At 58.1% G+C, this 220,336-nt stretch carries 228 protein-coding genes and 1 tRNA gene (2 of these 229 running past the window's edge); 121 read left to right on the top strand and 108 right to left on the bottom strand.

The window, feature by feature from the left end; genetic code table 11:
- Nucleotides 1-505, bottom strand: the 5' end (the start) of a protein-coding gene (locus AC2FF7_RS00305; protein WP_496905012.1) for a metal-dependent hydrolase family protein. Its footprint begins 857 nt before the window's first position; only the first 505 of its 1,362 coding nucleotides appear in the window; it begins with the start codon at nucleotides 503-505; its stop codon lies off the left edge, out of view.
- A 326-nt stretch (nucleotides 506-831) separates the two neighbouring features.
- Between AC2FF7_RS00305 and AC2FF7_RS00310 the strand changes: the two genes are divergently transcribed.
- Nucleotides 832-1,713 (top strand): helix-turn-helix domain-containing protein, encoded by an 882-nt coding sequence (locus AC2FF7_RS00310; RefSeq protein WP_496905013.1) that lies wholly within the window; start codon nucleotides 832-834, stop codon nucleotides 1,711-1,713.
- A 492-nt stretch (nucleotides 1,714-2,205) separates the two neighbouring features.
- Here AC2FF7_RS00310 and AC2FF7_RS00315 read toward each other — a convergent pair whose 3' ends face one another.
- Both AC2FF7_RS00315 and AC2FF7_RS00320 read right to left on the bottom strand, forming a co-directional pair.
- The gene (locus AC2FF7_RS00315) at nucleotides 2,206-3,537 is read right to left on the bottom strand and encodes a tetratricopeptide repeat protein (RefSeq protein WP_496905014.1); all 1,332 of its coding nucleotides are present in this window, start codon (nucleotides 3,535-3,537) and stop codon (nucleotides 2,206-2,208) included.
- 64 nt (nucleotides 3,538-3,601) lie between these two features.
- Complete coding sequence (locus AC2FF7_RS00320; RefSeq protein WP_170755972.1) at nucleotides 3,602-3,841, bottom strand: hypothetical protein; 240 nt, start codon at nucleotides 3,839-3,841, stop codon at nucleotides 3,602-3,604.
- Nucleotides 3,842-3,951: 110 nt separating this feature from the next.
- On the opposite strand from AC2FF7_RS00320, the gene AC2FF7_RS00325 reads away from it, so the two are divergent.
- Both AC2FF7_RS00325 and AC2FF7_RS00330 read left to right on the top strand, forming a co-directional pair.
- Nucleotides 3,952-5,595 (top strand): sulfatase-like hydrolase/transferase, encoded by a 1,644-nt coding sequence (locus tag AC2FF7_RS00325; RefSeq protein ID WP_496905015.1) that lies wholly within the window; start codon nucleotides 3,952-3,954, stop codon nucleotides 5,593-5,595.
- Between the two features lie 304 nt (nucleotides 5,596-5,899).
- Nucleotides 5,900-6,718 (top strand): outer membrane protein, encoded by an 819-nt coding sequence (locus AC2FF7_RS00330; RefSeq protein ID WP_496905016.1) that lies wholly within the window; start codon nucleotides 5,900-5,902, stop codon nucleotides 6,716-6,718.
- A gap of 135 nt (nucleotides 6,719-6,853) precedes the next feature.
- On the opposite strand, the gene pnp is transcribed toward AC2FF7_RS00330, so the two are convergent.
- A complete protein-coding gene (gene pnp / locus AC2FF7_RS00335; RefSeq protein WP_480868604.1) occupies nucleotides 6,854-9,001 on the bottom strand; it encodes a polyribonucleotide nucleotidyltransferase in 2,148 nt (715 codons plus the stop codon).
- Nucleotides 9,002-9,187: 186 nt separating this feature from the next.
- A complete protein-coding gene (locus AC2FF7_RS00340; protein ID WP_496850321.1) occupies nucleotides 9,188-9,574 on the bottom strand; it encodes an excalibur calcium-binding domain-containing protein in 387 nt (128 codons plus the stop codon).
- 493 nt (nucleotides 9,575-10,067) lie between these two features.
- On the opposite strand from AC2FF7_RS00340, the gene AC2FF7_RS00345 reads away from it, so the two are divergent.
- On the top strand, nucleotides 10,068-11,669 hold the full coding sequence (locus tag AC2FF7_RS00345; RefSeq protein ID WP_170353689.1) for a BCCT family transporter: 1,602 nt from the start codon (nucleotides 10,068-10,070) through the stop codon (nucleotides 11,667-11,669).
- 63 nt (nucleotides 11,670-11,732) lie between these two features.
- On the opposite strand, the gene AC2FF7_RS00350 is transcribed toward AC2FF7_RS00345, so the two are convergent.
- The 7 genes from AC2FF7_RS00350 to rbfA form a co-directional block, all read right to left on the bottom strand.
- On the bottom strand, nucleotides 11,733-13,229 hold the full coding sequence (locus tag AC2FF7_RS00350; RefSeq protein ID WP_496905017.1) for an EF-hand domain-containing protein: 1,497 nt from the start codon (nucleotides 13,227-13,229) through the stop codon (nucleotides 11,733-11,735).
- A gap of 274 nt (nucleotides 13,230-13,503) precedes the next feature.
- Nucleotides 13,504-13,773, bottom strand: a complete 270-nt coding sequence (rpsO, locus tag AC2FF7_RS00355) for a 30S ribosomal protein S15 (RefSeq protein WP_039528663.1) — start codon at nucleotides 13,771-13,773, stop codon at nucleotides 13,504-13,506.
- Between the two features lie 161 nt (nucleotides 13,774-13,934).
- Nucleotides 13,935-14,948 carry a calcium-binding protein gene (locus AC2FF7_RS00360; protein WP_496905018.1) on the bottom strand — a complete coding sequence of 338 codons (1,014 nt, stop codon included), beginning with the start codon at nucleotides 14,946-14,948 and terminating at the stop codon, nucleotides 13,935-13,937.
- A gap of 95 nt (nucleotides 14,949-15,043) precedes the next feature.
- Entirely contained in the window at nucleotides 15,044-15,547 is a 504-nt protein-coding gene (locus tag AC2FF7_RS00365) for a DUF1643 domain-containing protein (protein ID WP_480868596.1), read from the bottom strand.
- Nucleotides 15,548-15,568: 21 nt separating this feature from the next.
- Nucleotides 15,569-16,474 (bottom strand): tRNA pseudouridine(55) synthase TruB, encoded by a 906-nt coding sequence (gene truB / locus AC2FF7_RS00370; protein WP_496905019.1) that lies wholly within the window; start codon nucleotides 16,472-16,474, stop codon nucleotides 15,569-15,571.
- A gap of 54 nt (nucleotides 16,475-16,528) precedes the next feature.
- Complete coding sequence (locus AC2FF7_RS00375) at nucleotides 16,529-17,272, bottom strand: phosphodiester glycosidase family protein (protein ID WP_480868592.1); 744 nt, start codon at nucleotides 17,270-17,272, stop codon at nucleotides 16,529-16,531.
- Complete coding sequence (gene rbfA, locus AC2FF7_RS00380) at nucleotides 17,269-17,664, bottom strand: 30S ribosome-binding factor RbfA (RefSeq protein WP_170353683.1); 396 nt, start codon at nucleotides 17,662-17,664, stop codon at nucleotides 17,269-17,271. Before rbfA ends, AC2FF7_RS00375 begins: the two co-directional genes overlap by 4 nt.
- A gap of 91 nt (nucleotides 17,665-17,755) precedes the next feature.
- Between rbfA and dapB the strand changes: the two genes are divergently transcribed.
- On the top strand, nucleotides 17,756-18,565 hold the full coding sequence (gene dapB, locus AC2FF7_RS00385) for a 4-hydroxy-tetrahydrodipicolinate reductase (RefSeq protein WP_170755981.1): 810 nt from the start codon (nucleotides 17,756-17,758) through the stop codon (nucleotides 18,563-18,565).
- A 38-nt stretch (nucleotides 18,566-18,603) separates the two neighbouring features.
- Nucleotides 18,604-19,287 (top strand): DUF2306 domain-containing protein, encoded by a 684-nt coding sequence (locus AC2FF7_RS00390; RefSeq protein WP_480868589.1) that lies wholly within the window; start codon nucleotides 18,604-18,606, stop codon nucleotides 19,285-19,287.
- Here AC2FF7_RS00390 and AC2FF7_RS00395 read toward each other — a convergent pair.
- Genes AC2FF7_RS00395 through tmpA form a run of 3 tightly spaced genes read right to left on the bottom strand, consistent with a single transcriptional unit; the run spans nucleotide 19,274 to nucleotide 21,662 of the window.
- A complete protein-coding gene (locus AC2FF7_RS00395) occupies nucleotides 19,274-19,942 on the bottom strand; it encodes an ureidoglycolate lyase (protein WP_480868588.1) in 669 nt (222 codons plus the stop codon). The two genes, AC2FF7_RS00390 and AC2FF7_RS00395, sit on opposite strands and share 14 nt — an antisense overlap.
- Nucleotides 19,939-20,529, bottom strand: a complete 591-nt coding sequence (tmpB, locus tag AC2FF7_RS00400; RefSeq protein ID WP_170755984.1) for a (R)-1-hydroxy-2-trimethylaminoethylphosphonate oxygenase — start codon at nucleotides 20,527-20,529, stop codon at nucleotides 19,939-19,941. The genes AC2FF7_RS00395 and tmpB overlap by 4 nt, the downstream gene beginning before the upstream one ends.
- On the bottom strand, nucleotides 20,526-21,662 hold the full coding sequence (gene tmpA, locus AC2FF7_RS00405) for a 2-trimethylaminoethylphosphonate dioxygenase (RefSeq protein WP_496905020.1): 1,137 nt from the start codon (nucleotides 21,660-21,662) through the stop codon (nucleotides 20,526-20,528). The genes tmpB and tmpA overlap by 4 nt, the downstream gene beginning before the upstream one ends.
- Before the next feature lie 99 nt (nucleotides 21,663-21,761).
- On the opposite strand from tmpA, the gene AC2FF7_RS00410 reads away from it, so the two are divergent.
- Nucleotides 21,762-22,616, top strand: coding sequence for a LysR family transcriptional regulator (locus AC2FF7_RS00410; protein WP_480868584.1), 855 nt, complete (start codon nucleotides 21,762-21,764; stop codon nucleotides 22,614-22,616).
- Between the two features lie 4 nt (nucleotides 22,617-22,620).
- On the opposite strand, the gene AC2FF7_RS00415 is transcribed toward AC2FF7_RS00410, so the two are convergent.
- On the bottom strand, nucleotides 22,621-22,803 hold the full coding sequence (locus AC2FF7_RS00415) for a DUF1674 domain-containing protein (protein ID WP_170353677.1): 183 nt from the start codon (nucleotides 22,801-22,803) through the stop codon (nucleotides 22,621-22,623).
- A gap of 89 nt (nucleotides 22,804-22,892) precedes the next feature.
- Here AC2FF7_RS00415 and AC2FF7_RS00420 point away from each other — a divergent pair, with 89 nt between their 5' ends.
- From AC2FF7_RS00420 to AC2FF7_RS00450, 7 genes are all read left to right on the top strand, one after another.
- Entirely contained in the window at nucleotides 22,893-24,149 is a 1,257-nt protein-coding gene (locus tag AC2FF7_RS00420) for an RsmB/NOP family class I SAM-dependent RNA methyltransferase (protein WP_480868582.1), read from the top strand.
- Between the two features lie 89 nt (nucleotides 24,150-24,238).
- A complete protein-coding gene (locus AC2FF7_RS00425; RefSeq protein ID WP_496905021.1) occupies nucleotides 24,239-25,975 on the top strand; it encodes a heparinase II/III family protein in 1,737 nt (578 codons plus the stop codon).
- Between the two features lie 22 nt (nucleotides 25,976-25,997).
- The gene (gene purH / locus AC2FF7_RS00430; RefSeq protein ID WP_480868579.1) at nucleotides 25,998-27,587 is read left to right on the top strand and encodes a bifunctional phosphoribosylaminoimidazolecarboxamide formyltransferase/IMP cyclohydrolase; all 1,590 of its coding nucleotides are present in this window, start codon (nucleotides 25,998-26,000) and stop codon (nucleotides 27,585-27,587) included.
- Complete coding sequence (lspA, locus tag AC2FF7_RS00435; protein WP_496850297.1) at nucleotides 27,587-28,057, top strand: signal peptidase II; 471 nt, start codon at nucleotides 27,587-27,589, stop codon at nucleotides 28,055-28,057. Before purH ends, lspA begins: the two co-directional genes overlap by 1 nt.
- 49 nt (nucleotides 28,058-28,106) lie before the next feature.
- Nucleotides 28,107-28,625: a DUF3035 domain-containing protein gene (locus tag AC2FF7_RS00440; protein ID WP_496905022.1), complete on the top strand. Its 519-nt coding sequence runs from the start codon at nucleotides 28,107-28,109 to the stop codon at nucleotides 28,623-28,625.
- An 82-nt stretch (nucleotides 28,626-28,707) separates the two neighbouring features.
- The gene (locus AC2FF7_RS00445; RefSeq protein WP_480868574.1) at nucleotides 28,708-30,048 is read left to right on the top strand and encodes a M16 family metallopeptidase; all 1,341 of its coding nucleotides are present in this window, start codon (nucleotides 28,708-28,710) and stop codon (nucleotides 30,046-30,048) included.
- Nucleotides 30,045-31,349, top strand: coding sequence for a M16 family metallopeptidase (locus AC2FF7_RS00450; protein WP_170755993.1), 1,305 nt, complete (start codon nucleotides 30,045-30,047; stop codon nucleotides 31,347-31,349). Before AC2FF7_RS00445 ends, AC2FF7_RS00450 begins: the two co-directional genes overlap by 4 nt.
- 5 nt (nucleotides 31,350-31,354) lie before the next feature.
- Here AC2FF7_RS00450 and AC2FF7_RS00455 read toward each other — a convergent pair whose 3' ends face one another.
- From AC2FF7_RS00455 to deoC, 3 genes are all read right to left on the bottom strand, one after another.
- Entirely contained in the window at nucleotides 31,355-32,086 is a 732-nt protein-coding gene (locus tag AC2FF7_RS00455; protein ID WP_170755994.1) for a Crp/Fnr family transcriptional regulator, read from the bottom strand.
- A 122-nt stretch (nucleotides 32,087-32,208) separates the two neighbouring features.
- Nucleotides 32,209-34,542 (bottom strand): aldehyde dehydrogenase family protein, encoded by a 2,334-nt coding sequence (locus tag AC2FF7_RS00460; protein ID WP_496905023.1) that lies wholly within the window; start codon nucleotides 34,540-34,542, stop codon nucleotides 32,209-32,211.
- 11 nt (nucleotides 34,543-34,553) lie between these two features.
- Nucleotides 34,554-35,552 (bottom strand): deoxyribose-phosphate aldolase, encoded by a 999-nt coding sequence (deoC, locus tag AC2FF7_RS00465; RefSeq protein ID WP_480868569.1) that lies wholly within the window; start codon nucleotides 35,550-35,552, stop codon nucleotides 34,554-34,556.
- 198 nt (nucleotides 35,553-35,750) lie between these two features.
- Between deoC and AC2FF7_RS00470 the strand changes: the two genes are divergently transcribed.
- The 6 genes from AC2FF7_RS00470 (at nucleotide 35,751) to AC2FF7_RS00495 (ending at nucleotide 43,027) form a co-directional block, all read left to right on the top strand.
- Nucleotides 35,751-36,704 (top strand): metal ABC transporter solute-binding protein, Zn/Mn family, encoded by a 954-nt coding sequence (locus AC2FF7_RS00470; protein ID WP_480868567.1) that lies wholly within the window; start codon nucleotides 35,751-35,753, stop codon nucleotides 36,702-36,704.
- A 1-nt stretch (nucleotide 36,705) separates the two neighbouring features.
- Nucleotides 36,706-37,512, top strand: a complete 807-nt coding sequence (locus AC2FF7_RS00475) for a metal ABC transporter ATP-binding protein (RefSeq protein ID WP_480868565.1) — start codon at nucleotides 36,706-36,708, stop codon at nucleotides 37,510-37,512.
- Between the two features lie 3 nt (nucleotides 37,513-37,515).
- Entirely contained in the window at nucleotides 37,516-38,721 is a 1,206-nt protein-coding gene (locus AC2FF7_RS00480) for a metal ABC transporter permease (RefSeq protein ID WP_480868563.1), read from the top strand.
- Complete coding sequence (locus tag AC2FF7_RS00485; RefSeq protein WP_496905024.1) at nucleotides 38,718-39,659, top strand: metal ABC transporter permease; 942 nt, start codon at nucleotides 38,718-38,720, stop codon at nucleotides 39,657-39,659. The genes AC2FF7_RS00480 and AC2FF7_RS00485 overlap by 4 nt, the downstream gene beginning before the upstream one ends.
- Before the next feature lie 235 nt (nucleotides 39,660-39,894).
- Nucleotides 39,895-41,745 carry a DNA mismatch repair endonuclease MutL gene (mutL, locus tag AC2FF7_RS00490; protein WP_480868559.1) on the top strand — a complete coding sequence of 617 codons (1,851 nt, stop codon included), beginning with the start codon at nucleotides 39,895-39,897 and terminating at the stop codon, nucleotides 41,743-41,745.
- Between the two features lie 52 nt (nucleotides 41,746-41,797).
- The gene (locus tag AC2FF7_RS00495; protein ID WP_480868557.1) at nucleotides 41,798-43,027 is read left to right on the top strand and encodes a DNA recombination protein RmuC; all 1,230 of its coding nucleotides are present in this window, start codon (nucleotides 41,798-41,800) and stop codon (nucleotides 43,025-43,027) included.
- A gap of 3 nt (nucleotides 43,028-43,030) precedes the next feature.
- Here the strand turns inward: AC2FF7_RS00495 and AC2FF7_RS00500 are convergent, their stop codons facing one another.
- Genes AC2FF7_RS00500 through AC2FF7_RS00510 form a run of 3 tightly spaced genes read right to left on the bottom strand, consistent with a single transcriptional unit; the run spans nucleotide 43,031 to nucleotide 44,803 of the window.
- Complete coding sequence (locus AC2FF7_RS00500; protein ID WP_480868555.1) at nucleotides 43,031-43,435, bottom strand: hypothetical protein; 405 nt, start codon at nucleotides 43,433-43,435, stop codon at nucleotides 43,031-43,033.
- Between the two features lie 50 nt (nucleotides 43,436-43,485).
- Nucleotides 43,486-44,136, bottom strand: a complete 651-nt coding sequence (locus AC2FF7_RS00505) for a ChrR family anti-sigma-E factor (RefSeq protein WP_170756004.1) — start codon at nucleotides 44,134-44,136, stop codon at nucleotides 43,486-43,488.
- Between the two features lie 10 nt (nucleotides 44,137-44,146).
- Nucleotides 44,147-44,803 carry a sigma-70 family RNA polymerase sigma factor gene (locus AC2FF7_RS00510; protein ID WP_170353969.1) on the bottom strand — a complete coding sequence of 219 codons (657 nt, stop codon included), beginning with the start codon at nucleotides 44,801-44,803 and terminating at the stop codon, nucleotides 44,147-44,149.
- Nucleotides 44,804-44,950: 147 nt separating this feature from the next.
- On the opposite strand from AC2FF7_RS00510, the gene AC2FF7_RS00515 reads away from it, so the two are divergent.
- Entirely contained in the window at nucleotides 44,951-45,724 is a 774-nt protein-coding gene (locus AC2FF7_RS00515) for a DUF1365 domain-containing protein (protein ID WP_480868553.1), read from the top strand.
- An 87-nt stretch (nucleotides 45,725-45,811) separates the two neighbouring features.
- Entirely contained in the window at nucleotides 45,812-46,129 is a 318-nt protein-coding gene (locus AC2FF7_RS00520) for a DUF3775 domain-containing protein (RefSeq protein WP_480868551.1), read from the top strand.
- A gap of 136 nt (nucleotides 46,130-46,265) precedes the next feature.
- Here the strand turns inward: AC2FF7_RS00520 and AC2FF7_RS00525 are convergent, their stop codons facing one another.
- Nucleotides 46,266-48,494, bottom strand: a complete 2,229-nt coding sequence (locus tag AC2FF7_RS00525; RefSeq protein ID WP_496905025.1) for a CHASE2 domain-containing protein — start codon at nucleotides 48,492-48,494, stop codon at nucleotides 46,266-46,268.
- A gap of 108 nt (nucleotides 48,495-48,602) precedes the next feature.
- Complete coding sequence (locus AC2FF7_RS00530; RefSeq protein WP_496905026.1) at nucleotides 48,603-49,514, bottom strand: FecR family protein; 912 nt, start codon at nucleotides 49,512-49,514, stop codon at nucleotides 48,603-48,605.
- A gap of 468 nt (nucleotides 49,515-49,982) precedes the next feature.
- On the opposite strand from AC2FF7_RS00530, the gene AC2FF7_RS00535 reads away from it, so the two are divergent.
- The 3 genes from AC2FF7_RS00535 (at nucleotide 49,983) to AC2FF7_RS00545 (ending at nucleotide 52,035) form a co-directional block, all read left to right on the top strand.
- Nucleotides 49,983-50,072 (top strand) — tRNA-Ser (locus AC2FF7_RS00535).
- 670 nt (nucleotides 50,073-50,742) lie between these two features.
- Complete coding sequence (locus AC2FF7_RS00540) at nucleotides 50,743-50,949, top strand: cold-shock protein (protein WP_170328727.1); 207 nt, start codon at nucleotides 50,743-50,745, stop codon at nucleotides 50,947-50,949.
- Nucleotides 50,950-51,021: 72 nt separating this feature from the next.
- Nucleotides 51,022-52,035: a fatty acid desaturase gene (locus tag AC2FF7_RS00545; RefSeq protein WP_480771128.1), complete on the top strand. Its 1,014-nt coding sequence runs from the start codon at nucleotides 51,022-51,024 to the stop codon at nucleotides 52,033-52,035.
- Here AC2FF7_RS00545 and AC2FF7_RS00550 read toward each other — a convergent pair.
- The 3 genes from AC2FF7_RS00550 to AC2FF7_RS00560 all read right to left on the bottom strand — a co-directional run bounded on the left by AC2FF7_RS00550 (nucleotide 52,027) and on the right by AC2FF7_RS00560 (nucleotide 55,941).
- Nucleotides 52,027-52,275 carry a ParB N-terminal domain-containing protein gene (locus tag AC2FF7_RS00550; protein WP_039524390.1) on the bottom strand — a complete coding sequence of 83 codons (249 nt, stop codon included), beginning with the start codon at nucleotides 52,273-52,275 and terminating at the stop codon, nucleotides 52,027-52,029. The two genes, AC2FF7_RS00545 and AC2FF7_RS00550, sit on opposite strands and share 9 nt — an antisense overlap.
- Nucleotides 52,276-52,349: 74 nt before the next feature.
- Nucleotides 52,350-53,039, bottom strand: coding sequence for a hypothetical protein (locus AC2FF7_RS00555; protein ID WP_170469384.1), 690 nt, complete (start codon nucleotides 53,037-53,039; stop codon nucleotides 52,350-52,352).
- Between the two features lie 1,837 nt (nucleotides 53,040-54,876).
- Nucleotides 54,877-55,941, bottom strand: a complete 1,065-nt coding sequence (locus AC2FF7_RS00560) for an AraC family transcriptional regulator (protein ID WP_271950342.1) — start codon at nucleotides 55,939-55,941, stop codon at nucleotides 54,877-54,879.
- A gap of 170 nt (nucleotides 55,942-56,111) precedes the next feature.
- Here AC2FF7_RS00560 and AC2FF7_RS00565 point away from each other — a divergent pair, with 170 nt between their 5' ends.
- The gene (locus AC2FF7_RS00565) at nucleotides 56,112-57,518 is read left to right on the top strand and encodes a metal-dependent hydrolase family protein (RefSeq protein WP_271950340.1); all 1,407 of its coding nucleotides are present in this window, start codon (nucleotides 56,112-56,114) and stop codon (nucleotides 57,516-57,518) included.
- 221 nt (nucleotides 57,519-57,739) lie between these two features.
- Here AC2FF7_RS00565 and AC2FF7_RS00570 read toward each other — a convergent pair whose 3' ends face one another.
- The 7 genes from AC2FF7_RS00570 to AC2FF7_RS00600 form a co-directional block, all read right to left on the bottom strand.
- Nucleotides 57,740-58,009, bottom strand: a complete 270-nt coding sequence (locus tag AC2FF7_RS00570) for a hypothetical protein (protein ID WP_496905027.1) — start codon at nucleotides 58,007-58,009, stop codon at nucleotides 57,740-57,742.
- On the bottom strand, nucleotides 57,999-58,535 hold the full coding sequence (locus AC2FF7_RS00575; RefSeq protein WP_496905028.1) for a hypothetical protein: 537 nt from the start codon (nucleotides 58,533-58,535) through the stop codon (nucleotides 57,999-58,001). Before AC2FF7_RS00575 ends, AC2FF7_RS00570 begins: the two co-directional genes overlap by 11 nt.
- Before the next feature lie 129 nt (nucleotides 58,536-58,664).
- Entirely contained in the window at nucleotides 58,665-59,066 is a 402-nt protein-coding gene (locus tag AC2FF7_RS00580) for a hypothetical protein (protein WP_496905029.1), read from the bottom strand.
- The gene (locus AC2FF7_RS00585; protein ID WP_496905030.1) at nucleotides 59,051-61,024 is read right to left on the bottom strand and encodes a phage/plasmid primase, P4 family; all 1,974 of its coding nucleotides are present in this window, start codon (nucleotides 61,022-61,024) and stop codon (nucleotides 59,051-59,053) included. Before AC2FF7_RS00585 ends, AC2FF7_RS00580 begins: the two co-directional genes overlap by 16 nt.
- A gap of 367 nt (nucleotides 61,025-61,391) precedes the next feature.
- Nucleotides 61,392-61,616 carry a helix-turn-helix transcriptional regulator gene (locus AC2FF7_RS00590; protein ID WP_496905031.1) on the bottom strand — a complete coding sequence of 75 codons (225 nt, stop codon included), beginning with the start codon at nucleotides 61,614-61,616 and terminating at the stop codon, nucleotides 61,392-61,394.
- Between the two features lie 99 nt (nucleotides 61,617-61,715).
- Complete coding sequence (locus tag AC2FF7_RS00595) at nucleotides 61,716-62,387, bottom strand: hypothetical protein (RefSeq protein WP_496905032.1); 672 nt, start codon at nucleotides 62,385-62,387, stop codon at nucleotides 61,716-61,718.
- Complete coding sequence (locus AC2FF7_RS00600; RefSeq protein ID WP_496905033.1) at nucleotides 62,387-63,613, bottom strand: tyrosine-type recombinase/integrase; 1,227 nt, start codon at nucleotides 63,611-63,613, stop codon at nucleotides 62,387-62,389. The genes AC2FF7_RS00595 and AC2FF7_RS00600 overlap by 1 nt, the downstream gene beginning before the upstream one ends.
- 281 nt (nucleotides 63,614-63,894) lie before the next feature.
- Here AC2FF7_RS00600 and AC2FF7_RS00605 point away from each other — a divergent pair, with 281 nt between their 5' ends.
- The 5 genes from AC2FF7_RS00605 (at nucleotide 63,895) to AC2FF7_RS00625 (ending at nucleotide 66,798) form a co-directional block, all read left to right on the top strand.
- Entirely contained in the window at nucleotides 63,895-64,269 is a 375-nt protein-coding gene (locus tag AC2FF7_RS00605; RefSeq protein ID WP_496905034.1) for an Arm DNA-binding domain-containing protein, read from the top strand.
- Between the two features lie 9 nt (nucleotides 64,270-64,278).
- Nucleotides 64,279-64,602, top strand: a complete 324-nt coding sequence (locus tag AC2FF7_RS00610) for a phage integrase central domain-containing protein (protein WP_496905035.1) — start codon at nucleotides 64,279-64,281, stop codon at nucleotides 64,600-64,602.
- Nucleotides 64,603-64,684: 82 nt separating this feature from the next.
- Nucleotides 64,685-65,212, top strand: coding sequence for a helix-turn-helix domain-containing protein (locus AC2FF7_RS00615; RefSeq protein ID WP_480868545.1), 528 nt, complete (start codon nucleotides 64,685-64,687; stop codon nucleotides 65,210-65,212).
- Nucleotides 65,213-65,388: 176 nt separating this feature from the next.
- Nucleotides 65,389-65,769 (top strand): hypothetical protein, encoded by a 381-nt coding sequence (locus AC2FF7_RS00620; protein ID WP_480868544.1) that lies wholly within the window; start codon nucleotides 65,389-65,391, stop codon nucleotides 65,767-65,769.
- Between the two features lie 816 nt (nucleotides 65,770-66,585).
- A complete protein-coding gene (locus AC2FF7_RS00625; RefSeq protein ID WP_480868542.1) occupies nucleotides 66,586-66,798 on the top strand; it encodes a hypothetical protein in 213 nt (70 codons plus the stop codon).
- Nucleotides 66,799-66,988: 190 nt separating this feature from the next.
- On the opposite strand, the gene AC2FF7_RS00630 is transcribed toward AC2FF7_RS00625, so the two are convergent.
- Nucleotides 66,989-67,396 (bottom strand): (R)-mandelonitrile lyase, encoded by a 408-nt coding sequence (locus tag AC2FF7_RS00630; RefSeq protein ID WP_170353652.1) that lies wholly within the window; start codon nucleotides 67,394-67,396, stop codon nucleotides 66,989-66,991.
- A gap of 283 nt (nucleotides 67,397-67,679) precedes the next feature.
- On the opposite strand from AC2FF7_RS00630, the gene AC2FF7_RS00635 reads away from it, so the two are divergent.
- Nucleotides 67,680-68,210, top strand: coding sequence for a GNAT family N-acetyltransferase (locus AC2FF7_RS00635; protein ID WP_481668627.1), 531 nt, complete (start codon nucleotides 67,680-67,682; stop codon nucleotides 68,208-68,210).
- Between the two features lie 302 nt (nucleotides 68,211-68,512).
- Here the strand turns inward: AC2FF7_RS00635 and AC2FF7_RS00640 are convergent, their stop codons facing one another.
- Complete coding sequence (locus AC2FF7_RS00640) at nucleotides 68,513-69,112, bottom strand: VOC family protein (RefSeq protein ID WP_481668628.1); 600 nt, start codon at nucleotides 69,110-69,112, stop codon at nucleotides 68,513-68,515.
- Between the two features lie 566 nt (nucleotides 69,113-69,678).
- Between AC2FF7_RS00640 and AC2FF7_RS00645 the strand changes: the two genes are divergently transcribed.
- Together AC2FF7_RS00645 and AC2FF7_RS00650 are read left to right on the top strand one after the other, a co-directional pair.
- Nucleotides 69,679-70,521 (top strand): cytochrome C, encoded by an 843-nt coding sequence (locus AC2FF7_RS00645; RefSeq protein WP_496905036.1) that lies wholly within the window; start codon nucleotides 69,679-69,681, stop codon nucleotides 70,519-70,521.
- Nucleotides 70,522-70,630: 109 nt separating this feature from the next.
- Complete coding sequence (locus tag AC2FF7_RS00650) at nucleotides 70,631-70,924, top strand: DUF1330 domain-containing protein (protein ID WP_496905037.1); 294 nt, start codon at nucleotides 70,631-70,633, stop codon at nucleotides 70,922-70,924.
- 166 nt (nucleotides 70,925-71,090) lie between these two features.
- On the opposite strand, the gene AC2FF7_RS00655 is transcribed toward AC2FF7_RS00650, so the two are convergent.
- A complete protein-coding gene (locus AC2FF7_RS00655) occupies nucleotides 71,091-71,891 on the bottom strand; it encodes a glutathione S-transferase family protein (RefSeq protein WP_496905038.1) in 801 nt (266 codons plus the stop codon).
- 4 nt (nucleotides 71,892-71,895) lie between these two features.
- The gene (locus AC2FF7_RS00660; protein ID WP_496905039.1) at nucleotides 71,896-72,339 is read right to left on the bottom strand and encodes a cupin domain-containing protein; all 444 of its coding nucleotides are present in this window, start codon (nucleotides 72,337-72,339) and stop codon (nucleotides 71,896-71,898) included.
- Between the two features lie 112 nt (nucleotides 72,340-72,451).
- Between AC2FF7_RS00660 and AC2FF7_RS00665 the strand changes: the two genes are divergently transcribed.
- Nucleotides 72,452-73,387, top strand: a complete 936-nt coding sequence (locus tag AC2FF7_RS00665) for a LysR family transcriptional regulator (protein ID WP_496905040.1) — start codon at nucleotides 72,452-72,454, stop codon at nucleotides 73,385-73,387.
- Nucleotides 73,388-73,406: 19 nt separating this feature from the next.
- Here the strand turns inward: AC2FF7_RS00665 and tnpA are convergent, their stop codons facing one another.
- Nucleotides 73,407-73,823 carry an IS200/IS605 family transposase gene (gene tnpA / locus AC2FF7_RS00670; protein ID WP_496905041.1) on the bottom strand — a complete coding sequence of 139 codons (417 nt, stop codon included), beginning with the start codon at nucleotides 73,821-73,823 and terminating at the stop codon, nucleotides 73,407-73,409.
- A 770-nt stretch (nucleotides 73,824-74,593) separates the two neighbouring features.
- On the opposite strand from tnpA, the gene AC2FF7_RS00675 reads away from it, so the two are divergent.
- On the top strand, nucleotides 74,594-75,421 hold the full coding sequence (locus AC2FF7_RS00675; protein ID WP_171125007.1) for a heparin lyase I family protein: 828 nt from the start codon (nucleotides 74,594-74,596) through the stop codon (nucleotides 75,419-75,421).
- Between the two features lie 220 nt (nucleotides 75,422-75,641).
- Here the strand turns inward: AC2FF7_RS00675 and AC2FF7_RS00680 are convergent, their stop codons facing one another.
- The gene (locus tag AC2FF7_RS00680; protein WP_170383373.1) at nucleotides 75,642-75,956 is read right to left on the bottom strand and encodes a hypothetical protein; all 315 of its coding nucleotides are present in this window, start codon (nucleotides 75,954-75,956) and stop codon (nucleotides 75,642-75,644) included.
- 407 nt (nucleotides 75,957-76,363) lie between these two features.
- Between AC2FF7_RS00680 and AC2FF7_RS00685 the strand changes: the two genes are divergently transcribed.
- A complete protein-coding gene (locus AC2FF7_RS00685) occupies nucleotides 76,364-77,335 on the top strand; it encodes an adenylate/guanylate cyclase domain-containing protein (RefSeq protein WP_496905042.1) in 972 nt (323 codons plus the stop codon).
- Nucleotides 77,336-77,756: 421 nt separating this feature from the next.
- Here the strand turns inward: AC2FF7_RS00685 and AC2FF7_RS00690 are convergent, their stop codons facing one another.
- The 3 genes from AC2FF7_RS00690 to AC2FF7_RS00700 all read right to left on the bottom strand — a co-directional run bounded on the left by AC2FF7_RS00690 (nucleotide 77,757) and on the right by AC2FF7_RS00700 (nucleotide 79,865).
- On the bottom strand, nucleotides 77,757-78,074 hold the full coding sequence (locus AC2FF7_RS00690; RefSeq protein ID WP_480867147.1) for an ester cyclase: 318 nt from the start codon (nucleotides 78,072-78,074) through the stop codon (nucleotides 77,757-77,759).
- Between the two features lie 151 nt (nucleotides 78,075-78,225).
- Nucleotides 78,226-78,714 (bottom strand): CHAP domain-containing protein, encoded by a 489-nt coding sequence (locus AC2FF7_RS00695; protein ID WP_496905158.1) that lies wholly within the window; start codon nucleotides 78,712-78,714, stop codon nucleotides 78,226-78,228.
- Between the two features lie 521 nt (nucleotides 78,715-79,235).
- Nucleotides 79,236-79,865 (bottom strand): TetR/AcrR family transcriptional regulator, encoded by a 630-nt coding sequence (locus AC2FF7_RS00700; protein ID WP_480866703.1) that lies wholly within the window; start codon nucleotides 79,863-79,865, stop codon nucleotides 79,236-79,238.
- Nucleotides 79,866-80,138: 273 nt separating this feature from the next.
- Between AC2FF7_RS00700 and AC2FF7_RS00705 the strand changes: the two genes are divergently transcribed.
- Both AC2FF7_RS00705 and AC2FF7_RS00710 read left to right on the top strand, forming a co-directional pair.
- Entirely contained in the window at nucleotides 80,139-81,113 is a 975-nt protein-coding gene (locus AC2FF7_RS00705) for an efflux RND transporter periplasmic adaptor subunit (RefSeq protein WP_480866705.1), read from the top strand.
- 12 nt (nucleotides 81,114-81,125) lie between these two features.
- Nucleotides 81,126-84,269, top strand: coding sequence for an efflux RND transporter permease subunit (locus AC2FF7_RS00710; RefSeq protein ID WP_496905043.1), 3,144 nt, complete (start codon nucleotides 81,126-81,128; stop codon nucleotides 84,267-84,269).
- 390 nt (nucleotides 84,270-84,659) lie between these two features.
- Here AC2FF7_RS00710 and AC2FF7_RS00715 read toward each other — a convergent pair whose 3' ends face one another.
- From AC2FF7_RS00715 to AC2FF7_RS00725, 3 genes are read right to left on the bottom strand one after another with little or no spacing between them, the layout of a single operon-like run.
- A complete protein-coding gene (locus AC2FF7_RS00715; RefSeq protein ID WP_496850265.1) occupies nucleotides 84,660-86,009 on the bottom strand; it encodes a sensor histidine kinase in 1,350 nt (449 codons plus the stop codon).
- Nucleotides 86,009-86,668 carry a response regulator transcription factor gene (locus AC2FF7_RS00720; RefSeq protein ID WP_170353643.1) on the bottom strand — a complete coding sequence of 220 codons (660 nt, stop codon included), beginning with the start codon at nucleotides 86,666-86,668 and terminating at the stop codon, nucleotides 86,009-86,011. The genes AC2FF7_RS00715 and AC2FF7_RS00720 overlap by 1 nt, the downstream gene beginning before the upstream one ends.
- Nucleotides 86,669-86,706: 38 nt before the next feature.
- Nucleotides 86,707-87,435, bottom strand: a complete 729-nt coding sequence (locus AC2FF7_RS00725) for a PepSY domain-containing protein (protein ID WP_496905044.1) — start codon at nucleotides 87,433-87,435, stop codon at nucleotides 86,707-86,709.
- Between the two features lie 193 nt (nucleotides 87,436-87,628).
- Between AC2FF7_RS00725 and AC2FF7_RS00730 the strand changes: the two genes are divergently transcribed.
- Both AC2FF7_RS00730 and AC2FF7_RS00735 read left to right on the top strand, forming a co-directional pair.
- Nucleotides 87,629-88,654: a hypothetical protein gene (locus tag AC2FF7_RS00730; RefSeq protein WP_496905045.1), complete on the top strand. Its 1,026-nt coding sequence runs from the start codon at nucleotides 87,629-87,631 to the stop codon at nucleotides 88,652-88,654.
- 1,004 nt (nucleotides 88,655-89,658) lie between these two features.
- Nucleotides 89,659-91,329, top strand: coding sequence for a pilus assembly protein TadG-related protein (locus AC2FF7_RS00735; protein WP_496905046.1), 1,671 nt, complete (start codon nucleotides 89,659-89,661; stop codon nucleotides 91,327-91,329).
- A gap of 232 nt (nucleotides 91,330-91,561) precedes the next feature.
- On the opposite strand, the gene AC2FF7_RS00740 is transcribed toward AC2FF7_RS00735, so the two are convergent.
- The 3 genes from AC2FF7_RS00740 to AC2FF7_RS00750 all read right to left on the bottom strand — a co-directional run bounded on the left by AC2FF7_RS00740 (nucleotide 91,562) and on the right by AC2FF7_RS00750 (nucleotide 93,999).
- Complete coding sequence (locus AC2FF7_RS00740) at nucleotides 91,562-91,945, bottom strand: carboxymuconolactone decarboxylase family protein (protein WP_170353640.1); 384 nt, start codon at nucleotides 91,943-91,945, stop codon at nucleotides 91,562-91,564.
- A 78-nt stretch (nucleotides 91,946-92,023) separates the two neighbouring features.
- A complete protein-coding gene (locus AC2FF7_RS00745; RefSeq protein ID WP_496905047.1) occupies nucleotides 92,024-93,115 on the bottom strand; it encodes an aromatic ring-hydroxylating oxygenase subunit alpha in 1,092 nt (363 codons plus the stop codon).
- Entirely contained in the window at nucleotides 93,112-93,999 is an 888-nt protein-coding gene (locus AC2FF7_RS00750) for a MurR/RpiR family transcriptional regulator (protein ID WP_496905048.1), read from the bottom strand. The genes AC2FF7_RS00745 and AC2FF7_RS00750 overlap by 4 nt, the downstream gene beginning before the upstream one ends.
- A 68-nt stretch (nucleotides 94,000-94,067) precedes the next feature.
- On the opposite strand from AC2FF7_RS00750, the gene AC2FF7_RS00755 reads away from it, so the two are divergent.
- The 7 genes from AC2FF7_RS00755 (at nucleotide 94,068) to AC2FF7_RS00785 (ending at nucleotide 102,882) form a co-directional block, all read left to right on the top strand.
- A complete protein-coding gene (locus tag AC2FF7_RS00755; protein WP_496905049.1) occupies nucleotides 94,068-96,524 on the top strand; it encodes an FAD-dependent oxidoreductase in 2,457 nt (818 codons plus the stop codon).
- On the top strand, nucleotides 96,521-97,603 hold the full coding sequence (locus tag AC2FF7_RS00760; protein ID WP_480866719.1) for an alcohol dehydrogenase family protein: 1,083 nt from the start codon (nucleotides 96,521-96,523) through the stop codon (nucleotides 97,601-97,603). The genes AC2FF7_RS00755 and AC2FF7_RS00760 overlap by 4 nt, the downstream gene beginning before the upstream one ends.
- Nucleotides 97,600-98,175 carry a dimethylsulfonioproprionate lyase family protein gene (locus AC2FF7_RS00765; RefSeq protein WP_480866721.1) on the top strand — a complete coding sequence of 192 codons (576 nt, stop codon included), beginning with the start codon at nucleotides 97,600-97,602 and terminating at the stop codon, nucleotides 98,173-98,175. Before AC2FF7_RS00760 ends, AC2FF7_RS00765 begins: the two co-directional genes overlap by 4 nt.
- A complete protein-coding gene (locus AC2FF7_RS00770) occupies nucleotides 98,172-99,278 on the top strand; it encodes a mandelate racemase/muconate lactonizing enzyme family protein (RefSeq protein WP_496905050.1) in 1,107 nt (368 codons plus the stop codon). Before AC2FF7_RS00765 ends, AC2FF7_RS00770 begins: the two co-directional genes overlap by 4 nt.
- Nucleotides 99,275-100,390: a mandelate racemase/muconate lactonizing enzyme family protein gene (locus tag AC2FF7_RS00775; RefSeq protein WP_496905051.1), complete on the top strand. Its 1,116-nt coding sequence runs from the start codon at nucleotides 99,275-99,277 to the stop codon at nucleotides 100,388-100,390. Before AC2FF7_RS00770 ends, AC2FF7_RS00775 begins: the two co-directional genes overlap by 4 nt.
- Nucleotides 100,391-100,499: 109 nt before the next feature.
- Nucleotides 100,500-101,603: a mandelate racemase/muconate lactonizing enzyme family protein gene (locus AC2FF7_RS00780; protein ID WP_496905052.1), complete on the top strand. Its 1,104-nt coding sequence runs from the start codon at nucleotides 100,500-100,502 to the stop codon at nucleotides 101,601-101,603.
- 1 nt (nucleotide 101,604) lies between these two features.
- Nucleotides 101,605-102,882 carry an aspartate aminotransferase family protein gene (locus AC2FF7_RS00785; RefSeq protein ID WP_480866727.1) on the top strand — a complete coding sequence of 426 codons (1,278 nt, stop codon included), beginning with the start codon at nucleotides 101,605-101,607 and terminating at the stop codon, nucleotides 102,880-102,882.
- Between the two features lie 229 nt (nucleotides 102,883-103,111).
- On the opposite strand, the gene hemC is transcribed toward AC2FF7_RS00785, so the two are convergent.
- Nucleotides 103,112-104,071 carry a hydroxymethylbilane synthase gene (hemC, locus tag AC2FF7_RS00790; protein WP_496905053.1) on the bottom strand — a complete coding sequence of 320 codons (960 nt, stop codon included), beginning with the start codon at nucleotides 104,069-104,071 and terminating at the stop codon, nucleotides 103,112-103,114.
- 106 nt (nucleotides 104,072-104,177) lie between these two features.
- Here hemC and hemE point away from each other — a divergent pair, with 106 nt between their 5' ends.
- Entirely contained in the window at nucleotides 104,178-105,212 is a 1,035-nt protein-coding gene (gene hemE / locus AC2FF7_RS00795) for a uroporphyrinogen decarboxylase (protein WP_496905054.1), read from the top strand.
- An 81-nt stretch (nucleotides 105,213-105,293) separates the two neighbouring features.
- Here the strand turns inward: hemE and AC2FF7_RS00800 are convergent, their stop codons facing one another.
- Both AC2FF7_RS00800 and AC2FF7_RS00805 read right to left on the bottom strand, forming a co-directional pair.
- Complete coding sequence (locus AC2FF7_RS00800; protein WP_496905055.1) at nucleotides 105,294-106,382, bottom strand: CaiB/BaiF CoA transferase family protein; 1,089 nt, start codon at nucleotides 106,380-106,382, stop codon at nucleotides 105,294-105,296.
- A 10-nt stretch (nucleotides 106,383-106,392) separates the two neighbouring features.
- Complete coding sequence (locus AC2FF7_RS00805) at nucleotides 106,393-106,542, bottom strand: hypothetical protein (protein WP_480866735.1); 150 nt, start codon at nucleotides 106,540-106,542, stop codon at nucleotides 106,393-106,395.
- Here AC2FF7_RS00805 and AC2FF7_RS00810 point away from each other — a divergent pair.
- The 6 genes from AC2FF7_RS00810 (at nucleotide 106,541) to uvrC (ending at nucleotide 113,233) form a co-directional block, all read left to right on the top strand.
- Nucleotides 106,541-107,470 carry an ABC transporter ATP-binding protein gene (locus tag AC2FF7_RS00810; protein ID WP_170353628.1) on the top strand — a complete coding sequence of 310 codons (930 nt, stop codon included), beginning with the start codon at nucleotides 106,541-106,543 and terminating at the stop codon, nucleotides 107,468-107,470. The genes AC2FF7_RS00805 and AC2FF7_RS00810 overlap by 2 nt on opposite strands.
- Nucleotides 107,467-108,228 (top strand): ABC transporter permease, encoded by a 762-nt coding sequence (locus tag AC2FF7_RS00815; protein WP_480866737.1) that lies wholly within the window; start codon nucleotides 107,467-107,469, stop codon nucleotides 108,226-108,228. The genes AC2FF7_RS00810 and AC2FF7_RS00815 overlap by 4 nt, the downstream gene beginning before the upstream one ends.
- Nucleotides 108,229-108,341: 113 nt before the next feature.
- Nucleotides 108,342-109,139: a S49 family peptidase gene (locus tag AC2FF7_RS00820; protein ID WP_496905056.1), complete on the top strand. Its 798-nt coding sequence runs from the start codon at nucleotides 108,342-108,344 to the stop codon at nucleotides 109,137-109,139.
- A 168-nt stretch (nucleotides 109,140-109,307) separates the two neighbouring features.
- Nucleotides 109,308-110,270: a calcium/sodium antiporter gene (locus AC2FF7_RS00825; protein ID WP_480866738.1), complete on the top strand. Its 963-nt coding sequence runs from the start codon at nucleotides 109,308-109,310 to the stop codon at nucleotides 110,268-110,270.
- A gap of 18 nt (nucleotides 110,271-110,288) precedes the next feature.
- Nucleotides 110,289-111,068, top strand: coding sequence for an SDR family oxidoreductase (locus AC2FF7_RS00830; protein ID WP_496850235.1), 780 nt, complete (start codon nucleotides 110,289-110,291; stop codon nucleotides 111,066-111,068).
- A gap of 290 nt (nucleotides 111,069-111,358) precedes the next feature.
- Entirely contained in the window at nucleotides 111,359-113,233 is a 1,875-nt protein-coding gene (gene uvrC, locus AC2FF7_RS00835; protein WP_480866742.1) for an excinuclease ABC subunit UvrC, read from the top strand.
- Here uvrC and AC2FF7_RS00840 read toward each other — a convergent pair.
- On the bottom strand, nucleotides 113,230-114,114 hold the full coding sequence (locus tag AC2FF7_RS00840; RefSeq protein ID WP_170751948.1) for a DMT family transporter: 885 nt from the start codon (nucleotides 114,112-114,114) through the stop codon (nucleotides 113,230-113,232). The genes uvrC and AC2FF7_RS00840 overlap by 4 nt on opposite strands.
- A gap of 171 nt (nucleotides 114,115-114,285) precedes the next feature.
- On the opposite strand from AC2FF7_RS00840, the gene pgsA reads away from it, so the two are divergent.
- From pgsA to AC2FF7_RS00855, 3 genes are read left to right on the top strand one after another with little or no spacing between them, the layout of a single operon-like run.
- The gene (gene pgsA, locus AC2FF7_RS00845) at nucleotides 114,286-114,954 is read left to right on the top strand and encodes a CDP-diacylglycerol--glycerol-3-phosphate 3-phosphatidyltransferase (protein WP_496905057.1); all 669 of its coding nucleotides are present in this window, start codon (nucleotides 114,286-114,288) and stop codon (nucleotides 114,952-114,954) included.
- Between the two features lie 3 nt (nucleotides 114,955-114,957).
- A complete protein-coding gene (gene moaD, locus AC2FF7_RS00850; RefSeq protein WP_170353620.1) occupies nucleotides 114,958-115,203 on the top strand; it encodes a molybdopterin converting factor subunit 1 in 246 nt (81 codons plus the stop codon).
- Nucleotide 115,204: 1 nt separating this feature from the next.
- Entirely contained in the window at nucleotides 115,205-115,651 is a 447-nt protein-coding gene (locus AC2FF7_RS00855; RefSeq protein WP_480866745.1) for a molybdenum cofactor biosynthesis protein MoaE, read from the top strand.
- 1 nt (nucleotide 115,652) lies between these two features.
- Here AC2FF7_RS00855 and AC2FF7_RS00860 read toward each other — a convergent pair whose 3' ends face one another.
- From AC2FF7_RS00860 to ubiA, 3 genes are all read right to left on the bottom strand, one after another.
- Nucleotides 115,653-115,973, bottom strand: a complete 321-nt coding sequence (locus AC2FF7_RS00860; RefSeq protein WP_170353618.1) for a hypothetical protein — start codon at nucleotides 115,971-115,973, stop codon at nucleotides 115,653-115,655.
- A gap of 1 nt (nucleotide 115,974) precedes the next feature.
- On the bottom strand, nucleotides 115,975-117,885 hold the full coding sequence (locus AC2FF7_RS00865) for an OmpA family protein (protein WP_496905058.1): 1,911 nt from the start codon (nucleotides 117,883-117,885) through the stop codon (nucleotides 115,975-115,977).
- 65 nt (nucleotides 117,886-117,950) lie between these two features.
- Complete coding sequence (gene ubiA / locus AC2FF7_RS00870; RefSeq protein WP_480866749.1) at nucleotides 117,951-118,913, bottom strand: 4-hydroxybenzoate octaprenyltransferase; 963 nt, start codon at nucleotides 118,911-118,913, stop codon at nucleotides 117,951-117,953.
- A gap of 11 nt (nucleotides 118,914-118,924) precedes the next feature.
- On the opposite strand from ubiA, the gene AC2FF7_RS00875 reads away from it, so the two are divergent.
- The 9 genes from AC2FF7_RS00875 to AC2FF7_RS00915 all read left to right on the top strand — a co-directional run bounded on the left by AC2FF7_RS00875 (nucleotide 118,925) and on the right by AC2FF7_RS00915 (nucleotide 128,164).
- Nucleotides 118,925-119,650 carry a 16S rRNA (uracil(1498)-N(3))-methyltransferase gene (locus tag AC2FF7_RS00875; protein WP_480866751.1) on the top strand — a complete coding sequence of 242 codons (726 nt, stop codon included), beginning with the start codon at nucleotides 118,925-118,927 and terminating at the stop codon, nucleotides 119,648-119,650.
- The gene (locus AC2FF7_RS00880) at nucleotides 119,647-120,495 is read left to right on the top strand and encodes a GNAT family N-acetyltransferase (protein ID WP_480866753.1); all 849 of its coding nucleotides are present in this window, start codon (nucleotides 119,647-119,649) and stop codon (nucleotides 120,493-120,495) included. The genes AC2FF7_RS00875 and AC2FF7_RS00880 overlap by 4 nt, the downstream gene beginning before the upstream one ends.
- A complete protein-coding gene (locus AC2FF7_RS00885) occupies nucleotides 120,492-121,019 on the top strand; it encodes a hypothetical protein (protein ID WP_480866754.1) in 528 nt (175 codons plus the stop codon). Before AC2FF7_RS00880 ends, AC2FF7_RS00885 begins: the two co-directional genes overlap by 4 nt.
- A gap of 64 nt (nucleotides 121,020-121,083) precedes the next feature.
- Complete coding sequence (locus AC2FF7_RS00890) at nucleotides 121,084-122,454, top strand: glutamate--cysteine ligase (RefSeq protein WP_480866756.1); 1,371 nt, start codon at nucleotides 121,084-121,086, stop codon at nucleotides 122,452-122,454.
- Nucleotides 122,455-122,524: 70 nt separating this feature from the next.
- Nucleotides 122,525-123,598 carry a phenylalanine--tRNA ligase subunit alpha gene (pheS, locus tag AC2FF7_RS00895; RefSeq protein WP_480866758.1) on the top strand — a complete coding sequence of 358 codons (1,074 nt, stop codon included), beginning with the start codon at nucleotides 122,525-122,527 and terminating at the stop codon, nucleotides 123,596-123,598.
- Between the two features lie 47 nt (nucleotides 123,599-123,645).
- Entirely contained in the window at nucleotides 123,646-124,197 is a 552-nt protein-coding gene (locus tag AC2FF7_RS00900; protein WP_496905059.1) for a hypothetical protein, read from the top strand.
- 173 nt (nucleotides 124,198-124,370) lie between these two features.
- The gene (locus AC2FF7_RS00905; RefSeq protein WP_496905060.1) at nucleotides 124,371-125,174 is read left to right on the top strand and encodes a CE1 family esterase; all 804 of its coding nucleotides are present in this window, start codon (nucleotides 124,371-124,373) and stop codon (nucleotides 125,172-125,174) included.
- A gap of 78 nt (nucleotides 125,175-125,252) precedes the next feature.
- Nucleotides 125,253-127,649, top strand: coding sequence for a phenylalanine--tRNA ligase subunit beta (gene pheT / locus AC2FF7_RS00910; protein ID WP_480866764.1), 2,397 nt, complete (start codon nucleotides 125,253-125,255; stop codon nucleotides 127,647-127,649).
- A 68-nt stretch (nucleotides 127,650-127,717) separates the two neighbouring features.
- Entirely contained in the window at nucleotides 127,718-128,164 is a 447-nt protein-coding gene (locus AC2FF7_RS00915; protein WP_170353606.1) for a YtoQ family protein, read from the top strand.
- A 44-nt stretch (nucleotides 128,165-128,208) separates the two neighbouring features.
- On the opposite strand, the gene AC2FF7_RS00920 is transcribed toward AC2FF7_RS00915, so the two are convergent.
- A complete protein-coding gene (locus tag AC2FF7_RS00920) occupies nucleotides 128,209-128,904 on the bottom strand; it encodes a glutathione S-transferase family protein (RefSeq protein WP_496905061.1) in 696 nt (231 codons plus the stop codon).
- A gap of 262 nt (nucleotides 128,905-129,166) precedes the next feature.
- Between AC2FF7_RS00920 and AC2FF7_RS00925 the strand changes: the two genes are divergently transcribed.
- A complete protein-coding gene (locus tag AC2FF7_RS00925) occupies nucleotides 129,167-129,928 on the top strand; it encodes a mechanosensitive ion channel family protein (RefSeq protein ID WP_174821823.1) in 762 nt (253 codons plus the stop codon).
- A gap of 190 nt (nucleotides 129,929-130,118) precedes the next feature.
- Here AC2FF7_RS00925 and ald read toward each other — a convergent pair whose 3' ends face one another.
- On the bottom strand, nucleotides 130,119-131,237 hold the full coding sequence (gene ald / locus AC2FF7_RS00930; protein ID WP_209195400.1) for an alanine dehydrogenase: 1,119 nt from the start codon (nucleotides 131,235-131,237) through the stop codon (nucleotides 130,119-130,121).
- 136 nt (nucleotides 131,238-131,373) lie between these two features.
- Here ald and AC2FF7_RS00935 point away from each other — a divergent pair, with 136 nt between their 5' ends.
- Nucleotides 131,374-131,832, top strand: a complete 459-nt coding sequence (locus tag AC2FF7_RS00935) for an Lrp/AsnC family transcriptional regulator (protein ID WP_170353602.1) — start codon at nucleotides 131,374-131,376, stop codon at nucleotides 131,830-131,832.
- On the opposite strand, the gene AC2FF7_RS00940 is transcribed toward AC2FF7_RS00935, so the two are convergent.
- Complete coding sequence (locus tag AC2FF7_RS00940) at nucleotides 131,833-132,672, bottom strand: CPBP family intramembrane glutamic endopeptidase (RefSeq protein ID WP_496905062.1); 840 nt, start codon at nucleotides 132,670-132,672, stop codon at nucleotides 131,833-131,835. It abuts the gene before it with no gap.
- A gap of 219 nt (nucleotides 132,673-132,891) precedes the next feature.
- On the opposite strand from AC2FF7_RS00940, the gene ppk2 reads away from it, so the two are divergent.
- Entirely contained in the window at nucleotides 132,892-133,809 is a 918-nt protein-coding gene (ppk2, locus tag AC2FF7_RS00945; protein ID WP_170353600.1) for a polyphosphate kinase 2, read from the top strand.
- Nucleotides 133,810-133,860: 51 nt separating this feature from the next.
- On the opposite strand, the gene AC2FF7_RS00950 is transcribed toward ppk2, so the two are convergent.
- The gene (locus AC2FF7_RS00950) at nucleotides 133,861-134,832 is read right to left on the bottom strand and encodes a CAP domain-containing protein (protein WP_496905063.1); all 972 of its coding nucleotides are present in this window, start codon (nucleotides 134,830-134,832) and stop codon (nucleotides 133,861-133,863) included.
- A gap of 292 nt (nucleotides 134,833-135,124) precedes the next feature.
- Nucleotides 135,125-135,331 carry a 30S ribosomal protein S21 gene (gene rpsU, locus AC2FF7_RS00955; RefSeq protein WP_005614280.1) on the bottom strand — a complete coding sequence of 69 codons (207 nt, stop codon included), beginning with the start codon at nucleotides 135,329-135,331 and terminating at the stop codon, nucleotides 135,125-135,127.
- 111 nt (nucleotides 135,332-135,442) lie between these two features.
- On the opposite strand from rpsU, the gene AC2FF7_RS00960 reads away from it, so the two are divergent.
- Together AC2FF7_RS00960 and AC2FF7_RS00965 are read left to right on the top strand one after the other, a co-directional pair.
- Entirely contained in the window at nucleotides 135,443-136,135 is a 693-nt protein-coding gene (locus tag AC2FF7_RS00960; protein WP_170751920.1) for a COQ9 family protein, read from the top strand.
- A 55-nt stretch (nucleotides 136,136-136,190) separates the two neighbouring features.
- Nucleotides 136,191-137,177: an NAD(P)H-quinone oxidoreductase gene (locus tag AC2FF7_RS00965; protein ID WP_170751918.1), complete on the top strand. Its 987-nt coding sequence runs from the start codon at nucleotides 136,191-136,193 to the stop codon at nucleotides 137,175-137,177.
- Nucleotides 137,178-137,192: 15 nt separating this feature from the next.
- Here the strand turns inward: AC2FF7_RS00965 and AC2FF7_RS00970 are convergent, their stop codons facing one another.
- A complete protein-coding gene (locus AC2FF7_RS00970; RefSeq protein ID WP_480866775.1) occupies nucleotides 137,193-138,050 on the bottom strand; it encodes a DUF2189 domain-containing protein in 858 nt (285 codons plus the stop codon).
- Between the two features lie 193 nt (nucleotides 138,051-138,243).
- On the opposite strand from AC2FF7_RS00970, the gene AC2FF7_RS00975 reads away from it, so the two are divergent.
- A complete protein-coding gene (locus AC2FF7_RS00975) occupies nucleotides 138,244-139,227 on the top strand; it encodes a quinone oxidoreductase family protein (RefSeq protein ID WP_170353595.1) in 984 nt (327 codons plus the stop codon).
- A gap of 48 nt (nucleotides 139,228-139,275) precedes the next feature.
- On the opposite strand, the gene AC2FF7_RS00980 is transcribed toward AC2FF7_RS00975, so the two are convergent.
- From AC2FF7_RS00980 to AC2FF7_RS01025, 10 genes are all read right to left on the bottom strand, one after another.
- A complete protein-coding gene (locus AC2FF7_RS00980) occupies nucleotides 139,276-139,809 on the bottom strand; it encodes an outer membrane protein (RefSeq protein ID WP_480866777.1) in 534 nt (177 codons plus the stop codon).
- A gap of 256 nt (nucleotides 139,810-140,065) precedes the next feature.
- The gene (locus tag AC2FF7_RS00985; RefSeq protein WP_480866778.1) at nucleotides 140,066-140,542 is read right to left on the bottom strand and encodes a YHS domain-containing (seleno)protein; all 477 of its coding nucleotides are present in this window, start codon (nucleotides 140,540-140,542) and stop codon (nucleotides 140,066-140,068) included.
- Nucleotides 140,543-140,737: 195 nt separating this feature from the next.
- Nucleotides 140,738-141,007: a hypothetical protein gene (locus tag AC2FF7_RS00990; RefSeq protein ID WP_496850206.1), complete on the bottom strand. Its 270-nt coding sequence runs from the start codon at nucleotides 141,005-141,007 to the stop codon at nucleotides 140,738-140,740.
- Complete coding sequence (gene plsY / locus AC2FF7_RS00995; protein WP_170353591.1) at nucleotides 141,004-141,609, bottom strand: glycerol-3-phosphate 1-O-acyltransferase PlsY; 606 nt, start codon at nucleotides 141,607-141,609, stop codon at nucleotides 141,004-141,006. Before plsY ends, AC2FF7_RS00990 begins: the two co-directional genes overlap by 4 nt.
- Complete coding sequence (pyrC, locus tag AC2FF7_RS01000) at nucleotides 141,609-142,889, bottom strand: dihydroorotase (protein WP_496850204.1); 1,281 nt, start codon at nucleotides 142,887-142,889, stop codon at nucleotides 141,609-141,611. The genes plsY and pyrC overlap by 1 nt, the downstream gene beginning before the upstream one ends.
- Entirely contained in the window at nucleotides 142,886-143,338 is a 453-nt protein-coding gene (locus AC2FF7_RS01005) for a hypothetical protein (protein WP_480866783.1), read from the bottom strand. The genes pyrC and AC2FF7_RS01005 overlap by 4 nt, the downstream gene beginning before the upstream one ends.
- Entirely contained in the window at nucleotides 143,335-143,721 is a 387-nt protein-coding gene (locus tag AC2FF7_RS01010; protein WP_496905064.1) for a hypothetical protein, read from the bottom strand. The genes AC2FF7_RS01005 and AC2FF7_RS01010 overlap by 4 nt, the downstream gene beginning before the upstream one ends.
- Nucleotides 143,706-144,224 (bottom strand): hypothetical protein, encoded by a 519-nt coding sequence (locus AC2FF7_RS01015; RefSeq protein ID WP_496905065.1) that lies wholly within the window; start codon nucleotides 144,222-144,224, stop codon nucleotides 143,706-143,708. Before AC2FF7_RS01015 ends, AC2FF7_RS01010 begins: the two co-directional genes overlap by 16 nt.
- Entirely contained in the window at nucleotides 144,221-145,156 is a 936-nt protein-coding gene (locus AC2FF7_RS01020; RefSeq protein ID WP_170751903.1) for an aspartate carbamoyltransferase catalytic subunit, read from the bottom strand. Before AC2FF7_RS01020 ends, AC2FF7_RS01015 begins: the two co-directional genes overlap by 4 nt.
- Nucleotides 145,157-145,215: 59 nt before the next feature.
- Nucleotides 145,216-145,896, bottom strand: a complete 681-nt coding sequence (locus AC2FF7_RS01025) for a scavenger receptor class F, member 2 (protein WP_170751901.1) — start codon at nucleotides 145,894-145,896, stop codon at nucleotides 145,216-145,218.
- Nucleotides 145,897-145,969: 73 nt separating this feature from the next.
- Between AC2FF7_RS01025 and AC2FF7_RS01030 the strand changes: the two genes are divergently transcribed.
- The 6 genes from AC2FF7_RS01030 to AC2FF7_RS01055 all read left to right on the top strand — a co-directional run bounded on the left by AC2FF7_RS01030 (nucleotide 145,970) and on the right by AC2FF7_RS01055 (nucleotide 153,461).
- On the top strand, nucleotides 145,970-146,731 hold the full coding sequence (locus AC2FF7_RS01030) for a uracil-DNA glycosylase (RefSeq protein ID WP_496905066.1): 762 nt from the start codon (nucleotides 145,970-145,972) through the stop codon (nucleotides 146,729-146,731).
- Nucleotides 146,731-147,330 carry a metallophosphoesterase family protein gene (locus AC2FF7_RS01035; protein WP_480866790.1) on the top strand — a complete coding sequence of 200 codons (600 nt, stop codon included), beginning with the start codon at nucleotides 146,731-146,733 and terminating at the stop codon, nucleotides 147,328-147,330. The genes AC2FF7_RS01030 and AC2FF7_RS01035 overlap by 1 nt, the downstream gene beginning before the upstream one ends.
- A complete protein-coding gene (locus AC2FF7_RS01040; RefSeq protein WP_496905067.1) occupies nucleotides 147,327-147,947 on the top strand; it encodes a LysE family translocator in 621 nt (206 codons plus the stop codon). The genes AC2FF7_RS01035 and AC2FF7_RS01040 overlap by 4 nt, the downstream gene beginning before the upstream one ends.
- 6 nt (nucleotides 147,948-147,953) lie before the next feature.
- On the top strand, nucleotides 147,954-148,496 hold the full coding sequence (gene moaB / locus AC2FF7_RS01045; RefSeq protein ID WP_496905068.1) for a molybdenum cofactor biosynthesis protein B: 543 nt from the start codon (nucleotides 147,954-147,956) through the stop codon (nucleotides 148,494-148,496).
- Between the two features lie 106 nt (nucleotides 148,497-148,602).
- Complete coding sequence (locus AC2FF7_RS01050) at nucleotides 148,603-150,057, top strand: efflux RND transporter periplasmic adaptor subunit (RefSeq protein WP_170353580.1); 1,455 nt, start codon at nucleotides 148,603-148,605, stop codon at nucleotides 150,055-150,057.
- A gap of 5 nt (nucleotides 150,058-150,062) precedes the next feature.
- Nucleotides 150,063-153,461, top strand: coding sequence for an efflux RND transporter permease subunit (locus AC2FF7_RS01055; RefSeq protein WP_496905069.1), 3,399 nt, complete (start codon nucleotides 150,063-150,065; stop codon nucleotides 153,459-153,461).
- Here AC2FF7_RS01055 and AC2FF7_RS01060 read toward each other — a convergent pair.
- Together AC2FF7_RS01060 and AC2FF7_RS01065 are read right to left on the bottom strand one after the other, a co-directional pair.
- On the bottom strand, nucleotides 153,458-153,877 hold the full coding sequence (locus AC2FF7_RS01060; RefSeq protein WP_480866797.1) for an NUDIX hydrolase: 420 nt from the start codon (nucleotides 153,875-153,877) through the stop codon (nucleotides 153,458-153,460). The two genes, AC2FF7_RS01055 and AC2FF7_RS01060, sit on opposite strands and share 4 nt — an antisense overlap.
- 5 nt (nucleotides 153,878-153,882) lie before the next feature.
- The gene (locus AC2FF7_RS01065) at nucleotides 153,883-154,683 is read right to left on the bottom strand and encodes a protein-disulfide reductase DsbD domain-containing protein (protein WP_480866799.1); all 801 of its coding nucleotides are present in this window, start codon (nucleotides 154,681-154,683) and stop codon (nucleotides 153,883-153,885) included.
- A 157-nt stretch (nucleotides 154,684-154,840) separates the two neighbouring features.
- On the opposite strand from AC2FF7_RS01065, the gene AC2FF7_RS01070 reads away from it, so the two are divergent.
- Nucleotides 154,841-155,395, top strand: a complete 555-nt coding sequence (locus tag AC2FF7_RS01070; protein WP_170353576.1) for a YqgE/AlgH family protein — start codon at nucleotides 154,841-154,843, stop codon at nucleotides 155,393-155,395.
- Here the strand turns inward: AC2FF7_RS01070 and AC2FF7_RS01075 are convergent, their stop codons facing one another.
- Nucleotides 155,396-156,346: an L-threonylcarbamoyladenylate synthase gene (locus AC2FF7_RS01075; protein WP_496905070.1), complete on the bottom strand. Its 951-nt coding sequence runs from the start codon at nucleotides 156,344-156,346 to the stop codon at nucleotides 155,396-155,398. It abuts the gene before it with no gap.
- Nucleotides 156,347-156,482: 136 nt separating this feature from the next.
- Here AC2FF7_RS01075 and AC2FF7_RS01080 point away from each other — a divergent pair, with 136 nt between their 5' ends.
- The 7 genes from AC2FF7_RS01080 (at nucleotide 156,483) to AC2FF7_RS01110 (ending at nucleotide 162,990) form a co-directional block, all read left to right on the top strand.
- Nucleotides 156,483-158,186 carry an acyl-CoA dehydrogenase family protein gene (locus tag AC2FF7_RS01080; protein WP_496905071.1) on the top strand — a complete coding sequence of 568 codons (1,704 nt, stop codon included), beginning with the start codon at nucleotides 156,483-156,485 and terminating at the stop codon, nucleotides 158,184-158,186.
- A complete protein-coding gene (locus AC2FF7_RS01085) occupies nucleotides 158,186-159,232 on the top strand; it encodes an MBL fold metallo-hydrolase (RefSeq protein ID WP_496850190.1) in 1,047 nt (348 codons plus the stop codon). The genes AC2FF7_RS01080 and AC2FF7_RS01085 overlap by 1 nt, the downstream gene beginning before the upstream one ends.
- A 4-nt stretch (nucleotides 159,233-159,236) precedes the next feature.
- A complete protein-coding gene (locus tag AC2FF7_RS01090; RefSeq protein WP_170353572.1) occupies nucleotides 159,237-159,686 on the top strand; it encodes a DUF6173 family protein in 450 nt (149 codons plus the stop codon).
- 64 nt (nucleotides 159,687-159,750) lie between these two features.
- Nucleotides 159,751-161,589, top strand: coding sequence for a glycerophosphodiester phosphodiesterase family protein (locus tag AC2FF7_RS01095; RefSeq protein ID WP_480866807.1), 1,839 nt, complete (start codon nucleotides 159,751-159,753; stop codon nucleotides 161,587-161,589).
- The gene (locus AC2FF7_RS01100) at nucleotides 161,576-162,136 is read left to right on the top strand and encodes a hypothetical protein (protein WP_496905072.1); all 561 of its coding nucleotides are present in this window, start codon (nucleotides 161,576-161,578) and stop codon (nucleotides 162,134-162,136) included. Before AC2FF7_RS01095 ends, AC2FF7_RS01100 begins: the two co-directional genes overlap by 14 nt.
- A gap of 65 nt (nucleotides 162,137-162,201) precedes the next feature.
- Complete coding sequence (locus AC2FF7_RS01105) at nucleotides 162,202-162,336, top strand: aa3-type cytochrome c oxidase subunit IV (RefSeq protein WP_480866809.1); 135 nt, start codon at nucleotides 162,202-162,204, stop codon at nucleotides 162,334-162,336.
- 21 nt (nucleotides 162,337-162,357) lie between these two features.
- Nucleotides 162,358-162,990 (top strand): hypothetical protein, encoded by a 633-nt coding sequence (locus tag AC2FF7_RS01110; protein ID WP_170751874.1) that lies wholly within the window; start codon nucleotides 162,358-162,360, stop codon nucleotides 162,988-162,990.
- On the opposite strand, the gene AC2FF7_RS01115 is transcribed toward AC2FF7_RS01110, so the two are convergent.
- Together AC2FF7_RS01115 and AC2FF7_RS01120 are read right to left on the bottom strand one after the other, a co-directional pair.
- On the bottom strand, nucleotides 162,979-163,311 hold the full coding sequence (locus AC2FF7_RS01115) for an AzlD domain-containing protein (RefSeq protein WP_170353567.1): 333 nt from the start codon (nucleotides 163,309-163,311) through the stop codon (nucleotides 162,979-162,981). The genes AC2FF7_RS01110 and AC2FF7_RS01115 overlap by 12 nt on opposite strands.
- Complete coding sequence (locus tag AC2FF7_RS01120; protein ID WP_353391170.1) at nucleotides 163,308-164,024, bottom strand: AzlC family ABC transporter permease; 717 nt, start codon at nucleotides 164,022-164,024, stop codon at nucleotides 163,308-163,310. The genes AC2FF7_RS01115 and AC2FF7_RS01120 overlap by 4 nt, the downstream gene beginning before the upstream one ends.
- Between AC2FF7_RS01120 and AC2FF7_RS01125 the strand changes: the two genes are divergently transcribed.
- The 5 genes from AC2FF7_RS01125 to AC2FF7_RS01145 are packed head-to-tail and all read left to right on the top strand — an operon-like array spanning nucleotide 164,023 to nucleotide 167,795.
- Nucleotides 164,023-164,961: a formate dehydrogenase accessory sulfurtransferase FdhD gene (locus tag AC2FF7_RS01125; RefSeq protein WP_496905073.1), complete on the top strand. Its 939-nt coding sequence runs from the start codon at nucleotides 164,023-164,025 to the stop codon at nucleotides 164,959-164,961. The two genes, AC2FF7_RS01120 and AC2FF7_RS01125, sit on opposite strands and share 2 nt — an antisense overlap.
- Complete coding sequence (locus tag AC2FF7_RS01130) at nucleotides 164,958-165,404, top strand: hypothetical protein (RefSeq protein WP_480866814.1); 447 nt, start codon at nucleotides 164,958-164,960, stop codon at nucleotides 165,402-165,404. The genes AC2FF7_RS01125 and AC2FF7_RS01130 overlap by 4 nt, the downstream gene beginning before the upstream one ends.
- Nucleotides 165,401-166,045, top strand: a complete 645-nt coding sequence (gene mobA / locus AC2FF7_RS01135; protein WP_480866815.1) for a molybdenum cofactor guanylyltransferase MobA — start codon at nucleotides 165,401-165,403, stop codon at nucleotides 166,043-166,045. The genes AC2FF7_RS01130 and mobA overlap by 4 nt, the downstream gene beginning before the upstream one ends.
- Nucleotides 166,042-166,533 carry a molybdopterin-guanine dinucleotide biosynthesis protein B gene (mobB, locus tag AC2FF7_RS01140; RefSeq protein ID WP_480866817.1) on the top strand — a complete coding sequence of 164 codons (492 nt, stop codon included), beginning with the start codon at nucleotides 166,042-166,044 and terminating at the stop codon, nucleotides 166,531-166,533. The genes mobA and mobB overlap by 4 nt, the downstream gene beginning before the upstream one ends.
- Entirely contained in the window at nucleotides 166,530-167,795 is a 1,266-nt protein-coding gene (locus tag AC2FF7_RS01145; protein ID WP_496905074.1) for a molybdenum cofactor synthesis domain-containing protein, read from the top strand. Before mobB ends, AC2FF7_RS01145 begins: the two co-directional genes overlap by 4 nt.
- Here AC2FF7_RS01145 and AC2FF7_RS01150 read toward each other — a convergent pair.
- The 3 genes from AC2FF7_RS01150 to AC2FF7_RS01160 all read right to left on the bottom strand — a co-directional run bounded on the left by AC2FF7_RS01150 (nucleotide 167,792) and on the right by AC2FF7_RS01160 (nucleotide 169,789).
- The gene (locus AC2FF7_RS01150; RefSeq protein WP_480866820.1) at nucleotides 167,792-168,784 is read right to left on the bottom strand and encodes a hypothetical protein; all 993 of its coding nucleotides are present in this window, start codon (nucleotides 168,782-168,784) and stop codon (nucleotides 167,792-167,794) included. The genes AC2FF7_RS01145 and AC2FF7_RS01150 overlap by 4 nt on opposite strands.
- Nucleotides 168,785-168,798: 14 nt before the next feature.
- Nucleotides 168,799-169,269 carry a transcription elongation factor GreA gene (gene greA / locus AC2FF7_RS01155; RefSeq protein ID WP_170353560.1) on the bottom strand — a complete coding sequence of 157 codons (471 nt, stop codon included), beginning with the start codon at nucleotides 169,267-169,269 and terminating at the stop codon, nucleotides 168,799-168,801.
- Nucleotides 169,270-169,408: 139 nt separating this feature from the next.
- Nucleotides 169,409-169,789 carry a VOC family protein gene (locus AC2FF7_RS01160; protein ID WP_170751858.1) on the bottom strand — a complete coding sequence of 127 codons (381 nt, stop codon included), beginning with the start codon at nucleotides 169,787-169,789 and terminating at the stop codon, nucleotides 169,409-169,411.
- An 89-nt stretch (nucleotides 169,790-169,878) separates the two neighbouring features.
- Between AC2FF7_RS01160 and soxR the strand changes: the two genes are divergently transcribed.
- The 4 genes from soxR (at nucleotide 169,879) to AC2FF7_RS01180 (ending at nucleotide 174,744) form a co-directional block, all read left to right on the top strand.
- The gene (soxR, locus tag AC2FF7_RS01165) at nucleotides 169,879-170,334 is read left to right on the top strand and encodes a redox-sensitive transcriptional activator SoxR (RefSeq protein WP_170353559.1); all 456 of its coding nucleotides are present in this window, start codon (nucleotides 169,879-169,881) and stop codon (nucleotides 170,332-170,334) included.
- Between the two features lie 136 nt (nucleotides 170,335-170,470).
- Nucleotides 170,471-172,117: an electron transfer flavoprotein-ubiquinone oxidoreductase gene (locus tag AC2FF7_RS01170; RefSeq protein WP_170353558.1), complete on the top strand. Its 1,647-nt coding sequence runs from the start codon at nucleotides 170,471-170,473 to the stop codon at nucleotides 172,115-172,117.
- A gap of 100 nt (nucleotides 172,118-172,217) precedes the next feature.
- Nucleotides 172,218-173,933, top strand: coding sequence for a tetratricopeptide repeat protein (locus tag AC2FF7_RS01175; protein ID WP_496905075.1), 1,716 nt, complete (start codon nucleotides 172,218-172,220; stop codon nucleotides 173,931-173,933).
- Nucleotides 173,923-174,744, top strand: coding sequence for a 4-(cytidine 5'-diphospho)-2-C-methyl-D-erythritol kinase (locus AC2FF7_RS01180; RefSeq protein WP_480866825.1), 822 nt, complete (start codon nucleotides 173,923-173,925; stop codon nucleotides 174,742-174,744). Before AC2FF7_RS01175 ends, AC2FF7_RS01180 begins: the two co-directional genes overlap by 11 nt.
- Here AC2FF7_RS01180 and AC2FF7_RS01185 read toward each other — a convergent pair.
- Entirely contained in the window at nucleotides 174,737-175,735 is a 999-nt protein-coding gene (locus tag AC2FF7_RS01185; protein ID WP_496905076.1) for a polyprenyl synthetase family protein, read from the bottom strand. The genes AC2FF7_RS01180 and AC2FF7_RS01185 overlap by 8 nt on opposite strands.
- A 56-nt stretch (nucleotides 175,736-175,791) precedes the next feature.
- On the opposite strand from AC2FF7_RS01185, the gene AC2FF7_RS01190 reads away from it, so the two are divergent.
- The 3 genes from AC2FF7_RS01190 (at nucleotide 175,792) to AC2FF7_RS01200 (ending at nucleotide 177,063) form a co-directional block, all read left to right on the top strand.
- The gene (locus AC2FF7_RS01190; protein WP_170353555.1) at nucleotides 175,792-176,007 is read left to right on the top strand and encodes a putative signal transducing protein; all 216 of its coding nucleotides are present in this window, start codon (nucleotides 175,792-175,794) and stop codon (nucleotides 176,005-176,007) included.
- Nucleotides 176,004-176,768, top strand: a complete 765-nt coding sequence (locus AC2FF7_RS01195) for a tRNA1(Val) (adenine(37)-N6)-methyltransferase (RefSeq protein ID WP_496905077.1) — start codon at nucleotides 176,004-176,006, stop codon at nucleotides 176,766-176,768. The genes AC2FF7_RS01190 and AC2FF7_RS01195 overlap by 4 nt, the downstream gene beginning before the upstream one ends.
- A 130-nt stretch (nucleotides 176,769-176,898) precedes the next feature.
- The gene (locus AC2FF7_RS01200; RefSeq protein ID WP_170772595.1) at nucleotides 176,899-177,063 is read left to right on the top strand and encodes a YdcH family protein; all 165 of its coding nucleotides are present in this window, start codon (nucleotides 176,899-176,901) and stop codon (nucleotides 177,061-177,063) included.
- On the opposite strand, the gene yddG is transcribed toward AC2FF7_RS01200, so the two are convergent.
- The 9 genes from yddG to AC2FF7_RS01245 all read right to left on the bottom strand — a co-directional run bounded on the left by yddG (nucleotide 177,060) and on the right by AC2FF7_RS01245 (nucleotide 184,677).
- Complete coding sequence (gene yddG / locus AC2FF7_RS01205; protein WP_496905078.1) at nucleotides 177,060-177,926, bottom strand: aromatic amino acid exporter YddG; 867 nt, start codon at nucleotides 177,924-177,926, stop codon at nucleotides 177,060-177,062. The two genes, AC2FF7_RS01200 and yddG, sit on opposite strands and share 4 nt — an antisense overlap.
- Entirely contained in the window at nucleotides 177,923-178,870 is a 948-nt protein-coding gene (locus tag AC2FF7_RS01210; protein ID WP_170751846.1) for a transcriptional regulator GcvA, read from the bottom strand. Before AC2FF7_RS01210 ends, yddG begins: the two co-directional genes overlap by 4 nt.
- Nucleotides 178,871-179,160: 290 nt before the next feature.
- Nucleotides 179,161-179,883: an acetoacetyl-CoA reductase gene (gene phbB, locus AC2FF7_RS01215; protein ID WP_170353550.1), complete on the bottom strand. Its 723-nt coding sequence runs from the start codon at nucleotides 179,881-179,883 to the stop codon at nucleotides 179,161-179,163.
- 185 nt (nucleotides 179,884-180,068) lie between these two features.
- Entirely contained in the window at nucleotides 180,069-181,244 is a 1,176-nt protein-coding gene (locus tag AC2FF7_RS01220) for an acetyl-CoA C-acetyltransferase (RefSeq protein WP_170751844.1), read from the bottom strand.
- Nucleotides 181,245-181,426: 182 nt separating this feature from the next.
- Nucleotides 181,427-182,260: an EAL domain-containing protein gene (locus tag AC2FF7_RS01225; RefSeq protein WP_480866829.1), complete on the bottom strand. Its 834-nt coding sequence runs from the start codon at nucleotides 182,258-182,260 to the stop codon at nucleotides 181,427-181,429.
- 84 nt (nucleotides 182,261-182,344) lie between these two features.
- The gene (locus AC2FF7_RS01230; protein ID WP_170751840.1) at nucleotides 182,345-182,533 is read right to left on the bottom strand and encodes a hypothetical protein; all 189 of its coding nucleotides are present in this window, start codon (nucleotides 182,531-182,533) and stop codon (nucleotides 182,345-182,347) included.
- Between the two features lie 90 nt (nucleotides 182,534-182,623).
- Complete coding sequence (locus AC2FF7_RS01235) at nucleotides 182,624-183,595, bottom strand: sterol desaturase family protein (protein WP_480866833.1); 972 nt, start codon at nucleotides 183,593-183,595, stop codon at nucleotides 182,624-182,626.
- Nucleotides 183,592-183,978 (bottom strand): hypothetical protein, encoded by a 387-nt coding sequence (locus AC2FF7_RS01240; RefSeq protein ID WP_480866834.1) that lies wholly within the window; start codon nucleotides 183,976-183,978, stop codon nucleotides 183,592-183,594. The genes AC2FF7_RS01235 and AC2FF7_RS01240 overlap by 4 nt, the downstream gene beginning before the upstream one ends.
- Nucleotides 183,979-184,110: 132 nt before the next feature.
- A complete protein-coding gene (locus AC2FF7_RS01245; RefSeq protein ID WP_496905079.1) occupies nucleotides 184,111-184,677 on the bottom strand; it encodes a TlpA disulfide reductase family protein in 567 nt (188 codons plus the stop codon).
- 21 nt (nucleotides 184,678-184,698) lie between these two features.
- Here AC2FF7_RS01245 and argH point away from each other — a divergent pair, with 21 nt between their 5' ends.
- The 5 genes from argH to AC2FF7_RS01270 all read left to right on the top strand — a co-directional run bounded on the left by argH (nucleotide 184,699) and on the right by AC2FF7_RS01270 (nucleotide 190,378).
- Nucleotides 184,699-186,087: an argininosuccinate lyase gene (argH, locus tag AC2FF7_RS01250; protein ID WP_170751831.1), complete on the top strand. Its 1,389-nt coding sequence runs from the start codon at nucleotides 184,699-184,701 to the stop codon at nucleotides 186,085-186,087.
- A complete protein-coding gene (locus tag AC2FF7_RS01255) occupies nucleotides 186,087-186,269 on the top strand; it encodes an argininosuccinate lyase (protein WP_480866835.1) in 183 nt (60 codons plus the stop codon). Before argH ends, AC2FF7_RS01255 begins: the two co-directional genes overlap by 1 nt.
- A 47-nt stretch (nucleotides 186,270-186,316) precedes the next feature.
- Nucleotides 186,317-186,466 carry a hypothetical protein gene (locus tag AC2FF7_RS01260; protein WP_480866837.1) on the top strand — a complete coding sequence of 50 codons (150 nt, stop codon included), beginning with the start codon at nucleotides 186,317-186,319 and terminating at the stop codon, nucleotides 186,464-186,466.
- Between the two features lie 65 nt (nucleotides 186,467-186,531).
- Entirely contained in the window at nucleotides 186,532-187,797 is a 1,266-nt protein-coding gene (gene lysA / locus AC2FF7_RS01265; protein WP_496905080.1) for a diaminopimelate decarboxylase, read from the top strand.
- 40 nt (nucleotides 187,798-187,837) lie between these two features.
- Nucleotides 187,838-190,378 (top strand): TIGR02302 family protein, encoded by a 2,541-nt coding sequence (locus tag AC2FF7_RS01270; RefSeq protein ID WP_496905081.1) that lies wholly within the window; start codon nucleotides 187,838-187,840, stop codon nucleotides 190,376-190,378.
- 8 nt (nucleotides 190,379-190,386) lie between these two features.
- Here AC2FF7_RS01270 and AC2FF7_RS01275 read toward each other — a convergent pair whose 3' ends face one another.
- Nucleotides 190,387-191,133: a zinc-ribbon domain-containing protein gene (locus tag AC2FF7_RS01275; protein ID WP_353391194.1), complete on the bottom strand. Its 747-nt coding sequence runs from the start codon at nucleotides 191,131-191,133 to the stop codon at nucleotides 190,387-190,389.
- 183 nt (nucleotides 191,134-191,316) lie between these two features.
- Here AC2FF7_RS01275 and AC2FF7_RS01280 point away from each other — a divergent pair, with 183 nt between their 5' ends.
- Genes AC2FF7_RS01280 through AC2FF7_RS01295 form a run of 4 tightly spaced genes read left to right on the top strand, consistent with a single transcriptional unit; the run spans nucleotide 191,317 to nucleotide 194,222 of the window.
- Nucleotides 191,317-191,994 (top strand): cell division ATP-binding protein FtsE, encoded by a 678-nt coding sequence (locus tag AC2FF7_RS01280; RefSeq protein WP_170724088.1) that lies wholly within the window; start codon nucleotides 191,317-191,319, stop codon nucleotides 191,992-191,994.
- Entirely contained in the window at nucleotides 191,991-192,890 is a 900-nt protein-coding gene (locus AC2FF7_RS01285) for a cell division protein FtsX (protein WP_480866841.1), read from the top strand. The genes AC2FF7_RS01280 and AC2FF7_RS01285 overlap by 4 nt, the downstream gene beginning before the upstream one ends.
- Nucleotides 192,890-193,630: a lysophospholipid acyltransferase family protein gene (locus AC2FF7_RS01290; RefSeq protein ID WP_170751819.1), complete on the top strand. Its 741-nt coding sequence runs from the start codon at nucleotides 192,890-192,892 to the stop codon at nucleotides 193,628-193,630. Before AC2FF7_RS01285 ends, AC2FF7_RS01290 begins: the two co-directional genes overlap by 1 nt.
- On the top strand, nucleotides 193,617-194,222 hold the full coding sequence (locus AC2FF7_RS01295; RefSeq protein WP_480866843.1) for a pyridoxamine 5'-phosphate oxidase family protein: 606 nt from the start codon (nucleotides 193,617-193,619) through the stop codon (nucleotides 194,220-194,222). Before AC2FF7_RS01290 ends, AC2FF7_RS01295 begins: the two co-directional genes overlap by 14 nt.
- 8 nt (nucleotides 194,223-194,230) lie before the next feature.
- Here the strand turns inward: AC2FF7_RS01295 and AC2FF7_RS01300 are convergent, their stop codons facing one another.
- Nucleotides 194,231-194,824, bottom strand: coding sequence for an NAD(P)H-dependent oxidoreductase (locus AC2FF7_RS01300; RefSeq protein WP_170353534.1), 594 nt, complete (start codon nucleotides 194,822-194,824; stop codon nucleotides 194,231-194,233).
- Nucleotides 194,825-194,926: 102 nt separating this feature from the next.
- On the opposite strand from AC2FF7_RS01300, the gene AC2FF7_RS01305 reads away from it, so the two are divergent.
- Nucleotides 194,927-195,493 carry a TetR/AcrR family transcriptional regulator gene (locus tag AC2FF7_RS01305; RefSeq protein WP_496850138.1) on the top strand — a complete coding sequence of 189 codons (567 nt, stop codon included), beginning with the start codon at nucleotides 194,927-194,929 and terminating at the stop codon, nucleotides 195,491-195,493.
- A gap of 18 nt (nucleotides 195,494-195,511) precedes the next feature.
- On the opposite strand, the gene lpdA is transcribed toward AC2FF7_RS01305, so the two are convergent.
- The 11 genes from lpdA to mdh all read right to left on the bottom strand — a co-directional run bounded on the left by lpdA (nucleotide 195,512) and on the right by mdh (nucleotide 207,145).
- Nucleotides 195,512-196,900, bottom strand: coding sequence for a dihydrolipoyl dehydrogenase (gene lpdA, locus AC2FF7_RS01310; protein ID WP_496905082.1), 1,389 nt, complete (start codon nucleotides 196,898-196,900; stop codon nucleotides 195,512-195,514).
- Nucleotides 196,901-196,979: 79 nt separating this feature from the next.
- Nucleotides 196,980-197,369, bottom strand: a complete 390-nt coding sequence (locus AC2FF7_RS01315) for an MAPEG family protein (RefSeq protein WP_170353531.1) — start codon at nucleotides 197,367-197,369, stop codon at nucleotides 196,980-196,982.
- Nucleotides 197,370-197,456: 87 nt separating this feature from the next.
- Nucleotides 197,457-197,849 carry an MAPEG family protein gene (locus tag AC2FF7_RS01320; protein ID WP_480866848.1) on the bottom strand — a complete coding sequence of 131 codons (393 nt, stop codon included), beginning with the start codon at nucleotides 197,847-197,849 and terminating at the stop codon, nucleotides 197,457-197,459.
- 129 nt (nucleotides 197,850-197,978) lie between these two features.
- Nucleotides 197,979-198,248 carry a hypothetical protein gene (locus tag AC2FF7_RS01325; protein ID WP_170751809.1) on the bottom strand — a complete coding sequence of 90 codons (270 nt, stop codon included), beginning with the start codon at nucleotides 198,246-198,248 and terminating at the stop codon, nucleotides 197,979-197,981.
- A gap of 2 nt (nucleotides 198,249-198,250) precedes the next feature.
- Nucleotides 198,251-199,756, bottom strand: a complete 1,506-nt coding sequence (gene odhB, locus AC2FF7_RS01330; RefSeq protein ID WP_496905083.1) for a 2-oxoglutarate dehydrogenase complex dihydrolipoyllysine-residue succinyltransferase — start codon at nucleotides 199,754-199,756, stop codon at nucleotides 198,251-198,253.
- A gap of 2 nt (nucleotides 199,757-199,758) precedes the next feature.
- A complete protein-coding gene (locus tag AC2FF7_RS01335; RefSeq protein WP_480866851.1) occupies nucleotides 199,759-202,716 on the bottom strand; it encodes a 2-oxoglutarate dehydrogenase E1 component in 2,958 nt (985 codons plus the stop codon).
- Complete coding sequence (locus AC2FF7_RS01340) at nucleotides 202,713-203,255, bottom strand: DUF805 domain-containing protein (protein ID WP_170751803.1); 543 nt, start codon at nucleotides 203,253-203,255, stop codon at nucleotides 202,713-202,715. Before AC2FF7_RS01340 ends, AC2FF7_RS01335 begins: the two co-directional genes overlap by 4 nt.
- Nucleotides 203,256-203,279: 24 nt before the next feature.
- Nucleotides 203,280-203,705 (bottom strand): hypothetical protein, encoded by a 426-nt coding sequence (locus AC2FF7_RS01345; protein ID WP_480866853.1) that lies wholly within the window; start codon nucleotides 203,703-203,705, stop codon nucleotides 203,280-203,282.
- Between the two features lies 1 nt (nucleotide 203,706).
- Nucleotides 203,707-204,588: a succinate--CoA ligase subunit alpha gene (sucD, locus tag AC2FF7_RS01350; protein WP_170353524.1), complete on the bottom strand. Its 882-nt coding sequence runs from the start codon at nucleotides 204,586-204,588 to the stop codon at nucleotides 203,707-203,709.
- 82 nt (nucleotides 204,589-204,670) lie between these two features.
- Nucleotides 204,671-205,864 (bottom strand): ADP-forming succinate--CoA ligase subunit beta, encoded by a 1,194-nt coding sequence (gene sucC / locus AC2FF7_RS01355; RefSeq protein ID WP_170353523.1) that lies wholly within the window; start codon nucleotides 205,862-205,864, stop codon nucleotides 204,671-204,673.
- A gap of 318 nt (nucleotides 205,865-206,182) precedes the next feature.
- Nucleotides 206,183-207,145 carry a malate dehydrogenase gene (gene mdh, locus AC2FF7_RS01360; RefSeq protein ID WP_170353522.1) on the bottom strand — a complete coding sequence of 321 codons (963 nt, stop codon included), beginning with the start codon at nucleotides 207,143-207,145 and terminating at the stop codon, nucleotides 206,183-206,185.
- 146 nt (nucleotides 207,146-207,291) lie between these two features.
- On the opposite strand from mdh, the gene AC2FF7_RS01365 reads away from it, so the two are divergent.
- Nucleotides 207,292-208,047, top strand: coding sequence for a sulfite exporter TauE/SafE family protein (locus AC2FF7_RS01365; RefSeq protein WP_170751795.1), 756 nt, complete (start codon nucleotides 207,292-207,294; stop codon nucleotides 208,045-208,047).
- Here AC2FF7_RS01365 and AC2FF7_RS01370 read toward each other — a convergent pair.
- Complete coding sequence (locus AC2FF7_RS01370; RefSeq protein WP_496905084.1) at nucleotides 208,044-208,343, bottom strand: hypothetical protein; 300 nt, start codon at nucleotides 208,341-208,343, stop codon at nucleotides 208,044-208,046. The two genes, AC2FF7_RS01365 and AC2FF7_RS01370, sit on opposite strands and share 4 nt — an antisense overlap.
- A 171-nt stretch (nucleotides 208,344-208,514) precedes the next feature.
- On the opposite strand from AC2FF7_RS01370, the gene AC2FF7_RS01375 reads away from it, so the two are divergent.
- From AC2FF7_RS01375 to sdhA, 8 genes are all read left to right on the top strand, one after another.
- Nucleotides 208,515-209,372 carry an HpcH/HpaI aldolase/citrate lyase family protein gene (locus AC2FF7_RS01375; RefSeq protein ID WP_480866859.1) on the top strand — a complete coding sequence of 286 codons (858 nt, stop codon included), beginning with the start codon at nucleotides 208,515-208,517 and terminating at the stop codon, nucleotides 209,370-209,372.
- Nucleotides 209,373-209,378: 6 nt separating this feature from the next.
- The gene (locus AC2FF7_RS01380) at nucleotides 209,379-209,933 is read left to right on the top strand and encodes an NnrU family protein (protein WP_496905085.1); all 555 of its coding nucleotides are present in this window, start codon (nucleotides 209,379-209,381) and stop codon (nucleotides 209,931-209,933) included.
- A gap of 10 nt (nucleotides 209,934-209,943) precedes the next feature.
- Nucleotides 209,944-210,150, top strand: coding sequence for a DUF1737 domain-containing protein (locus tag AC2FF7_RS01385; protein ID WP_170751789.1), 207 nt, complete (start codon nucleotides 209,944-209,946; stop codon nucleotides 210,148-210,150).
- Nucleotides 210,150-211,178 (top strand): MaoC family dehydratase, encoded by a 1,029-nt coding sequence (locus AC2FF7_RS01390; protein ID WP_480866863.1) that lies wholly within the window; start codon nucleotides 210,150-210,152, stop codon nucleotides 211,176-211,178. The genes AC2FF7_RS01385 and AC2FF7_RS01390 overlap by 1 nt, the downstream gene beginning before the upstream one ends.
- A 55-nt stretch (nucleotides 211,179-211,233) precedes the next feature.
- Nucleotides 211,234-211,896 carry a DUF1194 domain-containing protein gene (locus tag AC2FF7_RS01395; RefSeq protein ID WP_170353515.1) on the top strand — a complete coding sequence of 221 codons (663 nt, stop codon included), beginning with the start codon at nucleotides 211,234-211,236 and terminating at the stop codon, nucleotides 211,894-211,896.
- Nucleotides 211,897-212,094: 198 nt separating this feature from the next.
- Nucleotides 212,095-212,481 carry a succinate dehydrogenase, cytochrome b556 subunit gene (gene sdhC, locus AC2FF7_RS01400; RefSeq protein WP_170353514.1) on the top strand — a complete coding sequence of 129 codons (387 nt, stop codon included), beginning with the start codon at nucleotides 212,095-212,097 and terminating at the stop codon, nucleotides 212,479-212,481.
- Nucleotides 212,482-212,493: 12 nt separating this feature from the next.
- The gene (gene sdhD / locus AC2FF7_RS01405) at nucleotides 212,494-212,865 is read left to right on the top strand and encodes a succinate dehydrogenase, hydrophobic membrane anchor protein (protein WP_170353513.1); all 372 of its coding nucleotides are present in this window, start codon (nucleotides 212,494-212,496) and stop codon (nucleotides 212,863-212,865) included.
- 18 nt (nucleotides 212,866-212,883) lie between these two features.
- A complete protein-coding gene (sdhA, locus tag AC2FF7_RS01410) occupies nucleotides 212,884-214,689 on the top strand; it encodes a succinate dehydrogenase flavoprotein subunit (RefSeq protein ID WP_353391215.1) in 1,806 nt (601 codons plus the stop codon).
- 68 nt (nucleotides 214,690-214,757) lie between these two features.
- Here the strand turns inward: sdhA and AC2FF7_RS01415 are convergent, their stop codons facing one another.
- Nucleotides 214,758-215,813 carry a glycosyltransferase family 4 protein gene (locus tag AC2FF7_RS01415; RefSeq protein WP_496850121.1) on the bottom strand — a complete coding sequence of 352 codons (1,056 nt, stop codon included), beginning with the start codon at nucleotides 215,811-215,813 and terminating at the stop codon, nucleotides 214,758-214,760.
- 163 nt (nucleotides 215,814-215,976) lie between these two features.
- Here AC2FF7_RS01415 and AC2FF7_RS01420 point away from each other — a divergent pair, with 163 nt between their 5' ends.
- The 3 genes from AC2FF7_RS01420 to AC2FF7_RS01430 all read left to right on the top strand — a co-directional run bounded on the left by AC2FF7_RS01420 (nucleotide 215,977) and on the right by AC2FF7_RS01430 (nucleotide 217,392).
- Complete coding sequence (locus AC2FF7_RS01420; protein WP_170751781.1) at nucleotides 215,977-216,756, top strand: succinate dehydrogenase iron-sulfur subunit; 780 nt, start codon at nucleotides 215,977-215,979, stop codon at nucleotides 216,754-216,756.
- A gap of 88 nt (nucleotides 216,757-216,844) precedes the next feature.
- Nucleotides 216,845-217,093 carry a hypothetical protein gene (locus AC2FF7_RS01425; protein ID WP_353391217.1) on the top strand — a complete coding sequence of 83 codons (249 nt, stop codon included), beginning with the start codon at nucleotides 216,845-216,847 and terminating at the stop codon, nucleotides 217,091-217,093.
- Nucleotides 217,094-217,245: 152 nt separating this feature from the next.
- Nucleotides 217,246-217,392 (top strand): hypothetical protein, encoded by a 147-nt coding sequence (locus AC2FF7_RS01430; protein WP_170751779.1) that lies wholly within the window; start codon nucleotides 217,246-217,248, stop codon nucleotides 217,390-217,392.
- A 249-nt stretch (nucleotides 217,393-217,641) separates the two neighbouring features.
- Here the strand turns inward: AC2FF7_RS01430 and deoD are convergent, their stop codons facing one another.
- The 3 genes from deoD to AC2FF7_RS01445 all read right to left on the bottom strand — a co-directional run.
- On the bottom strand, nucleotides 217,642-218,352 hold the full coding sequence (gene deoD, locus AC2FF7_RS01435; RefSeq protein ID WP_480866869.1) for a purine-nucleoside phosphorylase: 711 nt from the start codon (nucleotides 218,350-218,352) through the stop codon (nucleotides 217,642-217,644).
- 17 nt (nucleotides 218,353-218,369) lie between these two features.
- Complete coding sequence (locus AC2FF7_RS01440) at nucleotides 218,370-218,687, bottom strand: H-NS histone family protein (RefSeq protein ID WP_170353506.1); 318 nt, start codon at nucleotides 218,685-218,687, stop codon at nucleotides 218,370-218,372.
- A 125-nt stretch (nucleotides 218,688-218,812) separates the two neighbouring features.
- On the bottom strand, nucleotides 218,813-220,336 hold the 3' portion of the coding sequence (locus AC2FF7_RS01445) for a protein meaA (protein ID WP_170751775.1). It continues 441 nt past the right edge of the window; the window shows 1,524 of its 1,965 coding nt (coding positions 442-1,965); its start codon lies off the right edge, out of view — the gene reads right to left on this strand; the stop codon is at nucleotides 218,813-218,815.

Here is a 220,336-nt window from a genome sequence, read left to right on the forward strand (position 1 = left end):
GTCCGGAAGTCTGCGAAATGACTGGCCCTGATGCATAAATCCTTGGCCCCACGGCCTTACCGCGGTCTATAGCTTTTTGCAGACCAATTGCCGGGCCGCCCGCGTCCCGAACGGTTGTGAACCCACGCAGCAGCATTTTCTCGGCTTCAATTGTGGAAACCGCGCCCCAGTACATCCAGTCAAAGTTGTCCCTCAAATCTGCGACGGGCTCGGTGATTGCCATATGCACGTGGGCATCGATCAAGCCTGGCATCAGTGTTCGACCTCCGCCGTCAATGATCTGAGCATTGGCGACGGCCAACGGTTCTGACGACACTTCTGCGATCAGGTTGTCCACGACCAGAACGTTTGCGTTCTCAAGTCGCTGTTCATCGACACCGTTAAACACGTGCACGTTGGTAAATAGGATCGGAAAGCTCTCTTCCTGCGCAAAACCCTGGCCCGCGATTACCAGGCTTGCAGAAAGGGCTGTCGTGGCCACGATGCGTTTGAGTTTCGGCGTCATCGAAGTTCTCCAAATACGAATCATAGATGTATATTTCTGAATGTGATTTTAGAGTGATCGCCGAATATTGCCTGACATTATGGCAGATTTCGCCAAACTGATTTGGCATTCTGCAAGCTTTTGGCGCCTTTTTGTGTGCTTACTGTCTTTCTGTCGTTACCTTCATGATATTTGAGGGCGACATGGACGCATTTGACCAAAACACAAAGAAGGCCTTGCCGTTGGTTCGGGCATCGGTTGCTGCACCCGTAGTAGCTGCTTTGCGCGGCGCCGGTGTTGAACCGTCCTTCGTTCTAGACCCTCTGGGCGTAAGCGAATCCCAAGTGATGGATCGCCAGAATATCTTGCCACACGAGACGATCTATAAAATCCATCAAGCCGTTGCTGATGCAACAGCACCGGACTTCTGCGCGCAAGTTGGTCAATCAATTGACCTTGTTCGGTTTTTACCTCTTGGTGACATGTTGGCCGAGGCATTGACGCTGGGCGACTTTTTTACGCGCTACACTCAAGCCGTCTCGAAAGAATCCAACGCTGTCACGCAATCGCTGCTAGTGGAAGGCGAGCATGCTTATTTCAGTGCCAAGCGGAACTTCAACATTTCGGTTTCCCCCGGACAGACTGACGCATTTCTGGCGAGCATTTGGATATCACTACTGCACCGGGTTATAGATTTCAGGTGGGATCCGAGCCAAATCATTTTACGGGTAAGCGAACCAGACGTGCTACCTAGGCACTTTCATGGTGTTCAAGCCATCAAGTGCAGCCCACAGGGATTTTCGATCAGGTTTCCCTCAATCTGGCTGAGCCATCAGTTGCTATCGGAAACACTGGAAAACCCGTCAGACCAGACAGGCGCTACCCCCGAGCAGCGTGCGCCTCAAGATTTCTTAACCGGGCTTCAGGGCCTGATCCGAATTCATCTTGGCGAACCAGGATTTGGTGTAAACGAACTGGCGCGCCTGTGCGGTTTCCACCGGGAGACATTGAACAATCGGCTGGCCCCTTACGGGCAATCGGCCTCTCAGGTCATATCTGGCGTCAAACTGGAAGAAGCAAAGAAGCTGCTGGGTCCAGCAGGAAAGTCCGTTAGTGAGACCGCACTGCGGCTTGGCTACGCAGACCCCACTGCGTTTTCGAGGGCCTTCCGAAAATGGTCAGGAATGTCACCGTCAGCTTATAGAAATTTGGTGAAGGGGCGGGCCTGACCATCTCGGTGCCAATGTCGATCGAGGTTTTTGTGCTCACCACAAGATTGCACCAATTAGTGGTTTTAAATGCTCGGCAGGAAGATCGCTGAACTAATCCCAAGTAATTGTCAGTGACCTTGCATCCTTCTTGTTGGGCTTGAATTTCGTTCATCGAAGTGCACTTTTGATTGGAAAATAACGATTTTATTTGAGTGGTTTGCACGACGCCGTCGACATCCCAGCGTCCTGTCCTTTGATCATGCCGACGACCTGCGGTTCCGTGAAATAGCTCTTTCGCATTCGTTTGATTCTTCAAAAGGTTGAGCAAACTCTACATTAGAACGAGGGACGATTAGGGTGGCAGATCACCAGGGGCGCAGCTTTGCTGCGGCTGACTTGTCATGCCATCAGCAGCAAACGGCATTGAACGAGTATCCAAGCGAATTGGCTCCCTTTCCCGCCCAATATTTTACCATGGCTACACTCGCTTGAATGTTTAGGGCTCAGCCGTCAGCCTTTTGGCTCCCAACCAGCGTCTTTCATTGCCCGCCCGAGTTCCTCGCCGTGTTTGGGATCAGCGAACAGTCTTTGAAAAAGTAAATCAACGCGACTTTCGGGCCATTCGCGCGAAAGTTTTTTTGACAGGGTCTGCGCTTCGGCGACGTTGCCCAGCATCTGATGTGCCGCCATCAAGTAAGCGACCGAGACGGGCCCAACCGGGCCTCCCTTTTCGGCCACGTGTTCGAAGGTGGATACTGTGCCTTTGTAATCCTTGAGGTGGAACTTTGCAGACCCCATCGCATTTTGAAACACGTATCCCCTCTCTAGATCGATTTTCGAGAGCGCCTCTTTGCTGATGGAAACAACGTGCTCAAATGAGCCCGAATAGAGAAGGATCAGCGAGACGAATTCCAGCACGTGCACATCATTCGGGGCCAAGCGGCGCGCTCTCTCCGCAAAGTTCTTGGCTTCTGGCCAATTGCCTTTAGCGAATTCAACCCACGCCTTGGCAGCTTGGCTCCAACCTGTTTCAGGTGCCTGCTCGAGCGCCATTAGGGACTGACTGTCTGCGTAGGCAAGCATGTCGCGGGTCAGGTCCGGATCCGGTGTAACCACTGCCATTGTCGCGGCGACCTGGGCAGCTCCGGCATATCCGCCGAAATAACCGGGGTCATTCTTGATTGCACCTTCGAACATGATCAGAGCGGCATTCAACCGTGCGGGCTCCAGGGCAGGAAAAATCAGATCCCGACCTGAATTGGCGAGGTTTACAGCTTCAAGCCGCATTGGGGATGCATCGAAAATGGCGCTGCGCTCATCTGGGCTAAGGCCATCCAGCATTGATTGACCCGGCGCGTCCCTTTTGGGCGATGTCAGCATAAGTACCGTAGCGAACCCGACTAGAACGACAATCCCTGCTGCGCCAATGGCCGGACGATGCCATGCGCGGGCCTTGATATGCGGCGCCACTGGACTGTCAGGCATGCCCCCGCTGGGTACCCTTACTGTTATCTGAGGCGCATACCCCCCCTTGGGTAAGTCGAACAGTGTGTCCTCATTCCGGCCAGCGTCGGCATAGTACTCTGACAGCTTGCGCCTCAGGCGACCGGCGTCCACGCGTACAACGTTTTCACGGCGCGCCATCTCGGACATCGTTCCCCCATACACATCCATAGCGATGGTCTTCGCCCGGATATCATCGGCTCTGCCCCTCAGAGACTCTTCGACCACATAGATCAGAAAGTCCTGTAGTCGCTGTGAACCCGCAAAGGTGGAAGATTTGACAAGTCGCTGCAGCGCCGCCCGCACATCTTTGGCGTCCGGCGTCTGGTCCTTATTCACAGTCGGTGATGTATTTCCAGATATCTTCATGATTACAGCAGGTTAGACCTATGATTAAACCGTATTATGCCCCGATAAACCTTTTGTGAGAAGAAAATTCCGCGAACAGTTTGGGAACCATGTCGATCCAACAAACGAGCGTCAGAATTGAAAGGCTGTTCTCTTGATTCAGAATTTCCCGACCACCGATCCGCCATTGCGGATCTTCGGCGCGTGGATGCGGTGTTCGATGAGATTTGCCGTGACTACCAGCTTTTGTGTGCGGAGCATCTGTCAATGAATTCTGAACCCGGAAGTCGGTCATATCAGATTACCTGCGATATCCGCGAAACCCTAAGCGGTCTTCGGGGTGAAATCGCTCAGGCGCTTCGGCGCGCAGGAAAGATGTAATTCAAAAATGGGGAAGGGATACCGATGAAATCACTGTTGCAACATGCTTCGGTCATGGTGCTAATGGCTGGCGCCAGTTCGGCTCAGGACATGCCGCCCATCATTCATGATGGAGAGTTTCAGTTTCTTCGCGCGCAGTTCGGCGAAGAATGGGACGCTCAGGATGCGGAAATTGAAGCAAAACTTGCCGAGATCCGCGAAGCCAAAGGCGGGCAGCCCCCCAATTTTCTATATATTTTGATTGACGATGTAAGCTTTGGTCAGATGGGCAACCGGACGATGAACTACGTTACCGGTTTCGATACTCCCAACATCAACGACTTTGCCACGGAAGGTATGTCGTTGATGAGAATGTATACCGAGCCATCCTGCACTCCGACACGAACGGCGATGTTGACCGGTCGTCATCCCGTGCGTGCGGGCGTGGAAGAGGTCAAAGTCGCGCTGGTCGGCGAGGGGCTTGCGGCTGAAGAAGTTACCATCGCTGAAATTCTGAAAGAAAAAGGATACAACACGTCGCATGTCGGGAAGTGGCATCAGGGCGACATCGAGGAAGCTTATCCGCATAATCAGGGTTTTGACTGGGCGGCATTTCCGTTGCATCAGCAGGTCCAACTTAGCCTGATGACACGGGATGCAATGGTGGCCAACAATATGCTTGGCTTTCATCCGTCGGGGCAGTCCAACCAGTTCCAGTTGGATCAGCGTTTCAAGCCATACGGCCTTGTAACTGGGGTTGAAGGCCAGGCCGGTGGGATTGCTCGGGAAGTCGACATGGCGCCCGGCGAGGAATGGACACAGGCGAAATATGAAGAAATGAACCTGCGCTACCAGCGTCAGGCATTGGAGCAGTTAGAGCAGTTGGCCGCGCAGGATTCCCCGTTCTTTATGCAATACTGGCCGCTTTACCCGCTGAATTTTGCTTATCCTGATCAAGCCGTTTCAAGAAATGGTGGTTTCCATGCTGACAAGTTGCAGGTTTTGGATGGCTGGATCGGCGAAGTTTTGGACAAACTGGATGAAACGGGTGAGGCGGACAACACCGTTGTCATGATTATGGCTGACAATGGCTTGATGTATCATTACGAGGGTACTTCGGGACTGAACCAGTTGATCTATCGCGGGGGCAAGACCCAACACCTTGAAGGTGGTGTGCGCACGGATGCGTTCATCCGGTGGCCCGGTGCAATTAAGCCGGGCAGCGCGGCGGGCGACATCGTGCATGTCTCGGATCTGTTCACAACCTTCGCGCGCATTGCAGGTGCGACTGACCAAATTCCGCGCGACCGTGTGATTGACGGGATCGACCAGACCGCGCTGTTGCTTGAAGGCGAGGGTAATTCCCGCCGCGACTATGTTTATGTTTACGAAGGGCCGGTATTGCGCTCGGTGGTCAAGCAAGAGTTCAAGATGCATCTGGCTGCCCCCGGTCAACCCGGCGCTGCAGCGCCTGTGTTCAACGTTTACCGCGATCCACGGGAAGAGCATCCGCTTGTCGGGTATTCGTTGTGGTCGGGGGCGTCTTTCCAGGACATGGTAAAGCGTCATCAGAAAACCATTGCCGAACATCCGCACCTGCCGCTTGGAAAAGGTATCCCCTATGAAGGGATCGAGAACCTGCGTCCCGAGAGCGAATTGACCCGAGAGATTTTCTCCAGCTGGCAGTGACAAACGCAGGGCGGTGGCAAATTGGCCGCCGCCGTCCCGATCGCCCAAAATCGCGTGGTTTAGATAAGGGCTCGTCGCTTGGTGGCAGGAGCTCGGCCAGAATAGAGCTCAAGGCACTCAGCTTCTGGAAAGAGGGCGCCTGGTCGGTTGGTTGTCGTCCGCAGGGTGGTAAAACTTACGGCCCCGGTGTTGCCGTTTGCGAAGCGGCAATGATCGGGCGCGCTTCTGATTGCCCGACAATCTGGGAACCAGGGTCGAACAGCGGTTTGAAAGTTAAAAGCGGCTAAATTCCAAGGAAACTTCTATGCAACATCTGCAATTACTCGTTGCCGTGGCGCTTGCGACGGCCCTAGTCGCAACACCTGCGCCTGTTCGCGCTCAATCTTTGCCCCCACTGGGACAGGATGAGAGGGGGTGGCGACACGCGGCTTCGGTCTTCCTGTTTGCACCCCTGCGTACCACCGGGACATCCACTGTTGCGGGGCAATCAGTAGAGCTTGATCTGGATATCGGAGACGTACTGGACGTGCTCGAGTTCGCGGCTTCAGGCCGGTATGAGGCATGGAATGGGAACTTTGGGATCATAGTTGACGCCAACTATGTCGGCATAGAGCGGGATACCACATTGCCCAGCCCTTTGGGCGCGCGCCTTGATGTCGATGTACGCCAAAAGTGGTTTAGTGTTCTTGGCGCGTTCCGGGTCATGGACGGCACATATGGTGACAGCAAGAAACGCTATGTAATCGACCTGCAGGGCGGGCTGCGATACAACTCTATTCGCCAGGAAATTGAGCTGACAAACCCAGGTCCGGTAAGCCCACCTGTGTTAGGCGGGGATCAGAATTGGATCGAACCTGTCTTTGGCGCACGCGGCATGTGGCGGCTGAACCAAAAATGGACCGGAATTGCATCGGTTGAGCTTGGCGGCTTCGGTACAGGAGGTAACGACCTCCAAATTGGCGCAAATGTTGGATTCGACTATCAGCCGTGGGAAAACACGGCGCTTACTTTTGGATATCGGTATTTTAGCGTCGACTACAGTGACACGCTGAGTTCCGGAGAATTTGCCTATGACGTCGACCAGCATGGGCCATATTTTGGCATCAAGTATTTCATTCAATAAGCAAGTGCACGACCTTCGCGACTGCGGGGTTTCAGACCTGCGTCCTGGAAACGGTTATGGCGAAAAGCTGTTGCCTATAGCGAAAAAGGCCCCGGCGTTTCCACCGGGGCCTTCATCATGGGAAAGAGCGATGGATTATTCCGCGTCTTCTTTCTTTTCTTTCTTTTCGGGAACGATCTCTTCACCGGTTTCCTGATCGACCACTTTCATCGACAGGCGAACCTTGCCGCGGTCGTCAAAGCCCAGCAACTTGACCTTCACTTCCTGACCTTCTTTCAGAACATCCGAGGGATGGTTCAGGCGGCGGTTTTCGATCTGGGACACGTGGACCAGACCATCGCGCTTGCCAAAGAAGTTCACGAAGGCGCCAAAGTCGACGATCTTGACCACTTTACCGGTGTAGATCTGACCTTCTTCCGGCTCGGCCACGATCGAATAGATCATGTCATAGGCCTTCTGGATCGACTCTCCGTCCGGTGAGGCGATCTTGATCACGCCATCGTCGTTGATGTCGACCTTGGCGCCCGAAACCTCGACGATCTCGCGGATGACCTTGCCGCCCGAACCGATCACTTCGCGGATCTTGTCGGTGGGGATGTTCATGGTTTCGATGCGCGGCGCGTGGACCGAGAATTCGTTGGTCTCGGACAGGGCTTTGCCCATCTCACCCAGGATGTGCATCCGGCCGTCCTTGGCCTGGGCCAGAGCTTTCTCCATGATCTCGGGCGTGATGCCCGCAACCTTGATGTCCATCTGCAGCGAGGTGATGCCGTTTTCGGTACCCGCAACCTTGAAGTCCATGTCGCCCAGGTGGTCTTCGTCACCCAAAATGTCGGACAGGATGGCATAGTTGCCGTCATCTTCCAGGATCAGACCCATGGCCACACCGGCAACCGGTGCTTTCAGCGGAACGCCCGCATCCATCATCGACAGCGAGCCGCCGCAGACCGACGCCATCGAGGACGATCCGTTGGATTCGGTGATCTCGGACACGATACGGATCGTGTAGGGGAAGTCGGTCGCCGCAGGCAGAACCGCCTGCAGGGCGCGCCATGCCAGCTTGCCGTGGCCGATCTCACGACGACCGGGGCCACCCACGCGGCCAACTTCACCAACCGAATAGGGAGGGAAGTTGTAGTGCAGCAGGAAGTTCGATTTGAAGTTGCCGTGCAGCGCGTCGATGAATTGCTCGTCATCACCGGTGCCCAGGGTGGTCACGGCCAGCGCCTGCGTTTCACCACGGGTGAACAGGGCGGAACCGTGCGTACGCGGCAGCATCGAGGTTTCGGCCACGATCGAACGGATATCAGTGGTCGAACGACCGTCGATCCGCTTGCCGCCTTTGACGACGTCACCGCGCAGGATGCCGGCTTCCAGCTTTTTCATCGCCGAGCCAAGGTTGGCGTCTTCCAGCTGTTCTTCGGTCAGCGCTTCTTTGATCGCTTCGCGGGCCGCGGCAACAGCGGCGGTTCGCTCTTGCTTGTCAGTGATCGCGAAGGCGGCGCGCATCTGTTCTTCACCGGCTGCAGCAACAGCGGCATACAGGTCCGCATAGTCGGGAGCTTCGAATTCAAACGGCTCTTTCGCGGCGTCTTCAGCCAGACCGATGATCAGGTCGATCACCGGCTGAATCTGCGCGTGCGCAAAGTTCACGGCACCCAGCATTTCAGCCTCGGACAGCTCATAAGCTTCGGATTCCACCATCATCACGGCGTCTTTGGTGCCGGCCACAACCAGATCCAGACGCTGTTCAGGGTTCAGGCGCAGGTCCTGCATGTCGTCCACGGTCGGGTTCAGGACATATTCGCCATCCACGAAACCAACACGGGCGCCGGCGATCGGGCCCATGAACGGCGCGCCGGAAATGGTCAGAGCAGCCGAGGCCGCGATCATCGCCACGATGTCGGGATCGTTGACCAGATCGTGGGACAGCACGGTGCACATGACCAGAACTTCGTTTTTAAAGCCGTCAACGAACAGCGGGCGGATCGGACGGTCGATCAGACGCGCGGTCAGCGTCTCTTTCTCGGTCGGGCGCGCCTCGCGCTTGAAGAAGCCGCCCGGAACCTTACCGGCGGCGTAGTATTTCTCTTGGTAGTGGACGGTCAGCGGGAAAAAATCCTGACCGGGTTTTTGGCTCTTGGCAAAGGTCACGTTGGCCATGACGCTGGTTTCGCCCAGCGTGGCAATCACGGTGCCGTCGGCCTGACGGGCAACCTTGCCGGTTTCCAGTGTCAGCGTCTCTTCGCCCCACTGCATAGATTTCTTAGTTACATCAAACATATGCGTATCCTAGAACGGAGCACTCCCGCCCCTGCGGGTCTCCGGTTTGCATGGCGGCCCCATTGCCGCCGACCCCATTTATCTTCCATTCGAGTGCCAGGGTCAGGGCACAACGTCTCAGATACCCGCGCGCATACATGAGATTGGTGTCAAAGGGAAGGGATAAGGCAGCCGAGGGCGTTTGGGTTAACAGCCGTCGTAATTCTTGTTGCCGCTTGCCGTTATCGTGTAGGTCCCGCCCCGTGGACCTGTATAGCATTTGGAGTAGGTTCGCCTGACGACGGGCGTGGGTCGGCGGTATGTCGATATCTTTCGGATTTGCGTGCCCCACTCGCAGGCGAGGCCGTCGCCATCTCCATCAAGATTATGAGGGTCGGAAACCGGACCACCAGAAGCCAAAAAGAACTTCTGAGCCGCCGCGCCGGTTGGAAAGTCGCTGCAATCATATGTGTCTACGCTGGGCGCGTCGGACCTTGAATAGATTGTCTTCCCAGCCGTCGACACACTGAATTGACCGTAGTTGCCCAAAGTGCATTGGTTTACCCCGCGCTCGGCCAGTTCTGCTTCGATCATGAGTTTACCGCGGGAGGTGGTTTGCGGCTGAAAGTAGGCACCGCACAATTCTGAAGTCGATGCCTGAGTGACTTTCGAAGACAGAGCCTCGGGTGAGAGCAGGTCAGCGGAGCAGGCAGTGATTAACATTATGGCAAAATAGAATGAAAGGCGCACTAGAGTCCTCAATTCGGCTAAGTATATGCTGGCGTTGATCGGAGGCGAATGGTCAAAATGGTTTAAGTCAAATTCAGGATTGAGAGCCTAGCCTACTGAGTGATTTTTGAAAGAGGCGGGGGTAACCGGCTCGCAATAATTGCAGGCTTGCACATTGATTTATTGCGCTAACATTCGTCCAAAAGAATGCATTTTGGGAAATATTGCTTTGCGTGTAGGCTGTTAGCACTGAACCCGCGGTCGAAAAGACGGAACGACGCCAAGGGGGTACGATATTCTTGTCCGTCAGCCGACCGACTAACTTGGCGTTTGCACCTAGCGGACAGAGGGGCTTCGAATGGCTCAAACCAAGAAAATGCTGGATCCCGATCCAAGGATCTATGACTTTGAAACAGAATACGAATTGGGGCAGGACAACGTTCGCCCGTTCGGTCTGGATATACACAATCCGGTCTTTTTGATCTCAAGCATCCTGATCTTTGCGTTCGTCCTGATCGCTCTGGCCAACCAAGAGGCAGCCGCAACGTTTTTTGGGTGGCTCAGGCCATGGCTAACCAGCACGTTTGACTGGTTTCTTGTCTTGTCGGTGGACGCCATAACCTTGTTCTGTCTGGTGTTGATCGTTCTGCCTGTCGGCAGCGTGCGCATTGGCGGTAAGGACGCCAAACCAGACTATTCCTATGCCGGGTGGATCGCGATGATGTTCGCGGCCGGTATTGGTATCGGCCTGCTGTTTTTTGGCGTGATGGAGCCGGTTTATTACAACTTCGCCGAGGGCGGCAACGCCGTACCGCTGGGCATTGATATCGCTGTGCCGGGCAATGAATACGCGGGCGTTGTGGGTACGATCCACCACTGGGGTCTGGAAGGCTGGGCAGTTTACGCTGCCGTGGGCCTGAGCCTTGCGATCTTTGCCTATAATCTGGACCTGCCGTTGACCCTACGGTCGGCCTTCTACCCGATCCTCGGCGAACGCGTCTGGGGCTGGTGGGGTCACATTATCGACACTCTGGCGGTGTTTGCCACGCTGTTCGGCCTGACCACATCCCTGGGTCTGGGTGCGCAGCAGGTTGCAGCCGGGTTGAATGAGGTGTTCGGCATCGAACCCAGCCCGACCGTCGTTGTCCTGCTGATCATCGGCATCACGCTGATCGCTCTGGGCTCGGTCCTGATGGGCATGGATGCCGGCGTGAAACGGCTGAGCGAGATTAATATGATCATGGCCGTAGGTCTGTTCATCTTTGTGATCGTCGTCACCGGCGTCGGAACTGCCATCGCTCGGTACTTCAACGTGATGGTGGATTACGTGACGCACCTACCGGCCTTGTCCAACCCGTTCGGGCGTGAAGATACCAGTTATTTCCATGGCTGGACGACTTTCTACTGGGCCTGGTGGATTGCGTGGTCTCCGTTCGTGGGCATGTTCATCGCCCGCATCTCCAAGGGTCGCACGGTTCGCGAGTTCATCCTGTGTGCGCTGCTGGCACCTACTGCAGTCTGCGCGCTTTGGATGTCGACCTTTGGCGGAGCGGCCATCGACATGCTGAACGCAGGCGGCGCCGAAGGCGTCCGCGCCACGGTGATCGACAGCTATGCGCCCGAGGGCGCGCTGTTCGGCTTCCTGAAAGAGCTGCCCTTGTATTCGATCGTGGCCCCCATCGCGCTGGTCCTGATCGTGGTGTTCTTTGTCACCTCGTCGGACTCGGGCTCGCTGGTGATCGACACGATCACGGCGGGTGGCAAGATGGATGCGCCAGTGATCCAGCGCGTATTCTGGTGTACGCTTGAAGGTCTGGTGGCGATTGCTCTGTTGCTGGGCGGTGGACTGTCGGCTCTGCAGGGCGCGGCGGTGTCAACCGGTATCCCGTTCACGCTGGTCGTTCTGATGATGTGCTACTGCCTGTGGCTGGCACTGAAGTCGGAAAAGGCGAAGATGTAGGTCTCAGACCTTTTGCAAGTGAAACGCCCGCCAAAAGGCGGGCGTTTTATTGAACCTGAGATGTCACGGGCATCGGTGGCCAGCAACGCAAGTTCCATCTTCCTCCATGATCACGGTGGAGTGCCCAGGAGAACCGCCAGGCATTGGCACGCCAGTCGAAATTATGAATCGAACGCTGTGCCCTCCGTTGAGACCTGCAGGGAATCTTGGGATTGGCTCGACGATCTTGAAATAGCCGTCGGGCGTCTGAGTCATTGCGCCCTGCTTTGCCAATTGCAGCAGTCCGGCTTGTTGCGGCAACACGTCATACGGTATTGCTTCGGTCGAAGCCCAAACCCCATCCGGGTCAAATTCCACAATGCCGCCCGGATAATAACGCAGTAACATCATCTGCAGTTTGCGTTCTAAACTGCCAGCCTGTTTCGTGTCCGGCGGGTACAGCACCTGAACGCCTTCATCCGTCACCAAATAGCGCCTGTTGTTCTTCACAATCGTCAGCCCATTAGAACTGCCTGAGCCCGACTTGACGCCTGAATGCTGGCCGGATGGCAACCGAATTTCGCCAAGTTTTCCGAAGCCGAACACATGGTCAATATTTCGTTTCAGTTTTGATGACACCAACCCTTTGGCAGCGATGGCGTCGCCTGAAGCGCTGTCTCTGAAATACTTGGGCAAACATCTTATGCCGGGCTCAAAATGCAAAACGTCCTTTTTCAGACCGGCGACACCCACGCCGCGTGTATCCCGTGGCGCGACAAACCGTTCTACCCGGTCCGTGTCGCCGGTGACTTTCCAAACGATCGGGTCGAACGCGGTGGCCAGAATGTAAAGCGGTGTTTCGCCGTTCTCGATATGAATTTCTGCAGCCGAAGTTTCCCGGTCCAACCCGGCAACCGCGACGTTTGATATGGCATAACCTTCATACCCACCGACCAGAATGATCTCTGCGTTGGCAGTTGGTTTGGGAAACTCGCACAATTGTGCCGGTTGCGCCTGTTGCCCGCGAAGGTTTGCTGGCGGGACGACGTTTGGGGAAACTTCGGCGTTGGCGATTTGTTCCACGACAATTGCGATTTCATCCGGTGTGACTTTGCCGTCTTTGTTCGCATCGAACTGCAGTACAGCTTCGATCCGATGCTGCGTCTTCGGAGACGGCAGTGACGATGACATCGCATTTTGCCAAAGCTCGGTCAGCGACAGGCTTCCGTCGCGGTCTCGGTCCGATGTTGCAAGGACAGTCTGGAGCAATACCGATTGGTTGGCGTTTAGAAAAGGCGTTTGTCGTTCGATTTCGGCGGCAGAAATCGCCATATCGGCATCCAAATCAAAGGCCAGAACGTTTCGAAAAAGATTTGCGCGGCGTCCAGCCTCATTCATAGCAGCGTGAACTTCTATGGCTTCGCGGGTCAGCTCGCCACTGGGCGCATATTGGAACAGTTGTCGAATTGTCTGTTCGGTAAAACCTCTTGGATCTCGAGTGATCTGATCAATGGTCTTTTGTGTCAGATCTAATTGCGAAACTATTGGCTCTTCTGATTGGGCGGCAACACTCTGAGCCATTGCGCTTACCAAAACGACAGAGCAAAGAAATTTCGAATTTTTCATAAGATATAATCCTGAAAAAACATCGGCTTTAAATTTGCTAATTTTTTTTAATCTCAGTCTATGCACCTGTATCGTCACATGAAAATGGTTAACCAATGGTTAGTAATTTTGAACGGGTGTCACTCGTATCCGATTCAGCACTTGCCCAAGACAAGACGCAAAAAAAACGCCCGCCAAGCTGGCGAGCGTTAAACCGGGCAACCGGTTTCAATTCTGGCACAAAAAGCGCTTAGCGGCGGATGCCCAGCTTTTTGATCAGGTCCTGATAACGGGCCTCTTCCTTGCCTTTCAGGTAGTCCAGCAGCTTACGGCGCTGGGCGACCATTTTCAGCAGACCGCGACGACCGTGGTTGTCTTTTTTGTGGGTCTTGAAGTGCTCGGTCAGGGTGGTGATGCGCGAGGTCAGGATAGCAACCTGGACTTCAGGCGAACCGGTGTCGCCTTCTTTGGTTGCGAATTCCTTCATGACGCGTGCTTTTTCAGCGGCAGTAATCGACATCGGGGTCTCCTTGTAAAAGGTTAAGGTTGATGGCGCAGGCCGGGATGTCGTCCAGCACAGGCCCATGGAGAAAACCGCACCGATTCCGATGCGGATGCGCGCGTATAGGCGGTATTGGGAGAAATGGCAAAGGGATTCTGTGACGCTCAGCCCTGTGTCATTTAACCCAGTGCGTTCAGCTGCGCCAGATCTCCTTCGGCGATCAGCTGGATATCATCGGGGGTCAGCCCCTCGGCCTTTAGCAGCTGAGCAATGGTCTGGCCGTTGATCGTGACATTGGTCAGACTGTCATCCTCGGTATCCGGTTCAATATGAATGTCGGGGTCTCCTGCACCCTCCCACGAGATCAGCAGCTTGTCCTCACCCGGTTGGAAGTCCATGACAGTGACGGCGGCGTCATCTTCTTCGGGCGTGATCACGATGTCATCCTCGCCTTCGCCGCCGGTGGCGATATCCCCGCTTTCGGCCAGAATCGTGTCATCCCCTGCGCCGCCATTGAGGAAATCAACCGCATCCTCATCCGCGCCATCCTGCCCGGTCAGCACGTCATCGCCATCGCCGCCAAACAGAACGTCTTCGCCTTTGCCACCGTCAAGATGATCGTCGCCATATCCCCCATGCAGCGCATCATCGCCCGCATCCCCGGTCAGAGTGTCATCGTCCTGCCCGCCGTAAAGCTCGTCCTCGCCGTCGCCGCCTGTCAGGGTGTCATCACCGAAATGACCAAACAGCGTGTCGTCGCCCTGATCACCGGAGAGCTGGTCGTCGCCGTCCTCACCATGAAGCACGTCGTCATCAAGGCCGCCCGTGATAATGTCATCCCCTTTGCCGCCGTGCAGCACATCTTCGCCCGCGCCGCCGATGATAGTGTCGTCGCCTTCATACCCGTTGATCTGATCGTCGCCGTCCTGCCCGGTCAAAAGGTCGGTATCTTCGGACCCGGCGATGATCAGATTGCCGTTCTGCTCCGTAAGCACCGTTCCGGTCGAGATTTCCGAGGTTTCAGGGGCGTCGATATTCTCATCCACGTCCAGCAGATTGCCCTCGGACAGGTCGACGGGTTCGTCTTCCTGGATGTCGTCCTCTTCGACCTCTTCCTCGGGCTCAAACACATCGCTGATTGCATAGGCCGCACCGCCCATGGCGGCCAGACCGAGTAGTCCGATCAAGAACATGGCAACCCTCCGTGAACGCAGTTCTCCGAGGGTGATTTATCCTATGTTCATAAGGCTTTGGTCAAAGGCAGGTTGGACTCGTGGTTAACTGTTTGTCACCACGATTCGGGCTGCTGGGTATAGGCGATGTATAGAGGGTGCTTTGGATGCCCCGCCTTTGTCAGCCCTAGATGGAACAGCGGTTGGCCGCTGCCGCGCAGCAGCGCCTCGACCGCCGGGCCGCGATCCAGATGCGCGCCATGGGTGCCCCATGCGGCAATGACCTGATCGGCCCATTCGACACCGTCTAGAATGGCGGCGTCATTCGCGGGGCCTACCGGATCGGCGGCGGCGCGCATCTTGCGTGGGTCAGTATCGCGCCAGGCAAAGATATTAGTTACCTGAAACGCACCGAACCCCAGCGCCCGCGCGCGGCGTTCGCAGCGCTCGACCGTAGGGTCATTCTGTACCTCGGTCGCGGTGGAGGGGTTCAGCATCACAAACAGTGCCTTGCGCCCCGCCGGATCCCAAACGCGGGTCAGGCTATAGCGATAGTTCTCGCAATCGGAATAGACGGCAGTCGAGGGCGCATCGCCCTTGGTATGGGTTCGGGTGATCATGCCCTTCGCCTAGCACGGCGATCAGGTGACGAACACCCGGCTGGGGTGCAATTCGCCGGATTTATAGATGCCGACGGCCACGGCTTTGCCTTCGAGCGAGGCCCATGCCTCATCGCCATATTCCACGTCGCTAGCCAGCACCATGCCCGGGTTGCCATTGCGCAGACGGGTCGCGCCTTCGGGAGTGCATTTCAGCTCGGGCAGGTCGGCGAGGCCGGTTTCCAGCGGGTGCAGATACTCATCCAGCGCCTCGGTTTTGGCCATCTCGTCGATCTGGTCGATGGACAAGCCATCTTCGACCTCAAACGGGCCGGACCAGATGCGACGCAGCTCTTTGACATGGCCGTGGCATCCCAAAGCGGCACCCAGATCGCGGGCGATGGAGCGGACATAACCGCCTTTGCCGCAGGTCATCTCAAGCACCACGTGATCGGCGTCGGGGCGGTCGACAAGGATCAGTTCCTCAACCCACAGGGGGCGGGCGGACAGCTCCACATCCTCGCCGTCGCGGGCCAGTTTATAGGCGCGCTGGCCGTCGATTTTCACGGCGGAGAACTTGGGCGGCACCTGCATGATGTCACCCAGAAACGGGGTCAGCGCCTGTTTGATATCGTCATCCGAAGGGCGCGCATCGCTTTGCGCAATCACCTCGCCCTCGGCATCGTCGGTGTTGGTGGCCTGACCCAGACGCACGGTGAAGGTGTAGGCTTTCAACGCGTCGGTGATGTAGGGAACGGTCTTGGTCGCCTCACCCAAAGCCACGGCCAGAACGCCGGTCGCCTCGGGGTCCAGCGTGCCCGCATGGCCTGCCTTTTTCGCGTCCATCGCCCACCGCACCTTGTTGACCACAGCGGTTGAGGTCATGCCCGCAGGCTTGTCCACCACCAGCCAACCGGAAATGTCGCGGCCCTTGCGTTTGCGTCCCATATCACACCTTGATTCATGCTAAGGCGCGCGGGTTAGCGGATCACATGGGCGCTGTCAATTTACGGGTGCGCTTTCGACCACACCCACGATCGGCCCCAGCGAGAACCCGATATCCGAGCGGCCCCTGGCACGGTCATACATGCGCGAGATATTGCCGTCGAAGAACAGCGCGTTGGGCGTTTTCAGCACGTCCCGAAACAGGCTGCCAAACTCGTGGAAGGTGACATAATCGTCCGAGATCGCGAATACCGCGCGGGTGCCATCGGCGCTGGTGCCCACCCCGTTGCGCACGAACAGAGAGGTCGAGTCGGGCAGAAAACGCGGGTGCAGCTCTCCGTCGATCACCAACATGGGGCCGGATTGAGTGGCAAAGCGGCAGTCCGGCGCTTTATCGACGAAATCTAGCGTCTCAAACACGTCAGCGCGGCCGTCGCGGATACAGAACACCCCATTGGGTAGAAGGCCGAAATTACCGGGGCCGGGGTTGGAGATGACGCGCATCTTTTCCTGCCCGTCCTCGACATAATGGCCCACGGGTGAACGGTCGTCGTGATACATGCCCGCGTTCATCGCAAAGGCCAGACGTTCACCACCGGGAGCCAACGCCTCATTCACCGAGGAGAAATGCCCCAGCAGATCGCCATTGTCGTCGTTCAGAAACAGGCGCAGGTCTTCATTGGCCGCGTCCACTTCGCACACAGTATATCGCTTGGCGTCGTGGGTGACTTTCTCACAACTCACCGCACCGGCTTGCGCGGCCCATAGGAGCGCGCCCAATGTGGCCAGCGTGCGGATCACTCGTCCAGATCGCGGCGCACCGCGTCCTGTTCGAACATGCGGCGGGTATCGTCCAGACGGTCGAACGTGTCATCCAGACGGAACCGCAGATCCGGTGAGAACTTCAGGTTCAGCTTCTTGCCGATCATACGTCGCAGTTCGCCCTTATTGCGGGCCAGCAGCTCGATCACGTCCTCCTGGCCTTTGCCGCCCAAGGGCAGCACATAGGCGGTAGCGATCTTCAGATCGGGCGAAGTGCGCACTTCGCCTACAGTAATTGACATACGGTTCAGGTCGGGGTCGTGGACATCTCCGCGCGCCAGAACTTCGGACAGGGTGCGGCGGATCAGTTCGCCGACACGCAGTTGCCGTTGGGACGGGCCGGGGCCATCGTGGAATTTGTTCTTTGCCATGACTTCGATCTAAGCCCAAATCCCACCTTTGCCAAGCAGGCGCGAACCGGGTAGGAGGCTTTGAGCCGACAAACGCGAAAGGACCAGCGCCATGACCCATATTCCGGGGATCGTCATCACAGGGGCTTCGGGCCGTATGGGGCAGATGCTGATCAAGACCGTGTCTGAGAGCGATCAGGCGCGTCTGGTCGGCGTTGTTGAACGTGCGGGCCATGACTGGATCGGGCAGGATGTAGGGACGGCTATGGGCGGTTCAGCGCTGGGCGTCACAGTTACCGATGATCCGCTGGAGGCCTTTGCGCAAGCGCAGGCGGTGATCGACTTCACCGCGCCCGAGGCAACGCTGGAGTTCGCCACGCTGGCTGCGCAGGCGCGCTGTGTGCATGTGATCGGCACCACCGGCATGACTGACGAACAGATCGCGGCGCTGGAACCTGCCGCGCGCCATGCGGTGATCGTGCGGGCCGGAAACATGAGCCTCGGCGTCAACCTGCTGGTGCAGCTGACCAAAAAGGTCGCCGCCGCACTGGACGAAGATTTCGATATCGAGGTCATCGAAGGCCACCACCACCACAAGGTCGACGCGCCCTCGGGCACGGCCCTGATGCTGGGCGAGGCCGCCGCCGAGGGGCGCGGGGTCAACTTGGCCGATGTGTCCGACCGGGGCCGCGACGGTATTACCGGCGCGCGCAAACGCGGCGACATCGGTTTCCACGCGATTCGCGGCGGAGACATCGTGGGCGAACATGACGTCCTGTTCGCCGCGCCGGGTGAACGTATTGTCCTGCGCCATCTGGCCACCGACCGGGCGATATTCGCCCGTGGCGCGCTGAAAGCGGCACTGTGGGGGCAGGGCAAAGCGCCGGGTCAGTATGACATGGTGGATGTGCTGGGCCTATGAGCCATAAACGCGGAGACCAAAGGCGCTAGGGTCAGCTTATGCGAACCGTGAAGTCTCGCGTAGTTTTGGGCTTGTTGCTGGTGGTGTTCTATCTGACGCTGCTGCCTTTTGTTGTGCATGGGTTTGGCATGATCCGTGTCGGGCTGTCTGAAGACGCGGCGCAGCAAAGCTATTTGTTTGCAGACGGGCAGGGCGTCGGAAATTTGGCGATGCTGGTTCATATATTTGCCGGGACCGTATTGGTCGCGCTTGTCCCTTTGCAAGTGCTGCCAGGCTTGCGGCGGAAATACACCCGTTTCCATCGCATTTTGGGCCGAGTGCTAGTCACGCTTGCGTTGATCACGGGTTTGGCCGGAATGACCTACATCCCCCTGCGTGGGACGATCGGTGGGTCGGTCATGTCGGCGGCCTTTTTCCTTTATGGGCTTTGCCTGTTCACGGCAGCGCTGATGGTGGCGCGTATGGCGTTGAACAAAGACCGTGCCGGTCATTGGGCTTGGGGCCTGCGCCTGTTCTGGCTGGCGCTGGGATCGTGGCTTTATCGGGTGCACTACACGATTTGGTTTCTGCTGACCGGTGGGCTGGGGTCCGAGCCCGATTTCTCGGGCCCGTTTGACCTTGTGCAGAACTTTGCGTTCTACGTGCCGTATCTGATGGCCGTTCAGCTATGGGTCGCCCGCAAGCGACGGGCGCATACTGGGGCTTTGCCTACACGTCCTTAATCTTGTCCGCGCGCAGCGGGCAAGACAGGTAGACGCCGAACTCTTTCCCGATATCGGCGCTGACGCGCGCATGAACTGCGCCCTGACGGTCAAGAAACCGCTGGCTGTCTTCGACTGGGAAAATCCCCTCGTGCCAGATACCGGGATGAATATAGAGCCCGCGTGAGCCGTCGCACCAGAAGGCCACCACCTTCTCGGGCGTCAGGTTGTCGCCGGGCAGGGCAGCAGGAACGATGAACGGCTTGTTGACCAGGGGCCAGAACATCTGACCGCCATCCGGGTGATAGTTCATGTGCCACAGCAGGACCTGATCACGAGGCGCGGTTTGGCGTGCGGTTTGCGCCTGCTGCGGATCGGCGGACCAGCCCAGAACATAGTGGCCTTTGACCGCCTCGTTCTCGCCATAGAGCACGTCGCCTTGCCAGTCGCATTTGAACGTGCCTTCAACCCAGCCGCCTTCGTCACCGGTGCTCTCGTCGATGGGCCGCCAGCCTTGCTGCGGCCAGCGGGTGATCTCGATCTCGAACCCTTGTGGGTTATCGACCAGACAACCATAGCCTTTGACGGATGCATCAGTGGCTCGGATCAGAGGCACCTCGTGCCAGGGCAAGGACGGCTTGGTGCTGGCTTCAAAGATGTACTCAGGCGCGGTCATGCGGCCCCCATATGCTTGTCGACCATGCGCTGCACCATCGGGGCGAAATGGGCGAAATCGGGGGTTTCCATGCCCGCGCGTTTGCCGGCCTCGTCCAGATAGCGGACCTGAACGATCTCTTTCAGGTTGGGGTTTGATTCGAATGCGGCAACTTCCTCGGCGCTCATGGGACCGCCTTGTAGCTCCAGGGTATGAACCGAGGCTGCCGACAGCCGGTCGAAATACGCTGGCTTGGTGGCGCACAGATACCGTTTGGCCGCAACGTGATAGCGGCAGCAATCGGTGATGACCGACGGAAAGAACTGTTCCAGCACCTTTGCGCCTGCGTCCTCGTGATGGCGGTCTTCGGTGTCGTCGGGGTGATAGGTGCCGAACTCGGACGTAAAGTGGCCGATATCGTGCAGTAAAGCACCGACGATGATTTCCTCAGGCATCCCGTTCTGTTCGGCAATCGTAGCCCCTTGCAGCATATGTTCGGCCATGGTGACGGGTTCGCCCAGATATTCCTCACCGCCGCGGCGGTCGAAGATATCGCCGATGAAGGCCACAATGTTGGTGCGGTTCAGGGTCGAGAAATCGGGTTTCATTCCGCCGCCTCCGGCTGTGCCATTTCCATCGCCGCCAGTGTGGACAGCAAGCCATCCTTGTCGGCGTAACACCCCTGCAACCAGCGCGATCCAGTACCGGAATAGCCCAGCCGCGCATGCAGGACGCGGGTGTTGTCGACGATGAAGCTCTCACCTGGTTCCAGTTTGAAGGACACACCCATGGCCGAGTCGTCGATGATGTCGCCAAGCTGACGATAGGCGGCGTAATAGGCCTCCATCCGGTCGAACGGGATATCAACAAACGGTGCAGAGGAGCGGTTGTTGAACCGGATGCTGACCAGCTCGCCATCCGGTGACAGCTCGATCATCGGGCGGCGCGACCGCAGGCAGACGTCGTCCTCGCCCTTGTATTCGAACCGCGCTGGGTATCCGGCCAGCAGGGCAAAGCCGTCGGGGTTCTGATCGCGCAGCTTTTCGGCGGCACGGAATCCGTCCACTACGATGGAATCGCCGCCCTCGGCGCTGTTCTCCAGACAGTAAAGGATTTGCAGCGTCGGTACCGGATCGCGATAGGGATTGTCGGTATGCGCCTGCAACCCCAGCCCGGTAAAAGCGAGGTTGGTCGGGTTCACCTCGGTCCGGACCTCGAAATAGGGGCCGTAGTTGGTTTTGCGCACATAACCGAACAGCTCAGCCACCTGCAGCAGCGATTCCGGTTCGGTCGGGCCGCCGGTTAGCTTGGCAAAGCCGAACTCTGCCACGGCGGCCAGCCAGTCGCGCTTGGCCTTGGGATCGACGTGGACCGCGTTCCAATCCGCGCTGGGCGGGGTCAGAGTGCTTTCCCACGTGGTGAGGCCGGGGGCAAGGCGGCCCATCTGTTGCGCCGGATCGCGGTCATAGATGTGATCGGCCAGCCAGCGGGCAGGGAAGGTTACGGTTTTGTCCTCAGGCTGAAAGGTGACGCTCAGATCGCCGTTCAGAACTTCGGCCGCGCTGACCGAGACATTGGCGGGGATGTCCCCGATGGTGATCAGGCGCTGACCATTGCCCGGCGCGCGGGTGTCAGGGTCCAGCGCATTGTCGCGCAGCCAGATGGCGTGAAAACGCGCTTGTGTGCCATCGGCAAATTCAACAGTCACGATCTGGGTGGTGTGAGTGGCGGTGCGCAGCATGAGGTCTCTCCTGTTCGGCGCGGGCTATGGTTGAGGAGATACGCCCCTCGTGGCATTAACACAATTAAACCTTATTGCGACTGAGGGCTGGAAAAACTTATGGCTCGAAAAAAGATCGGATTGCCGCCTTTGGACTGGCTACGGGTGTTCGAGGCCGCCGGCCGGCTGGGCGGGTTTTCTGCGGCGGCCCGGGAATTCGGGTTGACGCAGGCGGCGGTGAGCCAGCGGATCGCAAATCTGGAATCGTGGCTGGGCCGGACCCTGTTTGTGCGTGAAGCGCGTGGCGTGTCGTTGACGGTCGAAGGCGAAAGCTATTTGCCGCTGGTTCAGGACAGTTTGCAGGCGCTGGAACGCAATACCGAGGATCTGTTCGGTAAAGCCCCGCGCGAACTGCGCGTAGCGGGGCTGTCGTCGAACATCCACGCGTTGGTTCTCCCGGCGATCCCCCGGTTTCAGCAGCTGCGCCCCGAGGTGCGGGTTATGACGGATTCAGTCGCTCGGCGCTCATCGCTGGACGAAGAACGCACGTGGCTGCAAATCCGCTATGGGCGCGGCACGTGGCCGGGGCGTGAGGCGGAACGGATCGCGCCCGAGGTTCTGGTGCCCATGGCCGCGCCAGGCGTGGAATGGGGAGCCCCCCTGATCGACCTGCGAGGGGAGCGGCCCGCCTGGCGCGACTGGGCGCGCAAGACTGGCCATGACGATCTGCCGCCTTCGGTGATCAGCTTCGATTCGATGGAACACGCCCTGTCGGCGGCACGGCAAGGGATGGGGGTGGCGTTGGGCTCTGAACCTTTGGCGCAGGCCGATCTGCAGGCCGGGAGTTTGCGGCAGCTGGACCTGCCCGCGCTGAACACGAAAGACGGCTATTGGCTGACATGGCCCGAGGATCGGGCGAAATCCAAAAAACAGCGCGCGTTGATTGCCGATTTCCTGACCGCGCTACGGGGCTGAGCGATCAGAAGTCGATCGCGATGCCCTTCTTCTCCCAATCGCCATAGCGGGCGGGGTCGGGGCCGTCGCGGCCACCCAGTTCCTTGGGCTGCTCTTTCGCCTCGGCTGCGGCCTTGCGGCGGCGGTCCTCGGCCTCGGCCAAAGCGCGTTGGGCGGCGGGCGGCAGGTCTTTGCGGTCGTCGCTCATGAGATCGGGTTCCTTTCCGTGCTAGGGCTTGATATACGCCCCCGTCCGCGTTTGGCAATGCGGGCGAGGGTCACATCAAAGGCGGTTCCATGTCCGACAACGTAACGGCAGCGCGGCGCAGCGCGATCTATCTGCTGGATCAGATATTGGGCGAAGGGCGTCTGTTGTCCGAATGTCTGGCCGCCGGGGCATTGGACCGGCTGGACCGCGAAGACCGCGCCCGCGCACAGCGCCTGACGCTGGAAACCCTGCGCGGGTTGGAACGCGCCGACCGTCTGCTGGACAACCATTTGAACCGGACCCCTGCGTTGACCGTACATAACGCCCTGCGTCTTGGCGCGGTGGAACTGTGCCAGGGCGAGGCCGCGCATGGGGTAGTCAATTCTATGGTCGAGATCGTTGGCCGGTCGCGCAAACATGGCCGCCTCAAGGGTCTGGTGAATGCGGTGCTGCGCAAGGTGGCCGCTGAAGGGCCCGAGGCATGGCCCAAGATGCGCATCCCTCGATTGCCCGAATGGCTGCGCGACCCGCTGACCGTGGCTTGGGGCCCTGATGCCATCACCGGTATCGAGCAAGCGCATTTCGCAGGCGCGCCGCTGGATATTACCGTAAAAGCCGGCGCCAATGGCCCCGGTGAGACGCTGCCCACTGGCTCGCGCCGGGTACAGGATGGGGGGCAGGTCTCGACCTTGCCGGGGTTCGACGATGGCGATTGGTGGGTACAGGATGCTGCTGCAGCTATCCCCGTTCAGGTACTTGCACCGAAGGTCGGAGAGAACATACTGGACCTCTGCGCTGCCCCCGGTGGGAAAACCATGCAGATTGCCGCGGCCGGAGCGAACGTGACAGCGCTTGATGTGTCGGATTCTCGGTTAGAACGTGTGCGCGAGAATCTCCAACGAACGGGGCTGAAAGCCGAGGTCATCGCTGGTGACGCGCTAGAGCATCAGGGCCAATACGACGCGATCCTGTTGGACGCGCCCTGTTCGGCAACCGGTACGATCCGCCGGCACCCGGACCTGCCCTTTGCCAAGGACGGCTCGGAATTTGGCGGATTGATCGAATTGCAAGCACAGATGCTGGCCCATGCGTGGAGCTTGCTGAAACCCGGCGGGCGGCTGGTTTACTGCACCTGTTCCCTGCTGCCGGACGAGGGTGAGGTTCAGATCGAAGAAGCGTTGGATCTTTTCCCGGACATGCAGGTCGACCGCGAGGCGCTGGATATTGCTGGCATCGACAAGGATTGGATCACCGAAGAAGGCGGCCTGCGCCTTCGGCCTGACTATTGGGCGGATCGGGGTGGTATGGATGGCTTCTATATCGCGTGCCTGAACAAATCTGCCTGATGCGACGCTTTTCGATGACATGACGCGCGACGCGGTTTATCGTTGCGCTTAGGCGCCAGCAGAGCGCACAGGGCAGAGTAACGGGCGGCATGTCAAACAAGGATACCATGGCAAACCGGTGGACGCGGTTTCAAAACCGCCTCTACGCGCGGCTCAGTCAGCGACGCAAACCCGTCAGTGGTTTTGTGGGTGAGCCCGAACCCCGGACGATTGGCGCGTTTGCCCGGGGTCGACAGCTGGTCGCCGGAAACCTTCTGTTTGCAGGTTTTCTGGTCGAGGCGCTGGATACCGAGCTATGGGATGTCACGGCCCCAAGTACCGGTTTCGACAATGAACGGCACGGGTTTGCATGGCTCGATGATCTGGCGGCCGTTGGCGACATGCGTGCGCGCGAGAAGGCGCAGCGCTGGGTCTGGGGTTGGATTGCGGCGCATGGGCGCGGTCACGGTCCCGGCTGGGCGCCTGATCTGACCGGGCGTCGTGTGATGCGCTGGGTCAACCACTCTGCCTTTTTGTTACGTGGTACGGATGAAAAACAGCGCCAGCAGTTTTTTCGAGCTTTGTCGCAGCAGACTTGGTTTCTGTCCAAGCGCTGGAAAGCCGCCACGCCGGGATTGCCGCGGTTCGAAGCTTTGGCGGGTTTGGTTCAGGCCGGTCTGGCGCTGGAGGGTCTTGAACATATGGCAGACCCGGCCCTGCGCGCTTTGGCGCGGGAATGTGACAGTCAAATTGACCCTAAGGGTGGTTTGCTGACCCGCAATCCAGAAGAATTGCTTGAGGTTTTCACGTTGCTGGCCTGGACATCCGCAGCACTCAGCGAGCTAGGCAGGGGGACGCCCGGCGCACAGGCGGGTGCGATCAAGCGGATGGCCCCCACACTGCGCTGTCTGCGGCACTCGGACGGGGGGCTGGCGCGGTTTCACGGGGGCGGGCGCGGGCTGGAAGGACGTCTGGATCAGGCACTGGCGCAAAGTGGCGTGCGGCCACATCACGCCACTGGCCTGTCGATGGGCTACGCGCGCCTTTATGCAGCGCGAACCAGTGTAATCGTGGATGCCAGCGCACCGCCCAAGGGGCCAGCGTCGTATAACGCGCATGCCTCAACCTTGGCTTTCGAACTGACCTCGGGCCGACGCCCCCTGATCGTGAATTGCGGATCAGGGGAAACCTTTGGCGCGGAATGGCGCCGGGCAGGACGGGCAACCCCGTCGCATTCAACCTTGTGCCTTGATGGCTATTCCAGCGCCCGCCTGACCAGCCCTGACCACCGAGGAGCCGAAGCCCTGGTCGATGCACCGACTGATGTTCCGAACGAATTCGAAGAATCCTTTGAAGGTGCGAAGTTCATGGCCGGGCATGATGGCTATTCGAAAGTGTTCGGCCTGACCCACGCCCGTACGTTCGAACTGCGCTTTGACGGGCGCGAACTGGTTTGCGAGGATATTCTTCTGACGTCGGATGACCGTGCAAAACGGCAATTCGACAAGGCGATGAACGCCTCGAGCCTGCAGGGCATCGGATTCGATATCAGATTCCACCTGCATCCCGACGTTGATGCGGCGCTGGATTTGGGCGGCGCGGCGGTGTCGATGGCGCTCAAAAGCGGTGAGATCTGGGTGTTTCGTCATGACGGGGTGGCAAAACTGACCGTCGAACCAAGCGTTTATCTTGAAAAAGGGCGTCTAAAGCCGCGCGCGACAAAACAGATCGTTCTATCTGGCCGCGCAATGGAGTATGCGACGCGCATTCGGTGGACGTTGAGCAAGGCACAGGATACAGCCTATGCCGTGCGCGATGTGCACCGGGACGAGCCCGATTTCGACTGACGCCAAAAGGACCTTTGGACCCATGACCGACCTTCACCCCGTGCGCCGCGCGCTGCTTTCCGTATCCGATAAGACCGGATTGATCGATCTGGGCAGGGCGCTGGCCGAGCGCGGGGTCGAGTTGTTGTCAACCGGCGGCACCGCAAAGGCCCTGCGCGAGGCGGGGCTGGACGTGAAAGACGTCAGCGAGATCACCGGTTTTCCCGAAATGATGGACGGTCGGGTCAAGACCCTGCACCCGATGGTGCATGGCGGGCTGCTGGCGCTGCGTGACAACGACACCCATGTGGCCGCGATGACCGAGCACGGGATTGGCGCGATCGACCTGCTGGTGGTGAACCTCTACCCGTTCGAGGCGACCGTGGCGAAGGGGGCTGGATATGACGAATGTGTCGAGAACATCGACATTGGCGGCCCTGCGATGATCCGCGCGGCAGCAAAAAACCATGCCTTTGTGAACGTGGTCGTGGATGTAGAGGATTACACCAAACTGCTGGGCGACATGGATCAGCACAATGGGTCGACCTGCCCGAAATTCCGCCGCAAGCTGGCGCAAAAAGCCTATGCCCGCAACGCCGCTTATGACACGGCTGTGTCCAACTGGCTGGCTGACGCGCTGGAGCTTGAGGCCCCCAAACGCCGCGCCTTTGCGGGTGAGCTGAAACAGACCCTGCGCTATGGCGAGAACAGCCACCAACAGGCGGCTTTCTACACCGACGGCACCAACCGGCCTGGCGTGGCCACGGCGGTGCAGCATCAGGGCAAGGAACTCAGCTACAACAACATCAACGACACCGATGCAGCCTTTGAACTGGTGGCTGAATTCGACCCGGCGCACGGTGCTGCCTGTGCCATCATCAAACACGCCAACCCTTGCGGTGTGGCGACAGGTGCCACGCTGATCGACGCCTATAAGGCGGCGTTCGACTGCGACCGCACCTCGGCCTTTGGTGGGATCGTGGCGCTGAACCAGCCGTTGGATGCGGAAACCGCGCAGGAGATCACTGGCATCTTCACCGAGGTTGTGATTGCTCCGGGCGCGTCGGATGAGGCCAAAGCGATTTTCGCCGCCAAGAAGAACCTGCGCCTGCTGACGACTGAAGAGCTGCCGGATGTGACCGCAGGTGGCAAGACCGTGCGGCAAGTGGCCGGTGGCCTGCTTGTGCAGGACAAGGACAATGGCTTTGTAGGTATGGATGACCTGAAAGTGGTCACCAAGAATGCGCCAACTGATGAACAAATGCGCGATCTTCTGTTTGCTTGGAAAGTGGCGAAACACGTCAAGTCCAACGCCATTGTCTACGTCAAGGATGGCGCGACAGTGGGTGTGGGTGCTGGCCAGATGAGCCGCGTGGACTCGGCGCTGATTGCCGCCAAGAAAGCCGAGCGTATGGCCGATGTGCTGGGGCTGCCGCAGCCGTTGACCATCGGCTCGGCTGTGGCGTCGGATGCGTTCTTCCCCTTCCCCGACGGTCTGATGGAGGCCGCCGAGGCCGGCGCGACCTGTGTGATCCAGCCGGGTGGGTCAATGCGCGATGACGAAGTGATCGCAGCGGCGGACGAGGCCGGTCTGGCCATGGTTTTCACCGGTATGCGGCACTTCCGTCACTGATGCGCTATCGCTTGCTCCTTTTGGCTGCGCTTGCGGCGTTCGCGATCGACCAGATCAGCAAATATCTGGTCGTCCACGTCATGCGCGTGGCCGAGGGCGATATCGACGTTCTGCCGCCCTTGCTTGTGTTCAAATACGGCGAGAATCGGGGCATCAATTTCGGCCTGTTTCAGGGCAATAGCGACGCGGCGCGCTGGGTGCTGATCGGCGTGTCCGCTGCGATCTCGGTTGCTGTGTTGATCTGGCTGATGCGCTCTGCGCCATCAAAGCTGATGCTGTTCTGCGGCGGTTTGCTGATCGGCGGAGCGCTGGGCAATGTTGTTGACCGTGTGCTTTATGGCTTTGTTCTCGATTTCTTGAACATGTCATGTTGCGGCATCAACAACCCATTTGTTTTCAACCTTGCCGACGTGTTCATTTTTGCAGGGGCCATAGGGCTGGTGCTGTTCGACAGCAAAAAGCCCTCGTGACGCGCTTGTCGATATGCGCTAAAACGCCACAAACAGGCTGGAGACTCTGATGCGGTTGCCGCGTTCCATATTTGCCGTGACATTGGCTTTTGCGGTTGCAGGATGTGCCGATATCGGCCTGCGCCACCTTGAAGCGCCGGGGCCGGGGCCGGACGAGTTTTCCGTGCTGCCAGTGAAACCTCTGACGCAGCCCGAGGATTATCAGTTCCTGCCCGCTCCAACTCCGGGTGGTGGCAACCTGACCGACCCAACGCCAACAGCCGATGCGGTTGCGGCGCTTGGTGGCAATCCGGCAGCTCTGAATCCGAATGCGGCGATTCCATCCACGGATGCCGCGTTGGTGACAGCCTCAAGCCGCTACGGCGTCCCGTCCAATACCCGTCAGGTGGTTAATACTGAGGATGCCGAGTTCCGTAGAAAGCAAGGCCGACTGACCCGTTTGCGTTTGTTCAAGATCGACCGCTATGAGCAGGTCTACCGGAAAGAGGCGCTGAACGCGGATCAACAGAACCAGGCGGCCCGTCGTGCAGGTATCGAAACGCCTTCGGCCCCTCCTTTGGATGAATAATCCTTAACTTTTCGTCATCGGCCTTGAACCTGCGCCGCACCATCGTAGTTTGAACCACAGCAAACTATACGGAGGATGCCCCATGGTTCGGGCCTTGGCACTGTCGGCTGCCCTGATCGCCGCCACCCCGGTCTTCGCCGAGGATGGGCAGGAGGCGGTCACTACCTTCACGCTTGATAACGGCATGGATGTCGTGGTGGTCGAAGATCACCGCGCCCCTGTGGTGCAGCATATGGTCTGGTATCGTGCAGGGTCTGCGGATGAGCCGATCGGGTCGTCCGGGGTGGCGCATTTTCTGGAACATTTGCTGTTCAAAGGCACGGATACGCTTGCACCGGGTGAGTTTTCGGCCACGGTCGCAGCCAATGGCGGTAATGACAACGCTTTCACCTCCTACGACTATACAGCGTATTTCCAACGCGTGGCCTCTGACCGACTAGAGCTTATGATGCGGATGGAATCCGACAGGATGCGCAATATTCGCCTGAGTGAGGAAGATATCCTAACCGAACGCGACGTGATCCTTGAAGAGCGTAACCAGCGCACTGAAAACAACCCGCGCGCCCTGTTTGGCGAACAGATGAGCGCGGCGCAGTACCTCAACCATCGCTATGGTGTGCCGATCATCGGCTGGCGGCATGAGATGGAGACACTGGACATGCAGGATGCGCTGTCCTTCTACCAGACCCATTACGCCCCCAATAACGCCATTCTGGTCGTTACCGGCGACGTCGATCCCGATGACGTAAAAACCTTGGCCGAGAAATACTATGGCGTCATTCCGGCCAACCCGGATCTGCCCGAGCGCATAAGGTCGCAAGAGCCGCCTCAGACCGCAGCGCGGAGGCTGACCTATAAAGATCCGCGCGTCTCGCAACCCTATGTTCAGCGCAGTTATCTGGCGCAAGAGCGCGACGCGGGCGCGCAGGAAAAGGCTGCGGCGTTGTTCCTGCTGGCCGAGCTTTTGGGCGGGGGCAATACGTCATACCTGTCTGAAAAGCTGCAGTTCGACCAGCAAAAGGCCGTCTTCAGTGGCGCGTTTTATCGCGGGACGTCGTTGGATAATACGACTTTTGATCTTGTGGTCGTCCCGGCGCAGGGCGTGTCTTTGCAAGAAGCCGAAGATGCGATGGATCAGGCTGTTTCGGATTTTATTGCCGAAGGTGTGAACCAGGAAGACCTGGATCGCATCAAGATGCAGTTGCGGGCATCGCAGACCTATGCGCGCGACAACGTGGACGGAATCGGCAACCGCTATGGCCGTGCTTTGACCACCGGTTTGACAGTCGAAGACGTGCAGGCCTGGCCCGATATTCTTCAGGCCGTTACCGGCGATGAGATCATCGCGGCCGCACGCGAAGTCTTTCGACTCGAAACATCAGTCACCGGGTGGCTGATGCGCGACGATGAGGTGACACAATGAAACGGATCTTTGCCACTCTGATCGCTTTCATTATCGCTTTGCCAGCCTGGGCCGAGATCGAAATTCAGGAAGTCACGTCGCCCGGGGGTATTACCGCCTGGCTGGTCGAGGATCATTCGATCCCCTTCACCGCGATCGAGTTGCGGTTTCGCGGCGGCACCTCGCTAGATGATCCGGACAAACGCGGCGCAGTATACCTAATGGCGGGCCTGATCGAAGAAGGCGCGGGCGATATGGACTCGCGCACCTATGCCCGCGAGTTGGAGTCTCTGGCCGCCTCTTTCCGGTATAACGCAACTGACGACCAGGTATCGGTGTCGGCGCAGTTTCTGACCGAAAATCGCGACGAGGTGGTCGATCTGCTGCGCGTTACTTTGCATGAGCCGCGCTTTGATCAGGACGCTGTGGACCGCGTGCGGGCGCAGGTTCTGTCTGGGCTGCGCTCGGATCAAACCGATCCCAATGACATTGCCGGTCGCAACTTTGCCCGCATGGCCTATGGTGATCATCCCTATGGGTCCGAGGGCAAAGGGACCATCGACAGCGTCACCACCCTGACGCGGGACGATATTGTCACGGCTTACGAAAATGTGTTCGCCAAGGACCGCATGTATGTTGGCGCAGTTGGCGACATCACGGCCGAGGAACTGGGCGTGCTGCTGGATAAGCTGTTGGCCGACCTGCCCGCAAGCGGCAAACCGATACCGGGCCGTGCTCAGGTGACCATTCCCGGTGGTGTAAGCGTGGTCGAATTCGACACTCCGCAATCGGTGGCATTGTTTGGCCATGAGGGGATCGACCGTGATGATCCCGACTTCTTTGCGGCCTTTGTTCTGAACCACATCTTGGGCGGGGGTGGTTTTGAAAGCCGCCTGATGCATGAGGTGCGTGAAAAACGGGGCCTTACCTATGGTGTCAGCACCTATCTGGTGCCCAAGGATTTGGCCTCGGTTTATCTGGGATCCGTGTCTTCGGCCAATGATCGTATTGCCGAGGCCGTCAAAGTCATTCGTGACGAATGGGCCCGCGCGGCAGACGAAGGTGTGACGCAGACGGAATTGGATGAAGCAAAGACCTATCTGACCGGTGCCTACCCGTTGCGCTTTGACGGAAACAGCCAGATCGCGTCGATCATGGTTGGGATGCAGATGGAAGACCTGCCGATCGACTATATCGCGACACGCAACGATCAGGTGAACGCCGTTACGTTGGAGGATGTGAACCGCGTTGCATCCGAGCTGTTGGATCCAGAAGGGTTGCATTTCACCATTGTCGGCAAACCCGAAGATCTGGACGGTTGATCCGGTTAGGCAGCGGCGGGTCTTTTCTGGGCCAGTAACGTATGCTTGTTGCTGCTCAGTAGCTTTTGCCGCGCATGTCTGAAATGCGCGGCCTTTAGCGCATCATCAATATGTCTGTTTCGTTTGAGCAAGCGCGTCAGCTTGATGTTGTCGAAGACCAGGCATCTGGTCGGTTCGGTTGCGATGACGGTGGCAGTTGCGGGCAGGCCAAGGCCGAAGGTCAGCTCTCCGAGTATTTCATCCGATCCGCAGCAGTTGATCACCTGACCGTCTTTCAGGATCGTGGTTCGACCGGTCAATACAAATCCCAGAAAATCGGTGGTCTTGCCTTCTTCGATCAGGATATCCCCGGTTGGGAACTCTTTCACGGTGGCCGTGTTCAGCAACCTGCGGGCCTGATGGGGTTTTAACGATTCCAGATGTAGTGCGATGAATTGGCGCTCGTCCTCCGAGAACCGCACCAAGTGCCGGGACAGGTAGCCTCGCAATAGACCAAGGACCGAGATCAGAATATATGCCATCTGGATGATCGAACCCGCCAGATTGAATTCTTCAGCCATACTGATCAGGACGCAACTGGCGGCGATAATGGTCAGGACGGGGTAAAGGATTCCTGTTCCCCTGATGACACCCATCTGCAGCATGAAGTAGTTCAGAATGTACAGTCCGGCGCCGCAGACGCCAACCAACGTGACAATCTGTAAAGAGGTTGAGAAATCAATCGGTAAACTCAGCATGAAAAAAGGCCCATTCTGGATTAGAATGGACCTTACGTTGGGTCAGGCAAGCGGCTTTGTCTGTGACCCCATTCACAAAATGTCTGCACATGAGCGGGCTTTCGCCTGCGTCCTGTGTTGCTTTACTCGCCGTAAGGCACCCAGATGTTCTTGACCTCGGTCGCGGCCTGCAAAAAACGGCGTGTGTGGTCGATGCTCCAGTCGGTTGTCGCGCCGTTATTGACCCATGTACGTTTCAGGTTCCCTGCAGATACAACCTCAATCTCTTTGGACAGGTCAGTGGACGAGAACGTCCAGACCGCATCCACGTTCATGTGTGAGGCAAGTGGTTTCGCCAGCTCCGCGTGACTGCCGGTCAGGATGTTGACCACCCCTGCGGGTACATCCGAGGTTTCAAGGATCTGATAGAAATCCGTTGCAGCCAGTGGATAGGGTTCGGAGGCCGCCAGCACCACCCGGTTGCCCATCGCAATTGCGGGGGCCATGGCCGAGATCAGGCCCAGCAAAGGTGCCTCATCCGCGCACAGTGCCCCGATCACGCCAACAGGTTCCTTCATCGCAAGGGCAACACCCCGGATCGGTACGCCATGGACCTGACCGTCATATTTGTCGGCCCAGGCCGCGGCGCTGAACAGGCGCTGGATTGATTCCTCAACCTCGGCCGCGCCGGTTTTGCCACCGGCCATGGTGTCGATCCGGGTGGCGAACTCATCCGCGCGGGCCGAGAGGTTTTCGCCGATGTAGTACAAGATCTGCGCCCGCAGATGACCGGTGGTCTTGGACCAGCCTTTCGCGCCCGCCGCGGCTTCTACCGCGTTGCGCACGTCCTTGCGGTTCGCCAGACCCACATGGCCCAGCAGGCCGGATTTACCCCAGACGGGTTTCGAATAGCCTCCGTCCGGTCGCGCTTGCTTTCCACCCACATACATCTTGGCGGTGCGATCAATAGGATCAACCGGCGCGCCTTGGCCCATTGCAGCCTCGACCTTTGCCAGCGGCTTGGTCTTGCCTTTGGGCTTGGTATAGGCGGCCAGCCCTTCCCAGCCGCCTTCACGGCCAAAGCCGCTTTCGCGCACTCCGCCGAACCCGGCAGCGGCGTCAAACAGGTTGGTGGCATTTACCCAGACCACGCCCGCAACCAGCTTGGGCGCGATATCCAGCGCGAGGTTCACATTCTCGGTCCACACGGTCGCGGCCAGCCCGTAACGGGTGTTATTGGCCAGTTCGACCGCCTCAGTGGGCGTGCGGAAGGTCGAGGAGACCAGAACCGGGCCAAAAATCTCCTCTTGCATCAGCGGATCGGATGTCTCCAGACCCGAGATCAGCGTGGGCGGATAATAGCAGCCGTTCTCGGGCAGCGCGCAGGCCGCCTGATAAACCTCACCTGCGGTGTTGCTGTCGACCATGCCTTTGATCGTCTGCAACTGGATCGGGTCCACAACCGCGCCCACGTCGATGCACTTGTCCAGAGGATCACCGATGCGCAAGCCGTCCATCCGCGCGCGCAGCTTGGCGTGGAAACGGTCGGCAATGCCTTCCTGCACTAACAGGCGCGAGCCCGCACAGCAGACCTGACCCTGATTGAACCAGATCGCATCGACTAGCCCTTCGATGGCGCTGTCGATATCGGCATCGTCGAACACGATATAGGCGGATTTACCGCCCAGCTCCAACGTCAGTTCCTTGCGGGATCCAGCAGTCGCCTCGCGGATGCGTCGCCCAACGGTGGTTGAGCCGGTGAAGGCAATCTTGTCCACGTCGGCGTTGACGATCATCTCACCCACCGCGCCGTCGCCGGTGACGATATTGACTACGCCCTTGGGCAAACCGGCTTGCGTGCAGATGTCAGCAAACAGCAGCGCAGTCAGCGAAGTGTACTCGGCAGGTTTCAGAACCACCGTGTTCCCCATCGCCAGCGCGGGCGCGATCTTCCACGCCAGCATCAGCAGCGGGAAGTTCCACGGGATGATCTGCCCGCAAACGCCCAAAGCCTGCGCGTCGGGCAACTCGCTTTCCATCAGCTGCGCCATGCCAGCGTGGTAATAGAAATGCCGCTGGGCCAGAGGGATGTCGATGTCGCGCGATTCACGGATCGGTTTGCCGTTGTCGAGGCTTTCTAGCACCGCGAACAAACGCGAATGCTTCTGCAGCAGGCGCGCAATGGCATAGAGATACCGCGCCCGTCCCGCGCCTCCCAGCTTCTCCCACTTGGGTTGCGCTTTGCGGGCTGCGGCCACTGCGGCGTCCACGTCGGCCTGTTTGGCTTGGGTCAGCTTGGCTAGCACTTCTCCGGTCGCCGGGTTGCGGCTGTCAAACCCTTTACCGGGTTTGGTGAAGGCCCCGTCGATATAGTGGCCGAATTTGTCACCCTGATCGACCAGCCAAGCCAGCGCCTCGGCTGCGCTTTCGGGGGCAGAGCCGTAATCCATGGTTTCGAAAATTTCTTTGACTGTCATTGTTCTTGTCCTCAGCCCATGGAGTGACGGTAGCCAGCCGAGTACGCCCCGGTGACATAATGTTCCAACTGCCGCTCGATATCGCCCAGCAGTGACGAGGCGCCGAACCGAAACAGGTCCGGCTCCAGCCAGCGATCGCCCAACTCGTCCTTGATCAGCGACAGATAGACCAGCGCATCCTTGGCCTTGGAAATCCCGCCCGCAGGCTTGTAGCCGACGCGGTATCCTGTGCGGTCATAGTAATCCCGGATCGCGCGGATCATCACCAGCGAGACGGGCAGGGTGGCGTTGACGCTTTCCTTGCCGGTCGAGGTCTTGATGAAATCCGCCCCCGCCATCATGCACACGACCGAGGCGCGGGCTACATTTCGTAGGCTGCCCAGCTCTCCGGTCGCCAGAATGGCTTTGACATGGGCATCGCCACAGGCGGCGCGGAACGCCTTCATCTCGTCATACAACGCCTGCCAGTCGCCCGACAGCACGTGACGGCGCGAGATCACGATATCGATTTCCTCGGCCCCGGCCTTCACGCTTTCTTCAATCTCGGCTACGCGCAGATGGAAAGGCGACAAGCCCGCCGGGAACCCGGTCGAGACAGCCGCCACGGGAATCCCCGTGCCTTTCAGCGCGGTCACGGCAGGTTCAATCATGTCGTGATACACGCACACGGCCCCGGTGGTGATCGGCGGCATATCCATTGCCTGCAGCAGCGCGGGCGCAACGGGCTGGCGCGCCTTGGCGCACAGGCGGCGCACGCGGCCCGCCGTGTCATCGCCCGACAACGTGGTCAGGTCGATCATCGTGATCGCCTTCAGCAGCCAAGCGGCCTGATAGTCTTTCTTTACCGAACGACGACCGGGCAGGGTGGCGGCACGGCGTTCAATGGCCGAGGTGTTGGCCTGCACGGCGCGCACCCAGTCCAGATCCAGATCCATGCCCGGATTGCGGGGTTCGGTCACTTGCGGCAGATGCGCGGTGCGCACGGCGCTGTCAGGGCTCTGCGTTTCCATTCTCACATCCTTTGGGAGGTTTGCGCCAAAATCGCACGGGTTGCGCCCAAATGAAAGGCAAACCGGCAATTCAAAGACAACTTTTTGTCCATTTGGTCAAAAATAAATACTTTGTTGCGAATAATTCGCAATAGCATTGACTAAGTTGCGAATGGTTCTCATATTAATGGTCGTGGGGATATCAGATCGGGGTCTGACATGATTCGTCGTAACTTTCTTGCTGCGTTGGCTTTGGCTGTCGCTTTGCCAATTTCGGCCCATGCCGAAACGCCACTGAAAGTGGTTGCGACAACCGGTATGATTGCCGACGCCGTGCGCCAGGTCGGTGGCGATCAGGTCGAGGTCAAGGGCCTGATGGGTCCCGGCGTCGATCCGCACGCCTATCGCCAGACCCGCAGCGACATCGTCGCCATGACCCGCGCGGACCTGACCCTGTGGCACGGCTTGTATCTTGAGGCGCAGATGGAGGATTTCTTTCACGATCTGTCCCGCAAGCGCAACGTGGTGGCCGTGACCGAAGGGATCGACACGTCCAAGCTGCGCGCCCATGATGATTACGCCGACAAATTCGACCCGCATGTCTGGATGAGCCCGGCCCTGTGGCGCGACGTGGTGGTTCAGGTGCAAAATGCGCTGACCGACACCCGCCCCGAAGCAGCCGAGATTTTCGCGGCCAATGCGCAGGCCCATCTGGCTGAGATCACCCAGTTGGAAGCCTATGGGAAACAGATGCTGGCCGCCGTCCCAAAGGACAATCGCATTCTGGTGACGGCCCACGACGCATTTGGCTATTTCGGTGCGGAATACGGCTATGAAGTGTTGGGCATTCAGGGCATCTCGACCCAGTCCGAGGCCGGTCTGAACCGGATCGGCGAACTGGTCGATACGCTGGTTGATCAGCAATTGACAGCGGTGTTCGTGGAAAGCTCGGTCTCGGATCGGTCCATGCGCGCGCTGATCGAGGGTGCCGCGGCCAAGGGGCATCAGGTGGATGTGGGCGGAGAGCTGTATTCCGACGCCATGGGCGAGCCGGGCACCTATGAAGGCACCTATGTCGGAATGCTGGATCACAATATCACTGTCATTGCCAGCGCGCTGGGTGCGGATGCACCGGCACTGGGCATGAATGGCAAATTGTCGGCGGGGTTCTGAGATGACACTTGAACTGGCCGCAAATCACGGAGTTTCGATTCAGGAAAATGGGCTGGGCGGTAGCCCTCTGGCCGTTCGCGGGCTGACCGTGTCTTACGGCCAGAAACCCGCGGTGTTCTCGGTGGATATGACCGTGCAGCCTGGCGCTATGACCGCGATTATCGGGCCGAACGGCGCTGGCAAGTCGACTCTGTTGAAGGCTGCGTTGGGAATTGTGCCCGCGCTGTCGGGCCAGGTGACGGTTTACGGCGCCGCGCTTGAGAAACAGCGCGCTCGCATCGCCTATGTCCCGCAGCGCGCCAGCGTGGATTGGGATTTCCCGACCCGCGTGATCGACGTGGTGCTGATGGGCCTCTCGCGCGAGTTGGGTCTGCTGGGCCGCATTCGGGGTCGTCATCGCGCGCGCGCGATGGATTGCCTGAACCGTGTCGGTATGCGTGATTTCGTGGACCGTCAGATCGGTCAGCTTTCGGGCGGTCAGCAACAACGTGTCTTTCTGGCCCGCGCTTTGGCGCAAGGGGCTGATCTGTATCTGCTGGACGAACCTTTTGCCGGGGTCGATGCGGCCACCGAAAAGGCCATTATCGCGGTGCTGAAAGCGCTGAAAGAGGCCGGGAAGACCGTGGTTGTCGTGCATCACGATCTGGCCACCGTCACTGACTATTTTGACCATGTCTTCCTGATCAATACCAGCAAAGTGGCCGAGGGCCCGGTGGATCAGGCCTTCACCGCCGAGACCCTGCAAGCCGCCTATGGGGGCCGTCTGGCGACTGCCCAGATCGACCAGATCTCGCGCGCGCTGGGATAATCCATGTTTTGGGACGCCTTGACCCTTCAGCTGGGCTATAACGCCTCGCTGGTCGCCATCGGGGCTGCGCTGCTGGGCGTGTCGGCGGGGGTGACGGGCACGTTCCTGTTTCTGCGCAAACGGGCGCTGGTCAGCGACGCGATCAGCCATGCGACGCTGCCCGGTGTGTGTCTGGCCTTCATGTTGCTGGTCGCCTTTGGCGGCGACGGCCGTAATCTTCTGGGACTGCTGGCTGGTTCGGCCCTGTCGGCTTGGGTCGGCTTGCTATGCATGAACTGGCTGACCCGCCACACGCGACTGGCCGAGGATGCCGCGATCGGTGCGGTTCTGTCGGTGTTCTTTGGCTTTGGCATAGTGCTGCTGACCGTCATCCAGACCATGGGCGTTGGTCGTCAGGCGGGGCTTGAAGGGTTCCTGCTGGGCTCGACCGCCGGGATGCTCTGGGCCGATGCACTGGTCATCGCGCTGGGTGGGGCGGCCACGCTGGTACTGGTGATGATCCTGCGCCGACCGATGACGATGGTGGCCTTTGACCCCGAATATGCCGCTGCGCGCGGGTTGCCGGTGCATCGCATCGACCTTGCGATGATGGGGCTGGTGATGGCCGTCACTGTGGTGGGGCTGAAAATCGTCGGCCTGATCCTGATCGTGGCGCTGTTGATCATCCCCGCTGTCACGGCGCGCTTCTGGACTGAACGTTCGGACCGGGTGGTGCTGCTGGCCGGGATTGCCGGAGGGGTGTCGGGCTATGTCGGAGCGGCGCTGTCGGCCTCGGCCCCGAATCTGCCGACGGGTCCGATCATTGTGCTGGTAAGCTTTGCCCTTTTTGCCCTGTCGCTGCTGCTGGCCCCGGTTCGCGGCGTTCTGGCCGCCGTGCTGCGCCATCTGCGGTTTCAGCGCCGGGTGCATATCCGTCAGGGCCTGCTGGCGCTGGCGCAGGGGCAGAAGATTTACGAGCCTCTGACCCTGCGTTTGTTGAAGCGCGCCGGTCTGGCCCGCGCCGATGGTGTCGCGACCGAGGCCGGGAAGGCCCGCGCCGCCAAGGCCCTGCGGGATGAGAAACGCTGGGAAATTGTCCGCGCCGATCAGGCGCACGAGGCAACAGCGGCGCTGTACGACGGGTTGCGTGATATCGAGACTGTCCTGACCCGAGACCAGATCGCTGAGATTGACCGCCAGATTGGCGGCCCGCAGGGGGTGATGGCATGAGCGGTGAAGAGTTTGTCCCCCTGTCCCTTACGCCCTTGCTGATTGGCACGTTCGCGGCGATTGCCTGCGCGTTGCCGGGTAATTTTCTGGTGCTGCGTAAACAGGCATTGATCGGCGATGCGATCAGCCATGTGGTGCTACCGGGGATCGTCGTGGCCTTTATCCTGACCGGAGCAATATCCACATGGCCCATGATGCTGGGTGCGGCGGGGGCCGCAGTGGTCGCCGTGGTGATGATCGAAGCGATCCGGCGGCTGGGCCAGATCGAGCCCGGCGCCGCGATGGGGGTGGTCTTTACCACCATGTTTGCCGCCGGGGTGCTGTTGCTGGAACAGACCGATACTTCGACCGTGCATCTGGACGTGGAACATGCGCTCTATGGCAATCTGGAAAGCCTGATCTGGCTGGATGCGGTGGGGTGGTCCTCGTTGCTGGATCTGACGGCTTTGGCGGGGCTGCCGCCCGAACTGCCGCGCATTGCTGCGACCTTGCTGGGCGTGACGCTGTTCATCTGGTTGTTCTGGCGACCGTTGAAGATTTCCACCTTCGACGAAGGGTTCGCCCGCACTATCGGCATCCGCACAGGGGCGCTGGGCCTGGCGCTGGTGGTGGTTGCGGCGATTGCGGCGGTGGCGGCCTTTGACGCGGTGGGGTCGATCATCGTGATCGCCATGTTCATCTGCCCCCCCGCCGCCGCGCGGATGATGACCAACCGGTTAGAGAGTCAGATCACTTGGTCCGTTGCCTTTGCAGTGGTTTCGGCCGTTGCGGGCTATGTTCTGGCAGGCTACGGGCCGCTTTGGTTGGGTATGGCCGATGCAGTCAGTGCGGCCGGTATGATTGCTGCAGTCGCTGGTTTGATCCTGGCCGCAGCTGCGATATGGGGGCCGTGCCGGACCCGCGCCGGAGCGCCGGGGCAACAACCCGGTATCGGCTGAACTCCGCCCAGATTTACGCGGTGGTCACAGTTAGCAAGCCTCAATGTGGGTTTCGTGTTACGGAATGTTCACATAAGGCGAACGACCACCACTCACTTTGGACCGTTCGGGCAATCGTTGCCTCTGTGTTGCCACGACGGCTGACACGACGATTGTCCGAACGCCCCCTCATTCCTTAAACAGTTCAGCGTAAATCAGTGGTAGAATCGCGCACGCATGTGCTAGGTCTAGGGGTATGGCGCAGGCAAACCCCAATATCAGCGATACCCGTCCCGTAATACGACAGTTGGACGATGCTGCGATCAACCGTATCGCGGCAGGCGAAGTGGTCGAACGTCCGGCCTCGGCAGTCAAAGAGCTGGTGGAAAACGCCATTGATGCGGGGGCCAGCCGGATCGCCATCGACATTGCCGATGGGGGTAAGACGCTGATTCGCGTCACCGATGATGGTTGCGGGATCGCGGCCGATGATCTGCCACTGGCGCTGTCGCGCCATGCGACCTCCAAGATCGATGGGTCAGACCTGCTGAACATTCATACCTTCGGCTTCCGGGGCGAGGCGCTGCCCTCGCTGGGCGCGGTGGGTCGACTGACCATAACAAGTCGCGTGGCCGGGGATGAGGCGGCGCAGATCAACGTCTCGGGCGGCAGGATGGGGGCGGTCAAACCCGCTGCCCTGCGCACGGGCACGGTAGTCGAGCTGCGCGATCTGTTCTTCGCCACGCCCGCCCGGCTGAAGTTCATGCGTACCGACCGGGCCGAGGCGCAGGCGATCAGCGACACGGTCAAACGTCTGGCCATGGCCGAGCCCGCGATCACCTTTACCTTGCGCGATGTGTCGGGCGGGGGCGAGGGGCGCGTGACCTTCCGCGCCGACCGCGAGAATGGCGATCTGATCGACGCGTTGCACGCCCGTCTGGCCCGCGTGATCGGTCGCGAGTTTGCCGAGAACGCCCTGCAGATCGACGCCACTCGTGAGGGGATCAGGCTATACGGATACGCCGCCCTGCCGACCTATTCGCGTGGCGCGGCGGTGGCGCAGTACCTGTTCGTCAATGGCCGCCCGGTGCGTGACAAAATGCTGACAGGAGCGCTGCGGGCGGCGTATTTCGATTTCCTCAGCCGGGATCGCCATCCGGCAGCCGCGCTGTTCATCGACTGTGATCCGACGCTGGTCGACGTGAATGTGCATCCGGCAAAATCCGAGGTCCGGTTCCGCGATCCCGGCGTGGCGCGGGGGCTGATCGTGTCTGCCCTGCGGCACGCGCTGGCCGAGGCGGGACATCGGGCCTCTTCGACCGTGGCCAATGCGACTTTGGGCGCGATGCGGCCTGAACCGGCACAGCCTGCGCCCGCGCGGGTCTATCAGATGGACCAGCCGTCGCTGGCAGCCCGGCAGGCATCCTACCAGGCGCAGGCGCCGGGCTTTGCGGAACTGTCGCAGGATTACAGCGGTAGAATTGTGGAGCCCGCACCCGTTGTCGCAGAAGGACCCCCGGCGCAGGATCTGCCGCTGGGCGCGGCGCGCGGGCAGGTGCATGAGAACTACATCGTCGCCCAAACCGCCGATGGCATGGTGATCGTCGATCAGCACGCAGCGCATGAGCGGCTGGTCTATGAGAAACTCAAACGCCAGATGGCGGAAAACGGCGTCGCTGCGCAGGCGCTGCTGATCCCCGAGATCGTGGAACTGTCTGACAGCGATTGTGCCCGCCTGATGGCCGTGGCCGACGACCTGACCCGCGTTGGCCTGACGTTGGAGCCCTTTGGTGGCGGAGCTATTGCCGTGCGCGAAACCCCAGCCATTCTGGGCGAAGTCGATGCCCGCGCGATGATCCTGGATATCCTTGATGAACTGGCCGATCAGGGCGAAAGCCAGACGGTTCAGGCGCGGATTGAGGCGATCCTCAGCCGGGTGGCCTGTCATGGCTCGGTCCGGTCGGGCCGCCGGATGCGGGCCGAGGAAATGAACGCCCTGCTGCGCGAGATGGAGGCGACGCCCCATTCCGGCCAATGCAACCACGGGCGGCCAACTTATGTGGAACTCAAACTGTCCGATATTGAACGGCTGTTCGGGCGCAGTTGATCCCTCCACTTGCGTGCGGTATGAGGAATAAAACAAGAACATCCGAGGCGACATGATCGAGATTTCTGGCACCCAAATCGCCCTAAACGACCCCGTGATTCTGATCGGCGGCGGGTTGGTGGCGCTGATCCTTTTACTGCTGTTTCTGTCGCTGCGTGCGGCGCAGCAGTCCGCCCGCATGGCTGAACCTCTGGCGCGGCAGATGGCGCATCTGGGCCAGCACGTGCAGCAATTGGGACAAGGGCAGGAGCAACTCCGTGGCGGGTTGCAGCATGTTTCAGACACGCAGGCCAATGCGCAGGTACAGGTGATCCAGACGGTCGAATCGCGCCTGTCCTCGGTGCAGCAGCAGATGAATGACCGGCTGGCGGATAATGCGATGAAATCCGCGCGTGCTTTGGCCGAGATGCAGGAGAGGATGAAGGAATCGCTGCATGGCTCGTCGAAACAGACCGCGACCTCGCTGACCCAGCTGCAGGAGCGCCTCGCCGCCATCGACAAGGCTCAGGACAATATCACCAAACTGTCGGGCGATGTGCTGTCGCTGCAGGATATCCTGTCGAACAAGCAGACGCGCGGCGCGTTTGGGGAAATTCAGCTTAATGATATCGTGTCCAAGGCGCTGCCCTCGGACAGTTTCCGACTGCAGGCGACCTTGTCGAACGGGCGGCGCGCCGATTGCCTGATAAACCTGCCGAACCCACCGGGCCCTATCGTGATCGACAGCAAATTCCCGCTGGAGGCCTATGAGGCGCTGATCGGATCGACCAACGATGCCGAGCTGAAGGCAGCGGTGCAGATGTTCCGCAGCACAGTGCGCAAGCATATCAACGACATTGCCGAGAAATACATTCTGGATGGCGAGACCGCCGATGGCGCGCTGATGTTCCTGCCGTCCGAGGCGGTCTATGCCGAACTGCACGCCAAGTTCCCGGAATTGGTGCAGGAGAGTTTCAGCAAGCGCGTCTGGATCGTGTCGCCTACCACCTGCATGGCGACGCTGAACACCATGCGCGCGATCCTGAAAGACGCGCGGATGCGCGAGCAAGCGGGTGCCATTCGCAAGGAATTGGGGATGCTGCACAAGGATGTGGAGCGTCTTGGCGACCGGGTGTCCAATCTGGACCGCCACTTTGGACAGGCGGCCAAGGATATCTCGGAAATCAAGATCAGCGCCGAAAAGGCGGGTCGCCGGGCGCAGCGGCTGGATAACTTCGATTTCGAGGAACTGGCCCCTGACGATCACTCCAACGTGGTGCCGCTGGGCAAGACCGAAGGCTAGCCGCTACTGGATCGACAGGTCCAGATTGTAACCGACCGTTTTGCCGGTGTCGCGATCATTGCCCATCAGGTAAACGCGGATCGTGTAATCTCCGCTTTGGGGCAGGGCGATACGCGCGGTGTTGCCGTCGATCGAACCGATATAGATCGCCTCGCCCTCACTGCCCGGTGGCAGGATGTTGAAATAGATCACGCCGTTGCCATTGGTATCGCTGACCTGCAGATCGGCGAAAATCTCTTGACCGGCCTGAGCGCCCAGCTTGTAGTCGAAATACTCGTCCCCGGTGATGGTGCCGTTGACCATCGTGCCGTAATTGCCGGGTTGGAATTTGACCTCAGCGACGCGTTGGGCCGAGGCCGAAGTGGCCAGACCCATGATTGCTGCGATAAAGATCAGGCGTTTCATCATGCACTATCCTCCGACGAATGACGGCAGCTTAGCACAACGTGTCTCTGCCGTCAGATTCGTAGAAAGGGCTGGAACAGACGCGGCATCAGCTTGTTGAACTTCAACGGTGCGTCGGTCACGGCCAGACAGATGCAATCCTCGGACATATCGGCCGTGGGCGTGTGATGCAGGTCCTCGTCTGCGATTTCCACATCGCCGCGGGCGAAATGGTCGACCTCATCCGAAAACGCCCCTTGCAAGACCATTGTCAGCTCCATCCCGTTGTGGCTGTGGTCCGGTACGGCGGCCCCAGCGGGGATAAACAGCAATCGCGCGGTTGCTTCACTAGTAGTCGGCAGGATAGCCTGTTTCACACCCATGCCGATTGAGCGCCACTTGATCGCCTCAACATTTCCGCCCACGTAATCCTGCAACGGAGCAGGCAGGACCGAACATCCCGGTTGGGCTGGTTTTGCAATCGGTGCACCTTGCGCAATCAACGCCATAGTTGCCGCAAGCGATCCGTCGCTCATCCGAGCGGCGCTTTCCTGATCTTCCAGGACACAGCCCCCGACGGCATCAAAGCTTTCGGCCCGCGCGCGGCAGTGGTCGCACAGAGACAGATGCGTAGCGACCATGAGGTCGAACGCTTCGGGCAGATTGCCTGCGGCGTAAGCCATCAGCAGGTCATCTGTCAGGTGATGTTTTATGTTTTTGCTCATCGTCGTTGTCTCAATTCATCGAATGGCGCAAGCGGTCCAACGCCAATCTAATTCGCGATTTGATCGTGCCCAGTGGTAATCCGGTTTGCGAGGCAATTTCTCGGTGGCTCAGGTCACCGAAATAGGCCTTTTCGATCAATTCTCTTTGCGCCTCTGGCAACGCGGTCATCGCGTCGCGCAGCTGCGCGGTTTCCTGTTGCAGCGCCATAATGTCGTGCTGGTCCGGCTCGGCCTCGGGTCCCCATCCCAGATCTTCGGGCTCGGGGCGGCGTTGCTTGCGCAGCACGTCAATGCGCTTGTTCCGAGCAATCGTGAACACCCAAGTGGCCACCGTTGCGCGGGCCGGATCGAATAGATGCGCCTTGTGCCACAAGGTGGCCATCACCTCTTGCGCACATTCCTCGGCCAGGGTCACGTCCGACCCCGACTTTATCAGGAACGCTTTGACCCGAGGCGCAAAATGCTGGAACAGCTCGGCAAATGCCGCCTGATCCTGCGCGTCGCGGATACGGGCAACATGGTTAACCCATTCCGTTCTGGTCTCGCAATTGCCGTCTGCGTGGTTCACCGGTCGTCCTTTTACTCGTTGTTTCCCGCGCGGGGGCATTACAACGGGCTTTTCAGCCACCGGTTCACCCAAGCTCGCGGTATCGATCTCGGTAAACATACTCTTTTTACGCGGGCTGTCCCAACTTGGATCACTAAGCACGAAAATTTTAATCCAAACGAGCTGTCTTGTCGTAGTATCCCTATGAATTGGCCGCAAAAAATAAGCGCTGTTTGATCAAATCGCGGGCAGAATGGAAAATGTGGAATGAACCGGATAGACCATATTGCAGGGCAAACCTATCATGGGCGTAAAGGGGCCATCGAAAACGCATTTCGCTATTCGGTCGACTACATCCTGTTTGACCCCGAGAAAAAGGCCGCAACGCCGCGTCTGTTTTCCTTGAACGGCGCAAACATTACGAACTGGAGAGATAGGGACCACGGTGGTGTGCCAGGTGAGGGGCGCGGCGCGGCTTGGTTGCGTGAACAGTTCGATGCGCTGGGCGTTGTGCAACCGGCACACATCATGCTGCTGACGCAGCCCCGTGTTCTGGGCCATGTGTTTAATCCGGTCAGCTTCTGGTTCTGTTTTGACGATTGCGACAACCTTTACTCAGTGGTGGCTGAGGTAACGAACACTTATGGCACGCGGCACAGCTACCTGTGCCACAATGCCAATTTCGCGCCCATCCAACCCACTGATCGCATCGTGGCAGACAAGCTGATGCATGTATCGCCATTTCAAAAGATCGAAGGCTCGTACACATTTCGATTCCACTACCGCGCTGACCGGGTTGGTGTTTGGATTGATTATGGGCGCAAGTCAGGGGGGCTAATTGCCACTCTTACCGGCCCAAGGGCACCTTTGACCGATCGCGCGATCCTCTGGTCTTTGGTGCGACGTCCGTTTGGGGCGCGGCGTGCCTTCACTTTGATCGTGTGGCAGGCGCTGAAACTGAAATTAAAAAAGGCCCAATTCCGTCCTTTCCGTACCGCACCCGTTCCGGATCATCCGATTTCTCGGATACGCAAGTCATAACCCGCCGCTGTTTGCGTAAGATCAAAGACTCAATCCTTTGAGAATGGTTCTGGTAGTAAGTAAGTCGCGAACACGAGGAGTTGGGACATGTTGGAAATCTCGGCAAGAAAAATAGCTCAGGTCGCCATGATGGGGCGTGAACTGGACCGGGCCGAGGGCGAATTGCGCGCTTTTATTGGCCGGATGAGTGAAGACGAACAGGCCGAACTGGTTGCCGTCATGTGGATCGGACGTGAAAGCTTTTTCGCGGATGATCTGGCTGAAGCTATCGCGACCGCCAAGTCCGAGGCGTCGACTCCTTGCGCGGACTACTTGATTGGAACACCGCACCTGTCTGACCATTTAGAAAACGGTTTGGACGCCTTGGGCATTTCGGTTGAAGACGTCGAAAACGATCTGATGTAAGGTCGTGCGCTCCGTAGGCGATCCGCAGCGGGGTCGAAAGACCCGACACGCGTCCAGAAATATGGCCTGGCCTATTCTTTTAGTGGTCGACAGTACTTGCCGAGCCAGTACGCCAAGGTCGCCAATCGAAGAACGTTCAGGCCCTGACCTCACGGGCACGATGACTGAACATTGCCTGACCTGATTGAACGTCTGTCCGGAAATCCGCCACTCGACCGGGAAGCGAGCGATAGAACTGACGCAAGCCAGGCTCGATTTCGACCGCGATGGCCAAACAGTGCCCGCACAACTGCTCGATCCTATCGTACGGCTGCCGGTCTCGGATTGCGGAAATAAGTTCGTTATGTGCCTCTGAAAGCCGTTCAAACGACGCACTGTCCAGCACGGTGTTGTCTCCGATAAGAACGAACACCGCTTCGAGATCCGTTTTGCCTTTCAGATCGACAAATCCGGCTTCAAGCATTGCCATATCCTGATGCGCTGCGTTGTAGACTGAGTGCGAAACAACGATGTCGTAATCGACATGGCGACAGCTTTGTTCAATGCGGGCCGCCACATTCACTACATCACCGATGACCGTATAGTTGAACCGGCTGCGTGATCCGATATTGCCGACGCAGGCGTGTCCCGTGGCGCATCCCGTGGCAAGGGCAATCGGTGGTCGGTCCTGCATCACCTTCGACGCGTTGAATGCAATCAGAGCTTTGCGCATCAACAATGCCGCGTGCGCAGCGCGACAGGGGTGGTCTTCTACCGGCAAAGGCGCATTCCAAAACGCCATAACTGCATCGCCTATGAATTTGTCGATTGTACCTCTTTCATGCAAGATCTGGTCGCCCACCTGCGAGAAAAGCTCGTTCAGCAAAGTCACCAGTTCGGTTGCGGACACAGATTCAGAGAGTGGAGTAAATCCCCGTATGTCCGAGAACATGACCGTGATCTCCTGCGTCTCGCCGCCTAGTTTCAAACGGTGGCCGGACTGCTCCATTTCGTCGAGGATTTCCGGTGCTACGTAATGTGAAAAAACCTTGCGGATTTCGTGCTTCTCACGCTCGGTTGAGACAAAGAGATACCCCGCCAACAAGCCGAAATTGGCCATTCCCCCAGCCAGAGGGAACGTCACATCAAACAAGATCAGCTGATTTTGAAAAGCAAGCCAACTTGTGCCGATGACCACAGCAGCGGCTAAACCCCCAGCAACAAATGATGCAACTGCCCCAAAGCTGGACATGACAGCGATCACGATCAGGCCGAGCAACACGAAAGACAGCAGCTCCAGCGCAGCGGTTACATCTGACCGGCTCAGCATTTCGCCGGTCAGGATCTGTTCCAGCAGTTGTGCGTGGATGGAAACGCCGGGGACGGACTCGCCGAGTGGTGTCTGGTGCATGTCGAACAAACCTGCTGCAGATGTGCCAATCAAAATGATCCGGCCTTCGATTTCAGCTTGCAGCGCTGGGTCATCAGGACTTGTCATTACGTCATTGGCCGACAGGTAGAGCTCGGGTTGGTCGCGCCTGTATCTGATCCAGACCTCGCCGTTTTCAGTGGTCGGCAACCGAAAATCACCAAGCTCCACCGCAAGCATGATGCCCTCTTCATCGGATGATCCCTCGGCCAGCACAAAGGGTGCGCCGATTGCCACCCTGAGTGCTTCGATGCCAAGGCTGGGAAGTGGACCGCTGGGGCCGTTCCAAAGAACCGGAACGCGCCTTACAACGCCCGTTCCCCCAAGGGGTGAGACATTCACACCGCCAATGCCAGCAGCGCTGCGCCCCAGAGGCGGCGCAATTGGCGTCCAGAACGGGACAGAGACCAGCCCGGATGCCGGTTGTTCACCGACTTCAATAATGCCTGCCTTGGGTGTAATTTTGGCACCTTCCTGCGAGACCTGGGCAGCAGTTCCCAAGACAACGGGCCAATTCGCTACTTCCAGACCGAACAGAACGTCGTAGTCCATCTTCTGTGCATGGTGTTCGACCGTCAGAACGCCCGCCAAGGCAGGGTCGTTCAGCAACCGTGCAGGCGAGTACCTGTCGGGCTCGACAAACAACATATCAAAAGCGATTGCCGCAGCGCCGCTTTCGCCAAGGTTTTGCACCATCTGGGCCAATAGCGTTCGGGGCCATGGCCATTGGCCCCAGACCGCCAGGGTTTCTTCGTCAATGTCCAGAACGCGGATCGGCAAGTCCGGGTTGTATTCGCGCGGTGAAACACGTTGCAGCAGGTCGAAGTAAATCAAACGGCTCATGCGAATGGGATAAGGGTCAATGACCCTGATAAAGCAACCGATCAGTATCAAACCCAGCCCGACCAGGCGAAAACCGCGCCGCCGTCCCGTTTTTTCTCTGGATTTCCCGGTCAACTGTGCCTCCGATAACATCGGGCGAGGGTTGCCCGGTTTGGGTTATCAGCTCGCTGACGCGTCTGCGTGCGCGGGCACGTCACTGTGCCGTAGAAAGGGCGCATGTACTCAAGCGTCGCCCCTGTCTCGCTTACCTTTCCCGCGACCATGACCTTTCCCGTGCCCTGGCCCCTTGCCCTGTCCGGGGTTGTTAACCCCACCAGATGGCCCGCCCCGACCCGCTGGGTTAGAACCATCAGCCTGACCCGACCTGCTTTTTGGGTCCGAAGGCTCCGGTGCTGGCGGCTCCGGTGCAGGCGGTTCGGGTGCAGGCGGCTCCGGTGCCGGCGGTTCGGGTGCCGGTGGTTCGGGTGCCGGTGGTTCCGGCGCAGGTGGCTCAGGGGCGGCGGGGGGGTCAGCTGCCGGTGGGTCTGCACGGGGGGCAGCAGTGATTTTTGCTTGCTGCCGGATGCGTCGCGGTGTCGGTGCGTCGGACTTAATAGGTGGCAATGGAACGGATTCAGCTGCGCAGCCACCAATCCCGACTTTAAGCGGGCTTAGTAGTTCGTCTTGAGACTGGACGAAGGGAAAGCCGGTCTTCAGCGCCAACTCGTATTGTTCCTGATCTATAGGTCGACCAACATTGCCGCGCTGAGTGGTCGCGAACAGACTGCACTGTCGCCCAGTGGAGCGGCATGTACCGCCGAGGCCACACATTCGAACAGTGCCATCCAAAACCAGCATTGCGCTTTGCGTCCCGGGAACAACCCACATGTCGAACGTTGTGCCCCGAACGGCCATGGTGGCTGTCGGGGTTTGGATGGAATATGCCCTTTTCTTACTTTTCCCCGAGATGAAGCGAAAACTACCGCCCAATGCCTGAACCGCAAAGGACTTTGCTTTTTGCTTGCCGCGCAACATAGTCACATCAAGCACCATGCTGGCGTTCGGTCCGATCGCTATTTTGGTTTCATCGACAAATATCAATTGAACCAATCCATTTTGGTCGGTTGTTATGGCGTCGCCAGACGCGACCTCCATACCGGACCGTAAGGGCTGTGATTCTCCGCTTCTGACGATTTGTGCGCCTTGTTTGACACCGACGACTTTTCCTATGTTGGCCCAGACTTGCACAGGTACAAGCAAAATAGACAACACAACGCAAAATACTTTTAACCAGGCCAAGCTTATATACCCCCAATAGCTTAGAAATGGGCTGAACGCCCACTGCCCGGTTTTGCCCCCATTAAATTTAATCTTATCGGTTTCTTAAATATGTATAAGCAAATATGCCTTAAACCATGTCCTGTTGGCAAGTTTTCTGACTCGCCCTGCTTCCACACCCGACTCGGCGTCATGCGTTGGAACGGTTTCTCGGCGCGCACTTACGCTAACTAGGTGTGTCTTTTACGAATTCTGATGCCACCTTTGGGCCGTAAGTTAGAAAAATAACAACAGCTGGGAAAATCGCCTTGTAACTGGTCGCCGGGCAGGGATATACCGGCCAACGGAGACGTGGCCGAGTGGTCGAAGGCGCTCCCCTGCTAAGGGAGTAGGCGGGAAACCGTCTCGAGGGTTCGAATCCCTTCGTCTCCGCCATTTGACCTGATTTATTTGATTATAATCAAACTCTTAATTTGTTTAATCTTTTTTCTACCCCCCATTTTGTCCTCCATTTTGAATTTGAATGGCGAGGTAGGGGCGGGTCTGACAATAGGCCATGAAGGGACTAGACCGCGTGGATAATCAAATTCTTACATGGTCGAAATTTAGAGTTTGTAAGACTGGACGTCCGCTATCCGCTCCTAAGCGGTCACCTGACCAAAAGACTCAGATGACTGCTTCGAGCCCACTTTGACCGATGCTGCTCGATGCCCCAATGACAGCAATGCGCAGAAAGCAGACTTTGCAAAGTCTCGCTACGGCATCAAAACTGACGCTTATCGCTGTCTCGGATGTAGTAGGATAGATTCTCAAAAGCGGTCATTGATCTTTTGTACTGCCTACCCAAGCCGCCTTCGCGTTTGGATCGCAGAGCAACAGCGTCATCTCAACTTTTCGGGTTCTAAGCCAGACAGACTCAGATCCTCTGTTGTCCTTCGAAGCATCAAGGCTTGTATCAGGCGTACTCGAAGTCCATATACATCAGGCTTACGTTTTTCTTTTTCGACCTGCTGTCTCCCCAATTCGGCGTTCAGTCTCTCGATTCAGACCGACCACGCCGAGTCGCCGCAATGATGCGGGCGGCAAGTATTAGGAGACTTCCACCATGGCAAATGGCACAGTAAAATGGTTCAACTCGACCAAAGGTTTTGGCTTTATCGAGCCTGAAGATGGCAAGCGCGACGTGTTCGTACATATCTCAGCAGTCGAACGTTCCGGCCTTAGCGAATTGAAAGACGGTCAGAAGGTTACTTTTGACGTCGAAGCTGGCCGCGACGGACGCGAAAGCGCCGCCAATCTGGCACTCGCCTGACCTTTTAAGGGCACCCTTTTCGGGTGCCCTTTTGAACAATGGGCTACTATAAGCCGTTGGAGAACAAGTAACTTGCAACCTAAAGATTGGACGCGGGTGCTCGCGCAATACCGTGTTGCCGATGCGAAGCGCAGTGTTTTTGAACTTGCGATCACTGTTGTTCCCTTATTCGCGCTATGGGCCCTAGCGTGGTTTGCGTTATCTTTTAGTGTCTGGATCGCAATACTACTGGCCATCCTGAATTCCGCGTTTCTGGTCCGTATCTTTATCATTATGCATGATTGTGGTCATGGATCCTTCTTTAGAAACCGTACCGTTTGCAATTGGACAGGCCGGGTTTTGGGTGTCCTTGCGCTGACACCCTATGACGTTTGGCGGCAAAGCCATGCGATTCACCATGCCTCAACCGGTAACCTTGATCGGCGTGGTATGGGTGACATCCCTACATTGACCACTGAAGAATACCTGAAGCGGAAGTGGTTCGGGCGTGCCGCTTATCGTCTGACCCGGAATCCCATCTTCCTGTTCGGTGTTGCGCCGGTCTATACGTTCTTCCTTCAAAACCGCTTACCTCTTGGTTTCATGCGGTCGGGCTGGCTGTATTGGGCAAGTGCGATGGGAACAAACGTCGCGATTGCAGGGATATTGGCTCTGGTTTTTTGGGCCGGAGGCTTTGAGGTGTTGGTATATGTTTTCCTGCCAACCATGATTGTCGCATCATCGATTGGTATTTGGCTTTTCTATATTCAACACCAGTTTGAGCACACGACCTGGGAACGGGAAGAGGGGTGGAATCTTCAGAGCGCCGCATTCTATGGAAGTTCTCATTATGCCCTACCAGGCATCCTGCGGTGGTTCTCTGCTAATATCGGCGTACACCATGTTCACCACCTGGCCAGCCGCATACCGTTTTATCGGCTAAACGAGGTTTTGCGTGACCATTCTGAGTTGGAAAATTGCCAGCGTATTACTCTAAATGAGAGCTTTCATTGTGCACGCTTGCATCTTTGGGATGAAAAAAGTCAACGTCTGCTGACATTTTCCGAAGCTTTGTCGAACGCCAATTCCAATAGGCATTTAGTGTAGTCTGGCACGGACCAGATAGGCTTCGACCGTATCACCGCCCAAGGCGCGAATGGCCTCTAATCGGTGAAGGCCTTCAATCAGCACGAACCTCTTGTTGTCCGAGCGTATCTGGATCGGGGTCTTCTGGCCGTTCTTCAGAATATCTTCGGCCAGTGTCAGAACTTTTTGTTGATCAAGCGTTTTCGCCCGTTTCACAGGTACATAGATCAGGTCGAGCGGATATGGTCTTTTCTCCAACATAAGCTACGTCAGCAACCTTTCGTGCATTTGTTCCGGTTCAGAGTTCGCTACAAAAGCGGGGGCTGGAACGCACGTCATAGAACCGAGCGAACAGCATCGCGCAGTTCCTGATGCATGATCCAAGTAGCTGGTTCATCGTCACTTTCGACGTGAGAATATGCGATTACCTGAGCAGCACCGTCATTCTGTGCCGATCCGGCTTCGGGAAGTGCGAGTTCCAGATATTCTGCGATCAATAGTCCGATTTTCTTGAAGACCTTGATGGAGGCCTCGCGGGATTTGTAACCGGCCGCCTGAGACAAGTGACCAATGGTCAGACCTTCCTTGCCTGCGATTGTAAGTGCTTTGAGCATTGTGACCTGCGCAGGGGTGAGCCTGATCTGGCGCAAAGCCTCGGCATATTCTCTTTCGCTGGGAACGAAGGTGCCAGAGTTTCCCTCCAAACGGCGTTGACCGCTACGTTTCCTGTCTCGTTCTTCGAGAATTTCTTTTAAGGTTTCAATGGCCAATGCTGGTGTTTCGCCGACTGCATCGGCAATCATTGCCTGCGTTTTAGCTGGTGGCTTGGGGAATGCGCGCGCGACGCTGTTACCGCTCAGAATGCCAGCCTTGATCAAGTACTTTCCAAACTCTTCTTCAATCACCCCGGATACGTCAGCGTTCCGCGTCTTACGAACACTGCGGTCCTGAAATGCTCTTTGTTCCAAACCACGAGCTGACATCTTTGAGTCCGGAAGGGTCACTTGAGGGGCATTTTTACGCATCAGAAAAACACCACTACAACTATCGCCGCAACAAAAACCGCTAACGCGATAAACATCTTAACCCTGTAGGACCAGCGATGAGCCTTTTCGGCTTTGAGCATTTTGCCCAAGTTTTCGTCTATCGAGTTGTGGTTCACGGCTTGGTCCTTCCGGATATGTCGGGCGAGATTGATTTCCACCAACCTATTGTCGCGGCACATTTTCGGTGCACGTATCGTTCTGTCGTGTGAACGGCCGATTGCATTCCCAACCATCACCTCTTCGATTTAAGTGAGCATTTGAAGGGACAAGGATCGCAACGCACCTGTCCCGGTTTGCGCGAAAACCACGTTCGCAATTCCATCCGGAATAAGTTTCAGGTGCAAGATATGCATGCTGTGGAACAGCTACAGGATCACAACCGCTCTCCGTTGCTCTGTAACCTCTGAGGCACACCCAACCATCCGCGCTGTTTTTGTCAGTCAGGCGGCCATTGCTCGGGACATTAATCGAAACACAATCCTGGCCCTCCTTACGAAATCCCCAGTCACAGTGTATTTCCTGCGCGCCAAACCGGGTTTCGACGTATCCATTTTGAGGTGCAATCACTTCTTCACATTCTGCGCCGACACGCTGGAACAGCCGATTGCACTCCCACTGATCTCCGGTTGATGCAAGATAGGCATTTTCAGGAACTCTTATCTCCTCACAAAGTTCTCCGACATTCTGAAAACCGTGATTGCATTCCCAGCCGCTGCCGTAGGAGCTACCCGTCAAATATGCGTTTTCTGGTACGTCTGTTCTTTGGCAGGATCCGTTCTTGTTTTCGAAACCTTCGTCACAAACCGATCCTTCGGCATTTCCTGCAACTTGGGCAGGAAGCGGCGTTCCTGAGAGCAACACTAAGAGTGTCGGGATCAAACAAAGAATGCAGCGCGTAAACACGATGAGTGACAGATTGAAACGGAGCCTGAGACCTGATCTATCCGGCATCGCGCACGCGATTTATGAGCCATGTTCTGTTCATACGGCGCCTTCTTTGATGGGTCACGCGATGACTGGAGCATGTCAGGTGACCGTTGCGAATGCTTGCGAGGAACGAGCTCATAGCGAAGACCCCAGCGAAACCCGTTCCTACGCTGGGGCACATGCTACAGTTAGTCTGAAGGCCATTGGATCATCGAAGCCGGCAGCATCGCGGCGACGAGTAATTTTTACCAATGCACGTTTGTGGTCCTTAGCCAGAATAGAGTCAAGGAAGTTTCCCTCGTCGCAACGCTAGTTCTGCCAAGGCAGGTGGTTTTGAAACAAGCACGTGACCAAGTAGCCTGGTGAACCGCCGAAAGAAGTTACTTGGCATTAATCGGTTGTTGTAGGGTTTTGGGGCCGGACCAGCAGCGAATGGCAGCTTAAGTCCGCGTCTCTCTTGTCGAGCCTGAGTGCGGCGAAAGAGCGGTACGTGATCAAGGTTTCCTCGTGGCTATGAATGACTGGCCTGACGTCATCAGCAGCAACGCAGCGACATTCGTGCCGCTCCGGTGAACTGATGCTGCGCAAGCACTCGCGGCGCGAGCAAATGGTTGATCTGTTACGCTTCTCGGGAATTGCAAAGTCTAATTGTGAATGTCCGTTTTGGGCTGACTGCGGTCCTTTGGAGTAAAAATGCGGATGGCAGCAATGTCCCGCAAAGCGGAACTTGCGCAAGTATTCCGGAGCGACCGCTTTCGGCATAAGCAGACATTCTAGTCCACGAATCCGGTTCTTCTGTTTTCGATGTCTGCTTTCAACAAGACCGGACGTTGGGCAAAATTGGGCCAATTTCCGCTCTGCGGACGAAGCCGCCGTTGAACCCGCCAGGTTAAGTGTCCGGTTCGGCGAGCAACTCAGTTTTTTCGCCGTTCTCGACTTCCTGCAATTTTCTAAAAGCGGTTGGCGTCATGCCGTTTGCGCGGCGGAAGGCTCGAGCGAAATTGGCGGCATCCGTGAACCCCAGCGCTGTAGCGATATCGGAAACCGACCTACTGGTCGTGACTAGAACCTCTCTTGCGTATTGCTGCCTCACGAAGCTTATCTCGTTGGTAATATTGGTCCCGTTCTCAGCTAGTCGTCGTTTCAGCTTGTGCTGGCTCATCGATGCGAGAGCCGCACATTTTGAAGCGCTAAGGTCAATCTGTTCGATGTGCGCCCGGAGCATTTGCCTAAAAGATTGAACAAACCCGTCGGCAGCCGTGCCGGATTTTTCCTCCGTGGCTAAACTGGATGACGCAGGATCCAGTTTTAGGGACAACCAAGACGACGGAAAGTGAATACTGAACCCCATTCTGTTCCCCTTCATTGGGTGCATCAGGTCGAATTCCGATGGCAGAACCTTGGGGTCGCTTACAGTAACTGTTACTTTCGATGGGTCCAGCCGGTTGCGTAGAGCCCGCCGGAGAACGGCCAAGCCGAGCGCCACCATGAATGCGTCGTTCTGAGCGGGCAGAATTTGGGGTGCAAAAGATCGCGTCTCTCCAAAAACTGCAGTTTGGCCGACTATATTAAGATGTTCTGTGACAGAACTGGCAATCTCGTTGGACCGCGCGATAAAGATCGACAGGAAGTCTCCAACCGTTGTCGCGCGCGCCTCAGCGTCCTCAAGTATCGTCCAACCCTGAACATCGAGTTTGCTTCCAACGCGGGCCCCAAAAAAGGGATCTTCGGCAGACTTGGCGGCGTTCTCGACAAACTGGTGGATGACCATGACGTGAACTGAGAGGTCAGCCTCAAAGATTGCACTCTCAGTTAATCCGACGCTCTCGAACACTGGTTCCGGCTCAATGCCGCATTCGCGGAGTTCCATGGCGAAGGGGCGCAAAACGCTCAGTTTTACGAGTGGTAAAGTGTGCTTCATCGATCCAGGGTTCGCTTTGATGTTCAGTTTCATTCTAGCGACGCAGAACAATTAAAAGGGAAAAAAATTGCTCAAAATTGTCCCTATGGGGCAAAATACTGTCCTTCGCGCACCTCGAAGACAGGCGAGAGTTCCGTCACTCGTTATACTGTCTCTCAGTTCAAACGCCCCGAGCGGGGGGGCTGATCCAATGGGAGATGGAAATGAAAATTACTCTACAATCTGTTGCGGGGGTTTTGCTCGCGACAGCAACGGCTACGTCGTCGCTCGCTCAGGAAGAGGCTTCACCGGCACTGGTTCTATTCACGAACTGTGCGGTGTTTGATGGTCTCACCGAAACCTTGATTGAAGGGCAAAATATTCTGATTGAAGGCAATCTGATTTCGGCTGTCGGCGATACGTCGCTTGAGGCAAAAGGGGCAAACCAGATTGACTGCGATGGACGCACTTTGATGCCTGGGCTGATTGATGCGCACACGCACCTCTACATGAACATGCCCGGTGGTGTTGGCGGCATGGAGGGTGGCGCGTGGGACGAAATCGGTCCTCGGGCTGCGCATATGGCCAACGAGTATCTCTACAGCGGGTTTACCAGCGTCCGCGAAATGGGTGGCGGAGGTTCCGGTCTGAAGAAAACTGTTGACGCGGGGCTGGTTGAAGGGCCGCGCATATACCCGAGTGGCGCCTTTGTGTCGCAAACCTCGGGGCATGGTGATTTTCGCAACGCGTCACAGCGAAACCCGAACCTGCCGCCCTATGCCAATGACAGCAGCGCGCAACGGCTCGGCATCACATATGTCGCTGATGGTGTGGATGGCGTCATGACAGCCGTACGGCAGAACCTGTCCCAGGGGGCAACGCAGATCAAGCTGATGGCCGGGGGCGGCGTCGCCTCGATCCTGGATCCGCTGCACACTCTGCAATACCAGCCCGAAGAACTTGACGCAGCAGTACGCGTTGCCGCCGATTGGGACACATATGTCGGCGTTCATGTTTTTTCGGATGAAGGGATCGTGCGGGCCGTCGAGGCCGGCGTAAAAAGCATCGAGCACGGGTTTTTCGCCAGCCCCGAGACGCTGCAGCTCATGAAAGACAATGACGTTTTCCTTGTTTCGCAGATGACCGGTATCTCGCCCTATCTGGAACAAAATCCCGGCCTGCAAACCAAGGCAAATCAGGACAAGCTGGCACTTGCGACCGATCAATCCAAGGACTTCGTCGAGAACGTCAAGGCGATCCGTCCTAAGATGGCCTTTCAGTCCGACGTCGTGTTTGCCACGGGAGAGTTGCTGCGAACCCAGCTGGACTATGAGAAATGGTTCCATGCCCACCTATTTGGAAACCACGCGATGCTTGTTGCGGCAACCTCTTCGGCAGGGGAGCTTCTGGCATACTCGGGAAAAGCCAACCCTTACCTCGAAGGTCCTCTTGGTGTGATTGTCGAAGGCGCTTACGCCGACGTTCTCATTGTCGATGGAAACCCTCTTGAAGACATCAGTGTCATCGGCGGCAACGAGAAATGGTACGACGCCGAACCGCGTCCTCGTGACATCCCGACGATGCGACTGATCATGAAAGATGGCGTGATCTACAAGAATACTCTGAACTGAGTATAGCGCAGGGTGGTGGCCTACCTCGGCCACCCTGCGCGACCTCGCCCCTGTGAATGTTACGGTGAATTGATTTTCAGAGCCTTCTACATGTGCTAAACATCTTTAGCGGACATTCAACCTGTCCCTCTGTAGCCGTCACTTTGGGCTCGAAGCGGTCATCTAAGTCATTTTGTCAGATGACTGGTTTGGAACGTTAAGCCGCCATTGAGAGGTCGCTATTAATCGGAAATCAGATCCTCGATCTCCTTCTCTATCCGCACCAGATCGTTGATCGCCTTGCGCATTTCTTGCCATTCTCGCGTCCGCATGCCGTGCCTATACGCTGGGTTGGCTTTGCCAGTGCCATGACCGCCGCGTGCACCGTGGAACCGGCATACCGTCCACCCATTTACAGCAGGACCCTTGCACCGCTTGCCCGTTCGTTTGGACTTCGCTGTGCATCTCGGAGCTGCATGCGCCTTGCTCATGGGGTTGTCGTCACTTTTCATGCGCGACGGTCCCCCGGGCCTCGACGTTGCCGACAATGGCCTGCCCGCCATCTTCGACATTGACGTGCTGTACTGTGATTGTTTGTTTGCCGCCGTTTCGGTACTTGCGCAGCGCCTCAATCTGGGCCGTATAGGTTCGGGCAAGCTTATTGTACGCGCGCTCATGCGCCTCGAACTGAGGGAGTTGCTCGGCATTCGCCATGCGGCCACCTTGCCGGATCAACGCAACGTGTGTTGTTGCCATCTGTACCGCTAGCATACGCTCGACACCGTCACGTGGCGCAATTTCACGAACGATGGCTGGCATGAAGCCCCGCATGTCGTGTGTCCCGTCTTCGACCTCTGCGGGCTTCAACGTCGTGTAGCCCTGAAGGAAAAGACCTTCGTTCACTGCGGGGCTTTCGCTGCCGAAGATCTTGTTCAGGGCATCTTCGCCGTGCTGCATAACTTTCAGTTTTCCGTCTTCGTCTCGCTCGAAACTGAACAGGTCATGTTTCGGCGGCTTGTCTTTCTCAATCTCTCTCATGACCAACTCTCCATGTTTGGGAAAAGTGACGAAAGTGACGGAAGTGTCGCTTCCAGCTATATGCGACGTATCTGAGATTTATTCGGAATCTCGCGCGTACGTCGCATAAAGGGAAAAGCGTCACTTCCGTCACCCAAACTTCAATTTCAGGTGCAGAAACCCGCGCCCGGTGTTGCGCCGCGTGCTGACATATTGCCGGCTCTTCATCTCCTTTTGCAGCGTGTGTTGTGTCCAGGGCTGCAGTCGTTGCTGCTCGCACCACTGCACGAAGCGCTGATGCAAGGCACTGCTTGTGACGAAACTGCCCGTGTCTGCGTCGGTTTCGTCTTCGAGAAACTGGCCGAGAATGTCCTCGTCATGAAAGTACGCGCTAGACGCGGCTGTGATGCTGTCCGGCACATCGAGCCCTCGCTGCTGCCATTGCAGCGCTCCATCGATTGCCCACCGCAGAATAGCGGGTGCTTCTGCGCGCAGTTTGTCCGACAGCGCTTTGTCGCGTTTTTCGGGCGGGATCGTCACGGTGAAAGGCACCAGAACAACCCGTGCTCGGATGCTTCGTCGATGCTGGCAAAAGACGGCATGTTGTTTCCGGCAATAAAGAGCGTCAGCTGCGGATCGAAGTCGAGATAGTCCTGCTTCATCAGGCGCGCCGTTAGCTTGTCGCCACCGGTCAAGTCTTTGATTGTCGCTTCATCCCAACTCTTGCCCTTTGGCAGTTCGGAGCCGACGACGAGGCGCGCTCCTTGCAAACCGGCAATACCAGTGGAGTGTTGCTCAAACTTAGAGTTGAGGAATATCGACGCCGGAGCGCGACGCGCGTAGTCGCCGAAAAGATCGAAGAGCGTGTTGAGGAAGACAGACTTTCCGTTCCGACCGGTGCCGTAGAGAAACAACATCTTATGCTCGCTGGTCATGCCAGTCAGCGCGTAACCAGCCGCACGCTGTATGAATGAGATAACCTCTGCGTCGCCTTCAAAGACGTCATGCAGAAACTGCACCCAAAGCGACGGTTCTGTACCCGCGGGAGCTGGTGCCACGGCGGTCTGTTTCGTGATCATGTCCTCTCGACGCGCCGCGCGCATTTCGCCGGTGCTTAAGTCGACGGTTCCGCCCGGCGTGCCAAGTAGCATTCGGTTTCCGTCGAAATCGTCGGGGCTGGCCGCGCTTGCCGGGTTTGAGCGGGCAAAATCTGCGACCGCCGCGACAGTAGTTTTCCCACGGATGACATCAGCCTGTTTTTCTGCCCGTTTGCGCTGACTGTCGCTCTCGGCTCGCTCGATCAGTTCTTCCGCACGCTGTCGCAAGAAATTCCGCGTCAATGTCATGTGCTGCAGGCGATCGTCGATCGCCCAATGCGTGCCAGTCCAAAACAGCCACTTGTTCCAGGCTACAACGTAACGCGCATCTTCATTCCACCCGCTCTTCCCGAGTGCGATGGCAAGGGCATCATGGCTCAAGTCGCCGGATTCAGCTACATCGGGTTGCGACATGCCGCTATAAGACAACGGTGGCCGTTTGCCAAGAACGCTGCGCCAGATCGCTTTGTTTTCCGCGTCACCAACAGCCTGTTTAAGCAAGGCCAGAGCGGGTGCGATGGAGGTGATTTTGTGCGGGTTGCCCGACGAGTTCCAAACTCCGATAGCGTCCTTGGCTGCGCAATCGCCACCAATGTATTTCATTGAAAAGCCGATGAAGTCATCGCGCAGCGTGTCGCCGAAACCAACGCGCAATGAGACCGCAAGCTTAACCCAGTCTTCGCGGCTCAGAGTGTTCGGTGCGGCCGCGAGCAACGCGCGCGCTGCTTCCAGCGTTTCAACATCCGTCGCATGAGTTGGGCCGCCATCGATGATTGCGAATTTTGACGCTGATGAGGTTTGGCCCTGTGTTGCGGCCGCCTTTGCTAAGACAGCCTTATGATAGATATCGAGCGGGAAGCCGGGCAGGTCTTGGGCCTCAAAGGCGGCCGATAGGTTTCGGCCCTCATAGGCGTACGTCGCCCCGTTGGCCATGATCGAACCGGGTGCGATGATGTATCCGCCATCGCCGCGCGTATCGACATGGCTGGCCGCTTTCTTGCTGGAAGTGGGGGCGCCCTCGACATGCTTGAAGATGAACTGCACGCCGCACGATTGCGTGCGCACCTTCACAGCATCCGGGTGCGACAGCGACAGTTGCTTGATCTGGTCTTCGCCGACGGCTTCTCCGGTTTTCTTGTCAATGTCGCCATCAACGACAGACAACCCTGAAACACTCCCGGTCGGCAAACCGACGACTGCGCCCGGATGGCGTTGCCACCATTGGTCAATGGTGGCCATATCCGTCGTCGCATCCTTAAACCCGCGCGACGTGTAAGGCGCCTTAGCTTTTTTTGCGCCGCGATCTTCTTCCAGACAAGGAAACACGGGCAGACCGGCTCCGGCGAGCTTTCTGGCAAGCAGGTGGTTGCAAGAGAGCTTGGGCTGTTGAGCGATTGGCATAATAGCGGTCATATCGCTCTCTCCGCCTCATTTTCCGCCTCATCGTCTGGTTTTTGTTTAGCCTGGGCTTCTTCGGCTAGGGTAGTAGCCCCGGACGAATTAGCGGACATTTTCGCCCTCATTGCGCCTTTTCTGTAGGCTTTGGGAACACACCCCATACGAAGCGGCCAGAGTGGGCACTGGGTCTGGACGCATTTGCGCACCTCGCTAGGTTCGTAAACACAGTCTAAGCACTTGGCGCGAATTGCTGCCAAGCCCGTCCTAAAAGGATGCCCACGCCAGTTTTCGAAAGGAATATTCCGGGGATCACGCCCAATCAGCTGGCCGCCGTCGCTTGCAAATGGAGAGATTTCGAGGAGCGGGTTCTCAGATGGACGTTTCATGCCGCAGTACTCTCACGGCCATTCATCCAGGCAAGAACCTCGCTTTCGCGCCATGCCACCGCTCTTTTTCCTAGCCGAACCGGCTTTGGAAAGTCAGGGTCATGATGTGGGTTGCGCGGATCCATTTTGGCGTAGATCGATGACCGGGAAAGACCTGTCATCTCCTCGACCATCGGACGACGCTGGAAGCGCTCGTGTGTCTGTGTACTGCTCAGTGCCATGTCGCATGTCCTTGTGTTGCAGTGGAACATGCTGGGTAAATTAGCGATGGCGCTTGGCTAAAATAGCCTGCGCGAATTACAAAGCGTTTCGATACGGTGTCAGGTTTCTTTTTCTTCTGAGGGTCTACGCCCGGGTTTGGACAGTTCTGATCTTTCAGCGCGCGCCATGTCCCAAGCTAGGCGAAATTGGCGTCCAGAGATGTCGGGTGCTAGAGCGTCTTTGTAGTCGGCTCGAGTGAGCTTTTCTCCAGCATCGAATAGTCTGATAATGGCCTGAGATATGCCTTTAGGAGATTTATCAAGGTCGACTTTTTTCGCTTCAGAGCCTCCTGTTTTTGCAACCTCTAAGCACTCTTTAGATAACAAAACCGGCAATCCGAAGAATGGTCCGTATCTCATGCAAAGTACGTCGTGGTGCCCAGATTCAATTGGATTACCATCTCTATCAAGAAGTAGCCCGGAGCCGACCGTCCCATCGAATAGATCAACGTACTTGTTTCCTGTAGACTGCCCGTCGAAAAAATCGTCACGCACGAGTTCTTTCGACGCATTTACAACTTTTCCGTTTGTTAGCAGGACGCCGACTTTCTTAGCGCCATCACAAATCTCCCAAATTTCTGCAAGCATATCCGCATATCGTAAGACACTAGTGTCGATTTGTGGAATCGATGGGTCGCTCGTTTTGAGTGTTTCGTTGTGTTCTCGCAAACGCCTCCTAGACACTGTCAAAGAAACTTCGCGAAGTGGCACCCATCCATTTACATAAAACATCAGCCGATCCTCGCGACATCGGCATTCGTCTCCAAAAGAAAAGCCGCCCAAATTTCCATCATCTTTCGACGCTTCTCGAATAAGTCAGAACGGGCGTAGGCCGCTTCGGCTTTATCCCGGATGGTATGCGCAAGCGCAGCTTCGGAAACTTCTCGCGGAAAGTTTGTGCGCTCTTGTGCCCATGTCTTGAACGATGTGCGAAACCCGTGGACATGGGCATCATAACCCATTTCCCGCGTTAGCTTGGATAGCGTGTTGTCGGACAACGGCCGCCCCACCTTCGTTGCCGGAAAGACCAAACCGGACCCGTCGTCAAGCTGCTTCGCCTGTTTCAAAACTTCCAAAGCGCGCGGCGACAAGGGCACGCGATGTTCTTTCTTTGCTTTCATGCGATCAGCGGGGATCGTCCAGACAGCATGTTCCATGTCGATCTCATCCCAGCGCGCGAGCCGCGCCTCGCCGGATCGCGCCGCTGTAAGAATAACAAGCTCCAAAGCCAGCTTGGTCGACATTAATGCTCCCGATGATGTCAATGCTTCGAGGAAACCAGCAACTTCGTTGTAGTGGATCGACTTGCGGTGCGCCTGCGTCTTGTCTTGCCGCGGCAGCGCGGATCCGATGTTCTGTGCGGGGTTGTCCTGACGCCAACCTTGAGCGATCGCCCATTTCAATACCGTGCCGATGCGTTGGCGCACACGTCGCGCGGTCTCCGGTTTTTCCAACCAGATTGGCTGTAAGACTGCCAGAACGTCTGCCGTGCTGACATCTGAAACCCTGATGCGACCCATGCGTGGAAACGCATACGTTTGTAGAGTCGAAAGGAACTGTGCAGCGTGTTTTTTGTTCCGCCATGACGGCTCATGTATTTCGTGCACCTTGCGTGTTGCTTCTTCGAACGTCAGCACAGATTGAGCTTCTCGTTTTGCGCGCAAAGGATCGCCACCCGAACGTGCGATCTTGCGGTTTTCAAGTGCTACCTCGCGGGCTTCGGCAAGCGGCACAAGTGACAACGGCCCTAAACCCAGCTCTGTTCGCTTGCCTTTTATGACGATACGCTGCACCCAACGTTTGGCGCCGGTATTGTCAACGCGAAGAAACAAGCCGTGGCCATCGTTATATTTCCCGGGTTCTGAAACTGTTCGCACAAACGCAGCCGACAGAGCTTTCTCGGGGTGCTTGCCGCTTTTCAGCCGCTGCTCGTTTTTAGCGCTAGTTGCGTCCGCCATATCATCCCCCATTATTTCTTGGAATATGGGAGGTGGCTTTGGAACCTGTAAGAACCAATTACCTATATGACAAAGGTTGTTTAGAACTTATTGGAAATTGTTGGATCACAAGTCGGCAGACTTCGTCTCCGCCATCTACCCATTTTGATGAGTTAGTGTGGCATGTTTAACTTACTGTAAGTTAATAGATAATAAGCATTTACTGTCTCTTAGCGCAGACTTGAATTTTACTGAATTACCTTCAGTGTGATTCATTAAGTGGTATATTTTGTGGTATTTTATTGGCTGCATTAAGCGGGAAGCTGACAAAGAATTTGGTGGAGAATCTCTGTCCGGGTCGTCATGGCGACGGGTCTGGTCTCTACCTTGTTGTCGATCCCTCGGGCGCACGGCGCTGTATTGTGCGTGTAACGGTCAAAGGGCAAAAGAACCGCAAGGGCGCACCGTTGAGAACGGACTTCGGTTTAGGCGGCGCTGATGTGGTCACTCTGAACCAAGCGCGAGAAAGAGCCCTCGAATATCGAAGAATGGCAAAGTCCGGACTGAGCCCGCGCTTCAATGCCCAACGTAAAGTACCTACTTTCGAAGAACTCAGCCGCCAGGTTCACATTGACCGCCTGCCCACGTGGAAGAATGCCAAGCATGGCCAGCAATAACTCAATACCTTGCGTGACTATGCGTTCCCCAAGATCGGTCGCATGCCCGTGGACAGCATTGATCAGCCTGAAGTGCTGATGTGCCTGTCCCCCATCTGGACCGAGAAACACGAAACCGCAAAGCGACTGTCGCAGCGGATCAAGACGGTGCTCGACGTGGCAAAGTCCAAACCGCTGAGAACTACCAGGGTGAACTCTTTCGCTATGGTATCTACTGCGTCTCTGTCTGCCGGGACGGTATCCAATGGTTGTTTCAGCGTCAGAGACCCCAATTTCCGACCGGTGGAGCGGCATGAGACACGCTCGGGTGCTGTGCGTCCAAATCCGGCCTAACCCGGCTCGTCCGGGTACATGTCGGCTGTCACATCCCCGAACTGGATGCCTTGCCCGAGCATTTTCCAGCGGAGGTGTCGCGATGAGTGGGCGGCGGTCTCCCAATGGCAAACGGTCGGATGAGGGCCAGTTCGTCTATCTGCCCTACGCCATGATCAAGTCCCCGGCGTGGCGGGCTCTGTCCGGTCCTGCAGTGAAGCTCTGGCTGGAGCTTCACTCCCGCTACAACGGCGGCAACAACGGCAAGGTTTTTCTGTCGATGAATGAAGCAGCAGAGATACTGGGATTGGGCAAGGCCACGGTTCAGCGTGCTTTCGAGGAGTTGCAGGACAAAGGCTTCCTTGTGCTGGAGCGCGAAGGCAACTGGTATCACCGGCGCGCCCACGAGTGGCGGTTGACGACCAAGGCGACGCAAACCCGATCCGGCAAGAAAGCCGCCACCAACGACTGGCGGTTCTGGCAGCCCAAAAAAACAAAACGCGGTTCTGAGACGGACCCGTCAGCATCCTCTGTGGTTTTGTTCGAGAACCCTAAGACCTCTGATGGTTCCATCTCAGAACCCGTCAGGCCGGTTTCTCTCCGGTCGGTCGGTTCTGATTTGGAACGCTAATACTAACCACTCTGTGAGAAGCAAAGAGACATACGGAGGAAGAATGAAGGTCGACTAAGGAGCAGGCCAGAGCATCCCAACCCAAGGGGGGTAGGTCAATCATCATCGCTTTCGCTCTGCACACCGACCCACCCGCTGTTTACACATATCCGCAATTCAGAAATTCGAGGCACAGAATGCCCAGACCAAAGACACCACTTGGCAAGGCGATCCTGATAGGCGCCGCAAAGAAAGACCCACAGCGGTACAGAGGACGGAACGAACCGGAAGGTCTGGGCGAGCTCGGGGGGCCACCGGATTATCTCAACGAGACGGAACAGGCTGTCTGGCGCGCCTTTGCAGAGGAATTGCCTTGGTTGGTTCATAGCGACCGTGCCTTGTTGGAATCGGCGTGTATCCTGAGGGCTCGAGTACAGGTCCAACAGGACCTCAGCGCGGCGCTGTTGAGAGAACTTCGTTTACACGTCAGCGCATTGGGCGGGAGCCCAACCAACCGCAGCAATATTCAGGTTCCTGAAACAGAGGCGGAATACAATCCATTTGATCGGTTCGCGTAGAGCATAAGCGTAACGGATATTCAGTATTGGAGGCTGCTATCTCGCAGAAAGCAGCCTTTGATCAACAAGCAGCACCAAAAGTTAGGCAGACTGTTCCACGTTTTTCTGTGTGGAAGTTTTATCAGAAAATTATTGAGTAATTCATATCCCGTCAATCTTCGGTCTCGCACCTGGATCGATATCGCAACTGGAGCGCTTCAGCCTTTACGACACGTTGATAATCGCAACTGGGTTACCTTCAGAGGTCCATCACCAACCCAAATTTTGGTGGGGAGCCAGAAAGCCTTCTCTTGCCCATTGCCCGATGTACAAGCTCTACATGGAATCTGTTGTGACCTTCTCACCCCAGAGCAAGTGTGACCGCAGGCTGCTACAGTGGACTCCATTCGGTCAAGCGATGATACTCGTGAGGGGCTTCTATGCGCTCGAAGCTGACACCCGACAGATTTGACTGAACCGCTGCCAGCCTATTTTAGAGAAAAAGGGAATTTCATATGAACAGATGGATTTATTCTGGGTTCGCATTGCTGGTTTCAGCCTGCAACCCACCGTCCCAGGCCCCATTGGTAACTGATGCGAACGGTCAGACTGCCATCCAAATCAACACAAGCGGGCTTACATGTTACGAGTCGACCTGTCTGGAGATAACAAGGGGCAGCGTTCGCGCGATCGGACACAAGAGAGCTCGCATCCCAAAAGGTATCGATGTCAGCAGTGGGACCGTTACCCCAGACGAGTTTAAGCGGATGCGCCAATCAGCTATGTTGGCGGGCGGACCCGGTTCTGGCAATCGGTAAACAAAGGAGGGGTCGCTATATGTTCAACGATGACGTCCAGGCACGATGCCCAGAATGCGGATCGCCGGATACGGTGATTACAGGTGAGAAAGCCGCCTGTAATGCATGTGGGTACGAGGAGGCTTTTCTGCTCGATGAGGAGTTGCGCGACGGAGCGCATGACCTTGTGGCCAACGCGCAGTCAATGGCCCGGGCGAGAGACGTTCTGCAGCGATGGGATTTTGCAGGGTAAATTGCTGGCTGATGAGGCCAGAAAGCCGGAAAAGTTAAAACACGCAGTAAGGGTCTTTCAGGGGCGAAACGACGGCCGCGCTCTGGAGGCGAAAGATTTGCTGCATCCATTTATATGGGCGTAGAATTGGTCAGGACAAAGCCCTAGAGGGGTCACTCCGCGGCGAGCCGCTCGGTAAGGTTCAAGCGCTTCACTCTGCGCGCGCTGCGCTGTAATCCTCGTCCGAAACATGCTCCATCCAATCCGCAGTCTTGCCCTCAACAGACGTCTGCACAGCCAGATGGGTCATCGCACAGTCTGGCGACGCGCCGTGCCAATGCCGCTCTCCTGGCGCGAACCACACCGTATCGCCAGGGCGCAACACCTGCACTGGCTGCCCCTCAGACCCAGCCAGCCCCAAGCCTGACAAAACATGCAGCGTTTGACCGGCAGGGTGCGTGTGCCAAGCTGTCCGTGCGCCGGGCTCAAAAGTCACAGTAAGGACCTTGACCGGCGAGGGATCATTCCCTGTTACAACAGGATCAAAGCGGACGGTGCCGGTGAAATACTCATTACCGGGGAATTGAGAGGGCCGGTCCCCGGCGCGGTGAATCTCCATGATGTGCTCCTTTGTTGCGTTGCTCTTGGGGACTTAGCAGAGTTCCGATTTCAAACCCAGAAGCGGGCCGGCTCGACGCGGTAATCTGAGCCTCATTGTCGAATGCCCATAGCGCGATTGGAACCGGTCATAGGTTTGAGCGGGACCTACGTCCGAGTTGCGGGACTTTGCTGCCGTTAGGTGTTTTGCAAACCAAGGTCTGCTTCCATAATGGGCATTCGATTGACTTCTTTCACTTTCGACGGGATTGTTTGGAGTGTGTTTGAGCAGTGGGGTGGCAATATTGGCTGATATTTTGGTTAGGATAGCCGCTAATGAGGTCGACATCGAAGCCGCACGTGCACTATGCCGTCAGTGGTTGGACTGGCATTGGAAAAACTATCCCGTCGATTGGCGACCGAAAGGGCCCGACCATCCGATGGACCCCGAAAAGTTCCAAGCAGTGATTGACGCCTTGCCCGAACTGCATGCACGTCCGCGAGGTGGCATCCTTATCGCCTCGGTAGATGGGAAACCCGCAGGATGTGTCATGTACGCTGAGGCCGGTCCAGGTGTCGCTGAATTCAACCGCATGTTCGTGAGTGAAAAAGGCCGGGGCCATGGTCTGGGTCGATTGATGTTGGAGAGAATGTTCGAACAGATGATCTCGGATGGTTATGAAAAAGTAGTGTTCTCTTCGGCGAAGTTCTTGACCCATGCAAGAGCGATGTATGAGAGCGCTGGTTTCGTCGATATGCTGCACCCCCCGGGTTTTCCGGATGAGTGGCGACAATATGTCTACTTCATGGAGCGTTCGCTAAAGCCAGCGGACTAAGGATTGTACCGAAGCCGCCAGCTTTCCCAAACACATGAGCCATTCGCAGCCTCGCGACAACCCAGACCTGAAGCTGCTATTCGTTAAGCTCTGGTCGAAGGCCTGCTTTGGTTCGGTCTTGTATGTGCCAACGCCTTGCAACGTGCGATGAATGGCGCCCGGGCTGTCATGCGGCGGGCCTTGTTGTGACAGGTAGCGGTCTGGCTCTTTATTGTGGACCTAAGATTTCGACGATGACCTGCTGCGGCGCATAATTGAATCAGGGCGCACCGTTGAATATAGTGCAATTTTGCACGTTACAGTCAGTATGGATTGCGCGGACCACGGTCAGGTGACAGGGACTGCTGGCCCCGCTCCACAAGGAGCTCGATGGCATCTGCAAGGTGTTCCTTGTCGATGTGGTGAGCGCCCCGCTCCACCCGGATCCGGTGGGCTTCGATCATTACATCTGCATGTCGAGTGCCCTCAGGTGGTTCGAACCGGTAGCTCGCCAGTTCGATGCGAAGCCCCAGAGGATCGCGAAAATAAATCGAGTCCATGAAACCGCGATCGACCGGCCCGGAATGTTCGACACCGCGCGCGTCTAGCCTTTTGGGCACTTGCCAGAAGGTCGCTTGGCTCACGTTGAACGCCAAGTGATGCAGTGATCCTGTGGCCTCGGGTACATGCGTGGGGTCGAGTTTGCGGTCCTCATTGGTGAAGATCGTTATCAGCCGCCCATCACCGGGATCGAAGTAAAGATGGCCTTCTGTCGGACGATCGAGATTTGGTTGATCAAAGATGAATGGCATACCCAAAACGCCTTCCCAAAAATCGATGGAAGTCTGCCTGTCAGCGCCCGTAAGGGTGATATGATGCACACCTTGCGTTTGAATTTTGCGAAGCTCACTGGTCATGATCATTTGGACTTTCTGTTTTTCCGAAGTGAACGGTGCTTTGCATTAAATCACCAAGAGATCCTTCAAGCAAAACATAACAATGGGCAGTACTGCGCCTAATCCGTCGTAAACCTCAGATAGTGTTAAGATCCGGTGTGGGCTGGACACGGAGCAGTCGTTCGCTGCGTGGTGCACGAATGACCGAGTTGCGGACCTTTCCGACGTACGGCTTTCCGGCTTAAACGACTGGTATCTGCAGTTCGCGGCCGTGGCTCGTGTCTCCGAAGACGCGACTGGAGGTTGCTGCGGGTGCAAAAGAGAAAGCGGGACGAAAGAAGAAGCAGTCTTTCAGCATCCAAATTCTTGACTGAACGACTCGGATGACGGTGACGAGCCCGGAACGGTATTTCTCCAACTGTTCAGAGTGATAACTATTCAAGACAAATCGAGGCGCGCACGGTAGAGCCCGCCCAGCCGCCAAAGCCATCTTCATTTTGTAGTTCTGAATTAGATCGCGCGCGAAGCTCGCGTCAAAAACCTTTGGAAAATTCGCTTGCTATGCCATCCTTTGGAAAAAAGGGGGTACAGACATGAAAACCATTGGCTTGGCGGGAATTGCCATTGTCTGTGGCACAATGGCGTTTGCAGCGCCGACTTTGGAGAGAGGCGAATACCTTGTCGAAGGACCTGCCGCCTGCGGCAATTGTCACACGCCGATCGGACCCAATGGACCCGTTATGGGAATGAACCAGGCGGGCCGCCTGGTTGAAAAGACACCAGGCTTTACCGCAATTGCGCCCAATATCACGCCGGGTGGACGTGTGGCGGATTGGACGGATGAGGAATTTGCCCGGGCAATTCGGGAAGGGGTCACTCCGGACGGATCGCGGGTGATCGGGCCCCCAATGCCAATAGCACTCTACAGTCGTTTGTCGGACGACGACGTAATGTCGATCGTTATGTATATGCGAAGCCTGCCCGCGGTTGAGAATGATCCCGGCGAAAGCGTGTATGACATACCGTTACCGCCAGCATACGGACCGCCCGTTACGAGTGTCGCGCATCCGGAAGAAGGTGTGACAGTCGAATATGGAGAGTATCTGGCCGGACCGGTGGCGCATTGCATTGAGTGTCACAGTCCAATGGGCCCCATGGGACCTGATTGGGTCAATCAGCTTGGTGCGGGTGGTTTCGAGTTCCACGGCCCTTGGGGGACTTCGATTTCGTCCAACCTGACGTCGCATCCAGATGACGGCATCGCGGAATGGACAGATGCCGAGCTAAAGCAAATGATCACAAGCGGCGTTAGGCCTGACGGTACACCGATGCTGCCTCCCATGGGTTACGGATACTACAGCCGGATAACGCCCGAGGATATCGACGCGGTAATTCTATACTTGCGCCAACTCCCTCCGCTACCGGGCCCAGGCTGAATGGTATGGCATTCATTCTATGCCTTCGAGCGTTGGCATCCTGACAGTTGCCCGTGCGCAAACAGGATATCCAATCATAGCCGAGGAACATTAGGACAATGAGAATATCATGCCAGCCTACGTAATCGGTCAGCTCGACATACATGACCCGGACGCTTATCAAGCCTACCTCGATGGGTTCATGCCAAGCTTTCTTCGTCATGGAGGGGAACTCTTAGCAACATCGCGCGCTGAGACCGATGTTCTTGAGGGATCATGGGCGAAACCTCGCACTGTGATCATGCGGTTTCCGTCTGTGGAAGAGGCAAAAGCATGGCACAGCGACCCAGAGTATAAAGAGCTGGCGAAAATCCGTCTCGCGACAGCCTCGACCAATCTAGTTGTAGTCGACGGGATCGGGTAAATGCCTCAATCTACGACGAATGTCAGCGCCGTCCCGCGACTCGGTCGTTCGGAACCCGAGGCCACCTCAGTTCCTGACAGAAGCACTCAGATGACTGAGTAGATGCCCATAGCGACGAATGCTGCGATGGGAACAAATGTCCGTACAGGGAAAATTGGTGCGATGTTCAGGCGACAAGGCCCAAGTCCTTATCGTTGGCAGGCGCACCATATTTGTCCCTTGGAGGCATGGGCCTTGATTGCCAAGAAGGTTCGAATGCGAAGCTGGACACTTTGCGGCCTTCCGGCAAGGCTCCATTTCCTGCGCCGAGCGCGTAATCGTAGTAGAGCTTGACGATCTCTTCTTCAGTCACTTGCTGAGTGGCAGGATGTGCCATGCAAGCATCACGCCACGCGCGGACCCGGTCATATCCATGGTCCTCAGGCAGGCTGAAGCCCTCATAATAGTCCAGAAACCAAAACCGTTTGAACATCGGGGTGAAGACCGCCTCGGCCAGTCCGAAATCCTCAAAGAGGAAAGGGCCGGTTGGGCTATGATGACCAAGGAAGTCGTCCATGTCGCGATACAGCGCGAGGAGTTTGTCTAGGTGGGCATCCCGGCTGGCGGGATCTTGGTTCATCACATAGAGATAGCCCGCCATGGTGAAGGGGCCCTCACGGGCAATGAGCATAGACTCGATGGCGTGCTCGACGGGATCGCTTCGCCTGAGCGGCGTCCCCGGCAGGGCTTCGTCCAGGTAGCGAAGGATCACAAGGCTTTCCTTCAGAATGTGCCCGTCGCTGGTTTCCAGCACGGGCAAGGCTGTGGTGCCCCGAGTCTTGGCCAGCAACTCCGGGTCGCGCGGCTTGGTGATGTCCACGACGCGAAACTCCACGGCATCCGTCAACCCGCGAAGAGCCAGCAGGATTTCCAGCCGTTGCGAAAAGGGACAGACGGGGATGTGGTAGACGATGTGCTTGTGGTTCATCTGATCAATCCAACGGAGGGCCGGTAAAGGCCATGTTGTGCCGTTTGGCGCTCTCTTCGATGGCGGGCATGTCCTCGGGGATGCGGCACTGACCGGCGGCCATGTCGGCAAAGAAGCCTTCGAAACCGCCCGGCGTGAGGATCACGAGATGCCGGCACGGGCCATCGTCGGTAACTTTGAATGTGTGCTCCTTGCCGCGCGGGATAAACACGCTATCGCCCGCGCCTGCGGTGAATTCGTCGCCGTCCAGCCAGAACCTGCAAGCCCCGGTGAGGATGACAAAGGTTTCGTCTTCGTTCTGATGAACATGACGCGGAGGGCCACTGGTCGCCGGGGACCAGCTGTCCACGATGGACATCGTGCCGCCCGTCTGTTCGGGGCTCAGGATGGTCTTGTACTGGACGCCGAGCCATTCGATGGCGCCGTCGATTTGAGCCAGGTCTTTCATCGTTTCTCTCCCTCAGTAGTGGATTGAAACGAAAGCGCTTTCGTTGACAGATGAATACAACAGGGCCAACCTATCACGCAAACCGCATTGTCAGATATAGGATATCGGCCAAGTGAATTTCGCCACACTCGATCTTAATCTTTTGCGTGTGCTCGACGCGCTTTTTCGCGAAGGCTCGACCGTCAAGGCAGCCGACAGGCTGGCCATGTCGCAATCTGCTGTCTCCGGCGCGCTGTCGCGACTTCGCCATGCCTTGAATGACCCGCTCTTCGTCCGGCAAGGGAACCGGTTGGTTGCCACGGATTATGCAGCCGCGATTGAAACCGGCTTGCGTGAGGAACTGTCGCGTTTGGAAACCTTGCTCGCGCCGCCTGCAACCTTTGATCCGCAAACCGCAGAAGGAACGTTCCGGATTGCCGCCAGCGACTTTTTCGCGGAGCTCCTTATGCCTCCCTTGGGGGATCTCCTACAAAAGTCAGCGCCCAATATTCGCGCACAGCTCGTTGATCTGGTTCCGAACGATTATGTGGCCAGTCTTGAACGTCGCAACGCCGACATTGCGCTGATCCCGGATTTAGAACTGCCGGAATGGGTCAATCGACAGCCGCTTTTCCATTCGCCGTTCTACGTCATCGCTCGCAAGGGCAATCCGGGCATCGCGGGGCTTGATACCGGGATGCAGATGCCGATGGATACCTTTTGCGCGCTGCACCATGTCTTGTTCTCCCCCGAAGGCAATCTTGCAGCCATGGGTGATGCGGCCCTTGCCCGGGTTGGCAAACGCAGACAGGTTGCGATGACCGTCCCCGTCTTCAGCGGCGTTTGCCGCGCGGTGAGTGAAAGCGACCTTATCGCACTCGTTCCTGCGCAGCTGGCCAAGAAAGTGGCCGACACATTCGGGCTGAGCTTGTTCGCCGCCCCGATGGACATTCAGCCAGCGTTGATCATCGGCATCTGGCATAAGCGCGCAGACACCGCGCCGATGGCTGCATGGATACGAAGCCAAATCTTTGATCTCATGACGGCGCTGGATATGGATACCTCCTGACTCTATCCAAACTGAACCACTACCGGCTGGCGCCGGTAGGATCGGCGATGTGCTGCTCCAGGTACTGAAGTACGACGTCTTCCGTAATGGCGCCGTTGGTCGTTGAAAAATACCCGCGCCCCCAAAAGCGTCTTCCCCAGTAGCGCTTTCTAAGTTGAGGGAACTCCCTCTGGATCTTGTGTGAAGACCGCCCCTTCATCAACCGTACCAAGTCGCTGATCGCCAACCTTGGCGGCACCGACACGAACATGTGGACATGATCCGCCGACAGCACGCCGCGGATGATGTCGACACCTCGCTCGCGGCAGACCTGACGGCAGATGTCTCGCACCCGAAGCCGGATATCGCCGGTCAGCACCTTGTAGCGATACTTCGTCGACCACACGATGTGGTAGCGGTGGTAGAAAACACAGTGGCTGCCGGTGTCGTATTGCATGTCCTTACCCTCTGGAAAATGAGCCTTCCACCGGGCTGCGGCTCATTTTCCAGAGGGTAAGGACATATGCTCTTCGATTCACGCTAAAGCGGAACCGACTGGAAGTCGGTGGGTTTGCTCCAAGGCGTGGATACTAAATGAGCTGCCACGGGGTCAGATACCGACAGCCGGATTTGTTTCCGCCAATGTATCAATGCAGACTTTCGCGCAGCTGCGGCTGCACGAGTCTTCTTGGTCCCGCGACCCAGTCATTCGCCTAGTCCATCGCGCTGCACAGCGCGCCAATGGCCGGTTCGGTGAAGCTGCATTGCAGCCGCGCGGACACCCAGGATAGATCGCTGTCGGCTGCCTCTTTCACTGGCGATGTCCGCAAACCGCGTATCGCGTCGGTCTCTGCATCATTCAGCAAGGTCGGCAGTGGGCTCAGATACGCCGTTCGCTGCGCTCCTTTTGAACGACCGCTATGCGGACTTAGCAGCCGTTCGAATGGATCGGTTCCACCAGCGCTTTCGGCCCAAAGCCGACGTTAGTCACAAGCGCAACAAATGACCGCTACGAGCCCACTTTGACAAATTCTACGGTTTGCCCCAACGTTTGATTTGCAAGGAGGCCAAGGGATGAAAGAATTAACTGAGTTTTCGGGCAGTTGTTAGTGTGGCAATATCAGCTACACGGTTTCCGCAGGAACCGGGAAGGCAAATGTTTGTTTCCATTAGATGTGCAAGCGCGCAACCGCTCCCTAGCGTTAATACACGGAAGGACCTCACGACATGAAAGCACTCAAGCCGTCCGCGTTTGTACTTGCCGCAGCCTTCCTGATTGCCTCCATGCTTGGCCTCAGCCTGCCAAACGAAGTGTCAGCGCAGCGGTTGCCGACCGATCGCAGCTTGCAGAAGAACCAGACGAAGCACGGATACTCCAAGGTTAAGGGTTTGAGTAGAGAGGGGACGCGGTCTCAGCGCTTTGAGGTCCGCGCAGGCGATTGCGGCTGGGATGATGGGTGGTCAGATTGCGACAACGACCGGGAGCGCTCTGAGCTATACGTGAAGAAAGAATGGAAGCACGGAACCGATCAGTGGATCGCATTCTCGGTCTACCTTCCAGGCGACTTTAAGACAAGCTCCAAGGTCCGCACTACCGTTGGCCAGGTCAGAATGAAAGGCGGCCCTACGGGCTTTGCGGGCGGATTTCCCTCAAAGCCCGGCGTCTTCCAGATGGAGATGCTCGGCAACCGCTACTTCCTGCGTGTGCACGTTCTTTCGGGGCCCTTTGACAACGTGCGGAATGACATCAAGGACTACAACCTGGCAACGATAAGCGAGATGCGGGGCAAGTGGACCGACTTCGTCGTTCGGCTGAACACGCAGGGCGCCCCTGGTACGATCGAGGTCTTCAAGAACGGAAAGCAGGTCGCGGTCCATCGGTTCAATCAGAACTACAAGCCAAAGTCCTACTACTTCAAATACGGGATCTATCGGAGTTTCGTGAGCCGCAATGGCGGGCCCATGCCAACGCAGGTGGTCTTCTTTGACGAAGTGCGCATGGGGAAATCCTACGAAAAGGTCGCTGTCGAGTTGCAGAAGAGGCCGGTCGATTGAGCCTCCTCCTTGGGGCTAAGCAAACGAGGAAATTCATCTGTTCCGTCAATTGCTACAGCGTCTGTTTTGGGCTCAACGCGGACATCGTAGTCATTTGGTCAGATATCCGCTTATGGACAGATGGCAGACCTAAACTTGCGAAACGTGAATGTCTGCTATGCGAACTATAGGGGCGCTCAAAGAGGTCGCTGAGCAGCAAGATCGTTGTGAAATCGAAGGGCTAAGTCCAGGCGACAGCTGTTCCAACAAGAACTAGTGCCATCCCGGCAGCTTCTTTGACTGAGTACACCTCTTCGAAGAAAAAATGTGAGACTACACCCAAAATTATGACTTCAGCTCCCATTACAGCCACGTAAATCAGCCCCAGTTTTTCATGCCCCAGAGCAGCAACTTCGAATGCGCCAGCTGTCAGTAAGGCAACAGCGATTATGGTTGCCACGCCCAGGCTGGGTAGTGTCCACCATGACTTCATGGCGACCATAGCAATACAATAAAAAAGAGCAGATAGCAGTGCGAGTGCAGCAACCATGTTCATGATTAAATCTCCCTCGATACTAACAAAATATCAGAATGAAACTCATTGAGATGTGACCTAATTCACAAAGCAATTTTCAAATTTGCAGGAGTCAAAACTACAGATATTGTCAGCAGCCTAATAGGACGTTTCGTGCTCGGTTTGGTCATTCGCCGAAACTTCGCTAGCGACAGCGATGCGGACAAAGCTGAAACTCGAAGCAAGCCCTAAGAGCGCCGGCGAGACGGAGCTTCAACAACTCTGTCTCAGGTCTGCATGGTCCAAGGTGTGCTTGGCGCCTCTACCATCTTCTTCCTTAATTACATGCTTGTGCGTAGGCAGCATAAAGGTGGTAGAGTTCAGTACGGCTAATTCCAGATCGACGAATTTACTTTGCGCTTGTTTCGCCTGTGTTGGGAGTATCAGTTGTGGTCAAGGCTTCTCCTGAGATACTTGCTGTTACAGAACGCTGGTTTGAGGCGATCAGGACCCTAAATACGCACGTTTTGAAGGACTACCTTTCCGACTCGGTCGATCTCCGCTTCATTGGAACTGGCGAGAATGAGTTTTGGAAAGGTCAGGTTGTCCGGGATGGAGTCGGCGAATTCATCGGCGAAATGCCAGAGCCGGATGTGTGGGAAGTTCTCGAAGCCGAAGCCTTCGAGAACGGAGAGACGGGCTGGTCTGCTTTTCTACATCGGGTTGGGTTTCCCGGGCTTCGAGATGATTACATCGTCCGCACGGTGCTGGTGTTCGTCTTAGAGGGTGCGTCATGGAAGATCATTAATCGTCACGCCTCTCTTCCCTACCCAAATATAGATTTTGTAGGTAGCGAACAGTTGGCCATTCAAACTCTTGTGAAAGCTGCGCTCGAAGAAGGTCCGGAATTGCTTCAGGCAGAAGGTTTGGCCTCGGTGCTGTTTACTGATGTCGAAGGCAGTACGATGCTCGCGGCGGCCATGGGAGATCAGGGTTGGTCGGCGTTGATAGATCAGCATTTTCAGACTGTTGAGAGTATTGTCGCAACACATCGGGGGCAATTCGTGAAGTCGTTGGGAGACGGGACATTGTCCAGTTTCCAATCAGCGACTGAAGCGCTTCTGGCGGCGATCAAAATACAGGAAGCCGTGGCTTTGAGCGATGTGGAACCGCGCTTGGGCCTACGAGTTGGCATTCATACCGGCGACGTTGTTTTGGCGCGTGGCGACTTCTTCGGAACCGTGGTCAACAAAGCGGCTCGCATAACTTCATCGGCCAATCCGGGTGAAATTCTTGTGTCGGATGTGACTAGAGCCATAGTTGGGGGAAATCACGAGTTCGAATTTGCGGCCGCACGATCTTTGGTCCTCAAAGGACTTCCAGATGATCACACAGTCTACCGTTTGCAATGGAGGCGATAGCTGCTCGCTGGGTATGACCTCGAAGATCAGCCCCGCCCCCGGGGGATAATTCAATCAAATTGCCCTTTTCGCGGAATGCCCTTGCAAAGTGAGCACACCCACTCCGCAGTTCCATCAATTGGCCTACCCTTGCTCTTTAAATCACGGTGGGAAACAACCTGCTGATCGCGGCAAAATGGACAGGTAGCAAGGGCAAAGAAATCCGGAATATGGGTGACTTTCTTAGGTACGGGGTTGCAAACCATTTGGCACTCAGCATTGAATTATTCCCTGTTGGCTATCACATATCGCCGTTTTTCTCCATGTCTGCTTTGGGCTCAAGGCAGTCGTTCGCTGCGCAGTGCATCAGTGACCGCTGTGCGGACCAAGCCGACGTTCAACGTTAGCTAGCGAGATGGCCAGTATGCCTTGAGATGTTTCGTCATGACACGAGACCCAGCTGCTGAGCGATAGAAGCAGCATCGTAGTAATCCCGACCTTCTACTACTTTGCCATCCTTGACCCGCATAACACTGCAATAGCGCGTCTCTTGCCACCTACCAGTTGGTTCGAACGATCCAAGCGAAGACTCAAGAAGGCCGGTATGGGTTCCGCGATTAATAAACTCAACCACTGCTCTGTCGCCATCTACTACTACGTTTGTGACCTTCACCTCTCCATCGGGGAACGCGCGTCGCCAGCGTTCATAGTCCATTCTGTAGCCCTCAGGTCCGATCTGGCTCTCGCTTCGTGGGATGATCGTAGTCTAGCGGTAGGTGGATACAGCCAACACCAAAAAACAATGCTGGAAGGGTAAACCGTCTTTTCTGTCCTTGACCCGCTTGCGCCCGCCGGCCGCTTGTGACGCATCCGTCGGATTTGCGCGCGATGCGACGTATAATTGATGAAGGCTAACCGCCGAATTTGGGATAAATGAAACCGTTCACCGGGTAAAAACTGCCATATCTCCCCGGATGGCTTTCAACCCGGACCAACGTCCAATCATTGTTTTTGGATACATCCTTGACGCCCATTTTCAATGATACCTTGTTGCGGTGCCAGTTGGCATGGTTCACGATGACTTCCCTGTCGGTGATAACATCGGATACGACAGCCACGTGACCAAGGGGCATCCCTCGGGTTGCTCTAAAGGACATGACCGCTCCGACAACCGGTTCACTGCCTCGCTCAAAATTATTGCGCGCTTTGCCCCACCAGTCCTTGGCGTTTCCGCGAATTTCGATGCCACTGAGGTTGCGTGCGTAGGGTACGCACCACACCCTTTGTCCTCGAGCTTGTTTTTGTGAGACCTCGAGCAACGCCATGGACTGACGTTCTGGGTCGAGATCCGCGTCGTTTGAACTCTGAGCACAGGCAGATACAAGAACAAAAAACCCCATCGCAAACGCAGTACGCGCAGCGCCGGGTAGGCGCTGCCATTTGGCATTCGTTTTGCTGTCGCTGTTTTGCAAGAAACTACATTGCCGGTATGAGCGGTTTTAGAGTTTTAAGGCGATCTTTCGGCCTGTGAAAAGAGCCTAGTTTATTCCCCGGCAGGAATTTGCCAGGTGGTGTTCCCGATCTGCGGGCCGAGCGCGAGGCTTTGCGAAGTCAGCTTTCCGTGCGTAGTCGCCGTCGGTTGACCGCGCTGCACCGGTAACTAGCGGCCCGAAGGAGACGTTCCGTGCGTAGTTCATCAGTGACCGCTGCGCCAACGTTCCTGTCAGTAGCGTTTTTTGTTTGAACAGCGGATCTTAGTACTTAACTTTGGCGCAAAAGTACATTGGCTGTAGAACGGACAATCGCTGCGCATTGTAAATGCCTATTTTTGTGGACCTAGGCAGTCGCGTCGAAGTCTGCGTGATAATGCTCTAGATTGTATCCTATCAGCGGCCAGTCACGTTTTTTGGGTAAAGAACGATTAATTCAGCATTCTTTCCGAAACGTCCTCAAGAATAGCGTGCAGATCAAACTCTTCGCCTTTTTCCGCAAGTCTCCTATCGTGCAGAATGAAAGACAGCCCGTGCACGAAGCTCCACAACAAAAAACCACGACGACGGACTTCTTCTGTGATTCCCGGTTCCCCAAGGCATTTTGCAACCTCAGTTAGCAGAATCGAAAAGTTTTGCTGACCGCCTTCTTCCAGTCGGGGATCCGCGATGCGGTCTGTAAAGCCGCCAAATTTTAATCTGAATATCCCGGGCTCACTTAAGGCGAAAGCAATATACTCCATACCGATTGCAGTAATGCGCTCGGGAGATCCTTCAGAAATGCCGTCAAGCGCTGCTAGCATTTTGCTTCGGTGACGGTCCATCCCTTCCAGAACTGTCGCGACCAGCATTTCTGTCTTATCTTTAAAGTGTTTGTACGGTGCCGCAGTCGATACGCCCGCCCGTCTGCAGGCCTCGGAAACGGAGAACCTGTCTGGTCCTTTCTCTTCAACCAACTGCCGCGTTGCCTCGATCAGCGCAGCGCGGAGATCGCCGTGATGGTAGGCTTTCTTGCTTACTGAATGGCTGGTTGTTGCGTGATATTTATCTGTGCTGCTCATGATCCAACATGTGCCAGATCACGTATTCCTTGTCAAAGTGAGAACTTCTAACATATGTTAGAGATGCTAACTTGATGAGGTCCCCAAATGTCGAGTCCTGCGGATTTACCAACTGAAACGACCAAGCCGAACCTATTTTCGCGTATGCTGCGCGGTATTGTGCGTCTCTTGGTAACTATCTGTTTTATAGCCGTCGCAGCTGCTGCAGTTTACCTTGGCGCTTCAGAGCTTAATCGTAGGGCAGATGCTGTTCCTTCACCGGAAGCGGCCGCAGTGACCCCTGTTTCAGCAACGCTCATCACGTCGGAGAGCGCTTACACGGTCGACCGTGTGTTCATCGGACAAGTCGAACCTCAGCGTTCAGCGGATATCTCTTTCGAATTGAATGGTACGCTGGACCACATCCTGGTGGATGAGGGTGACGAGGTCGCTAAGGGCCAGCTTCTCGCAACACTGGATGTAGCTTTGTTGGAGGTCGAACGCGAAAGACTGTCAGCATCACGCGATGCCATTGCAGCCCAACTTGCATTCGCAAAGAAAACCGTCGAGCGAAACGCTAAACTTATCGAGCAAGGCTTTACCAGTCAGGCCCGCCTCGATGAGGCAGTTTCCCAGCAAGATGAATTGCTTTCCAGAATTGGTGAACTGGATGCGGGATTGCGCGACGTCACCGTTCGGATCGCGAAATCCAGCATCGAGGCACCTTTTGCGGGTCAAATAACCGCTCGGCACGTGGACGGCGGAGAGACTTTGCGTTCGGGGCAGTTGGTTTTGGGAATAGTCGAGGTCGTGTCGCCGCAGGTTCGGATCGGTATCCCGCTCGACGTTGACCCTGCGTTGCTATCCGACGTTGAAATTGAAATAGAAGATCAAAGCTATAGGGCTGACCTTGCAACTTTGCGACCCGATATTGATCCGGTAACCCGAACACGAACTGCGCTTTTCGATCTTAGGAACAGACCGGACGTTGCCTTCGGACAAACTGCCCGGGTGCATGTACTTGATCCCGTCCAGAACGCAGGAACCTGGGTGCCCACGACTTCACTTAAAGAGGGGAAGCGCGGGCAATGGACGTTGCTGGTTGCCGACGCGCAGAAGACTGTGCGACTGGCAACGGTCGAAGTGCTTCATGCCGAAGATGACCGTGTATTTGTGCGAGGCGTTTTTCCTGAAGGCACCGTCCTGATTGATCAAGGGCCGCAGCGCGTTACCGTCGGTCAGCGCGTCGACTTCAGCATTGGCGAGTGACGGAGCGACATGATGGAAACCCTTACCTTTCGCCATCCCCGGCTCGTCGCCCTCATAATTTTGGTGCTTGTATCTGCAGGCCTGTCTTCGTTCCTATCACTGGGGCGGCAGGAAGACCCAACGATTACCAACCTCTTCGCTACTGTTACGACGCAGTTCCCGGGTGCAGACCCTGAACGGGTCGAAGCGTTGGTTACTGCAGAAATCGAAGAAGAGCTTCGGAAAATTGCCGAGGTGGATGAAATCAGTTCTGTATCCCGCTCGGGCGTTTCGGTTGTTTCGGTGGAATTGCTCGAGACGCTGGACGAGGCCACGATTGAGCAGGTTTGGGCCGAGGCTCGGGATGCGGTTGAAGACGCTCGACAAAACTTTCCGAGTGGAGTCGGGCAGCCGGAATTCGATGCCGAGGGTATTTCTGCCTATTCTGCTGTTATCGCGGTCGCGGCCGAAGAGCCTGACTTTCCGATAACTTTGCTTTCGCGTCATGCCGAAGCGTTGGGTGACAGATTGCGCGCGATACCTGCTACGCGGGCAGTGGACTATTTCGGTCAGCCGGAAGAAGAGGTGCTCGTAAGTGTCGATATGGACAAGGCCGCTGCGCTTGGGCTTGGCGCCGCAGAAATTTCGCAGAGAATCGCCGAAGCAGATGGAAAGGTTCAGTCTGGGCGGTTGCAGTCCGATGTCGACCTGACCATAGGCATCAGCGGTGAAATTGAAACTCTGGACCGTATTAGGAGCATCGTCCTGCGTGAAAACGCGGAAGGTGCCGTTGTGCAGCTCGGAGATATTGCCAGCGTGGACCGTGGCGCGCGCGAACCGCAGTCTTCAATCGCGTTTGCCAACGGCAATCCGTCCGTTCTAGTCGGGGTACTGGCGCAGGATGGCGTACAGATCGACCGCTGGACCGGTTTTCTTCGGGATGAGCTTGAGGCCGGGACCGCATCGGTACCTTTGGGCATGAAGGAAATACTGCTGTTTGATCAAAGCCAGTACACGACGGATCGTTTGTCAGAGGTTGCGATCAACATGGCTATTGGCGTGGCTCTGGTCGTGGCTGTTTTGTTCATTACCTTGGGGGTGCGGGCAGCAGCGATTGTCGCTTTGGTGTTGCCGGTTGTCTCATTGGCAACGTTGGCAACAATGAACATGATTGGATTGCCAATTCATCAGATGTCCGTAACGGGTCTGATTGTTGCACTCGGTCTGCTGGTCGACGCAGCGATCGTAATGACCGATGAAATTCGGCGCCGTCTGCAGGATGGGATGGAACGGCTTGCGGCCGTGCGAGATGCTGTTCGCCGGTTGGCTACACCGTTGCTGGCGTCGACTGTGACAACGGCGCTTGCCTTCACGCCGATGATCTTGCTTCCGGGGCCCGCTGGCGACTTTGTCGGTGCTATCGCTATAGCCGTCGTGCTTATGCTTGTTTGGTCCTTGGTTGTGGCGTTGACAGTGACTCCAGCCGTTGCCGGCTGGTTACTATCCGATCGCCCTGACGCAGGAATGCTGAGCCGTGGTATCAGTATCCCCCCGCTTGCCCGCTTGTTTGAGGCGTCAATTCGATTGTCCGTTGCTAATCCGGTGCGATCCATCGCGTTGGCATTGGTCTTGCCCGTGCTTGGCTTTGCGGCCTTTCCAACCCTGACTGCGCAGTTCTTTCCGGGCGTCGACCGAAACCAGTTCTATATCGAGGTCGACATGCCAGGTGGAACTTCAATCGCCACCACCGAAGCAACCGCGCGACAGATTGACGAAATCCTACTGGCCGATGACGGCGTCAAGAGTGTTTACTGGACTGTGGGTGAGTCTGGCCCGGCATTCTACTACAACATCGTTGGTAACCGTTCACGCGAGCCTGGGTTTGCACAAGCCATGATCACGACCGACACGGCCGACGACGCTGCCCGCCTTGTTGGAGCGTTGCAGAACCGTCTAGATGTCGACTTTCCTGACGCTCAGATCATCGTTCGCAATCTTGTACAGGGCCCCCCAGTCGCTGCACCGGTTGAAGTCAAAATTCAGGGGCAGGACATCACGGTTTTGCGCGATCTTGGCGACGAAGTGCGTTCGGTCATGGCAAATCTCGATTTGGTGACCCAGGCGCGTGCGAGTGTGAACGGAGGCAATCCCCAAATTCGGTTCGAGATTGACGAGGTCAAAGCCCGTCTGTTGGGGCTGGACGTAGCGGATATAGCTGGCCAGATGGACTCGGCGCTTGTGGGCATTACCGGCGGATCACTGATCGAAGGGACAGAACAACTGCCAGTACGCGTTCGCTTAGGCGACGAGGTACGATCAGATCTTAGCGCAATTGTCAGTATGCCGATCCTTTTGCCGAACGCTGCTGAAATATCTGCGATCGGAGTTTTTCCCGGCGTACCGTTGTCAGAACTAGCCCGGCCAGTGATCGAACCGGCCGAAAGCGTCATAACCCGAACGGATGGCACGCGCGAGAACACTATACAGGCGTTTATAGTGCCCGGTGTTTTGCCTGAAGAAGCATTGCAGGACGTATTAACGGCGCTTGACGCGTCGGAGTTTGATCTGCCGCAAGGCTACAAGATGACTTTAGGCGGAGACAGTGATGCTCGATCCAATACCGTGGGTAATCTGCTCGCGTCCGTGGGTTTGATCGTAACACTTTCCATCGCGACCATCGTGCTAACCTTTAACTCGTTTCGCCTGACACTTGTGACCTTGGTCGTTTGCGTTCTGTCCGCAGGCCTTTCAATGTTGTCGCTGGCAGTTATGCAATTCCCATTTGGAATAAACGCGATAATTGGGGTCATTGGTTCAATCGGGGTTTCGATCAACGCTGCAATCATTATCTTGACCGGGTTGCAACAAGACCGGCAGGCCAGCCAGGGCGATCAGGCGGCCATGGCTCGCGTCGTTATTGGTTCCAGCCGTCACATTGTCTCGACCACGGTCACAACATTTGGCGGCTTCCTGCCTCTGATATTGGGCGGAGGTGCATTTTGGCCACCATTCGCCGTGGCAATCGCCGGAGGCGTTCTGTTGTCAACCGTTGTATCGTTTTACTTCACTCCACCCGTTTTCGCTTTGGTGTATCGAGGAACATTCAACAAAATAAATTCGGCCAATCACGACCATTCTGAGCCCTGCAATGATATTGTTGCACTTGTGGCAGAGTGAGGATTGAGTCGCCTTCTATAGGCGGGTTGTAATGCTTCGATGTGGTCGTGGTTCAACGCAAGCTTTCTAATCTGCTTCGTCTCGTAAGTGGACTATGCGCAATCTGCTTTTCTAGAATCTACTGCACTTGGCTATCGCGGCGATAGCCGTTTTGAGCTCATCGGCGGCATACGTTGAGCTCTGCATGAGTGGCTTCTATGAGACAGCAAGCGGATCATCTGCTTTGCTTGAGCCTCGGTTTAAGCTCCGCCTGACATTAGGATCGGTGTGGTACATTTGGTGGTGGTTCCAAAAGAGTATTAAATATTGTTTATATTTAATAGTGCTTTAACGAATTAGTTATACTGCCTTCGTCTCCGCCATCAACACAGAATTTGTGTGCTCTTCCGCCTATTTTGATGGTTTCTTGTGGATCGAGTTGATCACAACACGACATTCCAACCCGCCCAGCACCTTTGATCTGCCCAGATCCAGCTTGGCTCCGTATGCGTTGAGCAAATCGACCGCAATCGCCAAACCTAGTCCCGTTCCAGCGACAGAGGTGTCTAGTCGCCCGCCTGATCGAAGAGCTTCGCGCCGGTCATCCTCGGGGATACCCGGTCCGTCGTCCTCGATATGAATTTCAATACTGTTCCTTTTGGCCATCGCCGAAACACGCACAGTTTGACGACACCATTTGACAGCGTTGTCCATCAAATTACCCAGGACTTCCTCGATGTCCTGGGGATCCATCCGTACCCAAAGGTTTTTTTGTCGGATGACTTCGAGCTCTTTGCCGTCACGTTCGGCCATGCGAGAAAACAGGCGCGACAACCGGTCCACCGAATTGGACAGATCTGCGCGCGAATGGCTAAGTTCGGCTGTGTTCATAGCCCTCATTCGTGCCAATGAACGACTGAGTTGAGCGTCTATCCTGTCCAGTGCTTCCTGCGCGGTGTCGATCGTGGCGCCATGTTCAGCAAGGCTGCTCAATTCATTGCGAAGGATCGCTGTCGGCGTCTTGAGCGCATGCGCAAGGTCGGCAGTTTGTCGACGCGACCCTGATACAATATCCCGATTACGCCTTGAAAGTTTGTTGAGGTCGTCGACCAATGGCGACACCTCATCAGGATAGTCGTCAGGCTTGAGCCCCTCATCCGTGTCCCAGCGATGTGCAACATCTGTGCGAAGTTTGCGAAGAGGACCCATGATCGCAGACATCAAAAGCAAAGATCCGGCGACCCCAATCAGGCCCACCAGAGTAAACACCGGCAGCAGGCTGCGCTGCGCGGCCCGGCGCTCGGCAATGAGCTCGTCGCGACTCTCGGCTACACTGACGCCCCATACGGTTCCGTCCTCGTACGAGATTTCCTGATAGATACTGCGCAGGGCCTCACCTTCAGGGCCGGTTGTGTTCCAGAAGGTTGCGGACGCCGTGGCAACGACAGGTTCCGCGATGGTTTCATCGAACAGAGAAGCCGAGGTGAAAACCTCATCCCTTCCGTTGGTCACCTGCCAATACCGCCCTGAATAAGGTGTGCCATAGGCCGGATCGAACATCAGATCCTGCAATGCATCCGGGTTGTCTGTCGTGACACTTAGCCCGACAACGAGCTGCGTGTGGCGGTCACGCAGATTGGAGTCAAATTGATCCGAGACCCTTGAGTTGATGTAGGATAGAACTGCCAAAGTGCCCACCGCAACCGAGATGGCACCCGTGGCAACGCCGCCCAGCAGGGCTCGTTCCCGTAGTGACAGCATCAGGCGCTGTCGATCATATAGCCGCGCCCGCGTACGGTTTTGATCAGTTCGGGACCCAGCTTTTTTCGAAGACGTGTGATGAAGACAGCGATCGTGTTCGAATCCCGATCACCATCATATTCGTAAATATGCTCGGAAAGCTCGGTGCGCGAGATCAGACGGCCCCGGTTATGCGCCAGATAGGTCAGCACAGCAATTTCCTGTGCAGTCAGATCAACCGGAACGTCTTTCGCTGTTACTCGTCCGTTTTTGGTATCCAGTGACACACCCCCCATCTCGATCAGGGGATTAAGCTGTCCGCTTTGTCGACGTAGGATCGCACGCACTCTGGCTGCCAGCTCGGGCATATGGAAGGGTTTGGTCATGTAGTCGTCGGCGCCAGCATCCAGACCGTCGACCCGTTCGCTCCAGCCATCCCGTGCAGTAAGGATCAGCACTGGGGTCTTGACGCCGTTCGCGCGCCATTCCCGCAAAACCGAGATACCGTCCCGTTCCGGCAGACCGACGTCCAAAACGATCACGTCGTACGGTTCAGTTGATCCAAGATGAAGCGCCTCAAGCCCATTGTGCGCGACGTCCACAACCCGGCCTTCGGCGTTCAGAAGTTTTTTGATCTGAGCGCAAAGATGCGGCTCATCCTCTGCAAGCAATACTCTCATAGGTGAAAACTACAATGCTTCGGCGAAATGTTCATCGGTTATCTTCCGCGTCCGCCATTTCCGTTACCGTTGCCGCCGGAGTTACCACCACCGCTGTTGCCACTGCCGGAGTTACCACCACCGCTGTTGCCACCGCCAGAGTTGCCGCCACCGCTGTTGCCACCACCGCTGTTGCCACCACCGGAGTTACCGCCACCGCTGTTGCCACCACCGGAGTTACCGCCGCCGGAATTGCCATTACCGTTACCGCCGGAATTGCCATTACCACCGGAGTTGCCACCACCGGAATTGCCACCGCCGGAGTTGCCGTTGCCGCCGGAATTGCCATTACCATTGCCACCGGAGTTGCCTTTGCCGTTTCCACCGGCATTGTTGTTTCCGCTGTTGGCCCGGTTTCCAGCTTGGCTTTTGGAATTGGCCGATTTGCCGTTATTCGCCTGAGCCGCTTCGCGTATTTGCCGACCAACACTAGATCGATTCGATACGACAACGCCGGTCTGGGCATCAACAATAACACTTATAATGCTGCCGTTGGGTTTTTTGACCAGAATCCGGTAGTAGACCCTGTCCGTCTGAAACGCGCGTGCGTCCACAGGAGTGCCGCCAAACACTTTTTCAACGCCACGAATAACTCTTTTCAACCGAATTGCACTGCCAGTCTTTGTCGCCTGGCGTAACTCGGATTGCTTAAGTTCGCGCGCGTCAGCAAACCCCTCACCAGTCATGAGAAGGGTGGCAAAAAGCGTTACTGCTACAAGCTTTAACATCACGGTTACTGCCTTTGCGTAGATCACCCTAAAGATTAATTAATTCTATGTGAACTAGTGATGAACAAACAGTTTTTCGTGTGTTCAGTGTGCATCATGTCAAATGCAATCAAAGGGGTGATTCTGCCTCTGGCGACTAAGTGGGGGCTGTCGTTCGGAATATTTCGATCCGCGAGGGCCAAAGTAAGTGAACATGAAGATCAAGACGACAAACCTCCTGAAAGCTTCTGCTGTTGCCGTGGCCTTAGTTGGCTCTGCTGCTGTTGTTATGACGGTCGCGGTGCCTGAACCCGCCTTTGCCAAAGGGGGGCAAGGCAATGGCGGGGGCAACGGTGGCGGTAAAGGCAATGGCGGCGGTAACGGTGGAGAAAAAGGTAACAGCGGCAAAGGGAATGGCGGCCAAGGCGCAGGCAAAAATGATGGCGCAAAGGGTAAAGGGGGACTCAACCGTAGCGGTAAGAAAACCGCGGGGTCGGGAAGTAAGTCGCTTGGGGGAAAAGGCTTCTCTTTGAAGGATTTTTTCCAAGGCAATAAGTCGTCCAAGAAATCGTCCAAGTCCAGCCGTTCCGTATCCTCTGGCTCTCAGCAGAAAGATGCCGTGACCGAAGTGACAACATCTGTTCGGCCACAGGGCCGGAGCAAAAAGGTCAAAGCGTCCGAGCTTCTTCAGGCCCATCCTTCTGAACTTGGTGCCTTGAATGCGGCCAATGCCAGCCCGACAGCGTTGTTGAATGCCTCTCCGAATTCCCGTGTCGGCCGGATCGCAATCTATCGTGATACCGTGCTGGCAGGTTTTGCCCTCGAAGAGGATCTGGAAGAAGCGATCGAAACGCTTGCGGGCCTGGAACAGCCCGATCGTACAACCGATGAGATCGAAGATGCGCTTGATGAAGCGCAGCAAAATGTCGACGAGAAACAAGAGGTTGTCGACGGTCTGGAACAAGACCTGGCGGATGCCGGTGGTGAGGATGAAGCAATCGAAGAGGCGTTGGGCATTGCAGAAGCAGAGCTTGCGGAAGCCGTAAAGGAGGAGCAGGAAATTGCGGATGAGCTGCAGGATGCTGTCGACTACAACGATGCGGTTGCAGAAGTTGAAGATCTAACTGAGCAAGTTGAACAGCAGCCAGACCTGGAGCGTGAAGCGCTTGAAGATGCGGCGAACAAACCTGTAACCGACGAAGTGGAGGCGACGGTGCGAGCCATGCTCGGGCTCGAATAAGACATGATCTCATTGCCCTGAATCTCACGGAGGCAACGAGAGCCGGGCCAGCCTTTATCATCCACCTACAAAACATTGGCTGGCCCGGTAATCGACTAATGGATGTGAACTGAAGACGAAAAGGATCGCGCACCCGTACTCACTCTAGGCGCGAATTAAAGCCCGCTCTTATTATGAGCGGGCTTTTCCCTTTTTTGGGGGCGAGTAGCGCCAGAATGTTGGTCCGAAATCACTTGGGCGCGGCGGGTTTATTTTCTTCCTGAAACCGCATTTCTCTGACGATGCCCGCAAGCGTAATGTTGATCGGAGGAAAACGTTCACGACCCCGCATTCCCACCGCAGGGCTGCTGCTGCACCTGACCGACTTAAATGTGTATCGCTCCACCGAAGACCACGGTGTTGCAATCAATATGGCAGACTTTGTCATGTTATTCCCTTTGCAGAATCTCGGGACGATTAAGGTGTTCAGATTCAATTAATACGAATTGTGCCAAATCTTGATTGAATGAAGTGCGAATACATTATTCAACTTCCGTTAAAGTTGTTGCGAAAATGAGAACAACGCCACTTTAATTCGCCGAATCGACGTAGCCGTTCCCAGCGTAGGCAAATAGGCTTTGGTTTTCGGGAGTTTTCCAATTGTTCCAGTCCGCCCCAAAAATCGCAATTTTCGAGCTATTTTTTCAGAGTATTAATTGAAAATGAACCGATCAGGGGGATTCTCAACGCAGTATGAATTTATTTAACTTCTTGTTATTGAATGACTATTTAGAACCTTTTTCTGTAGAAAATCTTCGTTAATTTTCAGTTCATTTCACATTCATTTATTGTAATCTAAACACCCGATTTGTGGCAAATTGGGGACAAAATCTCAGGCAATGGTGAAAAAAATTTACGTTGCCCCGGAGATTCAAATGCCCAGAATTCGGACTCGAAGACAACTGAACTCAATTTTAAGTGGTCCTTCTAAAAAGGGACGTTTCGCCACTGGCGAAGAAGGCGCTTTGACGATTTTTGCGCTTTTCGTCTTTCTCATGTTGTTGGCCGCGACGGGAATCGCAGTTGATGTCGCCAACTATGAGCGCGACCGCGTTAAGCTACAGTGGGTTCTTGACAATGCGGTGCTTGCCGCCGCCAACCTCGAGCAGACACTGCCACCAGAGGAAGTGGTTAATGCGCATCTGGCGGCGCAGGGGCTGTCGGAGTACCAAAGCTCAGTAGCTGTTCAAGAGGCGTTTCAGGACCGGACGGTCGCCGCAGCGATCGGGGCAGAATACGATACAAAATTCATGCGCCTGAGTGGTATCGACTCTATTCCTTTGGGTATCGGAGCCGCGGCCAATGAAGCTGCGCCCCATACCGAGATCTCATTGGTGCTGGATATTTCGGGCAGTATGGGCAGCAACAACCGTGTCGACTTGATGCAAGCTGCCGCCAAGGCGTTCATCACCAAAAGCCTCAGCCGAAATGAAGACTCCACAACGGGGACCAAGGCGGACAAGCAGACTTCGATCAATGTCATCCCCTTTGCTGGTCAAACAAACCCGGGGTCGACGATGTTCGAATACCTGGGTGGTGAACGGTTTGGCACGACCACAGAAGAGGGGTATTTCCCGACCTGGAAGCAGGATATTTCCAACGTTGTCTTCTGGTTTGACACCAGCGGCGACGGTTCACCGGATTACTCTGTAAAGATTGACAGCTTTCCGGACAACGACGTGGATGGTTTCGACAAAGACGACGTCGACACCTACTATTACTACGTCAAGGATTTCGCCATCGAGAACTCTGTCCTGACCGAAGACGCAGAACTGGTTGGTGCTTCGATCAAGGGTGGTAAGCAAGCAACCGAATACTACAGCGTCACGGGTGACATGGAAGCCAGCGAAACTAAATTCAACAATATCGATGCTGAATTGCAGTTCAATGATTTCCACTCATACTACCAGACCATCCCGAACAATGAATCGTCCTGTCTGGAACTTTCATATTCCGATTTCATGACGTCGCAATTGCCATCCGGTTCGACCGAGCAGGTGCCGTACTTCGTGAATTGGGACTATGACGAGACCACGCAGAACTGGGGTTGGTGCCCGGATGACGAGATGAGCATCAAATACGCTCAGAACGACGAGGTCACTCTGCACAGCTTTATTGACAACCTGCGTCTGTTCGACGGCACTGGCACCAATTACAGCCTGAAATATGCGCTGGCTCTGCTGGACCCGTCCTCGCGCGATGCCTTTGCCTATCTCAGCACAATGGGTGAGGTTCCGGCTGAATTCGCGAACCGTCCCCTAAACTGGGATCATGAGGACACGTCGAAATACATCGTCATCATGACCGATGGCCGGACCAGCCCGCAGGTTCGCCCAGCTGATGAAATGGAAGAAGAAAACGGTCTGACCGAGCTGGTCTCGCGCCCGTCAGAAGACACGACCATTACATCGTCACAGGTTACCAACTTGCAGCTGTTCAAACAGCAGTGTGAGCTGGCCAAGGCGAACAACGTGATCATCTATGCGGTTGCGTTTGAAACTTCAGATCAGGCGGCGGCCGAGGTCAAGGCATGCGCCTCGTCGCCTTCGCACTATTACGAGGTTACCGGCGAAGAGATCATCGACTCGTTCGTGTCGATTGCCGGTTCCATCCAGAAGCTGCGGCTGATTCAGTAACCATGCAAAAGGAGCACACGTGGTGTGCTCCTTTTCGTTTTCCCTCTACCGCTCGGTTCCGAAAGGGCCGGGCGATTTTTTTGCTTTAGCCCAGCAGTGTGGCGGTTGAGGATCTGTCGAAGTCCCAAATCACTGCGCGCTCAACGCTGGCGCAAGGCAAACCAAAATTCGGCACATCCAGTACGTGCGAACGGTGCTGAATTTCGAAGTGTCAGGCGTTGGATGGGGTCGTTCAGGAATAGCCCAAAACTTTACGGGCAACGCGGAAGCATTCCAGAGCCTGTGGAACGCCGCAATAGATACCGATGACATGGATGATGGCGCGGATCTCTTCTGGTGAAACACCGTTGTTGATCGCGCCTTTGCAGTGAATTTCCCACTCATGCATTTTGCCCAGGGCGCCGATCATCGACAAGTTCATCATCGACCGTGTTTTGGCGTCGATGACATCATCACCCCACCCAAAGCCCCAGCACCATGCTGTCATTGCTTCTTGGAATGGGCGGGTGAAGTCGTCAGCCGCCGCGAGGTTCTTTTCGACATATTCTGCGCCAAGAGTGTTTTTGCGTTGTTCCAGGCCTTTCAGAAACAGGTCTTCGTTGAACAGGTCTGACATTTTCACCTCTGAAGTTTTGTTTGTACGCTAAGCGTCGGGCCAAGAAAATTCGACCTATTTTCCTAGCCTTTAGGCAGGTCAGCCATCAATGGCGTCGCGCATCCATTGTTGCAACCGTGCGATTGAATGTTCGGACATAACCCCACAGCCGGGATCCAGCACCAGCGGTCCGGGGCGATAGCCGCGGGATTTCAGGCCGCGGTGGACGGATTCGACCAGACGGATATCCTCTTCGACCGTTGTCTCGCGGTCTTGCACGGCCAGTTGGCGGATGACGGCGCTTTCCGATCCGCCCTCGGTATACCATCCGCGCCAGACGTTGCAGTGATCGGCGTCATTCGCGCGCCAGTGATAGGTGTTCAATACGTTACCCGGATAGCACTGGAACGAGAACATTGGCCACAGGAACCACGACTGGTAGTCGCCCGCATGAGGCACGGACATGTCGATGGGGTAGGTCATCTTGTCGAGGCTCTGACACTCGGTCGTATGACGTAGGACATAGCCGCCGCTGGCGTCGGGCTGAATGTCATAGGTCTCGGGCTTGACGACGCCTTCGGCAAAAGTCGGGTGGTTGGTCGGGCAGTGATAGCATTCCGAGTAATTCTCGATACTGACCTTCCAGTTGCAGTTTTCCGGGATTTCCACCCATTCCAGCGGTTCCAGGTCGTCGATATGCGGCACAAACGCACGGATTTCCTCGCGCACGCCGGGATACCAATCGTCCATGGGGGCTGCATCATCGTCGAGGTTGACGAAGATGAAACCGTTGAACACTTCGGTCCGGACCGAGGTCAGGCAGATCGCGCTGCGGTCGAAACCGGGAACGGATTTGATATTCGGGCCGGCCCGCAAATGACCTGTCAGCTCATAGGTCCATGAGTGATACGGGCAGACGACCACGCGGGTATTGCCCGCGCCACTGACCATCTCATGCGCGCGGTGTTGGCACACATTGTAAAATGTGCGGATTTCCCCGTCGCGACCCCGAATGCAGAACAAGTTCTGGCCTGCGATTTCAAACGCGAAGTAATCTCCCGGTTCGCGCACCTGCGCCACGTGACCGGCAAATTGCCATGTTCGGGCCAGAAGCCCCTGCATTTCCTGCGCGAAAATCGCGGGGTCTGTATAGTATCGCGCGTCCAGTGAGTGGGTCAGGGGGGCGTTCATTCGGGCTCCTCCGCGTAGAGGCCAAGTTGGTGTCTGCGTTGATGAAACCGCTCCACCCGCTCGACGATTTCGTCGCTGGAGACGGCCACCACAAAGGACAGCAGCGTTTCCAGCAAGGCGATGGTCGAGACGGAGGAGGGGAAGAATTGCGGTGTATCAGCTGCCACGACAAAGCCGTGCTGCGCGTTCAGAATGACCGGGCTGGCCGGGCTGTCCGATATACCCACGACGGTCAGGCCCTGTTGCCGGGCCAGCTTGATCGCATCGATCACCTCGGTCCGGTAGGGGTGGCAGGTGATGGCGATCAGCACGTCCTGTTCATCGGCCCAGGCCAGATCGTCGACCGGAGTTGATCCGGGACGGGGGATGGCGTGGAATTGCTTCATCCCCGTCGAGGCCAGATAGGTGAAATTGCGCGCGTTCGAGTTGTTGACGCCCACGCCCAGCGTGAAAATCTGGCGGCAATTCCAGATATCTTCAGCCGCCGCTTGCAGGCGCTCGGCGTCGATCCCGGCGAAGGTGTCTTCGATATTTCGGATCGCGGCGCCAATCATGTCAGCATAGAGCCCGCCCAATTCTCCAGACTTGCCAATGTCCTGCAACCAGCGCGCGCGGTCCGGAAACGACGCGGTGCCGCGCCGAATCGCGTCGCGAAACGGGGCGCGGAAATCCTCGTACCCTTCGAACCCCACTTGCCGCGCCATGCGGACAAAAGTGTTGGGCTTCACCTTGGCGGCTTCGGCGATTTCGCGCACGGTCGAAACCCCAACATCCGTGGGGTTTTCCAGCACATAGCGTGCAGCCTTTTGCGCCTCGGGCGTCAGCGCCTCCCATTCCTCCGTAAGGCGGTCGAGAACGATTGATGATACATTTGTGTCATTCATGATTGACGATGGTACAAATGTGGAATTAGCCTGTCGAGCAGAAAAGCGACTCGGGAAGAGGAAATGTCATGTCCGAGAAGAAATTGCCCACCCACGCTCGCGTAGTCATCGTCGGAGGCGGCGTCATGGGGGTCGGTCTGGCCTATCATCTGGCGCATGAAGGTTGGGGCGAAGATACCGTCCTGCTAGAAAAGGCCGAGCTGACCAGCGGCAGCACGTGGCACGCGGCGGGCCAGATCACGCATTCGACCTCAAGCTTTGGTCTGGGCAAATGCGTGGACTACAATATCGGTCTCTATTCCGGCGCGTTGGAGGCTGAAACCGGCCAGCCGGTCACATGGCACGGCTGCGGCTCGTTCCGCTTGGCTTATACCGAGGATGAGATGGACTGGCTGCGCCACACCTTGTCGGTGGGCCGCTCGCTGGGGTTCAACATCGAACTGGTCGGTCCTGAGAAGGTGGCCGAACTGCATCCGTTCTACAATCTCGACGGTGTGTTGGGTGCGCTGCACACGCCGGATGACGGGCATGTGGACCCGACAAATGTGACCATGGCGATGGCGACGGGCGCGCGCCAAAAGGGCGTGCAAATCTTCCGCAACTGCCGCGCGACGAACATCACGCAGGCCGAGAATGGCGAGTGGGTGGTTGAAACTGAGATGGGTACCATCACCTGCGAGCATGTGGTGAACGCAGGCGGCACCTATGCCCGCCAGATGGGCGAATGGTCCGGTCTACAACTGCCGATGACCTCGATGACCCACCATTATTTCGTGACCGAGCCGGTGCCCGAGTTCCAGAATCTGGACACGGAATTGCCGGTGATCCGCGACGACCGCAAGGTCTCGGGTTATATCCGGATGGAGCAACAGCGCGGGCTGATCGGGATTTACGAGAAAGAGAACCCGAACTCGGTCTGGCATGATCACTGCCCGTGGGAATACGAAAACTGGCTGTTCGACGCGGATTACGACCGTGTGATGCCGTGGCTTGAGGAAAGCCTGAACCGTATGCCGATCTTTGCCGAACTGGGCATTCAGCGTGACGTGCACGGCGCGATCTCGCACCCGCCGGACGGCAACCCGTTGATCGGGCCTGCGCCGGGTGTGCAGAACTACTGGTGCTGCTGCGGTACGCAGATCGGCATTGGCTGGGGGCCGGGTCTGACCCGCGAACTGGCACGCTGGATGGTGCATGGGGCGGCCGATATCTCGATGCGCGAATTCGACCCGCGCCGGTTCGGCAGCTATGCCACGAAGGACTGGCAGGTGATCAAGGCCGTGGAAGATTACTGCCTGCGCCACGAAATCCCCTTTCCGCATTTCAACCGTCTCGAAGGGCGTCCGATCAAGCCATCGCCGCTCTATGAGCTGCTGAAATCCAAGGGCGCGGTGCATGAGGAAGTCTATGGGTTCGAGCGCCCCCGCTGGTTCGCCCGCGATGGGGTGGAACAGCGCGACCACTATTCCTTCCGCCGTACCCCAGCCGACGACATGGTGGCCGCCGAGGTCAAGGCGGTGCGCGAACGCGTGGGCATCATGGATGTGACGGCCTTTACCAAGGTCGAGGTTTCGGGGCCGGATGCCTACGCCCTACTGGATCGGCTGACGGCCAACCGGATGCCGCAAAAAGTGGGCTCGATCACGCTGACCCATATGCTGAACCGCCGGGGCCGGATCGAGTTGGAGACCACGATTGTCCGCATGGCTGAAGATCGCTTCTATCTGGTATGCGCCGCGTTCTTCGAACAGCGCTTGCTGGATCACCTGACGCAACAGCGGGCGGATGAGGATGTTCAGATTACCGCCCTCTCGTCCGATTGGTCAGCCTTGTCGCTGAACGGTCCCCGATCGCGGGACGTACTGGCGCGCTGCACCGATGCCGATTTGACCAATGTCGGGTTCCGCTGGTTGTCCGCGCAGGAAATCACAATCGCAGGCCACAAGGTCTGGGCGTTCCGCATGTCCTATGCCGGGGAACTGGGCTGGGAGTTGCACATGTCCAACGCCGCTTGCCTCGACGTTTACAACGCACTTTGGGGTGCGGGTGAGCCGCATGGCATCGCCGACTACGGCAGCTTTGCCATGAACGTGATGCGGATGGAGAAAGGCTTCAAAGGCGCGGGTGAACTAACCAATGAAGTCACATTGGCCGAGGCGGACGTGCTGCGCTTTGCGCGCACCGACAAGGAGTATCTGGGCAAGGACATGACCCTGAACACCGACCTTCCGTGGATTTGCGCCTATCTGGAAATCGAACCGGATGGTGAGATCGACGGCCATGGCGGTGAGGCAGTGATGCTGAATGGTCGCGTGGTCGGCTCGACCGCTTCAGTGGTCTATGGGGATACCGTCGGCAAGATCCTCGCCTTTGCCTACATCAAGCCCGAGGCCGCCACGCCCGGCACCGCATTGCAGGTCGTGATCCACGGTCAATCCCGTGCAGCGCGAGTGCTGGGCGAACCGGCCTATGATCCGCAAAGCCTGCTGCCACGAACCGACGCTGTACTGGAGGCCGCGCAATGATCTTGCCTGATAGAATGAAAGCTATGGTCACGATGGGCCATGGCGGTCTAGAGCAGATGGTGCTTCACCCAGACTGGCCTCGCCCCGAACCTGGGGCTCATGAAGTATTGATCAAGGTCGCCGCCTGCGGTCTGAACAACACGGACGTCAATACGCGGTCGGGCTGGTATTCCAAGACAGTCACCGACGCGACCACCGGCGGCGCGTTTGATGAGGTGGGTGAGGAAGACCCCACCTGGGGCGGCAACCCGATCACCTTCCCGCGCATCCAGGGGGCGGATATCTGTGGCTATATCGTAGCCGTGGGTGCAGGTGTCGACCCCGCCCGTATCGGTCAGCGCGTAATCACCGACGGCTGGTTGCGCAACCCGGATGATCCCGGAAACAAGGACAAAACCGGCTACTACGGCTCGGAACGGGACGGAGGGTTTGCCGAATATGCCACCACTCTGGCCGTGAATGCAGTGCCGATTACCTCTGATTTGTCGGATGCGGAGTTGGCGACGTTTTCTTGCTCCTACTCAACCGCCGAAGGGATGCTGACCCGCGCCAATGTCGCCGAGAAAGACACGGTTCTGGTGCCCGGAGCCTCGGGTGGTGTCGGCGGCGCATTGGTGCAATTGGCCAAACGGCGTGGCGCGCGCGTTATCGCAATGGCGTCCGAGGCGAAACATGCCGACGTCGCCCAGCTTGGTCCTGACATGATCCTGCCGCGCGCACCGGAAAACCTGCGTGCCGCGTTGGGCGGTGAAAAGATCACGGTGGTCGCAGATGTGGTCGGCGGCCCCTACTGGCCGACCCTGGTCGACATCCTCGAACGCGGCGGACGCTATACCTGCTCCGGAGCCATCGCGGGCCCGATGGTTGAGTTCGACTTGCGCACCTTCTATCTGCGCGACCTGACCTTCACCGGCTCTACCGTGATTGATCCGCAAGTCATGCAGAACCTCGTGAAATATATCGAGGCGGGTGAGATCAAACCGGCTCTTGCAGCCACATACCCGCTTGAGGAGTTGCGCGAGGCGCAGGCGGCTTTCATCGCCAAGCAGCACACCGGCAATATCGTGGTGATCCCATGACTTTGGATGATGTGCTGAACGCCGCGCGACAGCTGCACCAAACGCATCCTGATCTGGCTGCGTTCGGTGATTGGCCAGATGATCTGTGCGCCGTTGACGTGTCGCCAAACGCGATCCCGGCGGTTCCTCTCGTGCAGGCGATCCAGTCCGATGTGGGGCCGACCCAAGCCCTTACGAAGGCGATCTGCGCAACCGCGCATCTCGCCGATTGGAAGCTGACTTACACCGAAGACGAAGTCGGTGCCGACTTCCTGAACCGTTTTGGCTATTATGAACTGTTCGGTCCCACGGGCCATTTCCACTCGACAAAGCTGCGCGGTTACGTGGCCTTTTGGGGTGAGGGGTTGGCCTATAATTGGCACAGCCATCAGGCCGAAGAACTGTACCTCATCGCCGCCGGCCGTGCGAGGTTTCACGTCGCTGGCAATGACGCCGAACTAACACCCAACCAAACTCGTCTGCACACCAGTTGGCAAAGCCACGCCATGACGACCACCGACAGCCCCATCCTGACCTACGTGTTGTGGCGCGGCGAAGGGCTGGACGCCTTGCCCCGGATGGACGCCGCATGAAAATCACTCGAATCCGTATCTATCAGACCGGGCTGCCCTATGTCGGCGGGGCCTATGTTTGGGGTGCGGGCAACGCGATTCAGACGGCCATCGCCTCGGTTGTAGTGATCGACACCGATGCCGGGCTGCAGGGCTGTGGAGAATTCACGCCCTGCGGCGAGAATTACATAGTTGCGCATTCTCAGGGCGTTCCTGCTTTGGCCGGTCTGGTCGCCCCATCTCTGCTGGGCGAGGATCCACGGCAGGTTGGGCGGATCGAACAGATGATGGACCATCTGGTGCAGGGGCACGGCTATGCCAAGGCTCCGTTCGACGCGGCGTGCTGGGATATTCTGGGGCAGGCCTGCGCGCAGCCCGTCTGGATGTTGCTGGGCGGCAAGCTGACGGACGGTGCCCCGATGTATCGGGTGGCACCGCAGAAACCGGTCGATGAAACCGTGGACGAGATGAACACCTATCGTGATCAGGGATACCGTCAGTTCCAGATCAAGGTGGGCGTAGATTGGACCACGGATATCGACCGCATCAGGGCCACGGTCCCTTTGCTGCAACCGGGTGAGATCGCCATGGCCGACGCCAATCAGGGCTGGCGCGTGGATAACGCGATCCGAGTGGCTCGGGCGACGCGCGACCTGGACTTTATCCTCGAACAACCCTGCAGAACGTACGAGGAATGCCAACAGGTCCGCCGCGTGGCCGAACAGCCGATGAAGCTGGATGAATGCCTGACCGGAATGCACATGGCGCAGCGGATCGTCGCGGACCGGGGGGCCGAGATCTGCTGCCTGAAGCTTTCCAATCTCGGCGGGCTCAGCAAGGCTCGGCGGGTGCGCGATTTTCTGATTGAAAACCGTATTCCAGTGGTGGCCGAGGATACATGGGGCGGTGAAATCACCACTGCCACCGTCGCCCATTTTGCCGCCTCTACGCCCGAGGAATACCTGCAAAACACCACAGACCTGATGAACTACAACACCCGCTCGACCGGATGCGGCGGGGCTGTGTCGCGAAACGGCAAGCTCTACGCGCCAGATGCGCCAGGTTTAGGTGTCACCCCTGATTTCAAAAGCCTCGGCGCGCCCGTGGCAGAGTACGCGCTATGAAGATCAAAACCATCACCGTCAACCAAATCGACCTGCCGCTCGAACATCCCTATTGGCTGTCTGGCGGGCGTCTGAAATTCGAAACGCTGGACGCAACGCTGGTTAAGATCGAAACCGATACTGGCTTGATCGGCTGGGGCGAGGGCACGCCCTGGGGCCATACCTATGTGCCGGCCCACGGTCCGGGTATCCGTTCGGGAATCGAGACCATGGCCATGTTTATTCTGGGCCTGGATCCGCGCCGCGTGCTTGATGTGGAACGCGCCATGGATACGGCGCTGCCCGGCCACCTCTATGCCAAAAGTCCGATCGACATGGCCTGTTGGGACATCGCCGGGCAAGCAGCGGGCCTGCCAATTGCTGATCTGATGGGCGGCGGTTCCCGCACCCCACGCCCGATTGCCTCGTCCGTCGGTGCCAAAACCGCTGAAGAAACGCGCGAGGTGATGACCCGCTACCGCGACCGTGGTTACATCGCCCATTCGGTCAAAATCGGCGGAGACGTCGAACGCGACATAGCCCGCGTTCAAGATGTTGAAAGCTTCCGCCGCCCCGGCGAGATTGTTCTTTATGACGTGAACCGGGGCTGGACTCGCCAACAGGCGCTGCGCGTGATGAAAGCCTGCGAGCCTTTGCAGGTGATCTTCGAACAACCCTGCGAATCCCTCGACGACATCGCCGCCATCTCGGGTCGCCACGCCTCACCCGTCTCAGTGGACGAAAGCCTCGTCACCCTGCAAGACGCCACCCGCATCGCGCGCCATGGTCTGGCCGAGGTCTTTGGCATCAAGCTAAACCGTGTCGGCGGCCTTACTAAGGCAGCCCGAATGCGCGATATCGCGCTGGCCCACGGGATCGACATGTTCGTCATGGCCACCGGAGGCACCGTTCTTGCCGATACCGAAGCCCTGCATCTGGCCGCCACCATCCCCGATCAGAACTGCCATGCCGTCTGGGCCTGCCAGGATATGATCACCGTCGACATCGCCAACGGTCGCGGTCCCCGTAACAATAACGGACACCTCCACCTGCCGGAAACCCCGGGCCTTGGCGTCCACCCCGACGAAGATACCCTCGGTCCCCCAATCGCAACCTACGAGGCCCCGCGATGATCCGCCCCTTCATCTGGCTAGAAATATCTCGGGGTGTGAATTGGCCGAAGGCCAAGAGAGGGGCTGGCCCCTCTGACTGCACAACATCAACACCCCAAGGACGGCCTGAATGAAAATCACCGCCATCACCCTCTGGTCCGTCGACCTCACCAGCCACGAAACCTACCACATGGCCGAGGGCAAAACCTGCGCCACCGTCAAAACCCATGTGCTTTGCCTTGAAACCGATACTGGCCTTAAAGGATGGGGCGAGATCTGCCCGATTCCCCACTATCTGCCCGCCTATGCCGATGGCGTCCCAGCGGCGATCACCGAAATGGCCCCGGAAATCCTCGGAATGTCGCCCTTCGGGGCCGATGCCCCGATGCGCAAGCTCGACGGGTTTCTACAGGGCCACCGCTACGCAAAATCGGCCGTCGATCTTGCCCTATGGGACCTGTTCGGCCAGGCCACAGGCCAGCCGGTCTATGCGCTGTTGGGTGGGCGCACGCGCAAGGACATGCCGCTCTATCACTCGATCACCTGCATAGACCCCGATGAGATGGCCCGCATCGCGCAGGCCGCCTATCAGACCGGTATTCGCCAGTTTCAGGTCAAGCTGGGGGTCGAAGCCGACTGGCAGGCCGATGCCGAACGCTTGACCAAAGTGCGCGAAGCTGTGGGTTCAGGCCCCATCGTTTACGGAGACTGGAACTGCGGCGCATCGCGCCTGCAGGCCACACGCACGGGCCGCGCCGTGGCGCATTTGGATGTGATGCTGGAACAGCCCTGCAAAACGCTGGAGGATTGCGCCGCCGTGCGGCAAGCCACCGGCCTGCCGATGAAGATCGACGAAAACGCACATGATCTCGCCTCGCTGCTGCGCGCGCATGAATTGGGCTGCATGGATGCGGTTGCGTTGAAATTGTCCAAGTTCGGCGGTCTGTCGGCTATGCGCCGCGCGCGCGATCTGACAGTGCATCTGGGGGCCGAGATCTGCGCCGAATGCACATGGGGATCCGATATCGTCACCGCCGCCGCGTTGCATTTCGCGGCTTCGACCCCGCATGGCTCGTTGATGAACACCTGCGATCTGTCCTCATACGTGGGCCCGCGCCTCTGCCCGGATGCCCCCAGCCGCAAAGACGGTCGCATCGCCCCGCCCGAAGGCCCCGGTCTGGGCGTGACGCCTGACCTGGAAACCCTTGGTTCCCCGATATTGGAGATCGCCTGAGATGCTCAAGATCAACACCCAATCCGAATGGATCACCCGCGCCAACGCCGCCTTGCCCGCCGGGGGATTTGGCAATTTCGACCCCGGCATCATCATCGCCCGTGGCGAAGGCAGTCGCGTCTGGGATGAGGACGGCACGGAATATATAGACTATCTGATCGGCTCCGGACCGATGTTGTTGGGCCACGGCCACCCCGAGGTGATGGAGGCGGTGCTGGAACAACTGCCCAAGGGCATGACTTTTTTCGCCAACAACGCCAAAGGCATCGAACTGGCCGAGGCAATCATCGACGCCGTGCCGTGTTGCGAACAGGTGCGCTTTGTCGCCTCGGGTGGCGAGGCCGACATGTACGCCATCCGCTTGGCCCGCGCCTATACCGGGCGCGACAAGATCCTGAAGTTCGAGGGCGGCTATCACGGCATGAGCGCCGAGGCGCAGATGAGCCTCGCCCCCAGCCGCCATGTGAACTTCCCACAGGCGGTGCCCGACAGCGCCGGCATCCCGGCGGGCGTGGCCGAGCAGATGCTGATCGCACCGTACAATGACCTTGAGGCCGTTGCGGCGCTGTTGGACGAACATGACGATATCGCCGCGATTATGGTCGAGCCGCTGCAACGGATCATTCCGCCAATGCCCGGATATCTGCAAGGGCTGCGCGACCTGTGCGACAAACACAATGTCCTGCTGATCTTTGACGAGATCGTGACCGGTTTCCGCCTCGCTTATGGCGGCGCGCAAGAGAAATACGGCGTGACGCCCGATATCTGCACGCTGGGCAAGATTACCGGTGGTGGCTTCCCTCTGGCCGCGCTGGGCGCAAGCACCGAGATCATGAAGCATTTCGACAAGGCGCAGGTCGGCGAAGACGGCTGGCTGATGCAACTGGGCACATTGTCGGGCAATCCGGTTGCCTCTGCCGCAGGGTTGAAAACGATGGAAATCCTACGCCGTGAAGGTACCTATGAGCGTCTGAGGGCCACAGGGTCCGCGTTGCAACAGATGCAGGTTGATGCGCTGACAGCGGCCGGTATCCCGCATCAGGTTTGTGGCGATGAAACTCTGTTTGATATCTATTTCACCGATGCCCAGTGTCGCGATTATCGCAGCTCTCGGCACGATGACCCCCGACGCAACGTGGATTACAACAACAGCTTACGGGCGAGTGGCATCTTTAAATCGCCCGGAAAGCTCTACCCTTCCCTTGCGGTAACTGACACGGATATTGAAATGACAAGGGAAGCGGTCAATACGGCGGTCGAGTTGATTGCCAATAGATGACCGCACGCTGCGCAAAAAAGGGACGGGCCGCTGTCAAATCAATGACAACGGCCCTAACTGATCGGATCTCAGGATCGGGTCTCACCCCCTCGAACACCACTTAAAACGGTACAGACTTACAAAACTTTCGACTTATTTGAGACCGAGCCGACTTCACAACCGGTATGCAAGCGTTATGCCTGACTCATCAGGCGACGGCAGTGAAGTAGTTCACATTGCGTGAATTTTTTTAGTTTCGCCAATCGAAGAATCCGACGCCCGCCTGTGTAAGCAGGGTTTTAGCAACTGTGCGGCCCATGTCGACGCCGTCTTCAATCGATCCTACAACGTCTTCGGTGATCGCCTCAGACCCATCCGGGCGCAATACCTCGCCCTTCAGGTGAAGCTGACCCCCATTGATCTCAGCCAGACCCGCGATTGGCGTTTCGCAGGAGCCGTCCAACGCGGCCAGCAATGCGCGTTCGGCGGCCAAACGCTGCCCTGTTTCAATGTGGTGAATCGCTTCCAGCATACCCGCAGAACGGGAATCGTCGCTACGGCGTTCGATGCCAATGGTGCCCTGTGCGATGGCGGGCAGCATGTCCTCGGGTGCAATGGCGGTGGCGGGGACGTCTTCCATGTTCAGGCGGCGGATGCCGGCCATGGCCAGAAAGGTACAATCGGCCACGCCGTCCGCCAGTTTCTTCAGCCGCGTCTGCACGTTGCCTCGGAATTCCACTACGTTCAGGTCAGGCCGACGATTCAACAGCTGCGCCCGGCGGCGCAGGGATGAGGTGCCGACGGTGGCACCCCGCGGCAGGTCGTGAATTGATTTCAGGCTGGGCGAGATGAACGCGTCGCGCACATCTTCACGCGGCAGGAAGGTGTCCAGCACCAGACCTGCGGGCTGCTCCACCGGCATATCTTTGGTGGAATGCACCGCGATGTCTATATCGCCGCGCAGCATCGCCTCTTCGATCTCCTTGGTGAACAGGCCCTTGTTGCCGATTTCTTTCAGAGGGCGGTCTGCGTCGATCATGGCGCGGTTGTCGCCGGTGGTCTTGATGACCACGATCTCGAACGCCTCTTCGGGCAGATCGAACGCCGCTGCCAGCCGCTGCCGGGTTTCATAGGCTTGCGCCAGCGCCAGAGGCGATCCTCGGGAGCCGATCTTTAAAGGTTGGGCGGGGGAGGGCAGGGTCAATGTCATGGCCTCAGCTTTAATCGCGTCACATTGCCCTGACAATGGGGGCAGAGCTTGACAAATTGCCACTGAGGGCCGACCCGTGGCGCAAACCAGATGATTGGGGGCAAAGATGGCCGAGACAAAGAAGATACTGCGCGCATTGGCAGGTGAAGTGCAGGATGTGCCGCCGATCTGGATGATGCGCCAGGCCGGGCGGTATCTGCCCGAATATCGCGCGACGCGGGCGCAGGCGGGGGATTTCCTGTCGTTGTGCTATAACCCCGAGCTGGCGGCCGAAGTCACATTGCAGCCGATCCGTCGCTATGGGTTCGACGCGGCGATCCTGTTTGCCGATATCTTGTTGGTGCCGCAGGCGCTGGGTGCGGATTTGTGGTTTGTCACCGGTGAAGGCCCGCGCCTGTCGACCATAACCCAACAGGCCGAGTTTGACGCGTTGAAGCCCGTGGATGCGATTCACGAGACTTTATCGCCGGTCTATGAAACCGTGCGAATCCTATCGCGGGAATTGCCGTCCGAGACGACTCTGATCGGTTTCGCGGGCGCGCCCTGGACGGTGGCCACCTATATGATCGCCGGGCGCGGCACGCCGGATCAGGGCCCGGCCCATGCGCTGCGCGAGGGCAATGTGGCGTTGTTCGAGGCCCTGCTGGATCGGATTACGCTGGCGACGATCGAATATCTGTCGGCCCAGATCGAGGCCGGAGCCGAGGTGGTCAAGATCTTTGACAGCTGGGCCGGGTCCCTGAAGGGCGAGGCATTCCAGAAATATGCGGTCGAGCCGTGCCGTGTGATCACTCAGGCCATCAAAGAACGTCATCCCGGAATTCCGGTCATCGGTTTCCCGCGCGAGGCCGGAGAGGGCTATGTTGGGTTTGCCAAGGCGACTGGTGTGGATTGTGTGGCGCTGGACAATTCGGTCGCGCCGGATTGGGCGGCGGCCGATGTGCAGGTGGATGGTTGTGTGCAGGGCAATTTGGCCTCGTCCCATATGGTGACGGGCGGTCAGGCTTTGGTGGATGAGACGCGGAAGATCGTTGAGGCATTTTCCAAGGGGCCGCACATTTTCAATCTGGGTCATGGGATCACGCCGGATGCGGATCCTGAGAATGTGCAGCTGATGATTGACACGGTGCGCGCGCGTTAAGCTGGGTGGAAGGGGGCCAGCCCCTTCTTGGCCTGCGGCCAATTCATCCCCCGAGATGTTTTTGGCCAGATGAAGGGCGGATCAGTCTTTGGTGTCGAGGTCGGCGAGAATCTCGGCCCGGTGTTCATCGCGATTTGGGCTGGGTTTTGGTTGCCAGTCATGGGTAGAGTATCGTGGGGCGGCGTGGGCTTGCAGGGTGCCGTTCTGAGTTGTCCAAGTTTGGCGGCTTTGGTTCATTGGGTGGTCAAGTGCCTGTTCGGGGCTGAGGACCGGCGCGACGCAGGCGTCTGAGCCGTGGAACAGGTGTGCCCAGTGGTCGCGCGGTTGTTGGGCGAAAATCGCTTTAAGGCGTTTGGTGAGCGTGGGCCAGCGCGTGATGTCATACTGCTGTTCAAAGTCCGGGTCTTCTGACAGGCCGAGTAGCTGCAGGAATGTGGCGTAGAATTTGGGTTCCAGGCATTGCACCGTGATGAAGCCGCCGTCGGCGCAGCTGTAGGTGCGGCTCCAATGGGGGCCGTCGAGAAGGCTTTGACCTCTGATTTCATCAAGATTTTCGGTTTGCCGCAGGCTCATCAGCAGGTTCATCATATGGGCCGAGCCGTCGTAGATGGCGGCATCGACGACGGTGCCTTCCCCTGTCTTTTGAGCATGTAGCAGGCCGGCCAGGAGGCCCGCCACCAGATACATGGCACCACCGCCGATGTCGCCCACCAGAGTCGCGGGAGTTTGTGGCGGCTGACCTGCTTGCGACGCGTACCAGAGCGCGCCGGACAGCGCGATGTAGTTCAGGTCATGCCCCGCGGTGTTGGCCAGCGGGCTGTTCTGGCCCCAACCAGTCATGCGGCCATAGACCAGTTTGGGGTTCAGGGCGTGGCAAGGAGCCGGGCCGAGGCCCAGCTTTTCCATGACACCTGGGCGGAATCCTTCGATAAGTGCATCTCCAGAAGCGATCAGGCGTTGGGTGATGTCCAGATCGTCTGAGTCTTTCAGATCCAACGCAATCGACCGTTTGCCGCGATCCAGCACCGATTGCTCGGGCATTCCAGGTGTTCCTGCCCCTCCCTTGCGGTGGATGGTGATCACATCTGCGCCCATATCTGCCAGCAACATGGCGGCGAAGGGCGCGGGGCCCAGCCCTTCGAATTCGATGATCCGAAAACCGTTCAGCATTTTGCCGCTCCTATAAGTATCGCCGCAGGTTTTCGGGAATGCCGGTGAATTGCAAGCCCGAGCTGGGTTCGGCAAAATCCGCGTAACGGCCGGTGCGGAATGGGTCTGTTCTGCGCTCGCCCACCGGGGTAGGGTCGCCGTCAGGACAGGGAAACAGCATGACCACCATTCTTTCGATCAGGGATTTGCGAAAATCCTATGCTGACGGGTTTGAAGCGCTTAAGGGCGTGACTTTGGACATTCGGCAGGGTGAGATTCTGGCCTTGCTGGGTCCGAATGGCGCGGGCAAAACAACTCTGATTTCAACCATCTGCGGAATTACCACGCCGAGCTCGGGTACAGTTACGGTCGGAGGGCATGACATCCAGTCCGACTTTCGCGCTGCGCGCCGGATGATCGGCCTTGTCCCGCAGGAGATCGCGCTGGAGCCATTCGAAAAAGTCTGGAACACGGTACGTTTGTCGCGTGGGCTGTTTGGCTTGGGCCGAGATGACGCGCGGATCGAAGAGATCCTGCGCAAGCTGTCCCTGTGGGACAAGCGCCGCAACGCCATCAAAGAGCTGTCGGGCGGGATGAAGCGCAGGGTGCTGATCGCAAAAGCGTTGGCGCATGAGCCGCGCGTGCTGTTTCTGGATGAACCCACCGCCGGTGTTGATGTCGAATTGCGCAAGGATATGTGGGAGATCGTGGCCGAACTGAAACAGGCCGGCGTCACGATCATTCTGACCACTCATTACATCGAAGAGGCCGAAGCAATTGCCGACCGCGTTGGTGTCATCGACAAAGGCGAATTGCTGCTGGTTCAGGACAAGAACACTCTGATGGCGCAAATGGGCAAGAAGCAGATCGAAGTCATGTTGACCGATCCCATCGCGTCGATCCCCGACAGTCTTGCAGCGCATAACCTGACGCTGAATGGCAATGGCGATGCCCTGATCTATACCTACGATACCCATGCCGACCGCACCGGCATCACCACGTTGCTGAACGATGTGGCGCAAGCCGGGCTCATTCTGCGCGACGTGCAGACCCGCCAGTCGAGCCTGGAAGAAATATTTGTCAATCTGGTGTCGGGAGAGCCCGCATGAACTGGTCCGCAATCGCTGCTATTTACCGGTTCGAAATGGCCCGGTTCTTCCGGACGCTGGCACAGAGCTTTTTGTCTCCGGTTCTGTCGACCTCTTTGTATTTCGTCGTCTTCGGTACTGCGATCGGCAGTCGTATCCAAGAAGTTGAGGGCGTATCCTATGGCGCGTTCATCGTGCCGGGTTTGATCATGCTGTCGGTGGTGACGTTGTCGATATCGAACGCGTCTTTCGGGATTTATTTCCCCAAATTCCTTGGCACGATCTACGAGCTGCTCTCGGCCCCTGTGAACTTTATCGAGATCGTGGTCGGCTATGTGGGGGCGGCGGCGACCAAGGCGCTTTTTGTAGGGGTGGTGATCCTGATCACGGCGACGTTTTTTGTGGATTTACGGATCGAACATCCGCTGGCAATGGTGGCGTTTCTGGTGCTGACTTGCCTCAGTTTCTCACTGCTTGGATTCATAATTGGCATCTGGGCAGGCAACTTCGAGCAGATGTCGCTGGTGCCGCAACTGGTGGTAACGCCGTTGATCTTTTTGGGGGGCACATTCTATTCGATCTCGATGCTGCCGCCGGTTTGGCAAACGATCACATTGTTCAATCCGGTAGTCTATCTGATTTCAGGTTTCAGATGGTCGTTTTATGGGCTGGCTGATGTGCCGATAGGCTTCAGCCTGCTGGCAATCGTGGTCTTTACAGGCATTTGCCTTGGCATCATCTGGTGGATTTTCAAAACCGGCTGGCGCATTCGCAGCTAGGGTGCGTTTGGCGTTGCATTTTTGCCCATCAACTCCGGGAAATGTGATCCGGCTGCATCTAACGTTCAAACGGTCCCTTGTTTAGCACAATGGCGCACTCTACATCGGCTCCCATGAAACTCAGCCTGCCCTTTGTCAAAAAGCAGCCATGCGTGGCCATTGTGCGTCTGTCCGGAGCCATCGGAATGGCCGGCCGAGGGTCGATGTCCGACACATCGCTGGCCCCGGTTCTTGAGAAAGCCTTTCGCAAAGGCAAACCCGCCGCCGTCGCGCTCGAGGTCAACTCGCCCGGTGGCTCACCGGTGCAAAGTTCTTTGATCGGTGCGCGTATTCGGCGGTTATCTGAGAAATTAAACGTTCCTGTCATAGCATTTGTCGAAGACGTCGCCGCCTCGGGCGGGTATTGGCTGGCAGCTGCAGCTGATGAGATTTATGCCGACGACAGTTCGGTTCTGGGGTCCATCGGAGTGATCTCATCCGGCTTTGGTGCGCATGTACTTTTGAAACGTCAGGGGATCGAGCGGCGCGTGCATACGGCCGGAGAGTCGAAATCAATGCTCGACCCGTTCTCGCCCGAAAAGAAAGAGGACGTTGCCCGGCTAGAGCGCCTTTTGGGTGATATTCACGAAAATTTCATCGCCCATGTCAAAACCCGACGTGATGGAAAACTGGATGAGAGTCAGGACCTCTTCACCGGCGAGATTTGGCTGGCGCGTCGCGCGCAGGAATTGGGATTGATCGACGGGATTGCTCATCTGAAACCCAAGATGCAAGAGCGGTTCGGCGACAAGGTAAAATTCCGGCGCTATGGGTTGCGGAAACCTTTGTGGTCCCGGTTCGGTGCTTCTTTGGCACAAGATGCGATTGCAGGGCTTGAGGAACGCGCGGCCTATGCGCGTTTTGGGTTGTGACGTGATTATCAAGATTGTCACCCTCTTCCTGATCGCCATGGGCGTGTTGGCCATGTTTGGTAAGCTGCGTTTTCCCGGACAGAAAAGGTTGCAATCGGCACGGTGTCCGCGCTGCGGGCGGTTCAGGATCGGTAAAGGCCCCTGCGCCTGCAAAAAAGGAGGCCGTACATGACGGCATGGCTGTTATCCGGCCTCGGATTGCTGATCCTGTTGCTGGCAGGGGATGCGCTTGTGCGTGGTGCGGTAAACCTGAGCCTGCGTCTGGGCGTACCTGCGTTGATCGTCAGTCTGACGATTGTGGCCTTTGGCACTTCGGCGCCTGAATTGTTGATCGCTATCAGTGCGATCAAGGAAAACGCGCCGGGTATTGCGCTCGGGAACGTGGTCGGGTCGAACACGGCCAACATCCTGCTGGTACTGGGCCTTCCAGCGTTGCTTGCCACTTTGCACACAAGCGAATGCGACAGCCGCAAGAACTATGTCTTCATGATCATGGCCACAGTGTTGTTTATTGGGTTGGCTTTCTTGGGCGAATTCAATCTGGTCAGCGGAGGTATCCTGCTGGCTGCACTGGCTCTGGTCCTTTGGAATGCCTTCCGCGAGGCCCATGCCCATCGGAAAGCCTGTGGTGAGGCTTGCAACGATGGCGAAGAACTGGATGGTCTCGAAGAGGCCGACCCGGATATGCCGTACTGGAAGGTCGCGATCTATCTGCTGCTGGGTCTGATCGGATTGCCGATGGGCGCGCATCTGCTGGTCGAAAACGCAACCGTGATCGCGCGCACCTATGGGATCAGTGAAACGATTATCGGTCTGACTTTGGTGGCGGTCGGTACGTCTCTGCCCGAATTGGCCACGACTGTTATGGCGGCGTTGCGGCGTCAGGCAGACGTTGCGCTAGGTAACGTGATCGGGTCAAACATGTTCAACCTGTTGGCCATTGTCGGTATCGCGACATTGGTCGGACGAATTCCGGTTGATCCCGAGTTCCTGCAATTCGATCTGTGGGTCATGCTGGGCGCATCATTGCTGCTGATCCCGTTCGTGTTTTTCAAGAAAGATATCACGCGAGTGTGGGGCTTGCTGTTGACCCTGCTCTATGCGGTCTACATCGTCACATTGCTGGCGTAATGTGACGGAGAGTCCCCGATGACCCGAGCCCTTGTAACCGGAGCAGGTATTCGCCTTGGCCGGGCCATGGCCCTGTATCTGGCGCAGCGTGGATATGATGTAGCTGTCCACTATGCTTCGTCCGAACAACCGGCGTCGGATGTCGTGGCCGAGATACGATCAATGGGTCGCAATGCTGTTGCCCTACAAACCGACCTGCTGGACGAGGCGCAGGTGAACGCCCTGTTGCCCCGCGCAGCCGAGGCACTGGGTGGGTCGATCACCTGTCTGGTCAACAACGCCTCGATCTTTGAATACGACAATATCCAAACGGCCACGCGGCAAAGCTGGGACCGGCATCTCGAAAGTAACCTGCGCGCGCCTTTTGTGCTGACTCAGGCGATGGCTGAACAAGGGTTGCAGCCCGACACCGATGCGGCAGGCGAACCGGTCGCAACCGGTCTTATCGTCAATATGGTCGACATGCGGGTACGCAAGCTGACCCCCGAGTTCATGTCCTACACAATCGCCAAGATGGGCCTGTGGGCGCTGACCCGCACTGCTGCGCAAGCGTTGACCCCGGCGATCCGCGTCAACGCAATCGGTCCCGGTCCCACGATGCAGGGGCACCGCCAAAGCGTCGATCACTTCAATGCGCAACGGCGGAGCACGGTATTGGAGCGCGGCGCGAACCCTTCAGACATCACTGCCGCGCTGGGGTATTTTCTGGATGCACAGGCGGTCACAGGGCAGCTTTTATGTGTGGATGGCGGGCAGCATCTTGGCTGGCAAACTCCGGATGTTTTGGGCGTTGAATAGGTAATTCTCAGATAAGTTTTGCACCGCTCTCATTTCCGTTACCAACACGTTACAAAAATGTATTGTTTTTCATGCACTTGTCTCGTTTGAGAAAAAATAACGTTGAAAAACAGTTGGTTAGGTTATTGCCTAATTTTTGTGCAAACCAAGGAATCCTTAATGAATTAAGGGAAAATCGCGATACCCGGAAACTTATCTTCATACTTATCCACAGAAACCGTGGATTTGTTTTCTCTTGATCTGAGGCGCTCAAGATTGCAGCCATGGTCAGGGAATCATATTTCAGACACATGACCGTCCAGAACGAATCGAACTCCGAAACCCAAAGCGTTGGATACGAATGTATACAGCGATATGTGAAAACGCTGGACAGCTCTCCGGGCGTTTACCGGATGTTGGATGCCGACAGTCGGGTTCTTTATGTCGGCAAGGCGCGAAACCTGAAGGCGCGGGTGTCGAACTATACGCGGCCTGGACATTCGGGGCGGATCGAGAAGATGATCGCCGCGACGGCTTCGATGATGTTTCTGACCACGCGGACCGAGACCGAGGCGCTGCTGCTGGAGCAGAACCTGATCAAGCAGCTCAAGCCTAAGTACAATGTGCTGCTGCGCGACGATAAGAGTTTTCCGAACATTCTGGTGTCAAAGGATCATGGGTTTCCGCAGATCAAGAAACATCGCGGGGCGAAGAAAGAAAAGGGCGCCTATTTTGGCCCCTTCGCCAGTGCGGGGGCCGTGAACCGCACGCTGAACCAGCTTCAAAAGGCGTTCCTGCTGCGCAACTGCTCGGATTCTATGTTCGACAGCCGCACGCGGCCCTGTCTGCTGTATCAGATCAAGCGCTGTTCTGGGCCGTGTGTTGGGTTGATCTCGGAAAGCGACTACGGCGAAAGCGTCAAGGATGCAGAACGTTTCCTGTCGGGCCGGTCGACCAAGGTGCAGGAAGAACTGGCCGAACAGATGATGGCCGCGTCCGAGGCGATGGAGTTCGAACGCGCCGCCAGCCTGCGCGACCGAATCCGGGCGCTGACGCAGGTGCAGACAAGCCAGGGCATCAACCCGCGCGGCGTGGCCGAGGCGGATGTGATCGGCCTCTATATGGATAGTGGGCAAGCCTGTGTGCAGGTGTTCTTTATCCGGGCCAACCAGAACTGGGGCAACAAGGACTTTTACCCTCGGGTCGGGGCGGATGTGTCGCCGGCCGAGGTGATGGAGGCTTTCCTTGGTCAGTTCTACGACAACAAGGAGCCGCCGCGTCAGTTGATCCTGTCGGACGGGGTCGAGAACGCTGATCTGATGCAGGACGCGCTGTCGGAAAAGGCCGGTCGCAAGGTCGAAATCCTTGTGCCGCAGCGCGGTGAGAAACAAGAACTGGTCGCCGGGGCCCTGCGCAACGCGCGTGAGTCGCTGGCCCGTCGCATGTCGGAAAGCGCCACGCAAGCCAAGCTGTTGCGTGGCGTGGCCGAGGCGTTTGATCTGGACACGCCACCCGAGCGGATTGAGGTTTACGATAACAGCCATATCCAAGGCACCAACGCGGTGGGTGGGATGATCGTAGCGGGCCCCGAGGGGTTCATGAAAAACGCCTATCGCAAGTTCAACATCCGGGGCGATGACCTGACGCCGGGCGACGACTTTGGCATGATGAAAGAGGTCCTGACCCGCCGTTTCACTCGTCTGTTGAAAGAAGACCCAGACCGGGACAAGGGCCATTGGCCCGACCTGCTTTTGATCGACGGCGGCGCTGGGCAGGTCAGCGCGGTGCATGAGATCATGGTCGAACACGGTGTCGAAGACATCCCGATGGTCGGCGTCGCCAAAGGTGTGGATCGCGACCACGGCAAAGAGGAATTCCACCGCATCGGCCAACGCGCCTTTGCGCTGAAACGTAACGATCCGGTGCTGTATTTCATTCAACGCCTGCGGGATGAGGCGCACCGCTTCGCCATCGGCACCCATCGCGCCAAACGGGCCAAGGCGGTGGGGGCGACACCTCTGGACGAAATCCCCGGCGTAGGGTCGGCGCGCAAACGCGCCCTGTTGACCCATTTCGGCAGCGCCAAAGCGGTTAGCCGGGCCAATCTGGCGGATCTCAGGGCGGTGGACGGGATTTCAGCCGGGTTGGCGCAGAAGGTCTATGATTTCTTCCACGACAAGGGCTAGGCTCGCCGCCCGCGCCACAGGATATACAGCCCCGAGGCCACGATCAGCGCCGACCCGATCCACATGGTCTGGTCCAGCCGCTCACCAAACATGACCACGCCCAACCCGATCCCGAACAGCAGCCGGGAATAGCGGAAAGGCGTGACGGATGAGACCTCACCCGTGCGCATCGCCTTCATCAGCGCGGCATAGGCCATGACGCCCATGATGACTGCGCCGGTCATATGCAGGCTGACTTGCGGGCTTAAGGGCTGCATCGGTGTGCCCTCCCAGAACCGATAGGCCAGACCGGCGATTATGATGCAAAGGAACCCGTAGAACCCCAGCACCTCGGTCCCCAGTGACGCGGGCGCGGCGCGGCTGGCCAGATCGCGCCCGGCAAAGCCCAGCATCCCCAGAACCGCAAGGATGGACAGGGCCGAGAAGCTGTCCCCGGTCGGTTGGATGATGATCACGACGCCGACAAGGCCGATCAGAATGGCGCTCCACCGGCGCCAGCCGACGGTTTCGCCAAAAACCAGTGCGGCCCCGGCGACGACGACCAAGGGCGTAGCCTGCAGGATCACCGTGGCCGATGACAGCGGAGTAAGCGCGATGGCCAGCACATAGAACAACCGCCCCAGGATTTCGAATACCGCACGCACCTTCATCGGGCGCGACAGTACATCGGCTTGAAACAGCCGTGTGCCGCGCAGCAGGGCCACCACGGCATAGATCACCGCGCCGCCTGCGCCGAACAGAACCAGCACCTGCCAGATCGGAATCGCCGCCGAGGCCGCTTTGATCAGCGCATCCTCAAGCGCGAACAGTGCCATTGCGGCGATCATCCATGCGCTGCCGATCAGGTTCGATCGGGGGTCGGTTTGAATGTGACGGGTCATGTATCGCTCTGTCTGGGCCAGCCGCCAATCTGACCGCAAAGCCCGCGCGCGCCAAGCCGTGTGATCGGGGTTGCGACCCTTTGACCCCGAAGGCCACAACTGCCTGTGATCGGGTCAGATTTTCAATGGCCCATCTTTTATGTCCTGAACCGGCGATGTAGAGTTTTCTTCATGAAGTGGAACTTGCCCAATATCTTGACCGTGCTGCGCCTTCTGGCCGCCCCCGGTCTGGCCGTGATGTTTTTGTATTTCACCCGGCCCTATGCCGACTGGTTTGCCCTGATCCTGTTCATGTCAGCGGCGATCACCGACTGGTTCGACGGGTATCTGGCCCGTGCTTGGAAACAGGAAACCAAGATCGGAGCGATGCTGGACCCTATTGCTGACAAGGCGATGGTGGTGATCGCGTTGATGATCCTTGTGGGCTATTCGACCGAGCATTGGACGCCTTGGCTGGTGCTGCCCGCCACCGTGATTCTGTTCCGCGAGGTGTTTGTTTCGGGGTTGCGGGAATATCTGGGCGATGTGGCGGGAACTTTGAAAGTGACCAAGCTGGCCAAATGGAAGACCACAGCACAGATGTTTGCCATTGCGGTTTTGTTTTCACAGGGAATTTTTGAACACTACTTTGTCATGGCCACGTTTGGCATGGACCCTGCGACCATTGATCAGGTTCTCATTGGACAGCTTGAGGACGTAAGCCACGTCCGCTGGCATCTGGAAGGTATGTTCTGGTCGGGCCGGGTCGGTCTGTGGCTGCTGTGGATCGCGGCGACGCTGACGTTGATCACCGGCTATGACTACCTACGTAAAGCCATGCCCCATCTGAAGGAGAGCTAAGCGATGGATGTGCTGTATTTCGCATGGGTGCGTGAACGCATCGGTCTTCCCAAGGAAAAGGTCGAAACACAAGCCGCAACCGTATCCGAGCTGGTCGCGGAACTGACCGCGCGCGAAGATCGCTATGCCGCCGCTTTTGCCGACCTGTCGGCGCTGCGCGTGGCGCTGGATCAGGAACTGTCGGACTTTGACGCCCCCCTGTCGGGCGTGCGCGAAGTTGCGTTCTTTCCGCCCATGACAGGTGGCTAAGATGCGGATCGTCGTACAAGAAGCCCCTTTCGACATGGGCGCCGAGGCCAACGCCTTTGCTGCCGGGGATGAGGCCGCAAATGGGGCCATCGTAACCTTCACTGGTGTTGTGCGCGATTTGGCCACAAGCGATCTGGACGTGATGGAGATCGAGCACTATCCCGGCATGACCGAGCGCGCCCTGACCAAGATCGCCGAAGAAGCACAGTCGCGATGGTCGCTGGGCGATGTGCTGGTGATTCACCGCCACGGGCGGCTGGCTCCGGGGGATCGGATTATGATGGTGGCCACAGCCTCGCGCCACCGCAAAGATGCGTTCGAGGCGGCAGAATACCTGATGGATTACCTGAAATCCCGCGCGCCATTCTGGAAGAAAGAGATCACCAAAGCAGGCGCCGACTGGGTCGCCGCCAAGGACGAGGACGAGGACGCGCTCACGCGCTGGTGACTTAATCCGCGTTGTTGATGCGCCCGCGCAGCTCTTCGGCCTCTTGCCGTGCGGCGCGCAACCCATCCATTGCGGCGGACAGCTCGGCCTCGGTTTGCGTCAGCTGGTTGGTAAGTTCGGCCTCGCGCTGCTGCAGATAGGTGATGGCCTGATCGCGGGTTTCCTCGGCCTCATGCAACTCCTGGCTCATGCGGTCCAGATCGGCTACGTCGCTTTGGCGCACGCGGGACAGGCGATGGGCCAGCCAGTTGGCGAACCACCCCATACAAAACGCTGCAAACAAAATGACGGCGGTGGCGATGATGAATTCTAGTCTGTTCAACTTACTGGTCCCCTGCGCCGGTTTCTTCGGCGTCTGTTTGTGCGTCTTCTGACGGCTGTGTGTCCTGTTCCAGCGCTTCCAGACCCGTCTCGGAATTGGCGACGGGTTCAGGGCGGATCAGGCGAAATTCAATCCGACGGTTTTCCTCGCGACCTTCCTCGGAGCCATTGTCGGCGATAGGTTGCGTTTCGCCGTATCCCACTGCAGTGTAGCTTGCGGTGGGAACGCGCCGTCCGCGCAGCTCGTTTAGGATGGACTGTGCCCGTGACTGGCTAAGCTGCTGATTCATCTCTTCCCGGCCCTGACTGTCGGTGTGGCCCTGGATCTCCATCCGGATTGGGCCGCATTCGCGCAGAATGTCGGCGATCTGGTTCACAGTATCACGCGAATCCGCCGCCACCGTGGCCGAGCCAGGTTCGAAGGCGATCTTGCTGGACGTCTGAACTTCGGCAATGCGGTCTTCGCATTGCTCGGGGTCTGGCAGTGCGTCTTCGGGTTCCGGAGGTTTCTGGTAGGTGATCGAAAGTGTGTATTCCTGCGCTTCGCCTAGCTTGTCGGACAAAAGGCCAGCGATGCGCGCTCTGGTGTCGGGTTCATGGCTGACGCCGATCAGCATGACATCGTCCGGCGTCACAGTCAAAGCACCTTTGTGCAGTAATGACAGCGCCTCAAGCCCGGCCAGGACGCGCACGGCCCAGTCGGTGGGCAGGTCAGGCACAACGCGAGTTGCGGTATAAACCTGTTCCGAGCCAAACGCCGCGCGGGCATAGCTGTCGACCATGTCCCTAAGGGTTTCATCACCCAAGCGTCCGCGCATTTGGACCAGCCCTTCGGGGCTGCGCGTGGCGGAAAACTCGGACGGGCCTGTGGGTTCGTCGGTTTCAGGCTCGGGCAGGACGGCGTGAAGGGCGAAGACCTCGGGCAACGCATTCTCAAGCTCGCCGACCACGCGGTCGAACGTGGCGGCGTTCGTACCCATCTCGGCGACCAGCGTGATGTCGGCGTCAGACATGGTCACAGATCCCAAACCGATCTGAGCCAACGCTTTGATGCTGAGCGTTGCGGCCTCGGACCAGCGGGGTGATGGAACGCCCAACCCGATCGTACAGGTGTAGGGTCCGGTCAGCCCTGCCGCTTCGGCGGTGGCAATGATGGCGTTTCGGGAATCCTGATCAGGCGCCGAACACGCGTCGAAATGACCGCCTTCGGCATCGACAATGTAGCGCAGCGTAAACGGCGTGATCACCGGCCGCGGGGCCGTGATCGACAATCCGATCCTAAGGCTGGGTGGCGCAGCACGCGTCAAATCCTGTTCAAGCCGTTCCTTTTCCTGCTGGCTGTCGGCGATAGCGGTAATCCTCACCAACCCCGGACTGGCCGAAATCTTGGCGCGTGGAAGCCGAACAAGGGCTTCGATCGCGTAGGTTAGTGCCTCATCCCAGCCTTTGGGCTTAGGATAGTCGGCGGTCTCAAGAAGGTCCGATACATTGTCCCCGTCCAGCCGATGCAAACGCTCCATCAATGCCTCGCGGTCCTGGCTGAGCGGGACCAGACCTATTACCGAAATACCGCTGTCATTGCGCAGAATTTCGGCTGAAAACTTGGGTGGTGCCAGTTGGGTTGTTGGAGCGACTTCCATCTCGTCAATAACGCGCGAGGTGTCGACTTCGGTGCCGGCAGCGGTCAGGGCGCTGAAACGCGCGGCTTCGTCAGCAGCGGTGCCAGTCAGTATGACGCGCAAGCCGTCAGATTCGACCTCGGCCCAGTCATGGCCTTTCAGATCAAGCGCGCGGCGCACCGCGAATTCCGATGCCTCTTCGACCTTGGTGACCGAGTAACTGGCGGCCAGCAGAGACAGCCCGGCAGAAACCAGGAAGATAAAGGCAACAGCTAGGAGATAAGGCAGGCGCATGTGCAGACAGAAGACTCCTCGGGTGATTGAGCCGGACTCTTACAGAGGCCCGGCCCGAGGTGCAATCAGACCAGCAAGGCCACGCAAAGGAAGATCAGCGGAATAAGGCCGGTGTCGCGATTTGCGCGGAACAACTGCAGCAGTTTGGCGTTGTCCTCGGTGTCCAGTCCGCGCAATTGCCACGCCATGTGCCACCCCATCGCCCAAGGCCCGGCCAGCGCAACAAAAAGCGCCATGATCGAGGCCTGAGTCGTTGCCGCGTCGATGATCGCCAGCCCCATCAACGACACGGTCGCAACGAGGAAGTATTTCAGCCATCTGGCTGTATCCGAACCAAACAGGCGTGCAGTGGATTTGATGCCGATCAACTCGTCATCTTCGGCGTCCTGATGGGCATAGATCGTGTCGTAGAACAGCGTCCAGGCGATTCCGGCCAGATAGAGCGTGATCGCGGGCACCCCGACCGTTCCGGTATGCGCTGCCCAGGCCAGCAGAATGCCCCAGTTGAACGCCAGTCCCAAAAACACCTGGGGCCACCATGTAAAGCGTTTTGCGAACGGATATATTGTCACCGGCAACAGCGAGAGGACGCCCATCGCGATCGCAGCTTGATTGAAGGTCAGCAGAATACCCAACGCCAACAGGCATTGCAGCCCCATCCAGACAACCGCTTGTCGTACCGTGACCTGACCTGATGGGATCGGACGCGACCGAGTACGCTCGACCTTAGCATCGAACTCGCGATCAGTGATGTCGTTCCACGTGCAGCCCGCGCCGCGCATCAGAAAAGCGCCGATTGCGCAGCCAACGGCGATCCAAAGGTCTTCCCATCGCGGGGTGCCATCGCTGAGGATGGCCAGCGCAAGACCCCACCAGCAGGGAATCAGCAACAGCCATGTACCGATGGGCCGGTCTGCGCGGCTTAGGCGTAGATAGGGGCGGGTGAAGGCGGGCGCATGGGTGTCGACCCAGTTGCCGCTTACGGCATCAGCGACCTGACCGTCTGGTGTTGGGGCATTGCCTTGCATATTAAGGTCTCATGAGTGCAAAGATCAGACTGTATGTAGAGCACCCTTTGGGTCCGGGGCAATCGGTTCCTTTGACGCGTGATCAGGCCCACTACCTGTTTGGCGTCATGCGGCTGGCCGTGGGCGGGCAGGTGGCTCTGTTTAACGGCCAGGATGGCGAGTGGCTTGCCGACGTGGCCGAGGCGGGCAAGCGTGGCGGCGTGCTGTCCTGCGCCCGCCAGACCAAACCATTGCAAATGCCGCCCGATCTGTGGTTCCTGTTTGCGCCGATCAAAAAGGCGCGCACCGATTTCATTGTCGAAAAAGCAGCCGAGATGGGGGCTACGCGTATCCTGCCCGTGCAGACTGAATTCACTAATTCCGAGCGTATCCGCCAAGACCGCCTTCAGGCGCATGCCGTTGAGGCGGCTGAGCAATGCGGCGGAACTTACGTGCCCGAGGTTTCCGATCTGCAGCGGCTTGATCGCGTGCTGGATGCGTGGCCAGAAGACCGACAACTGATGTTCTGCGACGAGGCAGAAGTTGGGTCGGCCCTGCGATTGGCAGCCAATGAAACGGGCCAGCCCTGGGCCATTCTCATCGGGCCCGAGGGTGGGTTTTCGGATCGCGAACGGGCCCGCTTGTCTGGTCTTCCCTACGCACACGTGGTCAGCCTTGGGCCACGTATTCTGCGCGCGGATACAGCAGCGGTGGCGGCACTGACCATGTGGCAGCTGGCACTGGGGGATTGGTCATGAGCTGGCAACAGGCCCAACAAGAGGACGTGCCGCGCATCACCCGGTTTTTGTCCGACCACATTCAGACCTCGATGTTTCCTCTGGCCAATCTGCGGGATTTTGGTTTGAGGGGCACGGACCCTCGTGCTTTGAACGTCTGGACTTTGGGTGACGGCCCGCGCGCGGTCTTCGCGATCACGAATGAGGGCATGGTCCTGACCCAGTGCCCGGACTGTTCTGATGACGAGCTTATGGCCGCGATTGACCTGATCCGGGGGCGCCCCTTGTTCGGCATCGCCGCCGAGGCGGCTCAGGCGCGGCGTATCATGCAGATGGCGGGATGGGCCGGCAGACCCGCGACGCTCAACAGTGATGAACCGGGCTTTACGCTGGACCTGACACAGCTTGTCGTGCCGGACACGACGGGCGCTATGCTGGAACCCTTAAGCGGGTTTTACGGGGACATTGCCGAAGGCTGGCGGACCGACTATTTGATCGAGGCGATGGATTTCGATCCCGCCCGCGCACGCAAACAGGCGCGTAAGGACTTTGTCGCTTATACCCAGCGTAACTCACATCGAATATTGCTGATCGACGGGCAGCCCGTGGCCATGACCGGGTTCAACGCACGCTTGCCTGACGTTGTCCAGATCGGAGGGGTCTATACCCCGCCCGAACTGCGTGGGCGGGGGTATGCCCGCTTGGCGGTTGGGTTGCATCTGCTTGAGGCAAACGCCAGTGGTGTGTCCCGTGCCGTTCTGTTTGCGGCTTCTGATTCCGCAGCGCGTGCCTATATGGCTATTGGATTCAAACCGGCAGGGCAGTTTTCACTGATCCTGTTCAAAAACCCAAAGGACCCGGCATGAGCTTTATCCGACCCGAAGCCAAACTGGCCCTGTGGCGCTGGCGCGAAGTGTTGGCTGCCGTGGCCGTCCTGCTAGTTGGCCTTAGCTGGATCAGCGGCCCCGGCGGATTGCTGGGCTGGATGGGCTGGGTATTGGTCGTTGTCTCTATGGCTTTGACTGTGATCGGTGTACAACGCGCGCGGTTTCGCACTGGCGCGGGTGGTCCCGGAGTTGTCACCATCGACGAAGGGCAGATTACCTATCTGGGCCCGCTGGACGGCGGCATGGTCGCCGCACGCGAGATCGAACGGCTGGCGCTAGACCCGACCTCGAACCCGGCGCATTGGGTGCTGTCTCAGCCGGGTCAGCCAACGCTTCACATTCCCGTGAATGCCGAAGGTGCAGAGGCGCTGTTTGATGTGTTCTCGAACCTGCCGGGGCTGAAAACCGAGCAAATGCTGGCCGAACTGAACGGCGGTGCAGTGCATCCCGTGGTGATCTGGGAAAAGCGCCCGATGCGCCCGGCGCATCTGCGGCTGCATTGACACTGGCGGCATTTCCCCCCACGACTGACCCAAAGACAGACACATCAGGATCGGAGAGCGGTTCATGTCCATCCCCCAGTCCGGCGGCGGGCCGATCGAACGCCACGAACAGCTAGCGGAATATCTGGAATCGGGCTGCAAGCCCAAAGCCGATTGGCGCATCGGGACCGAGCATGAAAAGTTCGGCTATTGCAAGGACACGCTGAAACCGCTGCCGTTCGAGGGCAAGCGTTCCATTGTTGCGGTGCTTGAGGGTCTGCGCGACCGCCATGGCTGGGCCGAAGTGCGCGAGGGCGACAACCTGATCGGTCTGGAAAAGGACGGCGCGAATGTCAGCCTGGAACCCGGCGGTGCCCTGGAACTATCGGGTGCTCCGCTGGAGACGATCCACGAGACCTGCGATGAGGTGAACACCCACCTGCGCGAGGTGAAGGATATCGCCGATGAGATCGGCGTGGGCTTCATCGGTCTGGGTGCGGCTCCGATCTGGACCCATGACGAGATGCCGTTGATGCCCAAGGGTCGCTATCGGCTGATGAACGACTACATGGAAAAGGTCGGCACCATGGGCCGCGCCATGATGCGGCGCACCTGTACTGTTCAGGTCAATATCGACTTTGGGTCCGAGGCCGACATGGTCCAGAAACTACGTGTCGCGCTGGCCCTGCAGCCGGTGGCGACGGCGCTGTTTGCCAATTCGCCGTTCTTCGAAGGCAAGCCCAACGGCCAGAAAAGCTGGCGCAGCCATATCTGGCGGCATCTGGATGATGCGCGGACGGGCATGTTGCCGTTTGTGTTCGAAGAGGGCTTTGGGTTCGAACGCTATGTCCAATACGCGCTCGATGTGCCGATGTATTTCGTCTATCGCGACGGGCAGTATATCAACGCGCTGGGCATGTCCTTCCGCGACTTCCTGCAGGGCAAACTGCCCGCGCTGCCCGGTGAAACCCCGACGCTGTCTGATTGGGCCGACCACCTGACCACCGCTTTCCCCGAGGCCCGCATCAAGAAATATATGGAGATGCGCGGCGCCGATGGCGGCCCGTGGCGCCGCCTGTGCGCGCTGCCTGCCTTTTGGGTGGGCCTTACCTATGATCAGGGCGCGCTCGATGCGGCGTGGGATCTGGTCAAAGGCTGGGACGCGGACACCCGCGAGGAACTGCGCGTTCAGGCTGCCTTTCAGGGTCTTCAGGCGCAGGTTGGCGGCATCAACATGCACGATTTGGCGCGCGAAGTCGTGGCGATCTCTGAGGCTGGTCTGAAATCCCGCGCATTCCCCGGTGCGGGCGGTCTGGTGCCGGACGAGACGCATTTCCTGAACGCGCTAAAAGAAAGCATCGACACAGGGAAAGTCCCCGCCGATGAGTTGCTGGATCACTACAATGGCGACTGGAATGGCGATCTGACCCGGATTTATCCCGAATACAGCTATTGATCAGCACCGTCCCGCTTGCATTCGCGGGGCGGGGCCGATAGCAGGTTGGCGACCAAATTCAGAGGGCGTCATGGACGATCTTAAGGCAAAATATCTGGGCCAAATCGCCGAAGCGGGCGACGAGAGCGCGCTTGAGGCGATCCGTGTCGCCGCCGTGGGCAAAAAAGGCGAGGTCGCGCTGAAGATGCGCGAGCTGGGCAAAATGACCCCCGAGGAACGCCAGGTTGCAGGCCCCGCGCTGAACGCTCTGAAGGATGAGATTAACTCGGCGCTGGCCGCCAAAAAATCCGCGCTAGCCGATGCCGCGCTGGATGAACGTCTGCGCACCGAATGGCTGGACGTTACCTTGCCGACCCGTTCGCGCCGTCAGGGCTCGATCCACCCGATCAGCCAGGCGACCGAGGAACTGACCGCGATCTTCGCCGAACTGGGCTTCTCGGTGGCTGAAGGGCCCCGGATCGAGGACGACTGGTATAATTTCGACGCCCTGAACATCCCCGGCCACCACCCCGCGCGGGCCGAGATGGACACGTTCTACATGCACCGCGCCGAAGGTGACGACCGTCCGCCGCATGTGCTGCGTACCCATACGTCTCCGGTACAGATCCGCTCGATGGAGAAACAGGGCGCGCCGATCCGCGTGATCTGTCCGGGCGGTGTGTATCGCGCCGACTATGACCAGACCCACACGCCGATGTTCCATCAGGTCGAAGGACTGGCCATCGACAAGGACATCTCGATGGCGAACCTGAAATGGGTTCTGGAAGAGTTCGTGAAAGCCTTCTTCGAGGTCGACGACGTCGAGCTGCGCTTCCGCGCCTCGCACTTCCCCTTCACCGAGCCCTCGGCCGAGGTCGATATCCGCTGTTCTTGGGATAACGGCCAGCTGAAGATCGGCGAGGGCGACGACTGGATGGAGATTCTGGGTTCCGGCATGGTCCACCCGAAGGTGATCGCCGCCGGTGGCATCGACCCCGAGGTGTATCAGGGTTTCGCGTTCGGGATCGGCATCGACCGTCTGGCGATGCTGAAATACGGCATTCCGGATTTGCGGGCGTTCTTTGATAGCGATCTGCGTTGGTTGCGCCACTATGGGTTCGCGGCGCTGGATATGCCGAACCTGCATGGTGGCTTGTCGCGGTGAGCTCAACTAGCATTTTCGAGGGAATTGCTGCAGTCTCCCAACTCGGAATGATGTTTGCTGTCGCGGGCGGTGTATGGGTTGCCTACAATCAGCTCCATGCTTGGCGCGAACAAGACTTAGTTACGAAAAAGTCAGGCGTTGCGGAAAGCTTGCTGGCAGTGGCATTGGAAATTTCGGATGTTTTACGTGGGTTACGCAGCCCGTTTGATAGCATTCCAGAGACAGAACTGCACAACCGAAGCTACGTTTATCAAAGAAGGGTGGAACGCTTCCACGAGTATGCAGATAGCTTCAACGAACTCAGGCGGCTGAGTATTCGAGCGCACGCATTATTGGGTGTCGACGAGGTTGATAAAGCGGTCGATGTACTATTCGACGTTAGACATAAAACGATCGTAGCGATTGAAATGCTCCACGATCGGCCAAATGTGAGCGGTGAAGAAGATGACGATACGCGGAAGATGTATCGAAGGCTTAGAGGCGATATGTGGGGAAGTTACTCTGAAAAGTATGACCCACTTGGGATTAGGCAACTTGAAGCGGTCGAAACGTTGAAAGCTAAGCTGACTGCATTTGTTAGGTACCAAGAGTTGCAGTGAGAATGTGCGCGGAGCAAAGGCCGATAGGCCGCCGCGCTATCGCCAGACCGCCATCCCGCGGTCTGGCGATAGCGCAGCTTGCGTTCTGTCCGGAGGGCCGAAATCTGCGCGTGTTACAGTTTCCCACACGGTTGTGACGTGACAGTCCGCGTCAGGCGGCTAGGCTCCGGCCTATGATTTACCGACTGCTTTTCCTGCTGATGACCGCCACCCCTGCACTCGCCATGGGTCCGTGGAAAACCGATTGCCATGGCGACACCGCCTGCGAGCTCGGCGACCGCTCGTATCATGTGCTTGAGCCTGAGGGGTGGGACGGCGAAACGCCTCTGCCCGTGTTGCTGCATTTCCACGGCTGGGCGCGGCAGGGTACTGTGGTGGTGAACCATCAGCGCATCGCCGGGGCCACAAAACTGCGCGGCGTGTTGCTGGTGGCCCCCAACGGCTTGGGCAAAAGCTGGGACTTCTGGACATCGGACACGCGTGACGTTCCCTTTGCCGATGCGGTGCTGGAGGATGTGGCCAATCGCTATCCGGTTGATCCTGAACGTATCTACGTCTCGGGGTATTCCTTTGGCGGCGCGATGGCGTGGCGCTATGTGTGCCAGTCGGGCAATGACATTGCCGCGCTGCTCGCTGTTGCAGGCAGCATCCGCCAGACCGAAGACTGCCCCGAAGCCCCGCGTGAGGCGCGCCATGTACACGGCCTCAGCGATACGGTGATGGATTTCCCTTATGGCTTCAATGGGGACACGACCTACCCGGTGGCGCTGTGGCGGGCGGCGTATGAGTGCCACGATGCCACCCCGCGCGGCGATTGGAGCGTGGTGCCGATCCTGACCCTCAGCCGAGTGGAGTGGACCGATTGCGCGCGCGGGCAAGTGACGCTGGACACCCATCCGGGCGGGCATTTTATCCCCCATGGCTGGATCGGGCGGCAATTGGATGAGCTTTTGGGCCGCACCCCCACCTATCCGTGACGCGCAGCGCTTGCACCTTGGCGCATTCTTTGTCATTGCCTGTGCCGACTGGATGTTTGCCAAAAAAGGCCCCGAGCAATGAAATTCACTCTGTCCTGGCTGAAAGACCACCTCGACACGGACGCGTCGGTTGATGAGATCGCCGAGGCGCTGACCGACCTCGGGCTAGAGGTCGAAGAGATCGTGAACCCGGCGGACCGGCTGGCAGGCTTTACGCTGGGCCATGTGAAACACGCGGAAAAGCATCCCGACGCCGACAAACTGCGGGTCTGCACAGTGGAAACCGACGAGGGCGATCTGCAGATCATTTGCGGCGCGCCCAACGCGCGCGAAGGCATCACTGTCGTGGTTTGCAAACCGGGCATGTATATCCCCGGTCTGGATATCACCATCAGCGTCGGCAAGATCCGGGGCGTCGAAAGCTTTGGCATGATGGCCTCAGAGCGCGAGTTGGAGCTGTCGGACGAGCATGATGGCATTATCGAACTGCCCTCGGGCGAGGTCGGTGATCGCTTCGTCGACTGGTTGGCCGAGAATGACCCGTCCAAGGTCGATCCGATGATCGAGATTGCGATCACGCCGAACCGCCCCGATGCGTTGGGTGTGGCTGGCATCGCACGTGATCTGGCAGCGCGCGGTGTGGGTACGTTGAAAGAGCATATCCACGCGCCAGTGCCGGGGGATTTCGAATGCCCGATCAAGGTGACGATTGACGACGACACCCTGGACGGCGCGCCGCATTTCACCGGTCGTGTAATCCGGGGCGTCAAGAACGGCCCCAGCCCGCAATGGCTGCAGGATCAGTTGAAAGCCATCGGTCTGCGTCCCATTTCGGCGTTGGTGGATATCACCAACTACATGACCTTTGACCAGAACCGCCCGCTGCACGTGTTTGATGCGGATAAGGTGCAGGGCAACCTGCGGGTTCACCGCGCCAAGGGTGGTGAAACGCTGGTGGCGCTGGATGAGAAGGAATACACCCTGCAGCGCGGTATGATGGTGATCTCGGACGACAAGGGCGCGGAATCCATCGCGGGTATCATGGGCGGCGAGGAAACCGGCTGTACCGATGAGACGATCAATGTCTTCCTTGAAAGCGCCTTCTGGGATCACGTGCAGATCGCCCTGACGGGCCGCGCTCTGAAGATTAACTCGGACGCGCGTTACCGCTTTGAACGCGGCGTTGACCCGCAATTCACCCGCGAAGGGCTGGAGCAGGCGACGCAGATGATTCTGGATATCTGCGGCGGCGAGGTATCCTCGGTTGTCGAGGCCGGTAAGGCCCCGAACCACGCGCGCGCCTACAAGCTGGATGCGGCGCGGGTGCAGTCGCTGGTCGGGATGGACATACCCGAAAGCGAACAGCGCCAGACCCTGACCCGTCTGGGTTTCCGCCTTGAAGGAGAGATGGCCCATGTGCCCAGCTGGCGCCCCGATGTCATGGGCGAGGCCGATCTGGTGGAAGAGGTCGCGCGGATTGCCTCGCTGACCAAGCTGCAGGGCAAACCGCTGCCGCGAGTGACCGATGGCATCCCCAAGGCGGTGATGACACCGACGCAGCGCCGTCAGTCGATGGCCCGCCGGACTTGTGCGGCGCTGGGCTACAATGAATGTGTGTCCTATACCTTCATTGATAAGGCCTCGGCGGCCCTGTTCGGGGGCGGCGATGCCGCGACGCAACTGGAAAACCCGATTTCCTCGGAAATGAGCCATATGCGCCCCGATCTGCTGCCCGGCCTGCTGCAGGCGGCCGCCCGCAATCAGGCGCGCGGCTTTGCCGATGTTGCCCTGTTCGAGGTTGGCCCTGTTTTCCACGGCGGTGAGCCCGGCAACCAGAAAACCCAGATCACTGGTCTGCTGGTGGGCCGCGATGGTCCCAAAGATGTGCACGGGGCCGCGCGCGCGGTAGATGTGTTTGACGTCAAAGCCGATGCCGAGGCCGTACTGGCCGCGATCGGAGCGCCCGCGAAGGTGCAGGTCCTGCGCGATGGTGATGCGTGGTGGCATCCGGGCCGTCATGGCAAAATCTGTCTGGGTCCGAAAAAGGTGCTGGGCGTGTTTGGTGAACTGCACCCGCGCATCCTGCAAGCGCTGGATATCAAGGGTCCGGCGATGGCCTTTACCATCTGGCCGGACGAAGTGCCCCTGCCGCGCAAATCCGGGGCCACCCGCGCGGCGCTTGAACTGCGCGATCTGCAGGCGGTGGAACGTGACTTTGCCTTTGTGGTTGATGCGGATGTCGAAGCTCTGACCTTGGTGAACGCGGCAGCAGGCGCGGATAAGGCGCTGATCGACGATGTACGCGTGTTCGATGAATTCATCGGTGGCAGCCTGGGTGAGGGCAAGAAATCGCTGGCCATCACCGTGCGTCTGCAACCGACGGACAAGACCCTCAAGGAAGAGGATATCGAGGCGGTTGGTCAGAAGATCATCGCCAAAGTGTCCAAGGCCACGGGCGGCGTTCTGCGCGGCTGATTGGCGCGACAAGCTAACAAGACAAAGGGGCCGGACGCGCCCCTTTTTCATTTCAGGAGGAACAAGACATGCTGAACGTTTACCTCTCGGGCGAGATTCACACCGATTGGCGCGACCAGATCATCGAAGGCGCGCAGGGGCTGGAAATCACCTTTAACAGCCCGGTGACCGACCACGCGGCCAGTGACGATTGCGGTGTGGCCATTCTGGGGGCTGAGCCGAACAAATACTGGCACGATCACAAGGGCGCGATGGTCAACGCGATCCGCACCCGTAAGGGGATCGCGGATGCGGATGTGGTCGTGGTCCGCTTTGGCGAGAAATACAAGCAGTGGAATGCGGCCTTCGACGCAGGGTACGCTGCCGCTCTGGGCAAGTCCCTGATCGTGCTGCACGGCCCCGACCATCAGCACGCGCTGAAAGAGGTCGACGCCGCAGCTCTGGCCGTGGCCGAGCACCCGGCGCAGGTAGTCGAGGTTCTGCGCTATGTTCTGACCGGGCAACTGCCCGGATAGCGGTAGATGGGGCGGGGCAATGCCTCGCCCCGGATCTGCCTTAGCTAGTCGCAGGAATAACCCAATCCGCGCTGGACCGCTGGGCGGTCCAGAAAGCGGTCCACGTATGGCTGAAGGTTGGCGAAATCAGACCATCCAAGCAGCTCTTTCACACCGTAATAGTCCAAGCCTCGCAGCCACGGTACAATGGCGATATCGGCAATTGAATAGCTGCCCGCGATCCATTCCTGCCCTTCAAGCTGTGTGTTTAGCACATTAAGCAAGCGCTTAGCTTCGTTGATGTAGCGTTCGCGGGGGCGAGGGTCTTCGATCTCGCTACCGGCGAATTTGTGGAAATAGCCAAGCTGTCCGAACATCGGGCCAAGACCACCCATCTGGAACATCAGCCATTGTGTCACGCGGGCTTTGTCCGCTGCGGTCGCGCCCATCAACTGATCGCTTTTCTCTGCCAGATATAGCAGGATTGCGCCGCTCTCGAACAGGGATACAGCCTCGCCATCCGGGCCGTTGGGGTCAATAATCGCAGGAATTTTGTTGTTTGGATTCAGGGACAGGAACTCCGGGCTTTTAACATCTGAATCCGCCAGCGTGACCAGATGCGCTTCATAGGGAATGCCGATCTCTTCCAGCATGATCGAAACTTTGACACCGTTTGGCGTTGGATAGGAATAAAGCTGCAACCTGTCGGGTGTCTGGGCAGGCCAGCGGCAGGTAATTGGATGAGTTGAGGTGTCAAGCATGGTGCGCTCCTGAATGCGGTTCCGAATTGAAGTAAGCACTGGCCAAATGTGTTACCAGTAGAGCACCTGTGCATTCCCGGTCAGTTCTTGTGCATTTCACAACAGAGGGGAAAACCGGTTCATTCCGCACCTAGACCAGAGCGGTATTCTCGCTCACAATCTTGTGCATCCCGCGCGCGTGTCGCGGGTTTTGCATAGCTAGCAGAAGGAGAAGCGCGTGGACGAGGTCGTAACTCAGGTAGGGGCGTTTGCTCCGCTTATCATGAATGCAGTCAAGGCACTGATTGTTCTGATTTTGGGCTGGATCGTGGCCGGTGCGATAGGCGGTATGGTGCGCCGGCGCATTAACGCCACCCCGCAGATTGACCCGACCCTAGGCAACTTTATGGCCAGCCTAGTGAAATGGGCTATCCTGGCGATGGTTCTGGTTGCCGTTCTAGGGATTTTCGGGATTGAGGCCACAAGTATTGTTGCCATTTTGGGTGCGGCATCACTGGCCATCGGTCTGGCGCTGCAAGGGACGCTCAGCGATCTGGCGGCGGGCGTGATGCTGGTGGTGTTCCGGCCTTACAAGCTGGGTCAGTATGTGGATATCGGCGGTACTGCAGGGACAGTGCAAGACCTGAACCTGTTCACGACCGAATTGGTAACGCCGGATAATGTGCAGATCATCGTGCCAAACGGTCAGGCATGGGGAACGGTTATCACCAACTACTCGGCACATGACACGCGACGCGTGGACCTGGTTTTCGGGATTGATTACGGCGACAGCGCAGATCAGGCGATGCAGATCATTCTGGATGTGGCCAAGGCCGATGAGCGTATTCACAACGATCCCGAGCCTTGGGTGCGCGTGACCAATCTGGGCGACAGCTCGGTTGATCTGACGGCGCGGCTGTGGTGCGCCACTGCAGATTATTGGGACGTGAGGTTTGAAATCACGAAAGCCGTTAAAGAAGCGTTCGATGCCAAGGGTGTCTCGATTCCCTATCCGCATTCGGTCGAGATCCAAAAACAGGCGTAACGCTCCCGCCCGTCATACGGGCATTGAAATGCCTTTTTCCGGTTGGGCCCAGCGCCGCGCTGATCGCGCGGCGCCTTTTCGTTTGTTGCAACGTTGGTCAGAGGTTCGACCGCGCCGCGCGATCAGCGCGGCGCTGCGCCCAACGCTGTAAACGCACTCGTCAGAGTGCGCTTTCAGGGGCGGGAGTATCTTAGGCCTTGATGACGACGTTGGGGGACACCACGTCGATCCCAAGAGCTTTGCCGACGGCGTAGTAGGTCAGCTTACCCGCATGTACGTTCAGTCCGGCCATCAGATGAGGGTCGTCCTGACAGGCCTGTTTCCAGCCTTTGTCGGCCAACGCCAGCATGAAGGGCATGGTGGCGTTGCCAAGCGCGATGGTCGATGTACGGGCGACAGCTCCGGGCATGTTGGCGACGCAATAGTGCATGATGCCATCAACATCATAGATCGGTTCGGCATGGGTCGTCGCTTTCGACGTCTCAAAACACCCACCCTGATCGATCGCAACGTCGACAAGGACTGCTCCGGGTTTCATGGTAGAAAGTTGCGCGCGGGTCACCAGCTTTGGCGCAGCCGCACCGGGGATCAGCACCGCGCCGATCACCATGTCGGCGGATTGGATCAGCTCGGCCGTTGCGCCGGCTGTCGAGTATTGGTTCTTGAACGTCCCGCCAAACACGTCATCCAGATAGCGCAGGCGCGGCAGCGACCGGTCAAGAACCGTCACGTCTGCCCCCATCCCCGCGGCGATCTTGGCTGCATGTGTTCCCACGACACCACCGCCAATGACAACAACTTTCGCCGGACCAACTCCGGGAACGCCGCCCATCAGAACACCGCGCCCGCCATTGGCCTTCTGCAGGGTCCACGACCCGACCTGCGGGGCGAGGCGACCTGCAACCTCGGACATGGGTGCAAGCAAAGGCAGCCCCCCATTGGCGTCCGTTACAGTCTCGTACGCGATAGCCGTACAACCCGAAGCAAGCAGGTCATGGGTCTGGTCTGGGTCCGGGGCAAGGTGCAGATAGGTAAACAGCAGCTGTCCCTCGCGCAGCATCTTGCGTTCGCCTGCCTGCGGTTCTTTGACTTTGACGATCATGTCGGCAGTGGCGAAAACTTCGGCTGCGGTGTCGACAATGCGCGCTCCGGCTGCGACGTAGTCGGCATTGTCAAAACCCGAGCCCTGACCGGCTCCGGTTTCAATGATCACCTCGTGGCCGCGCGCGACCGCTTCTTGCGCAGCGTTCGGGGTCATTCCGACGCGGAACTCCTGCGGTTTGATTTCTTTGGGGCAACCGATCTTCATTTGGTCTCTCCGTTTGTAAACTGCTTAAATAATGGGCAACTTTGCGCGCAATTTCTGTGAAACTCTGCCCGTGTGAACGCTTTAATTCCGAAAAATTTTCGGTATTTTGACCCAAACTTGCAAAAGGATTGCGCAGATGGCCATTGATACGACGGATCGAAAGATTCTGGCGGCATTGCAACGAAACGGCCGGATGTCGAATGCAGAACTGTCCGAACAGGCCAATTTGTCGCCTTCGGCCTGCCACAGACGGGTGCAACGGCTGGAATCCGAGGGCTTTATTCGCAACTACGTTGCTCTGTTGGATGCACGCAAGATGAACGTGCCGACGACCGTCTTTGTCGAGATCACATTGCAAGGACAGGCCGAAGAGGTTCTGGATGCCTTCGAAAAGGCCGTTGCCCGAATTCCGGATGTTTTGGAGTGTCACCTTATGGCGGGAACGGCGGACTACATCCTAAAAGTCGTCGCCGAAAACACCGAGGACTTTGCCCGCATCCATCGGCAATACTTGTCGCGACTACCCGGAGTGGCGCAGATGCAAAGTTCGTTTGCGCTCCGAACCGTGTTCAAAACCACGGCCTTACCGGTTTGATCAGGCCGGTCCGGGATAGGTGAACAGTACCAGGTGCGCGGCGTTGAAGCCGAAATGCATGAGGACAGGAACCCACAGACGCCCAGTTGCATAATAACCCAGCCCGCAAGCCGCGCCCAGAATAGCTGCGAAACCTGCCAATGCCGGTCCTCCGCCGACGTGAACCAAACCAAACAGAAGGCTTGCAGCAGCTATCCCCAGACCCGCGCCAAAACGGGAAGATATCAACGATTGCAAATAACCGCGAAAAAACACCTCTTCCGTCAGGCAGGTCAGGAAGAGATTGGACAGCACGAAGATCACCCACCAATGGGGCAGGCTGATCTCGAGACGGATGGCATTGACGGCAGAACCCACTGCCAACAGCGCAGGCAGCAAGGCGAAACCAACTGCCAACGGGAATTTGCGCAGTGCCACAGCCCCACCAATCATGCTGGGCCACGCCAAAGCCACGGTGAACAGCACCATGGGCTTGTCCAGGTTCAAGTACATCGTGAAATCGCGACTTAAAGGGCCAGATTGAACCTGATCAAGGACCAGAGGGTTGTGAAATCCCGGGACCAGATGCGCCCCGAGCGCGATGCACCATATGACGAGTGTAACATGGCCAAGCGCGGCCCACATCCCGGACAGGTTGCGCAGCATCAACGCGCCTGCAAAACCGACAGTGACCACCCCTGCGGCGATCGGCGTAACCAGCCCCAATGTCAACGAGACCGCTCCGAAAACCCCCAATAGTCCTATACCCAAAACCTGTTTGCCTGACACGGTGCTGACCATGGCGGTGATCAGCAAAAGCCACGGCCAGATCGTGGGCAGCAATGCGAAAAAATGGGTCAAAGTCGCGCCTTTGCAGTTCTGTTTGCGCCTTGATGCCGTGGTTGGGCGCGTTCTGGCAAGACAGTTCAACAGTGAACGGGCTGCGGATTTGCGTCACAGTGATCTTGTCGCCGTAAGCTGTTACGCTTAGGAAAAGACCTTCATCAATTCATCCGATGACATCAGGCGGTTACATGCGCCCGATACGGTCCGAACCCGGGAATTTGTAAGGAGCAGACCTTGGCTGACGAATATAACGACGCCTCGAAAGACTGGCTTGAGGCCGAGCTGGAAGACACGCTGGACGAAGATTTCGAGATCGAGTTCAGCGAGCCCATGTTGTCGATGGAAATCCGCAAGATCTACAAGGATCAGCACCCCGAGATGCTGGACCGCAAGGTCTATTTCCGGAACCTGCTGCGTCTTCAGGCCGAGTTGATCAAAGTGCAGGATTGGGTGCAGCATACCGGGGCCAAGGTTTGTATCCTGTTCGAAGGTCGCGACAGCGCGGGCAAGGGGGGCGTGATCAAGCGGATCACGCAGCGCCTGAACCCACGGGTTGCGCGTGTCGTTGCTCTGCCCGCGCCAAGCCGTCGGGAACAAAGCCAGTGGTATTTCCAGCGATACGTTCCGCACCTGCCTGCAGCGGGCGAAATCGTGCTGTTCGACCGGTCATGGTACAATCGCGCGGGTGTCGAACGGGTCATGGGCTTTGCGACCGAAGATCAGGTTGAACAGTTCTTTCAGGACGTTCCCGAATTTGAACGGATGCTGGTACGTTCGGGCATCATTTTGCTGAAATACTGGTTCTCGATCACCGATGAAGAGCAGCAGTTGCGGTTCCTCATGCGCATCCACGATCCGATGAAGCAGTGGAAGCTGTCGCCGATGGATCTGGAATCTCGTATCCGGTGGGAGGCCTACACTAAGGCCAAAGAAGACATGCTGTTCCGCACCAACATTCCGGAAGCGCCATGGTATATCGTCGAAGGCAATGACAAAAAGCGCGAGCGTCTGAACTGTATCGAACACCTGTTGACCAAGATCCCCTACACGGATGTACCGCAGGAAAAGGTCAACCTGCCGGATCGCAAGTACAACCCGGAATACGAACGCCGTGTTCTGCCAGACGAATTGCACGTGCCAAAAATATACTGATCGGTCCGAAAGGATGCGAAGCAGCGATCTGCTTCGCATCAGGTTGGCGCGTCAGGCCGCGTCCATCATGCAATCGACGTTGACGAAGGTGAGCGAAAAGAAGTCTTCGGCTCCGCCAGACGTCATCTCGGGACAGATTGGTTCGTCTGCAACCGGGGCTGATTCATCTACTATGACGAAATCCATGTCGCCCTGGGTCTCAGGCGGGGTCATGTCGTCATCATTCCACGCGAATTGATCGAAATCTTCTTTTAGCTGCTGAATGAATGCGTCTAGTTCAGCAAGAAAAGCCGCAACATCGAAGCAATCTGCATCAGCGTCTTCGGTGTCCGGCTGTTCAGGGGCCGGATCGCCGTTGTCGGTGACGTCAGTACCCGGCTGCTCCGAGGCTGAGTCGTCGGTTTCGGTAAGGTCAGTATCCGGCTGCTCCGGAGAAGGATTGTCAGTTTCTGTGACGTCAGTGTCCGGCTGTTCGGTGACCGGGTCTTCGGTCTCGGTCACATCAGTATCGGGTTGTGCGGGGTCTGGTTCTGCAGGTGGGGTAGGCGCCATGGCTGTGCCGCCGCTGTCCAGCATGACTGCCGCATCAGTTGTGGCAAAGTTCTGCGTGACGATCACGGCGTCAGATCCCTGCATATCGCCGGTCTCGATACCGATGCCGATGTATTTGAAATCGGGGTTCAGAATATTCGCGCGATGACCGGGGCTGTTCATCAGGCCTTGGTGCAGTTGCGCCATGTCGTCGCTGATCCCTGGCGCGCCGCGTTCCGATTGCCAGGCTATATTCTCGCCAGTTCGCCAACTGCCTTCAAGATCGAACCCGGCCGCCTGCATCCGCTGGGTGGCGCTTGATCCGCCTGACCCGGTGTGGCTGAACGTGTCCGTATCGAGCATCCAGCTGCTGTGATCTTCCGACGAATCGTTGAGCTGCGTTTCAAGCTGTAATGGGTCCAAGCCATGGGACGTACGCTCTTGGTTGATCAACGCCAGCATTTCCCGTTCTACTTGACTTGCTGCAGACATTTTTGCCTCCTTAAGTTGTTGTGTCCGAATGGACGGACCCACTTAGAGAGCCGGCAAAAGACATGAACAGTGAGGTCGGAAAGATCGGCGCATTTCGGCGGGAGGGCGCTCCGAAACAGAGATTCGCCGCGCTGGATAACGCCGAGAAAATGGCAGATCAATGTCTCGGCGAGTTGTTGCGATCGCTAAGAGGCGGGACTGGCGAAATCCCTCTTAAAAAACGACAAACCCCCGGGCGGGGCCTCGGGGGTCGTCAAATAGTGTCATCCAAAGCTGGACGAGCATCAGGTGCTTAGAGCAAACCTTCGCGCTGTGCTTTCTTACGTGCCAGTTTACGGGCACGGCGGATCGCTTCAGCTTTCTCGCGCGCTTTTTTCTCGGACGGTTTCTCGAAATGTTGCTTGAGCTTCATTTCACGGAACACGCCTTCGCGCTGCAGCTTTTTCTTCAGGGCACGAAGCGCCTGATCGACGTTATTGTCGCGAACACTAACCTGCATGTGGTTGTCACCACCTTTCTAGATAGAGTTGCAAGGAAATTGCAGGAGGTGGCCGTATAGCAAAGCCGCTCTAACTTGTCTAGTACTGGTGCCAGAACCCGGAGAACCGCCATGACCATATCCTACGAAGACGCCAAAACCCAGCTTTTGGACGCTATGCTGGCCCATGTGCCGTTTGATGGCTGGTCGGAAACCAGCTTTCGCATGGCCATCAGTGACTGCGGTATTGATGAAACGTTGGCACGGTCGATCTGTCCTCGTGGTGCGGTTGATATGGCCCTGGCTTTTCATGCCCGCGGGGACGCGGCGATGGCAGAGCGTCTGAAAACCGAAGATCTGAGCGATCTGAAATTCCGTGACCGGATCGCTGCTGCTGTCCGGTTCCGTCTTCAGGCGGTAGAGGACAAGGAACTTGTGCGTCGTGGGATGACGTTGTTTTCTTTGCCGATGCACGCGGCTGATGGGGCCAAGGCGATGTGGCAGACCTGCGATCTGATCTGGGACACGCTTGGCGATACATCGGACGATGTGAACTGGTACACCAAGCGGGCGACGTTGTCGGGGGTCTATTCCTCGACCGTGCTGTTCTGGCTGGGGGATGATTCGCCTGACCAACAGAGAACGTGGGAGTTTCTGGACCGCCGCATCGACAACGTCATGCAGTTCGAAAAGCTCAAGGCGCAGGTCAATGGCAACCCACTGTTCAAGCCCTTTCTTGCGGTGCCGAATTGGTTGGCAGGTCAGGTTAAAGCTCCGATGAAGATGCGGGCTGATCTGCCGGGAATGCTGAACCCGCGCAAGTAAGCGTCTGGGCCTTTCCGTTTTCGCCTGTTAGGCATTGGGCAAAGGAGAATTGCCCATGACCCAGACAATGCGCGCTGTAGAAATCACCAAACCCGGCGGGCCCGAGGTTCTGCAGATAACGGACCGATCCGTGCCTGAACCTGCTGCGGGTCAGGTGGTGCTAAAGGTGGCCTATGCCGGGGTAAACCGTCCGGATGCGCTGCAGCGGGCGGGTGCGTATGATCCTCCTCCGGGTGCCAGCGATCTGCCGGGGCTTGAGGCATCGGGTGAGGTCGTGGCCCTAGGTTCCGGCGTTCGAGGGCTTTCAGTTGGTGACCAGGTTTGCGCCTTGTTGCCCGGCGGCGGCTATGCCGAATACGTTGCCACGCCCGCTGCCCATTGCTTGCCGGTGCCAGAGGGGATGGGCCTGAAAGAGGCCGCGTGTCTGCCCGAGACCTTCTTTACCGTCTGGTCCAATGTCTTCACACGCGGCGGTCTGAAAGCGGGCGAGCGATTTTTGGTTCACGGCGGCTCCAGCGGGATCGGAACAACGGCGATCCAGCTTGCAAATGCGTTCGGCGCACGGGTCTTTGCCACTGCCGGATCGGCCGAGAAATGCGCCGCTTGCGAGAAACTGGGGGCCGAGAAGGCGATTAATTACCGGGATGAGGATTTCGTATCCACCATGCGGGCCGAGGGCGGGGCGAACCTGATCCTCGATATGGTGGGCGGTGACTATATCCCGCGCAACGTCAAAGCTCTGGCCGAGGATGGGCGGCTGGTTCAAATCGCCTTCCTGCAGGGCCCCAAGGTCGAGCTGAACTTTGCCATGATGATGGTGAAACGCTTGACCCTGACCGGTAGCACCTTGCGTCCGCAATCCGATCTGGCCAAGGCCAAAATCGCCCAAGACCTGCGCGAGGCGGTCTGGCCGCTACTGGATTCGGGCAAGATTGCCCCGGTGATGGACAGCGAGTTTGACATGGCCGAGGCCTCAGCGGCCCACGCGCGGATGGAAAGCTCGGGTCATATCGGCAAGATCGTTCTTAAGATCGGCGGCTAGGCACCGTCTTCCGGTTCAGGTCACGGCGCAGCGATACAGGTGCCATGTGGCGTGGCCCAGAACCGGAATGACAACAATCAACCCCAGTAACATCGGGATCGCGCCCAGTATCAACGCACTGGACACAACCAGACCCCAGGTCAGGATGACCGATGGGTTGTGCCGCAGAACGCGAACCGATGTCACTACGGCGAGCGGCACCCCGACTTTGCGGTCAAGAAGCAGGGGGAAGCTGATCACGCTTGTGGCCAATGCGACAAGGGCGAAGAAGAACCCGACCAAGATGCCAGACAGGATCATGACCCAGCCTGCCTTTGTTGTGAAAACCTGGGTTAAGAAGGTGCTGAACGAGGTCGGCAGATCAGGACCCAATGTCTGAACATAAATGCTCTGCGCGACCATCAACCAGATCAGCAAAAGCGCCACCAGATAGAAGCCCAGTGTCAAAATGGCCCCGAACGAGGGTGACCGGAATACACCAAGTGCATCCAGCCAATGGGCTTCGGCCCCTTGCTCGCGTTTTCGGCTGATTTCATAAAGACCGACGGCCGCCACAGGCCCGATCAATGCGAAACCTGCGATCAGGGGGGCCAGTAAAGGTATCATATTTCGGTTCAGGCCGAACCCGAACATCAGCAAGCCCGCCAGAGGGTAGATCAATACAACGAAGACCGCATCTGCGCGGGTTTCCATAAAGTCTTCCGAGCCCGCTCGCAGACACGCCCAGAGGTCACTAAAACTCAGCGTCTGAACCTTGGGCATTTTGGGTGTCCCAGCGCCACCAATTCCGGTGACGCTCTCTGCAACATGATCACTGGTGGCTCCCAGCGTTTGGGCCGCCCAGCTGATCGGATTTCCTATCGTCCTGACCATCGTCATCCCCTCGCATTTGCCTATCAGCGCCGCAGAGATGATCCGGTACGAGTTGCCTTTGGCCGGACCAGCCGGCAACGCTCAAGCACCAGTATAGCATAATTTTTTGCGTTTGGGTCGCCTTGGACCTGCTTGTGCCGATTGCTCTGGATCGCAGGCGTGTTAGCTTGGCCCCAGGTTACAGGAGGTGAGTATGCAGCAAACGGCACGTACCGTCGTCATTCACGAACACGGCGGCCCCGAGGTTCTGAAGATCGAAGACCGTCCGATAGGCGATCCTGGACCGGGCGAAGTTCGCATTCGTCATCAAGCCTGTGGGTTGAACTTCATTGATGTCTATCAGCGGACGGGCCTCTATCCGATGGACTTGCCGCACGCATTGGGAATGGAGGCGTCTGGGGTGATCGAAGCGGTGGGCGAAGGCGTCACCCATCTGCAACCGGGCCAACGCGCAGCCTACGCGGCTAACCCCTCTGGTGCTTATTGCGAGGCGCGCGTGATGCCGGCCGCACAGGTTTGCCCTTTGCCTGATGATATCTCGTTTGATGCGGCTGCGGCCATGATGCTTAAAGGGATGACTGTCGAGTATTTGTTTCACCGCACGACCCCGCTGAAACGAGGTGACACCGTTCTGTTCCACGCCGCCGCCGGTGGTGTCGGGCTGATTGCGTGCCAATGGGCCAAATCCGAGGGGATCAAGCTGATCGGTACGGCTGGAACGGATGAAAAATGCAGTCTGGCTCAGTTCAACGGGGCGACACATTGCATCAATTACCGGACCGAGAATTTTGCCGAGCGGGTCGCCGAGATCACAGGTGGCAAGGGCGTCGATGCGGTGATGGATTCGATTGGTGCGCAGACATTTGCCGGGTCTTTGGAATGCCTGAAACCACTGGGTATGATGATTTCCTTCGGCAATGCTTCGGGGCCGGTACCGTTGATGGATATAGCCATTCTGGCCAAGAAAGGCTCGCTCAAGATCACGCGACCGACTTTGTTTACTCACACCGCTGATCACGCCGTCTGTCAGGCCATGGCGCGGCGCCTGTTCAACAAGGTGCAGGGGAATGAGGTGAAAATCCACATCGACCAGCGCTTTCCGCTTGAACAGGTCGCCGACGCCCACCGCGCGCTTGAAGCCCGTCAGACGACAGGAAGTACGGTCTTGGAGCTGTAGTCTGGCAAGGTCCCGACCTGTGCCGGGACCGTTTTTGGAGGCGTTAAATCAAAACCGATAGGCCGCACGGGCCTGAAAGGTCGTGGCGTCAACATCAACGCCGGATGAATTGAAATCGTTGAACTCGTGATACAGGATTTCACCGCCAATGCTGACGTTGGGTGCCACGATTTGTTCGTAACCAGCACCGATAAACCAACCATTATCGCTGCTCAGATTGTCGGTACCAGCCTCGGCATATCCGCCGATGCCATAAAGCAAACCCACTGACGTGACCTTGTAGCCCGCACGGGCCTTGATGCGCCAGACATCCTCGACCGTGGCCGCGCCACCCAGATCAACATCGGTCCAGTCATAGTCGAAGCCGCCACCTACGACCCAATCCCCCAGATCGTAATCATAACCCAGAATGATGCCGCCGATCGCGCCGTCTCCGTCGATGCCAGAGACGTTGGTGTCGATATCGGCATAACCAACCTGCAGACCGCCGTAGAAGCCCGTCCAGTTGCCAGAAGACTGCGCAACAGCGGATCCTGCGGCCAGAAATGCAATGCCTGTTGCTGCTAAAAGACGTTTATTCATATTGTGTTCCTTTCCCTCAAATTGGTTTTTTGTGCCGACCCACGGATGATCGTGCGCTCACATACTTGAATACGTTTGGGCGAGAGGCTGGATCATTCACGAGTTAAAGCGCGAGGTCGACGCGGGCATCCGCAGCACGGGCATTCCGGACAATCCGAAGCAGAGGCGGTTAGGGAAAGTGTGCGAGTGAATTGAAAACAAAAGAAAAACGGCGGCAGAATGCTCTGCCGCCGTTGTGTTGGAGTGCGTAGGCGGATTATTGCGCCTGCAGTTCTGCCGGAGTTTTGTCGGCAATGTCTTTCCAGTTGGCGTCCGCACGCTCGTTAAAGCCCGGGATGTCGCCTTCCCAGCGTTCCTGAATGTCGGCCGACAGGTTCAGGTACAGCTTGTTGTCAACAATTTTCCAGTAGTTCGGGTCGCCGTCAAACTTGAAACCCATCGCGGTGCCGAATGCGCAGTAGCCGCCATATGCGGGCAGGTACGCTTCGGGGTTTTCTTCAAACGCGACTTTGTTTTCTTCGTTTGCAAAGCGGTACAGAGCGTCATTGTGCAGCGTGGTGATGCGGTAGTCGCCCTTGGTGGCTTCGCCAACGGTGAAATAGGCAACTGGGTCATAACCCTGCAGCGCCAGACCGGTCGAGCTTGCGTTCAGGTCAACGCCTGCGGCCATCGCCGTGCTTGCAACTGCAACAGACAGCGCAACGCCGCCGATGAGGGATTTGATCTTGTTCATGGTTTTCACCTTTCGTGAATTGAGCCACCGGACGACACCCTGAATTGTGCCTGAGTGGCCCTTTCGATTTTGTTCCGTGCGGTCGGTAATTGGCCGTCACGACACCGAAGTGGGTAATGCTGTGATCACGTTCAAAACAATCAATTGTGATTGTGCGTAATAGAATAGGTTTTGTGCAATTATGCAGAGTAGAGCTTAGGAATCGGGCGCAAAACCAACAACGAATTCAATCACTTTATCAGCCGGCATCTCACACGAGCGCAGCAATGCACCACTATTTGCCGTCATGTACAGGTTCAGGCTGATGTAATCGGTCCCGCCAAGCTCGTGTGCTACCAGCTTTATGGACTTGCCGCCTGCCAGCGCGGTTCGGCTCACGACATAGCGACGCCCGTGGCTGCGCCCAGTTGACGTTCCAAGCGGGATGCGAAAAATCGCCGCCAGGAACGGCGCCAGCGCGGTCAAGACTTTCCGATTTTGGGTTCCGTTCCGGCCCGGATGCGGGCGATATTTGCCCCGTGGCGCCAGTAGACCAGCAAGGTCAGGGCCACACCCAATCCAAACGCCGTGCCATTGGTCAGAAACATCACCCATATCGTCGACATCGCGGCAGCGCTCAGCGCTGCCAAAGACGAGATTCGCCAGACTGCTGCGGCAAACAGCCATGTCAGGCAACAGGCAACGCCGACCCGCCAGTCCAGCATCAGCCATAGCCCAAGGAAGGTTGCAACACCTTTGCCGCCCTTGAAGCCAAGCCACACTGGAAAGCAGTGACCCAAAAAGGCGGCCAGCGCAGCGATTTGTGCAGCGTCTTCGCCAGCCACGATCCGGGCCAGCAGGACGGCCATTGCGCCTTTTGCGGCGTCAAATATCAGCGTCAGCGCGGCGGCGCGCTTGTTCCCGGTGCGCAGCACGTTTGTGGCGCCAATATTGCCCGATCCGATATTGCGCAGGTTGCCGAGCCCCATGACTTTGGCGACAATCATACCAAAAGGGATAGACCCCATCAGGTAACCCACTGCAGCCCAGAGGATAAGTTGGGCCATGGAACTGTCGAACGGGGGCATCAGGGTCTCCGGTAGATTTCTTGACCTGCGACGTAGGTTGCGGTGACCTTACCCTGCATGCGCTGGCCGTCAAACGGTGTGTTCTGCGATTTCGATTTCAGGCTGAAACGATCCAGCACAAAAGGCACATCCGGGTCGAACAGGACCAAATCGGCGGGTGCGCCCGGGGCCAGACGCCCACTGTCCAACCCCAGCCGTTTTGCCGGGTTCAAAGCCATCGCCCGGAACAGGGTCGGAAGATCAAGCTGTTCGGCATGGTAAAGGCGCAGTGCGGCAGGCAACAGCGTTTCCAGTGCAACCGCCCCCGAGGCCGCTTCTTCAAAAGGCAGACGTTTACTTTCTTCGTCCTGCGGCGTGTGCATGGAACTGATTGTATCAATCAGTCCGGTCCGCACCGCCTCGATTACCGCCTGCCGGTCATCCTCGGACCGCAGAGGCGGTTTCACCTTGAAGAAGGTGCGATAGTCGGCCACGTCCAACTCGTTCAGCGTCAGGTGGTGGATCGATGTGCCTGCGGTGATGTCCAACCCGTTGCGTTTGGCGCGTTCCAGCGCGGGCAGGGCGCGGGCGGTAGTGATCTGATCGGCATGGTATTTGGCCCGGGTCATTTCCAGCAGGGCGATATCACGGTCCAAACCCATGCGCTCAGCCATGGGCGAAACGGCAGGTAAACCACGCAGCGAGGCGAACTTGCCGCTGGTAGCGGCCGCTCCGGCGCTGAGGCCGGGCTCCTGCGGATGCGCAATCACCAGTGCCCCGCAGGATTTCGCATAGGTCAGAGCACGGGAAAATACCTTGGTGTTGGCGATCATGTGGTCGCAATCGGTGAAGGCCACGGCGCCTGCGTCTTGCAGAAAGCCGATCTCGGTCATCTCGCGACCCTCGCGCCCTTTGGTCAGCGCTGCCATTGGCAGAACATTCACCGGCGCATCTGCTTGTGCGCGGCGGGTAACGAATTCAAGTGTTTCCGGCGTGTCGATCGCTGGGCTGGTGTCAGGTCGGGTGACGATGGTGGTCACACCTCCGGCAGCGGCGGCCAGACCTGCAGATTTATAGCTTTCTTTATGCCGTTCGCCTGGCTCGCAGACCTTGACGCCGATATCCACGATGCCGGGGGCGAGGCACTGTCTGCCGCAATCGATCATCTGCGCGTCCGTTGTAGGGGCTGCGCCTTTGCCGTGGTCTTTTATCTTACCGTCTGCAATCAGAAGCCAACCGAGGGCGTCCGTTCCCGCCTCGGGGTCGATCAGTCGGGCATTGGTGAAAATCTGGGCGGTCATGTCTGGGCCTCTCGGGCTTTGGTCAGGGCTTCCATGGCGGTGTCAGGGGCGGGGAGGTATTCGAATACCAGGAAACGCAGTTGCGAAAACACGATGTTGTGTCCGTTGCGATAGAATTTCAGGTCGGGATTAATGGACAAGGATTTTGCTCTAAATATCTCGCTGATCCACCAGGCGTTGCGATTGGTCACAACATAGACGCGCCGCATGCGGATTAACCGTTCCCACCACATGAAAAACGCCAGCAGCAGCGTGCATCCAATAAGCTTCCAATAGTCGCGCAAAGTCTCCGCGAGCCAAGGGCTGGCAATCCAACCGAGCGCAAGGCAGGCAATTAGAATGCCATATGCCCATCTCAGGCGCGGAGGAAAGTACCCCTGGTAAGGCCGCCCATGCCAAAGCACCTGTTCAGTGTCGGGTATTTTCTTGCGCCACCAGTCGTCGCTCATCCCATGGCCCTTTCGATGGCTGCTTTGGTGGCGGCGGGGTCGGCTTGGTACTTGATCAGGTGCTTGTCGCCGCTTTTGGTGACGACCTGCACGAAGCTGCCCATCGTGTTGACGGCCTCGATCTGGTCCAGGGCAATAGTGCGTGGGCCGGGGCCGGTGAGGGTGGTGTCCGACGTCTCCCACGTGTTTGTCAGCTCTTCCGAGGCCAGATACCACGCGCGAAACCCGATGGCGGCCAGACCCGCAGGCGCGCCGGTCCAGACATAAGGGTTTCCGACCAGCCACAACACGATCATCGCCCCGGCCATCGCGATGGCAGCAAGGGTCAGGTTGGTCTGGATATAGGCATTTCGATGCGGCGTGAAGACTATAGGATCAGCCAAAGGGTGCCTCCGACAATAAGCAGTGCGATCACCGCCAGGATCGCGGACCCGATGCGGCGCGGTGCGTTGTTTTCTACGGGGTTCTGGGGCGCCGAGAAGGGCTTGGCGCTTTCGGTCTCGAGCACGCCGCCGGTCCAGTTTGTTGCTTCCTCGGTGAAAAGGCCCAACAGGCGTACCCGTGGGTCGGGGTTCAGTGTCGCGGCTTGGCCGCGAAAAGCTGCGCTGCGGACGGCCATAACCCAGCCTTCGATAGCATCCAGCATTGCGCGGTTTAGCTGATCCTCGGACACACCGCCGCCTTCATGCAAATATCCATAGAGCCCGAGGTCTTCGAGGTCCGAGACCGGAAAGATATCGATCTGCCCGATATCCAGACCATCGACCCCAAGAACCTGATCGGCGGCACCGGGTTCGCGCAGGAACTTGGCCTCTTCGGGGCGCATGTCCAGCGTGAACAGGCGGATCACACCGCGTTCATGGGGGGCAACGGTCAGGTCGCTCATGCGGCCTCGCGCAGGTTGCGGGCTAGTAGTTCCATCGCGGCCATGCGGACGGCGACGCCCATCTCCACCTGTTCCTGAATGACGGATCGGTTGATGTCATCGGCCAGCGTGCCGTCGATTTCCACGCCGCGGTTCATCGGGCCGGGATGCATGACGATCGCGTCGGGCTTGGCCAGCGCCAGTTTCGCCGCATCCAACCCGTAGCGGTGGTAATATTCGCGCTCCGAGGGGATGAACCCGCCATCCATCCGCTCTTTCTGAAGGCGCAGCATCATGACGACGTCGACGTCTTGAAGGCCCTCGTTCATGTCGTCGTAGATCTCGGCCCCGAACTCGGCAAAGGTCGAGGGCACCAACGTCGGCGGGCCGATCAGGCGGATACGGTTTTCCATCTTACCCAGCAGGATCAGGTTCGACCGTGCCACACGCGAATGCGCTACGTCCCCGCAAATCGCGATGTTCAGACGGTGCAAACGACCCTTGGCGCGGCGGATGGTCAACGCGTCCAGCAGCGCCTGCGTGGGGTGTTCGTGCTTGCCGTCGCCCGCATTCAGCACGGCGCAATTCACCTTTTGCGCCAGCAGGTCCACCGCGCCGGAATGCGGGTGCCGCACCACCAGCAGATCGGGGTGCATCGCATTCAGCGTCATCGCCGTGTCGATCAGGGTTTCTCCCTTTTTGATCGAGCTGGCCTGCATCGCCATGTTCATCACATCCGCGCCAAGCCGTTTGCCTGCCAGCTCAAAGCTGGCCTGTGTGCGGGTCGAGTTCTCAAAGAACATGTTGATCTGCGTCAGCCCCGACAGCACGTCGGAATGCTTGGTCGATTGGCGGTTCAGGTCGACATACTTTTCGGCCAGATCCAGAATGGCGGTGATATCGGACTGCGACAGATGCTCGATGCCAAGAAGGTGACGATGGGCGAAACGCATGGGCGGGCTCCTGTCTGACAATCGAGCCGCTTATAGAAACCTGTGGGGGCTAAAGCAACCTATGGTTCAGAGCCTTCGGGCAGTTTCTCACATCCGCCTTCGGGCAGGCATCGCTCGCCGGGTCTGCACCATTTGGCATTGCCGCAATCGACCGCTTTGACCGGGACGCAGCCCTGATTGGTCGAGCATTTGAAACCCTGCCGACATTGTGATCCGGTCTCTTCGCACAGGAACCAGCCGGGGCGGGTGCATCCACCGCCGGGCAGGCAGCTTGTGCCGCTGGCGCAGGTGCGGCCATCGTCGCATTTTGGCCGGGGCAGAGTGAATTCCAGCTGGATCGCTTCGCATTCGCCACGCCCGTTGCAGGCGGTGCCGCTGGGGCAGTCCAGACTGGACCGGCACTTGTTTTCGCCCTTTGGGGCACATCTGCGATTGCCGACGCAGCGTTCAAATGGACCGCAGGAAAAGCCGCCGCCGCAATAGGTGCCACCGGGCGGGATGCAGTTTCCGTCAAAACTGCAGCGCTGTCCAACGGGGCAGCAATTCCGTCCACATCTGAGTTGCCCCGCGCGGCATTGGTTCTGGATACGGTTGCGCTGTTGGAAGCCGTTGCGATCTTGGATGCCTCGGTTCTGAACGCCGAAACGGTCGTTCACCTGCGCAAAGCCAGAGGTACTGACGGGGATCAGCAGCAAGATGACCAGAAAGAATCGAATAAGGCTCGGCATGAATAGTGCCATGGTCTGCCCGGTTGCCGGGTCGATCAAGTGCTATTCGCTTTCCCTCGGTCAAAAGCTGGTTAGATTGTGAGGCATGGAATCGGCTTTGGATTATCACACGGCGCGGGCCCTTTTGGACTGGCAGATCGAACTGGGCGCGACCGAGTCTATCGGGGATGCGCCGATAGACCGCTACGCGTTGCCCGACACTGGACCCAAGGCCAAGAAACCCGTGGCACAGGCGGCGCCGGACAAACCCAAACAGGTCGATCCGGCTGCGGTGGCCAAGGGTGCGGCTCAAGGCGCGGGATCGCTGGATCAATTGCGCGCGACCATGGAGGCGTTTGACCATTGCGAGCTGAAACGCGGTGCGCGGCAGTTGGTGTTTGCCGATGGCACGCCGGGGGCGCGAGTGATGATCATCGGCGAGGCTCCGGGTCGCGAGGAAGATCGCGAAGGTAAACCCTTTGTCGGCCGCGCGGGTCAGTTATTGGACCGGATGTTAGCCGCGATTGATCTGGATCGTCACAAGAACGTCTACATTACCAATGTGCTGCCATGGCGGCCTCCGCAAAACCGGGATCCCAAGCCCGAAGAGATCGGGATGATGAAGCCGTTTTTGGAACGGCACGTGGCCTTGGCCAAGCCCGAGGTTCTGGTGGTCATGGGCAATATCAGCTGTCAGGCGGTGCTGGGCAAACGCGGTATAACCCGACTGCGCGGTCACTGGGATCAGGCGATGAACCTACCGGTGATCCATATGTTCCACCCCGCCTATCTGCTGCGCCAGCCACAGGCCAAACGGCAAGCCTGGGCCGATTTGCTGGAGCTGAAAGCCCGGTTGGAGGGCAAGTAATGCGCATTCTGGCCTTTTCTGACCTGCATATGTCCCGCAACCACGCCAACCAACTGGTTACAGCTAGCGCAGAAGCTGATTTTGTGATTGGCGCCGGGGATTTCTGCAAGATGCGGCAAGGTTTGGACGAAGCGATGGAGATGCTGTCCAGCATCGCCTCGCCTTTGGTTTTGGTACCCGGCAATGCCGAAAGCGCCGAGGAGTTAACACAAGCCGCGCCGCAGGGTGTCCATGTCCTGCACGGCTCGGGCATGACGATAGACGGCCTGCGCCTGTTCGGTCTGGGTTACGGCGTGCCGCTCACACCGTTCGGAGACTGGTCCTGCGACCTGACGGAGGCCGAGGCGACCGAGCTGCTGGACCGCTGCGATGGGACTGACATCCTGATCGCGCATTCTCCGCCCAAAGGCTATGGAGATGTGACGTCGACCGGTGATGCGGTAGGATCTACCGCCGTGCGTGACGCTATTGAGCGGCTACAGCCACAGTTGTCGTTGCACGGGCATATCCACGACAGTTGGGGATATCGCGGTACGCTGGGACGCACTCAGATCGCCAATCTAGGGCCGCGCGTGAATTGGTTTGAGGGTGCGGCATGATTGAAACTGTCACCTTACTGGCTTTCATACCGGCGGCTTTGGCGCTGAACTTCACGCCGGGCGCGGATATGATGTTCTGTTTCGGGCAGGGTCTGAAATCGGGGTCTAAACCGGCCTTGGTGGCCAGCGTTGGCGTCTCGGTCGGGCTGATGGTGCATGTTCTTCTGGCCGGGCTGGGGCTGGGGGCTGCGGTGGCGGCGCTGCCGTGGCTGTTTGACGTGATCCGCTGGATGGGCGTGGCCTATCTGCTGTATCTGGCCTGGGGCGCGATCCGAAACGGGGCTATATCTGCAGACACACCCGCCAGACCCGCACATCACGCTTTCAGGGATGGCATGGTGGTGAACCTGACCAATCCCAAGGTCATTCTGTTCGTGCTGGCCTTTATCCCGCAATTCGTAAATCCGGCCCTTGGCCCGATCCTACCGCAATTCCTGATCTTTGGCGTGGTGATCGCGCTGGGTGGGTTCGTGGTGAATGGGCTGGTCGGGGTGTTTGCCGGTGGCGCGGGCAAGGTTCTGATCTCGAACCCGCGCGCCTCGCGTATCATGGGCTGGGTGACAGGAGGGATTTTCACCGCCCTCGCCATCCGGCTTGCCATTATGGAAAGGGCTTGACGCAAGATGTCACGCATCGACGAAAACAAAGACTTCATTCCGGTACGGATCGCGGTTCTGACCGTCTCGGACACCCGCTCGCTGGACGAGGACCGCTCGGGGCAGACACTGGTGGAGCGAATCGAAAAGGCAGGTCATTTGGTGGCGGACCGCAAGATCATCCGCGATGAGCGCGCTCAGATTGCTGATCAGTTGCGCGATTGGGTCGCCAATCCTGATATCGACGTTGTGATCTCGACCGGTGGCACTGGTCTGACCGGGCGCGATGTATCGGTCGAGGCGCATCGGGACGTCTATGAGAAAGAGATCGAAGCCTTCGGAACAGTGTTCACGATCGTGTCGATGGAGAAGATCGGCACTTCGGCCGTTCAATCCCGCGCCACGGGGGGCGTGGCCGGCGGCACCTATCTGTTCGCGTTGCCCGGCAGCCCTGGCGCCTGCAAGGATGCTTGGGACGCGATTCTTGAAAAGCAGTTCGACTACCGCCACCGTCCCTGCAATTTCGTGGAAATAATGCCAAGATTGGACGAACATCTGCGACGGAAGTAGACTGGTCGCACGTTCAACTGTTCATAACCGCTTTGTGGCTTGGCATTTTTGACCGCACAGCTACCTTTTGCGGCAGGTAGCCTGATGCAACCGGGGTAAGTGCAATATGCGTTTTCTGAGGCAAAGCCTTGTCGGGGTGTTTCTAGCGTCTTTGACGCTGGCTCTCTTGTTTGCGGCCGCCCAGATTATTGCGGGCGCGGTTCAGGATTTGTTGACGCGTGAAGACGCGGCCCCGCAGGCGCGTGAACGTATTTTTGCTGTTACGGTTCGTCCAGCCGAATTGGAAACCGTGACACCCTATCTCGAGGCATTTGGTGAAGTACAAAGCCGCAGACGCTTGGAACTGCGCGCGGCACTAGGCGGGCGCGTAGTGTCTCTGTCGGATGACTTCGAGGATGGCGGTTCCGTTAGTGCCGGCGAGGTTTTGGTCGAACTGGACCCCGCCGATGCGCAATCGGCGCTGGATCGGGCCAAGTCAGATCTGCTGGATGCCCAATTCGAAGAACGCGACGCCGAGCGGTCTTTGTTGCTTGCTCAGGATGAGTTGAACTCGGCCGAGGCACAGGCAGAGCTGCGTGGGCGTGCCATGCAACGGCAAAAAGACCTGCAAAGCCGGGGTGTTGGCGCCGCGGCATCGGTAGAAGAAGCCGAATTGGCCGAAGCTGCAGCGCAGCAGGCCGTTCTGGCCCGCCGGATCGCCTTGGCGCAGGCCGAGTCGCGGGTGGATCAAGCCACAACTTTATTGTCACGCGCCCGTATCGCGCTTGAGGCCGCCGAACGTGATTTGGAGGACATGACCGTCCGCGCCCGTTTTGGCGGGACATTGACGGATGTAACGCTGGTCGAAGGCCGTTTGGTATCCGCCAATGAAAAACTGGCAGAACTGGTCGATCCGAATGCGCTTGAAGTCGCGTTCCGCGTTTCGACCGCGCAATTCGTGCGTTTGCTGGATGCCGAGGGCGATCTGATCAACGCACCTGTCACGGTCTCGCTTGAGGTCACGGGCACTGATCTGTCCGCTACTGGTCGAATAAGCCGCGATAGTGGATCAGCCGGCGAGGGGCAAACGGGGCGCTTGCTTTATGCGCGGATGGACAACACGTCGGGTTTCAAACCCGGTGACTTCGTGACAGTGACCGTGCAGGAACAGCCATTGGACAATGTAGTGCGGCTGCCATCTTCGGTTCTGGATGCGGTTGGCACGGTTCTGGTGCTCGGCACGGATGACCGGCTCGAAGCTTTGCCGGTCGAACTGATCCGTCGTCAGGGAGACGAGGTTTTGTTGCGGGGTAAAGGTCTGGACGGCCGCGAGGTTGTCATCGGGCGCACGCCGTTGCTGGGTGCTGGTGTTCGTGTCCGCCCCTTGCGGATCGAAGCCAATGCCGGGGCTGAACCCGATTTGGTCGAGCTGTCGGACGAGCAGCGCGCGCAGCTTGTCGCGCAGGTTGAGGCCAGCGACAAGATGCCGAAGGATATGAAAGACCGCGTCCTGGGGCAGCTCAGCGAGGCGAAAGTTCCGGCATCTCTGGTGCGTCGCATTGAAAACCGGGCCGGAGGTTAACCGCTATGATGCGCGAGATCCCCGGCGCGGCAAGCGGTATACTCAGCTATTTCACCCGGCATCGCACAGTGGCGAACCTGTTGCTGCTGGTTTTGCTGGTGCTGGGTGTGGCGGCTTTGCCCAACATGCGGGCGCAGTTCTTTCCAGACGTCATCCTTGAACGTGTTGACGTCGACGTCGTGTGGGAAGGAGCGGGCCCCGAGGATGTGGACAATGGCATCGTTCAGGCGCTTGAGCCTGCGCTGCTGGCGGTTGAGGGCGTTTCCAGTACCGAGGCGACCTCGCGCGAGGGGCGGACCAGCATTCGGCTGGAATTCGAGCCGAATTGGGACATGTCCCGCGCAGTAGAAGAAGTCAGAACAGCTGTTGATGGCGTGACCAACCTGCCAGAAGATGCCGAAGAGCCTACGATCCGACGCGGTGCGTGGCGGGACCGTGTAACGGATGTGGTGGTAACCGGGCCTGTTGCCCCGGATCAGCTTGCCAAATTCACCGATGAACTGATCAACCGCCTGTTTGCCGTGGGTGTTACACGGACGACCATCCGGGGGCTGGCTGCACCGCGCGTGGTGGTCGAGGTTCCGACCGCGCAGTTGATTGCCAACGATATCACACTGTCCGAGATCGCGACCGCCGTTGCGGCCGAAGCCACGGCTAACCCCGCCGGGGATGTTACGGGCGCCAATGCCCGCATTCGCACCGGCACCGAGAAGCGAACACCTGAGGAAATCGAAGGCATCCCGCTGCGCAATTTCCCTGACGGGTCCAAGTTGCTGATCGGCGACGTGGCGCAGATCCGCCTTGAGGGCGTTGACCGAATTCGCAGCTATTTCGTAGGTGAAGATCCAGCGATGTCAGTGCGGGTGGATCGCTCGAACCTAGGGGACGCGATCGAGATTCAGGGCACTGTCGAGGAGGTCGTAGCCGAGATGCAGGCCAGCCTGCCTGCAGGCGTGTCGGTCGAGCTGATCCGAACCCGCGCGCAGGCGATCACCGACAGGCTGGACATCCTGATTGACAATGGCCTCATGGGCCTGGGGCTGGTTGTGTGTCTGCTGTTTCTGTTCCTGAATGCGCGTATCGCGTTCTGGGTGGCGGCGGGGATCCCGGTGGCGATGTCTGCGGCGATTGCTTTCATGTATATTGGCGGGTTGTCGATCAACATGGTGTCGCTGTTTGGTCTGATCATCACGCTGGGTATCGTTGTGGACGACGCAATTGTTGTCGGTGAACATGCCGATTTCCGTGCTCGTCGCTTGGGCGAGGCCCCGATGGTGGCAGCTGAAAGCGCGGCGCGGCGCATGGCGATGCCGGTTTTTGCCGCGACCCTGACAACGGTCATTGCCTTTTTCGGTTTGACTGCGATTGGCGGTCGGTTCGGTGAGTTGATCCGGGACATACCTTTCACTGTGATTGCGGTTCTGATCGCCTCGTTGATCGAGTGTTTTTTGATCCTGCCGAATCATATGGCCCACGCCATTGCACATTCCGCGAAAGAACACTGGTATGATTGGCCTAACCGGGTCGTCAATCGCGGGTTCCGCTGGGTGCGCGATCAGTTGTTCCGCCCATTCATCGCATGGGTCATCTGGGCGCGTTATGTCGTTGTGGCACTGATGATCCTGATCCTGGCAAGTCAGGCGGCGCTGTTCATCAAAGGTGATGTGAACTGGCGATTCTTCAATGCGCCCGAGCGTGGTTCGGTCACCGGCAATTTCATCATGGCAGAAGGCGCGACGCGTCAGGACACGCTGGCCATGATGCGCCAGCTGCAGACTGCCGTGGACGAATTGGGGCAAATTTACGAAGAACGCCATGGGCGCAATCCTATTGACTATGTCTTGTCCGAGATTGGCGGATCGGCAGGCCGCGGACTGTCTGCGGCGGATGGCAAGGACGAAGATCTTCTCGGCGGCATCTCGATCGAGTTGATCGATGCCGATCTGCGCCCTTATTCCAGTTTTGAATTCGTTGGCGAATTGCAGGATTTCGTCCCGCGTCATCCCAAGGTCGAATTGCTCAGTTTCCGTGGCTGGCGTTCGGGGCCGGGCGGTGATGCGATTGACGTGCAGTTTTATGGGGCAGACGTAGACACGCTTAAGGCCGCATCCGAAGACCTGCAGGCCGAGCTTTCGAAATACCCCGAAGTCTCGGCGCTGGAGGATAATCTTGCCTATGACAAGGAAGAGTTCATTCTGGATCTGACGGCGCAGGGACAAGCACTGGGCTTCCGGATTGAAACACTTGGCCGTGTGTTGCGCGATCGTTTGAACGGGATTGAGGCCGCGACCTTCCCCGACGGTCCCCGAAGCGCTGAAATCCGGGTCGAATTGCCCGAAGACGAGCTGACTGCCGATTTCCTGGAACGCACACTGATGCGGACTCCGGATGGCGTGTATGTGCCGCTGGCCGATATCGTATCAGTTCAGCGCAAGTCAGGGTTTTCTACTGTCCGCCGTGAAAACGGCCTGCGGGTCATCTCGGTCAATGGCGACATCGCGGAAGACGACCCCACCCGCGCCGAAGAGATAAACCGCGCGATGAGCGAGGAAATTCTACCCGACATCGCCGCCAAACGTCAGGTCGAATGGACCATGGCGGGTTTGAGCGAGCAGGAGGATGAGTTTTTGTCCGAGGCCCGCACCGGTCTGATCCTGTGTCTGACCGGCATCTATCTTGTTCTGGCTTGGGTCTTTGCCAGTTGGACGCGACCTCTGGTCGTTATGGCGATTATTCCGTTTGGGTTGGTTGGAACGATCTGGGGCCACTACATCTGGGAGGTGCCACTGAGCATGTTCACCGTTGTAGGGCTGCTGGGGATGACCGGGATTATCATCAACGACTCGATCGTTTTGGTGACGACGATTGATGCTTATCAGCAGGATCGAGGGCTGGTGCCGTCTATCATCGAAGGAACCGCAGACCGATTGCGTCCGGTTATGCTGACAACGCTGACGACTGTTCTTGGCCTGACCCCGTTGCTGTATGAGGGGTCGCAACAAGCGCAATTCCTCAAGCCGACGGTGATTACTCTGGTCTATGGCCTGGCCTTCGGGATGATTTTGGTACTGGTTCTGGTGCCGGCGCTGTTGGGCATTCTGAACGACCTGTCGCGTCCGATCACGGCTATGCGGCGCGCGGTGCGCGCGCCTCACCGGGTGGTGCAGGGCGCTCTTGCCACCACCGGTACAGCGTTGCTGGTCTGGTTCGGCATAACCATGGTGCTCCCGGTCATTACGGGTGCGCCTTTGGGTATATTATCTGGGCTTTATGGGTCTGCGGACGGCCTCGTAGCTCTGCAAATGGGGCTGGGCGCATTTGTTGCGGGAGCGGTTGTCATTCTTGTGCTCAGCATCGCCGCGTCTGGCCTGTTTTTCGCACGTCTCAAGGCCCGCTCGGCCTAGTTTCGGCGCAGCGCCGTCGCCAATAGATCATTGACCCGATTGCTCATGGGCAGGTCACCGCGCCGTATCTGTTCCAAGGGAAACCAACGCGCATCCAACGCATCGTCGCCTGCAACAGGCTGCCCGGACTGGTATGCGCACACCACACCAACCAAAAGATAATGCGACACTACAGCACCGTGCGAGTCCCGTCGCAACAGATCCAGATTGTCCAGATAATGCAGAGGCTTCGCCGTGACCGAGGTTTCCTCATGCAATTCGCGTTGTGCGGCTTGCAGAACCGTTTCGCCCCATTCCACATGACCCCCGGGAAAGCCCCACAATCCGGCGTCTGGCTGTTTGCTGCGTTGCACAAGCAGAACCTGCGCGTCGTGTATGACGACGGCCAGTGCCCCGATTTTTGGCGTTTGAACCATCGGGATCAGCCTGCGCTGCACCCTTTGATGTCAACCGCGTGATTTGCGCCCAGAACGGTGATCCTGATCTCGGACCGCTCCAACGCAAAGGGCGCCCCGGATGCGCTGATCACTTCGGACGTGGCAACAAGCGTGTCACCCTGGCGCTCAGTGTCGGGTTGTGATGCCCAAAGAGTGGGATTGCCGGGCTCAATCACTGCCAGTTCCTGACCGCCAGCCGAGGGCATCGTCACCCGAGCTTCGATCTGCATCCCGTCCGATGTCGGTGTCAGGCGGCAGCTGGCCTGAGCGACCCTTGCCTCTTTTGCGGAATAGGGGCGCTGCGCGAGCGCTGCGGCAATTGCCGGGTTGCGCCCGGCATCGGCGTTCAGCTTGTGATCGAAGTCCAGTTGTGCCGGGATGCAGACTTCCTTGCACACGCCAAGATCCATCGTACCTTTAAGGTGCACAGGTTGGCTGGGATTCTTCGGTGTAATCTCAACCGGCAGAACAAGCTGGTCTTCGTACCCGATGGATTGCAGTCCATTCTGGACAAAGACTTCAGGGGTCGGCCAGGTAATCGAAACGTTCCCAACATTGTCCGAACTGTTCCAGTCGAAATGCGGTGGAATGCCTGCATCACCGGGCGCGCGCCAATAGGTTTTCCACCCATCATCCAACGTCACCCGCACGGCTGTCATATAGGTTCCCTGCGTGGTGCGACCACCGTCGAGAATATCCAATTCTGCCACGGTACCAGTCACCTGAGCGAATGCCGGGGCAACAAATCCAAGGGCGAAGGTCAATGCGACCGCTGAGACTGTCATATGTACGTTCATAACCTATAAATGCGCGGTCCCGACGCAGATTCCAAGTCACGTTCAGGTCACTCGAATGAAATCTGCGGAAATCTGCGCTGATCTCTTGCCAATCGCCGCCGCTCGGGGCCATTGTTGAAGGGCACCAAGCAAGAGATGCCATCTTATGGACCTGACCGGAAAACTGTTGATTGCGATGCCGGGTATGGGCGATCCGCGCTTCGATCATTCGGTGGTATATATGTGCAGCCACGGAGATGATGGGGCGATGGGTCTGATCATCAACAAGCCGTCAGACCTGCGGATCAAGACTTTGCTTGGGCAGCTCAACATCGCCTGCCGAATCCCTGTCGTGGGCGAACGCCTCGTACATTTTGGTGGGCCGGTCGAGATGTCGCGCGGCTTTGTTCTGCACAGTTCAGACTATGATGCGAATCTTCATTCGATGAAAATTTCGGATGATTTCAGCATGACCGCGACATTGGACGTCCTTGAAGATCTGGCCTCGGGTCGTGGTCCACTCAATTCGACATTGGCGCTGGGCTATTCCGGCTGGGGTCCGGGCCAGCTTGAGGATGAGATCGCCATGAATGGCTGGCTGACCACGGATGCGTCCTCGAAACTGGTGTTCGACGTCCCCGATGACGAGAAATGGGAGGCCGCGCTTGCCACTTTGGGTGTTGATCCGTTGACTTTGTCGGCCAGCGCCGGGCGTGCCTGATCAGCGATCGCGCGGTGCAGCGGCGCGGCGCAGGCGGTCATTGATTGCTGCCCCAAGGCCGTGATCCGGGATTGGCGAAACCGCAATCGGTCGACCGGTGGTATTCAACTGGTGCAGCGCTGCAAACAGGTTAGCGGCGGCTTCGACCAAATTGCCTTTAGCCGACAGGTTGAGGTCGCAAGGAACAGACCCAAAACCCAACAGCACCTCGTCCCCCTGAGTGGCGTCAGCATTCAAGCGAACCGGGGCATCGGGCGCGTAGTGGGATAGTAACTGGCCGGGTGCTGTCAGCAGATCTCCGGTTTGATGTAGATGGAGGCGGGTGTTCAGGGTGCTCTCGATCTCTTCCAGCGCGACGCCGCCGGGGCGTAGCAAGGTTGGCTCACCGGCCAGTCCAACGATCGTCGATTCCAGACCGACCCCGCACGGACCGTCGTTCATGATAGCGGCAATGCGTCCGTCCAACCTGGTCCGCACGTGATCAGCGGTTGTCGGGCTGATTTGCCCTGACGGGTTCGCTGACGGCGCCGCAACGGGCCCGTCAAAGGCTTCAAGAATAGCGTGTGCCGTAGGATGGGCCGGAACGCGAACGGCCAGCGTATCGAGGCCAGCGGTCACCAGAGACGACACTTGATGGTAAGCGCGCAATGGCAAAACCAAAGTCAGCGGGCCGGGCCAAAAAGCATCTGCCAGAACCTGTGCCTGATCTGACCATGTCACAAATCGTTTTGCGGCGTCGACCGATGCGACATGCGCGATCAATGGGTTGAAACTGGGGCGGCCTTTGGCTGCATAAATGCGGGCCACGGCCTCTCCGTTGCGGGCATCGCCGCCCAGCCCGTAGACTGTTTCGGTCGGGAAAGCGACAAGCTGTCCTTGCCGCAGCAGGTCCGCTGCCTGCTCAATTCCGGCCGGGTCGGCGAACAGTTCGAGTGTTCCGTTGGGGATCATGGGTGGTGACGCCGCGTTTTGATTGCTTGTATCATGGGGACAGGTACGTAATCGTCCAAATCCAGATGAATAACGGTGGGCGCTGGGTTTTCCAACCCCGCCGTTGCAGACCTTTATACAGCCCCGAGGTGAAGCCATGCCATATCGCGCACCAGTCTCTGACTACGAATTCCTGTTCCGCCATGCGGTCGATTTCGGACAGATCGCCGCCACTGACAAGTTTTCGGAAGCCAGCGAAGACGTGGTCAGCGCGATTCTGACCGAAGCTGGAAAGATGTGCGAAGAGGTCATGGCCCCGCTGCAACGCCCCGGCGATCTGGAGCCGGCGCGGCTGGAGAACGGTGTTCTGCGCACCTCACCGGGTTATGGCGACGGCTGGAAAGCGATTGCCGAAGGCGGCTGGATCGGCATGAGCGCGGATCCCGAATATGGTGGCATGGGCCTGCCGATGACTCTGACAACCGCCGTAAACGAGATGATGTCAGCGGCCTGTCTGTCACTGCAATTGGCCCCGCTGATGACGCAGGGCCAGATCGAAGCGTTGGAACACCACGCCAGTGATGCGCTGAAAGAGCTGTACCTGCCCAAGATGATCGCAGGCGAGTGGTCAGGCACCATGAACCTGACCGAACCGCAGGCCGGTTCGGATGTGGGTGCGCTGACATCAAAAGCGGAACCCAATGGCGATGGTACCTATGCGGTGTCGGGCCAAAAAATCTACATCTCTTGGGGGGACAACGACTTTGCGGAAAACGTCTGCCACCTTGTTCTGGCGCGTCTGCCCGATGGCGTGCCTGGAACCAAGGGGATTTCGCTGTTCCTGGTTCCCAAATACCTACCGGACGAAAACGGCAATCCCGGAGTGGCGAATGACCTGAAAGTGGTTTCGCTGGAACACAAGATGGGCCTTCACGGCTCGCCGACCTGCGTGATGCAGTATGACGGTGCCAAAGGCTGGCTTGTGGGCAAGGAACACGGCGGTATGGCCGCGATGTTTACCATGATGAACAACGCGCGTCTGGGCGTGGGTGGTCAGGGCGTTGGCGTTGCTGAAGGTGCCTATCAGCACGCATTGGCCTATGCGTTGGAACGCAAGCAGGGCAAGACGCCTTCTGGCACCATCATCGACCACGCCGATGTGCGCCGGATGCTGATGAGCATGCGTGCCGACACATTTGCGGCGCGGGCGATCATGCTGGCCAATGCGGCGGCGATCGACATGGCGACGGCCACCAATGATCCTGAATGGGTGTCGCGCGCTGCGCTGCTGACCCCGATCAGCAAGGCGTTTGGAACCGAAACAGGCATGCGCGTCTCGGAAGAGGGCGTGCAGGTCCACGGTGGAATGGGCTTCATTGAGGAAACCGGCGCGGCGCAGTTCTATCGCGATGTCCGCGTGACAGCGATCTATGAGGGAACCAACGGCATTCAGGCGCTGGACCTTGTGGCCCGCAAGATGATGGATGGCGGCGAAGCGGCCAGCCGTCTTCTGGACGAGATCGAGGATCACGCTGAAACGGCCCGTGCAACCATGCCGGAACTAGCCGGTCCGGTCTGGGAAGCCACCGAAAGCCTGCGCGAGGCCACCGAGTGGTTGGTGTCGCAGGCCGACATGAACAACCGTTTTGCCGGTGCCGTGCCCTATTTGCATGCCTTCGCCCGCATTTTGGGCGCGCATTACCACCTGAAGGCGGCGCTGGCCGAGCCCGAAGGTCCGCGCTTCAAGCTGGCGCGCTTCTACATCAACGCATTGCTGCCTGAATACTCAGGTCTGCTGGCGCAGGCGCAAAACGGGGCCGAGGATGTCTACGGTCTCAGCGCAGAAGAACTGGCCGCCTGATGGACGGCGAGAGCCCTTTGACGATCCGTTATCCCTGGCCCGAGGCTCCGGCCCCGGGCGAGGCGACCGAGGTCGCTGAAGGCGTGCTTTGGATGCGCTTGCCGCTGCCCATGGCGCTGGATCACGTCAACATCTATGCGCTGGATGATGGCGACGGTTGGACGGTGATCGACACCGGTCTGTCCTCGAACAAGACGCGCCGCATATGGGCTGATTTGATGGCGGGCCCGCTGGGCGGCAAGCCGGTCAAACGGGTGGTGGTGACACACCACCATCCTGACCATGTCGGCAATGCCGGTTGGTTCCAGTCCGAACACGGAGCCGAGCTGGTGACAACCCGCACCGCATGGCTGTTTTCGCGGATGCTGCAGTTGGACGTGCAGGAAACCTGGCCGACCGAGACGCTGGATTATTACCGCAGCGCCGGGATGGATGCGGATTTCTTGGCCAAACGCATGACCGAACGGCCGTTCAATTTCTGCGATACGGTCTATCCGATGCCGCTGGGCTTTACCCGGATCAAGCAGGGCAGCGTGATCCGAATGGGCGGGCGCGATTGGGACGTGCATATGGGCAATGGCCACGCCCCCGAACACGCGACCTTCTGGAGCCGTGACGACAATCTGGTGATCACCGGCGATCAGATCCTAAGCTCGATCAGCCCCAATCTGGGGGTTTATGTGACCGAGCCGCTGGCCGATCCGGTGGCCGAATGGCTTGAGGCCTGTGAGCGGCTGCAAGGGTTGGCGCGCCCCGATCACCTGGCGTTGGGCGGGCACAAGCTGCCCTTCACTGGCCTTCCGCTGCGGATGAAGCAACTGATCGACAATCACCATGGTGCGTTGGAGCGTCTGCAAAACTATCTGGACACGCCCAAAACCGCCGCCGAGTGCTTTCCGCCCCTGTTCAAACGCCAGATCGGCGATGGCGAATATGGGCTGGCTCTGGTCGAGTCGGTTGCACATCTGAACCATCTTTACCACATTGGAGCGGTGACCCGGACGCGGCGCGCAGACGGGGCGTGGGAGTTTCAACGCAAAGGGTAATGCCATGGACAAAATCGAAACCTCGGCCGAGGCAGCAGAAGCGGCGGCCTTGCCCCGCTGTTACGAAGTCCATGCCAACCCTGACGCCCAATCCGGCACACAAAATCTGCCCGACACACTGCAAAAACCGGTTGAAAGCAAAAGCCCGGCGCAATGGGCCTATGAGCGGCTGATCCTTTATATCCAGAATTTCGAGAAAACGCTGGATGCCGATCACGAGGTCGCCATGGGTTTCACTGGTGGCGATGCAGGCGTGATGCGGATCGAAGGGATGGGCTATTTCGACCCTGATATGATCACCTTTTATGGCTCGGACGGGCCCGGCGCGCGGACGCAATTGGTGCAGCATGTCAGCCAGCTGAACGTGATGCTGCGCGCCCTGCCCAAATCGGTCGAGGACAAGCCAGCCAACCGTATTGGGTTCCGCCTGGCGGCCGATCTGGAAGAAAGCTGAGCGTACATCTTGCAATTCACCTCTGCGCGGCCTTGAATACGTTGGTCATTCAAGGGGAACGCTGGTGAGCCTTTTTTCAGCCGTTACAACATCCTATCGCGGCGCCTGGGCGCGACGACGTGTCTTTGTGCCGATCTATCTGGCCGTGCGCCTGCTGCTGGTTGCGCTGATCGCGCCGGGGGTGGCGATTACAGTCAATCTGGCGGTGTCGCTCTCAAACCAGACCGCGCTGACGGATCAGGCCATCGCCGCATTCATCCTGTCTCCGGTCGGGTTCGTGGCGGCTGTGGTGGTGCTTAGCCTGTTTCTATTGGCTGAGGTGCTGGTCTTTTCGGTCATGGCAGCCTCGTTGCGAATGGGTGAACGTGACCCGTGGCGCGCGGGCAGTTCCGCCATTGGCCTGATCCTATCGCGCCTGCCCGCTCTATTCGGTTTCGCGGTGCGGTTCGTGTTGCGGGTGTTGCTGTTGGTTGTGCCATTTGCCGCTGTCGCGGCGGTGATCGCGTGGTGGACCCTGACCGAATATGACATCAACTATTACCTGACGTTCCGCCCGCCATCCTTCCTTGTGGCCGTGGGCCTGATCGGCGCGGTGGTGCTGGTCATGGCTTGGGTGTTGATCCGCAGGCTCTCGGCCTGGGCGCTGGGCCTGCATCTGGTGTTGTTCGAATCCGTTGCCCCCGCCAGCGCCTTCAACGTCAGCGCCACCCGGATGGAGGGTAAGCGCGGGCGGCTCAAGCTTGAGCTGGCGATCTGGCTGTGCCTGCGCATTGTCATTGCCGCGTTGATTGCGACGGTGGCGGGGTTGTTGTTCGATCTGGTGCCGCTGCAGGGGGCGTCTCATCTGAAGCTGGCGCTGATCTACAGTTTGATCGTAGCCGGGCTGTGGTCTCTGGCCGGGCTGGTTCTGGCCGCAACGGCGCTGGGCGCGCTGGCGGTGCTGCTGGATGGGTTTTTCGAGATCAAGACCTCGGAGCCCCCGCATCCCGAACCGGGCAATCTGCGCGTGCCGCTTCTCGCCGCTCTTGGCGGCGCGGCGGTGGCCTTGGTTGCGGGGCTATGGGTCGGGCAGGAGGTGCTGGACCGTGTCGATGCCCCCGACCGGGCCGAGGTGATCGGCCACCGGGGGGCTGCAGCGTTGCGGCCGGAAAACACCATGGCCGCAGTTCTGAAAGCCATCGAGGACGGTGCCGATTGGGTCGAGATCGACGTGCAGGAAACGGCAGATGACGTGGTGATTGTGGCTCATGACAGTGATTTCATGAAACTGGCGGGCGTGCCCACCAAGGTCTGGGATGCCACGATGGAAGACGTGGCCGAGATCGACATCGGCAGTTGGTTCGATCCTGAATACGCCGACGAACGCACCCCGACTCTGCGACAAGTTCTGGAGGCAGCAAAGGGCAAGGCCAAGGTCATCATTGAGTTGAAATATTACGGTCACGACGTCGATCTGGAAAATCGCGTCGCCGCGCTGGTGGAAGAGTTCGAGATGCAGGACGACATCGCCACCATGTCGCTGAAATACCCCGCCGTGCAGAAAATGGAAAAACTGCGCCCTGACTGGCGCGCCGGTGTTCTGGCCGCCACGGCGGTCGGAGACCTTTCAGGGCTTGAAGGTGAGTTTGTGGCCGTCAATGCGGGCATGGCGACGCCGGGGCTGGTCCGCAGCGTGCAGGCGGCGGGCAAGGATATCTATGTCTGGACGGTGAATGACCCGCTGCAGATGTCGGCCATGGCTTCGATGGGGGTAGACGGGTTGATCACCGATGACCCGGCGCTGGCCAACGAGGTGTTGCGCATCCGGGCCGAGATGGGCCCGGCTGAGCGCCTTTTGCTGTGGCTTGCAACTACTTTTGGCATGTCCGTGGACAAACAGGCGATGCGCGATGCAAGCCCGTAAACTGGCGCTGATCCTGTCGGTTCTGGCCAACCCGCTCGCGGCGCAAGATTTCATGCGCAGCCTCGAACTGCCCGCCCATCGCGCGCTGATCGCGCAAAGCGAGGGAGCAGATTTAACAGTATTCGAGACTGATGGATGCTCGGGCGGGTTGTCGACCAGCTGGCGGTTCGTGGCCGAGACATTCCCGAAGTTCCGCGCTTTGTATGAAGCGCACCCACCCTGGGAATACTGCTGCGTGGCCCATGATCGGGCCTATCACAACGCGGGTGCAGCCCTGCGCGCCGAAGACAGTTATGACGCGCGCCTGTCAGCGGATGACACGCTGCGCGCCTGCGTGAAACAGCACGGCACTGAGCACGCCGAAGAGTATTCCGTCCGATATGACATGGCACCCGACCAGATTCGCACCGCCCATTCCGTGACAGCCGAAGCGATGTTTGCGGCTGTTCGATTCGGCGGCGCACCCTGTTCTGGCCTGCCGTGGCGCTGGGGCTTCGGGTATCCGGGCTGTTCGGTGTTCCAATCTGCGGCCCCTGCGCGCGAATGACGTGGTGACAGCCCTCGCGTTTTCGATTACCAACGTCTCAAACACGCGAATTGGGAATCTTTCACATGGCTGAATACAAGCACGGCGAAATGGACATCAAAGTTCAGGAAAAAACATTTGACGGCTTTATCAGGGCGACCACGTGGTGCGTCGTAGCCATTGCCTTCCTGTGCCTGTTCCTGGCGGTTTTCGCTTCTTAAACCTTAAAATCGGGGTCCATCGTGATCAGGATAGTGATTGCCTGCCTTCTGGCAGCAACGGTGGCTGGCTGCGTGGGCTCTCAACGTCCGCAGGCCGATTTCTCAGAGATTGCGGCCCGGTCCTATAGTGATCCCGGCCCGTCGACCCTGACGCTCTATACGATGATCAGCACGCGCACCGGTTCGGGGGCGCATACCTCGTTGATGATCAGCGGCAGCGAGCGGGTGATTTTTGACCCCGCAGGATCTTTCCGCGCCGATGTGGTGCCGATCAAGGATGATGTGCTGTATGGCATCACTCCCAACGTGGAGCGCGCCTATCGCAGCAGCCACGCGCGCGAGACGCACTATGCCCGCGTCCAGACAATCGAAGTGACCCCGCAACAGGCCGAAATCGCGCTGCAACTGGCCAAACAATCCGGCCCGGTGGCGGGGGCGTTTTGTACCAATTCAACCGCGCAACTGCTGCAGCAGGTGCCGGGGTTCGAGCAGATCAGCACCACCTTTTACCCCGTGAAACTGTCCGATCAGTTCGGCCAGATACCGGGAGTGGTGACGACGGAATACCGCGAGAATGACTCGGCTGACTTGCAAGCTGGGTTGGCAGCGAACAATGCCCTGCTGAACCAGCAGGACACGGCCCTAGCCCAGTAGATACAGCAATCCGTAAAGGGTTCCGGCCCCGCTGAAAATCGCTGCGATAACGTTCTTGGTCCAAAGCCCCACGGCCACAGAGACCGCCGCAGCCGACATGCGCGGTATGTCCGGCTGGCCTTCGGTCGCGGTTGGCCAGACCACCAGCGGCGCAATCAGCGCAGGGATGATCGCCACGGCTGTATAGCGTAGATGGCGCAGCAGCCAGGGGGGCATCGGTCGGTCTCCGACCAATCCTATAAAGACAAAGCGCAGCCCGTAGCTGCCGATCGCCAGTCCGATGATAATGGTCCAGACGGTAACGGGATCTGGCGGGGTCATGTCCGGGCCTTTCTGCGCTCAGCGATGAGTTCGGCCTGAGCGCCTGCGATCATGCCCGCGCATCCGGCGATCAGCAGGCCAAGGTTATAGGGGACGCCGACGGTGAACAGCGACACGACGATGGCAACAAGGGCCGCGACCACGTGCGGTAAGGTCCGCATCATCGGCCCGATCATGGCCAGAAAGGTGATCGGCAAGGCAAAATCCAGCGCCCAGCTTTCAGGAATACGCGTGCCCAGCACTGCCCCCAGATAGGTCGCCAAGATCCACAACGGCGTGATCGGCGTAACTGAGCCCACGAAATAGGCCATTCGCTGCGGCACGCTCATGTCGGGCTGTTTTTCGAACTGGATGATCGAGCTGGCATAGGATTGATCCACGGTCAGATAGGCCGCGAATGCCCTCTGCCACATCGGCGCGGCCCCCAGATAGGGCGTCAGCGAGGCGGAATACATCGCCATCCGCAGGTTCACCGCCAAAGCCGAGATCAGGATGATTGCCGTCGGCGTCTGGTCCTGCAGCAGTTGCAGCGCGGCAAACTGCGCCGCCCCGGCAAAGACGGTCGCGGTCAGCGTCATGGTTTGCAACAGGTTCAGCCCGGCTTCGGTCGCGAAGACGCCGAACAGGGTGCCGAAGGGGATCGCCACAAATATGAACGGCGTCCCGTCGCGAAAACCCTTCCAGAAGTAAGACTTGGATGTGGTGTCTGCCATGGCTAAATCCTATGGTGATGCCCGCAGCAGTATCTGTCTTACGAAGGGGTTGCAATTGGCCACGGAACTCGATCTTTCGGACTACATCATCGCCCCCGATCCCGGCGCGGTCCGCCTGACCCGCGCGGTTGAGGGCGTGGACCAGAATGGTGAGGTCAGCCATATCTCGGTGGTTGAGGAGCGGCCGCTGACCATTTTCCTCAACTCGCAGGAAATCGTGACGGCGATGACCATTGGCGACTATCCCGAATATCTGGCGCTGGGGTTCCTGCGCAATCAGGGGATGCTGCTGGCGGATGACGAAATCACCCGCGTCGACTATGACGATGATCTGGAAACCGTGGTCGTGCGCACGGCGCGTGAAACCTCGTATGAAGACAAGCTCAAGAAGAAGACCCGCACCAGTGGTTGCGCCGTGGGCACGGTCTTTGGCGATATGATGGAGGGGCTCGAGGGTGTGCGCCTGCCACAGGTTCAGGTTCGGACCTCGTGGCTGTATGATTTGGCCGCCAAGATCAACCGCACGCCGTCATTGTACCTTGAAGCCGGGGCGATCCACGGCACGGTGCTGTGCCAAGAAAATCGTCCGCTGGTCTATATGGAAGACGTGGGTCGTCACAACGCAGTCGACAAAATCGCGGGCTGGATGCTGTCCGAAGGCGCGGTGGCCGAGAACAAGATCCTCTATACGACGGGCCGTCTGACGTCCGAGATGGTGATCAAAACGGCGATGATGGGCATCCCGGTATTGGCGTCTCGGTCCGGTTTTACGGCGTGGGGCGTCGAGATCGCGCGCGAGGTCGGCCTGACCCTGATCGGTCGCATGCGCGGGCAGCGGTTCGTGTGCCTGTCGGGTGAGGACCGTCTGCTGCGCGACATCGACCCGGCCAGCGTGGCGGTTGAGGATAAGAAACATCGCAGGAAGAGTGCGGGATGATTGAAATGCTCGCAGGGCTTGAAGAATTTCTGATCCTCCCGATTCTTATTGTCACAACGCTCTATTCCATAAAATTCCAATATGCGGATGAGCTGGCGATGAACATGGCGCTTGCGGCCTATCCCAACGATATACTGGATCAGCTTGAGTGGGGCGCTCTGACCGACTTGGTCGGAACCTCTCGTGCGTCTGATAATCCGAAACGGCGAAAGTCGACGCGTTTGCGTGTGTTGTTTTGGGGACTTCCTGGTTTGAATGGGCTCGACAGGCCGACACTAACCGCGGTGCGGCGATACCGGCTAAACACCGCGGCCATATGCCTCTCGGTCTTACTGATCGCTAGTGTTTGGTCTTACTGGTTGGTTGGTCTTCTGGTTCTGTTCGCTGTCGGCATCTTTATTCGGACGCCGAACTGGCCCGCTGTGAAAGGACTGACGACATGACCAAACCCCTCGGAGTTATCCTCGCCGGAGGACTGGCGACCCGGATGGGTGGCGGCGACAAAGGGCTGCTGCGCATCGGCGGGCAGAGCCTGATGGCGCATGTGATCGACCGGCTTGCGCCTCAGGTGGGCGGGCTGGCCTTGAACGCAAATGGTGATCCTGAGCGGTTTGCCGATCTGAACCTGCCGATCCTGCCGGATACGATTGACGGCTTCGCGGGCCCTCTGGCCGGGGTGCTGGCGGGCTTGGACTGGGCGGCGACACAAGGCGCGGACTCTATCATCACCGCCGCTGCCGACACGCCGTTTTTCCCCCGTGATCTGGTGACGCGATTGACCGAGGCTGCGCAGGGCCAGACCCACCCGCTCGTGCTGGCCACCACGCCGCGCAGGGGGGACGAAATGCTGAAATCCGGCGGGGGCAAACGCATCAACCGGCACCCGACCTTTGGCCTCTGGCCGGTGGCGCTGCGCGATGATCTTCGGGCGGCGCTGCAGGACGGTTTGCGCAAGGTGGTGATCTGGACCGACCAGCACGACGGGCGCGAGGCGCTGTTCACCGCCGAGCCGTTTGATCCGTTCTTTAACGTCAACACGCCCGACGATCTCGCGCGGGCCGAACAGCTGCTGGAGCAGGCATGAGGGTTTACGGCGTCACCGGCTGGAAAAACGCCGGCAAGACCGGGCTGATGGAGCGTCTGGTGGCCGAAATCACCGGGCGGGGGTTTACTGTCTCGACCCTTAAGCATGCGCATCACAGCGTTGATGTGGATCAGCCCGGTACTGACAGCTATCGCCACCGCACGGCAGGCGCGTCCGAGGTGCTGTTGGTCTCGGGTCAGCGTGTCGCCATCATGCAAGAACTGCGCGGCGCGCCCGAGCCTTTGATGGACGACCTTTTGGCTCGCCTGACCCCGGTCGATCTGGTGCTGATCGAAGGGTTCAAGCGAGAAGGCCATCCAAAGATCGAGGCGTTCCGGGCCGAGGCCGGAAACGCGCTGATGGCCCCCGAAAACCCGACGATCCGCGCCGTGGCCAGCGACACGCCGCTGCAGGTGGATCAGCCGGTTTTTGACCTGAACGACACAGCGGCGATTGCCGATTTCATCTTGCGAGAGGTGGGGCTATGACCAAACCCGACATTGCGCCCCCACCCCTGCGCAACGATTGTTTTGCCTTGCCCGCCGGGGTGAACTGGACCCCGGTCGACGATGCGCTGGCCCTGTTGCGCGACCGGCTGACCGTGGTTGCAGGCGTGGCAACCGTGCCTTTGGCGCAGGCCACCGGGCGTATTCTGGCGCAGGAGGTTATCGCCCAACGCTCGAACCCGCCGCAGCCCAATACGGCGGTGGATGGCTATGGCTTTGCCGGGGCCGCGCTTGACGGCCCGCAGGTCATGCCGCTGCATCCGGGGCGCGCGGCGGCTGGGATACCGTTTGATGGCACGGTGCCCGAGGGCCATGCGTTGCGTGTGTTGACCGGGGCGGCACTGTCTGCGGGCGTGGATACAGTCATTCTGGAGGAGGACGTGACCGTTCAGGACGGCCACATCGCTTTTCACGGGCCGCTGAAACGCGGCGCAAATACCCGCAAGGCAGGCGAGGATGTGGCCGAGGGCGACGCGGTTCTGCCCGCCGGACGTCGCCTGACCCCGGCCGATCTGGCGCTGTTGTCGGCCACCGGTCTGGCCGAGGTTCCGGTGCGCAAAGTGCTGCGCGTGGCGGTTCTGTCCACTGGGGATGAACTGGTCGAACCCGGTGAATCCGCCGGTCCGGGCCAGATTTACGATGCCAACCGTCCGATGCTGTTGTCCTTGTTGGAACGCATGGGGTTTGAGGCGGTCGATATGGGCCGGGTGCCCGACGACCGCGAGGCGTTGCGGACTTGTCTGAACCAAGCCTCTGAACGCGCGGATGTGATCCTGACCAGTGGCGGCGCGTCTGCCGGGGATGAGGACCATGTCTCGGCCCTGTTGCGGCAGGCAGGGGCGATGCAGGAATGGCGGATTGCGTTGAAACCCGGTCGCCCTCTGGCGCTTGGGATGTGGGACGGAACGCCTGTGTTCGGCCTACCCGGAAACCCGGTGGCCGCTTTGGTTTGCACGCTGATCTTTGCGCGCCCGGCCTTGGGCCTGATGGCGGGCGAGGGTTGGTCGACCCCTCAAGGCTTTGACCTGCCCGCCGCGTTTGAAAAGCGTAAGAAACCGGGCCGCCGCGAGTATCTGCGCGCCCGCATCCGTGATGGCCGGGCTGAGGTGTTCGCCTCCGAGGGCTCAGGTCGGATCAGTGGGCTAAGCTGGGCTGAAGGGCTGGTCGAGATTGGGGATGGCGCGTGCCATATCAAACCGGGCGACATGGTCCGGTTCATCCCCTATGGCAGCTTTGATCTTTAATCGAAGGTTCCAGCCACTCGACCCAACAACATGAACGCCCGCGCGGTGCGCGTGTCGCCAAGCGCGGTCAAGTCGGCATCGCTGGCCTCGGGCTCGAACTCGATGATCATGTGGTCGAACCGGCGCAGAAAGTGGTGCGCGGCATCGCGGAAGATGGGATCTTGCTTCATCCGGGCTGACGTCAGCGCCAGTGACGAACGGTCCCTTATGCCGCCCAAAGCAGCCACGGCTCGCCCGCGTGATCCTTGCGCAAATTGCCGCCAGATTTCCGGACGCGCCATGTCGGGGCGCAGGTCATCCATGTAGATGCCTTCCTGACTGAGCAGGGTCAGCACGTCCTGCGACGCCTGCACCAGCTGCGCGGTCTTGCGGTCTTTCAGCGCCAGCCTCAGGGCATTGAACCCTTCGGTGTCTTCCTGCGTTTCAGGGAAGTTCAGGGCGCGGATGAACACATCCGTCCCAAGCGGAGGCGCGATGTCTTCGGCCTGTGTTCCAAGTTCCAGCGTGGTCTGGTCGCCGTTTGCATTCGGGGTCCTGCCCCGAACAGGCTGAGTCCGATGCGTGGAAAACGTGGCCAGGGTACTTTCTGTCTTTTTGGCTGTCTCGACAATTTCGTCCAGTTTCTTGGACACATTGGGCTCATAGACGCTGGAGGCGCGCTGCTGCTGAGCGATCAATGCATTGCGAATCGCGTCGATCGAACTTTGTAGCCGCGCGCTTTCTTCACGCATGATACGGCTGGCGCGCAGTGCCGTGGCTGCCACCCAGATCATGGCAATCGGCATGAAAACCGCCAGCAGCGTTACCACGAAACCGCCGCCTTCTATTTTGCCGGGCAACACTAGGAATACGACCGACACGACCAGCCAGATAAGGCTGAGAACGATGGCCGCGATTTCGATTTCGGTCAACGCGGGTTCCGCTGGCCGGTCATACATACCAATCGGTGTGGGCCGTTCGGTTTCGTGCTCTGGCGTGGACTCGGACATTGTCGGCGCTTGGCTTAGGCGTACTCGATACTCAGGATTTCATAGGAACGTACACCACCAGGGGTGCGGACTTCGACACTGTCACCTTCTTCCTTGCCGATCAAGGCGCGGGCGATAGGAGATTTGATATTCAGCAGGCCACTTTCGATACTGGCCTCATATTCACCCACAATCTGCCAGGTCTTTTCCTCGTCAGTGTCCTCATCGACCAAAGTGACCTTGGCGCCGAATTTCACAGCACCGGACAGCTTTGCTGGGTCGATCACGTCGGCCAGCGACAAGATACCTTCCAGTTCTTTGATGCGGCCTTCGATAAAGCCCTGCTTTTCACGCGCCGAGTGATACTCGGCGTTTTCCTTCAGGTCGCCCAGCTCTCGGGCCGAGGCGATGGCTTCGATGATCGCCGGGCGCTCGACGGATTTGAGGTTTTTCAGCTCCGCCTCGAGCGCGGCATTGCCCGCAGGCGTCATGGGAATCTTTTCCATATTCTCGTCGTCCACGCATAAATTGAGTCGCCCCGCCGCACGAGATTGGCGCCGGGGCGAATGATTGGGTCGTCAAGTACCTGACCCAAATGGCGCGTGAAATGCAAGGGGGCTAAATCACGCCAACGCGGATTACAGCCTACGTGTAGCTAATCACCTCGAATTCGATCCCGTTGTCGTCATCAAAATAGAACCTTTTGCCCGGTTCGTAATCAGCATGCGACGTTGGCGTGAATCCTGCTTTGATAACGCGGGCTTCGGTTTCGTCGATATCTTCGACCAGAACACCAACATGATTAAGCCCACCAACGATGTCATAGCTGCTTTCTTGTGATGGTTTGGGATCGCTGGGCGCGTAAAGCGCCAAATATGTGTGTGCGCTGCCCACATGGACCGTATATCCGCCCGCGATGGCCGGTCCTTCCCAGCGGGTTTTCCAACCAAAGACTTCGTGCATCCATTTGGCCGAGGCCTGAGGGTCGCGGACGGTAAAGTTGGTGTGTTCAAGCGTCGCCATCATGGGATCTCCTTTTTTCATCTTGAGGCGTGTCGCGACTCACTGTAATTTCTAAACCTAACTTTAGGTCAAGGTATTTGTTGGAGGAAAAGTTGGCGTTATCCGAGGGGCTGGCCATTGGCGCTTTGGCCCGGCGCACGGGATTGGCGGTTTCGGCCATTCGCTACTATGAGGCGCAAGGGTTGATCACCCCGTGGCGCAATGCGGGCGGGCAGCGGCGGTATCAGCGCGCTGATATCCGGCGGCTGAGCTTTGTCATGATCGCCCAGCAGTTCGGTTTGTCTCTGCCGGAAATTCGGCAGGTGTTGTCGGGCCTGCCGGGCAATCGGACGCCAACACCAAAAGACTGGCAAAAGATCAGCGTCGGGCTGCGCGCGCATCTGGATCAGCGAATCGAGACGCTGACGCGGTTGCGTGACAATCTGGATGGATGCATTGGCTGCGGCTGTCTGAGCTTGCCCAAATGTGCGCTTTACAACCCGGATGACCGGGCCAAGTCAAAGGGAAGTGGCCCCAGGTACCTGCTGGGGGACAGCCCGGACGCGTGATCTGCCGCATTGCGGCATTGTTACGCCGTGTTCTGATTGACCAAGGACTTGGTGAACATGTAGTCAGCAGGGAAAGAAAATTGCGCCGAGCACGTGCACAAAGCGCCAATTCGGAAAGTTAGCTAAGGAGCCCGCGATGGCCGATATTGAACGCGAAGCGATGGAATACGATGTGGTGATCGTGGGCGCAGGCCCGGCCGGTCTGTCTGCAGCCATCCGTTTGAAACAGCTGGATGCCGATCTGAACGTTGTCGTTCTGGAAAAGGGCTCGGAAGTCGGGGCGCACATTCTGTCTGGTGCGGTGCTTGATCCCTGCGGCCTGGATGCTTTGATCCCGGACTGGAAAGAGAAGGGCGCGCCGCTGAACACAGAGGTGCATGAAGACAATTTCTATATGCTGGGTGAGGCCGGTCAGATCCGCATCCCCAACTGGCCGATGCCGCCGCTGATGAACAACCACGGTAACTACATCGTGTCGATGGGCAATGTTTGCCGCTGGATGGCCGAACAGGCCGAAGAACTGGGCGTAGAAATCTTCCCCGGTATGGCCTGTTCCGATCTGGTTTACGGTGAAAATGGCGAAGTCAAAGGTGTGGTGGCCGGTGTCTTTGGTTTAGAAGCCGATGGCTCATATGGTCCGAACACCGAGCCGGGGATGGAGCTGCACGGCAAATACGTCTTCCTGTCGGAAGGTGTGCGTGGATCGCTGTCCAAAGAGGTTATCGCCAAATACGACCTGTCAGCGGGCAAAGAGCCGCAGAAATACGGCGTTGGCATGAAAGAAATCTGGGAGATCGACCCGGCCAAGCACAAAGAAGGCTCAGTCACACACACGATGGGCTGGCCTCTGGGCAGCAACGCGGGTGGCGGATCGTTCATCTATCACCTGGAAAACAATCAGGTCTATGTCGGTTTCGTGGTTCACCTGAACTATAAAAACCCGCACTTGTATCCCTACATGGAATTCCAGCGCTTCAAGCACCATCCGATGGTGGCTGAACTGCTGAAAGGCGGCAAGCGCGTGGCCTATGGCGCTCGTGCGATCACCGAAGGGGGCTATCAGTCGATGCCGAAACTGGTTGCGCCGGGTGTGGCGCTGCTGGGCTGTTCGGCGGGTATGGTCAACGTGCCGCGCATCAAGGGCAACCATAACGCGATGCTGTCGGGCAAAGCCGCAGCCGAGGCCGCCTTTGACGCCATCAAAGCCGACCGTTCGGGCGACGAACTGACCGCATACGAGACCGACGTGCGCGAAGGTGCCATCGGCTCCGACCTGAAAAAGGTGCGAAACGTCAAGCCGATCTGGTCGAAATGGGGCCTGACCGCATCGCTGATGCTAGGCGGAATGGACATGTGGACCAACACGCTGGGCTTTTCGTTGTTCGGGACAGTTGGCCACGGCAAGAACGATGCCGAGGCGACCGAGGAAGCCAGCAAGCACAAGCCCATCGACTATCCAAAACCCGATGGCGTGCTGTCTTTCGACCGCCTGACCAACGTATCCTTCGCGGCCACCAATCACGAGGAAAGCCAGCCCTGTCATTTGAAACTGGCCGACCCGGCAATCCCGGTCAGTGTCAACATGCCCAAGTTCGACGAACCTGCGCAACGCTATTGCCCGGCGGGTGTCTACGAAATGGTCGAGGATGAAAACGGTCCGCGATTCGTCATCAACTTCCAGAACTGTGTTCACTGCAAGACCTGCGATATCAAGGATCCCAGCCAGAACATCACCTGGACAACGCCGCAGGGTGGCGACGGACCGAATTATCCCAACATGTAAGCGAAAAACGGGCAATGGCAGGGTCGTGAAGGCTCTGCCATTGCCTCTTTCCGGCCGAAGCCCTAGCTTAGATAGCAGTCAACAATGGCAGGGCAGGATTTTGGTGGTATCCTTCTTACGTCGCGCGGCAGTTGCCGCGCTTCTTTCATCGGCCTTTTCGCTTCCGGGTTTTGCGGATACTGGATCCGGAGCCTATCTGGCCGGACGTCAGGCAATTTTCCAGAACGATTACTCCGCGGCCGAACGATACTATGCGCAAGCTCTGCGTGCCGACCCCGAGAACGGTAAGCTGCTGGAAAGCGTTGTGGTCGCGCGGCTGTCGCTGGGCCAGATAAAACGCGCGTTGCCGGTCGCCCAAGCGATTGAAGAGCTCGGTATACCCAGCCAAGCGGCCCGTATGGCCATTGCGGTTAACCTGCTGGCCCAGGGTGAGCTGGATGAATTCCTGTCCCGTGACCCGGAAACGCAAGGCATAGGGCCGCTCGTCGACGGATTGCTGTTGGGTTGGGCCTATGTCGGCCAAGGTGCGATGACCAACGCGATGGAGCAGTTTGATACCGTTGCCACGCAAGAAGGGCTTACCGAATTTGCGCTTTACCACAAGGCGCTGGCCCTGGCCTCGATCGGAGATTTCGAAGGGGCCGAGGCGATCTTTGCGGCCAATGACGGCGCGATTGCGCGCTTTACCCGACGTGCCGCACTGGCCCGTACCGAAGTGCTGTCGCAGCTGGACAGCAACGAAGATGCGTTGGTTTTTTTGGATGAAGTCTTTGTCGCAGGAAGCGACCCGTCCATCGAAGGGTACGAGGCGCGTCTGAAAGCTGGCGAGACTTTGCCCTTTACCCATATCGGTTCTCCGCAAGACGGCATGGCCGAAGTGTTCTTTTCTGTCGGGGCAGCTCTCAGTCGCGAAGCCGCACAGAACTATGTCCTGCTTTATGCTCAGCTCGCGGCCTTTCTACGCTCGGATCATGTCGACGCGATCCTGCTGAGTGCTGAATTGCTGGATGGGCTTGAGCAATATGATCTTGCGGTCGAAGCCTATCGTAAAGTGCCAGCGACCAGCAGCGATTACCATGCGGCTGAACTGGGCCGCGCCGAGGTTTTGGGCCGCGCGGGCAAGACAGATGCCGCGGCCGAAGTTCTGCAAAACCTAGCCGCCAAAAGCCCTGACCTGCCCAGTGTGCATGTGGCGCTTGCCGATCTGCAGCGCCGCGAGGAAAACTACGCGGCTGCAGTGGAAACCTACAACACTGCGATAGAACTGATCGATTCGGGTGTGGGGGGCAACTGGTTCCTGCACTACGCCCGAGGCATCTCGCACGAACGCCTCAAGCAGTGGGATCAGGCCGAAGCCGATTTCCGCCGCGCGCTTGAGCTGAATCCAGATCAGCCGCAGGTGTTAAACTATCTGGGTTATTCGCTGGTCGAGCGTCAGGAAAAGCTGGATGAGGCGCTGGATATGATCGAACGCGCAGTGGCTGCTCGCCCTGACAGCGGCTATATTGTTGACAGTCTTGGCTGGGTTCTGTTCCGTTTAGGCCGCTACAACGAGGCGGTCGAGCATATGGAGCATGCGGTCGAGCTGATGCCTGTCGATCCGGTCGTCAATGATCATCTGGGCGATGTCTATTGGGCCGTGGGTCGCGCGCGCGAGGCCGAGTTCCAGTGGAAACGTGCTCTGTCTTTCATCGACCCCGAAGACACGGATGGCGAGGCCGATCCGGACCGTATTCGCCGCAAGCTGGAAATTGGGCTGGACGCGGTTCTTGTCGAAGAAGGGGCCGAGCCCCTGAAAGTGGCCAATGAAGGCTGAGGCGTTTGCCCCCGCCAAGATCAATCTGACCCTGCATGTGACTGGCCGCCGCGCGGATGGTTATCACCTGCTGGATTCTCTGGTGGTCTTTGCTGATGTGGGTGACACGCTGCAGTTCACTCCTGGCGATGCCCTGACGATTGCAGTGACGGGTGAACACGCCGATGGCGTACCAGCAGATAGCCGAAATCTGGTTTGGAAAGCCGCACAGGCGGCGGGTTGGACCGGACAAATCGACCTGAACAAAGTGCTACCGCATGGCGGCGGCATTGGGGGCGGGTCCTCAGACGCGGCGGCGACACTACGGATGGCGGCAGAGCAGGGCAGGACAGTCTCGCCCGACGTGGCCCTGTCACTGGGGGCTGATATCCCGGTCTGCGTCGCGGCTCGGGCCATGCGGATGCGGGGCATTGGAGACGATCTGACGCCCGCTTCGCTGCCCTCTCTGCCAGCCCTGTTGGTTAACCCTGGCGTCGAAGTACGCACCGGGCGTGTGTTCGCGGCATTGAAAAGCCGCGACAATCTGCCAATGCCTGCAGAGATCCCCGAGTTGGAGACTGTCGAAACCTGCGCCGATTGGTTGCAGGATCAACGCAACGACCTTGAACCGCCAACAACGGGCTTGGCCCCTGAGGTCGCCCGCGTTCTGGATGAACTGGTAGGCACGAAAGCGGCCCTCATGGCCCGCATGTCAGGGTCGGGTTCGACCTGTTTCGCGCTTTATCCCACGATGAAAGACGCGCATTTCGCCGCCTATGAGATTGGTGCGGCCCATCCCGATTGGTGGTGCCGCGCGACTCAGCTTAATTGAGACGCGAGACCACGTAGTCGGCAAGATCACACAACAGCGTGCGGATCTCGTGATCAGGCAGAGCCTCCAGCGATGCTTTAGCCTTGTTCGCCCAGCCGAATGCATCCGCCCGCGTTGCTTCAAGCGTGCTGTACTTGGCCATCAGCCCAAGCGCGTGGTCCAGATCACCCTCTTCCTGACGACCGCGTCCGATGGTGCGTTCCCAGAAGGCGTGTTCGTCGGGGGTGGCCTGCGCCACAACTTTGATCACTGGCAAGGTTAGCTTACGCTCGCGGAAATCGTCGCCCACATTCTTGCCGGTGGCTGCGCTGTCGCCTTGATAGTCCAGCAGATCATCCGCAATCTGGAACGCAATCCCCAGCGCGTCGCCGTAGTCATAAAGCGCCTTGACCTGTTCCTCGGTCGCGCCTGCGATCACGCCGCCCACCTCGGTCGCGGCCGAGAACAGCGCCGCCGTCTTGCCGCGCACAACCTGTAAGTAAATCGCCTCGGTCGTGCCCAGATCGGTTGCGGCAGTCATTTGCAGCACTTCGCCTTCGGCAATCGTGGCCGAGGCATTGGCGAGGATATCCAGAACCCGCAGCGATCCTGTCTCAACCATCAACTGAAAGCTGCGGGAGAACAGGTAATCACCGACCAGAACGCTGGATTTGTTGTCCCACAGAAGGTTCGCAGTAGGCCGCCCGCGCCGCTGGGCACTTTCGTCGACCACATCATCATGCAGCAGGGTTGCGGTGTGAATAAACTCGACCGTCGCGGCCAGACGTACGTGGTGATCTCCGGCATAGCCAAACAGCCGCGCCGCCGCCAAGGTCAGCATCGGGCGAAGGCGTTTGCCGCCTGCCTCGACCAGATGCGCGGTGACTTCGGGAATGCGCGGCGCGTGTTCTGACGCCATGCGCGTGCGGATCAACTCGTTGACCGCGCCCATTTCGCCCGTCAGGATTTCCGCCAAACGCTCATGCGGTTTTGTGACCGTGTCGATATTCATCACACCCTTGATACAAGGCTCGACATCGCGACCGCCTTGCCCTTACATCCATCCCCATGAAAGAACTTTTGCGCAGCACTGATCCGACGATTCTGGCCTTTGCATCCGCCCTTCTTGAGGGCGAGGATATAGACTGCTTTCAGATGGACGTAAATATGAGCATCCTCGAAGGTGGCATTGGAATCTTCCCTCGCCGCTTGATGGTGCGCGCGGATGACCTGACCCGCGCCGAACGTGTCATGCACGACAATGATATCCCTTTGGGTCGATGACACTGTTTGCTGACGCCGACCTGACGCGAAACGATTTTCTGGGCGGGCGTGTGCGCCTGTGGCAACCCATAATGGGCTATCGCGCAGGCGTAGACCCTGTTTTATTGGCCGCATCTGTACCGGCAATACCCGGTCAGACAGTTCTGGAACTGGGCTGTGGCGCTGGGGCCGCCGTTTTATGCCTGCTGGCGCGGGTGCCTGACCTGCAGGCTGTGGGGGTCGAATTGCAACGCGCTTATGCCGATCTGGCGCGTCGGAATGCCGCTGACAACGGCACCGCGCTTGAGGTGTTTGAGGCCGATCTGACCGCTTTGCCGCCTGAATTGAAACAGCGTCAATTCGATCACGTTATCGCGAACCCGCCCTATTATCGTACTGGGGCGCATAGCCCGGCGGCGGATAAGGGGCGCAGCGTGGCGCTGGGTGAAGACACCGCGCTGGAACACTGGATCGATTGTGCGGCCAAACGCCTTGCCCCCAAAGGCTATTTGCACATGATCCAAAAGGCCGACCGGCTGCCCGACATGCTGACCGCCTGCGAAGGTCGGTTGGGGTCTGTTGAGGTCTTGCCATTGGCGGCACGGCAGGGCCGACAGGCTGAACTGGTGATCCTGCGGGCTCGAAAAGCTGGAAAGGCCGCGTTTCGCCTGCACGCACCGTTGATCTTGCATGCAGGGGACCGCCATCTGGCAGATGGCGAAAGCTATACACCTCAGGTGTCCGCCGTGTTGCGAAATGGGGTGGCGTTGCCCGGATTTTAGGAGTGACAGGCATTAACCAGCCGATTTTGTCGGATTTGTTATATTTTCTGTGCACCCGCAGCGTGACAGGGTGGAAACGATGTGCTCAACTTCTTACGTGAAACTCAGACATCAACAGAGGAGTACCGCCATGAGCGTGAGCGCACACCTGACCGAACTTAAGAAAAAGCACGAAAACCTCGGTCTTGAAGTTGAACAAGCACAACGCTCGCCTGGTATCGACGACCTTCACATTGCTCAGCTCAAAAAACAGAAACTAAAGCTCAAGGAAGAGATTGAGCGATTGTCGAGTTAACGACGCATACTGGCCCGGGCGGCGATCAAAGCGCCGCCAGTGATTAAAACGGCCGCGATCGCCAGACCCCAGCTTGGGGCGGCGATCCCGGCAACCACCAGAACAAGCGTAGACAGAAGCGGGGCCGCGTAAGATGACGTGCCCAAAATTTGAATGTCTCCCTGCTTGACCCCGATATCCCAGACATAAAACGCCAAGCCAACGGGCCCCAGCCCAAGAGCTATGACCGATCCCCAACCCAGAATGGTTTCTGGCCAGACTGTCTCCTCAACGGCGATGTGCAAAAGGCCCGAGGCGATGGCCGTGGCCACACAGAACACAGCCACCGAACTGGTTGGCGTGTCGCCAAGGCGGCGCGACAGCACCGAATATCCCGACCATGTCAGAGCGCACAGCAGTGCCAGTGCATAGCCGGGCAAGTGTTCGACCTGGAAACCGCTGCTACCGCCACCCGCGATGATCACGGCGGCCCCGGCGAAACCCAGGCAGGCCCCGATCAGGTGGCCGATGCGCAAATATTCTCCGGGCAATAGCCCCGAGAGCAGGACGATCAGCAGAGGCCACAGATAGGCGATAAGCCCGGCCTCTGCGGCAGGGGCCATTCGCAAAGCCGAGAAATACAGCGCATGATAGCCAAAAAGACCGATTGTACCGAACAGATAGGTCGTCCACGGGATTTCTCGAAGCTGACTCAGTCCGCCTGTGGCCCATGTCCAACCCAATCCCAGCGCTCCACCGATGGAAAAGCACAACGCGTTCAGCAGCAAAGGCGGCGTGGGCGCGGACCCAACCGTAAAGAGGGCCAGCAGGGCCCAAAGCAGGACGGCGACAAAGCCGATTCCTGTTGCGCGCGTTCTTGTCACGGTGCGGGCACCTCTTCCACCGGAATGATTTCGAACTCATCCGACAAATGCGCAGTCTTTTCAATCTCGGACATGAACCAATCGCGGAACGCCGCAATCTGAGGTCTGTTTTCGGCCCCTTTAAGACACAGAAACCGGAAGCGGCCCATGGTCTCGATTGCGACCTTGAAGGGGGCTACCAAACGGCCTTCCGCCAGATCCTTGATAATCATAGCCCTTCGGCCGAGCACGACGCCCACTCCGGCAACTGCTGCGTCAATCGCATGATCCGCGTTGGAAAAATGCGCGCCGTGCTGTGGGTTGAAGTCTACCCCGACGGCCCGAAACCAAGTGGGCCAGTCAGATGGGGGCCGCAGAAACGCAATCGAGTCGTCAAAGATCAAGGGGGCCTCCCGCAGGCTTTCAGGCGTTGGAAATTGTTCGGCCATATCCGGGGTCATCACCGGGGTCAGCCACTCCTTGCGAACGGGGACGGAATACAGCCCTTCGTCCCCGCCATAGCCAAAGCGGATCGCCACATCTACATCATCCCTCTCGAGGTCCATGTTACGTAGTGTGGCCGAGAACTTCAGGTCGATCTCTGGATGCGCACGGGCAAAGTCATAGAGCCGCGGAGCCAACCACTTGGCCGTCAACGCCGGGCCCGCCGTAACGGTCAGGCTGGTGTCATTGCCCAGCCGCCGGGCCGCCTGCCACGCGGCTTGTAGCGTGGCGAATCCGTCTGCCGCACCGGGGGCCAAGGCGCGCCCGGCTTCCGTCAATTCCACCGCCCGGTTGAGGCGACGAAACAGGGGGCGTCCCAGATGCTCCTCCAGCGATTTGATCTGAAAGGACAGGGCTGCGGGCGTGACATGCAGTTCTTCTGCAGCCTTGGAAAAAGACATGTGGCGCGCGGCGGCATCAAAAGCCCGTAGGGCGGTAAGTGGCGGTAGGTAGTCGCTCATAGGGTAAGAATATCTTAACTGAGATCAGAAGAAAGCTCGTTTGTCGACCGTAAAAATAAGCCTCATATTGATCTCAAGTCAAACAACGCTGAACTGAAAGGAGATATTCCATGATCGAGGCAACCTCCAGCCCCTCTGTCGCCCGCGCCTTTCGGCGTGCCCATTTCGAACGGTCCCGCGCGATCGGTGACTTGGTGAAATGGCTATTCGGTTCCCGCTGAGCGCGCGTTCTTACGGGATAAAAAAGGGCCGGTCTTAAAAGACCGGCCCGTTTTCGTTTTGCACAGGGATTAAACGAAGAACTGCGCACCGTTGGCCGAAATGGTCGATCCATTGATGAACTGCGAATCGTCCGATGCCAGGAAAGCCACGCAGCGTGCGATTTCCTCGGGTTCGCCCAAACGTCCTGCGGGGATTTGGCCGATGATCGACTCGCGTACCTTCTCAGGCACAGCCATGACCATCTCGGTCGCGATGTAGCCGGGGCAGATGGCGTTTGCGGTGATACCAGCTCGCGCGCCTTCCTGCGCGAGTGATTTCACGATGCCCAGATCACCGGCCTTGGTCGCCGCATAGTTCACCTGTGCGAACTGACCCTTCTGACCGTTAATCGAGCTGATGACGATGATGCGACCGAATTTGCGCTCGCGCATGCCGGGCCAGACGGGGTGAACGGTGTTGAACACGCCGGTCAGGTTGGTGTCGATCACCTGATGCCACTGTTCCGGGGTCATCTTGTGGAACGGGGCGTCGCGGGTGATGCCCGCGTTGGCGACCACGATGTCAATGGGGCCAACCTCGGCCTCTACTTTTTCGATACCCGCTTTGGATTCGTCATAATCAGCCACGTTCCACTTGTATGTGGCGATGCCGGTTTCCTCGGTGAATTTTGCGGCCGCTTCATCGTTGCCGGCATAGGTGGCTGCAACATTGTATCCTTCGGCTTTCAGCGCCTTGGAAATTGCTGCGCCGATGCCGCGGGAACCGCCGGTGACGAGTGCTGTACGTGCCATTTAGGCTTCCTCCAATTTAAGTCGTCTTGGTAATGCTGTTACTTTGATAGGTAATCTTGCGCAATATTGTTTCGTTGAGAATCGTCGAAACCCATAGGGCAATATCGTCGCATCTTTGAGTCAGCCCCACTGTAACAAAAAAGGGCGCCTGCGGGGCGCCCTTTAGATGTTCAGTGCATAAAAGCTTAGTCGCGCTCCACGCACAGGGCGACGCCCATGCCGCCGCCGATGCAAAGGGTCGCCAAACCCTTTTTCGCATCACGGCGCTTCATTTCGAACAGCAGCGTGTTCAGAACCCGGCAGCCCGAGGCACCGATTGGGTGGCCGATGGCGATGGCGCCACCATTCACGTTCACGATCGACGGATCCCAACCCATGTCCTTGTTCACAGCACAAGCCTGTGCGGCGAAGGCTTCGTTTGCCTCAACCAGATCCAGATCGTCAACTGACCAACCCGCTTTCTCCAGCGCTTTGCGCGAGGCATAGATCGGGCCGACGCCCATGATCGACGGGTCCAGACCAACAGTGGCGAAGGACGCGATGCGGGCCAGAGGCTCAATCCCGCGCTTTTCCGCATTCTCGGCCGACATCAGAAGTGTCGCCGCCGCACCGTCATTCAAACCGGATGCGTTCGCCGCCGTAACCGAACCCTCTTTGGTGAAGGCAGGGCGCAGCTTGCCCATGGCCTCCATGGTTGCGCCGTGGCGAATATATTCGTCGCTGTCCATCACGATGTCGCCCTTGCGGGTCTTGATGGTGAAGGGCGTGATCTCATCCGCGAACTTACCAGCCTTTTGCGCAGCTTCGGCCTTGTTCTGGCTGGCGACGGCAAATTCGTCCTGCATGTCGCGGCTGATTTGCCATTGCTCGGCTACGTTTTCAGCGGTCTGACCCATGTGATAGCCGTTAAATGCGTCCCACAGACCGTCGCGGATCATGGTGTCGATATATTTCATGTCGCCCATCTTGTGACCGGCACGCAGTGCTGCGGCGTGGGGCGACAGGGTCATGTTTTCCTGACCGCCGGCGGCGACAATATCGGCATCTCCCAGTTGGATGTGCTGTGCGCCCAGGGCAACCGCCCGTAGGCCCGAACCACAAACCTGGTTGATGACCCATGCGGCGCTTTCTTTGGGCAGACCCGCGTTGATGTGCGCCTGACGCGCAGGGTTCTGGCCCTGTGCTGCTGTCAGAACCTGACCCATAATGGTCTCGCTGACCTCGCCCTTTTCGATCCCTGCACGTTCGACAACGGCTTCGAGAACGGCGGTACCCAAGTCATGCGCGGGTGTGTTTGCGAACGAGCCGCCAAAACTGCCGACACCAGTGCGTGCTGCGGATGCGATTACTACGTTGGTCATTAAGACAATCCTTTACCGTCAAGGTTCTGTGGGAAACGTGACGGCGCAGGCAACAGGGAAAGGTCCCTATCGGTTCAGAGCGCCTCATGATCCCCCGCTCCAACTGATATTGGAATAACGCAATGCTGCTGCTGCAGCAACGGTCAGCTTGTCTCAGGTAGGGTGCCGCTAGGTAATGGAGTTCACCCCGCTGTTTTTATTTCGTTTTTTGTCTTCCAAGGGGCGGACACCGTGGGGGCGCCGAACAAGAAACCTTGAAGGCAATCGACGCCGTTAGCGACCAGAAATTCTGCATCTTCTTTGGTTTCGACCGATTCGGCTATAACCAGAATTTCGAACTCGCGCGCGACGGCAATAAGCGCGCGAACCAGGGCTTGATTGTCCGGATTCACGCTGATCCCACGTATGAACTGGCCGTCAATCTTGGCTGCATCAAACAAAAACTCGCGGAAATGCCGAAAGCTGAAATTGCTGGCGCCAAAGTCGTCCAGTGCAAAGGCGACGCCGCGCGGCTGCATACGGTCCATGAAGTCCATGACCAGTTCTGGAACTGTCATGGCAGAGTTTTCCGAGATTTCCAGGATCAGCCGCTCTCCGATACTGGTGTCTTTCTTCAGGAATCTTTCGAGGACGCGCGACCATCTGCTGTATCCAATTGATCGTGCCGACATGTTGACGGACATGCGTATCTCCGGATTCCGGGCCAAAGCGCGCAGCCCCATTTCCAGCGCGATACAGTCCAACTCGCGGCCAATTGGCGTGTTTTCCAGTTGAGGCATAAAGTCTCGCGCCGGTATCACCCGGCCGGTTTCATCCAGAACCCGAATGAACCCCTCGTAAAACGCGACACCATGCGGAGGGTTCGCCTGCATCACGGGTTGAAAAGCCAGTTTACATTGTTTGTGCTTCACAGCGTCGGTTGCCATTTGAACGGTTGACGCATCTCGAGAGATCACGGCCGCATTTAACGGGCTGTCGGACCCTTCTGGCAAATCCGCGAGTTTCTTGTCCGTCATGCGTGGTCCACCTTTTACCGTCATCGGTCATGGGTGGATTTCAGGACAAACTTGTGAATTTGCGGTTAATGCCGCTCGATTACGTCAGCGCGCGATCGGCGACATCCGTCCGACCGAAATGGCCGCCCCGATCACCGCTCCGGCAAAGCCGAGGGCCATCATGGCAAAACCGAGTGCCACGATCGGAGACGCTGCGCCGCTCAAAGCGGTCATCATGGCGATCACAAGACCCGTCAAACCCAACACTGTGGATATGGTCACTAAACGGGTCATTTCGGGTCTCCTGTCGGACGGCTACATATCAAAGTGATATGGGCGACGGTGACCGGTTTTCAAGGAACGACCCCAGGTCGGTCGGCGGGTTCAAGCCTGTTTTGCCTCAGAATTAGGCGCTTCGGGCTGGAAACGCTCGAATCCGGGCGTTCCGCGATCTTCGGGATGCAATGCGATGTGCTTGGCTTTGATCTGATCCGAGTTGTCACGGCTGCCGTCATGACTGTAGCCGGGCGGGGCAAAGCAATAGGCCATTCGTTGACGAAGGCTCAGGCCGGGTTGCGTTGCGTCGCGCCAGATCCCGACCCATTCATGGAAGGCCACGCGAAGCGGGTTAAACGTACCGATATTATGGACCAGCCCGAAATCGACGCGATCATCCGCTTGCTCGGGTACAAATGTACCAAACATCTTGTCCCAGATGATGAAGACACCAGCATAGTTGCAATCCAGATAGCGCGCATTTCGGCCATGATGGGCGCGGTGGTGGCTGGGTGTGTTCATCACCGCCTCGAACCAGCGCGGCATTTTGCCAATCGCTTCGGTGTGGATCCAGAACTGATAGATCAGGTTCAGTCCGCCCACGAACAGCACCATAGCCGGGTGGAACCCCAACAGGATCAGAGGCGCGCGCACCACCATCATGAAGGTGAAAGTATAAGTCCAAGTTTGCCGCAGCGCAGTCGTCAGGTTGTAGTGCTGTGAGCTGTGATGATTGACGTGGCTGGCCCAGACCCAGCGGATGCGATGACCGAACCGATGAACCCAATAGTACCTGAAATCGTCCAGTACAAAACACAGAATGATGACCGGAATCGAGGTGCCCAGGTTCAAGGGCGTCACCTGCCACAGCCACATGAAGAACGCATAGGCGATAAAGCCCAATAACAGGCCCGAGGCGATATTCCCCGCACCCATGATCAACGAGGTCACCGCGTCACGCGTCTCGTACCGGCCACCTCTGTCTTTGACGGCGATCCAAAGGAACTCGGCCAGAATGGCGGCGATAAAGAATGGAACGGCCCACTGAACAGCGTCGGGGAAGGTTACTTGGTCGGTCATACGGGCTCCATCAGGTTTTGCCAGTGCTGGCGCTCGAAATCGTCAAGACGGATAAGAACTTTGGGTGTGGCGAAATCGTGAAACCGGATTTCAAACCCTTCGGCGCGGTCAAGCCTGTCAAAATCCAGAAGGTGACGCGCCACGGTGTCGGCGCCGAACGACCAGACAAGGCCGTTGCCCGCAGGTGTTCGGATCAACGCCGTATGGCCGTCATTGGTGATTGTTACATCAACAACATCGTCGCCGGGTACGTGTCGCAACCAAGCGGCTTTTGCGCTGTCCGGGGTTAGCTGCGTTATACGAGACTTGCCCGCAAGATGCATCATCAAGGTGATCCCCGCGATCCCCCCGAGCACCAGAACCAGCAATATTCCAAGCGGCATGGCCATCCTCCCGCAGGGCAGAGTGCAAGTCGCTTGCGGCAGTGTCAAAGGTGGCGTTGCGTAAGCCTCTCGCAGAAAAAGACCGGCCCGCGAGGTACGGACCGGTTACCGCATTTTCAAAGTCGACTGCGATTAGCTTTCGCCGCCCACCAATGCGCCGACAATTGCTTTGGCACTGTCGGAGTTCCATTCGGCATCGCCGATCAGGCGGGCTATTTCATCCCCGTTGGGATCAAGGATCACAGTGATCGGCAAGGCAATCACGCCAAATTCTTGCGCCACAGCCGAGCCCGCGTCTTGATGGCGGGGCAGGTTGTCGATGCCGTTTTCCTCGAAGAACTTCTTGATCCCGGCGGGCGAATTGCGGCCGGTGGCCAGCGTCACGACCTCGAACTTGTCGCCGCCGAACTCTTCCTGCAGCTCAGCAATCTGTGGCATTTCCTTGCGGCAGGGTGCGCACCACGTGGCCCAGAAATTCACCAGAACGTATTTGCCCTTGTAATCAGCCAACGTTGCGGTGCCGCCGTCATCTTCCAACTGGAACTCAATGGGGGCCTTGGGCTTGGGTTCCTTGTGCAAGATCAGGCGTTTTAGAGTGCCGTCGCGCAGCGGCGCCAGAGTTTCGGCATCTGCGGCCAAAGCGGCATTTGCACCTAACGCAAGGGCCATATAAAGGGGGATCAGACGAAATAGGCGCATATCAACTCCGGGTTTTCTTACATGACCGATCAATCCTCGAACCAGATGTGGGGCGGCCGCTTTGCCGCCGGTCCAGACGCGATCATGGAGGCAATCAATGCCTCGATCGGGTTCGATCAGCGGATGGCAGCCCAGGACATCGCAGGCTCGCGCGCCCATGCCGCCATGTTAGCGGCCACAGGCGTCATAAGTGATAGTGATGCGCAGGCTATTCGGGAAGGGCTGCTCACAGTCTTGTCAGAAATCCAGTCGGGTTCGTTTCAGTTTTCGACCGCGCTGGAAGATATTCACATGAATGTCGAGGCGCGCCTGAAAGAAGTCATCGGAGAACCCGCGGGCCGTTTGCACACAGGCCGCAGCCGCAATGACCAAGTCGCGACCGATTTCAAACTTTGGGTGCGTGATCAGTTCGACGCTGCGGAAACCGGCCTTCTGGCCCTGATCCGAGCGCTGTTGACACAGGCCGAGGCTGGGGCCGATTGGGTCATGCCCGGATTCACGCACTTGCAAACGGCGCAGCCCGTCACATGGGGCCATCACATGATGGCCTATGTCGAGATGTTTGGCCGCGATCTGTCCCGCGTCCGCGACGCGCGTGCCCGGATGAACGAATCCCCACTGGGTGCGGCGGCGTTGGCAGGTACATCTTTCCCGATCGACCGCCGGATGACGGCTGAGGCATTGGGCTTTGACCGTCCCGCCGCAAACTCGTTGGATGCAGTCAGCGACCGAGATTTTGCGCTGGAATTCCTGTCGACAGCCTCGATCTGCGCGGTCCACTTGTCGCGCTTTGCAGAAGAGCTGGTGATCTGGTCGTCGGCCCAGTTCCGGTTTGTGACGCTGTCGGATCGGTTCTCGACCGGCTCTTCAATTATGCCGCAGAAGAAAAACCCCGACGCGGCCGAACTGATCCGCGCCAAGGTCGGCCGGATCTACGGCGCGAACACCGCGCTGATGATGGTGATGAAGGGCCTACCGCTGGCCTATTCCAAGGACATGCAGGAAGACAAGGAGCAGGTCTTTGACGCCGCTGACAACTGGATGCTGGCACTGGCCGCGATGGAGGGGATGGTTAAGGACATGACCGCCAATCGCGACAGTCTGGCGGCTGCAGCAGGCTCGGGCTTCTCGACCGCAACTGATCTGGCCGACTGGCTGGTGCGCGTTCTGGGCCTGCCATTTCGCGACGCGCACCATGTCACCGGGTCGCTTGTGGCCATGGCCGAAACCAAGGGCTGCGATCTACCGGATCTGACGTTGGACGACATGCAATCGGTCCACGGCGATATTACCGATGATGTCTATTCTGTCCTTACGGTCGAAAATTCGGTAAACTCGCGACAATCCTACGGCGGTACGGCCCCCGATCAGGTTCGTACCCAGATCAAGCGATGGAAGGCGCGGCTGTAATGCGGATTGTGCAAGTTCTGGTTTTGATTGCTGCCGGTTTCGGCCTTGCGGCCTGCGGAGCGGATGGCGAGCCAATCCAACCCACAATGAGCGCGAATATCGGTGTCGGAAGCAGCGGTACATATGGTGGCGTAGGCGTTGGGCTGCGCAAAGGCGGCCTTGGTGTCTTTTTGGGGCTGTAACTGCGACGGCCTTGCTTGACGCACAACGTTTTTCAAATGAGAGCAGAATGAAACTGACCGGCCTTATCCTGACCCTTGTCGTGCTTACGGCATGTGACCCGAATTATGCACCACGCCCAGAACCAGAACCCCAACCCAGCGGTTCTGGCATTTCGATTTCCGGTTATGGTCGGGTGGGTGTGTCGACATCCAACTAAGGCAACGTTGCAAGTCGCGCGGAATCTATTGATCCGCAGACCTCTTTTGGTCTAAGCGCGCAGGTATGGATCACTTTCTCTACCGCGACGGCGCGCTTTTCGCCGAGGATGTCCCGATTTCCGAGATCGCAGCTGCGGTCGGAACCCCGTTCTATGTCTATTCGACAGCGACGTTGCTGCGGCATTTCAAGCTGTTCGATGATGCGCTGGACGGTATGGACCACCTTGTCTGCTATGCGATGAAGGCGGCCAGCAATCAGGCGATCCTGAAGACGTTGGCGCAGGCGGGCGCGGGAATGGATGTGGTCTCGGGCGGGGAATATCTGCGGGCCAAGGCCGCAGGCGTGCCGGGCGACAAGATCGTATTCTCGGGCGTTGGCAAAACAGCGGATGAGATTCGCACCGCGCTGACCGGCGGCATTCGCCAGTTCAACGTGGAATCCGAGCCCGAGATGGAAGTGATCAACGCCATCGCCTTGGAATTGGGCGTGATCGCGCCGATCACCGTGCGGGTGAACCCGGATGTGGACGCCAAGACCCACGCGAAGATCGCCACCGGCAAGTCGGAAAACAAGTTCGGCATCCCGATCGCATGTGCCTCCGAGGTCTATGCCCATGCCGCCACCCTGCCGGGGCTGGAAGTGATTGGCATCGACGTCCATATCGGCTCGCAACTGACCGAGCTTGAACCGTTCGAGCTGGCCTATACCAAGGTCGCCGAACTGACCGAACAGCTGCGCGCCGAAGGCCACAATATCCGCCGTCTTGATCTCGGAGGCGGGCTGGGCATCCCCTACACCCGCGCCAATGATGCGCCGCCGCTGCCGGTTGAGTACGGCGCGCTGATTCAGAAAACACTGGGCCATCTTGGGTGCGAGATTGAGATCGAACCGGGCCGTCTGATCGCGGGCAATGCGGGTTTGATGGTCAGTAAGGTGATCTATGTGAAATCGGGCGAGGGCCGCGATTTCCTGATCCTTGATGGTGCGATGAACGACCTGATCCGTCCCGCGATGTATGAGGCGCATCACGACATCGTCGCCGTGAACGAACCCGCGCCGGGAGTAGAACAGCAACCCTATGACATCGTGGGCCCTGTGTGTGAAACGGGCGATACATTCGCAAAACAGCGCAACATGCCGCCTCTGGCCGCTGGTGATCTGGTCGCTTTCCGCAGTGCCGGAGCTTACGGAGCGGTGATGTCCAGCGAATACAACACGCGCCCTCTGATCCCCGAAGTTCTGGTGCATGGGGATCAATTTGCAGTTATTCGTGAACGGCCAAGCTTTGACGAAATCATAAACCGCGATACCATACCCGAGTGGCTTTGACGCGATTGGCGCGCGGGCCTGCTGACGGAGGCTCGCCTTTATGGCCAAACAGACCTTGCCGATCCCAAGACTGTCCCTGTGGCTGACGCATGGGGGTATGCTGGCCGAACGGGTTTGGCGTGCATTTTGGCCTTTTTTCTCGGGTATTATGGCCGTTTTGGCCGCTTTGATGCTGGGCCTGCAAGATCTGGTGTCAGTTGAGACAGTATGGATTATCGGTTCTCTGGCCGTGCTTGGCCTTATGGCGGCCTTGGCGTTTGGGGTGCAGCGATTCCACCTGCCGACTCGGGCCGAGGCGCTTGCGCGTTTGGACGAGACTCTGCCTGGTCGCCCCATTCAGGCGCTGATGGACGATCAGGCCATTGGGGCAATGGATTCGGATTCGGTGGCGTTGTGGCATGCGCATCAGCAGCGAATGGCGCAACGGGCGGCGCAGGCTGATCCGGTCAAACCCAACCTGCGTCTGGCAGATCGCGACCCCTATGCGTTGCGCTATTCTGCTTTGCTGGCTTTGGTTGTCGCTGCCTTGTTCGGGTCGTTCTGGCGAATTGGGTCGGTGGCCGAGATGGCGCCCGGTGCGGCCGTCGCTGGGCAGGGTCCGACTTGGGAAGGCTGGGTGGAACCTCCGCGCTATACCGGATTGCCGACGCTTTATTTGGCGGACCAATCCGATGCGACACTGTCTGTTCCACAAGGCAGCCGCATCACCCTGCGGTTTTATGGTGAAGTCGGCGCGCACAGCCTGACCGAGACGACCACTGCGCTTGGCACCGAAGCTGCAACCGAACCCGAACAGGAATTTGTTGTGGACCGGTCGGGCGAACTGAAGATCGAAGGCCCTGCGGGCAAGGACTGGGCGTTGAACGTCATTGCCGATTCCCCGCCGCTGATCAGCGTTGCCGACAGTGCCGAGGCCGAGGCCGGGGGGCAGATGAAGCTGCCCTTCGCAGCCAGCGATGATTATGGCGTCTTGTCCGGTGCGGCCGTGATTGAGTTGGATCTGGCCTCGGTTGATCGTCGTTACGGCCTGACAACAGACCCCGAGTCGCGCGAATCCATTCAGGTCGAGCTCCCCATGCCGATCACCGGTGATCGTGCGGATTTTGTCGAAGACCTGATTGAGGATTTTTCACAGCATCCATGGGCACATCTTCCGGTCAAAATCTCTCTGACAGCGCGTGACGCTGCGAATCAAGAGGGGCAATCAGAACCCTACATGACCGCTCTGCCAGCTCGTCGGTTCTTTGATCCGTTGGCCGCGGCGATAATAGAGCAGCGGCGAGATCTGTTGTGGTCGCGTGAGAACGCGCCCAGAGTGGCCCAGCTGTTGCGGGCCATTTCGCATCTTCCCGAGGGGTTCTTTCGTTCGGATACCGCATATCTGCGCCTGCGGGTGACCTTGCGCAGGCTCGAAACATTTACCGAATATGATCTGAAGCCGAAACAGCAGGAAGAGATCGCGCAATCGCTGTGGGAATTGGCGGTTCTGATCGAAGATGGGACGCTGGCTGATGCGCTGGAGCGTATGCGCCGCGCGCAGGAACGTCTGACCGAAGCGATGCAGAACGGCGCGTCGGACGAAGAAATTGCCGAGCTGATGCAAGAACTGCGCGAGGCGACGCAGGACTATATGCGCCAGCTGCAGCGCCTGGCGCAGGAAAATGGCGAAGGTGTTGAAAACCAGCAAGGTCAGAACGGCGAGACCATGCAAATGACGCAGGACGATCTGCAACGGATGATGGATCGCATTCAAGAGCTGATGGAACAGGGCCGCATGGCCGAGGCGCAGCAAGCGTTGGAAGAGTTCCAGCAGATGATGGAAAATATGCGAGTCACCCAAGGCCAGGGTCAGGGGCAGCAATCCGAAGGCCAACAGGCCATGGAAGGTCTGGCCGAGACTCTGCGCGAGCAGCAGGGCCTCAGCGACCAGGCTTTCCGGGATTTGCAGGAACAGTTCAACCCCGGCGCGCAGGCCGGTGAAAACCAGGGCAACGAGGGCCGCAATGGTGGTCAGGGCCGCGGTGAAAGCCACGAAGGCCAAGGGGGTCAGGGTCAAGGTTCGGATCAGGCTGGTGAGGGCCAGCAGGGCCAAGGGTCGCTGGCCGATCGCCAGCAGGCCCTGAGAGACGAGCTGGGACGGCAACAGCAAAACCTGCCCGGTGCAGGAACGCCCGAGGGTGACGCCGCGCGGGATGCGTTGGGACGCGCTGGACGCGCCATGGATGAGGCCGAGCAAGCGTTGCGCAATGATGAATTGGCCGATGCAATCGACAACCAGTCCGAAGCTATGGAAGCTCTTCGCGAGGGAATGCGTTCGCTTGGTGAAGCGCTTGCTCAGAACCAACAGAACCAACCGGGTCAGGGCGCGCAGGAAGGCGACATGCAAGCCAACAATCGTGACCCGCTTGGCCGCAGCCCCGGTTCTTCAGGCACGATTTCGACTGATGACAGCCTGTTGCAGGGCGAAGATGTCTATCGCCGCGCGCGCGAGTTGCTGGACGAAATCCGCCGCCGCACGGGTGAGTCGGATCGCCCCGAAATCGAATTGGAATACCTCAAGCGGCTTCTCGAACGGTTCTGATTACAGGATTAGCTTCCTGATCCCGTCTGTGCCTCGAGCCACAAACGGGCTTGGTCGACCAGCGAAACATAGCTGCCCAGAACCGGATCGGCTTGCGGTACGGCTTCGGAAATCTGCTGCGCGTTGGCATAGAGCAACAGCAAAACAACACCGATGACGATGGCGATCACAAAGCCGCGCTTGAAGCCGCTGCCCGAGCTGCGTGGCAGAGGCTGAACCTCATTTTTCTTCGCTACAGGTTCATCGCTGCGCAGGCTCGAGTTTATAGCCTCAACATCCGGTAGCGGTTCGACTTCGGCTGCATCCTTTGCTGCCTCGGTGCGGGTCAGTTCCTTGATACGTTCCTCGGGATCGGGCGCTTGCGGAGGATCCAGGCCCAGATCGGGCTGGGTCTCAAGGTTTTCGGCTTCCTTTGCGCGTAGATCAGCCTCGCGTGCGGCCTCTTCCTTAAGAATACTGGCAACGTCAGGATCGACATGGACAGATTTCTGCGTGTCTTCCGATTTGGCCGGTTGTTCAGCCGCCACGTCGGGTTTTTGTGGCGCAGGGGCCAGAGCCGGTTCGTCGACCGGCGGAGCAACCGGAACGGTCTCGGGCTCAACCTTTGACTCAACCTCTGCCGTATCGGCTACGGGGTGTTTGCTTTGAAACCAGGTCTTTTCACAGTTCGAACACTGCACATCCCGACCCTCGGCGGGAATGACCTCATCTGGAACCTCGTACTGGGCACTGCAATTCGGACATGTAAGACGCATGCTGCCTCCGGGCCGGGGAACTGGCCTGATAATAGTTTTTTCAGGGATGATATTCCGTTAAGACCTGACAGCAAAGGGTGTTTTCGGTTTCGCCAACTAAGTGTCACCAATTCGACCCGGTGCAGGCATTGAAACAACAACGACGCTCGGGCAAGAAGAGCGGTAAGCAAACTGGGGGCTTTCGTGATCGAGCTGGAAAATGTCAGCTATACTTATGGTGGTGGCGCCCTGCTGAGCGATGTATCCTTACGGTTGCAGTCCGGATCATTCCACTTTTTGACCGGTCCCTCGGGGGCAGGGAAAACGACGCTGCTCAAACTCTGCTATGGCGCTTTGTTGCCGACGTCGGGTCGGTTGTCCGCATTTGAACAAGACATTGCCGGGCTGGACCGGGATCAGATGGCGCTGCTGCGCCGCCGGATTGGTGTAGTGCATCAGGATTGCCGATTTCTGGATCACATGTCCCTTGCCGAAAACGTAGCGCTGCCGCTGATGGTGTCAGGGCGCGGTGAAGCTGCGCAACAAGAGGACCTTTCGGAGCTGCTGAACTGGGTTGGTTTGGGAGACCGCAAGGACGCGCTTCCGCCGGAACTGTCCGGGGGTGAGCGCCAACGCGCGGCACTGGCGCGTGCGGTGATCCTGTCTCCTGACGTCGTTTTGGCAGATGAACCCACCGGCAACGTTGATTGGGAAATGTCCCAACGACTGCTGCGCCTGTTGGTCGAGTTGAACAAGATGGGTAAGACGGTGCTGATCGCTACGCATGACCTTAGCCTAATACGGGCGGCCAAAAGTCAGGTTCAGGCACGGGTGTTGCGTATTTCTCAGCGACAAGTGCAACTGGCGGGGGCGGATCTATGAGCAACGGTGCCATCCGCAACCTGTTGAAGCGGGACACCAGCGCTGATCGTGTTGTCCCGCCCACCGGCTATACTGCGCAACTGACCGTGTTCGTGTCAGGCGCTATGGCGTTCCTGGCCGTTTTTGCCTTGGCTTTGTCACTAGCTTCGGGACGGTTGGCGGATCGTTGGGCCACCGAGCTGGCCGGGGCGGCGACCCTGCGCATCAACGCGCCCGCAGATCAGCTTGCGGCCCAAACCGAGGCTGCGCTGGCCGTTCTGTCGCAAACACCTGGCGTGGCGTCAGCCCGTGCTTTGACGGCCGAGGAACAAATCGCCCTGCTATCTCCTTGGTTCGGTTCTGATCTGCCACTGGACACGCTGCCCGTCCCGCAATTGATCGAAGTGATCGAAGGCGAGCCCGGTATGGATGCCGCAGGTTTACGTCTGCGCCTGGGGGCCGAGGTGCCCGGAGCGGTGTTGGATGATCATACCCGATGGCGCGAGCCTCTGGTCGATGCGGCGATGTCCTTACGCAGGCTGGGGTGGGTCTCGATCCTGCTGATCGGGGGGGCCACAGCGGCGATGATCACGCTGGCGGCCAATGCGTCGCTTGCCGCAAATGCCCAGATCATCGAGGTTCTGCGTCTTGTTGGGGCGCAGGACCGGTTTATCGCCAATGCGTTTGTCAGACGGTTCACGTATCGTGCATTCTTTGGGGCGATGGTTGGAATGTTTCTTGGTATGACCGGTGTTCTGCTGTTGCCCGAGGCTTCGGATGAAGGTGGTTTTTTGACTGGGCTTGGTTTCAAAGGGGTCGGCTGGCTACTGCCAACCCTGATTCCGATACTGGGGGCCACTGTCGCGTTTCTGGCGACATGGAGCGCCGCCAGCCGAAAACTGAAGGAGCTTTCTTGATGGCAACAGCGGTTCAGTGGTTTCGCTCTTTGGTTTTCATGATCGTCATCTATGTTTGGATGCTGATCCTTGGTATCGTCTTCGCGCCCTACGCCATCTTTGCAAAGCAGGGGGCTCGGAAGGCGTGCAAGTCCTATGCGCGGTCTACTATGTGGCTGGCGCGTTGGATGGTTGGTATTCGATGCGAAGTGCGTGGAACCGCGCCAGTAGATGAGGTTGTCGTAGGCGCGAAGCACCAGTCTTTCTTAGATATCATCATGATCTTCAACGCGATGCCGCAGGCCAAGTTCATCATGAAACGAGAGCTTATGTGGACCCCGATCATCGGAGTTTATGCGCGTCGTTTGGGGTGCATTCCGGTGGACCGCGGTAAAAAAGGTGCGGCGGTGGCAAAGATGGTCAAGGACGTCGCGAAAGAATTCTCGGAACCCGGTCAATTGGTCATCTATCCCCAGGGAACGCGCGTCGCGCCTGGGGTGCAGAAACCTTATAAGGTGGGCACTGCGGTCCTGTACGAGGGGCTGGGTTTTCCCTGTGTACCTGTCGCCACAAATGCGGGTGTGTTCTGGCCACGCTCGGGCATCATGCGTAAACCCGGCCTGGCGATTGTCGACTTTCTTGATCGGATCGAACCGGGTGTTGAACGGGGTTCATTTTTGGAACGCCTAGAAGATGTGATAGAGGATCGCTCGAACACGTTGATGAAAGAAGTGGGGTTTGATCCTGATGAATTTCGTTGAGGATATCGAAACCCTAACGGGTTTGTATGGTACGCCGGCGGCACCCTCGCTGCGCAAGGTGGTGCACAGGATGACGCCATTGTATCGCAAGTGGATAATGGCCTCACGCCTATGCGTTCTCAGCACTGTGGGCCCCGAAGGCGTAGATGGCAGTCCACGCGGGGATGACGGCCCGGTGGTTCTTGAATTGGATCCGCACACAATTGCCATGCCGGACTGGCGCGGAAATAATCGCCTCGATAGCCTGCGCAACATAGTCCGCGATCCTCGCGTATCACTGATGTTCGTGGTGCCCGGTTCCAACAACGTCGTGCGCGTGAACGGAACCGCCAAAGTGACTGCTGACGAGAATCTGGTAGCTCGGTTCGAAAAACAGGGTAAACGACCGACCACCGTGATTGTCGTTCAGATCGCCGAAATCTATTCGCAATGCGCCCGCGCCTTGATGCGCGCTCGAACCTGGAACAACGGGGACGAGACGGCCGATCTGCCCACAGTTGGTGAACTTCTGGCCGAAGCGTCAGATGGAGACGAGGGCGGCTTGCGCTATGACCGGGAGTGGGGCGCACGCGCCGCACAAACGATGTGGTAAGCAGAATGTCAAATTGCGGCTGCTCCGATCTTAGCGATATGTGAGATCCATTGTTCCACGAGGCCTTCTTTGGGTTGGCTCGCCCCGGCGAAATAAGTGAATCGGGTCGGTTTAAAGCCGACAAATCCAAGAATCTGACCTTTGATCTGTCTTACCAGAGCCTGCCGGTAGACAAGCCGCATAAACCAGCCAGGTGTGTCTGACGTCAGGATCACGCGCGCTGTGCGGCCGGAAAGTAAGGGTGCGGGCAAGCCTGCCAGGGTGGTGTTTCTGGTGTCAAAGGTTCGGCCGGGGATGAACATCCGGTCTATCAATCCCTTCAGCTTGGCGGGAAGACCACCCCACCACATCGGTGTCGTCAAAACCAGATGATCACTCCATTCGACGTCTTGCAAAACCTGCTCCAACACCGGCTCCAACGGTTTGAAATTCTGGTAATTGCCCTGGCCAAAGTCGTGATCGAACTGCAGTTCGCTCAGATGAACCATCCGTATTTCATGTCCTTTGGCGCGTGCAGCGTCTGCGTAGGTCTGTGCGAAAGTCCGGGACAGGCTGTTTTCAGCCGGGTGCCCATCAAGGATGAGGATCTTTTTGAGTTTCATTTGATTTCTCCTAAAAGTGACCACGGTCATTTATTTAGAATCAAAAATGACCGTGGTCAATAAAAAATTTGACCACGGTCAAAAACTGTGCGAAAGAACCTTATGCAAAAACGTACTTTGAAAACTCGAGCGCGCCTGTTGGCTGCTGCGGCAGAAGTTGTTGAGAGCGGCGGGTTTGAAGCTCTGCGCGTTGAGGAAGTGGTGCAGATTGCCGGCGTCGCAAAGGGCACGTTCTTTGCGCATTTCAAGGACAAGGACGCCTTGATGGAAATCCTGATTGGCGAAAAGCTAAGCGCGTGTTTTGATTCTGTCGAAGCTGGATCGTCCCCGCAAAACGTGCACCAAATTGTGGTAGCGTTGGAGCCGATACACAGTTTTATGATGTCCGAACGCTATGTGTTCGATCTGATACTGCGTTATTCAGGGGCGGCGGCGATCGCTGAAATAGGCCCGATTGCGCAGTGTTTCGAAAGGTATTTCCGTCTGGTTTCCGATTGGTTGAAAACCGCCCAATTGCGTCAGGATATTTCGGCGGACCTGCAGGCCGAAGGGGTTCAGGCCTTTGCCTTGCAAGCGATGTCGCTGAAATTCTGCGCGCTACACTCGGCCAGCACGTTTACAGACCGATTAGAGGGATACTTGATAGCGTGGTTGACCCCGGCAAAGTAGTTGCCGGGGTCACATAACTTAACTGTGGATCGGACCGTCGCCGCAGGCCAGAGCCGCTTCGCGTACCGCCTCGGAATAGGTCGGGTGCGCGTGGCAGGTCAGGGCCAGATCCTCGGCTGAGGCCCCGAATTCCATTGCAACGCAGACCTCGTGGATCAGATCACCTGCTGCGGGGCCGATGATGTGGGCGCCCAGAATGCGGTCGGTCTCTTTGTCGGCCAGAATCTTGACGAACCCATCAGCGGCGAAGTTCGCCTTGGCACGTCCATTGCCCATGAACATGAACTTGCCGACCTTATAGGCGCGACCTGCAGCTTTCAGGGTTTCCTCGGTCTCACCGACATTGGCGACCTCGGGCCAGGTGTAGATGACGCCCGGAATGACTCCATAATTCACATGGCCATGCTTGCCCGCGACCTGTTCGGCGGCGGCCATGCCCTCATCCTCGGCCTTGTGGGCCAGCATCGGGCCCTCGGTTACATCGCCGATGGCATAGATGCCGGGCACGTTGGTCTGCCAGTCAGTCCCGACTTTGATCTGACCGCGCTGGGTCATCTCGACGCCCAAAGCCTCCAGTCCCAGACCGTCCGAGAATGGCTTGCGCCCGGTGGCGACCAGCACGGTGTCAGCCTCAATCACATGCTCGCTGTCATCTTTGCGCAGCTTGTAGGTGACCTTGGCCTTCGTCTTGGTGGCCTCGGTCTTTTGCACGGCGGCGCCCATGACAAATTTCAGGCCCTGCTTCTTGAGGATACGCTGGAAGGTCTTTTGAACCTCGGGGTCCATGCCCGGCGTAATCACGTCGAGGAATTCGATCACCGTCACCTCGGTCCCCAGACGCTGATAGACCGAGCCCAGTTCCAGCCCGATTACGCCCGCGCCGATCACGACCATCTTTTTCGGGATCTTGCCCAGCGACAGCGCGCCGGTCGAGGTCACGACGACTTTTTCATCCACCTCAACTCCGGGCAGCGAGGACGGCTCGGACCCGGATGCGATGATGATGTTCTTGGCGGTGTGAACCTCGTTCCCCACTTTGACCTGCCCGGCAGCGGGGATCGAACCCCAGCCTTTCAGCCAGTCGATCTTGTTCTTCTTGAACAGGAACTCGATGCCCTTGGTGTTGCCGTCGATCACTTCATCCTTGTAGGACTGCATCTGCTTCCAGTCGACCGAGGGGCTTTTGCCCTTGAGACCCATCTTGGCAAAGTTATGCTCGGCCTCGTGCAGCTGATGGCTCGCGTGCAGCAGCGCCTTGGACGGGATGCAGCCCACGTTCAGGCAGGTGCCGCCCAGCGTGTCACGCCCTTCGACAACGGCAGTTTTCAGGCCCAGCTGGGCGCAGCGGATGGCACAGACATAGCCGCCGGGGCCGGCTCCGATTACGATGACGTCATAGTTTGCCATTCAAATGGTCCTTTGTTGTTCTATGGTGTGGGCGTGCGCCCTGATCCCTAGGCGTTTTATTCTAACCTGAGAAACACGGTTAAAACAGCGCCGCAAGCAGCATTGCGACAGTTGCTAAAAAGCCGGCCATCCAGATGATTGTGCGCCACGGCGTCCAGCCCAGCGCATAGGCCGGAACATAAAGAACGCGCGCGATCAGAAAAATCCAGGCGGCAGTGGCGGTGAATGAGGTCGATTGTCCTGTCACGGTAATGACAAGGGCGGCAATGGCGAACAGGGTCAGCCCCTCGGTCATGTTGCTGAGCGCGCGGTGCATCCGGCCCGACGCTCCGGGGCGATCAACCTCTGTGTCGCGGGGGCCAATGGCTTTGTTCAGGTCGATCTTGCCGTGGCCGACGGCCAGATATGCGATGAACTGAACGGCCCAAAGCAGGGCGGCCAGGGTAAGAACTGTGGTTTCGGGGGTCATGTCTACCATCCGGTATTCGTTGCAGAGCCTGATCGCGGCAAACTGTGTTAGAGCCGCGCCATTGTGCAGGGCGCGGCGAGTCGCGCCTTAAAGCGCTTGAAGGTAAAGGTAAGCCGTTGCCAGGAACCCTGCCAGCCAGACAGTGGTGCGCAGGAACGGAACGGGGATGGCAAAGGCGTAGATCGGCACAAAGGCGATCCGCGCGAGCAGAAAGATCTGTGCTGCAAACAACGTACCACCGGTAAAGGCGTTTTTGGCAGACAGGATCAAAACTGCAGGGGCGAACAGGGCCATGGCCACGACGGAATTTGCTAGTGCGCGTTCCACTCGTCCGGCAACTCCGGTCAAAGGCGGCATGTCATCGCGCGCGCCACCCAGCGTCATCAGCCCGACCTGAGACATTGCAGTCAGGACATTCAGCAGCACCACAACGATGACCACAAGGCCATAGAGGGCAAGTATCGAAAGCTCGGAAGACATGATGTTTATCCTTTTGTAAATCTCAGTCCGGTCTTGCGATTACCATCCGCCGTGGGTGAAGGCAGGCTGGGTTCACAGGTATGTGCGTGCCCGTGTGCGAGATCGTTCCGCACACGGGCTGTTTCAGAGTCAGACAGGCTGCAGCAGTTTCACCTGGATATGGGCAACGCCGCCGCGTTCGTGGTGCATCGCCAATTCCTGCGAATCCAGAAAAGCACGGGCCTTGTCCAGATCGCGCACCTCAAACATCGCGATGGCGTGGTCGCGCTGATCGGGGTCGCGCCAAACGTGCAGGTCGTAGATGCCTGCCGCCTTGCGCATAGGCTGATCTTCGCGGAACACGGTCAGCCAGGCGTCAAAATCGGCCACATCGGCCTGCCACAGAACATGTGTTGCCATGATTACAGATCCATCAGCAGGCGGCGCGGATCTTCCAACGCCTCTTTCACGCGCACCAGGAAGGTCACCGCGCCTTTGCCGTCGACGATCCGGTGGTCATAGGACAGCGCCAGATACATCATCGGACGGATCACAACCTGACCATTGATCGCCATCGGGCGGTCCTGAATCTTATGCATGCCCAGAATACCCGATTGCGGGGGGTTCAGGATCGGCGAGGACATCAGAGAGCCGTAAACACCACCGTTCGAGATGGTGAAGGTGCCGCCCTGCATTTCCGCCATCGACAACTTGCCGTCACGGGCGCGTTTGCCTTTCTCGGCGATGGCTTTTTCGATCGCCGCGAAGGACATGCTGTCAGCATCGCGGATGACCGGAACCACCAGACCGGTCGGCGTACCGGCGGCCACGCCCATATGGACGAAGTTTTTGTAGACAATGTCGGTGCCGTCGATCTCGGCATTCACCTCGGGCACTTCTTTCAGCGCGTGGCAGCAAGCCTTGGTGAAGAAGGACATAAAGCCCAGACGCACACCGTGCTTCTTCTCGAACTGGTCTTTGTACTGGTTGCGCAGAGCCATCACCTCGGTCATGTCCACCTCGTTATAGGTGGTCAGCATGGCGGCGGTGTTTTGGCTGTCTTTCAGGCGTTTGGCGATGGTCTGACGCAGGCGGGTCATCTTGACCCGTTCCTCGCGCGCGGCATCGTCAGCGGCCACAGGGGCACGCGGCGCAGGGGCCGGAGCCGGAGCAGCAGCAGGTGCAGGTGCTGCAGCCGTTGCCACGGCGCGGGCCACGTCCTCTTTCATGATGCGACCGTCGCGGCCTGTGCCTGCGACTTGACCTGCGGACAGACCGGCCTCGGCCATCGCTTTCTCAGCCGAAGGCGCGTTGGACACATCCTTGCCGGTGGCCGCAGCCGCAGGGGCCGCCGCTGCCGGAGCAGCCGCCGGAGCCGCAACAGCACCCGCGCCCGAGATCACGGCCAGCTTGGCCGAGGCATCCACCGTGGTGCCTTCGGGGGCGGTGATTTCGGCCAGAACGCCCGCCGCCGGGGCCGGAACTTCGACCGAAACCTTGTCGGTTTCCAGCTCACACAGCATTTCGTCCTGCGCGACGGCGTCGCCCACCTGTTTGAACCATGTGGACACGGTTGCCTCGGTTACGGATTCGCCCAGCGTGGGAACCATCACGTCGACACTGTCGCCTGATGCTGCCGGAGCGTCTGCCGCAGGGGCCGCCGCCGCCGCTGGGGCGGGGGCAGCGCCTTCGCCTGCCACGATCGTGGCCAGCAGCGCGTCAACGCCAACGGTTTCACCTTCGGCGGCGACGATTTCACCCATTACACCTGCAGCGGGGGCGGGGACCTCGACGGTGACCTTGTCGGTCTCTAGCTCGCAGAGCATTTCGTCAACTGCCACCGCATCTCCGGGCTTTTTGAACCATGTGGCAACCGTGGCTTCAGTGACCGACTCGCCCAGCGTGGGAACACGAACTTCAATGGACATCATTACTTTCCTTCAATGCTCAGCGCTTCGTTCACCAGCGCTTCTTGTTGGGCTTTGTGTTGGCTGGCCAAACCCGTCGCGGGCGAGGCCGAAGTGGCGCGACCGACATAGCGGGGCCGTGTATGTTTGGCTTTAATCCGGGTCAAAACCCATTCGATGTTGGGTTCGATAAAGGTCCAGGCACCTTGGTTCTTGGGCTCTTCCTGACACCAGACGATCTCGGCGCCCTTGAAACGCTCAAGCTCGTTGATCAGCGAGTGCGCCGGGAAAGGATAATATTGCTCGATCCGCATTAGATAGACGTCGTCGATGCCGCGCGCGTCCCGTTCTTCCAGCAAGTCATAGTAGACCTTGCCCGAACACAGAACGACTCGCTTGATCTTGTCATCCTTGACCAGCTTGGTGTCAGAATTGCCATGCTGCGCGTCATCCCACAGCACCCGATGGAAGCTGGAGCCGGTGGTGAAATCCGCAGCCGTGCTGACGGCCAGCTTGTGCCGCAACAGCGATTTCGGCGTCACCAGGATCAGCGGTTTGCGGAAGGTCCGGTGCAGCTGACGGCGCAAGATGTGGAAATAGTTCGCAGGCGTCGTACAGTTTGCCACGATCCAGTTGTCCTGACCGCACATCTGCAGGAACCGTTCCAGACGCGCTGACGAGTGTTCGGGGCCTTGCCCTTCGAACCCGTGCGGCAGCAGCGTGACCAGACCAGACATGCGCAGCCATTTGCTTTCGCCCGAGCTGATGAACTGGTCGAACATGATCTGCGCGCCGTTGGCAAAGTCGCCAAACTGCGCTTCCCACAGGGTCAGCGCGTTGGGTTCGGCCAGCGAATAGCCATATTCGAACCCAAGCACCGCGTATTCCGACAGCATCGAGTCGATCACCTCGTACTGTGATTGACCAGCCCGGATGTTGTTCAGCGGATAGTACCGCTCTTCTGTTTCCTGATGGACAAAGCCAGAATGGCGTTGGCTGAACGTCCCGCGTGTCGCGTCTTGGCCAGACAGACGCACCGGATAGCCTTCGGTCAAAAGCGACCCAAAGGCCAGCGCCTCACCCGTAGCCCAGTCAAAGCCTTTGCCATTGTCGAACATCTGCTTTTTGTGGTCCAAAAGACGGCCCACTGTTTTGTGCAAAGCAATATCCGCAGGAACATGGGTCAGGGCTGTGCCGACCTCGGCCATAGTTTCTGGCGTGATCGCGGTATCGCCCCTGACATATTCGTCTTTATTCTTGTCCAGATGTGACCAGCGCCCATCCAACCAGTCGGCCTTGTTGGGCTTATAGTCTTTCCCGGCTTCGAACTCGTCATTCAGCTGCGCCTGGAAGGCGGCTTTCATATCCTCGATCTCGCCTTCGGGGATCAGGCCGTCTTTGACCAGACGCTCGGTATACAGCGACAGGGTCGTCTTATGTGTCTTGATCTTCTTGTACATGATCGGGTTGGTGAACATGGGCTCGTCGCCCTCGTTGTGACCAAACCGGCGGTAGCAGAAGATGTCGATGACCACATCCTTGTGGAACTTCTGGCGGAACTCGGTCGCGACCTTGGCGGCATGAACCACGGCCTCAGGGTCGTCACCGTTCACGTGGAAGATCGGTGCCTCAACCATCAGCGCGATATCGGTGGGGTAGGGGCTGGAGCGGCTGAAATGCGGCGCAGTGGTGAACCCGATCTGGTTGTTCACTACGATATGCATGGTGCCGCCGGTTTTGTGACCGCGCAGACCCGACAGGCCAAACCCTTCGGCCACGACACCCTGACCAGCAAAGGCCGCGTCGCCATGCAGCAGGATGCCCATCACAGCGGTACGCTCGTTGTCTTTCAACTGATCCTGTTTGGCGCGGACCTTGCCCAGAACGACGGGGTTCACCGCCTCAAGGTGCGAGGGGTTGGCCGTCAGCGACAGGTGAACGCTGTTGCCATCAAACTCGCGGTCGCTCGAGGCGCCGAGGTGGTATTTTACATCGCCTGAGCCATCCACATCCTCGGGCTTGAAGCTGCCGCCCTGGAATTCGTTGAAGATCGCGCGATAGGGTTTGCGCATCACGTTGGCCAGAATGTTAAGACGGCCTCGGTGCGGCATCCCGATAACAATGTCACGCACACCCAGCGCGCCGCCGCGCTTGATGATCTGTTCCATCGCGGGGATCAGAGCCTCACCGCCGTCCAGGCCGAACCGCTTGGTGCCCATGTATTTGACGTGAAGGAATTTCTCGAAGCCCTCAGCTTCGACCATCTTGTTCAGGATGGCTTTGCGTCCTTCCTTGGTGAAAGCAATTTCCTTGCCGTAGCCTTCGATCCGTTCCTTCAGCCAAGCAGCCTGTTCTGGATCTGAGATATGCATGTATTGCAGCGCAAAGGTGCCGCAATATGTGCGTTTCACGATATCAACGATCTGCCGCATCGAGGCCATCTGCAGGCCCAGCACGTTGTCGATAAAGATCGGCCGGTCCATGTCGGCCTCGGTAAAGCCATAGGTCTTTGGATCCAGCTCGGGGTGGTTTGTTGCGGCGCGCATCCCCAGCGGGTCGAGATCGGCGGCCAGATGGCCCCGAATCCGATAGGCCCGGATCAGCATCAAGGCCCGCAGGCTGTCCAGCACCGCGCGCTTGATCTGGTCTTCGCTGACCTCAACGCCCTTGGCCGCCGCCTTATCTTTGATCTTGTTGCCCGCCGCCTTGGCGTCAATCTCGGCCCACTCGCCCGTGAGCGCCCCGGTCAGGTCATCCGCCGGCATCGGCGGCCAGTCGGTGCGCGCCCAGGATGGCCCCTCGGCCTCGCGCTGCACATCCGGCGAGGCATCGCCCATGGCGCGAAAGAACTCGGCCCAGGCCGCATCAACCGCGTTCGGGTCGCGCGTGTATTGAGCGTAAAGCTGCTCCAGGTATTCGGCGTTGTGCCCCTGCATGAAGCTTGAGGCATGAAAGGCGGAGTTGGGCGAGTGCTCGGTCATTGGGTTACCTCATATGGGTTGGGACCGTATTTGTTGGTGCCTGGCTGGCTGGGGCGGGTCAGCCACCACAGCACCAGAAGCGGCGAGATCATCAGGATTAGAAGGGTGGGTATAACAATCAGTAAAGTCGCGCGGGTGAACAGGACATCCAGGTTGCCGCCATGCTGGAAGCTGGACGCCATGCCGATACCGAACACCAGCACCGCAACGGCCCCGGCCATCAGGAGCAGCGGAAACAGAGCATAAAGCCCGCTGCGTCCGGTATCATGCATTCGCCGCCATGCGACCGCGAGATGCGGGAAGAAGACGATTAGGCTGACAATGCTCTGCACCGGTTGACTCGATGTGGCAGCGACGGATTTCGTCGTTTCGGTCTCGGTCGTGGCGACTTGCGTGAAAAACTGAAGGTCGATGAAACCTGCGATGAGGCTCCAGATCACGATGAACAGGAAAAAGAACCAGTATTCAGGCCGCGAGGCGCGACCAGAGAACGTGAAGAACTTGGAGAAACAGGTGCGGATGGCATCGGAGAAGGTCATGGCGATTTAAACTCTTCCTCCTCTTTAGTTTACACCGGTGCAATCAAACGTAGTTTGACGACGTTCGAGCAACCAGTAGTAACGTCCCACTTGCACGTCTGAAACCAAACGCGCTTTTCCGTCAAACTGTGAACACCATAATTCGGCCGCTGCACGCATTTCGGCGTCGTCAACTCGAATGTTCAGATAGGTGAAAGCGATCTTGTCGTTCTCTAGTAAATCTGTTTCGGCACCATCGAGGCCTGTAATAGCTCGAACAACGAATTGATCCATTGGAACAATACCAGAGTTTTGGGATGCAACAGATGTTCCTAGAAAGGAGAGCAAAATTAAGAGACCCGCACGGTGGGCACCGCCGGGCATCGCCCAACCCGCCCCAAAGGGCGGGTGCTTCTTGCCCACCCCTTGGGCGGGCGCTGCCCTCAGTTCTGAGATCAGCGCCTGTTCCATTTTACCCAATCGCTTCCAGCACGGCCTCACCCAGCGTTGCCGGGCTTTCTGCCACGACGATACCGGCCGAGCGCATGGCTTCGATCTTATCCTCGGCACCGCCTTTGCCACCGGCGACGATCGCGCCTGCGTGGCCCATGCGGCGGCCCGGAGGAGCTGTGCGGCCTGCAATGAAGCCAGCAACCGGCTTTTTGCGGCCCTTCTTGGCTTCATCCGCCAGGAACTGTGCGGCTTCCTCTTCGGCTGAACCACCGATCTCACCGATCATGATGATCGAGTGGGTCTCGTCATCGGCCAGGAACCATTCCAGCACGTCGATATGTTCGGTGCCTTTGATCGGGTCGCCGCCGATGCCGACGCAGGTTGACTGGCCCAGACCCACGTCAGTGGTCTGTTTGACAGCCTCATAAGTGAGGGTACCGGAACGAGACACAACGCCGACCGAGCCGCGCTTGTGGATGTGGCCGGGCATGATGCCGATCTTGCAGGCATCCGGCGTGATGACACCGGGGCAGTTCGGGCCGATCAGGCGCGATTTGGAGCCTTCCAGCGCGCGCTTTACCTTCATCATGTCCAGAACCGGGATGCCTTCGGTGATGCAGACGATCACTTCCATCTCGGCGTCAATCGCTTCGAGGATCGAGTCAGCTGCGAAGGGCGGTGGCACATAGATCACCGAGGCATTGGCTTCGGTCACATGCTTGGCCTCGTGGACCGAGTTGAACACGGGCAGGTCAAGATGGGTCATCCCGCCTTTGCCGGGGGTCACGCCGCCGACCATCTTGGTGCCATAAGCAATGGCCTGTTCAGAGTGGAATGTGCCCTGCGAGCCGGTAAAGCCCTGACAGATCACTTTGGTATTTTCGTCGATGAGGACTGCCATCTGGCGTTCTCCTTTGTAGGGCGGGCCTCAGCCCACCGAAATCTTGGGAAAGATGGGCCGAAGCCCATCCAACGGGATGACATCAGCCTTTGACGGCCTTCACGATCTTCTCGGCACCGTCTTTCAGGTTGTCCGCTGCGATTACGTCCAGGCCAGAGGTGTTGATGATCTCTTTGCCCTTCTCAACGTTCGTGCCTTCCAGACGCACGACCAGGGGGACCTTGAGGCCGACCTCTTTCACCGCGGCGACTACGCCTTCGGCAATCACATCACAGCGCATGATGCCGCCGAAGATGTTGACCAGAATGCCTTTGACGTTCGGGTCCGAGGTGATGATCTTGAACGCCTCGGTCACTTTCTCTTTGGTGGCTCCGCCACCTACATCGAGGAAGTTGGCAGGCTCGGCACCATACAGTTTTATGATGTCCATGGTCGCCATCGCCAGACCGGCACCGTTCACCATGCACCCAATCTCACCATCCAGCGCGATGTAGTTCAGGTCGTATTTCGAGGCTTCGAGTTCTTTGGGGTCTTCCTCGGTCTCGTCGCGCAGTTCAGCGATGTCGGGGTGGCGGTAAACTGCGTTGCCGTCAAAGCCCAGCTTGGCGTCCAGCACCTTGAGGTCGCCGCCTTCGGCCACGATCAGCGGGTTGATCTCCAGCATCTCCATGTCCTTCTCGACGAAGGCCTGGTACAGCTGACCCATCAGCTTGACGCATTGCTTGACCTGCGCGCCTTGCAAACCCAGCGAGAAGGCGATGCGACGACCGTGATAGGCCTGATAGCCGGTCACAGGGTCCACCGAGAAGGACAGGATTTTCTCGGGCGTGGACTCGGCGACTTCTTCGATGTCCATGCCGCCTTCGGTCGAGCAGACAAAGGAAATGCGGCTGGTCTGGCGATCCACCAGCAGCGCCAGATACAACTCACGCTCGATGCCGGACCCGGCCTCGATATAAATGCGGTTGACCTGCTTGCCCGCGGGGCCGGTCTGATGTGTAACCAGCGTGCGGCCCAGCATCTTTTTGGCTTCTTCGGCGGCCTCTTCGACCGATTTGGTCAGACGGACACCGCCCTTTTCACCGGCGTCGGCCTCTTTGAACGAGCCCTTGCCGCGGCCACCTGCGTGGATTTGGGCTTTGACAACCCAAAGGGGGCCATCCAGTTCACCGGCTGCGGTTTTGGCTTCCTCGGCGCGCAGAACCGCGCGACCTTCGGAGACCGGAGCGCCATAGCTGCGAAGAAGAGCCTTGGCTTGGTATTCGTGAATATTCATCGAAATTGTCCCGTCTGACTACGATTAGATCGTTATAGGGGTGTCTAGGGGACAAGTTTAAAGGTTTTTTTGCCGCCGACGCAGTTTTTAGCAAAGATTTTCAGCATTTGTGATCACAGTATTTTCTGGTGTGATCACAAATTTTGTGGGCGGTGTATGTTGATTCGATATCTGGATGCGCATGGCCATTGGTGCCAACAAATAAAGGATTTGCGACGTTTGCGCCAACATTGGCGACACGTCTAACATCAGCCTTGATTGCAAAAGAAAACCGGCCCAAAGAGGACCGGTTTTTTTGAATTTTGTGCTGTGGAAGGATCAGGCCAGAGAGCTGTCGATACCCTTGCACGCTTCGATCAGGCCCTTCACGGCGTTGACCGAGTTGTCGAAACCGGCTTGCTCTTCTTCGTTGAGCTTGATGTCGACAACACGCTCGATGCCGCCTGCGCCGATCACGGTGGGGACGCCGACATACATGCCATCTACGCCCAGCTCGCCATTGCAATAGGCGGCACAGGGCAGAACGCGCTTCTGGTCTTTCAGATAGGCTTCGGCCATTTCGATCGCCGAGGTGGCCGGAGCATAGAAGGCCGAGCCGGTTTTCAGCAGTCCAACGATTTCGGCACCGCCGTCACGGGTGCGCTGAACGATGGCGTCCAGTTTCTCCTGTGTGGTCCAGCCCATTTCAACCAGATCGGGCAGCGGGATACCGGCAACGGTCGAGTAACGCACCGACGGCACCATGGTGTCGCCGTGGCCACCCAGAACGAACGCGGTGACGTCGCGCATCGAGACGTTGAACTCTTCCGACAGGAAATGGGCAAAACGGCCCGAGTCCAGAACGCCGGCCATGCCGCATACCTTGTTATGGGGCAGGCCCGAGAATTCGCGCAGCGCCCAGACCATTGCGTCCAGCGGGTTGGTGATGCAGATGACGAACGCATCCGGAGCATTGGCAGCGATGCCTTCACCCACGGATTTCATGACCTTCAGGTTGATGCCCAGCAGGTCGTCGCGGCTCATGCCCGGTTTGCGGGGCACACCGGCGGTGACGATGCAGACGTCCGCGCCTGCGATGTCTTCGTAGGACTGGGTGCCCTTCAGCTTGGCGTCGAACCCTTCGGAGGGGCCGGATTCTGCGATGTCCAGCGCCTTGCCTTCGGGGGTGCCTTCGGCGATGTCGAACAGGACGACGTCACCCAGTTCTTTCATTGCAGCGAGGTGGGCGAGCGTGCCGCCGATCTGACCTGCGCCGATCAGCGCGATCTTGGGTCTGGCCATGTGGAAAATCTCCGATGGGGTTAGAAATCGCGGTCGTGCTAGTCGGTAAAACGGATTTGTGCAAGGGTTGTGCTGCGTGGCATACAACCGCATACCGTATTTGTGCCGTCCGAGGGGCGCGATTCCTGAAGTATTCGGAAGACTAAATGTTCGAACTGGACCTGATGTTTTTTGCCGTGGCGATCCCGGCCGTGATCTTCGCCGGCATTTCCAAGGGCGGGTTCGGGTCGGGCGTGGCCTTCGCGTCTTCGTCGATTCTGGCGCTGATCCTGACGCCGGGACAGGCGCTGGCGCTGATGCTGCCGATCCTGATGGTGATCGACGTCGCCACGCTGAAACCCTATTGGAAACGCTGGAGCTGGCCGGATTCGCGCCTGCTGATCCTTGGCGCTGTGCCTGGTATCGCTCTGGGCGCGTGGCTGTATCGCGTGACAGATGACGATTTGCTGCGTCTGCTGATCGGGGGGATCTCGGTCGGGTTCGTGGTCTGGCATGTGGCGCAAAGCAAGGGCTGGATTCGCGGCTTTGCCAACCGGCTGCCACCCTCGGCCGGGCTGTTTGCGGGGCTGGTGGCCGGGTTCACCAGCTTTGTCAGCCACGCCGGCGGCCCGCCCGCAGCCGTATACCTGCTGTCGCAACGCCTGACGAAGACCGAGTTTCAGGCCAGCACCGTGCTGGTTTTCTGGGTCATCAACGCAGCGAAATTCGTGCCCTTCGCCTATTTGGGCCTGTTCACATGGCACACGGCGCTGGCGGATCTACTACTGACCCCTTTCGCCATTCTTGGCGCGTGGTTGGGCGTCCGGGCGCATTTCATGCTGTCAGAGCGCCTGTTCTTTGGCATCGCTTATGTCCTGCTGACCCTGACCGGCAGCAAACTGATCTGGGATGCGCTGACCTAGACGTTGGGCGGCAGCGCCTCGGCCATGTCCTCATAAGACTGACCGGACGCGATCAGACAGGTCATTCCGTCTGGCATCGTCACCGTGATCGTCCAACTATCGCTTGTGTCCGAGGCATAGACCTCCATCACCGCGCCTCGGCGCGCGATGCCGATGCCCTGACGGGTCTCGCCATAGGTTTCGGTCAACCGCTTGACCACGTCTTCGCGCGGGGCGCAGTTCCGGGCCTGTACCTGCTGGGCGGCCAGCACCATGATGCCCAGCCCCATCGTCATCTTGAACAGCGTCTTTTTCATCCGTGCACCCTTTCGATTCCATCTGCCCCAAAGGGTGCAGGCGAGGCACCGAAATCCGGTTAAGCCAACGCACGTTGCGTCGCTTATGCTGCAATGCGGCGATTTTGCTCTTGAACTTTCCGGCAAAAAATGCCCCATTCCGCGCAACTTTATTTCTTAAGGGAGAGGCCAATGGACCCCCGTCAGCGCCCCTATCGTTCTGTTCTGTATATCCCCGGCTCGAAAGATCGGGCGCTGGACAAGGCGCGCACCTTGCCGGTCGACGCGATCATCTTTGATCTGGAAGATGCCGTCGCAGCGGATGAAAAAGAGAACGCGCGTGAAACGCTCAAGGCCGCTCTGGCTGCTGGCGGATACGGTGCGCGGGTCAAGATCGTGCGCATCAACGGGCTGGACACCGAATGGGGCCGTGCTGATGCCGAGGCCGTGCCGGACATGGATGCCGATGTGGTTCTGTTGCCTAAGGTGAACTCGGCCGCTGATGTAGACGCTCTGGCGGCGATCACAGGAGATATGCCGACCTGGGCGATGATGGAGACACCGCGCGGAATGTTGAACGCCGCCGAAATCGCGGCGCATCCGCTGATGGCAGGCTTTGTGATGGGCACCAATGACCTGGCCAAGGAATTGCAGACCCGTTTCCGTCCCGATCGCCTGCCGCTGATGACCTCGCTGGGCCTGTGTCTGCTGGCCGCCAAGGCCGAGGGCCTGATCATCGTGGACGGCGTTTATAACGCCTTCAAGGATGACGAGGGGCTAGCCGCAGAATGTACGCAGGGCCGCGATATGGGCTTTGACGGCAAGACGCTGATACACCCGGCTCAGGTCGAAATCACCAACGCGGCCTATGCGCCCTCGGATGCGGAAATAGATCTGGCCCAACGTCAGATCACGGCCTTTGAAGAGGTCGAAGCGCAGGGGCAGGGCGTCGCTGTCGTGGATGGCAAAATTGTTGAGAACCTGCACGTTGCAACCGCCCGCGAAATTCTGGCAAAAGCAGAGGCGATTTCAGCTTTGCAAGCGGGGTAAGCCAGCATGGGCTTTGTTCTTCTGATCCTTGGTGTGGCGCTTTGGTGGGCCGCACATCTGTTCAAACGCGTCGCGCCCGCACGGCGGGCGGCCATGGGCGATGGCGGCAAAGGTGCGATGGCACTGGCGCTGGTGGCGGCGATTTTGCTGATGGTCTTCGGTTATCGCATGACCGATTTCATCTATGTCTGGGCGCCGCCCACATTCCTGATCCACGTCAACAACCTGCTGGTGCTGATCGCCATCTTCCTGATGAGCCCCGCACCCAAGAAAGGCCGCCTGCTGAACAAGCTGCGCCATCCGATGCTGGGCGGGTTCAAGCTGTGGGCCTTTGCGCATCTGCTGGTGAATGGCGATCTGGCCTCGATCATCCTGTTCGGCGGATTGCTGGCCTGGGCCGTGGTCGAAGTGATCGTGATCAACAAGTCCGAGCCTGACTGGACACCCGGTGAACCCGGAACCTACGGCAAAGACGCGATGTTCTTTGTGGCCTCGATCGTTCTGCTGGGTGTCATCGGCTATATTCACGGGCTGGTCGGCCCGTCTCCGTTCGGATCGTGAGGGGAATAAAATGGCAAAACTCTATCGTCTGCTGACGGAAGAGGACACCTCGGCCTTTTGCCACAAAGTGTCCGACGCTCTGGCCAAAGGGTGGGAGCTGTATGGCGACCCGTCTTATGCCTTTGACGCCGCCAATAACGTGATGCGCTGTGCGCAGGCTGTGACCAAAGAGGTCGCGGCCGACTATTCACCCGATATGAAACTGGGACAGCAATAATGGCAAAGACCAATCCGGGCCGCTTTTTCGAGGACTATTCCGTCGGGCAGGTGCTGCAACACGCGGTGCCGCGCACCGTTACCGATGGTGAGCGGGCGCTGTATCACGCGCTCTATCCTGCGCGTCATGCGCTCTATTCCTCGGACGAGTTCGCCCGGGCATCCGGCTTGCCACAAAGCCCGTTGGACGATCTGGCGGCGTTTCATGTGGTGTTCGGCAAGACAGTGCCGGATGTCTCTCTGAATGCAGTTGCCAATCTGGGCTATGCCGAGGGGCGCTGGCTGAAACCGGTCTATGCTGGTGACACGCTGCGGTCAGAATCCGAGGTGATTGGGGTCAAGCAGAACTCGAACGGCAAAACCGGGGTGGTTTATGTGCGCACCCGTGGCCTGAATCAGCGCGATGAGGCGGTCATGGAATATGTCCGCTGGGTGATGGTCCGCAAATCAGACCTGTCCGCCCCCGCACCCGACGCAGTGGTGCCCGAGTTGAAAAAGGCGTTGGAGCCAAGCGATCTGGTCATTCCGCAGGGTTTGAATTTCTCGAACTACGATTTTGCCCAAGCCGGTGAGGCGCATCGCTGGGGCGATTATGAGATCGGCGAAAAGATCGACCACGTGGACGGTGTCACAATAGAAGAGGCCGAGCATATGCTGGCCACCCGCCTTTGGCAGAACACCGCCAAAGTGCATTTCGACCTGACCTTCCGCCCGGAGGGACGCCTGATTTATGGCGGTCACGTGATCTCGATGGCGCGGGCATTGTCTTTCAATGGTCTGGCCAATGCGCAGATGGTGGTGGGCCTGAATGGCGGCGCGCACGCCAACCCGTGTTTTGCGGGTGATACGATCAAGTCGTGGTCCGAGGTTCTGGACAAGGCCGAAACCGGCGTGCCCGGCGTGGGGGCGATCCGTCTACGCTTGGTCGCAACAAAGTGCGGCGAACCCTTCCTGCTGAAAAACGAAGACGGGCGCTATATGCCCAACGTGTTGCTTGATCTGGACTACTGGGCATTGATGCCTGTTTGATACCTACCCACATTCATGTGATCGCAGCCCGCGTCATTCGTGCTAGGCTGCGGTCATGCGCGCGTTCCGATCCATAGCTTTGAGTTTTTGCCTGGCTTCACCCGCCATGGCCTGCGATCTTGCGCTGGCGTTGGCAGTGGATGTCTCTGGATCGGTTGATTCCTCGGAATACCGTATTCAGATGGACGGGTTGGCTGCAGGTTTGCGCGATCCCATCGTGTCTGAAGCACTGGTGCGTGGTCAGGCCCGCTTGATGCTTGTGCAATGGACAGGCGCCTCGCGGCAGAAGATCACAATCCCCTGGACCAATATCGACAGTTTCGAAACGCTGGATCTGTTTGCAGATCAGGTGGCTGCTGACCCGCGCGTCTGGCGTAATTTCTCGACCGCAATAGGCGAGGCCCTGGAAATGACGCTGTCGAGTTTTGACGAAGTCGCCACCTGCAAAAGGCATCTTATCGATATCTCGGGCGATGGAACCTCTAACGAAGGGGTTGAGCCTAGCGAGATACATGAAGTTTTGCGTAGCCAAGGTGTAACAGTGAACGCGATTGCGATCGAAGAAAGCGAACCAGACCTGACCGCCTACTTCTTTGAAAACGTGATCGTGGGCGAAGGGGCCTTTGTGGTCTCGGCTGCGGGGTTTGAAGATTACCCCGAACGTATTCGCAAGAAATTGTTGCGGGAAGTGACGCAGCAAACCGCAGGTCTGGACTGAGTGAATGCAGATTCGGAAGTCGCGGCGCTAACACTCGATGGACTTGAATTCATTTGTGATCACGTCATTATTTTGTGTGATCACAATTCTCAAATATGCGTCATTTTGCTCCAATATTAGGCTTTTTTGCATCTGCAGCACGTGACAGAGTCGCAAAAAACAGTAAAACGTTCGGTAGCCAACCGAAAAGGAGCCGCCATGGCCGATGTTAACCGGGGCAATCGCCCGTTATCGCCGCATCTGTCGATCTATCGCCCGCAGTTGACCTCGGTCACCTCTATTCTGACCCGTATCACCGGGAACGCGATGATCGTGGCGGCCTTGCTGATCGTATGGTGGTTTCTGGCCGCCGCATCCTCGCCCGAAGCATACGAGCGTGCGAATTGGTGGCTGACATCGGTTTTGGGTGATCTTGTGATGGCTCTGTCCCTGTGGGGGTTGTGGTACCACACGCTGGCAGGTGTTCGGCACCTGATCTGGGACAACGCGAAGGGGCTGGAGTTGCCGGTCGCGGAGAAGCTGGGTTGGGCGGTTGTCATCGGGTCGGTTGTCCTGACCCTGCTGACCCTGATCATCGTTGCGTAAAGGAGGCCAGACATGCGTTATCTGACAGACCGCAAACGCGCCAGTGGCCTTGGATCGGCCAAGGCAGGCACAGCTCATTTCTGGCGGATGAAGGTCAGCTCGGTGGCATTGCTGATCCTTGTTCCGCTGTTCATCTTCACCTTTGGTCCCATGCTGGGGCAGCCTTATGATGTGGTGCTGGACTACTATTCGCGCCCGTTCCCGGCAATTGTTGCGGCACTGACGCTTGTGATCGGCATGAAACACTTCGCCGAAGGGGCGCAGGTGATGCTTGAGGATTATACCCACGGCACGACCGAGAAGGTCCTGATCATCCTGACCACCTGCTTGTCCTACGGCGCGGCTGCGGCGGGCCTATTCGCCATCGCCCGCATTGCCCTCTAATTCCCGGAGCTGAAAGAAATGGCTGCATACGAATACGAAACGCACGAATATGACGTGGTCGTTGTCGGCGCCGGTGGGGCGGGTCTGCGGGCCACCCTGGGCATGGCCGAACAAGGGTTGCGCACCGCCTGTGTAACCAAGGTTTTTCCGACCCGCTCGCATACAGTGGCGGCGCAGGGCGGCATTGCCGCGTCACTGTCGAATATGGGTCCGGACCACTGGCAGTGGCACATGTACGACACCGTCAAAGGCTCGGACTGGCTGGGCGATACTGACGCAATGGAATACCTCGCGCGTGAGGCGCCCAAGGCCGTGTACGAGCTGGAGCACTACGGTGTGCCTTTCAGCCGGACCGAGGAAGGTAAGATCTATCAGCGCCCGTTCGGTGGCCACACCACCGAATTTGGCGAAGGCCCTGCAGTGCAGCGCACCTGTGCGGCTGCTGACCGGACCGGCCACGCGATCCTGCATACTCTGTACGGGCAATCGCTGAAGAACAACGCCGAGTTCTACATCGAATACTTCGCCATCGACCTGATCATGTCCGACGATGGGCAGTGTCAGGGCGTCGTCTGCTGGAAGCTGGACGACGGCACGATGCATGTTTTCAATGCCAAGATGGTTGTGCTGGCGACCGGCGGTTACGGTCGCGCCTATTTCAGCGCAACCTCGGCCCATACCTGCACCGGCGACGGCGGCGGCATGGTGGCCCGTGCAGGCCTGGCCTTGCAGGATATGGAGTTCGTGCAGTTCCACCCCACCGGCATCTACGGTTCGGGCTGCTTGATCACCGAAGGCGCGCGAGGAGAGGGCGGATACCTGACCAACTCGGAAGGCGAGCGGTTTATGGAGCGCTATGCGCCCCAGTACAAAGACCTGGCGCCCCGTGACTATGTAAGCCGTTCGATGACGATGGAAATCCGCGAAGGCCGTGGCCACGGTGACAATGGCGACCATATCCACCTGAACCTCAGCCACCTGCCTGCCGAGGCGCTGGCCGAGCGTTTGCCGGGCATTTCAGAATCTGCGCGCGTCTTTGCGGGCGTGGATGTCACCAAGGAACCGATCCCGGTTCTGCCGACGGTTCACTACAACATGGGCGGTATCCCCACAAACTATTGGGGCGAGGTTCTGAACCCCACCGCCGATAACCCAACCGCCGTGGTTCCCGGCCTGATGGCTGTGGGCGAGGCCGGTTGTGCCTCAGTTCATGGGGCAAACCGCTTGGGCTCGAACTCTTTGATCGACCTTGTGGTCTTTGGCCGCGCGGCCGCGATCCGGGCCGGTAAGGTTGTAGATGCCGAGGCTGCGAATCCGGTGCTGAATCAGGCGTCGGTCGATAAGGCTTTTGACCGGTTCGATACGGCACGCAACGCCAATGGTTCGATTCCGACCGCCGACCTGCGGCTTGAGATGCAGAAAACCATGCAGGCTGACGCGGCAGTATTCCGTACCGCTAAGACCATGGCCGAAGGCGTCGAAAAGATGACGGCCATTGCGGCTAAGATGGATGATCTGAAAGTCACAGACCGCTCGTTGGTGTGGAATAGCGACCTGATGGAGACGCTGGAACTGGGCAACCTGATGCCGAGCGCATTGGCAACGATCGTCGGAGCCGAAGCGCGTAAGGAATCTCGTGGTGCCCATGCCCATGAGGATTTTGCCGAGCGCGATGATGAGAACTGGCGTGTTCACACCGTCAGCCGGGTCGAGGGTAATAAGGTTGAGCTCAGCTATCGTCCTGTGATTGCGGACCCGCTGACGACCGAAGCCGAAGGCGGAATCAGCCTCAAGAAAATCGCACCGAAGGCGCGGACTTTCTGACGCATTTGTTTAAAAACCACAAAAAAAGCCACCCATAAGCTGGGTGGCTTTTTTATGAGACAGTCTCCCTATGTGAGTTCTGCAAGAGCTTGCTTCAACTGACCAGAAATATGGGCTGGTTGGCGGGCAACAGCGAATTGCAAGCAGGCTTGGCGTTTTTCGTTCAGTTCGTCTTTTGACATTTCCATCACCCGCATCATCGTCCGGATCAATCCGCGCGGGTTCTGCGCCGGATACAACAGGTCATGACAGGCTTCGGGGGTCGTGTGTTTGTGCGGATCAATGTCCGGTCCAATGATCGGAAGCCCGAAGGTTTGGGCCAGCATGGCAGTTCCCGACGTAAACGTGTTCATTGATGGCAAGGTGTAGACATGCGATTGCGAGAAAATCGTGGGAATTTCGTCGTCCGGAACACGGTCGGAAATCACGGTCACATTCGGATTCACCTGCATTCGACGCATTAGCCTGCGTCCCGAGCGAAAGACTTTCCCGACCACCGATAGCTCGAACGAATGTCCGCGATTGGTCAATTTGCGGGCGGCTTCATGCAGCTTGTCCAGGTCACGATTTCCACGCATTGCACCAAAAGCCAGGAATCGGATCGGTTGGTTTGCGGGCGCTGACCGGTTAAGCGTGACCTCCGTCGGCTCATAGACGCCAAGGTAACTTGGATGGGGAATCAATCGAATCTTCTCTGAATCTGCACCATATTCCGAGATCATGTGACGCGCCGCGTGGGGTGTATGCACATGAATCAGGTCAGACATCTGAGTCAGTTGCTGGCGAATCTGCCGAAAATTGTCGGTAAGCTCGGCCTGCGAATGCGCTGCCTGGTTGTGGATGGTCCAAATCAGACGCCCGCCGTTTTCCCGGTAGCGCTCTAGCCCTTGTTTGACTTCTTGAAAAAGCGGACTTGTGTCATCGGATTCGACGATACGGAACAGGCGGTCATCCCAATGAAGATGAATAATCCTGTGTGCTGCTCTGAAATCGGGGTTTGCGAATTGCGCAAACGAAACCTCGCGTGGGGCGGACAAAGTGAATTCGGGGCTGCAAGCCGAATACATCATATCCTGATAAGGGTTCTTCGTGCCGTATGGGAAATTGGCGACTTTGGTTTGCATTTAGGGTCCCGGATGCTGCTCATCATTTGCGGGGTCTTGCCTGATTGCTAAATCCCGGTGCATAGGCGAATTTGCCTAATTTTATTGGGTGTTTTCAAGGCTAAATGGTTGGCTTTCAGCGGTTCTGAGTGTATCAATACGCAGGAATTTAGCGAGGTCGGAAATGGTACAGCTCACCCTGCCAAAGAATTCCCGGATCACAACCGGAAAAACCTGGCCCAAGCCGGATGGCGCAACCAACGTGCGCAAGTTTCAGATCTATCGCTGGAACCCGGATGATGGTCAGAATCCTAGGGTTGATACCTATTTCGTTGATATGGACAACTGTGGTCCAATGGTTTTGGACGCGCTGATCAAGATCAAGAACGAGATTGACCCAACCCTGACTTTCCGCCGGTCCTGCCGCGAAGGCATTTGCGGATCCTGCGCGATGAACATCGACGGGATCAACACGTTGGCCTGTATCTATGGTATGGATGAGATCAAGGGCGATGTTAAGATTTACCCGCTGCCGCATATGCCGGTCGTCAAGGACCTGATACCGGACCTGACGCATTTCTATGCTCAGCATGCCTCGATCATGCCATGGCTGGAAACCAAGACCAACCGCCCCGCGAAAGAGTGGAAGCAGTCCATCGAAGATCGCAAAAAGCTGGATGGTCTGTATGAGTGCGTGATGTGCGCAAGCTGCTCGACCTCGTGCCCCAGCTATTGGTGGAATGGCGATCGCTACCTTGGGCCCGCAGCTTTGTTGCACGCCTATCGCTGGATCATCGACAGCCGTGATGAGGCCACGGGTGAACGTCTGGACGAGTTAGAAGATCCCTTCAAACTGTATCGTTGCCACACGATCATGAACTGCGCCAAGACTTGCCCCAAGGGCCTGAACCCGGCCAAGGCGATTGCCGAAATCAAAAAGATGATGGTCGAACGGGCAGTTTGATCACAGTTTCAAAAAATGACAAACCCTGGGATGGAAATCTCCCGGGGTTTTTCGTGTCATGCGGGTATTGAAATATCGGAGTACCTCAATGACTAGAATGCTGACAAAGGTTTTTCCCCTCGTTGCGCTTGCGGTTGTGTCCGCATGCAGCGGGTCAAGTGGCAGCCGGGCGGACCTTGTTTTCAAACAGGTGGATTGCGCAAATCAAGCCGGGATTGAAGGCCAATTCACCACTCAGATTGTCCGTAAAGATGGCAAACACACCGAGGTGTTTGTTCCGGGCAACGGGGTTAGCGAAGCGCAGGCCGCCCAAGCGAATGCCTGTGTCACCGCGTAAATCAGATGACCTGCAAGGTTGGCAAAACCATATGCCAGCCTTGCATGCAAATGAGGAATGGCGAGACTGCAAAAAGATGAGGTGACCCCCGCAGCTTGACAGCCTATTTTCCGCACAGGGAGGAGTGATGGAACCGGAATGGGATCGCTCCGATGCAAGTGCAGGAATCTGAAAACAAATCGAACGCAGCTGAGGCGCTGGCGCTTTTGGAACAGGCGTGGGCTTACTACATGCCTGAACCCACCGAAACTGCAGAGCTGCGCGAACCTGAGCTTTTTGAATACGCGAACGCGGCTTGATGCGATGGGCGGAATGGGCAATGGATAGCCATGCCTGTTCTGTTGCTTTTACTTGCCGCCGGTGTTTTCGCCTACCTTTATTGGCGGTCCAGAACGACGTCACTGTCCCGCGATTGCCGGTGGCGTCAACATCGAAAGGAAGGCATCTGGGTCTGCGCGTTTTGCGGCGCCCAGCATGAGGGTAAAGACGCGCCGAACATATGTCTTAGAGAGCGCTAAACAAGCAGGGCAGTTTCGCCCTGCTTGAATCTATGCTGCGGGAAAGGCTGCGTGCAGAGCGATCTCGACCATATCGCCAAAGCTGCTTTCACGCTCGGAAGAGGGCAGAGCCTCTCCGGTCAGCAAGTGGTCCGAGACGGTGAGAACGGCCAGTGCCCTGCATTGATGGCGGGCGGCCAGAATATACAACTCGGCAGCTTCCATTTCGACGCCCAAGATACCATGACGCACCATCTGTTCATTCAAGTCGGGGCGCTCATCATAAAAAACGTCGGACGAGTAAATGCCCCCTACATGGGTCGGCGTACCCTTCGCGGCTGCAGCCGTCGCGGCGGCTTGCAACAGGTCCCAATCCGCACACGGGGCAAAATTCAGCTCTTTCATGATCCCGCGGGACGGCGTGCTAAGCGTGGTCGATGTCATGGCAAGGATCACGTCGCGGATATTGACCTTATCCTGCATGCCGCCGCATGAACCGATGCGGATCAGGGTCTTGGCTCCATAATCGCGGATCAGCTCGTTCACGTAGATCGAGAGCGATGGCATACCCATCCCGCTGCCCTGAATGGTTACGCGGTTGCCCTTCCACGTCCCGGTGAACCCCAACATGCCGCGCACATTGTTGACTTGTTTTACGTCGTCCAGAAACGTTTCGGCCGCCCATTTTGCCCGGTATGGGTCGCCGGGCAAAAGAACCGTTTCTGCAATTTCGCCTTTTTCGGCACCAATATGAATTGTCATGTCAAAGTTAATTCCTATCAGATTTCCAAATCGGCTATATCCGCTCCGGAATTGAGCGCGTCATGAACCCATTGCGGTTTGCGTCCGCGTCCAGACCACGTTTGAGTTGGCTCAGATGGGTTGCGATATTTGGCATTTGCTTTTGGTTTACTGCCCGATCCGATGCCGCCATCCGACAATTCAGACAAGGAAAAGCCGAATTCTGCCGCAGCTTTTTCTGCAGCTTTCAAAGCCTCTTGCCGTTCGCGTTTTTCTGCTTTTATTAATGCCTTATCTAACTGCCCGCGCAGGTCAATCAGCTCTTTGCGCGACATTTTTTCAAGGTTAATCGCCATTCGTGTTCTCCCAGCCCAAGTTTTATTACGGCTTTTTCAAAGCAATGCCGTAAATCCAACAACGGGCGATATCTATCCCAATTTACCATGGAATAGATATTGAAAAAGAACAGGTAATGCGACTGTTATTGAGCGGCAATGTTTTGAGGGTCAACCAGCGTAACAATATCCCCCATTATTGCGTTCAGCTCAAAGTTCTTGGGGGTATAGATCTGCGCGACGCCCATTGCCCTCAGCTTTTCCGCATCATCTTCGGGGATGATCCCGCCGACAATTACCGGAACGTCTAAGCCGGCGGTATTCAGGCGCGCCATGACATCCTGCACCAGAGGAATATGGCTGCCCGACAAGATTGAAAGGCCAATCACATGAGCCTGATCTTCCATCGCCGCGGTCACAATTTCTTCGGGTGTCAGACGGATGCCTTCATAGCTGATGTCCATACCGCAATCGCGGGCGCGGAAAGCGATCTGTTCCGCGCCGTTTGAATGGCCGTCCAACCCTGGCTTGCCGACCAGAAACTTCAGACGACGACCAAGCTTGTCGCTGACCGCATCCACAGCGGCGCGCAGGTCTTCCAAACCTTCGGTTTTGTTCGATACCGACCCGGACACACCGGTCGGCCCACGATAGGTGCCATAAACCTTGCGCATTTCTTCGGCCCATTCGCCAGTGGTGACACCGGCCTTGGCAGCTGCGATCGAAGGCTCCATGACGTTCGCACCTGTCTGCGCCGCTTCGCGCAATGACGCCAACGCCGCGGTAACGGCCGCGTCATCGCGCTCGGAGCGCCATTCGTTGAGACGGCTGATCTGCTCTTGCTCGACCGCTGGATCGACAACCATGATGCCGCCGTCCTCGGTCTGCAGCGGTGAGGGTTCACCTTCGGTCCACTTGTTCACGCCGACGACAACGGTTTCATTACGTTCGATGCGATTCAGGCGCTCGGCGTTCGAGTCCACCAGACGGGACTTCATGTATTCGATCGAAGCGACAGCACCACCCATCGAATCCAGATTTGCCAACTCGGCGCGCGCGCCTGCTTTCAGTTCTTCGACCTTAGCGTCGACAGCGGGGTTGCCGTCGAACAGATCGCCGTATTCCAGAAGATCGGTCTCATAGGCCAGAATCTGCTGCATCCGCATCGACCATTGCTGATCCCATGGGCGGGGCAGACCCAGCGCCTCGTTCCAGGCAGGCAACTGAACCGCGCGGGCGCGGGCCTTTTTCGACAGAGTCACGGCCAACATCTCGATCAGGATGCGATAGACGTTGTTTTCTGGTTGTTGCTCGGTCAAGCCGAGCGAGTTCACCTGCACGCCGTAGCGGAAGCGGCGGAACTTGGGATCTTCGACCCCGTAACGGTCTTTCAGAATCTCGTCCCAAAGATCCACGAAGGCGCGCATCTTGCACATCTCGGTGACAAAACGGATGCCCGCGTTCACAAAAAACGAAATCCGACCGCAGAGCGCGGGGAAATCTTCGGCCGGTACGCGCGGGCGCAGCTCGTCCAGAACGGCAATGGCCGTTGCCAATGCATAGGCCAGTTCTTGTTCGGGTGTCGCGCCAGCTTCTTGTAAGTGATAGGAACACACGTTCATCGGGTTCCATTTTGGCACGTTGGTATAGCAGTACTCGGCCACATCCGC

This window comes from Ruegeria sp. YTSC325, from assembly GCF_059609525.1.

Excerpts from the sequence above, each read along its gene's own strand:
- AC2FF7_RS00975 (WP_170353595.1), top strand. The coding sequence starts at position 138,244 with ATGCAGCAAACGGCACGTACCGTCGTCATTCACGAACACGGCGGCCCC.
- AC2FF7_RS00855 (WP_480866745.1), top strand. The coding sequence starts at position 115,205 with ATGCGGATCGTCGTACAAGAAGCCCCTTTCGACATGGGCGCCGAGGCC.
- purH (WP_480868579.1), top strand. The coding sequence starts at position 25,998 with ATGACCGACCTTCACCCCGTGCGCCGCGCGCTGCTTTCCGTATCCGAT.
- AC2FF7_RS01150 (WP_480866820.1), bottom strand. The coding sequence starts at position 168,784 with ATGTCCGAGTCCACGCCAGAGCACGAAACCGAACGGCCCACACCGATT.
- rpsU (WP_005614280.1), bottom strand. The coding sequence starts at position 135,331 with ATGCAGGTTAGTGTTCGCGACAATAACGTCGATCAGGCGCTTCGTGCC.
- ubiA (WP_480866749.1), bottom strand. The coding sequence starts at position 118,913 with ATGCAAGGCAATGCCCCAACACCAGACGGTCAGGTCGCTGATGCCGTA.
- AC2FF7_RS01105 (WP_480866809.1), top strand. The coding sequence starts at position 162,202 with ATGGCTGAATACAAGCACGGCGAAATGGACATCAAAGTTCAGGAAAAA.
- plsY (WP_170353591.1), bottom strand. The coding sequence starts at position 141,609 with ATGCCCCCGTTCGACAGTTCCATGGCCCAACTTATCCTCTGGGCTGCA.
- AC2FF7_RS00565 (WP_271950340.1), top strand. The coding sequence starts at position 56,112 with ATGAAAATTACTCTACAATCTGTTGCGGGGGTTTTGCTCGCGACAGCA.
- AC2FF7_RS01300 (WP_170353534.1), bottom strand. The coding sequence starts at position 194,824 with ATGAAACTCAAAAAGATCCTCATCCTTGATGGGCACCCGGCTGAAAAC.
- AC2FF7_RS01245 (WP_496905079.1), bottom strand. The coding sequence starts at position 184,677 with ATGCGCCTATTTCGTCTGATCCCCCTTTATATGGCCCTTGCGTTAGGT.
- tmpB (WP_170755984.1), bottom strand. The coding sequence starts at position 20,529 with ATGAAACCCGATTTCTCGACCCTGAACCGCACCAACATTGTGGCCTTC.
- AC2FF7_RS01055 (WP_496905069.1), top strand. The coding sequence starts at position 150,063 with ATGATGCGCGAGATCCCCGGCGCGGCAAGCGGTATACTCAGCTATTTC.
- AC2FF7_RS01390 (WP_480866863.1), top strand. The coding sequence starts at position 210,150 with ATGGCAAAGACCAATCCGGGCCGCTTTTTCGAGGACTATTCCGTCGGG.
- AC2FF7_RS00695 (WP_496905158.1), bottom strand. The coding sequence starts at position 78,714 with ATGGGGTTTTTTGTTCTTGTATCTGCCTGTGCTCAGAGTTCAAACGAC.
- AC2FF7_RS01235 (WP_480866833.1), bottom strand. The coding sequence starts at position 183,595 with ATGACCGACCAAGTAACCTTCCCCGACGCTGTTCAGTGGGCCGTTCCA.
- pyrC (WP_496850204.1), bottom strand. The coding sequence starts at position 142,889 with ATGACCGCCCAGATTTTCACCAATGCCCGACTGATCGACCCCGAGGCG.
- truB (WP_496905019.1), bottom strand. The coding sequence starts at position 16,474 with ATGGGACGCAAACGCAAGGGCCGCGACATTTCCGGTTGGCTGGTGGTG.
- AC2FF7_RS00935 (WP_170353602.1), top strand. The coding sequence starts at position 131,374 with ATGGCCATTGATACGACGGATCGAAAGATTCTGGCGGCATTGCAACGA.
- AC2FF7_RS00985 (WP_480866778.1), bottom strand. The coding sequence starts at position 140,542 with ATGAACAAGATCAAATCCCTCATCGGCGGCGTTGCGCTGTCTGTTGCA.
- AC2FF7_RS00700 (WP_480866703.1), bottom strand. The coding sequence starts at position 79,865 with ATGAGCAGCACAGATAAATATCACGCAACAACCAGCCATTCAGTAAGC.
- mutL (WP_480868559.1), top strand. The coding sequence starts at position 39,895 with ATGGCGCAGGCAAACCCCAATATCAGCGATACCCGTCCCGTAATACGA.
- AC2FF7_RS00555 (WP_170469384.1), bottom strand. The coding sequence starts at position 53,039 with ATGCGTAAAAATGCCCCTCAAGTGACCCTTCCGGACTCAAAGATGTCA.
- AC2FF7_RS00815 (WP_480866737.1), top strand. The coding sequence starts at position 107,467 with ATGAACTGGTCCGCAATCGCTGCTATTTACCGGTTCGAAATGGCCCGG.
- AC2FF7_RS01225 (WP_480866829.1), bottom strand. The coding sequence starts at position 182,260 with ATGACGGACAAGAAACTCGCGGATTTGCCAGAAGGGTCCGACAGCCCG.
- AC2FF7_RS00915 (WP_170353606.1), top strand. The coding sequence starts at position 127,718 with ATGCTGAACGTTTACCTCTCGGGCGAGATTCACACCGATTGGCGCGAC.
- AC2FF7_RS00510 (WP_170353969.1), bottom strand. The coding sequence starts at position 44,803 with ATGTTTACCGAGATCGATACCGCGAGCTTGGGTGAACCGGTGGCTGAA.
- AC2FF7_RS01210 (WP_170751846.1), bottom strand. The coding sequence starts at position 178,870 with ATGAGCGACTACCTACCGCCACTTACCGCCCTACGGGCTTTTGATGCC.
- AC2FF7_RS01420 (WP_170751781.1), top strand. The coding sequence starts at position 215,977 with ATGGTACAGCTCACCCTGCCAAAGAATTCCCGGATCACAACCGGAAAA.
- AC2FF7_RS00460 (WP_496905023.1), bottom strand. The coding sequence starts at position 34,542 with ATGACAGTCAAAGAAATTTTCGAAACCATGGATTACGGCTCTGCCCCC.
- AC2FF7_RS00810 (WP_170353628.1), top strand. The coding sequence starts at position 106,541 with ATGACCACCATTCTTTCGATCAGGGATTTGCGAAAATCCTATGCTGAC.
- AC2FF7_RS00740 (WP_170353640.1), bottom strand. The coding sequence starts at position 91,945 with ATGTCAGACCTGTTCAACGAAGACCTGTTTCTGAAAGGCCTGGAACAA.
- AC2FF7_RS00420 (WP_480868582.1), top strand. The coding sequence starts at position 22,893 with ATGTCCGACAACGTAACGGCAGCGCGGCGCAGCGCGATCTATCTGCTG.
- AC2FF7_RS00550 (WP_039524390.1), bottom strand. The coding sequence starts at position 52,275 with ATGTTGGAGAAAAGACCATATCCGCTCGACCTGATCTATGTACCTGTG.
- argH (WP_170751831.1), top strand. The coding sequence starts at position 184,699 with ATGACCGATCAATCCTCGAACCAGATGTGGGGCGGCCGCTTTGCCGCC.
- AC2FF7_RS00730 (WP_496905045.1), top strand. The coding sequence starts at position 87,629 with ATGAAGATCAAGACGACAAACCTCCTGAAAGCTTCTGCTGTTGCCGTG.
- AC2FF7_RS00360 (WP_496905018.1), bottom strand. The coding sequence starts at position 14,948 with ATGTTCTTGATCGGACTACTCGGTCTGGCCGCCATGGGCGGTGCGGCC.
- AC2FF7_RS00820 (WP_496905056.1), top strand. The coding sequence starts at position 108,342 with ATGAAACTCAGCCTGCCCTTTGTCAAAAAGCAGCCATGCGTGGCCATT.
- pheS (WP_480866758.1), top strand. The coding sequence starts at position 122,525 with ATGGACGATCTTAAGGCAAAATATCTGGGCCAAATCGCCGAAGCGGGC.
- AC2FF7_RS00725 (WP_496905044.1), bottom strand. The coding sequence starts at position 87,435 with ATGTTAAAGCTTGTAGCAGTAACGCTTTTTGCCACCCTTCTCATGACT.
- AC2FF7_RS00365 (WP_480868596.1), bottom strand. The coding sequence starts at position 15,547 with ATGATCACCCGAACCCATACCAAGGGCGATGCGCCCTCGACTGCCGTC.
- AC2FF7_RS00980 (WP_480866777.1), bottom strand. The coding sequence starts at position 139,809 with ATGAATAAACGTCTTTTAGCAGCAACAGGCATTGCATTTCTGGCCGCA.
- AC2FF7_RS00900 (WP_496905059.1), top strand. The coding sequence starts at position 123,646 with ATGATGTTTGCTGTCGCGGGCGGTGTATGGGTTGCCTACAATCAGCTC.
- AC2FF7_RS00575 (WP_496905028.1), bottom strand. The coding sequence starts at position 58,535 with ATGAGAGAGATTGAGAAAGACAAGCCGCCGAAACATGACCTGTTCAGT.
- ald (WP_209195400.1), bottom strand. The coding sequence starts at position 131,237 with ATGAAGATCGGTTGCCCCAAAGAAATCAAACCGCAGGAGTTCCGCGTC.
- AC2FF7_RS00760 (WP_480866719.1), top strand. The coding sequence starts at position 96,521 with ATGATCTTGCCTGATAGAATGAAAGCTATGGTCACGATGGGCCATGGC.
- AC2FF7_RS01085 (WP_496850190.1), top strand. The coding sequence starts at position 158,186 with ATGGACGGCGAGAGCCCTTTGACGATCCGTTATCCCTGGCCCGAGGCT.
- AC2FF7_RS01230 (WP_170751840.1), bottom strand. The coding sequence starts at position 182,533 with ATGACCCGTTTAGTGACCATATCCACAGTGTTGGGTTTGACGGGTCTT.
- AC2FF7_RS01415 (WP_496850121.1), bottom strand. The coding sequence starts at position 215,813 with ATGCAAACCAAAGTCGCCAATTTCCCATACGGCACGAAGAACCCTTAT.
- AC2FF7_RS01290 (WP_170751819.1), top strand. The coding sequence starts at position 192,890 with ATGGCAACAGCGGTTCAGTGGTTTCGCTCTTTGGTTTTCATGATCGTC.
- mdh (WP_170353522.1), bottom strand. The coding sequence starts at position 207,145 with ATGGCCAGACCCAAGATCGCGCTGATCGGCGCAGGTCAGATCGGCGGC.
- AC2FF7_RS00450 (WP_170755993.1), top strand. The coding sequence starts at position 30,045 with ATGAAACGGATCTTTGCCACTCTGATCGCTTTCATTATCGCTTTGCCA.
- AC2FF7_RS00310 (WP_496905013.1), top strand. The coding sequence starts at position 832 with ATGGATCGCCAGAATATCTTGCCACACGAGACGATCTATAAAATCCAT.
- tnpA (WP_496905041.1), bottom strand. The coding sequence starts at position 73,823 with ATGCAATACGACACCGGCAGCCACTGTGTTTTCTACCACCGCTACCAC.
- AC2FF7_RS00720 (WP_170353643.1), bottom strand. The coding sequence starts at position 86,668 with ATGAGAGTATTGCTTGCAGAGGATGAGCCGCATCTTTGCGCTCAGATC.
- AC2FF7_RS01395 (WP_170353515.1), top strand. The coding sequence starts at position 211,234 with ATGCGCGCGTTCCGATCCATAGCTTTGAGTTTTTGCCTGGCTTCACCC.
- AC2FF7_RS00840 (WP_170751948.1), bottom strand. The coding sequence starts at position 114,114 with ATGACCCGTCACATTCAAACCGACCCCCGATCGAACCTGATCGGCAGC.
- AC2FF7_RS00655 (WP_496905038.1), bottom strand. The coding sequence starts at position 71,891 with ATGAACCACAAGCACATCGTCTACCACATCCCCGTCTGTCCCTTTTCG.
- AC2FF7_RS00615 (WP_480868545.1), top strand. The coding sequence starts at position 64,685 with ATGAGTGGGCGGCGGTCTCCCAATGGCAAACGGTCGGATGAGGGCCAG.
- AC2FF7_RS01320 (WP_480866848.1), bottom strand. The coding sequence starts at position 197,849 with ATGTCTTCCGAGCTTTCGATACTTGCCCTCTATGGCCTTGTGGTCATC.
- AC2FF7_RS01020 (WP_170751903.1), bottom strand. The coding sequence starts at position 145,156 with ATGCGTTTCGCCCATCGTCACCTTCTTGGCATCGAGCATCTGTCGCAG.
- AC2FF7_RS00445 (WP_480868574.1), top strand. The coding sequence starts at position 28,708 with ATGGTTCGGGCCTTGGCACTGTCGGCTGCCCTGATCGCCGCCACCCCG.
- pnp (WP_480868604.1), bottom strand. The coding sequence starts at position 9,001 with ATGTTTGATGTAACTAAGAAATCTATGCAGTGGGGCGAAGAGACGCTG.
- AC2FF7_RS00520 (WP_480868551.1), top strand. The coding sequence starts at position 45,812 with ATGTTGGAAATCTCGGCAAGAAAAATAGCTCAGGTCGCCATGATGGGG.
- AC2FF7_RS00415 (WP_170353677.1), bottom strand. The coding sequence starts at position 22,803 with ATGAGCGACGACCGCAAAGACCTGCCGCCCGCCGCCCAACGCGCTTTG.
- AC2FF7_RS00825 (WP_480866738.1), top strand. The coding sequence starts at position 109,308 with ATGACGGCATGGCTGTTATCCGGCCTCGGATTGCTGATCCTGTTGCTG.
- mobB (WP_480866817.1), top strand. The coding sequence starts at position 166,042 with ATGAGGGTTTACGGCGTCACCGGCTGGAAAAACGCCGGCAAGACCGGG.
- AC2FF7_RS01040 (WP_496905067.1), top strand. The coding sequence starts at position 147,327 with ATGATTGAAACTGTCACCTTACTGGCTTTCATACCGGCGGCTTTGGCG.
- AC2FF7_RS00390 (WP_480868589.1), top strand. The coding sequence starts at position 18,604 with ATGCGAACCGTGAAGTCTCGCGTAGTTTTGGGCTTGTTGCTGGTGGTG.
- phbB (WP_170353550.1), bottom strand. The coding sequence starts at position 179,883 with ATGGCACGTACAGCACTCGTCACCGGCGGTTCCCGCGGCATCGGCGCA.
- AC2FF7_RS00350 (WP_496905017.1), bottom strand. The coding sequence starts at position 13,229 with ATGGCTCAGAGTGTTGCCGCCCAATCAGAAGAGCCAATAGTTTCGCAA.
- AC2FF7_RS01430 (WP_170751779.1), top strand. The coding sequence starts at position 217,246 with ATGCAAGTGCAGGAATCTGAAAACAAATCGAACGCAGCTGAGGCGCTG.
- AC2FF7_RS01190 (WP_170353555.1), top strand. The coding sequence starts at position 175,792 with ATGAAAGAACTTTTGCGCAGCACTGATCCGACGATTCTGGCCTTTGCA.
- AC2FF7_RS00775 (WP_496905051.1), top strand. The coding sequence starts at position 99,275 with ATGAAGATCAAAACCATCACCGTCAACCAAATCGACCTGCCGCTCGAA.
- AC2FF7_RS01170 (WP_170353558.1), top strand. The coding sequence starts at position 170,471 with ATGGCCGATATTGAACGCGAAGCGATGGAATACGATGTGGTGATCGTG.
- AC2FF7_RS01050 (WP_170353580.1), top strand. The coding sequence starts at position 148,603 with ATGCGTTTTCTGAGGCAAAGCCTTGTCGGGGTGTTTCTAGCGTCTTTG.
- AC2FF7_RS00710 (WP_496905043.1), top strand. The coding sequence starts at position 81,126 with ATGGAAACCCTTACCTTTCGCCATCCCCGGCTCGTCGCCCTCATAATT.
- AC2FF7_RS01370 (WP_496905084.1), bottom strand. The coding sequence starts at position 208,343 with ATGAAAAAGACGCTGTTCAAGATGACGATGGGGCTGGGCATCATGGTG.
- AC2FF7_RS00785 (WP_480866727.1), top strand. The coding sequence starts at position 101,605 with ATGCTCAAGATCAACACCCAATCCGAATGGATCACCCGCGCCAACGCC.
- AC2FF7_RS01185 (WP_496905076.1), bottom strand. The coding sequence starts at position 175,735 with ATGAATATCGACACGGTCACAAAACCGCATGAGCGTTTGGCGGAAATC.
- AC2FF7_RS00805 (WP_480866735.1), bottom strand. The coding sequence starts at position 106,542 with ATGCTGTTTCCCTGTCCTGACGGCGACCCTACCCCGGTGGGCGAGCGC.
- AC2FF7_RS00625 (WP_480868542.1), top strand. The coding sequence starts at position 66,586 with ATGTTCAACGATGACGTCCAGGCACGATGCCCAGAATGCGGATCGCCG.
- dapB (WP_170755981.1), top strand. The coding sequence starts at position 17,756 with ATGACCCATATTCCGGGGATCGTCATCACAGGGGCTTCGGGCCGTATG.
- AC2FF7_RS00680 (WP_170383373.1), bottom strand. The coding sequence starts at position 75,956 with ATGAACATGGTTGCTGCACTCGCACTGCTATCTGCTCTTTTTTATTGT.
- AC2FF7_RS00880 (WP_480866753.1), top strand. The coding sequence starts at position 119,647 with ATGAGCTGGCAACAGGCCCAACAAGAGGACGTGCCGCGCATCACCCGG.
- AC2FF7_RS01315 (WP_170353531.1), bottom strand. The coding sequence starts at position 197,369 with ATGACCCCCGAAACCACAGTTCTTACCCTGGCCGCCCTGCTTTGGGCC.
- AC2FF7_RS00590 (WP_496905031.1), bottom strand. The coding sequence starts at position 61,616 with ATGGCACTGAGCAGTACACAGACACACGAGCGCTTCCAGCGTCGTCCG.
- AC2FF7_RS00475 (WP_480868565.1), top strand. The coding sequence starts at position 36,706 with ATGACACTTGAACTGGCCGCAAATCACGGAGTTTCGATTCAGGAAAAT.
- AC2FF7_RS00455 (WP_170755994.1), bottom strand. The coding sequence starts at position 32,086 with ATGCTGAGTTTACCGATTGATTTCTCAACCTCTTTACAGATTGTCACG.
- AC2FF7_RS01125 (WP_496905073.1), top strand. The coding sequence starts at position 164,023 with ATGGCTAAATCCTATGGTGATGCCCGCAGCAGTATCTGTCTTACGAAG.
- AC2FF7_RS00660 (WP_496905039.1), bottom strand. The coding sequence starts at position 72,339 with ATGAAAGACCTGGCTCAAATCGACGGCGCCATCGAATGGCTCGGCGTC.
- AC2FF7_RS00440 (WP_496905022.1), top strand. The coding sequence starts at position 28,107 with ATGCGGTTGCCGCGTTCCATATTTGCCGTGACATTGGCTTTTGCGGTT.
- rbfA (WP_170353683.1), bottom strand. The coding sequence starts at position 17,664 with ATGGCAAAGAACAAATTCCACGATGGCCCCGGCCCGTCCCAACGGCAA.
- sdhC (WP_170353514.1), top strand. The coding sequence starts at position 212,095 with ATGGCCGATGTTAACCGGGGCAATCGCCCGTTATCGCCGCATCTGTCG.
- AC2FF7_RS01200 (WP_170772595.1), top strand. The coding sequence starts at position 176,899 with ATGAGCGTGAGCGCACACCTGACCGAACTTAAGAAAAAGCACGAAAAC.
- AC2FF7_RS00905 (WP_496905060.1), top strand. The coding sequence starts at position 124,371 with ATGATTTACCGACTGCTTTTCCTGCTGATGACCGCCACCCCTGCACTC.
- AC2FF7_RS00920 (WP_496905061.1), bottom strand. The coding sequence starts at position 128,904 with ATGCTTGACACCTCAACTCATCCAATTACCTGCCGCTGGCCTGCCCAG.
- pgsA (WP_496905057.1), top strand. The coding sequence starts at position 114,286 with ATGAAGTGGAACTTGCCCAATATCTTGACCGTGCTGCGCCTTCTGGCC.
- AC2FF7_RS01335 (WP_480866851.1), bottom strand. The coding sequence starts at position 202,716 with ATGACCGAGCACTCGCCCAACTCCGCCTTTCATGCCTCAAGCTTCATG.
- AC2FF7_RS00320 (WP_170755972.1), bottom strand. The coding sequence starts at position 3,841 with ATGACCGACTTCCGGGTTCAGAATTCATTGACAGATGCTCCGCACACA.
- AC2FF7_RS00890 (WP_480866756.1), top strand. The coding sequence starts at position 121,084 with ATGTCCATCCCCCAGTCCGGCGGCGGGCCGATCGAACGCCACGAACAG.
- sdhD (WP_170353513.1), top strand. The coding sequence starts at position 212,494 with ATGCGTTATCTGACAGACCGCAAACGCGCCAGTGGCCTTGGATCGGCC.
- AC2FF7_RS00540 (WP_170328727.1), top strand. The coding sequence starts at position 50,743 with ATGGCAAATGGCACAGTAAAATGGTTCAACTCGACCAAAGGTTTTGGC.
- tmpA (WP_496905020.1), bottom strand. The coding sequence starts at position 21,662 with ATGCTGCGCACCGCCACTCACACCACCCAGATCGTGACTGTTGAATTT.
- AC2FF7_RS00585 (WP_496905030.1), bottom strand. The coding sequence starts at position 61,024 with ATGACCGCTATTATGCCAATCGCTCAACAGCCCAAGCTCTCTTGCAAC.
- AC2FF7_RS00505 (WP_170756004.1), bottom strand. The coding sequence starts at position 44,136 with ATGAGCAAAAACATAAAACATCACCTGACAGATGACCTGCTGATGGCT.
- odhB (WP_496905083.1), bottom strand. The coding sequence starts at position 199,756 with ATGTCCATTGAAGTTCGTGTTCCCACGCTGGGCGAGTCGGTCACTGAA.
- AC2FF7_RS00715 (WP_496850265.1), bottom strand. The coding sequence starts at position 86,009 with ATGCTGTCACTACGGGAACGAGCCCTGCTGGGCGGCGTTGCCACGGGT.
- sucD (WP_170353524.1), bottom strand. The coding sequence starts at position 204,588 with ATGGCAGTCCTCATCGACGAAAATACCAAAGTGATCTGTCAGGGCTTT.
- AC2FF7_RS00515 (WP_480868553.1), top strand. The coding sequence starts at position 44,951 with ATGAACCGGATAGACCATATTGCAGGGCAAACCTATCATGGGCGTAAA.
- AC2FF7_RS00780 (WP_496905052.1), top strand. The coding sequence starts at position 100,500 with ATGAAAATCACCGCCATCACCCTCTGGTCCGTCGACCTCACCAGCCAC.
- lysA (WP_496905080.1), top strand. The coding sequence starts at position 186,532 with ATGGATCACTTTCTCTACCGCGACGGCGCGCTTTTCGCCGAGGATGTC.
- AC2FF7_RS00950 (WP_496905063.1), bottom strand. The coding sequence starts at position 134,832 with ATGTCTGCAGCAAGTCAAGTAGAACGGGAAATGCTGGCGTTGATCAAC.
- hemE (WP_496905054.1), top strand. The coding sequence starts at position 104,178 with ATGGCCGAGACAAAGAAGATACTGCGCGCATTGGCAGGTGAAGTGCAG.
- AC2FF7_RS00675 (WP_171125007.1), top strand. The coding sequence starts at position 74,594 with ATGAAAGCACTCAAGCCGTCCGCGTTTGTACTTGCCGCAGCCTTCCTG.
- AC2FF7_RS00630 (WP_170353652.1), bottom strand. The coding sequence starts at position 67,396 with ATGGAGATTCACCGCGCCGGGGACCGGCCCTCTCAATTCCCCGGTAAT.
- hemC (WP_496905053.1), bottom strand. The coding sequence starts at position 104,071 with ATGACATTGACCCTGCCCTCCCCCGCCCAACCTTTAAAGATCGGCTCC.
- AC2FF7_RS00875 (WP_480866751.1), top strand. The coding sequence starts at position 118,925 with ATGAGTGCAAAGATCAGACTGTATGTAGAGCACCCTTTGGGTCCGGGG.
- AC2FF7_RS00755 (WP_496905049.1), top strand. The coding sequence starts at position 94,068 with ATGTCCGAGAAGAAATTGCCCACCCACGCTCGCGTAGTCATCGTCGGA.
- AC2FF7_RS00395 (WP_480868588.1), bottom strand. The coding sequence starts at position 19,942 with ATGACCGCGCCTGAGTACATCTTTGAAGCCAGCACCAAGCCGTCCTTG.
- mobA (WP_480866815.1), top strand. The coding sequence starts at position 165,401 with ATGACCAAACCCCTCGGAGTTATCCTCGCCGGAGGACTGGCGACCCGG.
- sdhA (WP_353391215.1), top strand. The coding sequence starts at position 212,884 with ATGGCTGCATACGAATACGAAACGCACGAATATGACGTGGTCGTTGTC.
- AC2FF7_RS01160 (WP_170751858.1), bottom strand. The coding sequence starts at position 169,789 with ATGATGGCGACGCTTGAACACACCAACTTTACCGTCCGCGACCCTCAG.
- AC2FF7_RS01180 (WP_480866825.1), top strand. The coding sequence starts at position 173,923 with ATGAAGGCTGAGGCGTTTGCCCCCGCCAAGATCAATCTGACCCTGCAT.
- deoC (WP_480868569.1), bottom strand. The coding sequence starts at position 35,552 with ATGGAAACGCAGAGCCCTGACAGCGCCGTGCGCACCGCGCATCTGCCG.
- lpdA (WP_496905082.1), bottom strand. The coding sequence starts at position 196,900 with ATGGCAAACTATGACGTCATCGTAATCGGAGCCGGCCCCGGCGGCTAT.
- AC2FF7_RS01440 (WP_170353506.1), bottom strand. The coding sequence starts at position 218,687 with ATGGCGATTAACCTTGAAAAAATGTCGCGCAAAGAGCTGATTGACCTG.
- AC2FF7_RS00620 (WP_480868544.1), top strand. The coding sequence starts at position 65,389 with ATGCCCAGACCAAAGACACCACTTGGCAAGGCGATCCTGATAGGCGCC.
- AC2FF7_RS01325 (WP_170751809.1), bottom strand. The coding sequence starts at position 198,248 with ATGGCAACACATGTTCTGTGGCAGGCCGATGTGGCCGATTTTGACGCC.
- AC2FF7_RS01030 (WP_496905066.1), top strand. The coding sequence starts at position 145,970 with ATGGAATCGGCTTTGGATTATCACACGGCGCGGGCCCTTTTGGACTGG.
- AC2FF7_RS00830 (WP_496850235.1), top strand. The coding sequence starts at position 110,289 with ATGACCCGAGCCCTTGTAACCGGAGCAGGTATTCGCCTTGGCCGGGCC.
- AC2FF7_RS01130 (WP_480866814.1), top strand. The coding sequence starts at position 164,958 with ATGATTGAAATGCTCGCAGGGCTTGAAGAATTTCTGATCCTCCCGATT.
- AC2FF7_RS00595 (WP_496905032.1), bottom strand. The coding sequence starts at position 62,387 with ATGTTTTATGTAAATGGATGGGTGCCACTTCGCGAAGTTTCTTTGACA.
- AC2FF7_RS00560 (WP_271950342.1), bottom strand. The coding sequence starts at position 55,941 with ATGAAACTGAACATCAAAGCGAACCCTGGATCGATGAAGCACACTTTA.
- AC2FF7_RS00865 (WP_496905058.1), bottom strand. The coding sequence starts at position 117,885 with ATGCGCCTGCCTTATCTCCTAGCTGTTGCCTTTATCTTCCTGGTTTCT.
- AC2FF7_RS01380 (WP_496905085.1), top strand. The coding sequence starts at position 209,379 with ATGGGCTTTGTTCTTCTGATCCTTGGTGTGGCGCTTTGGTGGGCCGCA.
- AC2FF7_RS01240 (WP_480866834.1), bottom strand. The coding sequence starts at position 183,978 with ATGCCGCTTGGAATATTGCTGGTTCTGGTGCTCGGGGGGATCGCGGGG.
- AC2FF7_RS01035 (WP_480866790.1), top strand. The coding sequence starts at position 146,731 with ATGCGCATTCTGGCCTTTTCTGACCTGCATATGTCCCGCAACCACGCC.
- AC2FF7_RS00470 (WP_480868567.1), top strand. The coding sequence starts at position 35,751 with ATGATTCGTCGTAACTTTCTTGCTGCGTTGGCTTTGGCTGTCGCTTTG.
- AC2FF7_RS00570 (WP_496905027.1), bottom strand. The coding sequence starts at position 58,009 with ATGAAAAGTGACGACAACCCCATGAGCAAGGCGCATGCAGCTCCGAGA.
- AC2FF7_RS00960 (WP_170751920.1), top strand. The coding sequence starts at position 135,443 with ATGACCATATCCTACGAAGACGCCAAAACCCAGCTTTTGGACGCTATG.
- AC2FF7_RS00765 (WP_480866721.1), top strand. The coding sequence starts at position 97,600 with ATGACTTTGGATGATGTGCTGAACGCCGCGCGACAGCTGCACCAAACG.
- AC2FF7_RS01340 (WP_170751803.1), bottom strand. The coding sequence starts at position 203,255 with ATGACCTTCTCCGATGCCATCCGCACCTGTTTCTCCAAGTTCTTCACG.
- AC2FF7_RS01305 (WP_496850138.1), top strand. The coding sequence starts at position 194,927 with ATGCAAAAACGTACTTTGAAAACTCGAGCGCGCCTGTTGGCTGCTGCG.
- uvrC (WP_480866742.1), top strand. The coding sequence starts at position 111,359 with ATGACCGTCCAGAACGAATCGAACTCCGAAACCCAAAGCGTTGGATAC.
- AC2FF7_RS00345 (WP_170353689.1), top strand. The coding sequence starts at position 10,068 with ATGGCTCAAACCAAGAAAATGCTGGATCCCGATCCAAGGATCTATGAC.
- AC2FF7_RS00410 (WP_480868584.1), top strand. The coding sequence starts at position 21,762 with ATGGCTCGAAAAAAGATCGGATTGCCGCCTTTGGACTGGCTACGGGTG.
- AC2FF7_RS00745 (WP_496905047.1), bottom strand. The coding sequence starts at position 93,115 with ATGAACGCCCCCCTGACCCACTCACTGGACGCGCGATACTATACAGAC.
- AC2FF7_RS01115 (WP_170353567.1), bottom strand. The coding sequence starts at position 163,311 with ATGACCCCGCCAGATCCCGTTACCGTCTGGACCATTATCATCGGACTG.
- AC2FF7_RS00600 (WP_496905033.1), bottom strand. The coding sequence starts at position 63,613 with ATGGCGGACGCAACTAGCGCTAAAAACGAGCAGCGGCTGAAAAGCGGC.
- AC2FF7_RS00645 (WP_496905036.1), top strand. The coding sequence starts at position 69,679 with ATGAAAACCATTGGCTTGGCGGGAATTGCCATTGTCTGTGGCACAATG.
- AC2FF7_RS01295 (WP_480866843.1), top strand. The coding sequence starts at position 193,617 with ATGAATTTCGTTGAGGATATCGAAACCCTAACGGGTTTGTATGGTACG.
- AC2FF7_RS00480 (WP_480868563.1), top strand. The coding sequence starts at position 37,516 with ATGTTTTGGGACGCCTTGACCCTTCAGCTGGGCTATAACGCCTCGCTG.
- AC2FF7_RS00965 (WP_170751918.1), top strand. The coding sequence starts at position 136,191 with ATGACCCAGACAATGCGCGCTGTAGAAATCACCAAACCCGGCGGGCCC.
- AC2FF7_RS01005 (WP_480866783.1), bottom strand. The coding sequence starts at position 143,338 with ATGAGCGACGACTGGTGGCGCAAGAAAATACCCGACACTGAACAGGTG.
- AC2FF7_RS01100 (WP_496905072.1), top strand. The coding sequence starts at position 161,576 with ATGCAAGCCCGTAAACTGGCGCTGATCCTGTCGGTTCTGGCCAACCCG.
- rpsO (WP_039528663.1), bottom strand. The coding sequence starts at position 13,773 with ATGTCGATTACTGCCGCTGAAAAAGCACGCGTCATGAAGGAATTCGCA.
- AC2FF7_RS00970 (WP_480866775.1), bottom strand. The coding sequence starts at position 138,050 with ATGGTCAGGACGATAGGAAATCCGATCAGCTGGGCGGCCCAAACGCTG.
- AC2FF7_RS01425 (WP_353391217.1), top strand. The coding sequence starts at position 216,845 with ATGACTAGAATGCTGACAAAGGTTTTTCCCCTCGTTGCGCTTGCGGTT.
- AC2FF7_RS01070 (WP_170353576.1), top strand. The coding sequence starts at position 154,841 with ATGGACCTGACCGGAAAACTGTTGATTGCGATGCCGGGTATGGGCGAT.
- pheT (WP_480866764.1), top strand. The coding sequence starts at position 125,253 with ATGAAATTCACTCTGTCCTGGCTGAAAGACCACCTCGACACGGACGCG.
- AC2FF7_RS01260 (WP_480866837.1), top strand. The coding sequence starts at position 186,317 with ATGAAACTGACCGGCCTTATCCTGACCCTTGTCGTGCTTACGGCATGT.
- deoD (WP_480866869.1), bottom strand. The coding sequence starts at position 218,352 with ATGACAATTCATATTGGTGCCGAAAAAGGCGAAATTGCAGAAACGGTT.
- AC2FF7_RS01025 (WP_170751901.1), bottom strand. The coding sequence starts at position 145,896 with ATGGCACTATTCATGCCGAGCCTTATTCGATTCTTTCTGGTCATCTTG.
- AC2FF7_RS01075 (WP_496905070.1), bottom strand. The coding sequence starts at position 156,346 with ATGATCCCCAACGGAACACTCGAACTGTTCGCCGACCCGGCCGGAATT.
- greA (WP_170353560.1), bottom strand. The coding sequence starts at position 169,269 with ATGGAAAAGATTCCCATGACGCCTGCGGGCAATGCCGCGCTCGAGGCG.
- AC2FF7_RS00495 (WP_480868557.1), top strand. The coding sequence starts at position 41,798 with ATGATCGAGATTTCTGGCACCCAAATCGCCCTAAACGACCCCGTGATT.
- AC2FF7_RS01090 (WP_170353572.1), top strand. The coding sequence starts at position 159,237 with ATGGACAAAATCGAAACCTCGGCCGAGGCAGCAGAAGCGGCGGCCTTG.
- AC2FF7_RS00340 (WP_496850321.1), bottom strand. The coding sequence starts at position 9,574 with ATGATCGAAGCAGAACTGGCCGAGCGCGGGGTAAACCAATGCACTTTG.
- AC2FF7_RS00485 (WP_496905024.1), top strand. The coding sequence starts at position 38,718 with ATGAGCGGTGAAGAGTTTGTCCCCCTGTCCCTTACGCCCTTGCTGATT.
- AC2FF7_RS01145 (WP_496905074.1), top strand. The coding sequence starts at position 166,530 with ATGACCAAACCCGACATTGCGCCCCCACCCCTGCGCAACGATTGTTTT.
- lspA (WP_496850297.1), top strand. The coding sequence starts at position 27,587 with ATGCGCTATCGCTTGCTCCTTTTGGCTGCGCTTGCGGCGTTCGCGATC.
- AC2FF7_RS00325 (WP_496905015.1), top strand. The coding sequence starts at position 3,952 with ATGAAATCACTGTTGCAACATGCTTCGGTCATGGTGCTAATGGCTGGC.
- AC2FF7_RS01365 (WP_170751795.1), top strand. The coding sequence starts at position 207,292 with ATGTTCGAACTGGACCTGATGTTTTTTGCCGTGGCGATCCCGGCCGTG.
- AC2FF7_RS01015 (WP_496905065.1), bottom strand. The coding sequence starts at position 144,224 with ATGAGCGACCTGACCGTTGCCCCCCATGAACGCGGTGTGATCCGCCTG.
- AC2FF7_RS01345 (WP_480866853.1), bottom strand. The coding sequence starts at position 203,705 with ATGGAACAGGCGCTGATCTCAGAACTGAGGGCAGCGCCCGCCCAAGGG.
- AC2FF7_RS01275 (WP_353391194.1), bottom strand. The coding sequence starts at position 191,133 with ATGCGTCTTACATGTCCGAATTGCAGTGCCCAGTACGAGGTTCCAGAT.
- AC2FF7_RS01065 (WP_480866799.1), bottom strand. The coding sequence starts at position 154,683 with ATGACAGTCTCAGCGGTCGCATTGACCTTCGCCCTTGGATTTGTTGCC.
- AC2FF7_RS01285 (WP_480866841.1), top strand. The coding sequence starts at position 191,991 with ATGAGCAACGGTGCCATCCGCAACCTGTTGAAGCGGGACACCAGCGCT.
- AC2FF7_RS01270 (WP_496905081.1), top strand. The coding sequence starts at position 187,838 with ATGGCCAAACAGACCTTGCCGATCCCAAGACTGTCCCTGTGGCTGACG.
- AC2FF7_RS00500 (WP_480868555.1), bottom strand. The coding sequence starts at position 43,435 with ATGATGAAACGCCTGATCTTTATCGCAGCAATCATGGGTCTGGCCACT.
- AC2FF7_RS00640 (WP_481668628.1), bottom strand. The coding sequence starts at position 69,112 with ATGATCATGACCAGTGAGCTTCGCAAAATTCAAACGCAAGGTGTGCAT.
- AC2FF7_RS00885 (WP_480866754.1), top strand. The coding sequence starts at position 120,492 with ATGAGCTTTATCCGACCCGAAGCCAAACTGGCCCTGTGGCGCTGGCGC.
- moaB (WP_496905068.1), top strand. The coding sequence starts at position 147,954 with ATGTCACGCATCGACGAAAACAAAGACTTCATTCCGGTACGGATCGCG.
- AC2FF7_RS00530 (WP_496905026.1), bottom strand. The coding sequence starts at position 49,514 with ATGGAGGTCGCGTCTGGCGACGCCATAACAACCGACCAAAATGGATTG.
- AC2FF7_RS01220 (WP_170751844.1), bottom strand. The coding sequence starts at position 181,244 with ATGACCAACGTAGTAATCGCATCCGCAGCACGCACTGGTGTCGGCAGT.
- AC2FF7_RS00330 (WP_496905016.1), top strand. The coding sequence starts at position 5,900 with ATGCAACATCTGCAATTACTCGTTGCCGTGGCGCTTGCGACGGCCCTA.
- AC2FF7_RS01385 (WP_170751789.1), top strand. The coding sequence starts at position 209,944 with ATGGCAAAACTCTATCGTCTGCTGACGGAAGAGGACACCTCGGCCTTT.
- AC2FF7_RS01060 (WP_480866797.1), bottom strand. The coding sequence starts at position 153,877 with ATGGTTCAAACGCCAAAAATCGGGGCACTGGCCGTCGTCATACACGAC.
- AC2FF7_RS00770 (WP_496905050.1), top strand. The coding sequence starts at position 98,172 with ATGAAAATCACTCGAATCCGTATCTATCAGACCGGGCTGCCCTATGTC.
- AC2FF7_RS01120 (WP_353391170.1), bottom strand. The coding sequence starts at position 164,024 with ATGGCAGACACCACATCCAAGTCTTACTTCTGGAAGGGTTTTCGCGAC.
- AC2FF7_RS01080 (WP_496905071.1), top strand. The coding sequence starts at position 156,483 with ATGCCATATCGCGCACCAGTCTCTGACTACGAATTCCTGTTCCGCCAT.
- AC2FF7_RS00425 (WP_496905021.1), top strand. The coding sequence starts at position 24,239 with ATGTCAAACAAGGATACCATGGCAAACCGGTGGACGCGGTTTCAAAAC.
- moaD (WP_170353620.1), top strand. The coding sequence starts at position 114,958 with ATGGATGTGCTGTATTTCGCATGGGTGCGTGAACGCATCGGTCTTCCC.
- AC2FF7_RS01375 (WP_480866859.1), top strand. The coding sequence starts at position 208,515 with ATGGACCCCCGTCAGCGCCCCTATCGTTCTGTTCTGTATATCCCCGGC.
- AC2FF7_RS01255 (WP_480866835.1), top strand. The coding sequence starts at position 186,087 with ATGCGGATTGTGCAAGTTCTGGTTTTGATTGCTGCCGGTTTCGGCCTT.
- AC2FF7_RS01195 (WP_496905077.1), top strand. The coding sequence starts at position 176,004 with ATGACACTGTTTGCTGACGCCGACCTGACGCGAAACGATTTTCTGGGC.
- AC2FF7_RS00750 (WP_496905048.1), bottom strand. The coding sequence starts at position 93,999 with ATGAATGACACAAATGTATCATCAATCGTTCTCGACCGCCTTACGGAG.
- sucC (WP_170353523.1), bottom strand. The coding sequence starts at position 205,864 with ATGAATATTCACGAATACCAAGCCAAGGCTCTTCTTCGCAGCTATGGC.
- AC2FF7_RS00800 (WP_496905055.1), bottom strand. The coding sequence starts at position 106,382 with ATGCTGAACGGTTTTCGGATCATCGAATTCGAAGGGCTGGGCCCCGCG.
- AC2FF7_RS00925 (WP_174821823.1), top strand. The coding sequence starts at position 129,167 with ATGAATGCAGTCAAGGCACTGATTGTTCTGATTTTGGGCTGGATCGTG.
- AC2FF7_RS00650 (WP_496905037.1), top strand. The coding sequence starts at position 70,631 with ATGCCAGCCTACGTAATCGGTCAGCTCGACATACATGACCCGGACGCT.